The sequence below is a fragment of the Sphingomonas aurantiaca genome, assembly GCF_003050705.1.
Taxonomy (GTDB): Bacteria; Pseudomonadota; Alphaproteobacteria; order Sphingomonadales; family Sphingomonadaceae; genus Sphingomonas; species Sphingomonas aurantiaca.
On the sequence record NZ_QAOG01000004.1, the window covers coordinates 393304 to 557611 of the forward strand.

Below are 164308 nucleotides of genomic sequence, written 5' to 3' on the forward strand. Positions count from 1 at the left end.
GTGACCGTGGCCGATGACGGGCCGGGCGTGCCGCGCGCCGAGCGGTCGCTGGTTACGCAACGCTTTTATCGCGGCCGGCAGGATTGCGAAGGCGCCGGGCTGGGGCTCAGCCTGGTCAACGCGATTGCGGACCTGCACGGCTTCACGCTGGTGTTCGCCGATGTCGGCAGCGCGGTTTCGCTGATCGCCCCGGCCCAAGTCTAGAAGCGCATCGCGACGTCTATGCCGCCACCGCCCGATCCCGCCCAGGGCGTGAGGCGCACGCGGTCGTCGTGGCGCACGGTGAGCAAGAACCCGCTGGCGCCGCCGATCACCGCACCGGCAAGGACGTCGTGGACATAGTGCTTGTCGGCCCGGACTCGCGCGACGCCGACGAACGACGCGACCAGCAGGGCGGGCAGCCCCGCCTCCCAGCCATAGCGCTTTTCGAGCGAGGCGGCCGCAGCGAACGAGACCGAGGTGTGGCCCGAGGGAAAGCTCTTGTCGTCGCTGCGATCCGGGCGGCGCTCATGGATCAGTTCCTTCAGTGCGAAGGTCGTCCCGCCCGCGACGAGCATGCTGCCCCCGGCCTCCAGATCGCCGCGCCAGTCGCCCTGGATCGCGGGCACGCCGAGCGCTGCGCCGACGAGAAGGTCGCGGCCGATATCGCTGGCATCGGCCCAGCCCTTTGGCGATGCCGTCGCGGGCGAGGCGCACGTGACGGGGACGACGACAGCGAGTGCGGCCGCGGCAATTCGAAATCTCATGCTGCATTGTCCTTCGGCACGCGGGGTGTATCCAGGGTTGCGATCATGCCGGCGACGCCGAACCCCGCATCGACGGTGGCGATGGTCGCGGCGGGGCCGAGCATCGTGCGCAGGGTTGCAGCGTTGAACAGCCGGTGCGTCGGGCTGCTGCCGAGCCCGATCCGTTGCAGCGAGTCCGCGGTCGTGACGTAGAGCGCGAGTCGCCCGCCTGGCCGCAACACGCGCAGGACCTCGGTGAGCACGGCGCGGTCATCGTGCCAGAAATAGGCGACGTTTGTGGCGAGGATCCGATCAACGGACGCATCGGGCAGGGGGATCTCCGTAAAGGACGCGCAGTGGAAGATGACGTCTGCGTGGCGGCGTCGCGCCGCATCGATCATGGCCTGCGAGTGATCGAGGCCGTGGACGCGTCCGCCACCAGCCGCCGCCGACAGAGCGGGGATCGCATCGCCGGTGCCACAGCCGAGGTCGAGCACCGTCTCGCCGCGCCGGACATCGAGCGCGGCAATCGCGAGGCGGGTCGGGCGGCGATTGGCGATGCGCATCGCCTGCCCGACGAGCCGGCCGCCAATGCCGCTCGGGCGTGCGAGCTGTTGCCCGAGCGCGGCGGCGAGCGCGTTCACGCGGACTTGAGCTTGGCGTTGATCTTGACCAGCAGCGCGCGCATTTCCGCGCGCCGCCCGGTATCCCATACCGGCCGCGCCGCGTTCACCGGCGCCTGGAGGCCGCGCAGAACATATTGCTTGGCCTGGGCGGGATGCCCCTCGTCATTGAGGAAATCGGCGTAGAAAAAGTTGTTGTCGAGGCCGTTCGGATCCTGCTTCAGCGCCGCCTCGAGCAGCGCGCGCGCCTTTGCGGTGTTGCCGAAGCCGATCGGGAAACCGGGGACACGGTAGTAGAGCACGCCGAGGCTCATCTTGACGCCGCCATCGGCGACGTTCGGGTCGATGCCTTGCGCCTTTTCCAGGATCTCCCGCGCCGACCGCGCAAAGCCCAGCTGTCGCAGCACGCTCGCGCGCGCGGCTTCCTCGCTGACGACGATGCCCTGCCACAAGAGCGGCTCGGCCCGGCCGGGATAGCGCGCCGAGACCTGCGCGGCCTCGCCCGCGAGCACGTCGAGCTGGCGATATTGCTCATTCCGGTCGGCGACCTGATAGCGGATATGCGCCCATTGGTCGTTGATGCGGCGGACCGCGGCATCCATCGCCGGATTGTTACTGGCATTGGCCGAGCCCGCCAGCGCGAGGGCGACGAAAGCGAGAGCGTAACGGACGATCATGAAAGGGCTCCTGAAGGATTGTCCTGGAATAGGGTTCGCGCGGTCAGCACCTGTCCGGCGAGGCCGCGGTCGACCACGCCGGGCAGCAGCGCGTTGAGCTGCGTGAAGACGCGTTCCGGCAGGCCGATCGACACGTCGCGTTCGCGCCGCTCGATTGCGCGGAAGATGCGGTCGACGACCGTGGCGGGATCGTCCGCGCTCATCTTGGTTAGCGCCATGAAGCGCTCGATCGTCGCGGTGTTGAACCCGGTCCTGACCGCGCGCGGCGCGACGTGCGTGACCGCGATGCCGCGTCCGCCAAGTTCGCGGCGCAGCGCCTGGCTGAGGCCTTTCAGCCCGGCCTTCGCGCTCGAATAGGCGGTGAAATACGGATAGGGGACCGCGCCCATCACCGATCCGATATTGACGATCTGGCCATCGCCGCGCGCGATCATCTGGGGGACGACGGCGCTGGCGAGGACCGCCGGTGCGACGAGGTTGACCGCATAGCCGAGCGCGATCCCGGTCGCGCCCTGCTGCTCGAACGGCCCGAAATATTGGAGGCCGGCGACGTTGGCGAGGATGTCGACGTGCCGGCCCGCGAGGTGCGCGCCGAGATCGGCGAGCGCTGCGGGATCGGCGAGGTTCGCGACGAGGTGATCGTCACAGGCGGGCGACGCAACGCGGTCGACGCCGGTCACGTGCGCGCCGCCCCCGCGCAGCCGTGCTGCGAGCAGACCGCCGATCCCGCCGGCCGCACCGGTCAGGACGATGCGGCGGCCTTCAAGCGGCGACACGCGTGGCCTCCAGTTCGATGCCCGCGAACAGCGCGCCGAACAGCCCGAACATCGCGTTCGCCATGTCGATGATCGCGCGCTGGTCTTCGGGATCGTCGATCCGGTTCATCAGCTTTTCGAAGAAGACCATATGATCCTGGTCGAGCGCGCCGTGCGAGGTGAGATAATGGAACGCGGAATCGGGCAGCCCGAGCGCCGACTGCACCGCGCCCGCACCATGGCTCGCCATCGCGATGCTGGTGCCCTCCAGGACATAGACCATGCCGAAGAACGCGGCCGGATTGCCCTGCCGGATCGTCTCATACGCATGTTCGACCATCGCGCGCGTCGCCGGCGCGGGCGCATGGCTCGCGACGAGGCTGTTGCCGCCGGCCGCCTCGATATCCTCAAGGATCCAGAATTCGTGGCCGGTCTCCTCCTCGATATACTCGTCGAGCGCCGCGACGAGGACGGGCCGGTGCGCAAGCCGGGCGCGTGCCTCTTCCATCAGCGGTACGGTATGGCGGACATGGTGGAACGCCTCGGTAAGGTAGGCGACGTAATCCGCGCGCGTGATGCGGCCGGTCAGCCCGGCGACGAGTTGCGGCGTCATCGCGAACCGCGCCTGCGCCTCGCGGGTCTCGGCGACGAGATGGTCGAAAAAGGGCTGGTCCATCGAAATCTCCTGGTCTGGATAGGCGGCGTCGATCGCGGCACGGCGCAGGCGGCCATTGCCGGTCAGCAGTCCGGTTGCTGGGGTGAAGGGCGCGACGACCTGCCACCGCGCGATCCGGGCATAGGCGGGGAGCGCGAGATTGGCGGCAGCGACCGCGGCGGCGATATCCGCGCTCGGCGACGAGGGTACGATCAACGCATCGAGCGTCGCCTGCCCCTCGCCGCGCACCATCGCCTGGAAGATCGCAGGCTGGCGCGTCAGGACGCCCTCGACCCATTCGGGCGAGACGTTGCGGCCGTGGCTGGTGACGATCAGCGCGGACTTGCGCCCTTCGATCCATAGCCGTCCGGCGTCGTCAATCCGACCGATATCGCCCGTCGCGAGCGGACCGGGGGTGCGGGGGGCGCCGACGGTGCCGAGGAACAGCGGCCCGTCGATCAGGATCTCCCCGTCCGCGGCCAGCCGCACGCCGTTCGCGCCGATGCTCCGCCCGACGCTGCCGCGCGATGCCGGATCGCCGTCGTCGAGCGCGACGACCGAGGCGCATTCCGTCAGGCCGTACCCTTGGCGCACCGGCAGCCCCAGCGCGGCTGCGGCGTCGAGCAGCAGCGGATCGATCCGCGCGCCACCGACCGCGACGAGCGACAGGCGCGGGAGCCGGAGGCCCGTCGCGCGCAGTGCCGCGACGAGGCCCGCGAGATAGTCCGGAACGAGGATCAGCGAGGTGATCGCCTGCCGCTCGATCGTCTGCAGCAGCGCGGCGATGTCGGGGCGGAACGGATCGGCCATGCCGATCGCGACTTGCGGCAGCGCGACATAGGTGCCGCCCGCCAGGATGGTCGCGTAAAAGCCGGCGACGTTTTCGAGCAGGATGCCGGGCGACAGGATCGGCAGATGCCGCCCCGCATGATGCACGCCGAGCGTATCGACCACGGCCTGCGCGACTCCCAGCAGATGGTCGCGCGACAGGCAGATGCCCTTCGGATCGCCGGTCGATCCCGATGTGAAGGTAATGCGCGCGGTACCGTCAGGCAGGTTGCGCGCCGGCCGGGCACGGTGATCTTCGTTGACGTGAACGGCTGGCTGCGTGTCGAGCGACAGGGTCACCGGGCCGGAGAGCCGTATCTCCGCGCCGGCCGCGTCGAGCGCGTGATCGGTCTGCGCGGGCGTGAAGAAGGAGGGCAGCGGGATCGTCACGATGCCTGCTTCGAGCAGTGCGAGGTCGAGAATGCATTCGCCGATGCCCTGATCGAGCTGGAGCGCGATCGGACGGCCGCCAGCAAAGCGCGTCGCCAGATCCTGCGCGATCGGCGGCAGCACGCGCGCCAGCGTCGCCCAGCTGATCGGCTCCGCGCCGTCGATGGCGATCGCCTCGGGCCGGGCCTCGGCATGGCGCATGACCGCGTCGAGCAACCGCGTCATGCGCGCGCACTCCGATCGAGCCGCGTTCGGCAGGCATCGATGTCGCCGGCACAGACCACGGGGTCGGTCTGGTAATAGCGCCCCCAGGCCGAGCCGCCCTCTCCGAGCGCTTCGATCCGTGCCGGTGCGAGTTCGATCAGGTCGAGCCCCAGCCGCGCGAACATCGATCGCAGCGGGCGTGTCAGCACCGCGACCGCGACATCCGCCTGCCCCGTGAGGGCGGCTGCGGCTTCGCGCCACAGCGTCATCGTCGCGCCGGGACGCTGCGAGGCATGGTCGCCGAGCTCGACGATCCGCGTGCGGGGGACCGGGCGGCCGAACCGTTCGGTCAGCAAGGCCTCGATCGGGCGATCGAGATACGTCTCGAGAAACAGCGTGCCGGCACCGGCGAGCCGGTACCCCAGGGTCGCCTGCGGCACGTCGGGCGCACCGATCGTCAGATAGGTCGGGTAATCGCTGGCGGGTATCGCGCCATGAACGGCGGCGTAACGGTCGTGGATCAGCGAGATCAGCGCGGCATCGTGCATATGCATCCTCCCAGATGCAGCTTGGACGCCGCCCGAAACTGGTCACCTCAGTCCGCGGTGACGAAAATCTTTCCGGGTGCTATTTTATAGTGTGCCGCGTGGGGTGATCGATGACTTTAGTGGGGCCAGTGCTGATACCGGCAAGGTTTCTGATACTGAGTATCAATAAAGGAATGTGGTCACGCTATCATGAACTTGATTTTATTCGCCGGTTGCTGGCGTGGAGATGGCAGACACCTTAGATAAGCGCCGTCGATGCGGTTCGTTCGCTCCGCGACGGTCGTTGCAAGGCCATCGTTGCCGATCCTCGCATCCGACGCCGAACCACCCCCATGCCTCTCGAAAGCCTCGTTCATGATGTCGCACCCTATGAGGTCAGCCATTCCGGTCGCGCTGGCCGTGCTTCTCGCAAGCTGTGCGAGCGGACCGCGCATGGCCACCGTAAGTGCCTCGCCGCCGTTCGTCGCGGAACGCTTCTTCGCGGGACGGCTCGATGGGGTCGGCACGCTGAAGATCGTCCTGCACGCGCCCGTCACGACGCATGTCAGCAGCGTCGGGCGGCTCGGCGCCGATGGCACGCTGGTGCTCGACCAGCATATCGAACAGCAGGGCAGGCCTGCGCGCGATCGCCACTGGGGGATACGCCCGCTCGGCAATGGACGCTATACCGGAACGCTGACCGATGCGTCCGGACCGGTGGTGGGCGAGGCGGTGGGTAATCGGCTGCATCTCCGCTTTGCGACGAAGGGCGGCATGCGGGTCGATCAATGGCTGACATTGTCGCCCGATGCGCAGGTGGCGCAGAATCACCTGATCGTCCGCAAGCTGGGCGTGACGGTCGCGACGCTCGATGAAACCATCAGCAAGCTGCCATGAACCTGCCTGACGAATGCCACGTGTTGCAAGCAACGGCTGGCTACGCGCGAACTGTGTGGGACCGAAACTGATCCCGAAATCGGCTGCATGGGTCGCCAGCAGCAGACACGTCTCTCCTGCGTGGCGGTGTCGCACTGAGCCTCAGTGGCCGAGAATGTGGGTCGTGAACGCCGTCCAGGCCGGCGTGAAATAGAGCGTGATCGCGGTGGCCTGGAGACCCCAGAGCGCAAGGACCGTGGGAAGATAGACGGGATGGAGCCGCCCGCGTGTGACGATGTCATAGACACCGAGCGCGACGATCAGCAGGTCGAGTTCAAGCGTCCCGCCAACGAAGAATCCCCACCAGCCGGTGCCGCCAAGGCCGTGCAGGAAGATCCCCATGAACCGGCCGAAACCCGCGCCGGCGATCTGAATCGTCGCGAGCAGCATGAGCCGCTTGTGCGCGGCGGCGTCACGGCGCAGCACCAGCGCCGCGCCGACGATCACCGCAAAGGCCAGGATGTCGCTGAGACTGATGCTCAGGAAGCCGGGATCCCAGCGCGGCGTACCGAACGCGGCGCTGCCCATCATGAGCGCGACCATGGGCCCCAGGATGACCATCGTCCCGGCGAGCCCGGCGCCCGCCACGCCGAGCCGCCGGTGGAGCGCGACATTGCCCGTCTCGACCAGAGCCACCTGTACGCTGAGCAGAATAAGCCAGCCGGTGAAAGCGAGCGCGTGGAGATGGACGATGATCGGATAGGAGAAGCCCTGCGTCCGGACATGACCGACGATATCGGGGACGAATCCGGCCAGAATGGCGGCCCAGATCGCGGCGACGAAACCGGGCACCACCAGCCGGTCGAAGCGGTGGCGGGTCAGGAACGGCGTGTCGTGAAGATCGTCGAAACCGGCGTTCAGTGTCGTCATGTCGCATACCCCCAAAAGATCAGGCGGTTTGGACGCTAGGTCACTGGCCCCTCGGGGGCGGTCATGCGCGGATCAGGATGCGCGGAGAAGCTCCCGGCCGGTACGCGGATCGGCGAGCGTCACGTTCTGTGCGGCCTGGATCCGCCAGTCGCCGTTGCGGCGGGTGGCGACTGCGAGGATCAGCGTATCGGCCTGGTGCGGCCCGGCCGGATGCGCGGCACCGGCGGACAGCCGCGTCCAGAAATGCAGGATCGCGGCATCGTCGTCGATCGGATCGATATCCGCCGGATCGACCCGCAGCGACGAGTCGCGATAGATCGAGTCGTGGATCGCGCAATGCCCCGCAACGATCTGATCAACACCGCGCCAATAGGTCGCGTACCGGTTGACGAATGTCGCATCGTCATGAAAAAGCTGCCCGAACACAGTCATCTCATGCGCATTCCATGATGCTTCGAACTGGTCGGTGATCTGCGTCAGTTGATCGACCATCTTTGCCCCCGCCCCGGCGTAATGCGCTAGAATAGAATCTATAATAGCCGACTATACAGTCCTTGTCGAAGGTGTCGTTAGACTTGTCGAGTGGTGGGGACCTTCCCGGAACGGACGTCCTCGGTCGCGGGGCGATCGATCTAAATTGTATGCAGACATCCGGGCGATGAAGGAAGGCTGCGTCGGGAAGGGTCAGGATGTCCGCCCGCTGGCGGTGGCGGCCTTCGCGCAGAGCGGCACGAGACACAGCAGCGCGGTGAGCAGCCAGAAGGCCGCGGGCAGGCCGATGCCCTGCGCGACAAAGCCGATCGCCGCGGGACCCGCGAGGATCCCGGCGTAACCGATCGTCGTGACCGCGGCGATCGCGAGGCCCGCGGGCATGACGGTCTGCCTGCCGGCCTGGCGGAACAGGATCGGCACGACGTTCGACGCGCCAAGACCGATCAGCAGGATCCCGAACAGCGCGACTGGCGCGACTGGCGCGAGCAGCATGACGCCATAGCCGAGAAGCGAGAGCAGCCCGCCCCACAGCATTGTCCGCCGGTCCCCGAGCCTGCCGACGATCGCGTCGCCGGTCAGGCGGCCGGCGGTCATCGCCACCGCGAAGACGCTATAGCCGATCCCCGCCTGCGCGACCGGCAGCAGGCCCTTGCCGCTCAGCAATAACGCCCCCCAATCGAGGATTGCGCCTTCGGTCAGGAAGGTGATCGCCGCGAGCGCGGCGAGCAGGATCACGATGCCGCGCGGGACCACGACCAGCGGGGTCTCCTCGGTCTTGGGGGTCGGGATCAGCCGCGGCGCGGCCAATGCGAGCGTCGCGATCATCAGCACCGATGCCGTGACGACCCCGGCGACCGGACTAATCTGCATCGACAGGACCGCGGTCAGCAACGCCGATCCGACAAAGCCGCCGACGCTGAACAACCCGTGGAACCCGGACATCAGCGGCGTGCCGGCCTGCGTCTCGACCTCGACCGCATGCACGTTCATGCCGACTTCGATCACGCCGAGGAACGCACCGAACAGCAGCAGTGCGACCGCCATGGTCGGCACAGTCGGCGCGAAGGCGAGGAAGGGCAGCAAAATCGCCTGCCCGATGCCACCGACGAGGATCGCAGGTCGCGCGCCGAGCTTCGACGTCAGCGGTCCGGCAAGCTGCATCGCGCCGACCGAGCCGAGCCCGAGACACAGCAGCAGCAGCCCGAGCGATCCGTCGCCGATCGCCAGCCTTGCCTTGGCCAGCGGAACGAGCGGTGCCCAACAGGCGAGCCCGAAGCCGGACACGAGGAAGGCCAGGCGCGTTGCGAGACGCGCGCCGGAATTGGGGTTTTCCACGGCTCTTATCCTCGGATCAGGGCTGGGCTTGCGGGGCGGCGCGCGCGATCGTCGCGCCGGCCTCCGCCAGGTCGCGCACGAGGTCGGCGTCGGCGTCATGCTCGACGATGATCTGCGCGAGGACGTCGACGCCGCACACGCGGTGCGGGGCGTGTCGACCAAGCTTGTCGTTCGTCGCGAGGACGATCGTCCTGCGGCTACGGGCGACCAACGCGCGTTTGAAGGTGGCGTCGTCGGGGTCGTACGCACTGACTCCCCCCGCGACGGACACGGCGCATGCGCCGAGGACGCACAGGTCGATGTTGAGCCGCGCGATCGTCTCGAGCGCGGTGCCATCGACCGCGCCGCCGACCATCCGATCGATCATGCCGCCGACCACCAGCACGTCGACGTCGTCGCGTTGCTGAAGCGCGGCCGCGATCGTGATCGAGCTCGTGGCGATGCCAAGGTTCAGATACGGCGGCAGTTTCTCGACGAAGGCGAGGTTGGAACTGCCGTTGTCGACGAAAACGAAGCTGCTCGGTTCGATGAACCGGAGCGCGGCGTCGGCCAGTGCCTGCTTGCGCTGCACATCCTCGCCGACGCGCTCTACCATCGGGGTCGCACCCGCGACGACCGGCAAGGCGCCGCCATAGACGCGGCGACACAGGCCCTCTGCGGCAAGGCTGCGCAGATCGCGCCGGATCGCGTCCTCTGAAAGACCAAACTCCTCGGCAAGCGCGCCGGAGCGAACCGGTTGGCCGGCGGCGAGGCGGGCAAGGATCGTGTCGCGGCGGGAGGACGGGATGTCATTGGGCATCCGCGGTCTATGGCGGCTAGAACGTGCACAAACAAGAAATATAGAGTCTAAACGTGCGTGAACGCGTATTGCGCGGGTGTCGAGACGATGGCTCAGCGCTGAACGTCGCTCGCGTCGACCGGAGTCTTTTTGTTCAGCGATCGTCACGGTCGAACCGGTCCCGTGCCGATCGAAACACCGGACCATTGACGATAATCCACGTCCCCGCGCGCGATCCCCGTCCCAGCGGCGTGGGCGTGTAATCCACCCGTGGCGGGACCTCGCCATAGTCGCAGCAGACGAGGAGGCCATCGCGTTCCAGGTGACACAGCGAGCCCGTCATCGTCGCCACCAAGCGCGTCGCGGGCTGCGACATCGCTGCGCGCATCCTCCGACCGGCCCCCGATACCCGCGCCGGCGCAATATATCGGCTCGCCTGCACCGAGCGCGTCCCGCCCTCCTATAAAGTCAGGAAGTGGCAGTTCGAACGCCGGCGTCATCCAGCGGTCGGGGATTCAATCTTTTGCCGATCCTGCGAGACCATTCTTCGAGAAAGCGGACCCTCAAATGAAGAAACTGCTCCTGGCCGGCGTCGCCTGTTTCGCGTTCGCCCCGCCAGCATTTGCCAAGACCGACCGCGAAACCGTACCCGCCGACACTGCCCCCAAGAAAAAGGCCCCCGTCGCGGAAGTCTTCTCGACCGGCGTCGCCAAGGGGCGCGACCGGCTGGACAGCGCGACCTCGACCAGTGCGCTGCGCGAAGCCGACATCGCCAAGATGGCGCCGCGCTCGGTCGGCGATCTGCTGCGCAACATTCCTGGCATCCTGGCCGAGGCGCCGAACGGCGAAAGCATCGCCAACATCACCATTCGCGGCCTGCCTTTGTCCTCCTCCGGCGCGAAGTTCGTGCAGCTGGAGGAAGACGGGCTGCCCGTGATGGAGTTTGGCGACATCGTCGGCGCGAGCTCGGATTCGTTCCTGCGCGTCGATCTCAACCTGGCGCAGGTGGAAGCGATCCGCGGCGGGTCGGCGTCGACCTTCGCGTCGAACTCGCCCGGCGGCATCATCAACTTCATCTCCAAGACCGGCGAAGTCGAGGGCGGTGCGGTGGCGCTGACCGCGGGACTCGATTTCGACCAGTTTCGGGCCGATTTCGACTATGGCGGCCGACTGACGCCGAGCGTGCGATATCATGTCGGCGGGTTCTTCCGCCAGGGCGAGGGCCCGCGCCGGATCGGCTTCGACGGGCAGCGCGGCGGCCAGATCAAGGCGAATATCACCAAGGAATTCACCGGCGGCTATGTCCGCCTCTACGGCAAGGTGCTCGACGATCGTTCGCCTTTCTACGACTCGGTACCGCTGCGTGCGACGGGGACCGATGCCGACCCCAAGCTGCAGGCGATTCCCGGGTTCGACCCGACCCACGACACGCTGTCGACGCGCGCGCTACAGTCGGTGACGCTGCTCGATGAGCGCAACCAGCCGATCCAGGAGGATATCCGCGACGGCCAGCGCGTCCGCGAAACGTCGTTCGGGGTAGAGAGCCGGGTCACCATCGCCGACTGGACGGTGATCGACCGGTTCCGCTACGCCAACCGCTCGGGCGGGCTGATCGGCCCGTTCAGCAGCCAGATCCTGTCGCCCGCCGCCGCACTGACTCGGCTCGGCGCGACGGGCGGCAGCTTCCGCTACGCCAGCGGCGCCAATGCCGGCCAGGCGATCGCCAACCCGGCGTCGCTCAACGGCAACGGGCTGATCGGCATCTACAACATCCGCGATCGCCGCCAGCAGGATGTCGGCAACATCACCAACGATCTGCGCGCCAGCCGCGAATGGGCGATCGGCGGCAACACCCTGACCACGACGGTCGGCTTCTACAAGGCGCGGCAGGAGATCGACACCTCGATCCTGTACGGCGTCGCGGTGACCGATATCCGCGGCGGCGGCGATGCCGCGTTGCTCGACGTGTTCAACGCTGCGGGCAACCCGGTCACGGCGGGGGGGCTCTACGCCTACAACCCGCTGTCGGGCACGCAGCGCCGCACGCTGCGGCTCGCCTATGACGTCAATGCGCCCTTCGCCTCGGCCAATTACCGCTTCGGCCGGCTGTCGATCGGCGGCAGCCTGCGTTACGACATGGGCAGCGCGAAGGGCCAGGTGTTCGGCGTCGAGCTGGGTGGCGGTCGGATCGGCCAGGTCGCGCGCGACATTGACGGCAACGGCGTGATCTCCCCGCCTGAACAGCGCGTCGGCATCACCCCGGTCGGTTCGCCCGCGCCGGTCGACTATAGCTATAAATATCTGTCCTATTCGTCCGGCATCAACTTCCGCGTGTCCGATCCGTTCGCGGTGTTCGCGCGCTACAGCCGGGGCGCGCGGGCCAATGCCGATCGCATTACCTTCGGCGCGGTGATCGACAACCGCACCGGCGCGCTCGCCATTCCGCAGGCCGCTTACGACCCGGTCAAGCAGGCTGAGATCGGTGTGAAGTATCGCAATGCGAACCTGACGCTTAACCTCACCGGCTTCCATGTCGAGGCACAGGATTCGAACATCAACACCGCCAACGGCAGCGTGATCGCACGCGATTACAAGGCCAAGGGGCTCGAGTTCGAAGGCGGCTTGCGCAAGGGCCTGATCGGCCCAGACATACGACAACAACCGATCCCGCATATGCGGGTCGCTGGCGTTGAGCGGATTGAGATCGGTTCCCCTGGCCGTGACGATCTCGATCGAGGCAGGAGGCGGGTTTCCGCCCGACCATGCCGGCGCAATCTTTACGGGCGAGCCGGTGACTCCGGCCGGAACGCCGCCCAAGTCATACTCGTGATAGCCGAGATTGAGGTTGAGCCCGCAGCTCGATCCGATCTCGAGCAGCGCGAACGGCAAGCCGAACTGCCGCCGTGCCACCATCAGCGCCGCGGCGATCGCGGCGGACCGACCGACTTCGTTGGTCTGCGGCATGTCGCGCATCGACACCGCGATGACGTCGTCCTGCTCCACCATCGCGGCGCCGATCGCGCCGTCAAAGTCGTCATGCTGGTTGGCGTAGAGCGCGCTGAGCGCCGGTAATCGCCCATGCCGGGCGAGCGCATGGAGCGCAGCGTTGAAGCGCATCGCCACCGCATCCCGGCGGGGGTCGCCCGGCCAGTCGCGGATAAGCGCCGCCGTGCGCGGTGCGCGCACCAACTGGCGCTCGCCGGCCTCGAGCACGGCCGCCACAAACGGCGACCCCAAAGCACGCGCCACGTTGGCATGACGCCACAATTCTCCGCGGTCCGGCGCGCAAGCAACCATGGTCACATCGCCTTTCCAGCGCTGCTGCAGTGCGGTCAGCACAAAGGCACATGTCTGCGGCTAGAAGGACTGCCACTCATCCGCATCAGCTGCCGGACGGACTAGCCGGGCTACCGCCGCGGTCGGAAGTTGCTTCACCGACCCTGAGAACCGCGCCTGGCTCGAACGGTGGGCAGCGCCGACCGGACTGCCGACGTTGAACTTGGCAGCGTGTTCGGACAGGCCGTTGACCTCGGTAGCGAGGTTGCGCGCGGCGGCCGACGTCTCCTCGACCATCGCCGCATTTTGCTGGGTTGCCTCGTCCATCGTCGAGATCGCCGCGCTGATTTGCGTGATCGCACTGGACTGTGCCTGGTTGTCCGTCGCAATCGCGCCGAGCAACTCGTTGACGTCGCTGACGCCGGTCGTGATGTCGGCCAGTGCGGCATCGACCTTGTGCACCGCCTCGACCGCGGTGACGATGTCGGTCTGGGTGGCGCTCAACTGGTCGCGCGCGCGACCGGCTTCCTCCTCGGCCCGCATCGCCAGGGCCGAGACGAGATCGGCGACGACGGCGAAACCGCGGCCGGCATCCCCCGCACGCCCGGCCTCGACTGCCGCGTTCATCGCCAGCACGCGGGTCTGGAACGCGATCTTGTCGAGTCCCTCGATCACGCTGTCGATCCCCTTGGCGCTATCGGAAACGCGGCTCATCGCCTGCACCGCCTGGTCCGCCGTGGAGCGCCCGTCGGCCACGGTGGTCATCGTGCCGCTGGCGCGTTCGGCGGTGCGGTTGGCGGCTTCGGCGGTATTCTTCAGGCGGCCGTCGATCTGGATGACCGCGGCAGACGTTCTTTCGAGATTCGCCGCGTTGCTCTCGGTCCGCCGTGCCAGATCCTCCGACGCCTGGGCGATCTCGACCGACCCGGTCCGGATCGATACGGTCGACCCGCGCACCGAGGAGATCAGCTCGCGCAAGGCGATCACGGCAGCGTTGAAATTGGTCTTCACCGCACCATAGGTGCTGGGGAAATCTCGCGTGATCTCGGCGGTGAGATTACCCTCGGCAACCTGCGACAGATGCAGCGAGACGGTGTTGACGACCATCTGCTGCTCCGCCTCGGCGCGCGCCGCGCCCTGGTCGGCGGCTTCCTTGGCAACCGCGGCATCGCGAAATATCAGCACCGCGCGCGCCATGTCGCCGATTTCATCGCCTCGATCGAGATCGGGGACCGTAAGATGGTTCTTGCCCGCGGCGAGATCGCCCATTGTCGTGGTCAGGCGCGACACCGGTTGCGCAATCAGCCGGCTCAGCCCGAAGGCGAGAGTGACGGCGATCGCGATCAGTACGATTCCGCCAATGATCAACCCCTTGACCGCAGCCGCGATCGCAGCCTGCTGGCTGGCGGAGTTCTTGGCGATGAGCGCGACTTCGGCATCGCGGATATCGCGCAGCGGCAGGACGGCTGCGCTGGTCAGCACCGCCTTGCCCGCTGCGCGAACCTCGGCCTCCGCGCTCTTGCGCTGGCCTGCCTTGACGCGCGCGATCAGACGGTCGCCCCAGGCCTTGCGCCAATCGAGCGTCGCCGCGCGCGATTTGAGCAGTGCGGCACGCAGCGATGGTTCGGTCAGCAACGGTTCGAGCTCGCCCGACGCGGCGTCATAAGCGCGTTCGGCTTCGGTATAGGATTTGAGATAGGTCGGATCTGCCGTAACGAGAAAGCCGCGCATCTGGCTGTTTTGGCGCAGCAGCGACGTTTCGAGCGTCAGCGTCTTGGCATGAATGTCCTGGCTGAGATTGTTGCTTTCGGATGCGTTGCGGATTGCCGTGATGTTCGTGAAGAACACCCCCATCATCGCGGCCGCCGAGACGCAGATGATCAAAAACGAAAGCGCCAGTTTTCTCGGGATTTTCATGGATTTGAACATCACGCTTCTTTCAATCGACAGTCATGGGCGGAGACGCGCTGGCGGGAGACTTCAGGACGCGTGGCGTGCTGGCGCGGAACCGCCGCGCATGGCCTCGACCGGCGCCACGTTGGGGGCGAGGCGCATGACCATGCGGACACCGGTAAACAGCAGGCGATCGTGCTTCATCGTAATCCCTGTTCCAACGACTCGCGCCTGCTCAACCCGCCCGCCAGGCCGATCCAGTTGCGTTTGTGGGGGTGACTGACGGATGCTCATGGACGTACCAAGCAACCGAAAACGCCCATGCGGTAATTATAGAGCGCAATGATCGCCCGCGGCGTTTCCGTCGGTCTATTGACTGTCCTGCAGTGTCGGCCGGTTGGCACGCGACAACGGCTGCACGCATCGGAAAAAGCCGGTTCAGTCGCTGTAGCCGTTGCGGAAAGGGGGCACCGCCTGGCTTGTCGGTCTCGAACATGCCGGAATTGCCGCCGGGCTTGCCGCTCCACACGCTGGGGCTGCGTTGGCAATGCTGGCGTTGCCGCTCGGCGCAGCTTTCCTCAATGGAAGAGTATCTCGGGCATGAGACGAGCCTATCCACGGGGTTCGGGACAGATCTGTCGGGCAACCAGAACAGGCTAGTTTCGTATGGACTGGCCTTCGTTGTCGGGAAACTCCCGTCCAGGGAAATTCTCCATACGCGGCGAACGACAGGATCCGTAACAGTACTGACATGATCACTGCCCATAGGGACCTTCGCTAGACCGACACGGCAAGCGCCCCAGGGAGATTTCATGAGACTCACCGCCATAGGCGCCAGTGTTCTGGCGCTTACCGTCGCTTGCGTGCAGCCCGCGTTCGCGCAGGAAACAACCTCCGCGGTCCGGGGTCGCGTTACTGACGGGGGCGGCCGGCCCGTCGCGAACGCGTCGGTCACGATCGTTCACATGCCGTCGGGCACGCAGGTCAGCCAATCGACCGACACGACGGGCAATTTCAACGCTTCCGGGCTCCGCGCCGGCGGTCCGTTCCGCGTGACCGTGGACGCACCGTCGTACGACAGCAAAGCCATCGAAGGCGTGCAGACCGCCGCTGGCAGCACCGTCACGCTGAACGTCGCGCTCGATCCGCAGACCGGCAACGACATCGTCGTGACCGCCAACGCCAAGCGTAACGGTCTCGCCATCGCCGGGCAGACCAGCCTGAACGCCGATGCGATCCAGGGCATCGCGTCGGTCAACCGCGACCTGCGCGACCTGCTGCGCCGCGATCCGCTCACCAGCCTCGATCCGAACCCGCGCGGTCGGGCGATCTCGATCGGCGGCGCCAGCCCGCGCGGCAATCGCTTCACGATCGACGGCGTCGCGATCGGCGACGATTTCGGCCTCAACGCCGGCGGCCTCCCGTCGGCGCGCGGCATCGTCTCGCTCGACGCGATCGACCAGCTCAACGTCAAGGCGGTCCCGATCGACATTGCCGAGGGCGATCTTCAGGGCGGATCGGTCAACATCATCCTGAAATCGGGCAGCAACCGGTTCCATGGCAGCACCTTCGGGATCTTCGGCGACGATTCGCTGCAGGGCACGAAGACCTACGACAATGTACGCTCGGACGGGACGATCGTCCCGGCGGCGGCGGGCCGGCTGACCCCGGTGCCGAGCTTCCGCGATTACGGCGGCAACCTGTCCGGCCCGATCATCAAGGACAAACTGTTCTTCGCCGTCTCCTATGAGCAGCTGAAGGAAAGCCAGGTCAGCGCGCGCGGTCTGACGGGGGAGGGCGCGAGCACCGAGATCCCGTTCGTCACCCGCGCCAATGTCGACCGCGTCCGCAGCATCCTGAACAGCCGCTACGGCTTCGATCCGCTCGACATCGCCAAGACGTTGCCGGAAAAGGACAAGAAGGCGTCAGCAAAGCTCGACTGGAACATCAGCGACCGGCACCGGCTCGCGCTGACCTATATCTACCACAAGAATGAGGTGCCGCGCGATGTCGGCTTCAGCGAGACGGGCTCGAACCCGTCGGTCGGGCTGCAATCCAACTTCTATCTGCTCGGCGAGACGACCAACGCCTATGCCGCCCAGCTGAATTCCAACTGGAGCGACAATTTCTCGACCGAGCTGCGCGTCACGCGCCGCGATTACGAGCGGACGCAGAACCCCTATGGCGGCAGCGATTTTCCCGAGTTCGAGGTCTGCCTCGACACCGTGTCGCGCGGCAGCGGGCTGAACTGCCTCGCCCCGACCGGCGCCAACCCCAATGGCCGCGTCCTGCTCGGCCCCGACCAGTTTCGCCAGTCCAACTATCTCAGCATCCGTAACAGCGGCGTATCGTGGTCGGGTCAATATTCGGGCGGCGGCCACGTCATCAAGCTTCTGGCCGAAGGGCAGCAGGTCAAGATCAACAACCTGTTCGTCGCCGCGACCAAGGGGAAATATTACTTCGATTCGATCGCCGATCTCGAGGCGGGACGCGCGAACCAGCTGACCTATGCCAATGCGCTGTCGGGCGATCCGGCGGACGCGGCCGCGCGCTTCAACTACATGTCCTATACGTTCGGTGTGCAGGACAGCTGGTCGGTATCGCCCGATATCACGGTGACCGGCGGGCTGCGCTACGACTGGGTCGACGCCGACCGACCGCAGCTCAACGCCCGGTTCCTGGCGGCGTACGGCTTCTCGAATGCCGCGATGCCGACCGGCGGCGTGCTGCAGCCGCGGCTGGGCGTGACCTGGGATGCGAAGCCCAATCTGCGGCTGTCGGCCGGCGCCGGCCTGTTCGGCGGCGGTACGCCCGACGTCTGGTTCTCGAACTCCTTCTCGAACGACGGCGTGCGTCAGAACAGCCTGTTGTTCCAGCGCAACGGCACCAGCTTCGTCGATGCCACCCAGACCGGGGCCGCGGCCAACATTGCCCCATCGCTGGGATCGGCGGCGCTCGACAATGTCACCGGCAAGGGCATTCCGAGCGTCGTCGACCAGTATCTGGCAGGGGCCGGGGCGCCGGCGGCGGCATCGGTCGGGGCGCTCGACCCCGATTTGAAGCTGGCGTCCACCTGGAAGGCCAATGTCGCGCTCAACTGGTCGGGCAGCCTGCCGTTCGGCCCCGGCTGGATCGCGGACAATTGGGAATTCAACCTCAGCGCGCTCGCCAGCGAAGTGAATAACGGCTTTGTCGCGACCGACGTCCGCACCACGCAGGTCGGCGTGCTCCCGGATGGCCGTCCGCGCTACAATCCCGCGGTCGGCGCCAATTGGGACATCGTGCTGCGCAACACGGGCCAGGGCAGTTCGCGCGTCCTCGGCGTCGGGCTGGGCAAGCGGATCGGTGGGCTCTCGCTGGGTGCGAACTACATCTATTCGGACGTGAAGGACGTCGGCTCGTTCACCGGCTATACGCCGACCGAGTTGCTGGGCGTCACCACCGCCGATCCGAACCGCGGCACGCTCGGCCGGTCGAGCTTCGAGACCCGGCACAACGGCAAGGTGCAGATCGGCTATCGCGCGGACCTGTTCGGCGACAACGAGTTACGGATCGACCTGTTCGGCGAATTCCGCAGCGGGCGCCCGTACAGCTACACCTTTACCGACGTCAGCAACGGCCGGTCGCAGGTGTTCGGCACAGTCGGCGGCAACGGGCGGCATCTGTTCTACGTCCCCGATTTTGATCAGGCGGCGATCATCAACGCGGCGGGGCGTCCGCAGGTCGGTATGGTCGAGTTCGCCGACCAGGCGACGCTCGACGCGTTGCGTGCCAGCGTCGACGGCAGCAAGTTGCGCAAATATTACGGCGCGATCGCGCCGCGCAATCTGGGCACGTCGCCCGGCTTCTCGAAACTCGATCTCCACGTGTCGCAGGAGATCCCGTTCTTCTTCGGCAAGGCGAAGGTCTTCACCGATGTCGAGAACGTGCTGAACCTGCTCAACCGCAACTGGAACACGTACAAGGTCTTCTCGGACTCGGTCAGCATCGCCAACGTGTCGTGCGTCGCGGCGGCGGGCAATCCGTGCGTGCGCTATCTCTACTCCAATGCGAGCCGGCAGACCGCCACGACCTATCAGAGCGCCTCGCTCTGGCAGATGCGGGTCGGCCTCCGCTTCGACTTCTGATCGACGGACGGGGAGGCTGCGACGCCTCCCCGTCGCGCACAAGGATTACACCATGCGATTCATCAGGGCCTTTCTCGCCGGTGCGCTGGCGATGGCATCGACGCCGGCGATGGCGTGGGGGCCGACCGGGCACCGCGTCAGCGGCGCGATCGCGGACCGCTTCATCTGCGGCAATACCCGGCTGGAGATCCGCGATCTCCTCGGTGTCGAGACGCTCGCCGATGCTGCCAACTGGGCGGATTATATGCGGATGCAGTCCGATCCCTATTGGAGCAAGACGACCTTCAACTGGCATTTCGTCACGATCCCCGACGGCAAGACCTATACGCAGGCCGGCGTACCCCCGCAGGGCGACGCGGTGTCGGCGCTGGCCAAATTCCGGGCCGTCGTGCGCGACCGCGTGGCGCCGATCGCCGCGCGACGCGACGCACTACGGATGATCGTCCATATCGCGGGCGATCTCGGCCAGCCGCTGCATTCGGGCAATGGCCGCGACCGCGGCGGCAATGACGAGATCGTGACGCTGCGCGGCGAACAGACCAACCTGCATACGATCTGGGATTCGACGCTGATCGACAGCGAGCAGATGTCCTACACTGAATGGACCGACTATCTGCTCGCCCGGATTACCAGCGAGCAGGCGATCGCCTGGTCGACCCCCGATCCCGTGGCGTGGGTCGACGAGGCGCGGGCGCTTCATCCGCGGGTCTATCCCAAGTCGAAGACGATCGATGGCGACTATCTCTACAACGCCCGGCCGCTGCTCCATGCGCAGATGACCAAATCGGGGCTGCATCTGGCGGCGTATCTGAACGATCTTTTCGGGCATTGCAGCAGGTAAGGCGATGTCTGTGGGCTTAGCGGGGCGACCATAGCTGAAGCCCGCCAGCCCCAGCCCTCGATCCCCGTCGGGACACCCGTGCTAGGGGATGGTGACCGTTACCGCCGCGTCGCCGAGGGTCGCCTGTCGCCAAACAACCAGCCGTTCGCAAAGGAAAGGGATAGCGCCGAGGTTCAGTCCGGTAGGCCCGCGAACGTCCGCTAGTTGGTCTGCGCGGCAGCCCTGGGGCAGGGGGCGCTCCCCCAAACCGGTTCACCTCGGTCGGTGCGGGACCGTAGCGATGCTCGACAGATCGGATGCCGGATCGATCGGCACGCCAGCGGCCTTCCGTTCCGAATACCGGTCGACGAGCTGGGTCGCGTGCGGGCGCAGCAGGACCGTGAAGCGCACCAGCTCCTCCATCACGTCGACGATCCGGTCGTAATAGCTGGACGGCTTCATCCGGCCGGCGTCGTCGAATTCCTCGAATGCCTTGGCGACGCTCGACTGGTTCGGGATCGTCACCATCCGCATCCAGCGGCCGAGGACGCGCAGGGTGTTCACGCTGTTGAACGACTGCGATCCCGCCGACACCTGCATGACGGCGAGCGTCCGTCCCTGCGTCGGTCGCATCCCGCCCATCGACAGCGGCAGGTGATCGATCTGCAGCTTCATGATGCCGGTGATCTGGCCGTGCCGCTCGGGGCTGCACCATACATGCCCCTCAGACCATAGCGACAGTTCGCGTAGCTCGTGGACGGCCGGATGGTCGTCGCCGGCGACCTGGTCGGGCAACGGCAGCGTCGCAGGATCGAAGATCCGGGTCTCCGCGCCGAAGAACCGCAGCAGGCGAGCCGCCTCCTCGACGCACAGCCGGGAGTATGACCGCTCTCGCAGCGAGCCGTAGAGCAACAGGATTCGCGGGGGTGGATCCCCCGGGCCCAGCCCGATCGCTGGCCGGTCGAGCGCGAAGCGTCGATCGAGCGCGGGCAGATGGTCGGGGTCGGAGAGCGCACGCAGGGGCATCAGGCGGCACCTAGCCGCAGCGCGAGCGCGGCGAGCGTTACCAGCAGCACCGGGACGGTCAGGGTCGCACCGATCCTGAAATAATAGCCCCAGCCGATGCGGATGCCCTTCTGCCCGAGGACGTGCAGCCACAGCAGCGTCGCGAGCGAGCCGATCGGCGTGATCTTGGGGCCGAGGTCGCAACCGATCACGTTGGCGTAGATCATCGCGTCCTTGACCGCGCCCGTGGCCTGGGTCGCGTCGATCGACAGTGCCCCGACCAGCACCGTCGGCATGTTGTTCATCACCGACGACAGCAGCGCGGCAATGATGCCGGTGCCGAACGCCGCCCCCCAGACGCCGCCCTGCGCGGTACGGTCGAGGAGAGCCGCAAGGTGATCGGTCAGACCGGCATTCCGCAGGCCGTAGACGACCAGATACATGCCGAGCGAGAAGATGACGACCTGCCACGGCGCGCCGTGCAGCACCTTGCGGGTCTCGATCACGTCGCCGCGGGCGGCGATGACGAGCAACAGGACCGCGCCGGCAGCGGCGACTGCGCTGACCGGGACGCCGATGGGTTCGAGCAGGAAGAAGCCAGCCAGAAGGGCGGCGAGGACGATCCAGCCTGCCCGGAACGTAGCACGGTCGCGGATCGCGTCGGCCGGCGCGCGGAGTTGCGCCACGTCGTAGCTGGCCGGCACGTCACGGCGGAAGAACAGCAGCAGCACGACCAGCGTCGCGGCGATCGACGCGAGGTCCACGGGCACCATCACCGACGCATAGTCGGCGAAGCCGATGCGGAAGAAGTCGGCCGACACGATGTTGACCAGGTTGGAGACGATCAGCGGCAGGCTGGCCGTGTCGGCCACGAAGCCCGCCGCCATGACGAACGCCAGCGTTGCCTTGTCGCGGTAGCCGAGCGCCCGCAGCATCGCGATGACGATCGGCGTCAGGATCAGCGCCGCGCCGTCATTGGCGAACAGCGCCGACACGGCTGCGCCGAGGAGGACGATCAGGACGAACAGCCGTCTACCGTGTCCGCCGCCCCAGCGGGCGACGTGGAGCGCCGCCCATTCGAAGAATCCGGCCTCGTCGAGCAGCAGGCTGACGATGATGATCGCGACGAACGTCGCGGTCGCGTTCCAGACGATGCCCCACACCACCGGCACGTCGGACAGCGAGACCACCCCGACGAGCAGCGCGACGGCCGCGCCGCCCAGCGCGCTCCAGCCGATGCCGAGGCCGCGGGGCTGCCAGATGACGAGCGCGATCGTGACGGCGAAGATGGCGAGGGCGAGGAGCATCAGGCGAGGCGCTGTCCGGCGGCATCCACCACCTGATCGCCATCCTCCTTGGCAAACGCGCCCCGCTGCGGCTCGGACAGCAGATCGAGGACGGCTTCGGACGGACGGCAGAGCCTCACGCCAAGCGGCGAGACGACGAGCGGCCGGTTGATCAGGACCGGGTGCGCCATCATCGCGTCGAGCAGCGCGGCGTCGGTCAGCGAGGTGTCGCCGAGGCCAAGTTCGGCGTAGGGCGTGCCCTTCTCGCGCAGCAGATCCCGCGGCGTGATGCCGGCGCGGTCGATCAGTTCGACCAGCAGCGTGCGCGAGGGCGGGGTCTTCAGATACTCCACGACGTGCGGCTCGATGCCGGCGTTGCGGATCAGCGCCAGCGTGTTGCGCGACGTGCCGCAGGCGGGGTTGTGGTAGATCACGACGTCGACGGCCATGGCGTGTCCTTTCAGCAGCAGGGGGTCAGTTCGGCGATAAGCGGCGCGCACAGCTCGGGCGAACCGGCGCAGCAGTCCTTGACGAGGAACAGCGTCAGTGCGCGCAGGCTGTCGAGATCGGCACGATAAATGATGGACCGGCTGTGCCGTTCGGCGCGCACGATGCCGGCTCGGGCGAGTATCCCGAGATGCGCCGACATCGTGTTCTGCGGCACGTCAAGTTGGCGGGCGATTGCGCCCGCCGCCATCCCTTCGGGCTCGTGCCGGACCAGCAGGCGGAACACGTCGAGGCGGGTGCCCTGCGCTAGCGCCCCGAGCGCGACGATTGCCAATTCGGTATCCATGTATCCAGCATAGACGATATATCTATGACCGCTAGCCCGTATGGAGGGGGCAGCTTCGCAACTGGCCGAAGGGGCTCCGGTTTCTCATCCACGTCGAAAGTGCGTGTTCCGGCATTTGTCCCTCAGGCGGCCGTCAACCAACTCTAAGAAGGCATCAAGCCGCCAGGATGTGGTCTCGAGCTCCATGACCAGGCGGTCGTTCGAGTCTCAGACATTGTGATGAACGTCCTGCTTCAGCTGCGTTTCCGCTTCCGCCGCTTGCTCTGGCCAATGTTCCATTTCGTCCGCCAGAAGCCGTATACCGCCAGGCTGCCAAGCAGGGTCAGTACGATGCCCGACGCGGTCATGGCGAGTTTCCATGCAATGCCGCCAGTTTTGGCAGCGTGCACGGGATAGAGTTTTTCGCGGATCGATGCCGCGTTTCCCCGGGTCGCCGGATCGTCATGGGCCAGGATCGTCAGCGTAGCCGGATCGGCGTACACGAACGTCCGTCCGTTCGGCGTCCATTCGAAGGATTGGCGGAGGCGCAGCACGACGGGCGTGCCGGGCTTGCGCGGCATTTGCAGGCGGCGAAGTTCGGCACCAGGAAACATCGCGGCAGCCGCGGTGAAAAGTGGCTTCAGGTCATGCGTGGATGGCGTAACCCGGACGCTGTCGACTTTGGGTGGGTGCGTCCGTGTTTCGGCAAGCAAGGGCCCGCCAAGCGCGGGAAAAACCATCAGAACGCCCGTCACCAGCGACACGAGCAGCAACGGCGCCGTCACGACTCCCATGTCCCGGTGGTGATGGACGACTGCGCCGGGCTTCATCGACGCAGGCCATAACCGCAGCCGGAAGCGGCTGTGCATCCGCCACCACAGGACTACTCCGGTAATGACGAAGAACAACCCGGTCAGCCCGGCGACCCCTGTCATCGTCTCGCCAGCATCGCCGATCAGAAGGTGATGATGGAGATCGAACACCCACAATTCCGGTCGCTGCCATGACGAGGACCAGCGTTCGACCGTCTCGCCGGCCTGACTGACATAGGCACCGCTGCCGTCTGCGAAGAGGAGCTGATGCACGCCCAGACCGTCGCCTGCGAAGGTGATGCGGTCGATCGGGGGCGACGCTTGCGAGACTGCGTCGACGGCCCGGGCCAGCGATACCGGATCGGGCCGGACTGTATCGCCGGCGTGCGCCACGAAGGTCAGCTGGTTCCGCCAGACGAGCAGCGTACCGGTGAGACCCAGTACGGCCAGCAGCAGACCGCCGATCGCGCCGATCCAGCGATGCAGCAGGGACAGGATGCGCATCAGAAGCCGGCCTGCCAGCTCAACGTGACGTTGCGACCCCGCCCGGTATAGAAGCGCGCATTGTCGGTCGGACCCTGCGTATCGCTATAATAAGTAACGTAATCGGTATTGCCGAGATTCTGCACGCTCAACATCGCGCGACCGACCGGGAGTTCATAGGCGACATACGCGTCGAACAGCCGATAGCCGACGAAGTCGTTGGCGATCGGCTGTCCTTGGAAGCGGCGGGACAAATAATAGCGTCCCTGTACCCGTGCACTCAGGCGGCCGCGGGTGTAATCCAGGTTGAGGTTCAGGCGATCCGGCGAGATGTTGGCGCCGTCCAGATCGGCATCGAAAATGCCATCGGCATTGGTGTCGGTGCGCCCGTTCAGATGACTGAAACCGGTGCCGAGCTTGAGACCGGGCAGCGGGGTGCGAACAGCAAGGTTCAATTCCAGACCCTCGATGTCGATCGGCTGGCGCGCGACGTTGAAGAACCCGTCGCTGCTGCGGACGAGCACCTGCCCCAGATCGCTCGACGACCAATAATAGGTCACGCTGGCGTCCAGCGGACCTTGTTTCACTTCGACGCCGATCTCGCGGTTGTTCGAGATCACCGGGGTCAGATCGAGAAAGTCGCTGATCCGGATGTTCGGCTGGGTGATACCGCGCAGGACACGCCCAATGTCGGCGATCGTGTAACCCTCGGCATAGCTGCCATAGGCGCGGATACCCTTGACCGGCTCCAGCACGACACCGCCGTTCCACAATGCGCGGTCGAAGGACGGCTTGCCGCCGATGACGGCCCGCGCGCTGGCACTCGCAAGCGTCGTATAGTCAGGGATATCGAGCTGTACGGTCTCGTAGCGGACCCCGCCTGCGACCCTGACGACACCATCGAACAGTTTGAGATTGGCCTGGCCGAACGGCGCGAGACTGCGAAAATCGGTTTGCGGAACCCAATTGCGGCCGGTCTGCACCAGCTCCTGCTTGGTGCGGTCGATCAACGCGTCGAACCCGGCGGTCAGCGTCAGTGCCTTGAGCCCCGGCACCGTGCGTTCATAGCTGATCTTACCGCCGAGCGTGCGCGAGACGTTACGCGACTGGTCGAACAGCGTGCCGACGGGCGCGATCCTCGCATCCTGGAACGTCGCGAGGACACCACCGGCGAACGTGTCGCTGGTCCGGTTGTAAAAGCCCTGAAGCGTGAACGCCCCGCCAAGCACATTGCCGTCCGTCAGCGATGCCGACACCATCTCGGAAAGGCCCGTGGAGGGTTGGCCCGGCGTTTCGCCTCTCCGGCTGGTGGCGGGGATGCCCAGCGTCCGGTCGCCATCGACCGCGACATAGTGATTGTTGCCCTCCAGCTTGAAGCGGTTGGCGATCACCTCGAACCGGGCGGTGTCGGACAGATCGACGCCGACCCGGCCAAAGAAGGCCAGGCTGTCCGTATCCTGAATTTCGCTCTGGTTGCCGTCGAGGCCGATGCGCCGCCCACGGCCATCAACGAAGACGCCGCGCCGCTCGAACGCAACGCCGCCGGTCGCATCGAACCGGCCGCTGCGCATATTGACGAGGCCGGCGATCTTTCCGCCGAGCGATGCCCCTGCGAAATCGTCGCCGCTGTTACCCTGAAGCAGCGTGCGTCCGCTCCAGCCATTTTGCTTCGGCGCGCTCGCGGTGACCTGATTGACGACGCCGCCGGTCGCACCGATGCCCTGCAGGGCGTTTGAGCCGTAGATGACCTCGACGCGGTCGATGAAGAAGGGATCGATGGTATAGCCGTCGCGCGCGCCGTCCCGGATTGGCGTGCTCTGCGGGATGCCATTGATCGCATAGAGCGGCGAGCGACCGCGCAGCGTTTCGCCGAAGCCGGTAATCTTTTCGCGTGTGGGCGAGAAGGCCGGCAGCAGCGCCGAGATCGCATCGACGACCGAGCCGGACACCGCGACCTGACGCGACAGCGTCTCGCGGTCGATCACGTCGACGGTCAGGGGCAGGGCGCTCGCCGGGAGGTTCGTGCGTGCAGCCGTTACGACTACATCTCTCCGCCGCGCGTCGTCCGCCCTATCGCCAGCCTGTATTTCCTGCGCGCTTGCTACGCCTGTCGACAGGACACTGGCGGCGAGCATGCCGAATGCAATCTTCATTCTATTTCCCTTTGAGGGGGCCGTAGAAGCAGATCCATTCAATTGCAATCGTCTCGCATTAGCAGCTAGTATCTGAGGTAGGCGGGGCTTAGCCAGGATGCGGTGTAAACCATGAGCCTCGCGACGTTCATCACCGAAAACCGCGCGTCTCTGCGTCGCCGATCGGCCGGTCATGGATGCCTGGTAATAATTGGTTCGTTTGTTGTTGATTCGGCTTCCCGGTTTAGATCGAACCCGGGGACTGTCCGGGATGGAGAGAAGCCGCAGCGCAAGTTCGTTAGGATCGCGGAATGTTCGCATCCCAAGCGCTCAGAGCCTGTGTGACGCCTGCATCGAGGTCTTTGGTGGAAACGCCATCTCGGGCCTGAATGGACAAACCAACCAAAAGCCCCTCGAACAAGGTGGCCAATCCAGCCGGATTTGTGTCGCCCCGCAGCGTACCATCCGCGATCGCGGTTTCGACACAGGCTAGGATCGCCTTGCGGTTCGCCTCTCGCTCGGCGCTCGTCAGCGCCTGAACCGACGCTCCACCTTCGGAGCAGATGATACTCGAAAGCGCGATCATGCAGCCGGTCGGATGCGTAGGATCGGTCTGCATCTCCGCCGAGCGGCGCAACGCTCGCTCGATCCGCTGACGTGGGGTCAGGCGTTGATCGCGTAATGCCGACATGACCGTGCCATGCGTGGCGAGATAAGTGTCTAGCGCAGTGCGATACAGGGCCTCCTTGGAGTCGAACGCGGCATAGAAACTCGCCGATGAAATACCACCCATCGACCGGCGAAGCTGCTCCAGCGACACGCCCTCGAAGCCATGCTCCCAAAACAGGTGCATTGCGTGTGTGACTGCTTCGTCACGATCAAAGCCGCGCGGGCGTCCAGTACGGGCCATATCAAGCTCCTTTGTCAATTCTGGCTTAGTTGATCCAGAAGTCATTGACAACCAGTTCACGCACGCCCTATTTGTGGACTAATCAATCCACAAATAGGGCGTCCAATGACAGATCCAATCCCCGCGCGGGAGGACGGCGAGCGCGACCAGTTGCCGATCTCTGCGCTGCTGGCGCTCGCCATGACCGGCTTCACTGCCATCCTGACGGAAACCCTACCGGCTGGCTTGTTGCCGCGTATCTCGGATGGTCTCGGCGTTTCCGAAGCATTGGCCGGGCAGACCGTCACCGTCTATGCGGCGGGGTCGCTTATCGCCGCGATACCGTTGACCGCCTGGACGCAAGGCTGGCGGCGCAAGCCGACATTGTTGGCGGCGATCATGGGCTTCCTCGTCTTCAACACCATCACCGCCATGTCCGGCAATTACTGGCTGACGCTGGTCGTGCGTTTCCTTGCCGGCGTAGCGGCCGGCCTCGCCTGGGGTATTCTGGCTGGCTATGCGCGCCGGATGGTGGTCGGCCGGCTCAAGGGCAAGGCGCTGGCGATCGCCATGGTCGGTACGCCGATCGCACTGTCGCTCGGCGTCCCGGCAGGGGCCTTTCTCGGTGCGACTATGGGCTGGCGTGCAGCGTTCTTTGCGATGTCGGGAACGACGGTCCTGCTGATTGGCTGGGTGTTGTGGGCGGTGCCTGACTTCGCAGGACAGGCGGCGCACCGGCGGCTGTCGATCAGCACCGTCTTCGCTACACCCGGCATCCGCCCGATCCTCGCAACAATCTTCGCCTGGATGACCGCGCACAATATCCTCTACACCTATGTCGCGCCGTTTTCCGTCCTGTCGGGCCTCCAGGAACGGGTCGATCTGCTGCTGCTGACGTTCGGCGGCGCCGCACTTGCCGGTATCGGGGTGACGGGGCTGCTGGTCGATCGCATGTTGCGCCGCCTCGTGCTGGTCAGCTTGATTGCTTTCGCAGGCGTGGCGCTGGCCTTCGCCCTCTTCGCTACGGCTCCCGCGGTGGTGTTCGCCGGTATCCTCCTGTGGGGCCTGTCGTTCGGGGGCGCTGCGACGCAACTTCAGACGGCGTCGGCTGATGCGGCTGGCGATGGCGTCGATTTGGCCAGCGCCATGATTACCACGGTTTGGAACAGTGCGATCGCTGCGGGCGGGATCGTCGGCGGCCTTCTTCTCAATCAATCGGGTGCGGGCGCATTCTCCTGGGCGGTGCTCCTGCTCGCGTTGATCGCCCTCTGCATCGCTTTCGGCGCACGCGGACACGGCTTCACGCCCGGCCCCCGCGCGCACGCCTGACCTGCTCTCGACACAGGACTCTGTGACGCTTTCTACCGTCTTGAAACCCGCTGTTTCGGGGCGCGCGCGGACCGCGACGGTCGACGGCACGATTCCCGCGATGCTCGCAGTACGCGGCACAAGCCTTTGCGGCGCTGCTGTACCGGCTTGCCAAGAGCTTTAGCCCGAACGTGCCGAAGCCGGCAGGGCGTCAACGGGATTTGGCGGCGCGTGGTGCCTAACGCGGCCGATCACGGGCGGGGCGATACACCGATCGCTGAGGTCGAGGGAGCGGCGAGGGCGGCCTAACTCCCTCGCTGCGGCCTCATGCGGTATCTGGTTGCGGTCGGCGCGGAGGGCGCCGTGTCTCGCTCCCACCGCGAGTGTGCCTGTCCTCGCAGCCATTCTGAGATGCGCGGTCGGATTACGCCCTCATCGCGTATCGACGGCAGTGATCCAGATATCCTGCCTCGTGGCTACCCGCCAGCGACACGACGCTCTCCCACAACCAGTTGGGTGCGTCGATTGCGCCCCGGCGATCGGCATCGAGGACACCAGCCCAGGCGTGACGTGTATCGGCATCCATCTGGCGCGCGTGTGCCGTGCCGACGACGAAGGCGAGGTAGCGCGCGGCCTTCACAGCCTGTCCGGCGCTGAACTGCTCGACCTCGAGCTTCAAGTCTTGCGGCGACAATTCACGGACGAACAGCGACCGATCGAGTGCACGTGCAGCGACCATCCGGCTGCCGAGATGAGGGGAGAGCGCACGTGCCGCCTCGACAACACGGATCGCCTCGTCCTTTGGCATCTTCGCGCCTTTGGCAGCCGGCGCGATCGGGCTTGTCGCTTCCTTCAGATCGATCAGCGCATAGTCAGACCGGCCCTTGGCGTTCTTCAGCCCGACCAACGCGGCAAAGCGAAGCAGCCCGAGCGAACTGCAACCCTTCATCCAATAGGCCGCGTCTACCAAACGGACCGTTCGATCGCGGTCCTTTTCATCAAGCGAAAGGACCAAGGCTGCGACCTCGGGCTCTGTGACCAGCTCGGCCAGTGCATCGCGTTCGAAGCGCTCCAGCGGCCAGAATTTGTCGCCGAGCGGAATCAGCGGTTCGCGGGTCGCAAAACGTTCCTTGGCGAGGTGCCGCCAGCGTCGCCCAATGGCGCGGCGCTTCACGCTGCGGACCGCATCCGGCTCCGGGCCGGTGTCACCGTTGGCGGGATCGGCCATCGCGCTGGCGTAGCCGGTGACCATCTCCTCGATCATGTGAGCAGTCGTCACTCCGGGCAGGTCGGAGCCACGTGCTGCAGTTGCAAGCGACAAGCCGAGTCGGATCAGGTCATGTGCCGGGTTACCGATCACGGCCTGGTCCAGGTCGCGAATCTGGATCGCGATCTTTCCGCCACCATCGTTGATCGGACCCAGGTTCCCAAGGTGGCAGTCGCCGCAGATCCAGATCGCCGGCCCTTGCGGAACGCGGCGCGAGGCGGGCGACGCATCGAGCCATTCGTAGAATTTAGCCGTATTGCCTCTGACATAGGCATGGGTCGAGCGCGCCATCTTGAGTTGGCGCTTGGCGGCAAGGATAGCGGGCCTCTCGGCAAGTGTCGGTTTCGTCATATCCGTCCTTTGTGCGGCGACACGGCCTGTTGGGTCGTACGTCCCGACAGGCCTTGCCTGATCAGTTGATCGGCACACCGCCGGTCACGGCGATCACGGCGCCGGTCATGTAGCTGCCTTCGCGCGATGCCAGCAGAACATAGGCTGGCGCGAGTTCCGCAGGCTGTCCGGCGCGGCCGACCGGCGTATCCTGGCCGAGCGTCTCGAGTTCTTCCGTGGATTTCGCGATCGGCTGGATCGGCGTCCAGATCGGGCCGGGGGCAACGGCATTGACGCGGATGCCCTTGTCGATGAGCAAGTTGGACAGCCCGACCGTCAGGCTGGAGATCGCGCCCTTGGTCGCCGCGTAGACGATCATACTTTTGGCCGCGACCTTGGCCTGCTCGCTGGTGGTGTTCACGATCGCGGACCCAGGCTTCATATGGGGTGCCGCGGCCTTGGCCAGACGGAGCATCGCGAACACGTTGGCGGCAAAGGCATCCTGCATCTCGTCGTCGTCGATGCTGGCCAGATCCTCGTTCATGGTCTGCGCCGCGGCGTTGTTGACCAGTATGTCGAGGCTGCCGAGGTCGGCTACGGTGCGCTCGACCAACGCGACGCAGTGATCCCGGTCGCGAATGTCGCCCGGCAGCAGCACGCAGCGTTGCCCCGCTTTCTCCACCCAGGCACGCGTATCCTCGGCATCCGCCTGCTCAACCGCGAGGTAGGAGATCGCGACGTCCGCACCCTCCCGTGCGTACGCGATCGCGACGGCCTTGCCGATCCCCGAGTCCCCGCCGGTGATCAGCGCGACCTTCCCCTTGAGCAAGCCCTTGCCGACATAGCTTTCCTCCCCGTGATCCGGTTTGGTCTTCATCTCTGCGACGAGGCCGGGGGACGGTTGCTGCGGCTCGCCGGGAAAGCGTGTCGGCTGGCTGGTACGTGGGTCGCTGGTCATGGAGTCCATCCTGCAGTGCTGGTCGCTGACGGAACGGTCTGAGGGCCGTTAAGTGCCGCGGGCCGTGCACCCGCAACTGGCTGCGGGAAGGACTCGGCATCAGCGTCGTCCTCGACCACGATCGGCGCGATCGCCTCGAGCGCCGTGTATCGGGAAAATGTGCAGGAGCGGGATATTCGGGGAGCGCGCGTCATTGCCGATTGACAGTGACGCGCGGTCTGCAAGGGGAAGACGCCACCGCGGTCACTACTTAAGAGGGCGGGCGGGGCGATAAGGGGGACAGGTGATCGTACGGCTCAAGCGCGGGGTGTCGCGGCTTTCGCTGCTCGCGACGCTGGTCGGTCTTGGCGGGTGCACGGCGTTGTCGCACGGGTTCCTCAATCCGCAGGGGCCCGTCGCCGGGCATGAGCGCGACCTGTTCATCACCGTCTCGATCGTCTTGCTGTTCGTCGCGGGGCCGGTGCTCCTGCTGACGCCGCTGTTCGCGTGGCATTACCGTCTGTCCAATCGCAGCGACGCATACCGGCCGAAGTGGAATTTCTCCTGGTGGGTGGAGGCCTTGATCTGGATCCCGCCCGCCGGGATCGTCGTCGGGCTCGCTATGCTGTTGTGGCACTGGACGCAGATCGACGATCCGTATCGGCGCCTGGCGGGCGCGGCACCGGTCGAAGTGCAGGCGATCGCACTCGATTGGAAATGGGTGTTCGTCTATCCCGACCTCGGCGTCGCGGCGGTAGATCGGCTCACCATTCCCGCCGGGCGCCCGGTCCATATCAAACTGACGAGCGGCACCGTGATGCAGTCGATGCTGATCCCGCAACTGGCCGGTCAGATCTATGCGATGGGCGGCATGACGACCGAGCTCAACATCCAGGCGCACCGGCCGGGGCGGTTCCGCGGCGAGAACACGCAGTATAACGGCGCCGGGTTCCAGCATCAGAAGTTCGACGTCGTTGCGGTGTCCCCAGCGGGCTATGATCGCTGGGCGGCGGCTGCACGCCGGGGAACGCGCACGCTCGATGCGCAGACGTGGCGGCGGCTGTCCTTGCGATCGATCATCACGAATCCCGTCGAGTTCGCCCGCGTGACGCCGATGCTGTTCGAGCATGTGCTCGCGGCGACCGGCGGCATGACCCACTCTGCTCCGAAAGCCGTTCGATGACCGTTTCCGTCCCCCTCTGGCCCGCGGTGCTCGGCCGATTCGGCTGGCAGGACCTGCCGTTCGTCCGCGCGTGGGAGAACCCGACGATCAGCGAGATCATCGGCGCGTTCGCCGGCGCGCTGGTGGTGGTGGGCGCGGTCGTCGTCGCGGCGCTGCTGACGCGCTACGGCAAATGGCGGTATCTGTGGACGCAGTGGCTCACCAGCCTCGATCACAAGAAGATCGGCATCATGTATATCGTCGTCGCGTTCGTGATGCTGTCGCGCGCGCTGGTCGAGGCGGTGCTGATGCGGATGCAGCAGGCGGTCGCGATCAATAATCCCGGCTTCCTCTCGCCCGATCATTTCGGCCAGCTTTTCTCGACGCACGGCTCGATCATGATCTTCTTCATGGCGATGCCGTTCCTGACGGGGATGATCAACTATGTCCTGCCGCTCCAGATCGGCGCGCGCGACATGGCGTTTCCCTGGGCCAATTCGATCGCGCTGTGGCTGACGATCGGTGCGGCCGGGCTGATGATGACGTCGCTGGTGGTGGGGGAATTCTCGACCGGCGGGTGGAGCGGCTACCCGCCCTATACCGAGCGCGCGTTCAGCCCGGGCGTCGGTGTCGATTACTGGATCTGGGCGGTGACGCTCGGGTCGATCGGCTCGACGATGGCGGGGATCAACATTGCGTGTACGGTCTACAAGCTGCGGGCCCCGGGGATGCGCTTCATGCGGATGCCGATGTTCGCGTGGACCAGCCTGTGCACGTCGATCCTGATGATCTTCGCGATGCCGCCGCTGACTGTCGCCACGCTGCTGCTCGCGCTCGACCGCTATCTGGGGTTCCATTTCTTCACCAACGACCTTGGCGGGAACATGATGAACTACGCCAACATGTTCTGGCTGTTCGGTCATCCCGAGGTCTACATCCTGATCCTGCCCGCGTTTGGCGTGTATTCGGAGGTGGTGTCGACCTTCTCGACCAAGGATCTGTACGGCTACACCTCGCTGGTGATCGCGACGATGGCGATCGCGGTGCTGAGCTTCACCGTGTGGGTCCATCATTTCTTCACGATGGGGCAGTCGGCCAACGTCAACGCGGCGTTCGGGATCGCGACGATGACGATCGGCGTGCCGACGGGCGTCAAGATCTATGACTGGATCTGGACGATGTTCCGCGGCGAGGTGCGCTTCACCGTGCCGATGCTCTACGCGATCGCCTTCATGATGACGTTCGTGCTGGGCGGCTTCACTGGCATCATCCTGGCGATGCCGCCGCTCGACTACCTCGTCCACAACACGCTGTTCCTGGTTGCGCATTTCCACAACATGCTGATCCCGGGCCTGCTTTACGGGATGCTGGCGGGGTATCATTACTGGTTTCCCAAGGCATTCGGGTTCCGTCTCGACGAGCGGTGGGGGCGGATCGCGTTCACCTGCTGGGTGGTCGGCTTCTATCTCGCTTTCTTCCCGCTGTACGTGCTCGGCGCGAGCGGGATGGCGCGGCGGACGCAGGCGATCTTCGAACCGTCGTTCCGACCCTGGTTGTACGTCGCAGGAGTCGGCGCGTTCATCCTGCTGGCGGCGCTGACGTCGCTCGGCATCCAGCTATGGGTGAGCATCCGCGACCGCGCCGCGACCCGCGTGGAGGCGGGCGACCCGTGGGATGGCCGCGGGCTCGAATGGTCGATCAGCGCACCGCCCCCCGAATACAACTTCGCGGTCCTGCCGCAGGTCGACGGCCGCAATCCGTTCTACGATCACAAGCATGACGAAGGCCAACCCGATCCCTATGCTTCGCCGGCATCCTACACGGACATCGTCGTCCCACGGGGCAGCGCGACCAGCGTCGTGATCGGGGTTGCCGCGGCGGTCGCCGCATTCGGACTCGTCTGGGCGATCTGGGGGCTGACCATCGTCGCGCTCCAGGTGATCGTCGCGGCGGTCGTGGTGCGCAGCTTCGGGCGCGACCAGCACCGCACCATCCCCGCCGCGGAGATCGCGCGCGCGCATGAGGCCTGGCTTGCCCGCGTCCGCGTAACGCGCGCGATCCCGCGCCAGTTGGAGACCGCGGCCGTCAATCGCGGCCTAGCGGAGATCGTCCGATGAGCGAACCCGAACTGGCGCACGCCGGCCTCAACCTCGGCGACACCGGCGAACTGACCAAGGACCAGGCGGAGAACGCGATCTTCGGCTTCTGGATATTCCTGATGAGCGACGCGGTGATCTTCGCGCTGCTGTTCGCCACCTACGGCACGATGATCGCGAGTACCGTCGGTGGCCCGACTCCGGCATCCGAGTTCAAGCTGCTGCCCGCGTTCGTCGAGACGCTGCTGTTGCTGACGAGCAGCGCGACGTTTGGCCGCGCGACGCTGGCGATGAAGTATGACGAACCACGGCGCGTGCTGTTCGGCTGGCTCGGCGCGACGCTGGGCCTCGGCCTCGTCTTCCTCGCGCTCGAGGCGAACGACTTCGTGACGATGCTCGCGCACGGCGCCTATCCGATGCGGAGCGGCTTCCTGTCGTCGTTCTTCGCGCTGGTCGGGCTGCACGGCCTCCACGTCGCGGTCGCCTGTTTCTGGCTGGTCGTGATGGTCGGCCAGGTCTGCGCGTACGGCCTCGATGCGCGCGTCAGGATCAACCTGTTGCGGCTGGGGCTGTTCTGGCACCTGCTCGACATCGTATGGATCGCGATCTTCTCGGTCGTCTATTTGCAAGGGAATATCGGATGAGCGACCGGACCCGCGAATTGCGCACCTATGCGGTTGGGTACGTCCTGTCGCTCGCACTGACGGTGGCGGCCTTTGCGATGGTCCGCTGGCCGTCTTTCGGGGCGCGGGCGATCTTCGGGACCGTGCTGGCGCTGGGACTCGTGCAGATGGCGGTGCAGTTCCGCTGCTTCCTCCACATCAGCCTGAAGCGCTCCTCGCGTCACGACCTGCAGTTGATCTTGTTCTCCACGCTGATCATCGCGCTGATGGTGTCGGGAACGCTGGTGATCCTGTTCAACCTGCGTGGGCGGATGATGGGGTGACGCGTGCCTGGAGCCTAACCGCTGCTATCGCGACGGCAATGCCACTGGCCGCGCAGCGAGATGCCAGCGCCGTGCGATGGGGGGTAGGCGGTGGGCGGTGGGCAGTTCTAGTCGTTTGAACAAGACGGGCCAGTTACGCACTCCAGCCGCCATCGATATTGTACGTGGCGCCCGTGACGAAACCGGCTTCCGGCGAAGCGAGGTACGCAACGAGGCCTGCAACCTCATCAGCGGTTCCATGACGGGAAATAGCAAGCGGCGCCCTGGTTAGCGCGGCATTGGGGCCGTCTGCCGGATTGCGTTCGGTGTCGATCGGCCCCGGCTGGACCAGATTCGCGGTAATCTCTCGCGCCCCAAGATCGCGCGCCAGGCCTCGGGTCATCCCTCCCAACGCCGCCTTGCTCGCGGCGTAAAGCGTTCCACCCCCACCGGGCATTCTGTCCGCGACGATGCTGCCAATGGTGATGATGCGCCCGCCCTTCGCCATAAGAGACGCGGCCTTCTTCGCCGCCACGAAGGGGGCCCTGACATTAAGCGCGAAGGACCGGTCAAACGCGTCGTCCGCGTAAGCCTCAAGCGGACCGACGATCGCTGTGCCGGCGACACTCACGAGAATGTCGAGACCGCCGAGATGACGTGCAATCTGGTCCATCGCATGGTCGAGCGCTGTAACGTCGCTGACATCGGCCGGTACCGTAAAGACCCTTGCGCCATTCTCGCGCAGTTCATTCTCAAAGCGCTGGGCGTCGTTCGCCCGGCTGCGGTAAATGATTCCAACCGAAGCACCGTCGGCGACCATCCTCCGGCTAATAGCCGCGCCAATTCCTCGAGTTCCGCCGATTACGAGCGCGACTTTACCGTCGAGAACGCCCATTTTATTTCCCCGCCATGGTTCGCTCTACTGGGTCTAAGCCGAGGGACAGGCGCTTACCAGTACCCGCGACCCAGATACTCTATGTCCGAATCTGCGGAGCCCTGTCATTCTGACGCCTTTGGACGCGCCTGTGAAATGGTCGTGGTTCGGGCATGAACGAACGGCGGAAGTTGGGGGGGCAGCACTGTGTCTGCCAATGTCGCCTGATGGATCAGCCCAGACTTGGCCCGGGGAGGCTTCGCCTATCGCGCCGCGTTTTGCGCTGCGACATGGTGTGGATCGTCGCCAAGGACGTCGTTACCCATGCCGCCACCTCCAACCCCACCGCCGCCGCCGCCCATACCACCGCCGCCGCCGCTTCGGCCGGCATCGTCTCTGTTGCTGCCACTTTTGCCGCCGCCGGACGACGCCGGACGCGTCGGTCCCTGCATAGCGATGGTCAGGTCGGCCGGGATCGGGTCGAGATCGAGCGCATCACGCACGAACGCACGCAGCGACACAACCAGATCGTGCGTGTGGACCGGATGGCCTGCAACCAGCTCGCGAACCGCGCTGTCCGCGAGCCGGACATGTTCCTCCGTACCGAGCAGGATGATATCGGACAGCGCGGCCTCGACCGCGTCGCGGATCCGGCGCGTGCGGTCCGACCGCGCCGCGCCTGCCGCACTGAGGTCCAGCGCGGCCATCGGTTCCTCTGCGACGCCGCCCGGCTCCCGCCGCCGCAGGTCGCGCCGATGGGCCGGATCGACGGTCAGGTCCCCCGTGAACGAGCCGCCGAGAACCTTGTAGGCAGCGATGAGCGTCCTGAGGCGCTCGTTGATCTGCCGGTTCATGCGTTCACGACGCTGCTGGAACGTCATTTGGGTGAGCAGACGGATGCCAACCCCCAACAGCGTAACCAGCGTCAGTCCGAGGATAGTGGCGAGCAGGCTCTGCCAAGAGCTGAAATCCAGACCGCGCACGTGCATCCTCCAAGGTATCGTCTACCGAACGTCCGTCGATCCTGCAGGTGCCGCGGAGAGACACGACGGCGAAGATAGAGACGCAGCTGAACGGATGCCCGCAGTTGGCAAGACGGAAAGCTGGGTCGAAGGTCACCGTCCGGATCTGGTCAACCGAGGCCCGGACAACGCCTGGGCGACTATGCCGCTCTGTGTCCCTGGTCAAGAAAGGCCGCCCGTCGGACAGGCGGACTCACTGGCAATCCTAACCGGACACGACCTGGCAGTACGAGGTCGTGCGCCGTGTACCATTCGAGCAACGCGGGACGCAGTAGCGCTGAAGTCGGGACGTAGTGAATGGTGCGCGCACGGCCGACTATGGGGCTGGGCGACCGGAGGCTTTCGGACGCCGTCCGGCCAATCTCAGGCCGTTCTGTAGATCGGCGAAGACTGTAAGATCAGTCGTGTCGACCACGCACGTCGCCTCAGAACTTTGCAATCAGCGTGACGCCACCGACCATCAGTACTGCGCCGAGGAAGCGCCAAGGGTTCATCTCGTGCTGCTCCATGCGGAACAGCCCGAAGTGATCGATTGCCAGGCTGGCCAGGATATTGGCAGTGATCGTGATGCCATTGACGGGGCCGGCGCCAAGCTTCTGGATGAGCAGAAACCCGGCAAACACGGCGACCGCACCGACGATACCCCCGAGTGGCGCCCACCACGGCATGGCGGCAAAGTCGCCTACGGAGGGCAGCGGCTTCGGCATGCACGCGAATAGAGCGACTGTCAGGAACAGGACGAGCATGAACGAGATGGAGGTTGCGAGCCACGGATTGCCGATCGATTTGTTCAGCTGACCGCCCATCGACGCACCAACGGCTTGCAACATGCCAGCGACGAAAATGAAGGGATAAGCCCAGGCTGCGTTCATCGAATGTCCCCCAATTAGAGAATGATCGGCCTGCTGCGTCTCACCCAAGCGCACATCAGACATCTGACTGCCAAACCCGGGAACATTATAAAATATCCGGGCCGGTCTCGTTTTCCTGGACGCCGAGCGTCAGGGCGGTCGCTATCGGCTTCTCGCTACCGATAGCGACGGGGCTCATGCGATCGCCGGCTCGGCGCGCTTGCGCCTCGCCGCAAGGCTCGATTCCGTGGGTGTGGCGCCCTGCGTCGTTCGAGAATCCGTCGACCTTTTCCCGCCAAGTAGCCGCTTGGAAGCGCGCCCGAAGGGCCAAAGGGCCCCTTCAACCCGCAGTGACGCTGACAGCGCACTACCGATGCCAGGTCGCCGTGATGGCACGCAGTGGACTTACAGGTTGGCCTGTTCCTCCTCGCTCAGGTCAGCATCGGGGCCGTAATAGAGTTCCGCGCAGGCTTCGCGCAGGCAGCCGCCCTCGATCTCGATATCGTCCCGGTATGCATCTCCGATAAACCCGAGGGTGTCGACGTGCTTGGCTTCGAAATACATGGGATGCACGTCGCTGCGACCAGCACCGTAAACGACGCGGCCGACTTTCGACCAGATCGATGCCATCGTGCACATACCGCACGGCTGAAGCGTCGAGTATAATGTTGCCCCGCGGAGTTCCAGTTCGCCGGTTTTCTCGCACGCGCGGCGGATTGCCATCATTTCGGCATGCGCAGTCGCATCCGGCAATTCCTTGGTCTGGTTGCGTTCGGCGGCAATCACCTTGCCGTCCAGCACGATGACGCAGCCAAGTGGGGCGGTTGCGGGATCGGACCCTTTCGAGCGCGCAACCTCAATCGCCATCTGCATCCAGTGTTCGTCGGTATCAGTATGCATTATAGTCTACCTCGTTAAGGCTGCTGTAAAATCGGGGTGCTGTTCCGGTTGCCGCGTCAGCCCTGCACCACCCTTATGGTCGATTCGGTCGGGTCGACCGGATCCATCACGAAAGCGCCTGCATCACGGTTCGCGACCAGCCACGCGACGTGCGCAGCCGTGATGCGCTGACCCGGAACCAGACGAGGGACACCGGGCGGCGCAGGCGCGATCATCTCAGCCGCGATACGTCCGGCAGCGCCTTCATAGGCAATCATCTCGGCAGGACCGTAGAATGCCGCATGCCCCGGCATCGCCATGTCGACGGACAGCGTGCCAACCCCCGGAGTGGGCGCAATTGTCGGCAGGATAGAGGGGTCTGACGCAAGCTGCTTCACAAGGTCTTGCAGACCGTGGACGAGCTTGCGCAAGTCGGACTTGGTTGTTCCCAGCGATAGAACCGCGAGGATATGCCGGGCGTCGGACAGTCCCATGCTGATGCGGTGATACTTGTAGAGCCAGTCGTCGATGGCATATCCCGATACGCCCAGCGCCGAGACGTCGATCAGCACCTTGGTAACGTCCAGATCGGCCGCTGGCGGCAGGTGATCATGGCCGAACACACGCAGCGGCGCGATACCTGCAATCTTCCTGCGGACCATGTTCGCCCGCGCAATGACGCTGGTCCACATCTGTTCACCGTTCAGCGCGTGGTCGCGCCGGGTCGCATCGAGCGTCGCGAGGATGGGCACGGACGGGCTGGTGGTCTCGAAGAGTTCATAGGCCATCCACAGACGCTGGCGATCGATCAGCTCGCCCTTGGCAACGATCACCGACCCCTGTGCGAGCGCCCCCATCGTCTTGTGCGCGCTGTAGACGGCGAGATCCGCCCCCTTTGTCAGCGGATCGTCAGGCAGCCCTTCACAAAATGCGAACGCACCACCCCAGGCGGCATCGACGATCAGGGGGATGCCGTGATCATGACAGACGGTGGCGAGCGCGGCTATATCGCTGGTCACGCCGTAATAGGTCGGGCTGACGACGATGAACGCCTTGGCGGTCGGATGCGCCGCCAGGACGGCGCTGAGCGCGCGCGGCTCGACGCCGTGCTCGATATCCCATCCCTCGTCGATCTGTACGGGCACGATGACGGCATCGAGCCCCGTTGCCAGCGCATAGGTTCGCTCGGCCTTATGCGCGCTCGCGGCGATCAGGATGGTGTCGCCCGGCCTGGCGACGGCCGCCATCGCGGTGTGAAGGCTCTGCGTGGATCCGCCGGTCACGAACCGGCAGAAGTCGGCATTCCAAGCCTCTGCAGCGATCTCGTGCGCACGTTGCAGGGCGAGTTTACCCTCGGTACGATCGTCGAGGCCCTTCGGCGTCAGCACATCGGCTTCGAAGACCCGCTTGCCGAGCAGTGCCTTCATACCCCCGGGAATTACTGCGCCCTGGTTGTGGCCGGGCGCCCCGAAGCCGATGACCGGCCGCTTCTCGATTGCCGTCAGCGCGTCGGCCAACGGCGCAATCTTCTGATCCATGCCTAACCCTCTCGTGATCGAGTGGCTCAAACGCACGGCCGCCGGAAAAGCCCGCGAGGATCGTTGATCTTCGTTACCAAACAAGACGTTACCGGTTGGCGGGCATGGACCAGAACTGCCGCCTGCCTAGCTTGGGCAGTCTGTCGGCGGGCTACTGCAATAGTGAGGACAAGGACGCGACCGGCACCCTCTCGGGACCGTCGGCCGGCTACAGCGCAGTGCGGGCACGCTTGCGCCCGGTCAGCTACCCGCCGCAACCAGGTTCGCATGGTGACATGAACCGATATGCCTACCGTGTATCGGGTCGGCGGGTCGGCGCATGAAAATCCGCAGGTTTGTCCGCGATCCAATGCAGGAAGCGGCTAATATCCGGGCGAGCCTTCAACACCGCGACGTCCGCGAATGTGGTGGCGAGCTCCTGGTTGGAGACGCTGGCATGGATGATGCGGTGACAGATCGGATGGACCGGCATGACTTCCGTGCCACCGCGGCTTTTCGGTATCCGGTGATGCCATTCGACTTTTTTACCGAGGGGCCGCTCGCACAGCCCGCACCGACCGATGTGCTCGGTGGACGTCATCCGAGCCTTGGCCTGGACCAGACCCGCTATCCGTTTCACCCGTCCGCCCATCACCGAAATATGGTGTTGCGCGGGGGAATATCCAGCGGCCTCAAAACCTTGTCAGGCGCCAGCCGCCATAATCCGCTGCAGGGTCGATCGTATCGCGATCCACCAGAAACAGGCGAAGCCCCGGGCCTTGTGGCGCAGGCGGAACCAGTAGAATCGCCTGATGCCGGCATGCGTGGTCACCGGCCGCGTCAGGTCGAAGCGCACTGCCAGAATGTCGTCCACGATGGCACGAAGCGCGCGCCGGTCGGAGAAGAGATATTTGGCGTACAGCGCACCATCGCCAAAGCTGTAGCCCGCGAGCAGCCGGGTCTCATCGTCAACATCGCGACGCCCGTGGTGATGGTCGACCACCATCAGCGGGTCATAGAGCACCGCAACGCCAAGGCCTGCCGCACGAAACAGGAAGTCCGTGTCCTCGGCCGCGACGAATGGCGCACCGGCGCCGAACCGTTCATCGAAGCATCCCGTCAACCGTCGGACATCCGCGGTGAACGCCAGATTTGCCCCCATGACGAAACCGCCCGGAAACCCTTTCGAAGGTGCGACCATCGGGTGATCTTCGAGCTTGATGGTGACGGGGAGATCGGCAGGGTTGCCCAGCAGGATCCGGCCGCCAATGATCGCCGGTCCGCTGACCCTTTCGAACGCGGCGCAGAGCGCTGAGAAATAGTCTTCGTGCAGGACGCAATCGTCATCGGTCATGGCCACGATGCGACCAGTGCAGTGTGCCAGCCCTGCGTTGCGGGCACGGGCGAGCCCTGGATGCGGCTCTTGGACGAGATGGACGGGGAAGGCCTGCACCGCCTGCCATCGCGCCAATCGCCGCGGGGTATCGTCGAGCGAGCCGTTGTCGACCAGGACGACTTCCACGGCAAGATGGCCGGCATAGGCTGCCGCCCGCTCCACGGACTCGAGCGTCGACGCTAGCGAATTGGCCCGATTTCGCGTGCAGATGAGGAGACTGACGTCGATCGCCTGCGTCACGTTGCGCTGATGCGCTGCTTGGCCAGGACCAGGGCCTGTTCGCTCGTCGTCGCCCTCGTCACGATCGCATCCGGCCCGGCCCAGGCGTCCAGATATGCTGCGATCTTGCCGTATTCGTTGTCGAGCACGACATGGGGGATACCAAGCAGGTCCGCGATGATGTGGCCGTGCAGCCGATCCGTCACGACGACCCGGCCCTGCGAGAGCAGCCGCAGCCCCCGGTCGACGCGGGCGACGGCTTGCGCCTCGCGCGCCGTCGCGCTGCTCCCGAGCGGCAGATCGGCATCGTCCTCGAGCCAGTCGACGACGGTCGCTCCATCCTCCGACGGTACCGCATAGCCCTGCCGTTCGTCGTCGGTGCGCATCAGCATCAGCACGTCGCCTTGCGGCGCGCCACGCAGTTGTTCGCCCAAAGCATAGGCCGAGTCCGGTGCGAGGTGCGATGGGCATGCCAGATGCCGGCGCGCGAAGTCCAGGCTGCGGGCATCACGGACGTAGAGGACGAAGTCCGGATGGTCGGCGACGAGCCTGGCGAACCGATCGACCTGCGCCGGCACGCGAAAGTGGATCGACTGGGGGAGCTGCACGACGGTTCGGTCGCGCACCGTCGCCAGGATATCCTCGCGGAACAGCTGGTGATGCGGCCAGATGTCGCCAAGGTTTCCGCCGCCATGCAGGAACAGGACGCCGTCGGGGCAGGCATCGCGAAAGGCATCGAGGTCAAAGTCGTGCCAGGTCGAGACGTAGCACGGATCGCGCCCCGTTATCTGCCGCAGCAGGGCGAGTTCGCCCAGCCAGATCGCGCTGTCGCCGACATTCGCATGGTCCGGAAAGTCTAGCAGCGCGTAGCGTGACCCGATCGCGACATGCGTTCGATAGAAGGCGGTGAGAATGGCGCGCTGCTCGCCCAGGTGTTTGGGGGCCGTCATGCACGCCATTCTCATTCGGCCGCTGCGGCTTTCTCGGTGGCCGCGAGCCGGTCCTCGAGCAAGCGGATGACGGTCGCGGTATTGGCATAGGGCTGGTGGCTCTGCTGCCCGGTCAGCGCGAGATCGGCGGCATCCGGGCGCCGCAGGATGCGGATCGGCCGCCCCGGCGTCATGTCGATCAGGTCCATGAGGCGGAAGGCATGGAGCCAGTGGCCCATCGTCCGATAGCCCCATTTGCTCTCGAACAGCTCGGCGTTGCGCACGACGCTGTCGAGATGGTGGACCGGCGGCATGTGGTGAGGGTGGTATTGGTGATAGGCCAGCGCGCCCTTGACCCAGGCGATCGGGATGCCCGCCTGGTCGATCGCCTTGCCGAAATCGGTATCCTCGCCGCCATAGCCGACATAGCGTTCGTCGAAACCGCCGAGCCCGAGGAACGTCGCGCGCCGCATCGCGAAGCTCAGCGACCAGAAGCAGCGATAGTCGGTACAGATCTCGATACCCTGGGGCGGGGGGCCGCGACGGTCGGAATGCTTCACCGCGACCTCGGCGAACCGGTCATATGACCAGTCGCCGGCGGTCGCACCGCCCGGCAGATACAACACCTCGCCCATCAGCAACCCGTCGAACCCGGCGAGGAACCCGGCATAGTCCGCGACCAGAGTCGGCGTCGGAATGCAATCCATGTCGAGAAACACGATGACCTCACCGGTCGCGACGCGGGTGGCGGCGTTGCGCGCCGCTGCGAGCGGAAGCTCGCAGGCGACGATCTGGATCTGGCGGATCGGAAACGGCGCGTCGGGAAGCACGTAGAGCTCGTCCTGCATGACCGCGACGATCAGCTCGGTCGGCATCAGCGTCTGGCGCGTGAGGCCAAGCACGACGTTGACGAGATGGTCGGGGCGCCCCTTGCCTAGGGTGACGACGGAAACTTCAGTCATTATGATGGCTCTGCCTGGAATTGGGGGACGCGCGGCGACGGGCGCCGGTCGGTCAGTGCGCGTGAAGCGGGTAGAACCGTTCCTCGAAGATCCGTTCGGTCCGCGCCGACATCGCCTCTACGCCGCCGAACTGGAAGCCGAGTTGCGACCCGTACGCGGCGCAGGCGGCGATACGCCGCGCACGCGTCTCGGGCGTGAGCTGTTCGATCACCGCGGGCATGGCGGCAACGCGGTCTTCGCGGTCGGCATAAGGCCAGTCTTCCCATAGCAACACGGTAAGATCGGCACAGGATCGCCGTATCGCGTCCAGAACGACGTGATGGTCGACATGGTTGCCGAGGCACAACGGCCCCAGCACAAGATCCGGCTTTTCCGCCGCGAAAAGCTCGACCAGTGCCGCCGCGAGATCGTCGACGATCCGGTCGTCGGGCAGGCGGGCCGCGAACAGCATCTTTGCCGAGGCGTAACCGCGATGGGGCGCCTCCAGGAACGGCAAATGGATCGCGCGCCCACCCAGTGCCCGGCACGCAGCGAGATCCTCGCCCCGGCGCAGCGCCATATAGTCGATGTCGGCGCCCAGCCCCTTGTCGAGCTGGCAGGCGAGCGCGAACCCGGTTGGCTGCGCGACGTTGCCGGTGAAGCACGTCGCGACGGTAACGTCCCAGCCCTGGTCGACGCGCGACGCCAGCAGCCCGCCTGCGGAGAAGGCCGCGTCGTCCAGATGCGGCGATATTGCGATCAGCTTCATCGATCGCTCACAACAGATGTGGTTCGCTGCGGAAGCGGCAGGGGGTCATCGGCAGGGTCGTATCGAAGCCGGTTTGCGGATGCCCCCTCAGGTCGCGGTAGATGCCGACGATCTGCTGCCCGACCGCGTCCCAGCTATACACCCGGCGGCATTCTTCCAGCGCGGCGGTCGCCAGACGCGTGCGCAGGCTGGTATCGGTGATGATACGAGTCAGCGAGGCTGCGAGCGCCGGGACATCGCCGGGATCGGTCAGCATGCCGTTCTCGTCCTCGCGGACGCAGTCGACCACGCCGACGGCGTGGCACGATACCACCGCAAGGCCGCACGCCATCGCCTCGAGGATGGTGTTCGAGAACCCCTCTGCGTAGGTCGGCGATACGAACACGTCATGCGCGCGGTAGAGTTCCGGCACCGCATCATAATCCGCATAGCCGCTGAAGGTCACACGGTCGGTAAGCTGCAGCTCTGTCGCAAGCGCCTGGGCGGGGTCGACGTCGGGACCGATGCCGGAGATGGTCGCGTGCCAGTCGCCGCGCACGGCCGGTAGCGCCTGGAGGAAATCGAGCACGCCTTTGCGGCGGTCGACGCGGCCGTGATAGAGCAGCCGGACCGGGCCTTCGGGCGCGGTCGTCACCGCGGGTGTAAAATGGTCGGTATCGACCGCCCCCGGAACGATCGTGAACCGGTCGAGCGGGGTGCCGAGCCGGTCATGGACTTCTCCGGCGAAGCTGGCGCCGCCGATCAGCAGCGCGCCGGCATGGTCGAGCACGCGCACCATCGCGAGCCGGTGCGTCTCGCAGCACGAGCCGACCCAATGCCCGTCACCGCCCTGGATCGACACGACGCAGGGGAGGCCGAGACGCTGGGCGGCGATCATCGTCGCCCAGCCGGTCGGATAGCCATATTGCGCGTGCAGCAGGTCGAACGGATGCGCCGCATGATCGCGCGCAATCGCCTCGACCATCGCATCGATATCGCGTTCGAAGTCGCCGCCGTCCTGTTCGCCGAGCGCTTCGAGGCCGACGACGCGCACGCCCGGCACCGGGGGCGGGGGGCCGCCGCCATAGACGCGGGCGCGGGCGGGGTCGCCGTAATATTGGCTGATCATCGTCACGTCGTGGCCCGCTGCGACGAGCTGGCGCAGCAGGTTGATCGCGTAGATCGACATCCCCGATATCGCGGGGAAAAAGCGGCGCGAGACGAAGCAGATCCGCATCAGGACAGCGCCGCGCGCAGATAGGCGATCGACTCCGGAATGGCCTGATGCGCACGCGGGCTCTCGCGCGACAGTTCGACGCAGACCAGCTTGTCGAAGCCGATCGACTCGAGCGCGGCAAGGATGGCGGGAATGTCCATGTCGCCCTGTCCGAACGGCAGATGCGTGTGATCGCCGCGACGCATGTCCTCGACCGCGACGGTCCCGAGGCGGTCGGCATAGGCGCGTACCGCGGCGTCGGGGGCGATATCCTGCGTGACGAGGCAGTGGCCGGTGTCGAGCGCGAGACGCAGGTCCGGATGGCGAAGCGCGAGCCGCGCATAGTCTTCGACCGTCTCGATCAGCATGCCGGGCTCGGGCTCGAGGCTGACCGGGATGCCGGTCCGTGCCGCGTGCTCGACGACCTTGCCGAGCCCCGAGTCGAGCCAGTCAAGCGCATCGTGCCGGGCGACACCGGGTTTCGGCACACCCGCCCAGAACGACACGGTCTCGGCATTGAGGATCGCGGCGACCTCGAGCGCGCGGGCGAGGAACGCGACCCGCCGGTCACGCCCTGCGGGGTCCGCCGTGACCAGCGTCGGTTCATGCTTGTCGCGCGGGTCGAGCAGATAGCGCGCGCCGGTCTCGATCACCGATCCCAGCCCCAGCGACCGCAGCAGCGCGCCGACGCGCTCCGCCTCGCGCGCCCAATCGTCGGCGAAGGGATCGAGGTGGTGATGATCCAGCGTGAGCGCGACGCCGTCATAGCCGGCGCCCGCGATCAGGTGCAGCGCGTCGTCGAGGCGGTGGTTGGCCGCCCCGTTGGTGTTGTAGGCGAAACGAAGCGTCATCGTGCCGCCTCCGTCTCGAGGCTCTGTTCGGACCAGGCGACGTGATGCGCTTCGGGTTCGCGGTAGAGCGGATAGAGCGGGCCGACGATCTCGTCCGCCAGCGCGGTATCGAAGAAGGGCTGACCGCCCAGCCGTGCGATCGCTTCGTCCGTCAGGCGGACGGGCCGGCGAGTCGTGCTCGCCTCGCCACCGAAGCTGACCAGCGGGCTGTCGAGCGCGACGAGTTTGGCGACGTTGCGTTCGCCGATCCGGTAATAGCTCATCGTCTCGACTTCCATGCCCGGCACGATCACCTTGACGACCGCGACGCTGGAATCCGCGGGGGACATGTCGACGTAGAGGATGTCGAATCCAGCCGCTTCCACCGCCTCCCGCGCTAACTGGCCGCGCGCGCGGGCATCAGGGACGTCGGCGCGGGGCAGGTCGGCAAAGGCATGGCGGCTGCGCTCGGCGAGCATCGTCCCGGCGAGCCAGTCGCGCAAGGTCGCGGCGTCGACGTCGGTCCAGCGCTGCATCTCCGTGAAGGCACGGCTGTCGCTCGATTTCGCGGCACCGCCGGCCTGCGCCATGAACCGGTCGATATAGTCGCGTGGCGCGATCGTCTCGGCAAGCGCCATCGGTCCATGCGCGAACGCCTTGCGCGCGCGGCTGGCGGCGTATTCGGCGATCGCCTTGGCCAGCGCCTGCACCGCGTCGGGATGCGCCGCCTCGCCGCACGCGGTCGCCATGATCGGCACCGCGGGCTCGCGCACATCGACGCCGACGCAATAGACGTTGGCGAGCCCGAACTCGTCGGTCGCGAATTTGGGTATCACGCGGACGTCGGCGGCGGCGAACCGGTTGACCAGATCGCCGATCTCGGCGGGCAGGCATTCGGGCAGGTCGATCGCGACGCCGCGGTCGAGCGCGCGGAACAGCAACCCGTTGCCGTCGCGCTGGAGGATCTCGCACAGTCCGTGGCCGATCGCCCAGTCGAGGTCCGGCCCCGCGCCCATCCCGTTGGAAATGATCGTCGTGAACGGCACGTAGCCGGGGGCCAGCTCCTTGGCGGAATAGGCGGCGAGGTCGATCGGCACGAGGACGCTCGAGCCGTCTGCCCACCGCCTGGCCTCGACCCAGTCGAGCGGCGTCTCGCGGCCGACCGGGGACCCAGCGGGAAGGCACAGCATCAGCGGATCGGCGATCCCACGTTCGCCGCGTTCGCAGACGAGGTCGGCATAGCTGCCATGCGTCTTGCCGCGCGCGGACAAGGTCAGCGTCGGCCAGACCATCTCAGCGATCTCGCCCAGCGCGCCCAGAATCGCGGCCTGGTCGGTTGCGCCATAGCCGACGCCATAGGGCATGATGCCGTCGAGGTCCGCGGTTTCGGGAAATAGCGCGACCACCCAGACGGGGATGCCGACACGGTCGATGCCGTCGATCGGGAACGCGACGATGTCGCCGGCGGGAAACGCGTCGAGATACAGATGGCAGGCCGCGTCCAACTGTTCGGGCAGGCCGGTGATAGTGCGGGTCATAGCGGGATCCTCTTCACGCCCGGCGCACGGGCCAGCGCCTCGTCGAGCACGGCGACGGCGACATCGCGGCCGACTTCGGGGGCATATTCGAACGGAGTCAGGACGGCATCGAACGCCAGCGGCGCGATCACCGCGCGGTAATGGCGGATCTCGCCATGCGTCAGCGGGATGTCCTTGTGGAACGCCTTGTGGCTGGAGATCGCGTGGCTGACGCCCGCTTCGTCCTGGTCGATCTTGAACATGTCGCCGCAGAACAGGCGCTTGCCGACCGCATCGTGGAGCGCGGCCTGACCTTCGTAATGCCCGCCGACGTGATGCAGCGTATAGCCCGGCGCGATCTCCAGTACGTCGTCATAGGGCGTCGTGACGCGGAACGCCTTGGTCATGCCGAGGTCGTCCTTGTGGATCGCGAGCATCTCGGGCGCGCAGTCGCGCTGGAGCTGGAACAGCGCGCCATAGCCATGCGCGTGACTGGCGGCGAGATAACGGATCCCGCCGAGCCGCGCGATCTGTTCGAGCATCGCGGGCGAGTAATAGGGGGCGGCCTCGAAGGCGATATTGCCGCCCTCGCGCACGATCAGCCAGCCAGTGCCGCCGAGCCCGAGATGCGGCGTGGTCGTGAACGCCCAGAGATCGTCGGCAACCTGCCGCCAGCTGCCGTCATGGCTTGCGGCGACGTCCCGCTCGGGGAGGAAGCGCCAGCCGTCCTCGGGCAGGTCGTTGCGCGTGTCGTTGCAGACCGCGCAATCGGCGGGCGCGAAGTGTCGCTGCCAGAAGCCGCAATGCGCGCAGGCATACCAGCTCAGAGGCACGATCGCGCCTCGCTATAGGCGGCGTCGAATAGGCGCATCAGCGACAGGTCCCGGTCAATGGAGAAATCATGCGCGTCGCCGCGGACGGCGGCGGCGAACGCGGCGGCCTGCGCGGCAAAGGGCGACAGTGCGGCGTCGAAGGGCAGGGCGGTCTCGTCCCCGGTGCGCGCGCAACGCCGGATCACGGTGCCGCCCTCGGTCTGGCCCATCGTGTCGGTCGCGACCAGCAAGCCGTCCTCGCCAAGGATCTCGAGCCGGCGGCGCGGCAGCACCTCGGGGCAGTTATAGGCGACATGGCTCTGGACCAGGATGCCGCCTGCGGTTCGCCCCGACAGGATGCCGCCGTCGTCGACCGGATAGTCGTGGATACGCCGCTGCAGGTCGATGTGCAGACGCGCGAGCGGTTCGTCGACGAGCATCGCCGCCAGATCGAGGCCGTGGAGCGCAAGGTCGATGACCGCGCCGCCACCGGCTGCGGCCGGATCGGCGCGCCAGTTGCACCCGCCATCGCCAGCGGTCGGCGACCAGCTCGGGTCGACCCAACAGGCGTAGACGATGCGCACCGCGATCGGTCGGCCGATCGCTCCGTCGCGGATCGCCTGCGCCATCGCGCGGTGCGCGGGGTGATGGCGCTGGTCGAACGCGGTGCCGTAGAGATGTCCCGCGACGGCTGATCCGATGGCCTCGGCATCGTCCAGCGTCGCGGCGATCGGCTTCTCGCAGAGCACCGGAACGCCCGCCGCGATCGCCGCGCGGACCGGGTCGGCATGGAGGTTGTTGGGCGTGGCGACGTAGAGGCAGTCGAGAGCGGCATCGGCCAGCATCGCCTCGGCGGTATCGTAGGCGAGGATACCGCCCGACATCGCGCTGGCCTGCGCCATCGGCGAGGGGTCGGCGATGGCGACCACGGTTCCGCCCGATGCCGCGATCCCCGGCGCCATGTAATCGCGCGCGACCCAGCCGAAGCCGACGATGCCCCACCGCATGCTCACCACCGCGCCGGCAGGTCGAGGACACGGCGGTGCCGCGCCGCATCGCCGGTATCCGACAGCCATGTGGCCGCTGCGCCATATTCCGCGCGGTAGCGATCGGAGGGCCAGCGTGGACCGGTATCACCGAGCAACGGATTGGGCACCAGCACCGCATCGGCAACCGGCATCGCCAGCCCGTCGGTCAGCGGTCGGGGCGCATCGCCGCCGGGCTCGACGATCGACCACGCCTCGATCGCGGGATCGTCGGACCATCGGGTCGGGGCGGGTGCATCCCCCGCCAGCAACGCGCGCCGCAACTCGCGTTCGTCATAGACAGTCGCATCGGGGAACAAAGTCGCCCATTCGGCGCCGTCGCGGGCGGGGCCCATCGCCCCGCCCGCGACGGCGGCGTTGTGGAGATGGCTGACGGCGAGCACGCCGCCGGGTGCCACGGCCTCCCGCAACAGGCCGGCGATACGAGGCTGATCTGGCAGGAAATAAAAGGCGTCGTGACACGCGACCAGGTCGAAGCGCTGCGCCGCGACCGGCCACTGCGCCGCGGCGTCGAACACGACATAGTCTGCGGCGGGTGCCACCCAATGCTTGGCGAGCCAGCATTTCGAGAACACCACGTCCGCGCCAATACACGCGACGCCACGCGCGGTAAGTTCGCGGAGATAATGACCGATTCCGCAGGCCAGCTCGAACGCGGTATCGGGCTGCCGCCAGTGCGCCTCGACCAGCGCGAGCCCGGCGAGATAGGTCGGATCGCTCCAGCGATGCGCGAAATAGTCCGCCACCGGTCCCATCCGGAGCAACGCCATCGCCGCGCGCAGCGACAGCGTGTCGCGTTCGCGCACCAGCTGTTTCAGCTCGCCGAGATCGGTCGCGGGGCCGGTCCACCACGCATCCTGATCGGTCAGCAGCGCCACCAGCGCATCGTCCGGGCAACCCGCGTCGAGATGGTCGAGTGCCACCGCCACCAGACCTTCGCTGTCGGTCCGCAGATACGGGATGCCGTCGACCACCGGCCAGCGCTCGCCCGGGGCGGCAAGTGAATGCGGCGTATCCGCGACCAGCGGTCGTCCGGAAAGCGGCGAGCGATAGGTCACAACAGGCCGACGTCGCTCAGCACGCGATCGTGGAACGTCTTGACCGGTCCGGCATGGACGAGCTCATAGGTGTGGAGGACGCTGTCCATCGTTGCCGATGCGGCGCGGAGATGCTGTTCGATCTCCAGCACCCGATCGAGCACGTCGGCGGCATGGAACGCGCGTGCTGCCGGGGTGGCATCGCCGGCGACCGGTGCGATCGCCGCGCGGACCTGCGCCGCGACGGCCGGGTCGAGCATCGCCATCGCCTGTTCGCGCGCGGCATCGATCACGCGGTCGAGCAGGTCGCCGAGCAGCACCTCGCCGGTAAACCCCGCATCGGGCATCGCGGCATTGTGGAAATGATGCGCCATCGACGCGAGGAACACCTCTGCCGGATCCGCGCCATAGCCGGGCGCCGCGAGCACGCCGTACACCGCGACGATCAGGCAATGCTCGGCATGGTTTTCGGCGGGCTGGAGCAACAGGCGCGGCCGACCGGGGCAGGTGACGCCCGCGCGCGGCTGCGTCGCGAGTTGCGGCACGAACCGCGGCACCGGCCCGGCCGCCGGCGCACCCTCCGGCAGCGCATCGCGCAGCTCGGCGGCGAGTGCCGGGTCGAGCAGCATCGCCACCTCGTCGAACGCGCGTTCGAGCACGGCGCGCGCTTCCGCGTCGGAAAGACCAAGCTCGGCGAGCGTGGCACGGTCGAGATCGCCAAGCCGCGCCGCGGCGAGCGCGGCGGCGACCGTGCGCCGCATCACCGCCGTCGGTGTCTCGCCCGCCGCCAGCGCGGCCCAGCCACGCGCGAACAACCGCTCCGCAATCGATCCTTCGCGCTCCGCCGAGCGGATCCGCTTCAGGTCGCCGAGTTCGCGCAACAGCGGCAGGTACGCTGCGTCAAAACTCACCGGCGGTCGAGCCAGGTGTCGAGGATCAGCTGCTGCTCACCGAAGGCGTGGATCGGCTCGCCGCCATCGGCGGTCTGCGGCATCTTGAAGAAGATCCCCATCTGGTCCTGCACGCCGCCGTCGCCGCGCGTCTGCGCGAGTGCGAGGCAGCGCGCAATCTCGATCGCGAGCGGCGCGGCGAGCACCGAATCCTTGCAGAGGAAGTTCAGCTTCAGCTGCATCTTCTGGCCGAGGAAGCCGGTCAGGTCGATATTGTCCCACGCTTCCTTGTTGTCACCGCGCGGCTTGTAATAATGGATCATGATGATGTGATCCTCGACCGGATAGCCAAGGATCTGGTCGAGGACCGACTTCTTGGTATCGACCTTCGACGCGAGGCTCTTGGGATCGTCGAGCGCGAGGCCGTCCGAATTGCCCAGGATGTTGGTCGAGAACCAGCCGTCGACGTGCAGCGCGCGGTCACGCAACGCCGGCGCGATCACGGTCTTCAGCAGCGTCTGCCCGGTCTTGCCGTCCTTGCCGGCGATCGGCACGCCGCGCTGGCTGGCAAGCTCGGCGAGCGGGGCGACGTCGGCGGCGACCGACGGCGTGAAATTGGCATAGGGCGTGTCGCTGGCAATCGCGGCATAGGCGTAGAGCATCGCCGGGCTGATCGCCGAGTCGTCGCTGTCGAGACCGCGCTCGAAGCCCTCGACGCTGCTCAGCGCGTCCGCAGCCAGATCGGCCTTGCGCTCGGTCGAGGCGAGATTGATCATCACCACCCGGTCGAGATTCCGCTCGCTCTTGAAGCGCGCGAGATCGTCCTGGATGTGCTTGACCGCGGCACGGTGCCCGGGCGCGGCGATCTTGTTGGCGCCGTCGATGTTCGCACAGAAATCGGTCGATCCGACAGCGGGCCAGGGCCGCATGTCCGACAGGCTTGCGGCCCCATTGGCAAGATCGCTCTCGGTGAGCACGCCGTGCTTGAGCGCAGCGGTCGCGAGGTCGTCATGGCTGAGGTCCCAGCCGCCGAAATGCAGATCGCGGTATGCCGACATGCCCTCGACATCGCGGCTGGCGAGCGGCAAGCCCGACAGGTCGTTCGACCCCGCGCGGATCATCGCGATCCCCGCCGCCGCGGTAGTGGCCACCGCGCCATTCAGTCCGATCACTGCGATCCCGACCCGTTCGCCCATAACTACGTCCTCTCAAAACAGAGGGCGGGGCTAGCCAACCAATAAACAAAGTCCACCGATCTATGCCAAAATGCGGGTTAAACTGCTCTGGGAATTACATATGTTTCCGATTTTCAGGTATGGTGTCAGCGGTCCGGCCCGCAAACCATCCCGTCATGGCCGCCAAATCAGCAACGATCGCCCGATCGCCCGCCTTGGAAGCATGACCCTAAATTACCGGAACCGCGATCTGGATGCCGTCGGCCGATCCAAGATCGACGGCATCGTTCACACTCATAGCGGGCGCCGCCAGCCGGCGCAGATCTCGGCTAGCCTGCACCCTCCATCCTAAACCGGTAATAGGAAAAAGGGCCCGCCGCGGTCGGCGAGCCCTGTAATCCTTGCGTCGCGCGTCAGAACCGCATGGTGGCGCCAACCGCGACGTTACGACCGAGCGAGTCGTAGCGCGCGGGGATCGTGTTGCTCCGTGCGAGGCTGATGTCGTATGAATTCGCGAGGATCGGCGGGGTCTTGTCGAGCAGGTTGTTGGCGATGAACCGCAGCGAGAAGTCCTTGGCGATCGCAAACGAGAGCGCCAGGTCGAAATAGCTGGCGGGTGCGATGTGGTAGAAGGTCGTGCGTGCCCGCTCTGGCGTGCCGCCGATCGCTTCGTCGCCCGAATTATCCGCGCTCGTCAGCGAGCCGACATAGCGCCAGTTGAACGACGCGCTGACGATGCCGTCGCCGGTAGTGTAGGTCGTCCGCAGGCCGTGCGACCATTTCGGCAGCAACTGGCTGCACCCGTTCCCGTAATAGCCGACGCAGTTGCGCTTTGGCTGGAGCGGCGAATCCTGGCTGCCGGCGAACGTCGTCAGCGAGCTGTTGAAGTTCCAGTCGACCTTGCCCGCGCCGCCGAGCGCGAGCGTATATTGCGCCTGGAAATCGATCCCGCGCGAGATCGACTTGTAATAGTTCGTCGTGCCCTGGCGGATGAAGCCGCTGGTTGGATTGCTGCTGGCCGGTGCATAGAGGATGCCGGTGCCGGGCTGGCGGACGATGCCCGAGCAGAAGAACGGATCGCCGTTCGAGCGCTGGCAGCCATCGGTGTAGTAGGTATAATCGTTATACCCCAGCGAGTTGTCGATCCTGATCTGATAGCGATCGACCGAGAACACCAGGCCGCGAATGAAGCTGGGCTTCACCACGAGGCCATAGGTCAAGGTGTAGGCGGTCTCCGGATCCGCGGTGTATCCCCCCGATTGGACGGTGCACTGGTTGCCGTCGCCCTGGTTACACAGCAGCGTGGGGCTGCCATACAGCGCGTCGGACAGCCCGGTCGCACGGCAAACGTCGCGTGACGCGACGGGCGTGCCGTAGCTGATGGCGCCGGTGGTTGGATTGGTCGTGACGGTCGGTGCGCAGAAATCATTCTGCGAGCCGCCTTGCAGGCCATAGCTGATGTTCCGCGCCTGGCCGATCTCGATCACCGTCGGTGCGCGCTGCGCCTTGTTGTACGACCCGCGGAACGTCAGATCGCTGACGGGGGCGTAGATGCCCTCGATCTTCCAGGTGTTGAAGGTCTTTGGATTGCTGCTGTATTTCGACACGCGGTAGCCGCCGTTCGCCTGCAACAGATGCGCGAAGGGTCGATCCTCGATCAGCGGCGCCTGTACCTCGATGTTCGATTCCCACACGCTCTGCGAGATGTCGAGGTCGTTGCCGCCGTTCAGGTCGCGGTAGAAGGTGTCGGCGGTCGAGGTGTAGTTGTCGTGACGATATTCGGCGCCGAGCGCGATTGCCACGCCCTGGGTGGCAAGCGGCGAGGTGACGCCGTATTTGCCGAGATCGCCGGTGACGGAGATCAGGCCGTCCCAGAGCGTCCCCACGCCCTTCGTGGTGCCACCGGGTGCGGTGAACAGCCAGCTCGCCAGCGGCTGGCCAGGGGTGTTGGCGGTGAAGGCGTTGAACGGCACGCAGCCCGCGACGCCGCTGGCGCAGGTCGCCACGCCGTTCACGTTGACGACGTCGAGCGACTGGTTGACGCGGTTGTAATCGGGGAGGTTCCCGTAATTCACGACCTGCTGGTTGCGGGCGTAGACTCCGCCGACGTCCCAGGTCCAGATATCGTCGACCTTGCCGCGGAAGCCACCGGTCGCGCGAACGCCGCTGTTGATATAGGTATCGGGAATGTCGGCGAGATCGTTAAAGCGATAGCGCAGCTCGATCGGTGCCTTCGTGTTCGTCCCCGCCGCACCGCCACAGATCGCGGTCGCCTGCGACCCCGACAGATACGGATTGTTGCAGTTCACCCGATAGGGCTGGTCGCCATAGACGGTGTAGCTGTAGATCCGTGCCGGATAGACGTTCTCGGACTTGTCGCGGAACCAGATGCCCGATCCGTAGACTTCGATATCGGAGGTCAGATCCGCGCTGACGAAGCCGCCCGCGTTCCACCGCTCCGACCCGCGCTGATAGGAATAGCCGTCATACGGGTTGGCCGCGTTGCCCGCTCCCACGCCGTAGGGCACGAAGGTGCGCGTACCGTTCGGATCGTTGACGTAGGCGGCACCGTTGTTCGCGCCCGAGCGCGGCGAGACGTAGCCGCTGCGCGAATAGGTCGAGAGCGAGCAGGAGAGCGGGCCGTCCTTGCCAGTCTGGATCAGCTGGCATGCCGAGGTGGAGCGCGCGTCATAGTCGACCGCATCGGTATGGCGGTAGTTGACGAAGCCCGACAGGCGCAGCTTGCCGTCGAACAGCTTCTTGCCCGCGGTCACGGTGATGTCGGCGCGGCCACCGTCGTTGCTGAAACCGCGCGGGCTGCCGAAGCTGTTCGCGCGCGCCAGCGATGAGACGATCGTGTCCTTGTTGTCGTGGTTGTAGAAATTATAGTTGCCGTCGATCTGCAGCCCTTCGAAATCCTTCTTCAGGATGAAGTTGACCACGCCCGCGACCGCATCAGACCCATAGACCGACGAGGCGCCACCGGTCAGCACGTCGACGCGCTCGAGCAGCGACGGCGGTATGATCCCGACGTCCGCGCCGTTCTGCGTGCCGATGCGCTTGCCGTCGATCAAGGTCAGCGTGCGCTCGAAGCCCAGGCTGCGCAGCTTGATGCGCTGGCGGCCGTCCGAATCCTGATAATTCTGCTGCGCGTCCGGCGCGATCTGCGGAAGGCGGTTGAGCACGTCCTCGATGTTGGTCGGCGCCTGCGCACGGATGTCCTGCGCGGTCACCGACGTGATCGGCGCAGCCGACGTCATGTTCGGGCGCTGGATGCGGGATCCGGTCACGACGACCGTATCGTCCGATGCGGGTGCGGGTGCGCGATCGGGTGCGGCAAGCGCGGTAGTGGCGTCCGCCTCGACCTTGGCCTGCGCAGGATCCGCTGCAATCTCCTGCGCCATTGCCGGGACCGCGCAGAACAAGAGCGACCCCGCAAGAGCAATGCGCGACACCGTCTGGTCGAAGATCATATACCTACCCCTTATCCGGCTGCGCCCTGAAGCTTTGACCGGTTCGATCGACAGATTCCGTCGATCGCCTGCATTCGTCAATACCCAAACAATACCTTTAAAGTGCATTTGTGTTGAATTGTTGCGAAATGGCATTCTCTAGTGGCGCTACGGTGGATATGAGAATGGATCGCCGATCGACGCGGTAGAGGCGACAGGGCCGGTTTCGGTATCTTAGCGTCAGGGCGGACACGCGGGTGTCGATCTGGGGCTCGCCAACCGGCACCTTGCCGCCGCTCGTTAGAACGAACGGCAGCGTGCCGTTGATTGCCCCCACAGGCTGGCAGGCGGCTTTCCTCTCCATTCGCGACATCCATGACGAGGATCATTCGCCAAGCGCATTCGGCGCGGGGACGAACGAATGCCTGAAGTAGGGGAGCGGGGGAGGGTGCGCGGATCTCCGGCTTATGGTCTGAACCGCAGACGCGCTCGGTGCTGAGGGTAGCCTAATCGGGTGCGGGACCTAAAAGGGCGGCATGGCTGGCCTCTTCAATCGCCTTTTACCGTCCAAGCGCTGGACGCCGTCGCGATATAGGGCGTTGCTGCGTGCGCGCGGACCGCGATCGACGCAGTTCCGGACGCGTGGCGCGATCCTGGTCGGCGCGATCCTGATCGGGATCGTCGCGACGCTGTTTGCCCAGGCGGCCGATTGGGCGGCCGAGGTTTTCAGTCGGTTTGCCGCGAGGTGGCACTGGGTGCCGCTGATCACGACGCCGTTGACGTTCATGGGGCTGGTCTGGCTGACCCGTCGCTATGCGCCGCTCGCGCGGGGATCCGGTATTCCGCAGGTGATCGCGGCGCAGGCCAATCCGAACGACGCTACCAGAACGCTCATCTCGATCCGGACGGTCGCGGCCAAGGCGGTGCTGACGATCGGCGCGGTGCTGGGTGGCGCATCGGTCGGTCGGGAAGGGCCGACCGTCCAGTTGGCGGCGGCCGTCATGGGATTCACGCACCGTCTTGTCCGCGTGCCCTTGCGGGGTGGGGTCGTCATCGCTGGTGGTGCTGCGGGCGTCGCGGCGGCGTTCAACACGCCGCTCGCCGGGCTGCTGTTCGCGATCGAGGAGCTCGCATCCGCCTATGAGCAGAGGGTGACTCTGCTCGTCCTCGCCGCGATCGTCATCGCGGGGATGGTCGCGCAGTCGGTGCAGGGCGACTATATCTACTTTGGCGCGATCGGCGCGCATATGCCGTTGCTGTCCGCGTTGCTCGTCGCGCCGGTCGCAGGGATCGCGGGTGGCATGACCGGCGGGCTGTTCTCGCGCATTCTCCTGGCGATGGCGGTCAGCCGCACGCGCGTGACGGGATGGACGCGCGCGCATCCCGTCGCGTTCGCCGGTGTCTGCGGGGGTGTCGTCGCGGTGCTCGGCGTGGTGACCGGGCTGACATGGGGAACCGGCTATGCGCCAGCGCGCGCGATGATCGTCGGCGTGGATGCGCCGCTCTGGTTCGGGCCGGCCAAGCTGGTCGCCACCGCCGCGACGGCGATCGCGGGCCTGCCCGGCGGGATCTTCGCGCCGTCGCTCGCGGTTGGCGCCGGCGTCGGCAACCTGCTGCGGGAGGTCTTCCCGGGCGAGCCTGCAAGCGCGATCGTGATCCTGGGCATGGTCGCCTATTTCGCGGGCGTCGTCCGTGCGCCGTTGACCGCGGTCATCATCCTGTCGGAGACGACCGCGAGCCGCGGCCTCATGCTGCCGATGTTCGCGACCGCGTTCATCGCGGATGCGGCCAGCCAGTGGGTGTGCCGCGAGAAGCTGTACCATGGTCTATCGAAGACCTTCGCCATGACGGAGACGGCCCGATCCACCTGAACCCCGTACCGCTCCGCGCGAGGCTCGCGAACGTGACCCTTCGATCACGAACGTTGCGCCGATGGCAGGCAATGGTGTTTCGTGCGGGATTCAGCGGGTCGAACGATCCACTGCCGTGCCCCTTACCGGCGTCGGCGTCGCCGGCCTTCACGATCTTGAACGTCGTGCGGACCGCGCGATAACCTGCGGATCCCTGTAGCAGCGTACGGTAATCGCGCAGGGTATCGTCGAGCGAGGGGGAAGGGCGGTCCGCGGTCTGGCGCGCGTTCGGCTGCGACGGACATGGTCGGTCGATACGGATCCGCCTGCGTCTGAATCAAGCGATAGCAGGCCATAGCTGCCTGTAGGTCTGCTCGAACACGACAATGTCGTCGGGGTCCTCCATCGTTTCGCCCACACGCTTTGCATGACGAGCGGCCCAGCTTTCGATCGGCTTGCGCATCAGAGGCAGGTTCGCGTGCATCGCCGCAAGCGTGTTGGTCAGGCGAAGGGAAACCTCGACCTCTTTACCACCTTCGCGAAGGATTGGTCCGAAGGCGTCGGTCAGCATATCGTCGAGCGAAGGTCTGCCAAGATACACCCGGTGACGTCCGGTATTTTCGCCGCTTGCGTTCGTCGGTTGCGACCGGAGCGTCAGGAACACCCGCAAAAGCGCATTCAGCACCTCGATTCCGGTCCCGGGATCATTGGTCGCCGGCGCCAGCGCGCGACTGGCGATCTCGGACAGCGCGATCAGGCCCAGGCGGGGGTCCTGGTCGAAGCTGCGGTGCCGTTCGATGGTGAAGCTCCTGATCAGTGCCGCGCGTACCGCATCGTCGACAGGACCTTCGACGTGAACGAGATCGCGCATCGGATGCACCATCGTCCCCGGCAGCACGCCGACGTGGATCCCGAACTTGTTACGCTCGGCGATGGCCCGAAGCGCCGCGACGTCGATATGCGTGACATAGCCGGTCTGTGATCCGGCGATTGCCACCGCACCCGGCGGTACGGCGATCGCCGCACGTCCGCCCAGGTGCGGCGCAGCCGCGAAGCCTGTCATGGCTCGGGTCGCGGCCTCCTCGACGCGATCGATCACGTCGGCCATGCGCCCGAACGCAGTGATATGGCCGATCCAGCGCAGGAGAGTGCCGACCACCAGCATGATGATGACGACGGTCGCGGCGAACAGGATGATGCGGCCGTCATGGCCATAGGCACTCGTGTTCAGCCCGACGATGCCGACCATCGAAAAGACGAACGCGCCGAGAAACGTCGACAACGCGTTCTGCGACGTCGGATCGCTGACCATCAGCTGCGTCGCACGCGGTGTGGCGAGCTGCGTTGCGGACGAATAGGCGCTCACCATCGCTGTCAACGAAAACGTCGTCACCGCCAGCATGCTGGACGCCATGATCTGGAGAATGGTGCCAACCGAACGCTGGCCGATGTCCACGTCGAATGTGTAGGGAAGGTACGGCGTGATGATGCCGGCGAGGATCGCCAGGGCCACGCTGAGCAGGCTGATGACGCCGGCGCGGAACCAGATTTGCCGGGCGATGCGATGGAGGATCCACGTCCATCGTTTCATGTCATGTTCCCTTGATTACCGTTTCTCGCCATCGCCACGCCTGAAGCCTTTTGGCTAATGAAAACAACGCTCGCTACCCGAGCATAATTCATTTTGCCGAAGAAATACGGATCGCCGAGGCTGGGATCTCCGACGTGCGCGACGGACGACTGCCTATCGGGTCGGTAGCCTCGCGCTGCCGAGCCCATGCGGGCGATTGTTGCGCATGGCGCGTGCAACGCACGCTCGCTTTCTTCCAATAGATTGAACCTATCAAGCAGCGCGCATGGGCCCGGAACACGGTCTAGATTGGCGATCAATGGGCCGAAGTTCGAAAGCGGGTTGGACACCCCGAACGTCCGGTTACGGGGCAATGCGCCGGCATTCGTCAGGCCGTCTCGAACCCCTGCTTGGGCCACACGCAGTCGACAAGTCGCTCCGCGCGCGCTGGAGAGCTCGTCTCGGCATCGCGAGTTATCTTCCGACCCGCAGTGTCGCCACCGGCTTCGTGTCGTCTTCGTTGTTCCGATCCCGCCCGTTCTGGAACGAAAGGTCGAGATCCACCAGTTCCTGCGCCTCGCTCGTGCGCGCGAAGTTCCGTTGCAGGCGGATCAGCACATGGCCGGGGCCGTTCGGGTTGATCCGGTCGGCGTCGTAGCCATTGATGCGCACCCGGTACGGACCGGCCGGGGCGCGGCGGATGGCGTATTCCTCCGGCCCATAGCCGTCGGTCATGTCGTTGGATATCTGCCCGCCGGCGCTGCTTCGCTTGTTCGAATACATGACGCGCTCGCCATTGGGTTCGTCGATCCAAAGGTCGATGTCGGCGTCGTCGGCGGTCCATTCGATCACGATGCGCGCATCGGTGTCGGTCAGGCCGACGAGGCGCTTGTCGAGCGTCCAGCGCCCGCCTGCCGCGTTGATCGGTGCGACGAGCGCGTTCGCCTCCATCAGAGCGATCACCTCTATCCCGTCGAAGTCGCCCGACGCGGGGTTCAGCGCAGTGTCGACCAAAACCTGGAACGCGCGCTCCAGGTCGCCGCGTCCTGCGCGGCCGGCAGACCTGCCACGGGCCGCGAGCGCCAGCGCGAGATCGCGGGTCGGCTGGGGCCGGAACTCTGCATTGGCGGCGGCGAGCTGCTCCGTGAGCTCGACCGCGCGATCGAAGGAACGATCGCGCTCGAGCCGGAAGGCGACGATCTGACGCGTCTCGTCGTCGCTGGTCGGCAGTTCCAGCGCGGACAGCAGCAGCAACGCGGCGGTGGCCGCATCGCCCTTCTGCCGGAACCACTCTGCCGTATCGAGGTAGAACGTCGGCACGAAACCGTACTGACGTTCCTGATCGAGGAGCACGGCAAATCGCTCGGGGGGCGCACCGTTGTCGAGCGCAGCGATATAGGGGCGCTTGGCAATCAGGTCCGCCATGTCGAGCTTTATCGCAGCAGGAGGCGGCTCCTGAGCGGTCGGAAGCCAATCCTGGCGGATTGCGCCGGTGACGACGACGTCGCCCGGGTTGCTTCCCTTGGCGACAGGCGGGGCGGGCGCCGCGATAATGGGCGGCGGCGGCGTCATGACGGCCGGCTGGTCCGGTTCGGAAGTGGGCGAAGGCGGCGGCGGTGCTGGCGGCGGCGGCGGCGGCGGCGGAGGCGGAGGAACGCCGATTTCGCCTGTCCCGTCGCGGTGCATGCGCTTCACCTGATCGCGGGTGGCCGGCACGAAGCGTGTGGCCCACCAGGCGCGTCGGTCGCGCCACTGGCCGACTACGAAGTCGAGCCGCGCCTGCCGGGCATCGCGACGCGCGCTGTCCTGATCCCGCTTGGCCTTGCCATATTGCGCCAGCCATTCCTTGCTGAAGCCGTCCGGCGGGGTCAGGTCGGCGCGCAGATACTGGTCGGGGCGCTCCAGCACCAGAAACGACATGCCGGGGCCGGCGACCTGATAACGGCGTGCGGTGTCCGCCATGGCGGCGTGTTGCGCAGGGTCGTCCGCGAGGTCTGCGACACGCGCCGCGGCCCAAAGCGCCGCGGGTCCCTCGGCGGCGATCGATGCAGCCCCGGCATTGTAGCGCCGCTCGCCACCGCGGCCGAGCCGCACCACCACGCCCCCCGCAGCCGGCATCGGACCGACGAGAAGCCATTGGCCCGGACCAGCCGGCATGGCGCGTGCGTCGATCCGCCGTCCGGCCGCGTCGCGGACGGAGAGGGGAGTCGCTTCGCCCGCGCTGAGGCTGGCCAGCGCCTTGTCCTTGCCGCCGGCGGCCAGGCGGACGACGGCACCGCCCGTGCGCTGCGTTAGTCGCGCGAGCCGTGCGCCGTTCGCGCTTGGCGCGGCGGTAAGGGCTGCAAGCCGACAATCGGGCACGAAGGTGGCGCCGCGATCGATCGTGACCTCTCCGTCGGACACCAGCACGCATCGCGTCGCCGCGGGCAGCGCCAGCGCATCGAGCCGCGCGAGCGAGGTGCCGCCGCGATAGGTGACGCGGGCAAGCGCTGCCCGCAACGCCGCGGCGTTCGCGACCGTCGTAACCTGCGGCCGGTCGCTCGCGAAAGTGATGAGGTCGATGGCAGTGGGCGCGGTCCGTTCAGCAAGGCGCACCAGCATGTCCGCCTCCAGATCAGTGCGGGCCGCGCGGTGGGAGAGCGAGCGGTCCCAATAAACGCGCAGCCGCCCGCCGCGCGCCGGCGTCTTGGGCTCGCCCGGTGCTCCGTCGGCGATCGCGAAAAAGGCCTGCCCGCCTGGGCGGTGCGTGACAACCATCGGCGCGGCGACCGCGCCGCCGGTAATCGTCAGCCCCTCACGCATCACCGCACGGCCGAGCATAGCTTCACCCCGCCAGCTCTCACCGCTGCGCGTCAGGTCGAGCGGCTGGCCGGCGAAGCGGACGGAGGGCGCGGTGGCATAGCCGTCGGCGTCGACCGCTACCGTTACCCGCCCGATCGCCGCGTCGCGCGCGAACGGCAACACCAGCCCCACGGCCGGGTCGAGCGCCGCCACGAAGGTCAGTCGGAAGCGGCGGGGATGGGCCGCGTCCACGGGAAAGATGCGCGTCGTGAACCGGTTGCCGACGACCTCCGCCAGCCCGGGATCAATGCCCGCACGCACCTCGTCCTCATAGACGTTGCGTGCCTTCGGCGCCTCCAGCAGCTGGCCGGGGATCATCCTGCCGCCGACGTCGAGCGCATAGCCGGTGACGACCGCGTCGGCGGGAAGCGTCAGTGACAGGTTCGCCTCATGGCCGTCCGCGTCGTCCGAGCCGATCAGCATCTCGACTGAAACGTCGGCAATGCGGCCGACGAGATGCGCGCGCAGGTCGAGCGCATCGATGCGCAGGTGGACCGCCGGTCCGTCGTCGCGCCGGATACCGCGCTCCGCCTCGCTCAGCGTCGGATTGTTCTGTGCCCAGGCCGCGGAGGACAGGGTGGCGATGGCGACCGCCAGCATCAACAAACGAGACACGGGGCTGCTCTCCTCAACGCAACGGCGAGACTGGCAAGCTTTGCGCTCACGAGCAACCAGGTGGGCGATTAAACTGAACAGCCGGATGTGAACGAGTGTCTGGAACGGGGAACGACGCCGTCGTTGCCGAACGACTGTTTTGGGCGTTAGCGGAATGGCCGGTATTGGTGGATTGCGGACAGGCCGCTTTGACGCAATCATCCGGAATTGCGGCCATCAATTGCGAGTGCGCGATGCTCCGCGGGCGCCTTGATGGATTGAGAGATCGTCTGTCAGCTCCAGTAAGAGGAACTGGCGAAAGCTGTCGGCGACGATCGCATCTGGCAGGCCGCCAATAAGGGCAATTTTTCCGCGGTTCGGTCCGTCCGAGCAGCAGATCGCCCATGCGTAGCACCAAATTAGGTAGTCCGAGAATATGAGATAAGCGTGCTTTTCACGTTCTATCTCGTCATTGACTTTGCCCGGCGGGCCATCTGGACATTCATCTGGGATAGATTTTATTTCGTCTGCAGCCCACCACTGGGTGCCGATGTCATCCATGTATGTTGTTCGTGGCGCGGCATTTAACAGATAAGATCGAAATTCATCGGGGAGGCGGATAGAGTAGCGGTCTTCAAGCGCCTTGATCTGGACTTCTGCGCAACCCGGTGAATAGCTTTTCGGGTCAGAGGATGCCCAAAATCGGGCAAGAGCTTTAAAGAGACGTTCTCCACCTTGGTCGAACAGCGTCGGATCAATGGGCGAGATGCCCGTGCGATGCAGCCCTGCGGGTTGCTTCGCCTTTCGTAACCAATCGAACACAAACTTCCCCCGCCGAAGATGACCGTCGCCTTCAATGCCAAGCTGAACCAACGGCAGGTTCGGGGCAAGTCGATCAAACCCCTGAGCGGCGGACTATGGGCGGAAGCGTCCGACCACGAAGGCACGCGTTAGCTGTTGAGCGCCGCCCGCCTGGGGTATCGTTGAGATACATCGTGGCATCGCGATCGCCTGTCCGACACTTTGTGTCGGTCAGCACGCGGCGCCCCCGGCGCGTGAAATTAATGTCCCCGAAGTGCCCCAACATCATGCTGGATGCCCCTGGTCCATCGTCGACCAGGTCGAATGTCGAATGTGGAGATTTCCGCGGGCTTACAAGCACTCGCGGCGGTTTCGGCATCCTCGTGAACGAGGAAAATGGCTCCCTGAGTAGGATTCGAACCTACGGCCACTCGATTAACAGTCGAGAGCTCTACCGCTGAGCTATCAGGGAACGTTGCCGGAGGCGGCTCTATAAACGGCCAGTCGGGCGATGCAAGCGGGTTTCTCGTAAAAAGTGAACTTCGGCCGGAAATCGACGGTCAGGCGACGAACTGTTCCATCGTGATGCGATCGTCGAGCGCGTGCTCAGGGTCGAACAGCAGGGTCAGCTCGCGTGCGCGGTCCATGCAGATGTCGACGCGCGCCACGTCGCGGATCTCGCGCTGGTCGGCGACCGCGGACACCGGGCGCTTGCCGGGGTCGAGCACGCGGATGCCGATGCGGGCCTTGTCGGGCAGGATCGCGCCACGCCAGCGCCGCGGGCGGAACGGGCTGATCGGGGTTAGCGCGATCATGCCCGAACCGAGCGGCAGGATCGGGCCATGCGCCGACAGGTTGTACGCGGTCGATCCCGCCGGTGTGGCGACCAGGATGCCATCACAGGCGAGTTCGGGCAGGACGATGCGGTCGTTCACCGTCACTTCCAGATTGGCCGTCTGGCGGGTCTCGCGCAGGAACGACACCTCGTTGATCGCGGGCAAGGTGTGAGTCCGGCCGTCGACGCCGATCGCGGTCATGCTGAGCGGGATGACCTTGAACGGCTTGGCGCGCTCCAGCCGGTCGCCGAGCCCGTGATGGCGCCATTCGTTCATCAGGAAGCCGACGGTACCCAGGTTCATCCCGAACACGGGTACGGGCGGCTTGCGGGGCTCCAGCATGGCGTGGAGCGTCTGGAGCATGAACCCGTCGCCGCCCAGCGCGATGATGACGTCGGCGTCCTCGACCGATACCCACTCGCCCATGTCGGCGAGTTCGGCCTCAGCGGCACGAGCGGGCGGGGTGTTGGACGCAACCAGCGCCCGCCGCTCGTACCGACTCATCCGCCGGTGACGCTCATGTGGCGCGCGACGGCGGGGCCTTCGCCTTGGCCAATTCGGAAGTCGTGCGCCTTTGGCTTGGCGAACAGGCCTGCGTCGATCGCTTCGTCGAGACCGGCAGTACCGCCTTCGCGCAAGGCTGCCTTGAGATCGACCTGATCGTCATGGCCCAGGCACATGTACAGCTTGCCCTCGGTCGTCAGGCGGACGCGGTTGCAGCCTTCGCAGAAATTGGCGGTCAGCGGCGAGATCAGCCCGAGCCGGGTACGCGTGCCATCGACGTTCCAGTAGCGGGCGGGGCCGCCGGTCTTGTGCGCATCGCGTGCGAGCGTGAACTGCTGCCCAAGTTCGTCGAACACCTTGGTGAGCGGCAGGAAGCGATCGGTGCGGTCCTCGTCGATCGCGCCGAGCGGCATCGTCTCAATTAGCGACAGGTCGAAGCCCTCGTCGCGGCACCACGCCAGCATCGGCGCGATCTCGTCCTCGTTGAAGCCCTTGAGCGCGACCATGTTGATCTTGATGGCGAGGCCCGCGTCGCGCGCGGCGTAGATCCCGCCGATCACCTGCGCGACGTCGCCGTGGCGCGTGATGTAGCGGAAGCGCTCGGGATCGCGGCTGTCCATGCTGACATTGACGCGGCGGATGCCGGCATCGACCATCGCCTCGGCATGCTGCGCGAGGCGCGTGCCGTTGGTCGTCATCGTCAGTTCTTCGAGGCCGGAACCGATATTGTGGCCGAGCCGCTGGACGAGTTCGGCAACGTCGCGACGCACGAGCGGCTCGCCGCCCGACAGCCGGATCTTGGTCACGCCGCGCGCGATGAAGCGCTCGGCGATGATCGCGATCTCCTCGAGGCTCAACAGCTTGGCGCGCGGCAGGAACGTCATCTGCTCAGACATGCAGTAACGGCACCGGAGGTCGCAGCGGTCGGTCACCGAAATCCGCAGATACTTGATCGTGCGGCCATGCGTATCCTGCAACGGCTTTTGCGTGAGGGATGGCGCGAGCGTCATGCCAGCAGAGCTAGGACGTGGCTGCTCCGGTAACAAGGCCAGATCGGCCGCAGCTGGTGTTGCAAATGCATTGGCGGGGGGCGATGCGCCAGCTAAGCTCGCACCGATGGGGGAGGGTGCGACGGATATGGAAGACATGCAGACAGCAACGACGCTGTTCGCGGTATCGTTCCGTCAACGCGGTGAAATCGCGGAGATTCTCGCGCGCGCGGGGGCGGGTGCGGACTGGCAGGCGGCGGTGTTCGGCGATGCCGTCGCGATCGAAAGCCGGTTCCTCGCGAGCGGCGCGGCCGTCGCGTTGATCGATGCGCGCGGCGACCTGGACGAGGGGCTGGCGGCGACGCTCGCGCTGGGCGGACTGGCCGCCACCAATGGCGCGGCGCTGCTCGTGCTGGTGTCGCGCGGCGACGTCGAGGCGATCGGCGAGTTCTTCGATGCAGGCGCCACGCAGTTCCTCACCAGCCCGGCGACCGACGGCGAACTGGTCCAGGCGCTGCGGTTCGCCGGGCGGCATGCGGTGCGCAGCGCGGGCAGCGCGATCGATCGCCGCCGCATTCCCGGCGCGTCGCTGTACGACCGCGAGACCGGCGACGTCCGCCGCTGGATAATCGGCCGGATCGCCGCCGATTGCCCGGTCGCGGTGGTGCTGGTGTCGTTGTCGCGGCTCGACATCGTCAACGCCGCGCATGGCCGGCCTGCCGTCGACGCGTTGATCGAGACGGCGGTACGACGGACCGAACGCGTCGCGCACGCGGCGATCGGGGTCGATTCAATGGTCGCGCGGCTTGGCGGCTCGGAATTCGCGCTGGTGCTGGAGGCGTCGGGTGCCGCGGTGACGGCGGCGATCACCGCGCTGGATGCGGCTCTCGCACGGCCGTTCCGCGTGGCGGATACGCGCGCGGTGCTCGGGTGCCGGTTCGGGGTGGCGCAGCGCCAGCCGGGCGACGACGCTGCGGCCCTGCTGCGCCGGGCGAGCGAGGCGCTGGCGGAGGCCAAGGCGAGCGACGGGTCGGTGCTGCACGTGGCGTTGCCCGACGGGGTCGCGCCGATCGATGCGCTGGCGATCGACCTGCACCACGCGATCGAACGCGACGAGATCGATCTGCGCTGGCAGCCGCAGGTCGAGATTGCGGGCGGCCGGATCGCCGGGGTCGAGGCATTGGCGCGGTGGAACCACCGGACGCTCGGGCCGCTCGGCGCGGATACGCTGTTCGATGCGGCCGACCGCGCGGATCTGGGCATCGCGTTGTCGGATCACATCCAGCGCCTCGTGCTGGCGCGGGCGGTGGCGTGGCCCGCCGCGCTGGGGACGTTGCGCGTGTCGCTGAACCTGACCGCGGCGGATATCTCGCGGCCCGGTTTCGCGGCGCTGTTCCTCGCGCGGGTCGACGCTAGCGGCTTTCCACGCGGCCGCCTGACCGTCGAGATCACCGAGACCGGGCTGATCGAGGATCTCGCTGTGGCATCGGCGTTGCTGGCGGAACTGCGCGGGGCAGGGTGCCGTGTCGCGATCGACGATTTCGGCACGGGCTATTCGAGCCTTGCCTATCTCAAGTCGTTGCCGCTCGATTACGTCAAGATCGACAAGTCGCTGGTCCGCGATATCGACGGCAGCGCGCGCGACCGCGTGGTGGTGGCCGGCGCGATCACGATGGCGCGATCGCTGGGGCTCGCGGTGATCGCGGAAGGCGTGGAGACCCCGTCGCAGCTCGAGCTGCTTACCGCGGGCGGCTGCGGCCTGTACCAGGGCTTCCTGTTTTCCGAGCCGGTCGACGAGGCGGTGCTGCTGGATCTGGTGGAGAGAGAATGATGCGCCATCTGATGCTGCCGGTCGCGATGATGGCCATCGCGGCGGCACCGGTGCCGCTAGCGGCCCAGATTCCGGCCCCGATTCCGGCGGCAACCGCGATCCGCCAGGCGATGGAGGCGAGCGCCGCAGGGTGGAATGCGGGCGATCTCGCGCGGTTCATGGCGGTCTATGCCGATGATGCGGTGTTCGTGACGCCCAAGGGGTTGCTGCGCGGCAAGGAGGCGATCTCCGCCAAATATCGCCCGAGCTTTCGCGGCGTCGGCAACGCGCGCGGCACGCTTTCGTTCGCGTTCCTCGAGATGCGTGGGATCGACGCGCGCCACGCGATGCTGTTCGCGCGCTGGACGCTGACCGGGCCGTCGACCGCGGAAAGCGGCATGACGACCCTGGTCTTTGAACGGCGCGGGGCAGTTTGGCAGATCATCGCTGATCACAGCAGCTGACCGGCCCACGCGCTTACCGCGATTGACGCTCGGCGCCGGCCGCACGGACGTCGGCGATCGTCGGATATCCGTTGACCGCCATCAGCAGGTCCGCCTCCGCGAGCAGGCATTTGAGGACGTGCGCCGCGCCCTCCGCGCCACCGAGCGCCAGGCCGTAAGCATAGGGCCGACCGACACCGACCGCGGTCGCGCCCAGCGCCAGCGCCTTGACCATGTCGGTCCCCGATCGGATGCCCGAATCGAACAGCACCGGCGTGCGCCCCGACGCGGCGACGACCGCGGGCAGCATGTCGATCGCGGCGATGCCGCCATTTGCCTGCCGCCCGCCATGGTTCGAGCAGTAGATCGCGTCGGCGCCAGCATCGATCGCGCGGCGCGCATCGTCGGGGTGGCAGATGCCCTTCAGCACCAGCGGCAATTTGGTCAGCGAGCGCAGCCACGGCATGTCCGCCCAGGTCAGCACCTTGCCGAACACGCCGGACCATTGCTGCACCGCTGCGGCCTTGTCCTCCTCGGGCGTCCGGTCGAGCAGACCGCGGAACACCGGGTCGCTGAAGTAATTGGCCAGCACGTGCCCGCGCAACTGCGGGAAGTTCGCCGCATTCAGGTCGCGCGGTCGCCAGCCCGTCACCCAGGTGTCGAGCGTCACGACGATCGCCTTGTACCCGGCGGCCTCGGCACGGCAGACGAGGCTCTCGGTCAGCGCATCGTTTTTCGGCGTGTAGAGCTGGAAAAAGCCGGGCGTCTCGCCGAGCTGTGCGGCGACGTCCTCGAGCGGATCGTTCGACAGCGTCGACTGGCACAGCGGCACGCCGGTGATCGCCGCCGCCCTGGCCGCCGCGAGATCGCCGTGACCGTCCTGCGTACAGATGCCGTTGATGCCCACCGGGCTCATGAACAGCGGGGTCGGCAGCGTCATGCCGAACAGCTCGACCGACAGGTCGCGGCGCGAGCAATCGACCATCATCCGCGGCGTCATGCCCCAGTGCGCAAAGGCATCGGCATTGTGGCGCTGGGTATGCTCGTCGCCGCACCCGCCCTGCAGATAGGTGAGCGTCGCGGGGGGCAGCGCGGCGGCGGCGCGCGCCTCCAGCGTTGCGAAGTCGACCGGCACCCCCGGCAGCACGCCGTTCAGGCCCGCAAAGTAGATCGCGTTCTGGTAATCGCCGAACTGCGGCGGACGCTTCGGTGGCACGGCCATCATCCTCTCCTTCTGTTTTGCGGCCCTTGTACGCTGCGGCGCATGACGAAGTCATTCCTTCTGCCCAACGGTCGAAGTCATTCCTTCTGCCCAACGGTGACGAAGTGATTCCTTGTGCCTAAGGGATGGACGACCGTTTACAGAAAGTCCGACGATGTCCCTTCGATCGCCTCTCTTCCTGCTGTTGGCACTCTCCACGAGCGCGATCGGCCAGACGCCCGCCGCCGACCCGAACGCGTATCTTGAGGATATTCACGGTAAGCGTGCGCTCGACACGGTCGCCGCGTGGAACACGCGCTCGCTGGCGGCGCTCGAGGCCAAGCCCGGCTATGCGGACTATCGCCGGCGCGCGCTCGACCTGTTGCAGGCGGATCGCCAGATCGCGAACCCCGACCAGATCCTCGGCGATCAGGTGCTGAACCTGTGGCAGGACAAGGCGAACGTGCGCGGGCTGTGGCGGGTCGCGTCGCTCGCGTCGTTCACGCGCGGCAAGCCCGTGTGGCGGACGCTGATCGACGTCGATGCGCTGGGCAAGGCCGAGGGCAAGAGCTGGGTCTGGAAGGGCGCCACCTGCCGCTCGCCATCCTATGATCGCTGCATGGTGGCGCTGTCGAACGGCGGTGGCGACGCGGTGGTCGAACGCGAATTCGATATCCCGTCGGGCAAGTTCGTCGCCGACGGTTTCTCCGTACCGATCTTCAAGACGCGGCTGAGCTGGGCGGGGCCCGATGCGCTGTACGTCGCGACCGATTTCGGTGCGGCCAGCCTGACCAAGTCGGGCTACCCGCGCACCGCCAAGCTCTGGAGGCGCGGCACGCCGCTTGGTGCGGCAAACGAGATCGCGAGCGCGACGCAGGATGATGTCGGGATCAACGTCAGCGTGTTTCCCGATGGCGACCGCACCTTTCCACTGGTCGTGCGCGACGTCGATTTCTTCCATTCGAAGCGCAGTCATGTCGCCGACGACGGACGGCTGGTGGCGACGCCGCTGCCTGACGATGCGGTGATCAATACCGTGCTCGACGGCCGACTGATCGCCACGCTCGCGTCCGACTGGCGCGGCGTGCCGAGCGGATCGGTGGTGGCGTATAGCATCGCCGACGTGCTGGCGGGGCGCGCACCGACGATCGAGCGCGTGCTGGTGCCGACCCGGACACAGGCGGTCGAACAGGTCGATTCGAGCCGGTCGGTCCTGTGGGTCAAGATGCTCGACGATGTGTCGGGGCGGCTCGTGTCGCTGACGCGCGGCGCCGACGGTGTCTGGACGCCGTCGGTCGCAGCCTTGCCCGCCGCATCGACGATCCATCTCGACGCCACCGCGGGCAAGGACGATGTCGCCTTTGCCACGGTCGAGAGCTTCCTCAGCCCGCCCGCGCTCTATGCGGTCCGCCCGGGCGCACAGCCAGTGGCGGTCGATACGCTGCCCGCGCGGTTCGATGCGTCGACGATGCAGGTAGACCAGCGGTTCGCGACATCGAGGGACGGGACGAAGATCCCGTACTTCCTGGTGCGCAAGAAGGGGACGAGTGGACCGGTGCCGGCTTTGGTCCACGCCTATGGCGGTTTCCGCAATGCGCAGACGCCGACCTATCTGGTCGACCAGCCCTATCGTTCGGGTCCGGCCGGGTTGTTCTGGGTCGAGGAGGGCAATGCGTTCGTGCTCGCCAACATCCGCGGCGGCGGCGAATATGGTCCGCGCTGGCATCAGATGCCGCTGCGCGAGAACCGGCAAAAGGCCTATGACGATCTCCACGCGGTCGGTGACGACCTGGTGCGCACCGGTGTCAGTGCCAAGCGCAAGATCGCGGTATCGGGCCGCTCCAATGGCGGGCTGCTCGTCGGCGTCGCGATGGAACAGCGCCCCGATCTGTACGGCGCGATCGTGATGGGATCGCCGCTGCTCGACATGCAGCGTTATTCGCATCTGTCCGCGGGCGCATCGTGGATCGGCGAATATGGCGATCCGGACACACCGGCGGACTGGGCGTTCATCTCGAAATATTCGCCGTACCAGAATCTGAAGCGCGGCGTGCGCTACCCCGCGCCGTTCATCTACACCTCGACCGAGGACGACCGCGTCCACCCCGGCCACGCGCGCAAGTTCGCCGCGCGGCTCGATGCGTATGGCGATCCGTTCTTCTATTACGAGAACCCCGAAGGCGGCCACGCCGCGGGCGCCGACAAGATCGAGGACGCCAAGCGCGCCGCGCTCGTCACCGTTTATCTCAACACGCAGCTCGGCACCGCACCGCAGCGCTGATCGTCAGGAATTCATGATGCGTAAACTCCGCCTGCTCCTCGGCGCCGCGATCCTGGCGCTCCCCGCTTCGTCGATCTCCACGCCCGTGCTCGCTGCACAGGCTGCGCAGGCTGCGCAGGGCACCGCGTTCGCGGCGCTGTCGAAGCGCTATGTCGATGGCCTCGCGCGGCTCAATCCGTCGTCCGCGACCGCGCTCGGCGATCACCGCTTCGACGCGCAGATCACCGACATGTCGGCGGCGGGCCGCGCCAAGCGCGCGGCGTTCTCCAAGGCGATGCTCGCCGATCTCCAGCGGATCGACCGCAAGGCGCTCCCGCGCGAGGAGCAGGTCGACGCGGCGCTGCTCGACAACGCGCTGCGCTACGACATCTGGGATGCCGAGACGCTCGGCGGATGGGCGTGGGATCCTCAGGTCTATAACGACATCGCCGGCAGCTCGCTCTATGCGCTCGCCGCGCGCGATTTCGCCCCCTGGCCACAGCGCCTGAACGCCGCGACCGCGCGGATGGCGGCGCTGCCCGCGTTGCTCGCTCAGGCGCGCGCGAACATCGTGCCGGCGCGTGTCCCCTCGATCTACGCAACGACGGTCGCCAAGCAGAATAGCGGTATCGTCGACATCGCCGAGAGCATGCTCGCGCCGCATCGCGACACGCTGTCGGCGGCCGACGCCAAGCGGTTCGACGCGGCGCTGGCCTCGCTCAAGACTGCGGTGGCCGAACATCAGCTCTGGCTCGACAAGACGCTGGTGCCGGCCGCGAAGGGGGACTTCCGCCTCGGCGCGGCGCTGTACGACAAGAAGCTCGCCTTCGCGCTGCAATCCGACCTGACCCGGCCCGAGATCAAGCGCCGTGCCCAGGCTGCGATCGTCGACACGCGCGCGCAGATGTACGCGATCGCGCGGCAGATATTCGGCGCAAAGCCCGGCGCGCTGCTGCTTCCCGACAAACCGAACGACGCGCAGCAACAGGCCGCGATCGAGGCCGCGCTCGAACTCACCTACGCCAAGCGTCCGCCACGCGACGGCATGATCGACGCCTCGACCAAGGCGCTGGCGCAGGCGACCGCGTTCGTCCGCGACAAGGGCCTTGTCGGCATGCCCGACGGCCCCGTGAAGATCATCACGATGCCCAAGTTCCAGCAGGGTGTCGCGGTTGCCTATTGCGATTCACCCGGTCCGCTCGAGAAGAATCTCGGCACGTTCTTCGCCGTCTCGCCGATCCCCGACGACTGGACCGAGGCGCAGGCGACGTCGTTTCTCAGCGAATATAACGACTATATGATCCACGACCTCGCGGTGCACGAGGCGATGCCGGGTCATTATCTCCAGCTCGCGCACGCCAATGCGTCGCAGTCGACGCTGCGCGCGGTGCTCGGCTCGGGGCCGTTCGTCGAGGGCTGGGCGGTGTATGCCGAGGGGATGATGGCGGACCAGGGCTATCTCAACGGCGATCCGCTGTTCAAGTTGACCGTGCTCAAGATGCGGCTGCGGTCGATCTCGAACTCGCTGCTCGACATTGGCATCCACACCGAAGGCATGACCCGCGATCAGGCGATGCAGCTGATGACGCACACCGCATTCCAGCAGGAGCGCGAGGCGGCGGGCAAATGGGTCCGCGCATCGCTCGGCTCGACGCAGCTGCTGAGCTACTTCACCGGCTATTCCGAGCATATGGCGCTGCGCGACGAGGCCAGGACGCGGCAGGGCGCGGCGTTCGATCTCAAACGCTACAACGACGCGCTGCTCGCGCATGGTTCGCCGCCGGTGCGCTACGTCCGCGAACTGCTGTTCGACCTGCCGATCGGGTAACTGCCGGTCGCTTGACCCGATCTGCGAATGCTGGGACGCTGCGCCGATAAAAGGCCATCGGAGAGGCGTCATGGCAGCAGGACATCTTCGTCGCGATCACCGCGGCGGTATCGGGCTGCGGCGTTGAGCGGGCCGCTCGCCGGGATCCGGGTCGTCGAGCTTGCCGGGATCGGGCCGGCGCCGTTCGCCTGCATGATGCTCGCCGATCACGGTGCGGAGGTGATCCGGATCGAACGACCGGGCGCGAAAAAGGGTGGGCCGGGCGGCGATCCCACCAAGGACATCCTGCTGCGATCGCGCAAGGTCATCGCGGTCGATCTCAAGTCCGCCGACGGTATCCGTGTGGTTCGCGACCTGGTCGCGTCGGCGGATGGGTTCGTCGAGGGATTTCGGCCGGGTGTCGCCGAGCGGCTGGGGCTCGGGCCCGACGTCCTGCTGGGGGCCACGCCGCGGCTCGTTTACGGGCGGATGACGGGCTGGGGGCAGAACGGCCCCTATGCGCAGGCGGCGGGGCACGACATCAATTATATCGCGCTGGCGGGCGCGCTGCATGCGTTCGGGCGCGCGGGTGAGAAGCCCACGCCGCCGATCAACATGGTCGGCGATTTCGGCGGCGGCGGGATGATGCTGGCGTTCGGGATGGTCAGCGCGTTGCTGCATGCGCGGACGACCGGGCAGGGGCAGGTTATCGACTGCGCGATGACCGATGGCGCGGCGCTGCTGATGAGCATGATCTGGAGTTTCCACGGCCAGGGCCTGTGGCGTGACGCGCGCGGCGTGAACCTGCTCGATACCGGCGCGCATTTCTACGACACCTATGCCTGCGCGGACGGCGAATACGTAGCGATCGGCGCGATCGAGCGGCAATTCTACGCGGTGCTGCGTGACAAGGCCGGGCTTGCCGCCGACCCGGCGTTCGACCGGCAGATGGACCCGCGCAGCTGGCCGGCGCTGAAGGAGAAGATGGCGGCCATGTTCGCCACCAAGACCCGCGACGAATGGTGCACGATCCTCGAACATGGCGACGCCTGTTTTGCGCCGGTGCTGTCGATGCGCGATGCGCCGAAGCATCCGCACAATGTCGCGCGGGGAACGTTTGTCGAGGCGGGTGGAGTGGTCCAGCCGGCGCCTGCGCCACGCTATTCCCGAACTCCAACCACCACGCCGCGAATGGCGGGCGAGAATTCGGACATGGAGGATGTACTGGCGGGGATCGGCTACGCGACGGACTCGATCGCCGCACTGAACGCTGGCGGCATCGTCGCCTGATCGATGGTCTCAGGATGTGGGCCGGTGCTTGCACACCGGCCCGGTAGATTAGTTGCTGTCCGAATTGTCGCTGTCGCCATCGATGGCAAGATACAGACCACCGCCAACGGCAACCGCGGCGAGTGCGATGATGATGATGCCACCATCGCCACCGATCTTGCTCTTGTTCGCGGTTGGCGAACTCGTGCGGACGGCCTTGCTGACCGACAGGCTGGCAGCAGGGCTTACCGGTGCGGCACTGGCGACGACCGGTGCAGCAACGAGCGTGAGGCCAGCGGCCGCCATGGCGAAGGATTTGATAAACATTACAGATTCTCCTGAAAGTACGGCAAACATCGCCGCAACTGTCAAAAACGTTCCTGCAGGGTAGAATGTTCACAAAGGTTAAAGATGAGATCTTTAATCTTTACGAAATCACGGCCAGTCGACGTGGCGGACGGTTTTGCTGCGGGCGTGCTCACGGTCGAATCATCGACGCACGCCGATTCTTCTACATGATTTGAGCGGGATACGCGGTGTCATCGGATTTCTCGGCCGATTGCGGGGCTTCCGGGCGGACGCGGTGCCCATGCAGGGGCAAATTTCGGAAGTTGGTGGGCCCGGCAGGAATCGAACCCGCAACCTAGCCGTTATGAGCGGCCAGCTCTAACCGTTGAGCTACAGGCCCCACCGTCGCCTGCGTTAGCGCACGCGGGCATTTGGCAAAAGAGTGCAACGTGGTTGGCACAAATAAAAAAGGGCGCTCCGGAAGGAACGCCCTTTTCCGACAATAAAACCCTATCGAGCACAAACGCCCGAAAGAATTTTAGTTCATGTTGTCGGTCTTTTCGTCGGCAGCGTCACGGACGTTGTCGGCAGCAGCGTTCATGTTGTCAGCTGCGTTCTCGAGCACGTCGGTAGCGACTGCGTTCGAGGTGTTGTCCGCCATCGCGTCCATGTTGTCAGCCTGCATTTCCATGTTGTCAGCCAGCATGTCCGCGTTGTTCTCAACGGCGGCGGCTTCTGGCGACTTGCTGCAGGCTGCGACGGACATCAGGCCGGCGGCAGCAGCGATCAGAACGATCTTCTTCATTCGAATGCTCCCAAGCATAGTTTCACTCGCGGCCGACCCGATTGCCGTCGCGAAGTCACGTCAAATAGCGGACCCCGGCGGGGGGTCAATCCGCTAAATTCATCTCTCCGCAAGCTTTGCGGCAGAACGATGACGTTTCGGTTGCTGCAACTGGTCACTTTTCGAGCACGATCGGGCCGATTTCTTCGGGTGCATTGGCCACCGTTGCGATCATCGCTGTCCACGCCGCGACGTTCTGGCGAAGCTGTTCGGGGTCGATCCGATCAAGCGTATCTTCGGGCGTGTGATGATAGTCGAAGTAGCGCAGACCCGACTGGTTGAGGTCGATTCCGGCGACGCCTGTGGCGATCGTCGGGCCGACATCGGTGCCGCCATGCGGCGTACCGGCGCCGCGGATGATCCCGAGCGGCGCGAGCACGACCGCGAGGCGATCGACCACCGGCTTGGCGGCGTCGGGCAGGCTGCTCTCGAACCGCCAGACGCGATCGGCGCCGAAGTCCGATTCGGCGGCGGTGGCATGACGCTCGCCGGCATGCGCCTTGGCATAAGCGGCACCGCCGAAGCCGCCGCTTTCCTCATCGCCGAACCAGACGACACGGATCGTCCGCCGTGGACGCTGGCCGCTGTCCATCACGATCTTGGCGGCGGCGGCGGTGATCGCGACGCCCGATGCGTCGTCGATCGCGCCGGTGCCGAGATCCCAGCTGTCGAGATGGCCGCCGACGAGGACGATGCCGGCCTTGGGATCGGTGCCCGGAACTTCGGCGACGACGTTGCCGGAGTCGCGCATGCCGACCTGCTTGTCCTCGAGCACCAGCTTCAGCGTCACCGGCTTGCCGAGCTTGACCAGTCGCTCGACATGCTCGGCGTCCGCCACCGACAGTGCCGCCGCGGGGATCGGCGTTACGCCCGCGTCGAAATTGGTGTTGCCCGCGTGCGGCCCGCGACCATGATCGGTGCCGATCGACCGGATCACGATCGCCGCCGCACCCTTTTTGGCGGCGACGTTCGGCCCGACAAAGCGCGCAGTGCCCTGCGATCCATAGCTCGACCCGTCCTGGGTCGGCTGCATCGCGTTCGAGACGAAGGCGATCTTGCCCTTCAGGCTGCCGTCGGCGGCGAGCGCCAAATCATTATATGTTGCGAAATACACGATCGGCAGCGTCAGCCCGCCCGCCGGTGTCGCGCCCGAATTGCCGAGGCCGACCAGATGCAGTTTTTGCGCATAGGGTGCGACGAGGTCACCACTCTCCGTTCCGCGCGACCAGACGGGCAACTGGTATGTCTCGACCCGGACATTCTTGAACCCGAGTGCCTTCAGCTTGGCGACCGACCAGGCGCGCGCCCGCGGTGCTGCCTCGGTGCCGGTCATCCGCGGGCCGACCTCGGTCGTGATCCCCTCGACGATCTTGTACGCCGTGTCGTCGGTCAGCGCCTTGTCGCGCAGCGCGGCGACCTTCGCGTCGGCTGCGGTCGCAAGCGCGGCGGCACGTTGCGCCGCTAGAGGAGAGGTGAGGGCGGACGCGGCCAATACCGCGAGCAGGGTGCGTTTCATCATGGGGGCAGCCTATGGTGCTGCTCCCCGTTTGCCAACGGCTCGCCGCATCGCTATCTGCGCACGTCAAATCCCGCCTCATTCAAGCATGGAGCTCGGCACCCACATGGCCGTCCAGTATACCTACGTCATGAAGGGTCTGTCGAAGACCTTCCCCGGTGCCAACAAGCCCGTTCTCAACAACATCCATCTGCAGTTCATCCCGTCGGCGAAGATCGCGATCATCGGCCCGAACGGCTCGGGCAAGTCAACCTTGATGAAGATCATGGCCGGCATGGATCCCGATTTCACCGGCGAGGCCTGGGCGGCCGAGGGCGTCAACGTCGGCTATCTCGCGCAGGAGCCGCAGCTCGATCCGACCAAGGACGTGATGGGCAACGTCAAGGACGGCGTGCGCCCGGTCGCGGATCTGGTCGACCGGTTCAACGCGATCTCGGCCGAGATGGGCGATCCGCAGGACGACACCGACTTTGACGCGCTGATGGAAGAGATGGGCGAGCTTCAGGCCAAGATCGACGCGGTCGATGGCTGGGCGCTCGACAGCCAGCTTGAACAGGCGATGGAAGCGCTGCGCTGCCCGCCGGGCGATGCGTCGGTGGTGAACCTGTCGGGCGGCGAGAAGCGCCGTGTTGCTCTGTGCAAGCTGCTGCTCGAGAAGCCGCAGATCCTGCTGCTCGATGAGCCGACCAACCATCTCGATGCCGAAAGCGTGTCGTGGCTGGAAAACTACCTCAAGGAATATACCGGCAACGTCATTCTCGTGACGCATGACCGCTACTTCCTCGACAACGTCGTCAACTGGGTGCTCGAGCTCGATCGCGGGCGCTATTACACCTACGAGAGCAACTATTCGGGCTATCTGGAGAAGAAGGCGCAGCGCCTCAGCCAGGAAGAGCGCGAAGAGGCGGGTAAGCAGAAGGCGATCGCCGACGAGCTGGCGTGGATGCGTCAGACTCCCAAGGCCCGCCAGACCAAGTCGAAGGCGCGTATCCGTGCGTTCGACGAGCTGATGGAAAAGCAGGAGAACCGCGTCGCCGGCAAGGCCGCGATCCTGATCCAGCTGCCCGCGCGCCTCGGCGGCAAGGTGATCGAGGCGAAGGGCCTGACCAAGTCGTACGGCGACAAGCTGTTGTTCGACGGTCTCGACTTCACGTTGCCCCCGGGCGGCATCGTCGGCGTGATCGGCCCCAACGGCGCGGGCAAGTCGACTTTGTTCAAGCTCATCACCGGCCAGGAAACGCCGGACGAAGGCACGATCGAGGTCGGCTCGACCGTCAAGCTCGGCTATGTCGACCAGAGCCGCGACGATCTCGATCCGAACAAGAACGTCTGGCAGGAAATCTCCGACGAACTCGAGATCTTCCGCTTCGGCAAGCAGGAGATGGGCACGCGCGCGTATGTCGGCGCGTTCAACTTCCGCGGGCCCGACCAGCAGAAGAAGGTCGGACAGCTGTCGGGCGGTGAGCGCAACCGCGTCCACATGGCCAAGATGCTCAAGGAGGGTGGCAACGTCCTCCTGCTCGACGAGCCGACCAACGATCTCGACGTCGAGACGCTGCGTGCGCTCGAGGAGGCGCTGGAGACGTTCGCAGGTTGCGCGGTGGTCATCAGCCATGACCGCTTCTTCCTCGATCGCCTCGCGACGCACATCCTCGCCTTCGAGGGCGACAGCCATGTCGAGTGGTTCGAGGGCAATTACGCGTCGTACGAGGAGGACAAGCGTCGTCGCATGGGCGATGCCGCCGACCGCCCGACTCGTCTGGCGTACAAGAAGCTGACGCGCTGAGGGAAATGCCGGTCATCGAACACTCCCCCGGCGGCGACACCCCTCCTGGCGCAGGCGAGCTTCAATATCGCCTGCGCCAGCAGTCCATCCTTGCCGATTTCGGGATCGAGGCGCTGCGCGCGCGCGATCTCGAACCAATGCTGCAGCGGGCGACCGAGCTGTGCGGCGAGGGGATGCGTTCGAAATATTGCAAGTTCCTGGAATATCGCCCCGAGCAGAACAGCTTGCTGGTGCGCGCGGGGATTGGCTGGGCGCCCGGCGTGGTCGGGTCGACCGAGATGCGCACCGATCTCGCCTCGCCCGCGGGGTTCGCGCTGGAGACCGGCGAGCCGGTAATCTCGAACCATCTCGAGAATGAGGACCGTTTCCGCACGCCGGCGTTCATGGCCGAGCACAAGATCCGCCGCGCGATCAACGTGCTGGTCGAGACGTCGGGCAAGCGGTTCGGCGTGCTCGAGGTCGACAGCCCCGACGAGGGCAAGTTCGAGCCCGCCGATCTCGCCTTCATGCAGGGCTTTGCCAACCTGATCGGCGTCGCGATCGAGCGACAGCAGGCCGAGCAGCGGCTGAGCGATGCGATGGAGCATCAGGAGCTCCTCACGCGCGAGGCCAGCCACCGCGTCAAGAACAGCCTCGCGCTCGTCTCCGCGATGCTCAACCTGCAGATGCAGGAGGATGACGATCCGCGGATCACGCGGCTGCTCGGCGATGCGCAGGCGCGGATCACCGCGATCGCGCAGACGCATGACCAGCTCTGGCGTGGCGAGCAGGTCGGCATCGTCGCGCTCGACGATCTGGTCTGCGGCATCGCCACGGGGCTGGCCGAGCAGGCGCCTAACCACCGCATAGAGTGCGATATCGACGCGATCCTGATCAGCGCGGACACGGCGATCCCGGTCGGGCTGCTCGTGACCGAGCTCGTTACCAACGCGATCAAATATGCCTATGACGACGCCGGCGGCGCGATCGCGGTGACGATCCGCAGCGCGGACGGACGGATCGTGCTGACGGTCTCAGATACGGGCGCGGGACTGCCGACGGATTTCGATCTGAAGGCGGCGTCGCGGCAGAGCCTGGGGATGCGGATGATCGGCAGCCTCGCGCGGCAGCTGCGTGGGACGATCGTGATCGAGAATGGGACGGTCGGGACGTGCGCTACGCTCGATATACCCGATCCGCGGGTAACCTCGGCCGCCTAGCCTATCGTGCGACCGAACTACCGTGAGCGGCCAACCTTGTGTCCCCGCGAAGGCGGGGACCCAGACTGGGCTCCCGCCTTCGCGGGAGAACAAGGAGGAGGGTGCCGCGCTTCGACTCAGGCCGGCGCCATCACCCGGATAATTCCCGCCGCCACCTTCGCCGTCACCGGTGTACGTGCCAGAACCTCGCCATCGATCGAGATCGGCAGCGGCGGGATGGTGTTGATCTTGAGGCTCTTGCCGCGGAAGTCGCGGACCTTCTCGTGCCGCGACTGCAGCCGGAACACGCTGGAGACCCAGTTCTGCACCAGCCGGCGCTTTACATGCCCCATCACCGCCTGGACGACGATCTCGCCCGAATCGACTGCCGCCGCGTCGACCAGTTCGGTGCCGCCATGATAGGGCCCGTTCGAGATCCGCACCTCGACGACGCGGATCTTCACCGCGGTCGGGCCTTCGCCGACGATCAGCGTGAACGGGCGGAAGCGGAGATATTGATACGCCGCCCAGCTGAGATAGCCGACCTTGCCGAGCATCTTCTTCAACCCGTGCGGCACCGTCTCGGCGATCTTCGGGCTGATCCCCATTGCCGCGCAGTTCGCGAAATAATCGCCGTCGATCATCCCCAGGTCGATCCGCCGCGGCTTGCCGGTGCGGATCACCTCGACCGCACCCTCGATCGTCAGCGGGATGCCCAGCGTGCGCGCGAAGCTGTTCGCCGTCCCCAGCGGCAGCACGCCCAGGATCACGTCGTGCCCGACCATCAGGTCGACCAGCCCGCTGACCGTGCCGTCCCCGCCACCCAGGATCAGCAGGTCGGGCTTCTTGGCGAGCGCGCTCAGTACGGTTGCCTCAAGGTCCTTGGGATCCTCGACCGCATGCGCGTCGACCTCATAGGGAAGCCCGGACATCGCCGCGCAGGCGCGCTTGAACAGCTTTTGTCCCTTGCGCGACTTGGCGTTGACGACGAGCGCGGCAGAGGTGATCGTATCGTTCGACATAGGGCTCCCAAACGCACCACGGGTGGTTTCGCACGCGTAACGCGTGTGGGGTAACGCTTGATCCGTCCGCGGTCATCCCGCAAAGCCCCAAGCATGACCGCAAGCTATCCCGCGCTTCGCCTCCGTCGCACCCGCGCCTCCGCCTGGAGCCGCCGCCTCCATGCCGAGACCGTGCTGACTCCCGCCGACCTGATCTGGCCGCTGTTCGTGGCGGAAGGGGAGGGCGTCGAGCAACCGATCGCCAGCCTGCCGGGCGTTTCGCGCTGGTCGGTCGACGGCATCGTCGCGCGCGGCCGCGAGGCGCGCGACCTCGGCATCCCGTGCATCGCACTGTTTCCCTATACGCAACCCGAGCGCCGTACCGATGACGGGCGCGAGGCGCTCAACCCCGATAATCTGATGTGCCAGGCGATCCGCGCGCTCAAGGACGCGGTGCCCGAGGTCGGCGTGCTGACTGACGTCGCACTCGATCCCTATACCAGCCACGGCCATGACGGGTTGGTCGACGCGGCGGGCTATGTCGTCAACGACACGACCGCCGAGATGCTCGTCGCGCAGGCGCTCAACCAAGCGAACGCAGGCGCGGACATCATCGCGCCGTCGGACATGATGGACGGGCGCATCGGCATGATCCGCAGCGCGCTCGAGGCGGACTCGCATCACAACGTCCAGATCATGTCCTACGCCGCCAAATATGCGAGCGCATTCTACGGCCCTTTCCGCGATGCGGTCGGCAGCCGCGGGCTGCTGAAGGGTGACAAGAAGACGTACCAGATGGACAACGCCAACGCCGAGGAAGCGCTTCGCGAGGTCGCGATGGACCTGGCGGAAGGCGCCGACACGGTGATGGTCAAGCCGGGCCTGCCGTATCTCGACATCATCGTCCGTGTTCGCCAGGCGTTCGAGGTGCCGGTGTTCGCCTACCAGGTGTCGGGCGAGTACGCGATGATCGAGGCTGCGGTCGCCGCTGGGGCCGCGGAGCGCGACGTCATGGTTCTCGAAACGTTGATGTCGTTCAAGCGCGCGGGCTGTTCGGGCGTGCTGACCTATCACGCGGCGCATGCGGCGAAACTGCTCGGCGGATGATCGAGACCGAGCGGCTGACCTTGCGCGGCTGGCGCGATGACGATGCCGCTGCGCATCACGCGATGTGCGCCGATCCGGCGGTGATGGCGTATCTCGGGCCGCCGCCCTCGCTGGCCGATTCGGCGGCGGTGGTGGCACGTCAGACCGCTATTCTTGCCGATTACGGCGCATGCTTCTGGGCGCTCGAACGGCGCGATACCGGCGCGTTCATCGGCTGGTGCGGGATCAAGCCCGGCCCGGCCGGTACGCCGATCGAAGACAGACCCGAGATTGGCTGGAGCCTGGTCCGCGATGCGTGGGGGCAGGGTTACGCGCGCGAAGCCGCCAAGGCCGCACTGGCCTGGGGCTGGGCCCGGCTCGACTTGCCGACGATCTGGGCGATCACCGTGCCGGCCAATCGGTCGAGCCGAACGCTCATGGACCGGCTCGGCATGACCCGCGTGGTCGACGGCGACTTCGATCACCCCAAGCTCGCCGAAGACGACCCGCTTCGCCGCCACATCCTCTACCGGATCGACCGTCCCGCCTATGTCCGATAACTCCTTGGGCGCGCATCGTCCGTTGATGGCACGCTGGTGCCGGACGATGTTCGTCGCGACGATCCTGACGGGATCGTTCCTGCTGTTCCTCGTCCAGCCGATGGTCGCGCGGATGGCGCTGCCGCGGCTGGGCGGTGCGCCGGCGGTGTGGAACTCGGCGATGCTTGTGTACCAGGCGCTGCTGCTCGCGGGCTATGCCTATGCGCATTGGCTCGGCCGGGTGCGGCCGCGGGCGCAGGCGGCGATCCACCTCGGCGTGCTGATCGTCGCGGCGCTGTGGCTGCCGATCGGGCTGGTCGCGATGGCACCGTCGGCGGAGGCGCAACCGGCGCTCTGGGTGCCGTGGCTGCTCGGGCTGTCGATCGGGCCGCTGTTCTTTGCGGTCTCCGCACAGGCGCCGCTGATCCAGCGCTGGTTCAGCGATGCGAGCGGGGGCGGCGATCCGTACGCGCTGTATGCCGCCTCGAACCTCGGCAGTTTCGCCGGGCTGATCGCCTATCCGTTGCTCGTCGAGCCGCTGATGGCGGTTCACGGCCAGAGCCTGTTATGGAGTGGCGGCTATGTCCTGCTGATCGTGCTGGTGCTTGCCTGCGCCACGCGGTTGCCGAAGACCGCGGCGGTCGACCATGTCGCCGCGACCAGCGCGCCGCCGGGCGCCAGGCGGATCGCGCACTGGATCGCGCTGGCGCTGGTGCCGTCGGGGATGATGCTGGCGACCTCGACCTATATCACCACCGATATCGTCGCTATGCCGCTGCTGTGGGTGATCCCGCTCGGGCTGTATCTGCTGAGCTTCAGCGTCGCGTTTGCGAACGATCGCTGGCTCGCCGACCTGCTGACGCGGATCGCGCCCATCACGATCCTGTTGTTCGGCGGGATCATCATGGGCGGCGTGAACGAGCGGCCGTTCTTCAGCGCGGGGATCGCGTTGCTGCTGCTGTTCATGATCTCGGTCGCGCTGCACACCGCGCTGTACCGAAAACGCCCAGCACCCGACCGGCTGACCGGTTTCTACCTGGCGATGTCGGCGGGCGGGGCGCTTGGGGGCGTGTTCGCCGCGCTGGTCGCGCCGGTGGTGTTCGACTGGACCTATGAATATCCGCTGCTGATCCTCGCCGCGGGCGCGCTGGTGCCGCAACTCTATCTGTTCGGGCAGGTTCGGCGCCTCTGGACGGCGGAGGGGCCGACCAAGTGGATCTCGCTCGCGGCGATCATCATCGTGATGGCAGTTGTTGCCGGGCTGCGCATCACCGACCCGTCCCGTGCGTTCGGCGAGAGCCGGCAGGGTGTCGACTTCCTGGTCATCGCGACGCTGGGCCTGGCGGCGATCGGCGCCCGCGTGCCGTACATGATCGTGCTCGCCGGCGCGCTGATCCTGTTCGGCGGGTATCGCAGCCTCGAACTCTCGATCGAGTCCGGCGCGCGCGTCCGCAGTTACTTCGGCGTCTATACGGTGCGAGACGAGCCGGGCCCCAATGGCGGTACGCGCGAACTCGATCACGGCACGACCGTCCACGGCATCCAGCTCCGCGGATCGCCCACGCGCGAGCGGACGCCGACGACCTATTACGCGGTCGGTTCCGGCGTGGGGCAGGCGATGCTCGCGGCCCCCGCGCTGTACGGCCCCGGCGCCCGGATCGGCGTCGTCGGGCTGGGGACGGGGACGCTGTCCTGTTATGCCCGGCCCGGCCAGCGCTGGCGGTTCTACGAGATCGACCCGGCGATCGTCCGCATCGCGCGCGATACCGGCCAGTTCACCTATCTGTCTCGCTGCCAGCCCAATCCGGAGATCCGGCTGGGCGATGCGCGGATCGCGCTGGCGCATGATGCGGCCGACAGCCTCGATCTGCTCGCGCTCGACGCGTTCTCGTCCGATTCGGTACCGATGCACCTGATGACGCGGGAGGCGTTCGCGACCTATGGCCGGGTGTTGGCGCGCGATGGCTTGCTTCTGGTGCACATCTCGAACCGGTTCATCGATCTCGAACCGGTGATCGCGGCGGCCGCGCGGGAGGGGGGCTGGATCGCGGTCGAGATGAAATATCGCCCACCCAGCCTGCTGGTCGACCGCGCTTCCGCATCCGACTGGGTGGCGCTGTCGCGGGAGCCGCGCGCGATCGCGGCGCTGCGCGCGACCGATCTCGACTGGAGGCCGCTACGCCCGCGCAAGGGGTTCACGGGGTGGACCGACGATTACTCAACGATCCTGCCGCTGTTGAACGGGTTCTGAGCCTTCTTCTCCCCGTGGCGGGGGAGGGGCGAAGGCGTGCTCAGGCCGAGGGCATGCTCGCCTGAATCCGTGCGATCGTCGCGGTCTGGCGATCGGTCTCGGCCTGCGCCTTTGCCCGGATCGCTGCGAGCGCGGGATAGTCGGGCTGCAGCTTGGCCGCCCGGTCGGTCGCGCGCGCCTCTATGTCGGTCACCAGCGACGAACTCTGCGCGCGCCAGTCGTCGAGCCCCGCCAGCGCGCTCTGCGCCGCAATCCACGCGTCGCTGCCGACCGCCGCGCCGCGCGCCGACTGCGCCAGCGTCTCCGCCTTGCCCGCATCGCGCGCGAAACCCGTGGAGATCGCGGCGAGTTTGCCGGTGATCGCGGCGATGTCCTTATCGAGCGCCGGATCGGGCGCCGCCACCGCCGTCTTTACTTCGGGCTCGGCGAATCCCAGCTTCTCGACCGGCCGCAGACCGAGCGAGGGATAGCTGTTCGTATCCGCGCTGCACGCCGCCGTGGCGAGGGCGACGAGGACGGCGGCGAACGGCGCAAGGCGAGGCGAGGGGGCGTGTTTCATGCCTGCCGCTCTATGCCGCCAACGCTTTCCACACAACTTTCTCGCCGCAGACCCTTGCGCCCCCGAAAATGCCTGCTATCAGCGCCCCTCCAGTGCACCCATAGCTCAGCTGGATAGAGCATCAGACTACGAATCTGAGGGTCGGGCGTTCGAATCGCTCTGGGTGCACCAGGATTTTCCGCTTTACAGCGGCGCGGCCGAGCCATGATGGCAAGGCGATGCACCCATAGCTCAGCTGGATAGAGCATCAGACTACGAATCTGAGGGTCGGGCGTTCGAATCGCTCTGGGTGCACCATTCTCCTCACCGCTTTTCTAGCCACGCGGCGATGCGATCGAGTAGTCGTGACGTCGCAACGGTGTGCCCGCCCATCTGCAGGACAGCATGGATCATCCCGTCGATTCGGTGATGATCGACCGCGACGCCCACCTCGCGCAGTCGCTGGCCATATGCCTCGCCTTCGTCGCGCAAGGGATCATTCTCGCACGTCACGAGCATCGTCGGGGGCAGCGTGGCCAGGTCGTCGGCGAGGATCGGGGATACGCGCGGATTAGCGCGGTCGGCGTCCGAGGCGAGATACAGGTCGATCTGCCGCTCGAGCGAGTCCGCATCGATGATGTTGCCGTCTTCGCTCTTCCGCGACGGATAGTTGGCGCCGCGGCGTAGGTCGGTATTCGGATATAGCAGGATTTGCCCATGCAGTGGCGGGCCGTTCTCGGCCACGGCCCGTGCCGCCAGCGCGGTCGCCAGCGTCCCGCCGATGCTGTCGCCGGACACGACCATCCGTGACGGATCGATCGCCAGCGCATCCGCGCGGGCGCTCAGCGCCGTCAGTGCGGTCCAGCCATCGTCGAGCTGCGCAGGGAAGGGGTGTTCGGGGGCAAGTCGATAGGCGTGCGCCGCAACCAGCCAGCCGGTGCGGTTGGCCAGCGCCCGCAACGCCGGGTCGTGCCCGTCGATCGATCCCGCGATCGCGCCGCCGCCATGGATGTGGAGCAGCAGCGGCAGCGGACCGGGCTTGGGCCGATACAGGCGAATCACCAGCCTCCCGGTCTCGGATGGTACCAGCAGGTGCGTGATCGCGTGCACCTGCTCCGGGTCGCCGGAAAACGCCTTCAGCAGCGTGGTCTGGTAGCGGAAATCGGCCAGCCACGCAGCGTCGTCGGTTTCCGCAGCGTCGCTGGCGTCCGGCGCAAGCGTGGCGATCGTCTCGAGTATCGTTCGGGCCTGTGGATCCACCGGCGCATCTCCTTCGCAGGTCGGACGTTCGACGCGGGGTCGGGTTCCGCGGTAGATGCGCTGCGACTTTGGACAAGGCCGCGCGTTCGGCGCACAGAGACGATGAAGGAGACGGTGATGAGGCGGACGAGCAAGGGGTTGATCGGTGGTGCGCTGTTCACGGCAGTGTCGGGGCTCGCGCTATCGCTCTATTCGAGCCGGATCGCGCGGCAGGCGGAGGAACTGGTCCCTGCGGACGGCCGGTTCCTCGACGTCGCTGGCGCACGGCTGCATTATATCGACGTCGGCAGCGGCCCGACGATCGTCATGGTGCACGGTCTTGGTGGGCAGTTGCGCAACTTCAGCTATGCGCTCGTCGACCTGCTGAAGGACGATTACCGCGTGATCGTCGTCGACCGGCCGGGATCGGGCTATTCGACTGCGACGGGCGCGATGCCGGGGATCGTCGGACAGGGTGCGATCATCGCCGATTTCATCCAGAAGCTCGGGCTCGATCGTCCCTTGCTGGTGGGGCATTCGCTCGGCGGCGCGATCGGGTTGGCGGTTGGGCTCGACCATCCGCACCTGATCCGCGCGCTCGCGCTGATCGCGCCGCTGACCCGGCCGCAGGAGAGCGTCCCCGAGAGCTTCCGCGGCCTCGCCCGCGTGCCCGCGCGCGCACGGCTCGGGTTCGCGCAGGTCCTCGGCACGCCGCTCAGCCGGTTGACGTCGGCCAAGACGCTAGAGGGCATTTTCGCACCCGAGGCGGTGCCGGAGGATTTCGCGGTTCGTGGCGGTGGTGCGCTGTCGCAGCGGCCGATCGCGATCGCGGCGGCGGCCGCGGATCTGGGTGGGGTCAACGACGATCTGACGCCGATGGCCGAACGCTATGGCGAGATCGGCGTGCCGACTCGGATCCTGTTCGGTCGACAGGATGCGATTCTCGATCCGGCCTATCACGGTCACCGGACCGCGGCTGCGATCCCGGGCGCGAAGATCGACACGATCGAAGGCGGCCACATGATCCCGATCACCGCACCGGAGGCGTGCGCCCGGTTCGTTCGCGCAGCGTTTGCGGCGGGGTGAGGGGCTGACACCTTCGAGCGTCGGTACCGCACCACCCCCGGTGAAGGCCGGGGTCCAGTTGGGCGGCGATGGTGACGGCGCGGGGGTAACGGCGCGAGGCGTCCGAACACCATCGGCCTTGCCAACTGGGCCCCGGCCTTCGCCGGGGTGGTCGTTTGTGGAGGTCGGCGAACACCGCTGAATGTGCCGCGGCCGAGTGAACCGCCGGTTGCACTCATGCGGTGCCGGTAACCCGCACCGCTATGCCACGATCGAACACCAGCTCGCGCGTCCTCGTTCTCCCGCGAAGGCGGGAGCCCAGACTGGGTCCTCGCCTTCGCGGGGAAACAGGCCTTTGGCGCAACTTCAGCCTGCGACGGGGAGTTTGACCTTGCCCGTGTCGTCGCGCTCCAGCGGGCCGTAGGAGAGCACGGTTTCGAGCAGCAATGGACCGTTATAAATGTGCGGAAACAGCTGGCCGCCGCGCGATTCTTCCCATGTCACGTCGTCACCGATCGCTTCGAGATCGATGGCGGCGACGTGCAGGTCCGACTGGCCGGCGAAGTGCTTGTCGACCGTCTCGGTCAGCTGCTCCGCGGTCGAGAGGTGGATATAGCCATCGGCGAGATCCACCGGCGCGCCGGCGAAGCTGCCGCTCTCCAGCGTCGCCAGCTGCTCGCCCGTCAGCACCTTATAGGCGATCGGATCGCGGGTCATTCTGCGTCCCCCTGGCCTTCGGTCGGATCGCCGGCCGCGGTATCCTCGCCGATCGTGGCACCGGTGTCGGGTGCCAGTTCCGGCGTTGCGTCGGCGAGGTTGACCGCGGCGTCCTCCTCGGTCTCCTCGATCCGTGCGGCCGAGACGACATGCTCGCCCTTCGCCACGTCGAACAGCTTCACGCCCGCCGAATTGCGGCTGATGACGCGCAGCGACGCGAGCGTCGTGCGGATCAGCTTGGCCTGGTTGGTCACCAGCATCAGTTGATGGCCCTTGGCGGCGGCAAAGCTCGCCACAACCGGACCGTTGCGGCCGATATTGTCGATGTTGGTGATGCCCTGGCCACCGCGCCCGGTGCGACGGTAATCATAGGCGCTCGACAGCTTGCCATAGCCGTTCTCGCAGACCGTCAGAATGAACTGCTCGCGGTCCTTGAGATCGTTGTAGCGTTCGTCGCCCATCCCGTGAGCGCCCTCGCGCTCGCCCTTCCAGGGGGCGAATTTGAGGTACGTCTCGCGTTCTTCCGGAGTCGCGCCGACACGGTGGAGGACCGACAGCGAGATGACCTCGTCGTCGCCCTTCAGCGTCACGCCGCGCACGCCGGTCGAGGTGCGGCTCTGGAACTCGCGGACGTCGTCGCCGGCAAAGCGGATCGCCTTGCCGAGCCGCGTCGCGAGCAGCACGTCGTCATGCTCGGTGAGCAGCGCGACGCCGATCAGCTTGTCCTCGGAGCCTTCCTCGAAGCGCATCGCGATCTTGCCGTTCGACGGCACGTTGGTGAACGCATCCATCGCGTTGCGGCGGACGAGCCCGCGCTGCGTCGCGAACATCACGTGGAGGCGGCTCCACTCGCTGAGATCCTCCGGCAGCGGGAGCACGGTCGAGATCGTCTCGCCCAGCGCCAGCGGCAGCAGGTTGATCATCGGCCGGCCGCGCGTGGCGGGGCCACCCTCGGGCAGGCGCCAGACCTTGTAGCGATAGACCTTGCCGAGGTTCGAGAAGAACAGCACCGGCGTGTGCGTCGAGGTGACGAACAGCTCGGTGACGACGTCCTCGTCCTTCGTCGACATGCCCGCGCGACCCTTGCCGCCGCGGGCCTGGGCGCGGAACGTGTCGAGGCTGGTGCGCTTGATATAGCCCTGCATGGTCACGGTGACGACCATGTCCTCGCGCTCGATCAGGTCCTCGTCGTCGATGCCGTTGGCGGCGGCGGCGATCTCGGAGCGGCGCGGGGTGGCGAATTCGTCGCGGATCGCGATCAGCTCGCCGCGCATCACTTCGTACAGCTTGGCGCGGTCGCCGAGGATGTGAAGCAGTTCGGCGATCGACGCCGCCAGCACCTTCAGTTCGTCGCCGATCTCGTCGCGGCCGAGCGCGGTGAGGCGGTGGAGACGAAGGTCAAGGATCGCGCGGACCTGCGGCTCGGACAGCTTGTAGATGCCCTCCTGCTGCTTGTCCTCGACCGCCTCGACGAGTGCGATGTACGGCGCGATCTCCGCGACCGGCCATTCGCGCGCGAGGAGCTTGCCGCGCGCTTCGGCGGGGCTCGACGACCCGCGGATGATGCGGACGACTTCGTCGAGGTTGGTGACCGCGATGACGAGGCCGAGCAACAGATGCGCGCGCTCACGCGCCTTGGCGAGCTCGAACTTCGAGCGGCGCGTGATGACCTGTTCGCGGAAGGTGATGAACGCGCCGATGATGTCGCGCAGGTTCAGCAGCTCGGGACGGCCGCCGCGGATCGCGAGCATGTTGGCGGGGAAGCTCGACTGCGCTGGCGTGTGCCGCCAGAGCTGGTTGAGCACCACGTCGGGGGTGGCGTCGCGCTTCAGGTCGATGACGATGCGGACGCCCATGCGGCTCGATTCGTCGCGAATGTCGCTGACGCCTTCGATGCGCTTGTCCTTGGCGGCTTCGGCGATCTTCTCGACCAGCCCGTTCTTGCCGGTCTGGAACGGGATTTCGGTGAGGACGATCGAGCGACGGTCGCCCTTGCCCTCCTCGACGATGTGCCGCGAGCGGACGATGATCGAGCCGCGGCCGGTTTCGTAGGCGGACTTGGCGCCTGCACGGCCGAGGATGATCGCGCCGGTCGGGAAATCGGGACCGGGGATGATCTCGAACAGCTGCTCGGTCGTGATCGCGCCATTGTCCATGTACGCGAGGCACGCGTCGATGACTTCGCCGAGATTGTGCGGCGGGATGTTGGTCGCCATGCCGACGGCGATGCCGCCTGCGCCGTTGACGAGCAGGTTGGGATAGCGCGCGGGCAGGACCGAGGGCTCGCGCTCCGAGCCGTCGTAATTCGGCGTGAAGTCGACCGTGTCCTTGTCGAGATCGCCGAGCAGCGCGTTGGCGACCTTGCCGAGGCGCGCCTCGGTGTAGCGCATTGCCGCGGGCGGATCGGGATCCATCGAGCCGAAGTTGCCCTGACCGTCGATCAGCGGCACGCGCATCGACCAGTCCTGCGTCATGCGGGCCAACGCGTCGTAGATCGAGCTGTCGCCGTGCGGGTGATATTTACCCATCACGTCACCGACGATGCGCGCGGACTTGCGGTAGGGCTTGCCGGCGACGAAGCCGCTTTCGTGCGCGCCGTAGAGGATGCGGCGGTGGACGGGCTTCAGGCCGTCGCGGACGTCGGGCAGCGCGCGCGCGACGATCACGCTCATCGCATAGTCGAGATAGCTCGACTTCATCTCGTCGACGATGGAGATGGTGGCAATGCCGGCCGGCTCGCCGCCGGTGGGTTCGGCGAGGATGGTCTCGTCGGTCAAATCTGAAGGCTTTCGGCTTGTGTCGGTATGATGACACACCTTAGCCGAGGGGGTGGCCCCTTACTACCCCCGCGCACGCGTACGCACGCGGGGGAGAAGGGTTTCATCGCGAATTCAGGGCTTATTTGCAGGCAGCCTTGGTCTTGTTGCCGGCGAGCGAGCAATTGTACGTGACGGTCTTGCCGTTCGCCAGCTTGGCGGTGACCATCCGGCCCTTGGCGACCGTCGTGGTGCGCTTGGCGACGCGGGTGTTGCCCATCGGCGTGGTGGTCTTGGTCGTCGTGGTATGCGTCGCGACGGTCTTGGGCTGGACGGTCTTCGCTTGCGTCGCGGCGATCGCGGCGGTGCCGGACAGCAGCGCGGCGCCGGCGAGGATCGCGAGGGGGAGGGACTTGGTCATGCGGGTATCCTCTCGTTTCGGCCTTGGTGGCCGATGCGCACAGAGTGGGCGCTGGGACCTGAACGCAGGGTGGCGGACTGGTGAAAACCGCGTCATCGAGCGGGGAGGGGGCCTGTCATCACCTCGTCATTCCCGCGGAGGCGGGAACCCATACTGGCGAAACTCGCGGCTCTATCACTGCCGTCCGAGCCTATCGATCCCCGCCTGCGCGGGGATGACGAGATGGTGGGATTGCGAGGTCGGTACCGCTCCCGTCAGGGCGTGACCTCGACTCCGTCCCAGGCGAACAGCTTGCCGCTGTCGGGGGCACGCAGGCCGTCGATCACGTCGAGCAACTGCACCGCCGCCCGGTCCGCCTTGAACAGGTTGCCCGGCGTCACATTGCCCTGGAACGGCGCCGACAGCCCGGTGTCCACCGTCCCCGGATGCAGGCCCACGACGATGCCGCTCGAATTGCGGCGCTTGTCCTCGATCGCGATCGTCTTCACGAGCTGGTTCAGCGCCGCCTTCGACGCGCGATAGCCATACCAGCCGCCGAGCCTGTTATCGCCGATGCTCCCCACGCGCGCCGACAGCACCGCGAACACGATCCGCCCCGCCTTGGGCATCGTCGGCAGGAAGTGCTTCGCCACCAGCGCCGGCCCGATCGCGTTGATCGCGAAGTTGCGCGCCATCCACACCGGATCGAGCTCGCGCATCGCCTTCTCGGGACCCTTGTCGCCGTCGTGCAGCAACCCCGTCGCGACTACCACCAGCGTCGGTGATCCCACCCGCGCGGCGGCCGCCGCGATGCTCGCCTCGTCCTCCAGATCGAGATGCCGGTCGCCGCTCTCGGAGCGCGCGAACCCGAACACCGTGTCGAACGCGCCTTCCTCGATCAGCGCCTCTTCCAGCGCCTTGCCGATCCCGCCCGAGGCGCCGATGACGACCGCTCTGCTCACTTGCGTACAAACCGGAACTGCGCGTCGGTGCTGCCCGCCTTGTCATAGGCATAGCCGTCGCTGTCGAACCCCTTGATCCCTTCGATGTCGTCGATCCGGTGCTCGACCAGCCAGCGCGCGACCATCCCGCGCGCCTTCTTGGCGTGGAAGCTGACGAACTTCTGCGCCTCGCCTTCGCGGAAATCGATCGCAACGACGCGGATCGAGGCGGGCAGTTTCCCCTGCGCTGCCGCCCAATATTCCTGGCTGGCCAGGTTCAGGATCGTCCCCGACCCCTCCGCCTCGACATCGTCCGCGAGCAGTTTCGCAATCCGGTCGCCCCACCAGTCGGTCAGCTTCGTCTTCCGCGGCGCCCAGCGCGTGCCCATCTCCAGCCGATAGGGGCGCATCAGGTCGAGCGGGCGCAACAGGCCGTACAGCCCCGACAGCAACCGCACATGATCCTGCGCATAGACCACCGCCGCCTCGTCGAGCGTCTTGGCTTCCAGTCCGGTATAGACGTCGCCCGCGAACGCGAACATCGCCGGCCGCTCGGGCAGCGTGTCGAAATCGCGAAACCGGTCCGCGTTCAGCTTGGCCAGCGCGGGCGAGATATGCATCAGATCGCTCAGCTTCTTCTGCGTCAGATGCGCGGCGGCATGCGCCAGCGTCGTCGCCTCGGCGGCAAAGCGCGGCGTCGTCGGCAGGAGCTTGGGCAGGGCGCTCTCGTAATCGAGCGTCTTGGCGGGCGATAGGACAGCGATCATCGCCGCGATCTAGCGGGCGCCGGGAGTGCGTTCAATCGACGTTCACGCGCTAATTTGCAGGGGCCTAATTTGCAGACGGGGGATCCGGACCGCTTGCTTGAACGTATGCACCACGGACCATATAGCGTCGCGGCGCGCCACCGAGGTGAGCGGGCCGACGCAGAGGGAGAGTTTCCGCATGAAGACCATTTCCAAGCTAGCACTGGTTGCGGCGTTCGCGACCGGCGCCAGCAGCATGGCGCTCACCGCGCCCGCCTTCGCCAAGGACAAGAAGGCCGATGCCGCAGCGACCGTGAAGCTGAGCCCCGAAGTGCAGAAGCCAGGGCTTGCGGCACAGACGGCGCTGACCGCCAAGGATTATGCGACCGCGCAGACCGCGATCGACCAGGTCGATGCCGCCGCGAAGACCGATTACGAAAAGTATATCGGCGCCGCGCTGCGCTATCAGCTCGAATCCGAGAAGCTGGTCGCGGCTCAGACCGCCAACCCGAACGCACCGATCAACGAGACGACGCTGGCGACTCCGCTCGACGCGCTGATCGCCAACCCGGCGACGCCGGCTGCCGATCGTGGTCGCTATGCCTATCGTCGCGGCGCGCTCGCCTTCAACGGCAAGCAGTACCCGATCGCGCTCCAGTATTTCGCCAAGGCCAAGGAACTCGGCTACTCCGATCCGAACCTGCCGCTGCAGATCATCAAGGCGAAGATGGATAGCGGCGATGTCGCCGGCGCCACCGCCGATCTCGACGCCTCGATCACGCAGATGAGCGCGTCGGGCCAGAAGGCGCCCGAGGAATATTACCGCTATGCGATCGCCAAGTCGTATGCCGCCAAGCGCAAGCCCGAGACGATGGCATGGCTGAAGAAGTGGATCACTGCCTATCCGTCCGCCAAGAACTGGCGCGACGTCCTGATCCTGTCGGGCATCCAGAAGGACGCGCTGATCACGCTCGACGAGCCCCAGAAGGTCGACATCTTCCGCCTGATGCGCGCGACCAACTCGCTCGCCGACCAGACCGACTATCTGCAATATGCGGATAGCGTGAACCGTCGTGGCTTGCCGAGCGAAGCACAGGCCGTGATCAAGGAAGGTCTGGCATCGGGCAAGATCCCGGCCGCGAACACGATGGCCAAGGGCCTGCTGGCGGATGCGACCAAGAACATCGCAGCCGACGGCCCGCTGTCGGGTCTGGAAAAGCGCGCCGCGACGGCACCGAACGGCAAGCTCGCCGCGGGTACCGCCGATGCATATCTCGGCCAGAACAACTATGCCAAGTCGGTCGAGCTCTATCGTCTGGCGCTGACCAAGGGTGGCGTCGACGCCGACGACGTGAACCTGCATCTGGGTATCGCGCTCGCCCGCTCGGGCGACAAGGCTGGCGCCGCGACCGCGTTCTCGGCGGTCAAGGCATCGCCCAAGGCGGACATTGCGGGTCTGTGGACCACGTGGCTCGGCGCACCGGCTGCCTAAACGGCCCGGCGTCTTGTCGAATGGAAACGGGGCGGCAGCGATGCCGCCCCGTTTTCGTTTGGGGGATCAGTATCCTCGCCCGCCAAAGGGAGCTGGTGCCGGAGGTGACGTTGGGGGAGGGCGCGGAACAGCGGTGTCCGGTTCCACGTCAGCCTCGCCAGCCCTTCCTTGAAGGGATCCGCCAGGGTCGTAAAGTCAGCAAGCAGGCGCCCAGCGACGAAGCGTCAGTCCACCACCACCGGGATCCCCGACAGCGCCTTGGCGGTCCGGATCGTCAGCGACGTCTTGACGCTCGCGACGTTCGGCGCAGGCGTCAGATGCGTCGTCAGGATCTCCTGGAAGCTCTTCAGGTCCGCGGCGACGATTTTCAGGATGAAGTCGATTTCGCCGTTGAGCATGTGGCATTCGCGGATTTCCGGAATGTCGGCGATATGATGTTCGAACGCGGCAAGGTCATGCTCGGCCTGGCTGCGCAGCGACACCATCGCGAACACCGTGATCGGGAAGCCCAACCGGCTCGCATCGAGATCGGCATGATAGCCGCGGATCGCCCCCGCTTCCTCGAGCGCGCGGACGCGGCGCAGGCATGGCGGTGCCGTCAGGCCCACCTGGTCAGCCAGGTCGACATTCGTCATCCGACCGTCGGCCTGCAACAACGACAGGATCTGCCGATCGATCCGGTCAAAACTCATTTCACGCAACTCCCGATAGGCATCGCGAACCAAGCGATTCATTCCTCATAGCCATAAGATTGTTGCGGCGAAACGCAATTGTCCCACTATGCGACGAACGTCTACGGACACGCAAATGCGCTGTTCCGTCGTTTGGCCGGCGGCGTTAAGGAATCGGTACGGAGAGCGTGGTACGCCCACCCAAACCGGGGAACGATGTGCGGTTCGACGATAGCCTGAAGACGATCCTCGCTGCCGATATGGCCACCGGTTTCGGCGCGCAGTCCGCATGGCGGCAGCTCGTCGATCTGATGGGGCGGGGTCGCGCGGCGGTCGACGAGCCGGCGATCGCGCGGTTGCGCTTGCTGCGCCAGGCGGTGCCGGTCGAGGTCCGCGCCGCCAGCGCGCGTGCGCTCGCCTTTGCCCGCCCCGATGCCAAGCTGGTCGGGTTCTTCGCGGAGGACACGTTGGCGATCGCCGCGCCGGTCCTGCGGACCGCGATGCTCGAGTCCGACGATTGGCTGGCGATCCTGCCGCGCCTGACTCCCGCGAGCCGTTCGGTGCTGCGGCATCGGCGCGATCTGCCTGCGGAGGTTCAGCGCGGCTTGCAGAGCTTCGGCGCGGTCGACTTCGTGTTGCCGCAGCCCGATCCGCCGATCGTGGCGGAGGCGGTCGTCGTCGAACCGATCACCCCGGAGCCGGTAGTCATCGAAGAGCCGGTTGTTGAAGCGGCGGTCATCGAAGAGCCGCTCCACACAGAGCCTGCGATTGCGGAGTCCGTCGTCGAGCTGCCGGCACCGCGTCGTCTCGCTGGCGAAGCGTCGCTCTACAGCGCGCCGCTCAGCGAGACCCCGTTCATGGCGCTCGGCGCGGTCGCGCGCGGTCTGCCGTTTGTCGCGGAGGCGTTTCGCCATGCCGAAATGGCCGAGGCCGAGCCGACGGTCGAACCTGCCAGCGCATCGCCCGCGGACCGGTTCGAGATTTCGGATCTCGTCGCGCGGATCGAGGCTTTCAATCGTGACCGCACCGCCGAAGCCGCCACGCCGACGCCCGCCGCTGCAGAGATCGAGAGTTTCCGGTTCGAAACCGACGCGCAGGGCGTCATCCGGATGATCGACGGCGTCGCACGCTCGGCGCTGATCGGCGTGTCGCTCGCCTTTGCCGCGAAACAGGGCGAGGCGCAGCTCGACGGGGTCGCGGCAGGTGCCTTTCGCCGTCGCTCGCGGTTCAGCGACGCGCGACTCGAAGTCGGCGGGTTGTCGGATGCGTTTGGGTCGTGGCGGCTGTCGGGCGTACCCGCGTTCGAACATGCGTCCGGTCGCTTCATCGGCTTTCGCGGTACCGCCCGCCGTCCGCGCCGCGACGAAGCCGCGCAGCCGGTGCGCGCGACGTCGCCCGTTGCCGATTCGCTGCGCCAGCTCGTTCACGAACTGCGCACGCCGACCAATGCGATCGCGGGGTTCGCCGAGCTGATCGAGACTCAGCTGCTCGGCCCCGTGTCGCCCACCTATCGCGATCGCGCGACCGCGATCCGGACGCAAGCGGGCGACCTGCTGTCCGCGATCGACGATCTCGACACCGCGGCGCGGATCGAGGGGCATGCGCTCGACCTGCGGCCGACGACGGTGCCGGTCCGGGCGCTGCTCGACCGCGTCGTGCGCGATCTTCAGCCGCTCGCGGCGTTGCGCGGCGCGAGTCTGGCGGTGGCGATGCCCGCCGGCGACTGCGATATTCTCGGCGATGATCGTGCGGTCGAGCGGCTGGTCGGCCGGCTGCTCGCCGCGCTCGTCTCGGCGGGGCGTCAGGGCGAGCAGCTCAGGATCGTCGTCCTGCCCGTCAGCGACACGGTCACGATCGCGTTCGACCGGCCAGCCGCGCTCGCGGCGCATGCGACCGACGTGCTGCTCAGCATCGACGCCGAACAGGCGGGCGAGGACGGTGCGCCGTTGCTCGGCACGGGCTTCGCATTGCGGCTGGCGCAGAATCTGGCGGTCGAACTGGGTGGCGTGCTGACGATCGGCGCGGATCGGCTGACGCTGCAGCTGCCTGCTGCCGACGTCGTGCAAGCGGAGCGCGCCGCCGACGATCAGCGGTGACATACCGCCCGCCGCAGCCGACCGAGGCGCAGCGCGTGATCTGGCCCGACGAGTTCGGCACCCGCTTCACTGTCTTCGTGGACGTCGAAGAGGAATTCGACTGGCGCGCGCCGCTTAGTCCCCGCAATCGCGCGACGACCGCGATGGCGGCGTTTCCCGACGCGCACCGCCGCTTCGCCGATCGCGGTGTCGCACTCAACTGCATGATCGACCACCCGATCGTCACCGACCCCGCCTCGGTCGCGATCCTGTCGCGAGTCGTCGAGGATGGCCGGTCCGAGATCGGTACGCAGCTGCACGCCTGGGTGAATCCACCGTTCGAGGCGCCGCTAGCAGCGGCCGAGAGCTATGCCGGCAATCTGCCGCTAGCGCTGGAGGCGGCCAAGCTCGAGACGCTCACGACGATGATCGCCGCGGCGTTCGGAACGTCGCCGCGGGCGTACAGGGCCGGGCGATACGGGATCGGCCCCAACAGCTTCGAGCTGCTGGCGTCGCTCGACTACCGGATCGATAGTTCGGTGCGCCCCGGCTATGATTATAGCGCCGATGGCGGCCCGGACTTCACGATGGCGAAGGCGGCGGCATTTCGGTCGGGCGGCATCGTCGAACTGCCGTTGACGACCGTCTTTACCGGCCACGCGCGACGGGGCGGCGGCGGATTATATCGGGCGCTTGGCCACGTACCCAACGCGCGCGGGCTGTTTGCACGCGCGCGGTTGCTGTCGCGGATCGCGCTTACGCCCGAGGACATGCCGATCGCAGCGGCGCTGGAGGCTGTCGCGGTTGCGGCCGGCGAAGGGCTCAGGCTGTTCAACCTGTCCTTCCACTCGCCGTCGCTCATGCCGGGCCACACGCCCTATGTCCGCGACGCTGCCGACCTGCGGCGGTTTCACCATTGGTGGACGACGATGCTCAACGCGTTCGATCGCCGCGGGATTCGCAACGCATCGCTCGACGAGATCCTGACCGCGCTGGGCTAGGCGAGCGCATTTCCTGCTCCAGATACAGAAAGGGCGGCCCGTTGCCGGACCGCCCTTCTGATACGCAGATACTGAAAGCGAGTTTAGCGCTTCGAGAACTGGAAGCTACGACGGGCCTTCGCCTTGCCGTACTTCTTACGCTCGACGACGCGGCTGTCGCGGGTCAGGAAGCCTGCCGACTTGACCGTGGCGCGCAGCACCGGCTCGAAGCGGGTCAGTGCCTGGCTGATGCCATGCTTGACTGCGCCGGCCTGGCCCGAAAGACCACCACCCTTGACGGTGCAGACGACGTCGTACTGACCTTCGCGCTCAGTGATACCGAACACCTGGTTGATGACGAGACGCAGCGTCGGACGGGCGAAATACACTTCCTGGTCACGACCGTTGATCGTAATCTTGCCGGTGCCGGGCTTGACCCAGACGCGGGCAACGGCGTCCTTACGACGGCCGGTCGCATAGGCGCGGCCCTGCTTGTCGAGGATCTGCTCGCGCAGCGGCATCGGCTCGCGGACGGGCTCGTTCGAGACCGGCGCTTCGATATCGCCTTCGCTGGTCGGCAGCGTCTGTGCGGCGGGGGCAGCCGGCGCGGGCTGGTTGGTCAGGCTCGCGAGATCGGCGAGCGACTGGCGGTTGTCGGACATTATGCGCCCACCTTGTTCTTGCGGTTCATACTGCCGATGTCGAGCACGGCAGGGTTCTGTGCCTCGTGCGGATGCTCGGTGCCCTTGAAGATACGCAGGTTGCGCATCTGCTCACGACCCAGCGGGCCGCGCGGGATCATGCGCTCGACAGCCTTTTCGAGAACGCGCTCCGGGAAGCGGCCGTCGAGGACCTTGGCGGCAGTGATGCCCTTGATGCCGCCGGCGTAACCGGTGTGCTTGTAATAGATCTTCTTCGCGGCCTTGTTGCCGGTGAAGCGGATCTTGTCGGCGTTGATCACGACGACGTTGTCACCGCAATCGACATGCGGGGTGAACGACGTCTTGTGCTTGCCGCGCAGGACGTTGGCGATGATCGATGCGGCACGACCGACGACGAGACCTTCCGCGTCGACGATATGCCACTGCTTCTCCACCTCGTGCGGCTTGGCCGACTTGGTGGTCTTCATGAGCGCCTTCATGGGCGTTGGACCTTCCAGATTGAATGCAAGCGCGCCGCAGGTTGCCCCGCAGCGCGAATGCCCGCCTAATGCTGAAAGGGGTGCTTCAAGTCAAGCTTTCCGCCGGTTTGCTGACGGGTATTATGATACCCGACGTGCGCTGCCGACCGCGTGGGCGGCGAACATGGCGGCGATAAGCAGCAGAGCGGCGTTGCCCTGGTGCGCCACCGCGACGTCGATCTGGACGCCGGTCATCAGCGTGGCGATGCCCAGCATGATCTGCAACGTGACGAGGCCGACGACGAAAAAGCCTGCACGGCTGCCGGCCTTGGTTGCGACGATCGCCAGCCAGACAAGCCCGGCAGCTGCGGCGAACGCGAACCAGCGGTGGATGAACTGGACGACGATCGGGTTGTCGACCGCGTTGCTCCAGGCGGGGTTCACCATCGGGACGTCGGCCGGGAACAGCCCGTCGCCCATCAGCGGCCAGCTGGCGAAAGCATAACCTGCGTCGAGCCCCGCCGTGAATGCGCCGTACACCAGCTGCACGAACAGCACCGCAAGCGCGACGATCGCGATGGGTGCGAGTCGGGCAGGGGCCGCAAGCGGGTTGCGGTGCAAGGCGGACAGGTCGAGCGCGGTCCATATGATGCCCGCAAGGATCGTCAGTGCCGTCAGCAGGTGCACCGCCAGCCGGATATGGCTGACATCGGTTCGCACCGACAGTCCGGACGCGACCATCCACCAGCCGATCGCCCCCTGGAACGCGCCCAGCGCGAGCAGTGCCGACAGCCGCCAACCATAGCCGGCCGGGATCCGCTTGCGCACCGCGAACCAGATCAGCGGGACGGCGAAGGCGATCCCGATCAGCCGGCCCCAGAGACGGTGGAGATACTCCCAGAAGAAGATCGCCTTAAACCCGCTCAGTGACATGTCGGCATTGAACGCGGCATATTCGGGGATGCGCTTGTAGTTGGCGAACTCGGCCTGCCACTGCACCTCGTTCAGCGGGGGAATGATGCCGCTGATCGGTTTCCACTGCGTGATCGACAGCCCCGACTCGGTCAGCCGCGTGATGCCGCCGATGACGACCATCGCGACGATAAGCCCCGCGACGCTATAGAGCCACAGGGCGACCGCGCGCGGGCGGGCTTTGGTGAGAAAGGCGGCGCTGGGTTGAAGCATGTCGGCGCAAATACTCCACACGGGGGCGCGGCGCCATCGCTTCGTGTCGGCCATGCAACGCCGATCAATTCGGGTGGAAAAATCTGCGATGTAATGTTGTATCCTAGCAATCGGGCGGCTATATTCCTGGCACGATGACGCCCTCAGCCACGCATACCCACCGCTTCGCCGGACTCGACCGCTATGCGATCGGCCTGTCCGGTCTGTGCATGGTGCATTGCCTGGCGACCTCGGTGCTGGTGGCGTTGATGTCGACCGCGGGCGGTTTCCTGCTGGATCCGATCTTCCATGAGGTCGGGCTGACGATCGCGATCGGTCTGGGCGCGCTCGCGCTCGGCCGCGGCGTGCTGCATCATGGCTATATGATGCCGGCTGCGATGGGCGCGCTCGGGCTCGGGATCATGGCGGGCGCGATGACGCTGCCGCACGACAGCGGTGGTGGCGAGACGCTGTGGACGATCATCGGCGTCGGCCTGCTTGCGTTCGGGCACGATCTCAATCGTCGGGCAGACACCTGAGCGGCTTGCTGGAACTGCCCCGGCATCCTACCTCGTACGCTATGGCGCACGCCCACACCCACACCGAACCGCAAGGCGCCGATCTCACCGTCGCGGCGCAAACCACGCTCGAAAAGGCGGGGGAGCAATGGACGGCGATGCGCGCGAGCGTGTTTGCGGCACTTGCGGGGTTCGACAAGCCCGCCTCGGCCTATGACATCGCCGAAGCCGTGTCGAAATCGGAAGGGCGTCGGGTCGCGGCGAACAGCGTGTACCGGATCCTCGACCTGTTCGTCGGCGCGAACCTCGCCCGCCGGGTCGAAAGCGCTAATGCGTACGTCGCCAACGCGCACCCCGATTGCCTGCATGATTGCATCTTCCTGGTCTGCGACTCGTGCGGCCAGACCACGCATCTCGACAATGACGTCATCACGCGCGGCGTCCGCAATGCTGCAGAAGCTGCCGGCTTTGCCCCTGTTCGTCCGGTGATCGAGGTACGAGGCCGATGCGCAGACTGCGAAGCGAAGTAGAGCGCTCGTAACGAATCTACCGTCTCCTTCCTCTGGCGGGGGGGGGTGGCTAACTAAGGGCTTTGCCCATCCGGATCATCGGTACCGGTACCTCTCCTGGCGTTTCGATGCGCTCGATCGGATGATAGCCACACGCCCGGTACAACGGCTCACCAGCAAGTGTCGCCATCATCTCCGCGCGTGCGAACCCGGCGTCGCGCGCTGCCGCTTCGCATACCGACAGCACCAGCCTGCCGACGCCGCGCCGCACGAAATCGGGATCGGTATACATCGCCCGGATTCGCGCGGCGTCGTGGCGTGGGTCGAGTAGCGCGGCATCGCGCAATGATGTGCTGTGGTCGCCGCCATACAGTGTCGCCCGTCGGCTCCAGCCGCCGCAGCCCGCCAGGCGTCCGTCGTTGGCATGCACCAGCAGATACGTCCCGTCCGCGATCAACTGCGTATCGAGCCCCATCACCGCCCGGCTTGCCGCGACCTGCGAGGGCGTGAGGAAATCCCCCTGCAACGCCCCGATCGCGCGCGCCATCAGCGCCGAGATCGCGGCAATGTCCGGTTCGCGGGCAAAACGATGCGTAAAGTCCATGGCGGTGCAGTTCCCGAGCAATTTCAGCGCGAATGCTACGCCATGACACGGTAACAATCGACACGATAGGCGGGCTGCATTAAGCGAGGATGATGGCCGATCTTCCCGCGACCCCGCTGCTCGACACCGTTTCGACGCCCGACGACCTCCGCAAGCTGCGCCCGGACCAGCTCCGCCAACTCGCCGACGAACTTCGGACCGAAACGATTTCCGCGGTTGGCACCACCGGCGGGCATCTCGGCTCAGGGCTCGGCGTGGTCGAGCTGACGACCGCGATCCACTATGTCTTCGACACCCCGCGGGATCGGTTGGTTTGGGACGTTGGTCACCAATGCTATCCGCACAAGATCCTCACCGGGCGGCGCGACCGGATTCGGACGCTGCGGCAGGGCGGCGGGCTCAGCGGCTTCACCAAGCGTAGCGAGAGCGAATATGACCCGTTCGGCGCGGCGCATTCGTCGACGTCGATCTCGGCTGCGCTGGGTTTTGCGGTCGCCAACAAGATCGCGGGCACGCCCGGCAAGGGGATCGCGGTCATCGGCGACGGCGCGATGTCCGCGGGCATGGCCTATGAGGCGATGAACAACGCCGAGCAGGCAGGCAATCGCCTGGTCGTCATCCTCAACGACAACGACATGTCGATCGCGCCCCCGGTCGGCGGGCTGTCGGCGTATCTGAGCCGAATCGTGTCGAGTCGCGAGTTTCTCGGCATTCGCGAGCTTGCCAAGAAGCTTGCCCGCCGCCTGCCGCGCCCGTTCCACAACGCCGCGCGCAAGACCGACGAGTTCGCGCGCGGCATGACGATGGGCGGGACGCTGTTCGAGGAACTGGGCTTTTACTATGTCGGCCCGATCGACGGTCACAACCTCGAACACCTGATCCCGGTGCTCGAGAATGTCCGCGATGCCGAGGAGGGCCCGATCCTCGTCCATGTCGTCACCAAGAAGGGCAAGGGCTATGCCCCCGCCGAGGCCGCCGCGGACAAATATCACGGCGTCCAGAAGTTCGACGTCATTTCCGGCGTCCAGACCAAGGCCCCCCCGGGCCCGCCGCAATATCAGAACGTCTTCGGTGCGCAGCTCGTCGCGGAAGCCGCCAAGGACGAGCGTATCTGCGCGATCACCGCGGCGATGCCGTCGGGCACCGGGCTAGATGCGTTCGCCAAGGCCTATCCCGACCGCTTCTTCGATGTCGGCATCGCCGAACAGCATGGCGTGACGTTCGCCGCGGGGCTTGCGGCGCAGGGCCTGCGCCCGTTCTGCGCAATCTATTCGACCTTTCTCCAGCGCGCCTATGATCAGGTCGTCCACGACGTCGCGATCCAGAACCTGCCGGTCCGCTTCGCGATCGATCGTGCAGGTCTCGTCGGGGCGGATGGCGCGACCCATGCGGGGTCGTTCGACGTCACCTATTTGGCGACGCTGCCGAATTTCGTCGTGATGGCGGCGGCGGACGAAGCCGAGCTCGTCCACATGACGCATACCGCCGCGCAATATGACGCTGGTCCGATCGCGCTGCGCTATCCGCGCGGCAACGGCACCGGCGTCGCGCTGCCCGATGTTCCGGAACTGCTCGAGATCGGCAAGGGCCGCATCGTCCGCGACGGCAAGACCGTCGCGATCCTGTCGCTCGGCACGCGGCTCGAGGAGGCGCTCAAGGCCGCCGAGATCCTCGAGGCGAAGGGGCTGAGCACGACGGTCGCCGATCTCCGCTTCGCCAAGCCGCTCGACATCGACCTGATCCGCAAGTTGCTGACGACGCACGAAGTCGCGGTGACGATCGAGGAGAATTCGGTCGGCGGGTTCGGCGCGCATGTTCTGACGCTGGCGTCAGACGAGGGGCTGATCGACGGCGGTCTCAAGCTGCGCACGCTGCGCTTGCCCGACACCTTCCAGGACCAGGACAAGCCCGACGTCCAATATGCCGAGGCGGGGCTCGATTCGACCGCGCTGGTCGACACCGTCCTCAAGGCGCTGCGGCATAATTCGGGCGGAGTCGCCGAAGCGCGCGCATGACCGGTCCGACCAAGGGCATCGTGATCATCGCGCTCGCGGTGATCGTGATGGTGTCGCTGAACATCGCGATGTGGCGACGGATGCGCGGCGGCCTCGCGGCGGCGAAGGCCGAGCAGGCCGCGAACCCCGAGCGGTTCGATGAGGACGGTTCTCGAATCCCGTGACGGAGCACCACCCCGGACTCGGCCGGCGTGGTGGATCGTTTGTCACCCACCCAGATAATGCGTCTGGGCGGCATCCGTGGCGTTCACCGCCAAAATCGAGCGCGCCCGGCTTGGCGGCAATGGCTGGCCGCGCCCGTCACTGCTCGCCGCGATGACCCGTTCGAGCAGCTCCTGACCTTCGCGCCACCAGCCGATCCCGCTGGCCGCGTTCAGATGCCCCTGCGGCCCGGCGTCGACGAAGTGGCTGCCCCAGTCCGCGGCCATGCTGTGTGCGCGCTCGGGGCTGACCCAGGGGTCGTCGCTGCTCGCCACGACGATCGACGGGAAGGGGAGCGGCGTGCGCGGCGTGGGTGAGAAGCCCTTCAGCTCGGCCTGCGCACCGCCGCGATCGACATCGGCGGGCGCGACCAGCAGCGCGCCCGCGACTGGCCAGCCATAGGGCTGCGGGCTCAGTTCGGCCCACCACGCGACTGCTAGGCACCCCAGACTGTGCGCGGCGAGGATCACCGGTGCATCCGCCCGGCGTATCGCCTCGTCGAGTCGCGTGACCCAGGCGTTGCGGTGGGGTGTGTTCCACATTCCCAGTTCGACGCGGACGGTATCGGGCCGCGCGTCTTCCCACAGTGTCTGCCAGTGCGAAGGGCCGGAGCCGCCGAGCCCCGGCACGGTGAGGATGGTCGGTTGGACGGACTCATACGGTGCGAAATTACCCACAGCGCTTCTCCTTCTCCGGACCCCTTTTTGCAGGGTGGGAGCGTAGCCGAACGACGCTCTAGGGGACGCCGTGCGGCCACGCTCTCCGATGCTGAAGATACTCCCACTAATTCGGTAGGCAATGGCATTGCGGCGAAAGGAAGGCAGCTTGCGATGACCGGACGGCGCGACGATAGGCTGTCGGATGGCAAGGATATCGGCATGGTGAAGATACGCGCGGACCAGATGCTGGTCGACAGGGGGCTCGTCGAGTCGCGCACGCGCGCGCAGGCGCTGATCATGGCGGGGCTGGTGTTCGCTGGGACCAAGAAGGTCGACAAGCCCGGCCAGACTTTACCCGACGACGTTGTGCTCGACGTCCGCGGTCGCGATCATCCCTGGGTGTCGCGCGGGGGGATCAAGCTTGCGCACGGCCTCGCGCATTTCGGCTGGGACGTGACGGGCCTGGTCGCGATCGACGTCGGATCGTCGACGGGCGGCTTTACCGACGTGCTGCTGAAGGGCGGCGCGACCAAGGTCTATGCGGTCGATAGCGGGACCAACCAGCTCGCCTGGTCGCTTCGCCAGGACGACCGCGTCATCGTCCACGAGCAGACCAGCGCGCGAATCCTGACGCCTGCGCATATCCCCGAACCCGTCGACCTGATCGTGTGCGATGCGAGCTTTATCGGACTGGCCAAGGTGCTCGAACGCCCGATGTCGTTTGCCAGGCCGGGGGCGCGGCTCATGGCGCTGGTGAAGCCGCAGTTCGAGGCTGGCCGCGAGGAGGTGGGGAAGGGGGGCGTCGTCCGGGATCCCGCGATCCACCGCCGGGTCTGCGACGAGGTCGCGGCGTGGCTGACCGCGCAGGGCTGGCACGTCGAGGGTTTGGTGGAGAGTCCGATCACCGGCCCCGAGGGCAATGTCGAGTTCCTGATCGCCGCGCGGCAGGGGGCAGGCGCGACCGTAGACGACGAGACGGCCGTGCCGGAATGAACCACTAGCGGAACGATTATCGCCCGATCGCGGTTTACCGATCGCGAAATGCGCGGCAGGACGTGCCCGCGTGAAGACGGAAGGATGTGTGTGGGCGGTATCGCTTCGAAGGGCCAGTTGAGGATGTCGTTCCTCCGCTGGGCGGTCGTGACCGTGCCCCTTATCCTGCTGCTCGGCTTCGTGTCGGGACGCTCGGTACCCGTCGGCAGCGAGAATGGCTGGTACATGGCGCTCGCCAAGCCGGCGTTGAACCCGCCGGGCTGGGTGTTCCCGGTCGTCTGGACGACGCTCTACGTCATGATCGGGCTCGCGCTGGCGATGATCCTCAATGCGCGTGGCGCCCGCCAGCGCCCCCTAGCCGTGGGCCTGTTCGCGGCGCAATTCGTGCTCAACCTCCTCTGGACGCCGACATTCTTCGGCGCGCACAAGATCGGTGCGTCGGTACTGGTGATCGTCGCGATGCTGATCCTGTCGATCGCAGCAACCATCGTCTTCGCGCGGATTCGGCCGGCGGCGGCGTGGCTGATGGTGCCCTATATGGTCTGGATCAGCTTTGCCGGCGTGCTCGCGTTCAGCATCGGGCAATTGAACCCCGACGCCGAAACCCTTGCGCCGGCCAGCCATACGTCCCAAATGCTGTAACGCAGCAATCTGTTGAGGTTTTGAAGCAATGCAGTCCGAAAACCGCGTGTTCGACGATATCGTCAAAGTCTTGAACGGTGCGGCCGGGACGCTTGCAGGCGTTGGTCGCGAAGCCGGATCTGGTGCGCGGGAACGCGCGCGCGAATGGCTGGGCGGTCTCGACTTCGTCAGCCGCGAAGAGTTCGATGCGGTCAAGGCGATGGCCGCCGCCGCGCGCGACGAGAATGACGCGCTGAAGGCGCGACTCGATGCGCTCGAAGCAAAATCGGCCGTCGCAGCGCCGCTCGGGGCGCCGGTCGACTGACTTTTCCACAGTTTTCCGCAGAATTGGGTCCGATGGGGTTGTCGGGGCGTTTTTGCCTCGGCACCCTTTGTCGTGCGATAAGGACCGCCAGGACCCTATGATGCTTGAACACGCCGACCACGACCACGAAGATGCCGCCCCGATCGACATGCTCGAGAGCTATTACGCTGCGCATGGCTGGGAACATGAGCGTCACGACGACGAGATCGTCGCGACCGTCAAGGGCAGCTGGACGACCTACGAACTGCGCGCCCTGTGGCGCGAAGACGATAGCGTCCTGCAATTCCTCGCTTTTCCCGACATCAAGGTGCCCGACGATCGGCGTCAGGCGGTGTACGAGACGATCGGGCTGGTCAACGAGCAACTCTGGATCGGCCATTTCGAACTGTGGTCGTCGAGCGGCATCCTGCTGTTCCGGCATGCGGCGATGGTCGATGGTGGCGAGGAGGGGACGATGTCGCTCGACGCCGCCGAACTGCTCGTCGAATCGGCGATCGAGGAGTGCGAACGCTTTTACCCCGTGTTCCAGTTCGTGCTGTGGGGCGGCAAGAGCCCGAAGGACGCACTGGCCGCGGCGTTGATCGAAACGCACGGCGAGGCATGAGTTTTCCGGCGGGGCCGCTGTGGCTGATCGGCTGCGGCAATATGGGCGGGGCGATGCTGCGGCGCTGGCTGGCGGCCGGACTCGATCCCGCGAGCGTGACGGTGATCACGCGCAGCGGCACGGGCGCACCCGCTGGCGTCCGCTCGTTGACTGCGCTCCCTGATGAGGCAGCACCCGCCACGCTGATGCTCGCGCTCAAGCCGCAGCAGATCGACGCCGCGCAGGCGCTGCTGGCCCCGCTACAGGGGCAGCCGCAGATGTTGCTGTCGATCCTCGCCGGCGTCGATCATGCCGCCCTGTCGGCGCGGTTCACGGCTGATACCATCGTCCGTGCGATGCCGAACCTGCCGGTTGCGATCGGCAAGGGTGTGACGTCGCTCTACACCTATACGGAGTCGGAGGACGCGATCGCGGCCGCGGAAGCGTTCGCCGCGCCGCTCGGCCATTATGAATGGATCGCGGACGAGGCGCATTTCGATGCGGTGACGGCGCTCGCCGGATCTGGTCCGGGGTTCGTGTTCCGGTTTGCTGATGCGCTGGCCCAGGCGGGGGCTGCCTTGGGGCTGCCGGTTGATCAGGCGGCGCGTCTGGCGATGGCGACGCTGGAGGGCTCGGCGATCATGGCGGCCGATGCGGACGTGTCGCCCGCGGTGCTGGCGGACCGGGTGGCGAGTCCCGGCGGATCGACTCGCGAGGGGCTGAACGTGCTTGACCGCGACGAGGCGCTCGTCACGCTGTTGACTGAGACGCTTACGGCGTCCGAACGGCGCAATGCCGAGATGGCCGCCGCCGCCCGCTAGGACGACCGCGGCGTCGGGGTGATGCTAGCCGCGAAGCGCGATCACCTGCGACCGCTCCTCCTCGGGGACGAGGCCCTCCAGGACGGCCCAGAAACCAGAGACCGCATTCTGCCCGGCGCTGACATAGGCGGCCGACATGCGCTGGCGTGCCGCCTCGAACAGCTCGCTCTCCATCTTCGCCCCCGCGGCGGTGAGTCGCAGCAGGCGCTGGCGCCGGTCGCGTTCGCCGGGGCGAGTCTCGACGAGCTTCCGGTCGGCGAGTTCGTTCAGCACGCGGCCGAGCGACTGCTTGGTGATCGCCAGCAGCGAGAGCAGCTCGCTGACCGTCATGTCGGGCTTGCGCGCGATGAAATAGAGTGCGCGGTGATGCGCGCGCCCCAGTCCTTCGTCGGCCAGCCCCTGGTCGATCGAGCGGGTGAGGTGGCTGTATCCGAAGTAGAGTAGCTCAAGCCCGCGCCTGAGTTCGGTCTCGCGGAGAAACAGGGGTGATGCGGTCGATGCTGTGGCAGCCATGTTGACCGGTTTAGACATCGCCCGTAGTCGTCGGCAACCCGCCTTGAGAGAGAAATTCGATGCCTGCTCCAGCTTCTACGTCGCCCTTCGCGTTTCGCCACGAGCCGAATGCGACTCCGGTCGAGGCGAACGAGCGCGCCAAGCGGCTTATCGACCCCGGTTTCGGGCGAGTCTTCACCGATCATATGGCGATGATCCGCTATAGCGAAACCGAGGGCTGGCACGATGCGCGGATCACCGCGCGTGCGCCGCTGACGATCGATCCGGCATCGTCGGTGCTGCATTATGCGCAGGAAATCTTCGAGGGGATGAAGGCCTATCGGCTGGCGGACGGCGGCACTGCGCTGTTCCGTCCCGAGGCGAACGCGCGCCGGTTCCAGGATTCGGCGCGCCGGCTCGCCATGCCCGAGCTGCCCGAGGAGCTGTTTCTCGAATCGGTCGAGCGGCTGGTCAAGGCGGACGCGAACTGGATCCCGGAGAGCGACGGCGGCGCGCTGTACCTGCGGCCGTTCATGTTTGCCTCCGAAGTGTTTCTCGGCGTGAAGCCGTCGGCGGAATATCTGTACATGGTGCTGGCATCGTCGGTCGGCGCCTATTTCAAGGGCGGCGCGCCGACCGTGTCGATCTGGGTGAGCCAGCAGTACACGCGCGCCGCACTGGGCGGTACGGGTGCTGCCAAGTGCGGTGGCAACTATGCCGCCAGCCTGCTCGCGCAGTCCGAGGCGATCCGCAACGGGTGTGACCAGGTGGTGTTCCTCGACGCGGCCGAGCGCCGCTGGGTCGAGGAACTTGGCGGCATGAACATCTTCTTCGTGTTCGACGATGGCAGCATGGCGACCCCGGCGCTGACGGGTACGATCCTGCCCGGCATCACGCGCGACTCGATCCTGACGCTCGCACGCGCCCAAGGCATCGAGGTCCGCGAGGAGGGCTATACGATCGACCAGTGGCGCGCCGATGCGGCGAGCGGCCGGCTCGTCGAGGCGTTCGCGTGCGGCACTGCCGCGGTAGTGACGCCGATCGGTACGGTCGCCAGCCCCGAGGGGCGCTTCACGATCGGCAGCGGTGCCCCGGGTACGCTGACGATGCGGATGCGCGACGCTTTGGTATCGATCCAGCGCGGCACCGCACCCGACGCCAACAACTGGCTGCATCATCTCGCCGATTGACGTCGTCAGGGGCTTTTCACGCGGCGCGGCCCCGCTATAAGGCCGCCTCTGTTGGGGCGTCGCCAAGTGGTAAGGCAGCGGCTTTTGATGCCGCCATGCGCAGGTTCGAACCCTGCCGCCCCAGCCAATCTCGATCGTTGATTTGCGGTGCATGGGGCGGCCGGAGCAACCCGCGTCGTCGATCGTTCGTCCGGCATGCGTCAAGCCACCACAATTCTCACGATCGACACGAGCGGGCAGGGGCTCGTCGATGTCACCGCCCAGGTTCAGCGATGGACCCGCGATCAGCGTATGGCGGAAGGTCTGCTGACGGTGTTTTGCAGTCACACCTCTGCGTCGCTGTTGATTCAGGAAAACGCGTCGCCCGATGTCCGCACCGATCTGGAAGCGTATTTCGCGCGGATTGCGCCGGAATCGCGCGCGTATTTGCACGATGACGAGGGGCCGGACGACATGCCTGCGCATTTGCGGACGGCGTTGACGCAGGTGCAGCTGAGCATCCCGCTGATCGACGGGCGACTGGCGCTCGGGACGTGGCAGGGGCTGTATCTGTTCGAACACCGGCGGCGCCCGCACCGGCGTACGCTGGCGCTGCACTTGATCGGATCATGAAAAATGCGTCAGCGAGGTGGCGCATTGGAGCGATCCCGTTCATCAACCGTTCCACCACTGACGGCTAATAAGCGGCGTTTCGCCGCATTCGCCGCGAACGGAGACGACACCATGTTGATGAAACCGGGTCGCAAGGTCGCCTTGGCAGCGCTCGCAACGGGCGCGCTGCTGCTGGCCGGATGCGCGACCGAGACAACGTATCGGCCTGCGACGGGCCAGGGGTTCAGCCGCACCGGCTATAGCGATCGCCAGGTCGAACCGGGCCGGTTCCTGGTCAGCTTCGCAGGGAACAGCGTCACGTCGCGCGATACCGTCGAACGCTACCTGTTCTTCCGCGCGGCCGAACTCACGCTGCAGAATGGCTATGATTATTACCTGATGGCCGACCGCGACACCAATCTCCAGTCGCGTACCTATTCGACGCCGGGGCTCGGTGGCGGGTTCGGCTATGGCGGGTTCGGCGGCTATTGGGGCCCGTCGTGGCGCTATTACGGGCGCGGCTTCGGCTGGCGTGACTGGAGCCCCTATGGCGGCTTTGGCGGTGGTTTCGGCGGCGGCTTTGGGGGTGGCCCGTGGGGCAACGACTTCGACGTCCGGACGATCGACCGGTACGAGGCGACTGCCGAGATCGTGATGCGAAAGGGGCCGATTCCGCGCGATAATATCCGGGCGTTCGATGCGCGGAAGGTTGTGGACAGCATTGGGCCGAGTGTCGTGCTGCCGAAGTAAACGATGCTTTCTAGGTGCTGAAAAGGCCGGGCTACCCCAGTGGTAGTCCGGCCTTTTTCATGTGCCGCTCCCTCTCCCCTGCGGGGAGAGGGCTGGGGTGAGGGGCTGTTGCGCAGCGCATCGCTTGCGGCGCCCCTCACCCAACCCTCTCCCCGGAGGGGAGAGGGCTAAGAAGCATGGCTCACCCCGCCGCCTTCGCCAGCCCCTTGGACAATTGCAGCGCGCCGTGCAGGCGCGCCTTCGGGTCGCCCCAGGCGCGCTGGAGGACCAGCTTGCTGTCGGGGCGCAGTCGCGCGACGCCGTTGAGGCGTTCGACATAGGCGAGCAGCTTGTCGACATTGGGCGGGGTGTCGTTGTGGAACGACACCAGCACGCCGCGCGGGCCGACGTCGATCTTCGACACGCAGGCGCGCTTCGCGTTCAGCTTGATCTCGATGACCTTGATCAGATTCTCGGTCGCGTCGGGCAGTGGGCCGAAGCGGTCGATCATCTCGGCGGCGAACGCCTCGATCTCCTGGCTCTCGTCGAGCTCGTTCAGGCGGCGATATAGCCCCATCCGGAGGTCGAGATCGGGCACATAGTCCTCGGGGATCAGGATCGGCGCGTCGACCGTGATCTGCGGCGAGAAGTCCTTCGGGCGCGCGGACGCGAGACCGCCGGACTTGGCGTCCATGATCGCCTCCTCGAGCATCGCCTGGTAGAGTTCGAATCCGACCTCCTTGATATGCCCGGTCTGCTCGTCGCCGAGCATGTTGCCGGCACCGCGGATGTCGAGATCGTGGCTCGCCAGCTGGAACCCGGCACCGAGCGAATCGAGATCGGACAGCACTTTCAGCCGCTTCTCGGCGGTCACCGTCATCTGCCGCTCGGGTGGCGTCACCAGATACGCGTACGCACGCGTCTTCGAGCGGCCGACGCGACCGCGCAGCTGATAGAGCTGCGCGAGGCCGAAGCGGTCGGCGCGGTGGACGATCATCGTGTTGGCGGAGGCGATGTCGATCCCGCTTTCGATGATGGTGGTCGAGACGAGCACCTCGAACTTCTTGTCGTAGAAGGCGGACATGCGCTCCTCGACCTCGGTCGGTGACATCTGGCCGTGCGCGACGACGAAGCGGATTTCGGGCACCTGTTCGCGCAGGAACTCCTCGATTTCGGGCAGGTCGGCGACGCGCGGGGTCACGACGAAGCTCTGGCCGCCGCGATAATGCTCGCGCAGCAGCGCCTCGCGCAGGACGACGGGGTCGAACGGCATGATGTAGGTCCGCACTGCGAGGCGATCGACCGGCGGGGTCTGGATCACCGACAGCTCACGGATGCCCGACATCGCCATCTGCAGCGTGCGCGGGATCGGCGTCGCGGTCAGCGTGAGCATGTGGACGTCGGCCCGGAGCGCCTTCAGCCGCTCCTTGTGCGTCACGCCGAACCGCTGCTCCTCGTCGACCACGACGAGGCCGAGCCGCTTGAAGTCGATGTTCTTCGCGAGCAGCGCGTGCGTGCCGATGACGACGTCGATCGTGCCGTTCGCGAGCCCCTCCTTGGTCGCCTTCGCCTCGCTGGCGGTGACGAGCCGCGAGAGGCGGCCCATGTTCATCGGGAAGCCTTCGAACCGGCTGACGAAGTTGTTGTAGTGCTGGCGCGCGAGCAGCGTCGTCGGGCAGACGATCGCGACCTGCTTGCCGCCCATTGCCGCGACGAACGCGGCGCGCAGCGCGACCTCGGTCTTGCCGAAGCCGACATCGCCGACGACGAGCCGGTCCATCGGCTTGCCCGCGGACAGATCGGCGAGAACCTCCTCGATCGCCCGGTCCTGGTCCTCGGTTTCCTCATAGGGGAAGCGATCGACGAAGCTGGGATAGCCGCTAGCGTCGGGTTCGAGCACGTCGCCGGGATGGAGCGCGCGTTCGGCGGCGGTCGCGATGAGCTCGCCCGCGATTTCGCGGATCCGCTCCTTCATCTTCGACTTGCGACGCTGCCAGCCTTCGCCGCCGAGCTTGTCGAGCGACGCGCCTTCCTCCGACGAGCCGTAGCGCGAGAGGACGTCGATATTTTCGACCGGGACGTAGAGCTTGTCGCCGCCGGCATAGCTCAGCGCGACGCAGTCGTGCGGGCTCTGGCCGACGGGGATCGAGGTCAGCCCCTCGTAGCGGCCGATGCCATGCTCGGTGTGGACGACGAGGTCGCCCGGCGTCAGCGTGGCCAGTTCGGCGAGGAACGCGTCGGCGGATTTCTTGCGCTTCTTGCGGTGGACGAGGCGGTCGCCGAGCATGTCCTGCTCGGTGAGGACGGCGACGCCCGGCGCGGTGAAGCCGTGATCGAGCGGGAGGACGATCAGCGCGACGCCGAAGCTCTTGGCGGTATCGGCGACGCCGAGCGCCTCCTGCCAGGTCTCGGCGTGCTTGCCGCCCTTCAGGCCGTGGTCGGCGAGCAGGCTCCCGAGACGTTCGCGCGCGCCGATCGAGTAGCTGGCGAGGATCGGCTTGCGGCCCTGCTTGCGCAGTTTCTCGACATGATCGGCGACGGCTTCATAGATGTTCGTCTGTGCGGCGCGCTCGGGGCCAAAATCGCGCGGGCCGTCGACCGCGAAGTCGAGCACGGTCGCGCTTTCCGGCTCGTGGAAGGGCGAGGTGATGTGCGCGGCGAAGGCCTCGGTCGCGCCCGACCAGTCCTGCGCGTCGAGATAGAGCGCCTTGGCCGGCATCGGGCGGTAGCTGCCGGGCTGCGCGGCCTCGGCACGCTTGCGGTTCTCGTAATAGTCGGCGATCGATTCGAGCCGGCTTTCCGCCGCCGCCGCGACGCCGCTGTCGCGTACCAAGACGTCGTCGGCGCCGAGATGGTCGAACAGCGTCGCCATCTTCTCTTCGAACAGCGGCAGCCAATGCTCCATGCCCGCGATGCGCCGGCCCTCGGAGATCGCCTGGTACATCGGATCGCCCGTCGCGGTCGCGCCGAACGCGTCGCGGTAGCGCGTGCGGAAGCGCTTGATCGAGTCCTCGTCGAGCAGCGCTTCGGAGGCGGGGAGCAGGACGAAGCCGTCGATCCGCCCGGTGGTGCGCTGGTCGGCGGCGTCGAAGGTGCGGACGCTTTCGATCTCGTCGCCGAAGAAATCGAGGCGCAGCGCGTGGTCCTCGCCCGACGGATACAGATCGACGATCCCGCCGCGTACCGCATATTCGCCCTGGTCGTGGACGGTGTCGGTGCGGACATAGCCGTTCGCCTGGAGCAACGTGGCGAGCTTGTCGCGACCGATCCGCTCACCGGGCGCGAGCCGCGCGACGAGCTGGCGGATGCGGAACGGGGTGAGGACGCGCTGGGTCGCGGCGTTCGCGGTGGTCAGGAGGAGCTGCGGGCCCTTGGGCTTGCCCTGCAGGCGCTGCAACGCGGCGACTCGCTCGGCCATGACGCGCAGCGTGGGCGACGCGCGGTCATAGGGGAGGCAATCCCAGGCGGGGAAGCTCAGTATCTCGAGGTCGGGCGCAAAGAACGCCGCGGTCGAGGCGATCGCGCGCATCGCCGCATCGTCGGGCGCGATGAACACCGCGCGCGTCTTTGCGGCGCGCGCGAGATCGGCGAGCAGCGACGGCTGGAACCCCGACGGCACGCCCGACAATGTCAGCGGGGTCTTCGCGGAGAGGATGGTGTTGAGATCTGGCATTGGCTTCCTAAAGCCCTCTCCCCGCCGGGGAGAGGGTTGGGTGAGGGGCTGTCCTAGGCGCTGCGCTGCTTGGCGGCCCCTCACCCCGACCCTCTCCGCGGAGGGGAGAGGGAGTAGGTTACTTCACGACCGTGACGTAATTGATGTCGCGCATCGCCTGCATCATCGGGCCGTTCCATTCGGGCGGGCACGGGATCGATCCGATCGCCCAGCCCATGATGTCGACGTCCTGCTCCTCGAGCAGCGCCTCGAACCAGTCGAGCTGCTCGGGCGTCCAGGTCCGGCCATAGGTTTCGAAGAAGCCGCCGATCATCATATCGGCTTCGCGCGTGCCGCGGTGCGAGCTGCGGAAGCCCAGGCGCTTGAGGCGGGTTTCGTGGTCCATGATATCTCCAACGCCAATAGACCGGCGACCGCTGGCGGCGGGCGTCGGCTGGGCTATAGGGGGCAGATAGTCATGCGACCCGAAATCCTCAATCCGCTGTTCGCCGAAACCCTCGTCCTGAAAGGGGTGGGGCCTGCGCTCGCCAAGCCGCTCGACCGGCTCGGGCTCGCGCGCGTCGTCGACGTCGCCTTCCATTTGCCCACCGGCTATGTCGATCGCCTGCCCCGCACCGAGCTGATGGCGAGCGATGCCGGGCGGATCATCGTGATCACGCTGACCGCGCGCGAGCACCGCGTCAGCGCCGGCCGGGGCCCGACGCGCGTGCAGGCGACCGACGAGCATGGCAACTATGTCAGCCTCGTCTTCTTCGGCGGCAGTTCGGGCTGGGCGAAGAAGCTGCTGCCGATCGGCGAGGCCAAGCGCGTCTCCGGGCGGCTCGATGAGTACGGCCAGGAACTCCAGATCGTCCATCCCGATATCGTCGAACCCGACGAGGAGTTGCGCGAGCGCGAGCCCATCTATCCGCTGTCGGAGGGGCTCACCTCGCGGCGGCTGGCGGCGCTGACGACGCAAGCGGTCGCGCGCGCGCCGGATCTCGCCGAATGGATCGAGCCGGGGCTGAAGGCGAAACGCGAATGGCCCGGCTGGCATGATTCGCTGGCGCGCATCCACGCCGACCCGTCGGACGCGAAGGCGCGCGAGCGGCTGGCCTATGACGAGGTGTTCGCCAACCAGCTCGCGATGACGCTCGTCCGCGCCGACACGCGCAAGCGACGGGGGCGGGCGCTGCACGGCGACGGACGGCTGCGCGGCATGCTCAAGCTGCCCTACACGCTGACGGGCGCGCAATCGCGTACGGTCGGCGAGATCGAGGGCGATCTCGGGCAGACCGCGCCGATGCTACGGCTGCTGCAGGGCGATGTCGGCTCGGGCAAGACGCTGGTCGCGGCGATGGCGATGCTGATCGCGGTCGAGGCGGGCGCGCAGGCGGCGATGCTCGCGCCGACCGAGATTCTCGCGCGCCAGCATTACGAGACGCTGCGAAAGACGCTCGCCGGGCTGCCGATCGAGGTCGGCGTGCTCACCGGGCGCGACAAGGGCCGCGTGCGCGAGGCGACTTTGATGGCGCTGGCGAGCGGCGAGATCGACATTCTCGTCGGCACGCACGCGATCTTCCAGGATGCGGTCGCCTATAAGGACCTCGCGCTGGTGGTGGTCGACGAACAGCACCGGTTCGGCGTCGCGCAGCGGATGACGCTCCAGGCCAAGGGCATCGCGCGGCCGCATCTGCTGGCGATGACCGCGACGCCGATCCCGCGCACGCTGACGCTCGCGCAGTACGGCGAGATGGACGTCAGCCGCCTCGACGAGATGCCGCCGGGCCGCCAGCCGATCGAGACGCGCGTGATCTCGGAGGATCGGCTCGACGACGTGGTCAACGCGCTTGGTCGGCATCTGGCGGACGGGGGGCAGGCCTATTGGGTGTGCCCGCTGGTCGAGGAGAGCGAGAAGAGTGACCTCGCCGCCGCCGAGATGCGTGCCGAGGTCCTGCGTGCGCGGTTCGGGGACAAGGTGGCGCTGGTCCATGGCCGGATGAAGCCCGCCGAGAAGGACGCGGTGATGGCGGAGTTCTCCGCCGCGCGCACAGCGGTGCTGGTCGCAACGACGGTGATCGAGGTCGGCGTCGACGTGCCCAACGCGACGCTGATCGTGATCGAGCATGCGGACCGCTTCGGGCTAGCCCAGCTGCATCAGCTGCGCGGGCGCGTAGGGCGCGGCACCGGGCGGTCGATCTGCCTGCTGATGCGCGGATCGTCGCTCAGCGAGACGTCACGCGCGCGGCTGGCGCTGATGCGCGAAACGAATGACGGCTTCCGGATCGCCGAGGAGGATCTGCGATTGCGCGGCGCGGGCGAACTGCTGGGCACGAAGCAGTCGGGCGAGATGGCGTTCCGGCTCGCGACGCCCGACATGATGGCGGACCTCCTCCAATGCGCGCACGACGACGCGCGGTTGCTGATCGATCGCGACGGCGGGCTGGAGGGCGCGCGCGGTCAGGCGGCGCGGACTGCGCTGTACCTGTTCGACCGCGATGCCGGGGTGGCGTTGCTGCGATCGGGGTGAGGCGTCAGCTGTGGCGGGCCATCAGCGTGAGCATAGTGTAATATTCGCCGAGCGGGATCGTCCGTTCGAGCTCGCAGCCTATGCGCCCGCCCAGCGACCAGCGGACGACGGCGTCAACGGGCCCCAGGATCGGCAGGCGGATCTGCAGTCGGTCGCCCGCGGCCGGATCGCCGTCGCACCGCGCCATAAGCCCGTTTGCCGACATGTTGACCAGCACCAGCTTTACCGTCTGCCCATCGGCATCGAGCGCATGCGTGCGGTGCATCACCTCGTCACGGGGTTCACCGCGCGCATCTCGAACCGCCGTAGCGTAGCGTGGCATCGATCGTCCCCCGGGTGTGGCCATGCAGCCATCCTACCCGGTGCACGATGAACCCGCTACAAACAGTGATGCTTAACGCGATCGTCTTCGAAACGATAATGCGTCTATTATGAGGGGGTTAGCATCCCATGTCGCTTCTTCCCGAGGCTAAGCCTGACGGGGGACGTAACGGGGAGGGCGGTCGTGGGCTCGCGCACGGGCTCGCCATCGACGCGCACCGCGCCCTCGGCCAGCTTGCGGCGCGCTTCGCCGTTCGAGGCGACGAAGCCGAGGCCGACCAAGGCTTCGACGATGCCGATCGCGCCACCGGGAACGGCCAGGCTCGGCAGCGAATCGCCCGACGCGCCTTCCTCGAACGTCTTGCGCGCGGTCTCGGCGGCCTGTTCGGCGGCGTCGCGGCCACGGCACATCGCGGTTGCTTCGTTCGCGAGGACGATCTTGGCGGCGTTGATCTCCGCGCCTTCGAGCGACTCGAGACGCGCGATCTCGTCGAGCGGCAGGTCGGTGAACAGCCGCAGGAAGCGGCCGACGTCGCGGTCGTCGGTGTTGCGCCAGAATTGCCAGTAATCGAAATGCGGCAGCTGGTCCTCGTGCAGCCAGACCGCGCCCGACATCGTCTTGCCCATCTTGCCGCCGTCCGCGGTCGTGATCAGCGGGGTAGTGACGCCGTAGACCTCGGTGCCGTCCATCCGGCGCGACAGCTCGATGCCGTTGACGATGTTGCCCCACTGGTCCGATCCGCCCATCTGCAACCGGCATTCGGCACGGCGCGACAGCTCGAGAAAGTCGTAGGCCTGGAGGATCATGTAGTTGAATTCTAGGAAGCTCAGCGACTGTTCGCGGTCGAGGCGGAGCTTGACCGAATCGAACGCGAGCATCCGGTTGACCGAGAAATGCTGGCCGACGTCGCGCAGGAACGGGATATATTCGAGCGCATCGAGCCACTCGGCATTGTCGAGCATCACCGCGTCGGTCGGGCCGTCGCCGAACGTCAGGAAGCGTTCGAAGATGCGGCGGATCGAGGCGACGTTCGCCTTGATGCCATCCTCGCCGAGCAGCTTGCGGGCTTCGTCCTTGAAGCTCGGATCGCCGATCTTGCCGGTGCCGCCGCCCATCAGGACGATCGGCTTGTGCCCGGTCTGCTGGAGCCGACGGAGCAGCATGATCTGGACGAGGCTGCCGACGTGGAGCGACGGCGCGGTCGGATCGAAGCCGATATAGCCGGGCACGATTTGCTTGCCCGCGAGCGAGTCGAGCGCGGCGGCATCGGTCATCTGGTGGACATAGCCGCGCGAGGTCAGCGTGGTGAGCAGGTCGGACTGGTAGGTCATGGATGCGCGACTAGCATGCGCCTCCCGGTCCGTCATCCCGGCGAAAGCCGGGATATTCATGGGCGGGTGCTGCGGCTCGAACGGGGAGATCCCAGCGTTCGCTGGGATGACGGTCAGGGGGGAAGGACGGAATCAGCTTCGCGGCAATTGCGAGGTCGGGTCGACGGGGGTCCGCCCCTTGCGCAGTTCGAAGTGGAGTTCGGGACGGTCGGCGAAACCGGTGTCGCCCGACAGCGCGACGGTCTGGCCGCGCTTCACGCTCTGCCCGCGCTGCACCAGCAGCTTCGATGCGTGGCCGTAGACGCTGGTCCAGCCGCCGCCATGCTTGATGATCACCAGCCCGCCGAGCGCGGCGATACCGTCGCCGACATAGGCGACGACGCCGTCCGCGGCCGCGTGGATCGGCGTCGAGATCGGCACCGCGATCTTGATGCCGTCGTTGCGTTCGCCGCTCGCGCCCGGGCCGAAGCGCTTCACGACCCGGCCGTCGACTGGCCACAGGAACCCGCCGCTCGCGAGGCGCGCCGGCGCGGTGACGACGGCGTTCGAGGGCAGTATGCGGCGCGGCGTCGCGATCGGCTTGGCGGGCGCCTGGTTGTTGGCAAGCGCGGGCTCGCCGCCGGTCAGGATGTCGTCGATGTCGAGCGAGAAGGCGCGGGCGCGCTCCGCCGCGCTCGGCCTGCCGCCACCGGGCGCATCGGGGATCAACACGCGCTGGTCGGCGCGCAGGACATAGGGCTCGACGAGCGCATTGACGGAGACGATCCGCGACCATTCCACGCCGTAGGCGCGCGCGATCGCGATCCCGGTCTCGCCGCGACGGACCTGGTGGTAGCGGCCGCCGGGGATGGTCAAGCGCTGGCCGGTGCGGATCGTGTAGGGCGTGTCGAGATCGTTCGCGCGTGCGATGGCCTCAAGGCTCGCGCCGCTGCGATCGGCCACGCGGCGCAGCGTGTCGCCGGGCTGCACGACATAGGTCGAATCGGGGATCGACTTCGCATCGGCGCTGACCGGGCGCGCTTCCCAGGCGGGGCGCGGGGCGGGGAGGGTGGTGACCTCTCCGGTATCGCGGCCCGGTATGTCCTGCGGCGGCGTATCGTCACGGCGCGGCGGGGGATCGTCGCGGCGTGCAGGCGGCACGCGATAGGGGCGCGTCGGCACGGTGCCATAGCCCGCGGGACGATCGGCATGCGGGATGCACGCGGCCAGCCCCAGCAACGGCAGCGCCGCTGCCGAGACGAGCGCACGCGCACATCGCATCAACGATAGGCCCGTTCGAGCAGGTCCATCGATTCGAAATGCGTCAGGTCGAGATGCAGCGGCGTCACCGACACATAGCCGTCGGCGACCGCCTCGAGATCGGTCGCATGCGCGGGCGTATCGACCGTGCCGGACAGCGCGAACCAGTGATACTCATAACCGCGCGGATCCGTGTTGGTGACGATCTGCAGCCGGCCGTAATCGCGCAGGCCCTGGCCGACGACTCGTACGCCCTTGACCGCATCGGCGGGACCGGCGGGGAAATTGATATTGACCAGCGTCCGCGGTGCGAGCGGCGCGTCGAGCAGCGGCCGCAGGACTCGCTCGCCCCACGCCTTGGCCGCTTCGAACGGTACGCTGTCGCCCATGCCTTCGCGGCTGTAAAGCTGGCTCAGCGCGATCGAGCGAACGCCGGCGAGCGCCCCCTCCATCGCCGCCGACACCGTGCCCGAATAGGTCACGTCCTCGGCCAGGTTCGCGCCGCGGTTGACGCCCGACAGGATCAGGTCGGGCGGGCTGTCCTTCATGATCTTGGCGAGCGCCATCATCACCGCATCGGTCGGCGTGCCCGCGACGGCATAGCGCTTCTCGCCATGCTTGCGCACGCGGATCGGCCGCGACAGCGTCAGCGAATGGCCGGCGCCCGATTGTTCGTCCGCGGGCGCGACCACCCAGATATCGTCGGACAGCGTTGCGGCGATCGCCTCCAGCACCTTCAGCCCGGGCGCGTGATAGCCATCGTCGTTGGTGAGGAGGATCCGCATCAGCGCGTCGGCTCCAAGAGCGTCAGGCCGCCGAGATAGGGCTGGAGCACCGCGGGGACGGCGACCGAACCGTCCTCCTGCTGGTAATTCTCCAGCACCGCGACGAGCGTGCGGCCGACCGCCAGCGCCGAGCCGTTGAGCGTGTGGACGAACCGCGTGCCCTTCTCGCCCTCGGGACGATAGCGTGCGTTCATCCGGCGTGCCTGGAAATCGGTGCAGGTCGAGACGCTGCTGATCTCGCGGTAGCGCGCCTGGCCCGGCAGCCAGACTTCGAGATCATAGGTGCGTGCAGCGGTGAACCCCATATCGCCGGTGCATAGGAGCATCCGCCTGAACGGCAGCTGCAACGCGTCGAGCACGCCTTCCGCACAGGCGGTCATCCGCTCATGCTCGGCCTCCGACATGTCGGGGGTGACGATCGAGACCATCTCGACCTTGTCGAACTGATGCTGGCGGATATAGCCACGCGTATCGCGGCCGGCCGCACCCGCCTCGGAGCGGAAGCACGGCGTCAGCGCGGTGAAGCGGATCGGCAGTTCGGCCTCGCTCAGGATCTGTTCGCGGACGATATTGGTGAGGCTCACCTCCGCGGTCGGGATCAGCCAGCGGCCATCGGTGGTGCGGAACAGGTCCTCCGCGAATTTAGGGAGCTGGCCGGTGCCGAACACCGCTTCGTCTCGGACCAGCAGCGGCGGCGAGACCTGTTCGAAGCCCTCCTCGGCGACATGATCGAGCATGAACTGGCCGAGCGCGCGCTGCAGCCGGGCGGCGGGCCCGCGGACCAGCGTGAACCGCGCGCCGGACATCGCCGCGCCGGTCTCGAAATCGAGGCCCAGCGCAGGGCCGATCGCATCGTGCTCGCGCGCCGCAAAGGCGAAGGTCGCGGGCGTGCCGCGGGTGTGGACGAGCGCGTTGTCGTCCTCGCCGCCGCCTTCGGGAACGTCCGCCGCAGGCAGGTTCGGGATCGCCGCCAGCAGGTCGCCGAGTTCGCTGCTCAGCCGCGCCTCATCGGCTTCCAGCGTCGGCAGCGCCTCCTTCAGGCTTGCGACTTCGGCCATCAGTGCCTGCGCCCTGGCCTCGTCCTTCTGCGCCTTGGCCTGACCGATCGCCTTCGACAGTTCGTTGCGACGCGTCTGCGCGGTCTGCGAGTCGGCGATCGTCGCGCGGCGCTGTTCGTCGAGCGTCACCAGCGATGCGGACTGCGGTGCGACACCCCGCTTGGCAAGGGCGGCGTCGAAGGCGGCGGGATCGTCGCGGATCAGGCGTATGTCGTGCATGGCGCAGGCTATGCCGAGGCGGGTGCGCAGGCGCAAGACGGCTCCATCCTCCTGGTCCTCCCCCGCCAGGGCGAGGGTCGCAGGCAACCTCCGCGCGACGCGGCGCGTTCATCCACCATACGCAACGCGAAAAGGAGATATCGCATGCAGCTTCCTCACAACGCCGTGGTGCTCGTCGCCGATGGTCGGAAAAATGCTGTTCCTGCGCAATGAGGGCGACAATGCGTTCCCCAATCTGATCGTCGAGGAAGCGCAGGAGCAGGACAATCCCGCGACGCGCGACCAGGCGACCGACTCGGCCGGGCGCGCCTCGTCACCGCAGGGCGGCGTGCAGAGCTCGGTGGAGCCGACCGATTTCCACCAGATCGAGGAAGATCGCTTCGCCGCCGACGCCGCCGCGATGCTCAAGAAGCGCGCCTTGGCGAACGACTATGAGACGCTGATTGTCGTCGCACCGCCCAGGACGCTCGGCGAATTGCGGAAGCATTATCACAAGGAAGTCAGCAACCGTCTGGCCGGCGAACTCGACAAGGACCTGACCGGGCACCCGATCAAGGATATCGAGAAGGCGCTAAAGAACGCCTGACCGAACGTAAAAAGGGCCCCGCGGGACATCTCCTGCGGGGCCTTTTCTTTGCCTGGTGTCGGCGCTTACGCGGCGGCGGCCTTTCGGGTGGCGAAGCGCTGGCGTGCCACGAGTGCGGCGGCGGCGGCGCCGAAGAGCAACACCATCGGCGGTGCGGGTACGGGCGCGGGCGGGCCGCCGCTCGATCCCGTGCTGCCACCCGAGCTTCCGCTGCTCGCGCTCGAAGCGCTGCTGGCACTCGACGCGCTGCTAGCGCTCGATCCGCTGGCGGAAGAGGCGGAGCTGCCCGACGAGGCGGAACTGCCCGACGATCCGTTCGAGCTCCAGCCACCGGTCGAGTTCCAGCCGCCGCTCGATCCCCAGCCCTTGCTGCTCGAGCCATAGCTCGATCCGTCATGGCCGGGCTTGCCGCCCGACGAGCTGCCGCTGCTGGCAGACGATGCGGAGGAGGCCGACGAAGCCGACGACGCGCTGCTCGACGCGGACGATACGTTGCCGCTCGACGACGACGAGACGTCGCCGCTCGAGCCACCCGAGGCAGAGGAGACGTTGCCGCTCGAGCCACCCGAGGCAGAGGAGACGTTGCCGCTCGAACCGCCGGAGGACGATGTGCTCGATATCTCGGCACCGCCGGTGCTGCTCGACGATCCGCCGGTTGAGGTCGATCCGCCGCTCGACGCGGACCCCCCGGTCGATGTCGATCCGCCGCTCGAGGTGGAGGAGATCACGATGCTGCCGCTCGAGCCGCCGCTGCCGCCAAAGCCGCCGCCGAACCCGCCACCAAAGCCACCGCCGAACCCGCTGCCGAAAAAGCCGCCGCTGCCGCCCACGGCCAAGGGCGCGGCACCCGCACCGCCGCCACCGATATATCCGTCGCCGACGGGCGCGGGGATCGGGACCGGGGCGGCATTGGCCACCGTCACGACGGTGGGCGCGCAGGTCGTCCGCGTCGTCGTCGTCACGCGCCGCACGCGCGGCCGGTGAACCGCGGCGACCTGAGGGCGGGCAACGCGCTTGACGAGCATGCGCTTGGCGTTGGCGGTTCGATTGGAGCTTTCCGCGACATGCACCGCGCCGCCGCCGATCAGGGCACCGCCACACGCACAGGCGCACAATTTGGCCAAGGCCATCCTCACCGACATATCGTCACTCTTTCGTTGCCGGCACCCTCGTGTTGCCGGATCCCCGTGTGCAATGTTTACGGCATCGCCATGCAGACTAACTGCAAAACAAACCGTTAAGTGCAAGAGCATTAACCATATCTACGCGGGTTAATCACCTATTTACGTCGGCTTGTTCGCCGGGTTCACCCTTAACGTGCCGCCATGGGACATAAGTGACGCGGGCGTTCGTCCAGCGTTTGCCGGCCGGCAACGGCGCGTTTCCTCGGTGTGCGTGAAACCGCAAAATGAATTGGCGTAATATAATGTCGGATCTGGTTATTTTTGCGCAAGCCGGGTCGCTTGTGATGATCTTCGCGCGCGACTATAGGCGCATTCACCATTTGGGGGCGGTCCTCGGAGATCAGCGTGGTTGATCCGACGGGGCCAGAGGGAGAGTGGTATGGCGACCGTAATGAATCGTATGGACGATACCGGGACTATCAATCGAAACGCTGCGAACGACAGCGACGACGAAAGCTATCGGCCCGATGCCGACGAACCCTTTATGAGCCTGAAGCAGCAGGCCTATTTTCGCGGGAAATTGCAGGCCTGGAAGGATGCGATCCTTCGGGAATCGCAGGAAACGCTGTCGCAGCTGCAGGTCGATTCGCTGCGTGAGGCCGATCTCACCGATCGGGCGTCGAGCGAGACCGACTGGTCGATCGAACTGCGCACGCGCGATCGGCAGCGCAAGCTCGTCTCCAAGATCGAGGCGGCGATCCGCCGGATCGACGAGGGCGAATATGGCTATTGCGAAGTCACCGGCGAGCCGATCAGCCTCGCCCGGCTCGAAGCGCGGCCGATCGCGACGATGACGGTCGAGGCGCAGGAGCGGCATGAGCGCAACGAGAAGGTCTCGCGCGAGGATTGATCCGCACGATCCCACTGCGCGCGTCACCAGGGTCGCATCGGTTGCCCGTCGTCGTTAAGCCATTTGGCAGGCTTTGGGGCCTAACAGGTGAGCCGGGCCACAATTATGCGGCCTCGATAACGCGGGACGATGATGGACAGGTGCGATCATATGACTGGCGGGGACCGGACTATAGATAGCATTGCGCCGGATTCGGCATCGGCCGGTTCGACCGCGGGCAAAAGGGCGCTGCCGCGCGACAGCCTGCTGCTGGTCGGCCAGTGCCGACTCGGCGACGAGCCGGGCGTGCACGAGGTGCGCGTCCGCAATCTGTCCGAGGCCGGGCTGATGATCGAACTCGACATACCCGCTGACGTCGGCAGCCATGTGTGGCTCGACTTGCCCGGGATCGGAGAGACCAGCGGGACAGTGGCGTGGTGCGCGGCGGGGAGAATGGGGATCGCACTCGACGGGACGATCGATCCCAGGCGCGCTCGGTAGTCGGATTTAGCAACCACGCTGCTTATCGTTGCGAGAGGCGTGGGATGGGCAGGGCTTGGGCCGGACGGATGGGCGACCATTCCCCGGTCTTGTATCCGGGGCGTGGCCGCCTGGTATCCGCCGTTCAGCGCGTTACAGGCTGACGATCTCTTCCTTGAGTCGCAGTTTCTGCTTCTTCAGCTGCGCGAGGATGGCAGCGTCGGGCAAGGGGCGGTGCGTTTCCGCTGCGATTCGCTGATCAAGCACGGCGTGCTTGGTTTCCAAGGCTGTCTGATGCGTCGTCTGCACGATGGAGTACCTCCTGCATTCGGGTTGGGGGACGGAGTAAACCACCACGTCATCGAAATGTCTTTATCGGAAATGGACCAAATCGATTGGCCGACTGATTTAATGCGACGACCCGTGTGTTCGACGCATGCTACCCATGATGCGGCGCTTTAGCGCTCGCCAGCGCGCCCCCATTTGCTAAGGACGCCGGTGACGGAGGATCGGCATGTATCTCAGGGACAGCGTGGACGAGGCTCAGATGCGGGTACGGCTGGACGGGATGCGGGTCGAGCATCGCGACCTCGACGATGCGATCGCCGCGCTCATCCTGTCGCCGGTCCCCGACCAGTTGCAGATCGCGCGTCTCAAGCGGCGCAAGCTGAGGCTTCGCGACGAAATCGCCGCGTGCGAAGACATGCTGATCCCGGATATCATCGCCTGAACGACGAAGACCGAGCGCTCTCCTGAAGGCGTGTCGCAAGCCGATCGACCGCGCCGTTTGTCGGGGACCAGCTGGGCTAGATGCCTCATTTTGATACGTTTCGTACAATCGGCATCGCGTCACGGCTGTCATCACGCTGGGCTGCACCAAGCGGCTATGCCATCCCGGCGCGATGAGTGGTCTGTATGAATCGCAACTGCATCGGCGATTGGTCGATGCGCTGTACAGCGAAGCGATGGTGTTGGCGGATGAAGCGCGCACCTATTTCGACGAAGCGGGGCGGGGGGAGCGGGAGGCGCTGGACGCGATGATCCGTGTGAGTTTCAGCTGCGAGTCGCTGAAGGTCACGACCCGGTTGATGCACGTCATTGCGTGGCTGTTGACGCAGCGCGCGGTCGAGGCGGGGGAGTTGCAGCCGCGCGATGCGCTCGATCCGGTGCGGCGACTGGGCGATGCGCCGGTGACGGACCAGAGCCTGCTCGACGTGCTGCCGGTGCGCGCGCGCGCGCTGATCGAGGCGAGCAGCGATTTGCACCGCCGGGTCGGCCTGCTCGACCGGGGACTCGACGAGGTCGATATCGTCAGCCCGGTGCTGACCCTGCAGGGCCGCCTAGAACGCGCTGCGTTCTAGGCCGTCACCGGTTCAGAGCGCGAGGCGGGCGCGGGCGGCGCGATATTCGCGCTCCAGACGATCGACTCGGTCGGCGACGCTCTCGACCTTGCTGACCGCGCCGATGCCCTGGCCCGAACCCCAGATGTCGCGCCAGGCCTTCGGCTTCGATCCGTTGCCGCCGCCGAAGTCCATCGTCTTGAGATCGCCCTCGGGCAGATTGTCGGGGTCCATCCCCGCAGCCTCGATCGACGCGCGCAAATAGTTGCCGTGGACGCCGGTGAACAGGTTCGAATAGACGATGTCGGAGGCTTTGCCCGCGACGATGCCGTCCTTGTAGGCCTGATCCGCATTGGCCTCGGTCGTCGCGATGAACGGCGAGCCGATATAGCCGAAATCGGCCCCCATCGCCTGCGCCGCGAGCACCGCGTCACCCGTCGCGATCGAGCCCGACAGCGCGAGCGGGCCGTCGAACCACTGACGGATTTCCTGGATGATCGCGAACGGCGACAGGCGACCGGCATGACCGCCAGCGCCGGCCGCGACCGCGATCAACCCGTCCGCGCCCTTTTCGATCGCCTTGCGCGCGAACCGGTCGTCGATCACGTCGTGGAGCGTGATGCCGCCCCAGCCATGCACCGCGGTGTTCAGGTCTTCGCGTGCGCCGAGCGAGGTGATGACGATCGGCACCTGCCACTTGGCACAGGTCGCGAGGTCGCTTTCGAGACGGTCGTTCGACTTGTGGACGATCTGGTTGACCGCGAAGGGGGCGGCGGGCCGGTCGGGATTGGCGCGGTTGTGTGCACTCAGCTCCTCGGTGATCCGGTGCAACCATTCGTCGAGCAGCGCCTGCGGCCGCGCGTTGAGGGCCGGGAAAGAGCCTACGATACCCGCCTTGCACTGCGCGATCACCAGTTCCGGGCCGGAAATGATGAACAGCGGCGAGCCGATGACGGGGAGTCGCAGGTTTTTTAGAATGGCGGGTACGGTCATGCCGGTTTTCTAGCGCAACGCAATCGCGCGCGCCAGAGCCGGTTTTGCCCTCCATCCAGCCGATGTTCAGGCCGGATGGAGGGCAGGGTATCAGACCATCTTGCCGATCACCTTGTCGAGCGTCAGCGGATATTCGCGGACGCGGACGCCGCAGGCATTGTAGACCGCGTTGGCGATCGCCGCGCCGACGCCGCAAAGGCCGAGCTCGCCGATGCCCTTGGCCTTCATCGGCGAGGACTTTTCGTCCAGCTCGTCCATGAAGAACACGTCCTGCATCGGAATGTCGGCATGCGCGGGGACGTGATATTCGGCGAGGTCGTGATTGACGAAATAGCCGAACCGCGTGTCGACGATCGCGTCCTCCATCAACGCCGCGCCGACGCCCATCGTCATCGCACCGATCACCTGGCTGCGCGCCGATTTCGGGTTGAGGATACGCCCGGCGGCAAACGCACCGCTCATCCGGCGGACACGGATCTCACCGGTGGCCGAATCGACTCCGACCTCGACGAAATGCGCGCCGAACGTCGCCTGCGCATAGGTCTTGGTCAGATCGCCGAACTCGATCGAATCCTCGGCAGACAAGCCGGCATCGCCCGCGGCCTCGGACAGCGAGACGCTGCGGTTGCCCGACTTCACCTTGCCGTCCTCGAACACGACATCGTCCGAATTGAAGCCGAGCTTGCGCGCGACCGACTCGCGCAGCGCCATGCAGGCTGCATAGACACCCGCGGTCGAGCTGTTGCCGCCCCACTGGCCGCCCGACCCCGACGAGGCGGGGAAGCTGCTGTCGCCGAGCAGCACGATGACCTTGTCCATCGGCACGCCCATCAGTTCGGCGACGGTCTGGCCGATGATCGTGTAGCTGCCCGTGCCGATATCGGTCATGTCGGTGGCCACCGTCACCATGCCCTTCTTGTCGATGCCGACGCGGGCGCCCGACTTCATCGTCACGTTGTCGCGAAACGCCGACGCCATGCCCATGCCGACCAGCCAGCGCCCGTCGCGGACCTGGCCGGGTACGGGATTGCGCTTGTTCCAGCCGAAGCGTTCGGCGCCGGTCTTCAGGCAACCGACCAGATCGCGCTGCGAGAACTGGCGCGAGGGCTTTTCGGGATCGACCTGCGTGTCGTTGACGATCCGCAGCTGGACCGGGTCCATCTTCAGCTTCTCGGCCAGCTCGTCCATGGCCGCTTCGAGCGCGAGCAGCCCGACCGCCTCGCCCGGCGCGCGCATCGCATTGCCCTCGGGAAGGTCGAGCACGGCGAGACGAGTCGCGGTCATGCGGTTGGCGCCGGCGTACAGCAGACGAGTCGCGTTCGGCGCGGTCTCGGGACCGCCGCCGGGCAGGTCGCCCGACCAGCTCTCATGCGCGATCGCGGTGATCTTGCCGCCCTTCTGCGCACCGATGCGCAGGCGCTGGATCGTCGCGGGGCGATGCGTGGTGTTGTTCATCACCTGCGGACGCGTCAGCGCGAGCTTGACCGGCCGCCCACCGATCGCGCGCGAGCCAAGCGCCGCCATCACCGCATCGCTGCGGATCCAGAGCTTCGACCCGAAGCCGCCACCGACATAGGGCGACATCACATGGATGTTGTCCTTCGGGATCAGCAGCGTCTCGCTCATGTCGCCGACAGCCCAGGCGATCATCTGGTTCGACGTCCACAGCGTCAGCTTGTCGCCCGTCCACGCCGCGGTCGTCGAATGCGGCTCCATCATCTGATGGCTCTGGTCGGGCGTCGTGTAACGCTCGTCGACCTTCACCGCCGCCTTGGCGAACGCGCCGGCAAAGTCGCCTACGGCCGTGTCGGGGGTGCCGCTCTTGGGCTTGGTTGCCGAGCCCTGCGACGCGGCGAGATCGAAATTGCCCTTCGCCCGCGCATAATTGACGCGCAGCAGCTTGGTCGCGGCACGCGCCTGCTCGAACGTCTCTGCGACAACGACGGCGACGGCCTGGTCGTAATGCTGGACGTCGGGGCCGGCGAGCATCCGCGCGGTGTGGTTCTTGGCCTTGCCGATCTTGCCGGCATTCTCATAGGTGACGACCGCGAGCACGCCGGGTGCCGCCTTGGCGTCGGCGACGTCGATGCTCTCGATCCGGCCCTTGGCGATCGAGGAACCGAGAATATAGCCATAGGCTGCGTTCGGTGCGGCGTCGCTCCGCTCATAGGCGTAATGCGCGGTGCCGGTCGTCTTCAGTTTGCCGTCGATACGATCGATCGGCTTGCCGAGCACCTTCATCCGGTCGGTGGGATTGGCGGTTGCGGGGGTATCGAACTTCATGGGCGTCAGGCCTTCGCGTCTTCGAACACGGCGCCGATGGTGCGTTCGACCAACGGCAGCTTGAACGCGTTCTGTGAGGTGGTGCGGGCGCCGGCGAGAACCGCCGCTGCGGTGGCCTTGGCGCCATTGGGCATCTGCGCCTCGGCCGCCTCGACGCGCCAGGGCTTGTGCGCGAGGCCACCAAAGGCGAGCCGGCCACGACCGCCGGGCTGGATCACGGCTGCGACCGAGATCAGCGCGAAGGCGTAGGACGCACGGTCGCGCACCTTCTGGTAAATGTGCGTGCCGCCGATCGGCTTGGGCAAGGTCACCGCGGTGATGAGCTCACCCGGGGCGAGCGACGTCTCGATGTTCGGCGTCGCACCGGGCAGCCGGTGGAAGTCGGCGATCGGGATCGCGCGGGTGGCGCCGGCGGCGTTCACCGTCTCCACGGTCGCGTCGAGCACGCGCATTGCGACGGCCATGTCGCTCGGATGCGTGGCGATGCACGCCTCGCTCGTCCCCATGATCGCGAGGTTACGGTTGAACCCGCCGATCGCGGCGCAACCGCTGCCCGGCTGGCGCTTGTTGCAGGGCTTGGTGGTGTCGTAGAAATAGGGGCAGCGCGTGCGCTGGAGCAGGTTGCCCGCGGTGGTCGCCTTGTTGCGGAGCTGGCCGCTGGCGCCGGAGACCAGCGCACGGCTGAGCACGCCGTAATCCTTGCGGACACGCGCATCGGCGGCGAGATCGGTGTTGCGGACGAGTGCGCCAACGCGGAGGCCACCGTCGGCGGTCGGAGCGATCTTGTCGAGGCCGAGGCCGTTGACGTCGATCAGATGCTGCGGCGTCTCGATCTGCAGCTTCATCAGATCGAGCAGGTTGGTGCCGCCGGCGATGAACTTGGCGCCCGGCATGCGGGCCGCGGCGCTCGCTGCCTCCTTGGCCGAGGTGGCGCGCTCATAGGTGAAGGCCTTCATGCCGTGCGCTCCGTGCCCGCGACTTCGTGGATCGCGTCGATGATGTTGGCATAGGCGCCGCAGCGGCAGATATTGCCACTCATCCGCTCGCGCAGTTCGTCGGTGGTGACGGTCGGCTGCGCGGCGATGTCGCCGGTGACGTGGCTGGGGATGCCCGCCTTGATTTCGCCGAGCGTCGCGACCGCCGAGCAGATCTGGCCCGGCGTGCAATAGCCGCACTGATAGCCGTCATGCTTGACGAACGCGGCCTGCATCGCGTGGAGCTTCTCGGGCGTGCCGAGGCCTTCGATCGTGGTGATCTCCTCACCTTCGTGCATCACCGCGAGCGTGAGGCAGCTATTGATCCGGCGACCCTCGACGATCACCGTGCACGCGCCGCACTGGCCGTGGTCGCAGCCCTTCTTGGTGCCGGTGAGCTTCAGATTCTCGCGCAGTGCGTCGAGCAGCGTGGTCCGCGTGTCGACGTTGATCTTGGTCGTGCGGCCGTTCACCTTGAGCGTGACCGGCATCGTCGGCGGCGCGGGCTGCGCGCTGCCCTGTGTCTGGGCCTGCGCGGCAGGTGCCGCGGCCAGCGTAGCCGACGCGACACCGCCGGCAATCACGCCACGGCGCGATACCGGAAAACCTTCATCCTGATGCATATAAACCCCTGTATCTGCTAGCGTAACTCGCGAGGGCAGCCAAAGTTGCGCTGGTGCGCATTTGGTTCCGTGAAATCTCGGTCATGTGGTTTGCGATAGGGTGTTGTAATGCGGACGATTTCTTCCGGTGTTTCGGTCCGGCTTTATCATCTCGACGATAGCGGGGAGGGCGGAGCGGCGACGACGTTGTTCTATGGACCTTTGGCGGAGGCGCTGGGGATCGCGGCGCGGCAGGAGGAGGACGTGCAGGCGGGATTATATCTGGCGACGGAGAACGACGTCGTCGCGTATCTGGATCTGGAGGGGTAGCTCACGAATGCGCCTTCGCCGATTTCACCACCCCGGCGAAGGCCGGGGCCCAATTGGGGGCGCATAGTAAAGGCGGGCTGCGCTTCGTTACGACCACCTTTCCAATTGGGCCCCGGCCTTTGCCGGGGTGGTGCAGTGGCCGCGCCGCGTCGGCTCACGTCCCCGGCGTGAAGCCGTCGTCGCGATCTGGCGGGGTCGGCGCGTGCACTTCGGCGCAGATCGAGCGGAGCGCATCCTTCATGCCTTCCTCGAACGTCGGATGGTAGAAGGGCAAGTCGAGCACCTCGGTCGCGGTCCAGCCGCTCTGGATCGCCCAGGCGATCAGGTGCGCGCTGTGCTCGACCGCAGGTCCCGCCATCGTCGCGCCCGTCAGGCGGCCGTCGCGGCGGTCGGCGTAGAAGCGCACCAGCCCGGCATTGCACGCCTCGACTTTCGCACGGCCCTGATCGTCATAGGAGGCGGTGCCGATGACGCTGTCGGTATCTTCGTCCTTGGCGATCTTGCCGATCACTGCGACGTTGGGATGCGTGAAGGTGATCGCGAACGGGACGGAGCGCTTGCCGGGCGTGACCTCGGGATAGCTCGCCGCATTGCGCCCCGCGATCATGCCCTCCGCCGACGCCTCGTGCAGTACCGCGCGATCGTGATCCGCATCGCCCGCGATGAAGATCGGCGCGCTGCCACATTGCATCGTGTCAGGATCATAGTCGGGCATCCCGTGCTCATCGAGCGCGAGCCCGGTCGTCTCGAGCCCGATGTCCTTGATCCGCGGTGGCCGGCCCGTCGCGACGAGCAGATAGTCGAAGCGCTTGCTGCCCGACTCCGAACCCGTCCAGGAGAGCGCGACGCCGCCGCCTTCGGGTTCGGCCTTGAGTTCGACGCCGAGCAGGATCGGCATCTCGCGCGACAGGATCGCGTGATACGCCTCGGCGACATGGGGGTCCTTCAGCCCGCCGATCGTCTCACCCATGTCGAACACCATCGTCTCGACGCCGAGCCGCGCCATCGCCTGCGCGAGTTCGAGTCCCAGCGCGCCTGCGCCGATCACGCCGATCGAGCCGGGCAAGTCCTTCAGCTCGAAGATGCTTTCGTTGGTCAGCACGCGGCCGCGCACGACGTCGAACATGTCGGGGATGGCGGGGCTCGATCCGGTCGCGATCACGACGGATTTCGCGTGGACCTGGCGCCCGTCGCTGAGCGCCAGGATCGTCGCGCCTGCGAATTTTGCGCGTGCCTCGATCTTCACTTCGTTGGGCAATTTGTCGATCGACTTTTCGACGCCGGCGACAAACGCATCGCGCTCCTTGCGGACTCGCGCCATCACCGCGATGCCGTCGACCTTGGCAGACGCGTCGACGCCAAAGACCTTGGCCTGGTCGACCGCATGCATCGCATTGCCGGCCGCGATCAACAGCTTGGAGGGCATACATCCTACGCTGGCGCAGGTCGTGCCGCCAAAGCCCTCGTCGATCAGCAGCGTCTTGGCGCCGTTGCGGCGCGCGCTGCGCTCGGCGGCGAGGCCGGCGGTGCCCGCGCCGATGATCGCGACATCGCAGGTCAGGTTGGTCATCATGGTCTCCGTCGCCGGAGGATTCCGGGAATGCGGTCTACGAAACCTTCGATGCCGCCCAGCCGTTCCGAGTGGCAGCACATTCCCGTATCGAAGGACGCTTATGTTAACGCTGCACCATCTCAACTACTCGCGGTCGATCCGCGTGATCTGGCTGCTCGAAGAGCTCGGGATCGAATATGACCTCGTCAAATATGAGCGCGACGCGAACTTCCGTGCGCCGCCTGAGCTGAAAGCGATCCACCCGCTCGGCAAGGCCCCCGTGCTGGTCGATGGCGACCTGACGCTGGCCGAGAGCGCGCCGATCCTCGCCTATGTCGACGAGCGTTATGGCGAGCGCCGCTTCTCGCCGCCGATCGACAGCGATGCGGCGGCGGTGCACGACGAATGGCTGCAATATGTCGAGAGCTCGGCCGCGTTGCCGATCATGATGACGTCGCTCGGCAAGCGGATGGGCGGGCTCCCCGATGGCCTCGCCAAGTTCACCGGTCCCGAGGTGACCAAGACGCTCGACTATATCGGTACCGGGGTCGGCGATGGCCCGTATCTGATGGGGGAGCAGCTGATGCTGGCCGACATTCAGATGTGCTATATCCTCGCGATCGCGGAAAGCGCCGGGCTGCTGGGCGATCATCCGGACGTCGCGGCGTATCTCGACCGGCTGCGCGCGCGCCCGGCCTTTGTCGCTGCCACCGAGATCGGCGGTCCGTTGATGGCACCCCGCCGATGAGCGGCGCTCCGTCATCCCGGTCGGCCCGGGATGACGGCTCCACTGCCCCCGAAGCCGGGCGGTGCATACGTATTCAGGCTCCAGTGTACCGGTACCACCTTGGTTCTGTGGCTGTTTTGCCACGCTCGGCGGGGTGGCGATGTTGACGCCCGCGCGGTTCTGGCGTGATGCTGACCCACGGCCATCCCACGCGCAGAGGGGCCCTGGACCGCGAGGATGCTGGAGGACCCGATCGTCGTGAATGCCGCTGCCAAGTCTTCCAGCCGATCCGGCGGCAAACCGACCTCGTTCGACATCGCGCAACTCGCCGGCGTTTCGCAACCTACCGTATCGCGCGCGCTGCGGGGCAGCTCGACGGTCAATCTGGCGACGCGGCAGCGGATCGAGGCGATTGCGCGGCAATTGAACTACACCGTCGATCGCAGCGCCTCGAACCTGCGCAACGGCACGACCAAGACGATCGCGCTGCTGCTGTTCCGCGATCCGACCCCCGACGAGACCGTGGTCAACCCGTTCTTCCTCGGCATGCTCGGCGCGATGATGGCGGCGTGCGGATCGCATGGCTACGACCTGCTCGTGTCGTTCCAGCAATTCTCGAGCGACTGGCATACCGATTACGAGGACAGCCACCGCGCCGACGGGCTGATCCTGCTCGGCTATGGCGATTACGCCGATTACCGGTCCCGGCTCGAGACGCTCGTCGCGCAGGGGACGCATTTTGTGCGCTGGGGCTCGGTCCAGCCGGGGCAGCCGGGGCTGACGATCGGGTGCGACAATATCGCGGGCGGCGCGGCGGCGGCGCGGCACCTGCTCGACCGCGGGCGGCGGCGGATCGCGTTCCTGGGCAGCGCCACCGATCATTATCCCGAGTTTCACGACCGGTATCGCGGCTATGTCGCGGCGCTGGGCGAGCATGGCATCGCGGCGGATCCTAAGCTTCAGGTCGAGACGATCTCGACCGAGGAGGATGCGACGCAGGCGACGCGCGAGCTGCTTCGCCGCGGTGTGCCGTTCGATGCGATCGTCGCGGCGAGCGACCTGATCGCGCTGGCCGCGATGCGCGTGTTGGCGGGGGCCGGGATCAACGTGCCCTATGACGTCGCGATCGTCGGGTTCGACGACATCCCCGCCGCCAGCCTTGCCAATCCGCCGCTGACGACGATCGCGCAGGACAGCGGGCTGGCCGGACGGCGGCTGGTCGAGATGCTGCTCGCGCGGATCGGCGATCGACCCGTCGAGAGCACGGTACTGCCCACGCAATTGGTGATCCGACGATCATCGGGTGAAGGACGCTGAATGGCCGTAATGGGTAGGGAGAAACCACGTCAGGGATTCTGGGGGCTGTGGAACATCTCGTTCGGGTTTTTCGGGATCCAGATCGGCTTTGCGCTGCAGAACGCCAATGTCAGCCGGATCTTCCAGTCGCTGGGCACGTCGGTCGACGATCTGGCGTTCCTCTGGATCGCGGCGCCGCTGACCGGGCTGCTCGTCCAGCCGGTGATCGGGCATTATAGCGACCGGACCTGGGGGCGGCTCGGGCGACGGCGGCCCTATTTCCTGGCCGGGGCGATGCTCGCGACCTTTGCGCTACTGGCGATGCCGAATGCGCCGGTACTGTGGGTCGCGGCCGTCTTGCTGTGGATGCTCGACGGATCGCTCAACGTCGCGATGGAGCCGTTCCGCGCGTTCGTCGGCGACATGCTCGGCAGCCGCCAGCGCACCGCGGGCTTCGCCTTCCAGACCGGATTCATCGGCGCGGGCGCGGTGATCGGCAGCCTTGCCCCGATCATCCTGACCGACGTGTTCCAGGTCGCGAACACCGCACCCGCGGGCGGGATTCCGCCATCGGTACAATATGGATTCTATATCGGCGCGCTCGCCTTGTTCTTCGCGGTGCTGTGGACGGTGCTGACGACCAGCGAATATCCGCCTGCCGAGATGGCCGCGTTCGAGGACGAAGGCCCGGTTGCGCCGCAAGACACGGTCGTCCGGTCGAGCGCGCGGCTCGCGCCGGTGTGGATCGCGCTGGGGGCGATCGTGATCGCCGCGGTGGCGCGGTTCGGGCTCGACAAGCCGGTCTATCTGCTCGGTGGTGGGCTGATCGCGTTCGGCGCGGCGTTGCTGGCGAGTGCGGCGCTGGTGAGGTCGGGCAGGGAGTCCAATGTTCTCAGCCAGATCGTCGGCGATCTTGGCACGATGCCACAAACGATGAAGCGGCTCGCGCTCGTCCAGTTCTTCACCTGGTCGGCGCTGTTCATCATGTGGATCTACACGACGCCGATCGTCACGCAGCATGTGTTCGGTACGACCGACACGACCAGCGCGGCGTATAACGAGGGGGCGAACTGGGTCGGGGTGCTGTTCGCGGTGTATAACGGCGTGGCGACCCTGTGGGCGTTCGTCATGCCGGCGCTGGCGGCGCGGATCGGTCGACGCGATGCGCATATCCTCGGGCTGCTCTGCGGGGCGGCGGGGTTCGCGTCGTTCCTGGTGGTGCGCGACCAATATGTGCTGATCGGGTCGATGGTGCTGATCGGAATCGCGTGGTCGTCGATCTTGACGATGCCCTATGCGATCCTGTCGAACGCGCTGCCCCAGGCCAAGCTCGGCGTCTATATGGGGCTGTTCAACATATTCATCGTGTTGCCGCAGCTGATCGTGTCGTCGGTGATGGGGCAGGTGGTGCGGACGTTCTTCCCTAGCGACGCGGTGTGGGCGATGCTGATCGCGGCCGGGGTGATGGGCGTCGCTGCGCTGGCGATGCTGCGGGTCGAGCGGAGCGCGTGATCGGGCTTCTGATCCTCCCCCGCTAGGGGGAGGATTAGGCTCAGCCGCCGAAGCCGCGGCCGCCGAAGCCGCCGCCGAACCCGCCGCGCGAGATCACCGAACTGCGCGTCTGGACGCGCGCAGGCGCCCGCGCCGTCGTCGGGGTGAACGCGTCCGAGCCGACGCGCGTGCGGCCTGTCACATAGTCGCGGTTGATCCGGCCGCCGGCGCCGCCATAATAATTGCCCTCGCGGTCACGATACATCGGCGCGCCGCGATTGCCGAACCCGCCGTTGAGCGCCTGCCCGACGAGGAAGCCGGTCAGCAGCGGCGTGAAGAAGCTGCCGCCATTGCCGTTGTTGCGCGGTTCGCACTGCGCGGCACCGAACTGCTCCTCGCAGGTCTGCTTGTCCTCGAACCGCGGTGCGGTCTTCGCCGCATCGGTCTTGGCTTGTTCGAACGCGGTGTCGCACTGGACTGCGGACAGCGCGCCTGCCGCGCGGCATTCGGCGACGGAGGCATAGCTCTGCGCCTCGACCGGCTTGCCGCCGACATCGCCGTCGCACGCGGTCAGCGAGATGCCCGATCCTGCGATCAGGCTGGTGAGGACTATCGATCTGGAACGCTTCATGGGTGCTTCCTCAGTTCGTCATGCAGGCAGCGTTGAGGATGCCGACGCACAGCGAGATGCTTGCCATATAGGTCGCCGCCGCGATTTCGCCGCGCTGGATCCGCGCGTTGAAATCGCGCATCACGAGACGCTGGACGACCAGCGCGGTGACGATCTGGATGACGCCGGCGAGCAGCGCCCACACCGCGAATTCGACCAGCGAGACGGTATGCGTCAGCGCCGAGGCAAGCGGCAGGACATAGCCGAGCAACGCCGCGCCCAGCGTGATCGCGGCGGCGGTGTTGCCCTCACGGATCAGCGACTTCTCGTGATAGGGCGTTGCCACCTGATAGATGATCTTGAACGCGATCGTGAACACGCCTGCCGCGACGAAAGCGATCAGGAAGGCGAGCGCGCTGGCGCCGAAGCTGTATTGGTCGATCATGGCAAGTCCCCCGGAGCCGTTCGTCGGTGACGCTAGGCCCTGAACTCGCCGAGTTCCAGTGCAACGCCCAGCATGATCTCGAACGAGACCTCGCCCGCCTCGTTCTCCTGGTCGATCGCCAGCAGCAGTTCGCGGCCGTCGTCACCGGGCAGGTCGCGGCCGAACAGCATGCACGTCTGGAAGATGCGACGGTCGACGATGCCGTCGCGGTCGTCGTGAAGATCTTCCCAGAACGTCACCGGTTCCTGCTCGCTCGCCTCGGGGCCGAACCAGAAGCGTCCATATTCGGGCAATCCCTCGGCAGTGAAAGTCCGCGCCTTGAGGCGGCTCTTCCATGCCGGGCGCTCGGCGGACGAGGAGGGATAGGCGCTGTCCCATGGCGCGAACAGCGTGACGTCGGTCACGTCCTGGCCCGCGCGGTCGTTCGACACCGCCTGGAACATGATGTCGTCGTCGGTGTAGAAACGGTGGACGAACCCGCCCTCGTTGAGGTTCACGAGCCCTTGCGCGACGATCACCAGCGTGTCGCGGTCGAACGGGAACAGCAGCTCGGACCCGAACCGGCGCCAGGCGAGCGGATCGACCGTCACCGTGCGCCCCAGCGTGACGTTGCGGACGACGGGCAGGGCGTTGTCGTCAAGCGCTGGCTTGCGGCCGAACAGGCGATCGAACATGCAATCCTCGTATCTTTGTTGATGGCCTGCATAGGGCAAAGCGGCCGGGCGAGCAAAGCGCAACCCCCCGTCATCCTGACGAAAGTCAGGACCCAGAGCCACACCCGCGGCGCTTCGTGGCCCTGGATCCTGAATTTCGTCAGCATGACGGGAAAGGGTGGGGTCGCGGAGTGGGGAGCGGGGATGGCAAGGGTTCGCGACACGTCCTATGTGTGCGTCACGCGACAAGCACGGGAGTTCTTGCATTGACCGACATCTGGACCGTCCGCAGCCTGAAGGCGGCGCTCGATACGTCCGAGCCTGCAAAGGCGGGCGAATTTTCCGCGCGGATCCTGGAAGGCGCCGACCCGGTATTGCTGGTGACGATGCACCAGCACGGCGATCTCGAGCTGTTCGTCAACGTCAGCGAGGCGCAGATCGCGTGCTCGACCTTGCTCTGGCCGTGCGACGAGCAGGAGGACCAGCAGGCGTTCAACACCTTCCTGCTGAAGTCGCAGAAGCTGGTGCCGCTGTCGAACTTCGGGATCGGCACCGTCGACGGTCGCGATTATTACGAGCTGTTCGGCGAACTGGCGACGTCGAGCCCGCTCAACACCGTGGTGATCGAGCTGCGTACGCTTGCTGAGAATGCGATCGATGCGGCCACCGACCTGCGCCACGCGCAGATTCCTGCCGCCTGATTTAGATACAAACGGAGAGACTGGCATGGCCATCTGGAGCAAGCTTTTCACCCTCGGTCGTGCCGGTGCGCACGAAGCCGGCGCGGCGGTCGTCGATGCGAACGCGCTGCGTATCCTCGACCAGGAAATTCGCGATGCGGACAAGGCGCAAGGGAAAGCGCGCGACGATCTCGCCGGGCTGGTCGCGCGGCGCCGCATCCTCGAGACCGAGGTCGAGAGCTTCCGTGCGCAGGCGGCCAAGTATGAGGCATCGGCGCGCGTCGCTGTCGAGAAGGGCAATATGGATCTCGCGCGCCAGGTCGCGCAGCGGATCGCCGATCTCGAGCAAGATATCGCGCTGAAGAGCCCGCAGGTCGAGGACATGCGCGCTGCCGAGGAGCAGATCCACACCGCGGTCGCGCAGACCGACCGCAAGATCGAACAGCTCCGCCGCGAGGTCGAGGTCGTCAAGGTCAACGAGTCGGTGCAGAAGGCGCAGGCCTCGGTCGCGTCGGGCAGCATGGGGGCGGGCAACAAGCTCGGCTCGGCCGCCGACAGCCTCGCACGGATCCGTGAACGCCAGGCGATCCGTGGCGAGCGGATCAAGGCGGCGGGCGAACTGGAAGACCGTCGTACCGGCGCCGATCTCGACGAGAAGCTGCGGCTGGCGGGGATCGGCCCCGGCCAGTCGTCGGCGGACGACGTGCTCGCGCGGCTGACCGCGCCGAAGACGCCGGAGCTCGGCCAGACGCTGCAGATCGGCCAGCGCGACGATAGCAAGGACAGCTGATGCGCCGGATCGCGGTCGACCCGCGCAGCGACTGGCGTGAGCGGGCGGACGCGATTGGGTTCGTCTATCACGACACCGATGGCGAGCCCTATTGGGATGAAGGCGCGGCCTACGCGTTCACCTTGGCGGAGATCGAGGATGATCTCGAGCCGGCAGCGGAACAGCTACACGCGATGTGCCTCGATCTGGTCGACGAGGTGGTGCGCGACCAGCAGTTGATGGAACGCCTCGCCATCCCGCGCGAGCAGTGGAATTACGTCGCGGAGACGTGGCGGACTCGCCAGCCGTCGCTCTACGGCCGGTTCGATTTCGCTTATGACGGGACGGGGCCGGCCAAGCTCTACGAATACAACGCCGATACGCCGACCTCGGTGTTCGAATGCGCGACGTTCCAGTGGATGTGGCTCGAGGATCTGCTCGTGAGCGGGGCGTTGCCGGCGGGGACGGACCAGTTCAACAGCCTGTTCGACAAGCTGCGCGAGCGGTTCCGCGCGCTGTTCCCGAGTGGCGGGTTCGTCCACTTCGCCGCGGATGCGTCGGCGATCGAGGATCGGCAGACCGTCCGCTTCTTCGAGGATCTGGCGAGCCAGGTCGGGATCGAGCCCAAGTTCGTCGAGATGAAGGATATCGGGCTCGCCGCCGATGGGCGCTTCGTCGATACCGACGGCTATGAGGTGCAGGCGGCGTTCAAGCTGTACCCGTGGGAGTTCATGCTCCGCGAGCCTTATGCGCCCAATCTGTCGCGCGCCGATGTGCGCTGGATCGAGCCGGCGTGGAAGTCGATCCTGTCGAACAAGGGCATCCTGCCGCTGCTGTGGGAGCGGCATCCCGAGCATCCGAACCTGCTGCCGGCGTTCTTCGACGACGACCCTGCCGCGAAGATCCTCGGTCCCAAATATGTGCGGAAGCCGCTGTTCTCGCGCGAGGGGGCCAATGTCGAGGTGATCGGGGACGCGGCGCATGCGGTGCTCGATCAGGGCTATGGCGCCGAGGGGGCGATCCGCCAGGCCTATGCGCCGCCGCCGGTGTTCGACGGGCGGCATCCGGTGATCGGCGCGTGGATGGTCGGCAACGAAGCCGCGGGGATCGGCGTTCGGGAGGATGACACGGTGGTGACGCGCAATCTCGCGCGGTTCGTGCCGCATATCATCGAGGCCTAACATGACCGACGCGCGCGAACTTCCTCCCTTGCCGCCGATGGAGCGGCTGGTCGAACTGCTGTTCGACGCCGCGAGGATGGGGCGCGACGAGATGATCCCCGCGCTGCTGCAGGCGGGGGTCGATATCGAGGTGACCGATGCGAAAGGCTACACGCCGCTCGTGATCGCCAGCTATAACGGGCAGGCCGATGCCACCGCGGCTTTGCTTGCGGCGGGTGCGAAGGTCGATGGCGCGGCGGATGCGCGCGGTAACACGGCGCTGATGGGGGTGTGTTTCAAGGGTTATGCGGAGATCGCGCAGATCCTGCTCGATGCGGGGGCGGACGTGAACCGCCGCAATGGCGTCGGGCAGACGGCGCTGATGATGGCTGCGCTGGTAGGCAAGACGGCGATTATGGACCTGTTGCTGGAGCATGGCGCGGAGGCTTCGGTTGCGGATGCTGCCGGTAATAGCGTGCACTCGCTGGCGCTGTCGCAGGGCAACACCGCGTTGGCGGCGCGGTTTGCTGCCACAAGTCCGTCATCCTGACGAAAGTCAGGATCCTGGGTAACGCGCGCTACGTCCTTGGCTCTGGATCCTGACTTTCGTCAGGATGACGGGAGGGTGCGTGGTGGTCGTCAGTGCCGTGCGTCTTGGAGAGTACCGCGCCGACATGGGTTTCGCCGCGGGCTTCGGCCAGGCGCATCTGGCGTTCGCGCTCGGCGTAGCCCGCGCGCTGGTCCGCGTCGCGCGCGTCGTGGCAGGCCGGGCAGCTGATCCCCTCGACATAGAGCGGCGAGGCGCGATCGGCGACGCTGACGGGCATGCGGCAGGCGTGGCACAGTACGTGGCTGCCCGGCACGAGCCCGTGGCCGACCGCGACGCGCTGGTCGAAGACGAAGCATTCGCCCTCCCACAGGCTCTCCGTCTCGGGCACCGTCTCGAGATATTTGAGGATACCGCCCTTGAGGTGATACACCTCGTTGAGCCCCTCGGCCTTGAGGAACGCGGTCGATTTCTCGCATCGGATGCCGCCGGTGCAGAACATCGCGATCTTGGGCGGCGGGCCATCGCCGACCAGCTCGGCGCGATGCGCGCGAAACCATGCCGGGAAGTCGCGGAAACTGCGCGTGTGCGGATCGACCGCGCCGGCAAACGTGCCGACCGACACCTCGTAATCGTTGCGCGTGTCGATCAGGATCGTCCCCGGCTCGGCGATCAGCGCGTTCCAGTCCGCGGGCTCGACGTAATGGCCGACGCCGCTCAGCGGATCGATCGTCGGCTCGCCCATCGTGACGATCTCGCGCTTCAGACGCACCTTCATGCGGTGGAACGGCATCGTCTCGGCGCGCGATTCTTTCACGTCGAGGTCGGCGCACCCCGGTAACGCACGGATATGCGCGAGAACGGCATCGATCCCCGCCTCGGACCCGGCGATCGTCCCGTTGATCCCCTCAGCCGCGAGCAGCAGCGTCCCCTTCACCCCGTTCGAACAGCATGCGAGCGCAAGCGGCGGCTGGATCGCGGCGATGTCGGCGAACGGCGTGAAGCGATACAGCGCCACGACGCGGATGGGGAGGGTTTGGGTCATCGGTTCATCGTGCAGGGGAGGAGGTGCGCTCCCTTAGCGCACCGCGTCCGCCGCGTCAGCCTGTGGTGACGATCATCCCGTCGACCACCGCGACCGGCCACGGCGTCAGTCGCGTTCCGCCGCAAGGCCCGCCGACGCAGACGCCGCTGTCGATCTCGAACAGCGCGGAATGCCAGCTGCACGCGATCAGGTCGCCGCGCGGGGTGAGGTAGTCGTCGAGCACTTGCGCAAGCGGGAGGCCCATGTGCGGGCAGCGATCGACATAGCCGACCACCGCGTCGTCCTTGCGCACGACAAAGCCGTGGAACCGGCCGGCGCGCATCTGCACGACGAAATTGCGCGCCTTGCCCTCGGCGACCGCATCGACCGGGGCGAGTTTGATCCCGGCGGGCGTGGCGGTGAGCCGTTCGCCGTCGCTCATGGCCGATCCGCGTCGGGTTGCCGGTCGGGGTGCGCAGCAGCGAAAGCGGGCAAGGCGCGGGCCGTGTCGGCGGCGGCCTTGAGGTGCGGGTAGGGCGTCAGATCGACACCGAACCGCTCGGCGGAATAGACCTGCGGCACCAGGTGGCAGTCGGCGATCGTCGGCGTCGCGCCGAACGCGAAGCGGCTGCCATGACGCGCGATCATCACCTCCAGCGCGGCGAACCCCTCGCCGATCCAGCGCGCGATCCAGCGGTTCACGGCGGCATCGTCGGCGCCGAACTCGCTCCGCAGCGCGTTGAGGATCCGCAGGTTGTTCACCGGGTGGATATCGCACGCGATCGTCGCGGCCATCGCGCGGACGACCGCGCGACCCTGCGCATCGGCGGGGAGCAAAGGTGGATCGGGATAGGTCTCGTCGATCCATTCGAGGATCGAGGGGCTCTGCGTCAGGACGGCGTCGTCGGTTTCGAGGGCCGGTACGAGTGCCTGCGGATTGAGCGCCCGAAAGCCCGGCTCGCGGTGCGCGCCGGTGCGCAGGTCATGCGTGACCTGCGTATAGTCCACGCGCTTCAGCGCAAGCGCAATGCGGACGCGGTAGGCGGCGGTCGAGCGCCAATAGCCGTGGAGCGTCGGGGTCACCGTGGCAGGACCGCCTTCGGGAAATCGGACCAGACCGCATCGTAATCGAGCTGGGCATGGTCCAGCGCATAGGTGGTCGGTGCGTAGGGCCAGCAGCTCTCCAGCATGAACGCCATCGTGCCGTCGATCTTGTGCGGCTTCAGGTCGGCCGCGCTCGCGCCCTGCCAGCTCGCCAGGTCGGGGCCGTGGCCGGACATCAAATTGTGGAGCGAGATGCCGCCGGGCGCGAACCCTTCGGCCTTCGCATCATACGCGCCGGTGATGAGCCCCATCGCCTCGGACATGATGTTGCGGTGGAACCAGGGTGGTCGGAACGTCCCCTCCGCCACCATCCAGCGCGGCGGGAAGATCACGAAATCGGCGTTGGCACGGCCGGGCACGTCGCTCGGCGAGGTCAGCAGCGTGAAGATCGAGGGATCGGGATGATCGAAGCTGACCGTGTTGATCGTGTTGAACCGCGACAGGTCGTAGCGCCAGGGGGCCAGGTTGCCGTGCCACGCGACGACGTCGAGCGGCGAATGATCGAGCGTCGTGGTCCACAGCGACCCCATGAACTTCTGGACGACCCCGACCGGTTCGTCGCGATCCTCGAACCAGGCGACCGGCGTCTCGAAATCGCGCGGGTTGGCGAGGCCGTTGGCGCCGATCGGGCCGAGATCGGGCAGGCGGAACAGCGCGCCGTGGTTCTCCGCGACATAGCCGCGCGCCTCGCCATCGGGAAGTTCGGCACGGAACCGGACGCCGCGCGGGACCAGCGCGATCTGGCCGGGAGCGATGTCGATCCGGCCGAGCTCGGTTAGCAGTCGCAGCCGCCCGTGCTGCGGGACGAACAGCAGCTCGCCGTCCGCGTCCATGAACACGCGGTCGATCATGTCGGTATTGGCGGCGTAGACGTGGAGCGCGACGCCCTCGAGATCGGCCGGGTCACGGTTGGCAAGCATCGTCGTCATGCCGTCGATCAGGTCGGTGCCGGGGGCGGGGGCTTCGATCGGATCCCAGCGCAGGCGATTGGGCGCGAGCGGCGCGTCGGTGGTGCCGGGCGCGAACCGCTTGGCCCCGGTGTAGCGCTCGAATGGCGGATGCTCGGCGGTCGGACGCATCCGGTAGAGCCAGCTGCGGCGGTTTTCGTGGCGCGGCGCGGTGAAGGCGGTGCCGGAGAGCTGCTCGGTATAGAGGCCGAACGCGGGGCGCTGTGGCGAATTGCGGCCGATCGGCAGTGCGCCGGGGACCGCCTCGGTCGATACATGGTTGCCGAAACCGGGGAGGTACTCGCTCTGGCCGGCGGTCTCGCCTGCGGTGTTGGTCGGCTGGTGGATTGTCATGGCTTCCTCTCCGTCACCTGTTCCGATCAACGCCCGGACCGCCGGCCGTTCAAACTCTCTTTTCTACCCTCTCCCCTCGGGGAGAGGGAGGGAGACGCGCTTGCGCGGCGGAAGGGTGAGGGCACGCGCTGGCGTCTCGCGAGCCCTCACCCTCGGCGCTGGCGCGCCTTTCCCTCACCTGAGGGGAGAGGGTTTCGGCCATCACGCGTCGACGGTCACCACACCACGGCGGATCTGGTCGAGCTCGATGCTCTCGTACAGCGCCTGGAAATTGCCGTTGCCAAAGCCTTCATTGCCCTTGCGCTGGATGATCTCGAAGAAGATCGGCCCGAACATGTTCTCGGTGAAGATCTGGAGCAGCAAGCCCTCCTCGCCGACATTGCCGTCGATCAGGATGCGGTTGCGGCGCAGGCGTTCGAGGTCGTGGCCGTGGTTGGGCACGCGCTTGTCGACCAGCTCGTAATAGGTCTCGATCGTGTCCTGCAGCTTGACGCCGCGCGCGCGCAGCTTTTCGACAGTCTCGAAGATATCGTCGGTGGTCAGCGCCAGATGCTGGATGCCCTCGCCGTTATAATCCTTGAGGAATTCCTCGATCTGGCTCTTGTCGTCCTGGCTCTCGTTCAGGGGGATGCGGATCGCGCGGTCGGGCGCGATCATCGCCTGGCTGAACAGGCCGGTCGCCTTGCCCTTAATGTCGAAATACTTCTGCTCCTCGAAGCCGAAGATCTGGCCGTAGAATTCGGCCCAGGTCCGCATCTGGCCACGCTTGACGTTGTGCGTGAGGTGGTCGAGCAGGTCGAGCCCGACATTGTTGGCGGCCTCGGCCTCGGCGGCGCCCGGCACGGCGTTCCAGTCGTCATACAGGCTGCCGGCCGCGGCGTGCTTGTCGACCAGATACAGCAGCGAGCCGCCGATCCCCTCGAGCACATAGCTGTCCTCGCCGAGCGCACTTATGCTGGCATCCGCCGCCTTGGCGCCGCGCGAGAGCGCCGCGTCGAACGCCGACTTCGCGTCCTGGACGCGGAACGCCATGCCGTTTGCCGACGGGCCATGATCGGCACGGAACGCGGCGGCCTGGCCGCCGTCCTCGCGGTTGAGCAGCAGGTTGATGCGGCCCTGCTTGTAGCGCGTGACGGCCTTGGTCGGGTGGGTCGAGGCGGCGACGAAGCCGAACTGCTCGAGCTGTGCCGCCATCCGGTCTGGATCGGGCGAGGTGAATTCGGCGAACTCGAAACCGTCCAGTCCCATCGGGTTTACGTCCATATGGTCCATCGCTCGATCCTTACTTGGTATCCGTTGTTACCAATCTGCTCTGTTGAAGAACTGGTGTCAATCGTTACGATCTCCGCATGGCTGACCGCGCGCTCGTTCTGGACGATTTCATCCCGTATCGCTTGTCGATCACCTCGAACCTCGTCAGCGCGGCGGTCGCGAACACCTATGAGGCGCTGTTCGGGCTAACGATTCCCGAGTGGCGGCTGGTGACGGTGGTCGCCGAGGCGGGCGGGATCACGCAGCAGCAGATCGGCCAGCAGACCCGGATGGACAAGGTTACCGTCAGCCGCGCGGCGATCGCATTGGTCGAGCGCGGGCTGATGCAGCGTCATGCGAACCCGGACGATCGGCGCTCGCATCTGTTGCGGCTGACCGAGGATGGGCAGACGCTGTACGCGTCGGTCGCGCCCAAGGCGCTCGATCTCGAGCGGCGCATCTTCGCGGGGTTTTCCGGCGCCGAGGTGGCGCAGTTCGTCGCGATGCTGCGGCGGATCGATGCGGTGGCGATCGATCTCGTTCAGGAATCCCATGGCGGGGACGGCGACCAGAGCCCGCGCAGATAATCCAGCAGCGCGCGTGTGCCCGACGAGACGGGACCGGGCGCATGGACCGCGAAGATCCCGATTTCCGCCGATCCGGCCAGGGCGGGCAGGACCCGGACCAGCCGGCCGCCGGCCAGATCGGCGCTGACGTCCCAGAGCGAGCGCAGCGCGATGCCGACGCCTGCCAGCGTGAGTTCGCGGACGACCTCGCTCGAATTCGTCGCGACGTAGCTGGGGCGGTCGATCGTCAGCGTGCCGTCGGGTCCCGCGAGCCGCCACGGCATCTGCCCCTTGGCGGCCAGCAGGCGGTGCCCCGCGAGCGCGGCGGCGTCGCCGGGCTGGCCGTGCTCCTCGACATACCCAGGTGCCGCGCACAGCACGCGGCGGCTGTCGGCGAGGCGGTAGCCGGTCAGCGCGGTGGGGATGGCGGGCGCGATCCGGATCGCCAGGTCGAGCCGGTCGCCGATCACGTCGGAAAAGCCGTCCGACAGATCGAGATCGAGCGCGATCGCGGGATGCGAATCGAGAAACGGCTTGAGCTGCGGGGCGATGTGGAGCCGCCCGAACGAGGTCGGCGCGCTCACCCGCAACGGCCCTGCGGGCGCGTCGGCACGATCCGCGACACGCGCCTCGGCGTCGCGGATCGCCGCGAGGATCTCGATCATGTCGCGGTGATAGACCGCGCCGCGCGCGGTGAGGTCGAGCCGCCGCGTGGTCCGGTTGAGCAGTCGGACGCCGAGCCGCGCCTCCAGCCGGGCGATCCGCTTCGACACCATCGCCGGCGAGATGCCGAGCGATCGCCCCGCCGCGCTGAGGCTGGCGGTGCGGACGACTTCAGCGAAGAGGACGATATCGGGATCCATTCGTTCCCCTGGCGATCAACAGCTTTCGGTTTACGATGTCTAGTGGAGAAGGTGAGCAGCGTCTATCGTGCGCGGCAGAGCAGAAGGAGAGCAGCATGGCCGACAGGATCGACAAGGCGGGTCTGAAGATCGCCGAGCCGCTGGTGACGTTTATCGAGACGCGGGTGCTGCCGGGGACCGGCTTCGATGCCGCCGAGTTCTGGCAGGGGATGGCGGACATCTACCAGCGGTTCGCGCCGGAGAATGCCGCGCTGCTCGACGTTCGCGACGGCCTTCAGGCGCGGATCGATGCGTGGCACGACGCGCAGGCCGGCACGTCGATCGATCAGGCCGCGTACCAGGCGTTCCTGCGCGAGATCGGCTATCTGGTCGACGAGCCTGCGCCGTTCGCGGTCGCGCCGACCAACGTCGATGCGGAGGTCGCGCTGCTCGCCGGGCCGCAGCTGGTGGTGCCGATCCTGAACGCGCGGTTCCTGCTGAACGCCGCGAATGCGCGCTGGGGCAGCCTGTACGACGCGCTGTACGGCACCGATGCGATTCCGGGCACGGCCGCTCCCGGCGGCTATGACGCGGCACGCGGCGCGCAGGTGATCTCTTGGGCCAAGGCGTTCCTCGACGAGGCGGTGCCGCTCGCCAATGGGTCATGGACCGACTGGACCGGCGGCACGCCCGATCTTGCGGATCCGGGCCAGCTCGTCGGCCATGCCGGCGACACGATCCTGTTGCAACATAACGGCTTGCATATCGAACTTGTGATCGATCGGGAGCATTTGATCGGCCGCACCGACCCCGCAGGCCTTGCCGATGTGGTGCTCGAATCCGCGCTGACCACGATCGCCGATCTCGAGGATTCGGTCGCCGCGGTCGATGCCGACGACAAGGTCGCCGCCTATGCCAACTGGCTCGGGCTGATGCAGGGCGACCTGACCGCAAGCTTCGAAAAGGGCGGGCGGACGCAGACTCGCGCGCTCGATCCGGACCGCCACTACACCGCACCCGACGGCAGCGCTTTCACGCTGCCCGGCCGGAGCCTGATGTTCGTCCGCAATGTCGGGCATCTGATGACGACGCCCGCGATCCTGCTCCCCGATGGCAGCCAGGCGCCCGAGGGGATCCTCGACGGGATCGTCACCTCGCTGATCGCGCTGCACGATCTGAACGGCGCGGGTGCGCTGCGCAACAGCCGCGCGGGGTCGATCTACATCGTCAAACCGAAGATGCACGGCCCCGCCGAGGCCGGTTTCACCAACCGGCTGTTCGACGCGATCGAGGATCTGCTGGGGCTCGCGCGTCATACGATCAAGGTCGGCGTCATGGACGAGGAGCGGCGCACCTCCGCCAATCTTGCCGCGTGTATCGCCGCGGTGAAGGACCGCGTGGTGTTCATCAACACCGGCTTTCTCGATCGGACCGGCGACGAGATGCACACGTCGATGCGCGCGGGGCCGATGATCCGCAAGGGCGAGATGAAGGGCGCGAGCTGGATCAAGGCGTATGAGGATCGCAACGTCCAGATCGGGCTCGCCTGCGGTTTCGGCGGCAAGGCACAGATCGGCAAGGGGATGTGGGCCGCCCCCGACCGGATGGCGGACATGCTCGACCAGAAGATCGGGCATCCGCAGACCGGCGCGTCGACCGCCTGGGTGCCGTCGCCGACCGCGGCCACGCTGCACGCCACGCATTATCACCGGGTCGACGTCTTTGCGCGACAGGCCGAGCGCAAGCGCGAGGGCGTCGCGTCGCTCGACGCGCTGCTGACGGTGCCCGTCGCGACCGGCCACAACTGGCAGCCGGACGCGGTGCGCGAGGAGTTGGAGAACAACGCGCAAGGCATTCTCGGCTATGTCGTCCGCTGGATCGACCAGGGCGTCGGCTGTTCGAAGGTGCCCGATATCCATGACGTCGGCCTGATGGAGGATCGCGCGACGCTGCGGATCAGTTCGCAGCACATGGCGAACTGGCTGCTCCACGGCATCGCCACGCCCGACGCGGCGGATGCGGCGCTGCGGCGGATGGCGGCGAAGGTCGATGCGCAGAATGCCGGCGACCCGCTCTACCGGCCGATGGCGGGGCATGAGGACGACAGCCTGGCGTTCCAGGCGGCGCGTGCGCTCGTGTTCGATGGCCTCACCCAGCCCAACGGCTATACCGAGCCGCTGCTCCACGCCTATCGCGCGCGCGTGAAGGCGCAGGACGCCTGATGCCCCGCTATGCGATCGAGGGGAAACGCCCGACGGTGGCGGACGACGTGTGGATCGCGCCGTCCGCCGACGTGATCGGCGACGCGCGACTGGGGCAGGGCGCAAGCGTCTGGTTCGGCGCGGTCATCCGCGCGGACAACACGCCGATCCTGGTCGGCGCGCGGACCAACATCCAGGAAGGCGCGATGCTGCATTCCGATCCGGGCGCGCCGTTGAGCGTGGGCGAGGGGTGCACGATCGGCCACCACGCGATCCTCCACGGCTGCACGATCGGCGACAATGTGCTGGTCGGCATGGGCGCGACGATCCTCAACAACGCGGTAATCGGCGACGACTGCCTGATCGGGGCGAACGCGCTGGTGACCGAGGGGAAGGTGTTCCCCGCGGGCAGCCTGATCGTCGGTGCGCCGGCAAAGGCGGTGCGCGACTTGGCGCCCGAGGCGATCGCGGCGCTGAAGCTGTCGGCCGCGGCCTATGCGGCGCGGCAACGCGTGTATGCGGAGGGTCTCGAGCGGATCGAGGACTAGGGGCCAGCGACGCGTCGCCGGCCCCTCCGTCAGATCAGAGGCCGAAGCGCAGCGTCGCGCGGAAATCGCGACCGGCGAGCGGGGCGAAGTCCTTGAGGAAGCTCGTCGCGCGGCGCGCATTGACGTCGAACAGGTTGTTCGCGCTCAGCAACAGCGTCGTCTTCGAATCCTTGCCGAACGGGCTGAGGCCGATCGACGCGTTGACCATCGTATAGTCGTTGGTCTTCGTCTCGAACGCGGCGATCCGGTTCTGGTCGAACACATGCTCCACCTCGACGCGGCCGTTGATCCGGTCGCCCTGCGCCTCGATCCCGCCGAGCACGCGCATCGGCGGGATGCGCGGCACGGGGCCCTGGTCGACGATGTTGGCATGGACGTAATCGCCGAGCACGTCGGCGTTGACCGCATAGCCGCCGATCTGCGCGACCTTCACCGACGCATCCGCCTCGAACCCGTAATAGCGCGCATTGGCCTGCTGATACTGGAAGCAGGGCAGGTCGACGGTGCGCCCCGAGGGATCGGCGGCGGCCTGGCAGACCGACGATGCGACCTGATTCTCCGAGATATAGTTCGAGAACCAGTTGTAATAGGCCGACGCGTCGAAGCTGAAGCCATTGCCATGCGCATGCAGCGTGCCTTCGAGCCCCCACGACTTTTCCAGCCTGAAGTCCGGGTTGCCGAGTTCATAGGCCTGCGTGCCGGCGTGCGCGCCGTTCGCGAACAGCTCCTCGCCCGATGGCGCGCGCTCGGTCCGCGATCCGTTCAGCCCGACCCGGATGCTGTCGGTGAGCGCATAGGAGGCGCCGAGCGACCCCGACACCGAATGATAGCTCTGGTTGCCGCGGAAGAAGCGCAGATCGTCCTCGGGCGTCCGCGCGGCGAGATCGGTGATCTCGTAGCGCAGCCCGCCCTCGGCGCGGAACTTGCCGGATTCATATTGCTGCAGCGTGAAGAGCCCGGTCTGGTTGGTTTCGTTCTTGGGCAGGAAGGCCTCGTCGCCAACCACGTTGAAGATCCGGTTGTAGAACTGCACGCCCGAGGCGCCCTGCCAGCCGCCGCGGTTCGCCTGGACGACCTCGAGGCGCCCTTCGAGGCCCTTGTTGTAGAACGCGGTGCCGACCGAATTATCCTCTTCGAGCTCGAAATGCCGATAGCTCGCCTGCCCGACGCGGACACGGATCTTGCTGATGACGTCGCCACCCGTCTCGATCTCGCCGCGCAGATCGACCCGGTTCTGGACGACGTCGAGACGCGGCGCTTCCTGCTCCTGTCCGGCTTGCGTGGCGTAGCGGATCGGCACGCCGTACAGGCTGTCATAATGGCTGTACGACACGCCGAGGCTGCCGGTGTCGGTGATGATCGAGGCGCCCGCGCCCGCGGTCCAGGTCTCGGCCTGCGTGTTGGGCAGCTTGCCCTTGAGCTGCGCGGATGCGGCAAAGTCGATCGGATCGGCGGCGTTGGGATCTGCCGGCTGCGCGGCGGCGGCGAGCGCCTGCGCGCGCGCGTCGCGCGACAGGATATAGCCGCCGGTGCGCAGGTCGCCCGACTTCAGATAGGATCCATCGGCGTGGAGGACGAGATGCGGGCCGACCGCGACGTCGCCCGCCATCCCGCCCGACCGCTCATTGGCGGCCGAGCCGTAATTGGCGATGCCGTTCACGCGGTAGCCGTTCTCGGGCACGGTGCGCGGGATGCGCGTGTCGATGACGTTGACGACACCGCCGACCGCGGAGGATCCGTACAGCAACGCGCTCGGCCCGCGGAGGATCTCGATACGCTCGGACAGTAGTGGGTCGATGATCACGGCGTGGTCGACCGAGGTGTTCGACACGTCGATCGAGCCGATCCCGTCGGTCAGCACGCGGATACGGTCGCCCTGGAAACCGCGGAGGATGGGACGCGAGGCGCTCGGCCCGAACGAGCTGGCGGAGACGCCGGGCTGGCGCGCGAGCGTCTCGCCGATCGACGGGCGCAACTGGCGCGTGAGCTCCTGGCCGGTGAGAACGGTGGTGCCCTGCAACACGTCGCGCTCACTCGTCTGGAGCGGCGCGGTGACGATGATGTCGCGCTGGTTGGTCGAGCCGACCGATGTCTGGGTGGAAGCAGGGGCGGGGGGCGGAGCGTTCGGATCAGCAGGCGCGGACTGCGCGTAAGCGGGCGTCGAGAGGAGGGCAGCCAGGGCGGTGGCGCCGAACAGAATCGTCTTCATGAAATTCCCTTGTGTCTTCCCTGTACGACATTCGGGTAAATTTGATGATACATCATATCAAGTGACAATGTTGCCATGCGCGGCAATGGATGGAACCTGTTACCGCAATGCAACACGCGTCGGCCTACGGATCCAGCGCGTGCCGCGCACTGGCGCGACCGGACGTGTCTGCGCTCAGTCCGGCTCGAACCCATGAGTGGTGGCCGCGGTCGGCAAAAGCCGCGCCAGCCGGTTCGCCCAGGCTTCGCAGCCGGCTGCGTCGCCGAGCAGATCCTGGCGAACCTCGATCTCGGCATAGAGCCGCCGGTCGGGATAGGCGTGGCGCGGGATGGTGTAGTCGATCAGGTCCATCCGGTAGGGCTCGTTGTCGCCCACCACCAGGTCCGGCTCGTCGCGCAGGACGTCGAGAAGCGCGTGTGCGAATGTGGTGTCGCCGCCGTCGTGCAGGATGCCGATCTGCCAGGGGCGGTCCTGATCCCGCAATGCGCCCTTCATCGCCGGCGTGAAGCTGTGCAGCGCGACGATCAGCGTCGTCATCCCCGCCGCGTCGCGCCGCGCGATCTCCGCCGCGATCGCCGCGTGATAGGGTTCGTGGATCTCGGCGAACCGCGCCGCGCGGTCGGTCTCGGACAGCGCGGCGTTGCCGGGGATGACCGTTGCGTCGCTCACCGCGGCGATCACGTCGGGCTGGCTGGGGCTGCGATTGCAGTCGATCACCAGTCGCGAATAGGTCTGGCGGATGAACACCGCGTCGAGCCGTTCCGCGAGCAGCGCACCGAGTTCGCCGATGCCGATATCCCAGCCGATGTGCCGCGACAGCTCCGCGTCGTCCAGGCCCAGCGACCCCAGCGCCTTCGGCACGACATTTCCCGCATGATCGCCGATCAGCAGGAACGATGACGCGCCTTTGGGGTTGATCGTTGTGACCGGTGCGGCATCTTCGGTCCCTAGCAGCGATAGGCTGGCAGTGCTGTTCATGCGACGTGGATCCTCGATGCCATCTCTAACGCTTTCTCATGTAACCAAATACTCGTATCGCCAACCGGTTGCGTTCGGCGAGCACCGGATCATGGTCCGGCCGCGCGAAAGCTACGACCAGCGGCTGATCGACACGCAGCTGACGATCACGCCGGAGCCCGCCGAGGTCCGCTGGCTTCACGACGTGTTCGGCAATGCGGTCGCGATCGCCACCTTCGACAAGCGCGCCAAGGATCTCGTGATCGACAGCCGGGTCCGGCTCGACCACAGCCCCGCCGAGCTGCAGAACGTCGATATCGAGCGCTATGCGCGCTTCTATCCGTTCACCTATTCGTCGGAGGACATGCCCGACCTGCTCCGCTCGATCGAGCGCCAGCATCATGATCCGCTGCGCCAGATCGACAGCTGGGCGCGCCGGTTCGTCGCGCCGGGCGGGCAGACCGACACGCTTGCCATGCTGTCCGAGATGACCGCGGCGATCAAGCGCGAGTTCACCTATGTCCAGCGCCCCGAAAAGGGCACGCAGTCGCCGATCGAGACGCTCGCCAGGCGCAAGGGCACGTGCCGCGATTATGCGATGCTGATGATCGAGGCGGTGCGCGCGCTGGGGTTCGCAGCGCGGTTCGTCTCGGGCTATGTCTACAACCCGACACGTCGGGAGAGCCGGACGGGCGGCGGCAGCACGCATGCCTGGGTGCGCGTCTACATTCCCGGCTCGGGCTGGGTCGAGTTCGATCCGACCAACGGCATCGTCGGCAATCGCGGTCTCATCCGCGTCGCGATCGCACGCGATATCTACCAGGCGGTCCCTGTGTCCGGCACCTGGAGTGGCTTTCCCGGCAGCTTCCTCGACATGACCGTATCGGTCGACATCACTGTCGACGAGGATGAGACGGTTTTGCAACATCCATCGCTAACAGCTTGAACAGGGGGACATCGATGCTGATCCGGGCCGGCTATGACATACGTTTTGAAACCGACGTCGACACGCCGATGCTGGCGATGCTCAGCGTGCATCCGTCGCGCAACAAGGATCTGGTGACCCCGCACCGGCTTGCCGCCGATCCCGACGTGCCGACCTATGACTATCTCGATGCGTTCGGCAACGTGTGCACGCGGTTCACGGTGCCGAGCGGCGGGCTGACGCTGTCGTGCGACTTCACGATCGAGGATAGCGGCCTGCCGGATCCGGTGACCCCCGACGCGGTCCAGCATGCGGTTGCGGATCTGCCCGACGACATCCTGATCTACCTGCTCGGCAGCCGCTATTGCGAGACCGACCGCCTGTCCGAGACCGCCTGGTCGCTGTTCGGCCATGTCCCCGCAGGCTGGCAGCGAGTTCAGGCGATCGTCGACTTCACGCATAATCATGTCGAGTTCGGCTATCACTTCGCGCGGTCGACCAAGACCGCGTGGGACGTCTACCAGGAACGCCAGGGCGTCTGCCGCGACTTCGCCCACCTTGCAGTCACCTTGTGCCGCTGCATGAACATTCCTGCGCGCTATTGCACCGGCTATCTGGGCGACATCGGCATCCCGCCGGTCGACGCGCCGATGGATTTCTCCGCGTGGTTCGACGTGTATCTTGGCGGCACGTGGCACACGCTCGACGCGCGGCACAATCGCCCGCGGATCGGCCGGATCCTGATGGCGCGCGGCCGCGACGCGACCGATACCGCGCTCACCACCAGCTTCGGCCCGGCGCGTCTGGTGGGCTTCGACGTGCACACCGATGCGCTCGAATCCACGGGCCAAACCGGCTAAAGCGTTAAGTTAGGCCTTGTCGCCCGTGTCGCGTTCGGCCTAACGCCACCGATCCTTCAACTTATGCTGCGATGCACAACATGACCTCGACTCCAGACCAGTCCGCCCCGTCCAACGCCAACGCGCTGCTGCTGCAGGCGATCGCGCTGCGCAAATGCATCACCGCGACGTATAACCGGATGGTCTGCACGCTGGCCCCGCACATCCTCTACACCAAGCATGACGACGTCTTCGTCGACGCGATCACGCTGGAGCGAGACGGCCAGCCGCCGAAGGAAATTAAACTCGGCACGTTCAAGCTGGCGGGGCTGAAGGATATCGAGGTCACCGACCGTTCGTTCGTGCCCGACGCGATTTTCAACCCCGGCGATATCAAGTATGATCGGGTCACGCTGTTCGTCGTCGACCGCACCTGAGGCCGGGATCCTCCCCCTGGGGGGGGGGGATTAGGGCCGCCTCAGATCGCGGGCGGTAGCCAGGCGGTTTCGATCTCGCCGTAGCGATCGGTGAAGCCCGTCGCCGCGACCAGTGCGGCTTCGTCGACGATCCGGACCCGGCGCCCGGTCCGTTCTATCACGCCCGACTTTTCGAGCGCGCGGATCGTACGGTTGACGTGGACCTTGGTCAGACCCAGCGCATCGCCGATATCGGTCTGCGTCAACGGCAGGTCGAACGAGTCGACGATCCCGCCTGCTGTCACGCGCAGCCGCGCCATGATGTCGAGCAGCAGCGTCGACAGGCGCTCGCTCGCTCCCATCCGGCCGATCGTGGTCAGCCGGTCGCTCATCGCGACATTCTCGGCCGCGGCGATCGCGTAGAGCAGCCCGGCGATCCGCGGCTGCGCGCGGAAGAGCAGGCCGAGCTCGGTCTTCGGCAGGTCGATGACGATGCAGTCCGAGATCGCGGTCAGCGTGGCGGCGGCCTGCGACCAGGCCATGCTCGACGTCCCGATCAGGTCGCCTGCATAATGGAAGCGCAGGATCTGCCGTCCGCCCGTGACCAGCTTAGTCGACGAATGCAGCCAGCCCTGGCGCACGACGTACAGCGCGTGGCTTTCGCCACCTTCCGCGACGAGGACATCGCCCGCACGCAACCGCCGCTCGCCACGTTCGGCATGCAGGATCGCCTCGCGCTCGGCGTCGGTGAGATCGAGATGTCGCCCCAGCCGTGCGATCAAACCGCTCAATTGCATCCGTGTCCCTTTTCCCTGTTACCCGCGCGCCGCCCTTGCCGGTCATAGTGCGGAGTCATCATGGCACGCGTCGTGATCCGCGTGCTCGTCTCGAAACCTGTCGACGTCGGTGCCATTGCACCGCCGTCAGCGTGGCCGTCCTAACGCGCTTTCGACCACGGGTGCAACGCGGGCGGCGATGCGGTCCACGCCGGTCCGATTGGGATGGACGCGGTCCGCCTGCATCAACCGGCCGTCGCCGATCACGCCGTCGAGGATGAACGGGTAGAGCGCGGCGTCATAGCGCTTGGCAAGATCGGGCCAGATCGCATTGAATGCACGCGTATAATCCGGGCCGAGATTGGGCGGCGCCATCATACCGGTCAGCATCACCGGGATCGCGCGACGCTTCGCCTCGTCCATCATCGCCGTCATGTTGGCGCGCGTCTCCTCCGGCGAGATCTGGCGAAGAACGTCGTTGCCGCCGAGCCCGATCAGGATGAGATCGGGTTTGCGAGTCATGTTGTCGAGCGCGAACGCGAACCGCTGTCGCCCCGCGGCACTCGTATCGCCCGACACGCCGGCGTTGACGATCGTCGCGTTGATGCCGTCCTTGCGCAACCGCGCCTGCACCGCGTCGGGCAGGCTCTGCCCCCGGTCGAGACCATAGCCCGCATATAGACTGTCCCCGAAGGCGAGGATCAGCCGCTGAGGTCCTTGTGGCGCGGGCGTCGCGGCGACCGTCGCGACCAGATTGGTCGCAGGCGGTGGGGCAGGGGGCTCGGCTGTCCGGTCGCAGCCGGCCAGCAACCCCGCTTGGAGAAGCGCCAGTCCGCCCCCATAAAGAGGCCAGCGTCGCATTTTTCTCTCCAAGATATTGGTCTCCATGTCCGAACCTGCTTCCGCCGATATGGTGATCTCGGCCCGCGATGTCACGCTGACACTCGGCGCATCGACTGCCGCCACCGCGATCCTGAAAGGCATCGATCTCGACGTCGTTCGCGGGACCAGCGTCGCGCTGCTCGGACCGTCGGGGTCGGGCAAGTCGTCGCTGATGGCGGTATTGTCCGGCCTCGAGCGCGCGAGCGGCGGCCGGGTCGAGGTGGCGGGGCTCGATTTCGGCACGCTCGACGAGGATGCGCTGGCGCGCGCGCGACGCGGGCGGATCGGGATCATCCTCCAGGCCTTTCACCTGCTGCCGACGATGACCGCGCTGGAGAATGTCGCGGTGCCGATGGAACTGGCCGGCATGCCCGATGCGTTCGCGCGGGCCGAGGCCGAACTCGCCGCGGTCGGGCTGTCGCACCGGATCGGCCATTATCCGACGCAGCTTTCGGGCGGCGAGCAGCAGCGCGTGGCGATCGCCCGCGCACTCGGCCCGCGTCCGCCGCTCGTGTTCGGCGACGAGCCGACCGGCAACCTCGATGCCGCGACCGGCGCATCGGTGATGGACCTGCTGTTCGACCGCCGCGCCGCGACTGGCGCCACGCTGATCATCATCACGCATGACCCTGTGCTCGCGGCGCGCTGCGACCGGATCGTCGAACTTGCCGACGGCCGGATCGCCGCGGATCGCCTGCGGTGAGCGAATGGCGGCTGGCGTGGCGGCTTGCCCGTCGCGAGCTCGATCTTCGGTTTCGTGGGCTGCGTCTGTTGCTCGCGTGCCTGTTCCTCGGCGTCGGCGCGCTGGCGGCGATCGGCAGCCTGACTCAGTCGATCGACGGCGAGCTTGCCGCGCGTGGCAGCGCGATCCTGGGCGGCGACGTCGAATTCGGCACGTCGCAGCGCGCGGCGACCCCGGACGAGCGCGCCGCGATGGCCCGGCTCGGCACGGTGTCCGAAACCGTGCGGATGCAGGCGACCGCGATCCGCGGCACGAACAGCGTGCCCGTCCAGCTCAAGGGCGTCGATGCGGTGTATCCGCTCTATGGCACGCTCGCGGTGCAAGGGGGATCGGCCACGACGGTGCGCGATGCCAGCGCGATCTGGCTCGTCCCCGCGCTCGCGCAAAGGCTCGGCATCGGTCGCGGCGCGACCGTGCGGCTGGGCGTCGCCGACTTCACGGTGGCTGGCGTGATCGCGAGCGAGCCCGACCGCCTTGGCGAGGGCTTCACGCTCGGCCCGGTCGCGATCGTGTCGTTGGCCGGCATCGCGCGGACCGGGCTGGTTCAGCCCGGCAGCCTCTACGAAACCAAGTACCGCGTTCGGCTGTCGCCCGGCGCGTCGCCCACCGCCGCGGTCGACCGGTTCAAGGCGGCGTTCCCGACCGGCGGCTGGGAAACCAAGACGCGCGATCGCGCCGCGCCGGGGGCCGAACGCTTCGTCGACCGGATGGGCCAGTTTTTGCTGCTCGTCGGCCTGTCCGCGCTGGTCATCGCCGGGATCGGCGTCGGCAACGGCGTCTCCTCCTATCTTGCCGCCCGCCGCAGCAGCATCGCGGCGTTGAAGGTTTTGGGCGGCACCTCCGGCCTGATCGCGAAGATCTATCTGCTCGAGGTCGCGGTCGTCGCGGCGATGGGGATCGTTGCCGGGCTGGTCGCGGGCGCTGCGACGGTGCCGTTGATCGTCTGGCTGGCGGGCGACGTCCTGCCGGTCGCGCCGAGCTTCGCGCTCCAGTTCGGCCCGCTCGCGCTTGCGGCCGCCTATGGCATGCTGATCGCGCTCGCCTTCACCGCACCGCCGCTGATCGAGGCGGGGAGCATTCCCGCGGCAGGGTTGTTGCGCGGCGTGTTCGGCAATCGCCCCGTCCCGTTGCGCCGGACCTTGCCCTGGGTCGTCGGCGCTGGTGCCGCGATCGTCGCGCTGGCGCTGTCGACCGCGGAACAGCCCGGGTTGAGCGCGGGATTCCTGGCGGCGGTGGCGGGCGTGCTGTTGGTGCTCGCCGCGTTCGGCTGGGCGATACGCCGGATCGCGGCATCGCTGCCCCGGTCCCGGCGGCCGCTGTTGCGGCTCGCGATCGCCGGGCTCCACCGCCCGGGTGCGCGCACCGGCACGCTGGTCGTCGCGCTTGGGCTCGGCCTGACGCTGTTCGTCCTACTCGCCGGTATTCGCACGAGCATCGATGCGAATATTGCACTCACCGTGCCGAAGCGCGCGCCGGCATTGTTTGCACTCGACGTACCCCCCGATCGAGAAGCCGATTTTCGCCGGACCGTCGAGGGGATCGCGATCCATCCCGTGATCCGGACGGTGCCGGCGATGCGCGGCACGATCACCGGCTATGGCAAGACGCGGGTCGCGGACCTGAAGACCTTGCCCGAAGGCGCCTGGGCGTTGCGCGGCGAACGCGGGATCACCTTTTCCGCGACCCTGCCCGAAGGCAGCGAACTGACCGGCGGCCGCTGGTGGCCGCGCGAGTATCGCGGGGCGCCTCTGGTTTCGATCGACGAGCGACTGGCGAAGACCCTCGACCTGAAGATCGGCGATCCGCTCAGCTACACGTTGCTCGGCGTCGAACGGACTGCGCGGATCGCCTCGTTCCGCCGGATCAGCTGGGACACGCTCGGCTTCAACTTCGTGATGGTCTTCTCGCCCAACGCGATCGAGGATGCGCCGCACAATCTTGCCGCGACGATCGATCTCGCGCCCGGCGAGGAATCGATGGTGATGCGCGCGTTGCTCCCGCGCTTCCCGTCGGTATCGGTGATCGAGGTGCGCGGCGTGCTGGGGCAGGTCCGCGATATCGTCTCGCAGATGGCGACCGCGATCACCGCGGCGGCGTCGGTTGCGATCCTGGCGGGGGTCGCGGTATTGATCGGCGCGATCGCCGCGGCACGCGAGGCGCGGACCTATGACGGGGTGATCCTGCGCACGCTCGGCGCGACGCGGCGGCAGGTGCTCGCGGTACAGGCGCTCGAATATGCGTTCCTGAGCATCATCCTGTCGGTGCTCGCGCTGCTGCTCGGCCTTGGCGGCGCGTGGTATGTGATCACGCAGCTGTTCAGCTTCGAATGGCGACCGGATTACCCGACCATCATGGCCACGCTGCTCGGCGGGGCGGGGCTGACGATGGGGATCGGGTTGATCGGGGCCTGGCCGATCCTCGGCGCGCGACCGGCGCAGGCGTTGCGGCAACTCTGAGGGCACGTTTGCGCGCGCGCGGCGTTGGGCGGGAACGTACGACGACCAAGGGGCAAGACGCTGAGCAAGATCGAACCACGAGACCAGAACACCGCGAGCAGCCCCTGGTCGATGTCGTGGCGCGACTGGTGGAAGGTCCTCAAGCGGACCTGGGCCGAGGCTGGCGATGACAATATCGGGCTGATCGCGGCGGGGACTGCATTTTACGGGTTCGCCGCGATCGTCCCGCTGCTCGCGTCGGTGGTGCTGATCTACGGGCTGGTCGCAGACACCGCGACGGTGGTCGCCAACATCCGTGCGCTGTTCAACGTGCTCCCCGACGATGCGGCGCGAGTGATCGCCGACCAGCTGGCGACGGTGGTCGGTACGTCGGAGGGCAAGAAAGGGTTCGGCCTCGTCGTCGCGCTCGGTATCGCCTTGTACGGCGGGACGAAGGGGGCGTCTTCGATCGTGACCGCGCTGAACATCGCCTATGAGGAGCGCGAGACGCGCGGGTTCATCCGCCTCAACCTGCTCGCCTTCGCGATCACCGCGGGCGCGGTCGTGCTCGCGCTGGTCGCCGCGCTCTCGATGGCGGCGTTCGCGCTGCTCGACAGCTTGATCCCGGGTGCTCCGGACATCGTGCTGCTGGCGATCCGGCTGGTGAGCTACACGGTTCTCGCCTGTCTGGGCGTCTCGGCGGCGGCGTGCCTGTATCGGTTCGGCCCCAACCGGCATAAGGCCAAATGGGCGTGGCTGACGCCCGGATCGCTGGCGGCGACAGTGGTGTGGATGGCGGCGACGATCGGGTTCGGCGTGTATGTCTCGCGCTTCGGCAATTATGGCGCGACCTATGGCTCGTTGAGCGCAGTCGTCATCCTGCTCACGTGGTTGTGGCTGTCGGCCTATGTCTTCCTGCTCGGCGCGGAGCTGAACTCGGAACTCGAGCACCAGACGACGCGCGACACGACGACGGGCGAGGCGGCGCCGATGGGCCTGCGTGGCGCGGCGGTCGCGGATACGGTCGCTATGACCGATACACCCGCGGAAACTCCATCGCCCGCGGCAACCGGCGGGGTAGGGGTATTGGCAGCAGCGCATTTGGGCGGCGTGCATGGCGGGGTTCCCGCTTCGCTACTGGCGCTCGCCGGTCTGCGGTCGATCCGTCGAGGTTCGCCTGTCGCGGGGCTTGGCCTGATAGCTGTCGGTGCAGTGCTCGCCCACCGCAAGGCGCCTGCGCCAAGTGAGGCGGTGCCGATCATACAGGCCGAAGCCTGATGTCGGTGCTGCCGATCAAGCTGTTCTTTGACGGCGGGTGCCGACCCAATCCCGGCAAGATTGAGGGCGCGGTCGTCCGCAAGGGCGTCGTCCACTACCGCCATGATCTCGGCGAAGGCGACAATAGCGATGCCGAGTGGCTGGCCGCGATCCACGCACTGGAGCTCGCCGCGGGTCATGGGGACCTCGATGTCGTGCTGCTCGGCGATTCGACGGTTGTCGTCACGCAGGCCAATGGTCGTGCGCCGTGCCGTTCGGCCGCGCTGAAGGCGCACCGGGCCAGGTTTGCCGAAATCGCGTTGGGCTTCGACCGCGTTCGTCTGCGCCATATCGGGCGCGCGCAGAATCTAGCCGGGATCGCACTTGCCCGGTTGCATCCGCGATGACCGGGGCCCGCAGGGGACCAGAGGAGGCGTTGTCGGGCTGAGATTCGAAAAGTGACCTGGAACTGTAAAAAACCGTTTGACGGGCTGGGGAGGTGGCCGTAGAGAGGTGTCACCGCAGCGGAGTGCCTCACCGGCTTCTGGAGCGGTCGCAAAAAACCAGATGCTCCAAGCTTCCCGCGAGGGAGGTTATGCGAGTGTCGGTATTTTTGTCGGCTCTTTGACATTGTAGGTTTAGATGAAGGGACATGTGGGCGGCGGCTTGCGGTTTCCGGGC

152 protein-coding genes, 5 tRNA genes and 3 pseudogenes (1 of these 160 cut by a window edge) are annotated in these 164308 nt (G+C 66.6%); 67 read left to right on the plus strand and 93 right to left on the minus strand.

Annotated features, from left to right (window positions below; translation table 11 throughout):
• Positions 1–204, plus strand: the end of a protein-coding gene (locus tag C8J26_RS13470) for a sensor histidine kinase (RefSeq protein ID WP_107958683.1). 1149 nt of this gene lie to the left of the window's left edge; 204 of the gene's 1353 nt are visible here — the last part of the coding sequence; the start codon falls outside the window, past its left edge; its stop codon occupies positions 202–204.
• Here the strand turns inward: C8J26_RS13470 and C8J26_RS13475 are convergent.
• The 6 genes from C8J26_RS13475 to C8J26_RS13500 are packed head-to-tail and all read right to left on the minus strand — an operon-like array spanning position 201 to position 5405.
• Positions 201–746: a phosphatase PAP2 family protein gene (locus C8J26_RS13475; RefSeq protein WP_107958685.1), complete on the minus strand. Its 546-nt coding sequence runs from the start codon at positions 744–746 to the stop codon at positions 201–203. The two genes, C8J26_RS13470 and C8J26_RS13475, sit on opposite strands and share 4 nt — an antisense overlap.
• Complete coding sequence (locus C8J26_RS13480; RefSeq protein ID WP_107958687.1) at positions 743–1369, minus strand: class I SAM-dependent methyltransferase; 627 nt, start codon at positions 1367–1369, stop codon at positions 743–745. The genes C8J26_RS13475 and C8J26_RS13480 overlap by 4 nt, the downstream gene beginning before the upstream one ends.
• Positions 1366–2025: a tetratricopeptide repeat protein gene (locus C8J26_RS13485; RefSeq protein ID WP_107958689.1), complete on the minus strand. Its 660-nt coding sequence runs from the start codon at positions 2023–2025 to the stop codon at positions 1366–1368. Before C8J26_RS13485 ends, C8J26_RS13480 begins: the two co-directional genes overlap by 4 nt.
• The gene (locus tag C8J26_RS13490; RefSeq protein WP_107958691.1) at positions 2022–2801 is read right to left on the minus strand and encodes an SDR family NAD(P)-dependent oxidoreductase; all 780 of its coding nucleotides are present in this window, start codon (positions 2799–2801) and stop codon (positions 2022–2024) included. Before C8J26_RS13490 ends, C8J26_RS13485 begins: the two co-directional genes overlap by 4 nt.
• The gene (locus C8J26_RS13495; protein WP_107958693.1) at positions 2788–4878 is read right to left on the minus strand and encodes an AMP-binding protein; all 2091 of its coding nucleotides are present in this window, start codon (positions 4876–4878) and stop codon (positions 2788–2790) included. Before C8J26_RS13495 ends, C8J26_RS13490 begins: the two co-directional genes overlap by 14 nt.
• Positions 4875–5405, minus strand: coding sequence for a thermostable hemolysin (locus C8J26_RS13500; RefSeq protein WP_107958950.1), 531 nt, complete (start codon positions 5403–5405; stop codon positions 4875–4877). The genes C8J26_RS13495 and C8J26_RS13500 overlap by 4 nt, the downstream gene beginning before the upstream one ends.
• Before the next feature lie 369 nt (positions 5406–5774).
• Here C8J26_RS13500 and C8J26_RS13505 point away from each other — a divergent pair, with 369 nt between their 5' ends.
• On the plus strand, positions 5775–6281 hold the full coding sequence (locus tag C8J26_RS13505; protein WP_279628946.1) for a DUF3833 family protein: 507 nt from the start codon (positions 5775–5777) through the stop codon (positions 6279–6281).
• A gap of 141 nt (positions 6282–6422) precedes the next feature.
• Here C8J26_RS13505 and C8J26_RS13510 read toward each other — a convergent pair whose 3' ends face one another.
• From C8J26_RS13510 to C8J26_RS13530, 5 genes are all read right to left on the minus strand, one after another.
• Positions 6423–7190 (minus strand): hypothetical protein, encoded by a 768-nt coding sequence (locus tag C8J26_RS13510; protein WP_107958697.1) that lies wholly within the window; start codon positions 7188–7190, stop codon positions 6423–6425.
• A gap of 72 nt (positions 7191–7262) precedes the next feature.
• Entirely contained in the window at positions 7263–7682 is a 420-nt protein-coding gene (locus C8J26_RS13515; RefSeq protein ID WP_107958699.1) for an SgcJ/EcaC family oxidoreductase, read from the minus strand.
• Between the two features lie 192 nt (positions 7683–7874).
• A complete protein-coding gene (locus C8J26_RS13520; protein ID WP_208631394.1) occupies positions 7875–9017 on the minus strand; it encodes an MFS transporter in 1143 nt (380 codons plus the stop codon).
• A gap of 16 nt (positions 9018–9033) precedes the next feature.
• Positions 9034–9816 carry a DeoR/GlpR family DNA-binding transcription regulator gene (locus C8J26_RS13525; protein WP_107958703.1) on the minus strand — a complete coding sequence of 261 codons (783 nt, stop codon included), beginning with the start codon at positions 9814–9816 and terminating at the stop codon, positions 9034–9036.
• Between the two features lie 133 nt (positions 9817–9949).
• A complete protein-coding gene (locus C8J26_RS13530) occupies positions 9950–10171 on the minus strand; it encodes a winged helix-turn-helix transcriptional regulator (RefSeq protein WP_146168847.1) in 222 nt (73 codons plus the stop codon).
• A gap of 191 nt (positions 10172–10362) precedes the next feature.
• On the opposite strand from C8J26_RS13530, the pseudogene C8J26_RS13535 reads away from it, so the two are divergent.
• Positions 10363–12405: pseudogene (locus C8J26_RS13535) on the plus strand (TonB-dependent receptor domain-containing protein); the annotation flags it as partial.
• Positions 12406–12486: 81 nt separating this feature from the next.
• On the opposite strand, the pseudogene C8J26_RS13540 reads toward C8J26_RS13535, so the two are convergent.
• Positions 12487–13092, minus strand: a pseudogene (locus C8J26_RS13540) (DUF2332 family protein); the annotation flags it as partial.
• Positions 13093–13152: 60 nt separating this feature from the next.
• Entirely contained in the window at positions 13153–15000 is a 1848-nt protein-coding gene (locus C8J26_RS13545; RefSeq protein WP_107958707.1) for a methyl-accepting chemotaxis protein, read from the minus strand.
• A gap of 776 nt (positions 15001–15776) precedes the next feature.
• Between C8J26_RS13545 and C8J26_RS13555 the strand changes: the two genes are divergently transcribed.
• Together C8J26_RS13555 and C8J26_RS13560 are read left to right on the plus strand one after the other, a co-directional pair.
• Positions 15777–19091 carry a TonB-dependent receptor gene (locus C8J26_RS13555; protein WP_107958711.1) on the plus strand — a complete coding sequence of 1105 codons (3315 nt, stop codon included), beginning with the start codon at positions 15777–15779 and terminating at the stop codon, positions 19089–19091.
• Between the two features lie 52 nt (positions 19092–19143).
• Positions 19144–19932 (plus strand): S1/P1 nuclease, encoded by a 789-nt coding sequence (locus C8J26_RS13560; RefSeq protein ID WP_167398839.1) that lies wholly within the window; start codon positions 19144–19146, stop codon positions 19930–19932.
• Between the two features lie 252 nt (positions 19933–20184).
• On the opposite strand, the gene arsH is transcribed toward C8J26_RS13560, so the two are convergent.
• From arsH to C8J26_RS13595, 7 genes are all read right to left on the minus strand, one after another.
• Complete coding sequence (gene arsH, locus C8J26_RS13565; RefSeq protein ID WP_107958715.1) at positions 20185–20937, minus strand: arsenical resistance protein ArsH; 753 nt, start codon at positions 20935–20937, stop codon at positions 20185–20187.
• Positions 20937–22223 (minus strand): arsenic transporter, encoded by a 1287-nt coding sequence (locus C8J26_RS13570; protein WP_107958717.1) that lies wholly within the window; start codon positions 22221–22223, stop codon positions 20937–20939. Before C8J26_RS13570 ends, arsH begins: the two co-directional genes overlap by 1 nt.
• The gene (gene arsC, locus C8J26_RS13575; protein ID WP_107958719.1) at positions 22223–22651 is read right to left on the minus strand and encodes an arsenate reductase (glutaredoxin); all 429 of its coding nucleotides are present in this window, start codon (positions 22649–22651) and stop codon (positions 22223–22225) included. The genes C8J26_RS13570 and arsC overlap by 1 nt, the downstream gene beginning before the upstream one ends.
• 11 nt (positions 22652–22662) lie before the next feature.
• The gene (locus tag C8J26_RS13580) at positions 22663–22995 is read right to left on the minus strand and encodes an ArsR/SmtB family transcription factor (protein ID WP_107958721.1); all 333 of its coding nucleotides are present in this window, start codon (positions 22993–22995) and stop codon (positions 22663–22665) included.
• 233 nt (positions 22996–23228) lie between these two features.
• Complete coding sequence (locus C8J26_RS13585) at positions 23229–24290, minus strand: PepSY-associated TM helix domain-containing protein (RefSeq protein ID WP_107958723.1); 1062 nt, start codon at positions 24288–24290, stop codon at positions 23229–23231.
• The gene (locus C8J26_RS13590; protein ID WP_107958725.1) at positions 24290–26422 is read right to left on the minus strand and encodes a TonB-dependent receptor; all 2133 of its coding nucleotides are present in this window, start codon (positions 26420–26422) and stop codon (positions 24290–24292) included. Before C8J26_RS13590 ends, C8J26_RS13585 begins: the two co-directional genes overlap by 1 nt.
• A 277-nt stretch (positions 26423–26699) precedes the next feature.
• Positions 26700–27311: a TetR/AcrR family transcriptional regulator gene (locus tag C8J26_RS13595; protein ID WP_107958727.1), complete on the minus strand. Its 612-nt coding sequence runs from the start codon at positions 27309–27311 to the stop codon at positions 26700–26702.
• 180 nt (positions 27312–27491) lie between these two features.
• Between C8J26_RS13595 and C8J26_RS13600 the strand changes: the two genes are divergently transcribed.
• A complete protein-coding gene (locus tag C8J26_RS13600) occupies positions 27492–28619 on the plus strand; it encodes an MFS transporter (protein WP_244185303.1) in 1128 nt (375 codons plus the stop codon).
• A 403-nt stretch (positions 28620–29022) separates the two neighbouring features.
• Here C8J26_RS13600 and C8J26_RS13605 read toward each other — a convergent pair whose 3' ends face one another.
• Both C8J26_RS13605 and C8J26_RS13610 read right to left on the minus strand, forming a co-directional pair.
• Positions 29023–30216 (minus strand): DUF2252 family protein, encoded by a 1194-nt coding sequence (locus tag C8J26_RS13605; protein WP_107958731.1) that lies wholly within the window; start codon positions 30214–30216, stop codon positions 29023–29025.
• Positions 30217–30277: 61 nt separating this feature from the next.
• The gene (locus C8J26_RS13610; RefSeq protein ID WP_107958733.1) at positions 30278–31153 is read right to left on the minus strand and encodes an SDR family oxidoreductase; all 876 of its coding nucleotides are present in this window, start codon (positions 31151–31153) and stop codon (positions 30278–30280) included.
• Between the two features lie 283 nt (positions 31154–31436).
• Here C8J26_RS13610 and C8J26_RS13615 point away from each other — a divergent pair, with 283 nt between their 5' ends.
• The 4 genes from C8J26_RS13615 to C8J26_RS13630 are packed head-to-tail and all read left to right on the plus strand — an operon-like array spanning position 31437 to position 35336.
• Positions 31437–32315: a cytochrome ubiquinol oxidase subunit II family protein gene (locus C8J26_RS13615; RefSeq protein WP_244185304.1), complete on the plus strand. Its 879-nt coding sequence runs from the start codon at positions 31437–31439 to the stop codon at positions 32313–32315.
• Positions 32312–34411: a cbb3-type cytochrome c oxidase subunit I gene (locus tag C8J26_RS13620; protein ID WP_107958735.1), complete on the plus strand. Its 2100-nt coding sequence runs from the start codon at positions 32312–32314 to the stop codon at positions 34409–34411. Before C8J26_RS13615 ends, C8J26_RS13620 begins: the two co-directional genes overlap by 4 nt.
• Entirely contained in the window at positions 34408–35034 is a 627-nt protein-coding gene (locus C8J26_RS13625; RefSeq protein WP_107958737.1) for a cytochrome c oxidase subunit 3, read from the plus strand. The genes C8J26_RS13620 and C8J26_RS13625 overlap by 4 nt, the downstream gene beginning before the upstream one ends.
• Positions 35031–35336: a cytochrome o ubiquinol oxidase subunit IV gene (locus C8J26_RS13630; protein ID WP_107958738.1), complete on the plus strand. Its 306-nt coding sequence runs from the start codon at positions 35031–35033 to the stop codon at positions 35334–35336. Before C8J26_RS13625 ends, C8J26_RS13630 begins: the two co-directional genes overlap by 4 nt.
• 133 nt (positions 35337–35469) lie before the next feature.
• Here C8J26_RS13630 and C8J26_RS13635 read toward each other — a convergent pair whose 3' ends face one another.
• The 19 genes from C8J26_RS13635 to C8J26_RS13725 form a co-directional block, all read right to left on the minus strand.
• A complete protein-coding gene (locus C8J26_RS13635; protein WP_107958740.1) occupies positions 35470–36210 on the minus strand; it encodes an SDR family NAD(P)-dependent oxidoreductase in 741 nt (246 codons plus the stop codon).
• 242 nt (positions 36211–36452) lie between these two features.
• Positions 36453–37178, minus strand: coding sequence for a hypothetical protein (locus tag C8J26_RS13640; protein WP_056410751.1), 726 nt, complete (start codon positions 37176–37178; stop codon positions 36453–36455).
• A 458-nt stretch (positions 37179–37636) separates the two neighbouring features.
• A complete protein-coding gene (locus C8J26_RS13645; RefSeq protein ID WP_107958742.1) occupies positions 37637–38083 on the minus strand; it encodes a DMT family transporter in 447 nt (148 codons plus the stop codon).
• 384 nt (positions 38084–38467) lie between these two features.
• On the minus strand, positions 38468–38962 hold the full coding sequence (locus tag C8J26_RS13650; RefSeq protein ID WP_056410746.1) for a nucleoside deaminase: 495 nt from the start codon (positions 38960–38962) through the stop codon (positions 38468–38470).
• A gap of 56 nt (positions 38963–39018) precedes the next feature.
• Entirely contained in the window at positions 39019–40479 is a 1461-nt protein-coding gene (locus tag C8J26_RS13655; protein WP_107958744.1) for an aminotransferase class I/II-fold pyridoxal phosphate-dependent enzyme, read from the minus strand.
• A 289-nt stretch (positions 40480–40768) separates the two neighbouring features.
• Positions 40769–41059 carry an HNH endonuclease gene (locus tag C8J26_RS13660; RefSeq protein WP_107958952.1) on the minus strand — a complete coding sequence of 97 codons (291 nt, stop codon included), beginning with the start codon at positions 41057–41059 and terminating at the stop codon, positions 40769–40771.
• A 102-nt stretch (positions 41060–41161) separates the two neighbouring features.
• A complete protein-coding gene (locus C8J26_RS13665; protein ID WP_244185306.1) occupies positions 41162–42094 on the minus strand; it encodes a glycosyltransferase family 2 protein in 933 nt (310 codons plus the stop codon).
• On the minus strand, positions 42091–43023 hold the full coding sequence (locus C8J26_RS20915) for a polysaccharide pyruvyl transferase family protein (protein ID WP_244185307.1): 933 nt from the start codon (positions 43021–43023) through the stop codon (positions 42091–42093). The genes C8J26_RS13665 and C8J26_RS20915 overlap by 4 nt, the downstream gene beginning before the upstream one ends.
• An 11-nt stretch (positions 43024–43034) precedes the next feature.
• A complete protein-coding gene (locus C8J26_RS13675; protein ID WP_107958750.1) occupies positions 43035–43964 on the minus strand; it encodes a glycosyltransferase family 2 protein in 930 nt (309 codons plus the stop codon).
• A gap of 52 nt (positions 43965–44016) precedes the next feature.
• Complete coding sequence (locus C8J26_RS13680; protein ID WP_107958752.1) at positions 44017–44712, minus strand: PIG-L deacetylase family protein; 696 nt, start codon at positions 44710–44712, stop codon at positions 44017–44019.
• A gap of 7 nt (positions 44713–44719) precedes the next feature.
• Positions 44720–45880 (minus strand): glycosyltransferase family 4 protein, encoded by a 1161-nt coding sequence (locus C8J26_RS13685; protein WP_244185308.1) that lies wholly within the window; start codon positions 45878–45880, stop codon positions 44720–44722.
• 47 nt (positions 45881–45927) lie between these two features.
• Entirely contained in the window at positions 45928–46758 is an 831-nt protein-coding gene (locus C8J26_RS13690; RefSeq protein WP_107958756.1) for a sugar phosphate isomerase/epimerase family protein, read from the minus strand.
• Entirely contained in the window at positions 46755–48275 is a 1521-nt protein-coding gene (locus C8J26_RS13695; RefSeq protein ID WP_107958757.1) for a YcaO-like family protein, read from the minus strand. Before C8J26_RS13695 ends, C8J26_RS13690 begins: the two co-directional genes overlap by 4 nt.
• Positions 48272–49087: an MBL fold metallo-hydrolase gene (locus tag C8J26_RS13700; protein ID WP_107958759.1), complete on the minus strand. Its 816-nt coding sequence runs from the start codon at positions 49085–49087 to the stop codon at positions 48272–48274. Before C8J26_RS13700 ends, C8J26_RS13695 begins: the two co-directional genes overlap by 4 nt.
• Positions 49078–50073, minus strand: coding sequence for a Gfo/Idh/MocA family protein (locus C8J26_RS13705; protein ID WP_208631401.1), 996 nt, complete (start codon positions 50071–50073; stop codon positions 49078–49080). Before C8J26_RS13705 ends, C8J26_RS13700 begins: the two co-directional genes overlap by 10 nt.
• A 2-nt stretch (positions 50074–50075) precedes the next feature.
• A complete protein-coding gene (locus C8J26_RS13710; protein WP_107958763.1) occupies positions 50076–51170 on the minus strand; it encodes a class I SAM-dependent methyltransferase in 1095 nt (364 codons plus the stop codon).
• The gene (locus tag C8J26_RS13715) at positions 51167–52060 is read right to left on the minus strand and encodes a hypothetical protein (protein WP_107958765.1); all 894 of its coding nucleotides are present in this window, start codon (positions 52058–52060) and stop codon (positions 51167–51169) included. Before C8J26_RS13715 ends, C8J26_RS13710 begins: the two co-directional genes overlap by 4 nt.
• Entirely contained in the window at positions 52057–53235 is a 1179-nt protein-coding gene (locus C8J26_RS13720) for an inositol-3-phosphate synthase (RefSeq protein WP_107958767.1), read from the minus strand. The genes C8J26_RS13715 and C8J26_RS13720 overlap by 4 nt, the downstream gene beginning before the upstream one ends.
• A 392-nt stretch (positions 53236–53627) precedes the next feature.
• Positions 53628–56687 carry a TonB-dependent receptor plug domain-containing protein gene (locus C8J26_RS13725; RefSeq protein ID WP_107958769.1) on the minus strand — a complete coding sequence of 1020 codons (3060 nt, stop codon included), beginning with the start codon at positions 56685–56687 and terminating at the stop codon, positions 53628–53630.
• Between the two features lie 236 nt (positions 56688–56923).
• Here C8J26_RS13725 and C8J26_RS20515 point away from each other — a divergent pair, with 236 nt between their 5' ends.
• Together C8J26_RS20515 and C8J26_RS13730 are read left to right on the plus strand one after the other, a co-directional pair.
• On the plus strand, positions 56924–57100 hold the full coding sequence (locus tag C8J26_RS20515; protein WP_167398841.1) for a hypothetical protein: 177 nt from the start codon (positions 56924–56926) through the stop codon (positions 57098–57100).
• 102 nt (positions 57101–57202) lie between these two features.
• Entirely contained in the window at positions 57203–58537 is a 1335-nt protein-coding gene (locus C8J26_RS13730) for a chloride channel protein (protein WP_107958771.1), read from the plus strand.
• A gap of 316 nt (positions 58538–58853) precedes the next feature.
• Here the strand turns inward: C8J26_RS13730 and C8J26_RS13735 are convergent, their stop codons facing one another.
• From C8J26_RS13735 to moaA, 6 genes are all read right to left on the minus strand, one after another.
• A complete protein-coding gene (locus C8J26_RS13735; protein WP_107958773.1) occupies positions 58854–60107 on the minus strand; it encodes a DUF2254 domain-containing protein in 1254 nt (417 codons plus the stop codon).
• A gap of 453 nt (positions 60108–60560) precedes the next feature.
• Positions 60561–63542: a VIT domain-containing protein gene (locus C8J26_RS13740; protein ID WP_167398842.1), complete on the minus strand. Its 2982-nt coding sequence runs from the start codon at positions 63540–63542 to the stop codon at positions 60561–60563.
• Between the two features lie 216 nt (positions 63543–63758).
• Positions 63759–64394 (minus strand): SMI1/KNR4 family protein, encoded by a 636-nt coding sequence (locus C8J26_RS20165; protein ID WP_146168848.1) that lies wholly within the window; start codon positions 64392–64394, stop codon positions 63759–63761.
• Between the two features lie 325 nt (positions 64395–64719).
• Positions 64720–64794 (minus strand) — tRNA-Asn (locus tag C8J26_RS13745).
• An 88-nt stretch (positions 64795–64882) separates the two neighbouring features.
• Positions 64883–65662 carry an NAD kinase gene (locus C8J26_RS13750; RefSeq protein WP_107958777.1) on the minus strand — a complete coding sequence of 260 codons (780 nt, stop codon included), beginning with the start codon at positions 65660–65662 and terminating at the stop codon, positions 64883–64885.
• A complete protein-coding gene (moaA, locus tag C8J26_RS13755) occupies positions 65659–66672 on the minus strand; it encodes a GTP 3',8-cyclase MoaA (RefSeq protein ID WP_107958779.1) in 1014 nt (337 codons plus the stop codon). Before moaA ends, C8J26_RS13750 begins: the two co-directional genes overlap by 4 nt.
• A 136-nt stretch (positions 66673–66808) precedes the next feature.
• On the opposite strand from moaA, the gene C8J26_RS13760 reads away from it, so the two are divergent.
• Together C8J26_RS13760 and C8J26_RS13765 are read left to right on the plus strand one after the other, a co-directional pair.
• Positions 66809–68482, plus strand: a complete 1674-nt coding sequence (locus C8J26_RS13760; RefSeq protein WP_341871504.1) for a putative bifunctional diguanylate cyclase/phosphodiesterase — start codon at positions 66809–66811, stop codon at positions 68480–68482.
• Positions 68479–68925 (plus strand): YybH family protein, encoded by a 447-nt coding sequence (locus C8J26_RS13765; RefSeq protein ID WP_244185310.1) that lies wholly within the window; start codon positions 68479–68481, stop codon positions 68923–68925. Before C8J26_RS13760 ends, C8J26_RS13765 begins: the two co-directional genes overlap by 4 nt.
• 13 nt (positions 68926–68938) lie before the next feature.
• Here the strand turns inward: C8J26_RS13765 and C8J26_RS13770 are convergent, their stop codons facing one another.
• Positions 68939–70126: an alpha-hydroxy-acid oxidizing protein gene (locus C8J26_RS13770; protein ID WP_107958781.1), complete on the minus strand. Its 1188-nt coding sequence runs from the start codon at positions 70124–70126 to the stop codon at positions 68939–68941.
• Positions 70127–70280: 154 nt separating this feature from the next.
• On the opposite strand from C8J26_RS13770, the gene C8J26_RS13775 reads away from it, so the two are divergent.
• From C8J26_RS13775 to C8J26_RS13785, 3 genes are all read left to right on the plus strand, one after another.
• On the plus strand, positions 70281–72386 hold the full coding sequence (locus C8J26_RS13775) for a prolyl oligopeptidase family serine peptidase (protein WP_107958783.1): 2106 nt from the start codon (positions 70281–70283) through the stop codon (positions 72384–72386).
• Between the two features lie 13 nt (positions 72387–72399).
• Positions 72400–74193 carry a DUF885 domain-containing protein gene (locus tag C8J26_RS13780; RefSeq protein WP_208631395.1) on the plus strand — a complete coding sequence of 598 codons (1794 nt, stop codon included), beginning with the start codon at positions 72400–72402 and terminating at the stop codon, positions 74191–74193.
• A gap of 123 nt (positions 74194–74316) precedes the next feature.
• On the plus strand, positions 74317–75462 hold the full coding sequence (locus C8J26_RS13785) for a CaiB/BaiF CoA transferase family protein (protein WP_167398844.1): 1146 nt from the start codon (positions 74317–74319) through the stop codon (positions 75460–75462).
• Positions 75463–75510: 48 nt separating this feature from the next.
• Here C8J26_RS13785 and C8J26_RS13790 read toward each other — a convergent pair whose 3' ends face one another.
• The 4 genes from C8J26_RS13790 to C8J26_RS13805 all read right to left on the minus strand — a co-directional run bounded on the left by C8J26_RS13790 (position 75511) and on the right by C8J26_RS13805 (position 78092).
• A complete protein-coding gene (locus tag C8J26_RS13790; protein ID WP_234422837.1) occupies positions 75511–75768 on the minus strand; it encodes a hypothetical protein in 258 nt (85 codons plus the stop codon).
• A gap of 285 nt (positions 75769–76053) precedes the next feature.
• Positions 76054–76129, minus strand: a tRNA-Ile gene (locus C8J26_RS13795).
• Positions 76130–76267: 138 nt separating this feature from the next.
• Complete coding sequence (locus tag C8J26_RS13800; protein WP_031393308.1) at positions 76268–76534, minus strand: hypothetical protein; 267 nt, start codon at positions 76532–76534, stop codon at positions 76268–76270.
• 154 nt (positions 76535–76688) lie between these two features.
• Positions 76689–78092 (minus strand): M20/M25/M40 family metallo-hydrolase, encoded by a 1404-nt coding sequence (locus tag C8J26_RS13805; RefSeq protein WP_107958787.1) that lies wholly within the window; start codon positions 78090–78092, stop codon positions 76689–76691.
• A 103-nt stretch (positions 78093–78195) separates the two neighbouring features.
• On the opposite strand from C8J26_RS13805, the gene ettA reads away from it, so the two are divergent.
• Positions 78196–79875 carry an energy-dependent translational throttle protein EttA gene (gene ettA / locus C8J26_RS13810; protein WP_055880597.1) on the plus strand — a complete coding sequence of 560 codons (1680 nt, stop codon included), beginning with the start codon at positions 78196–78198 and terminating at the stop codon, positions 79873–79875.
• 5 nt (positions 79876–79880) lie between these two features.
• Positions 79881–81074, plus strand: a complete 1194-nt coding sequence (locus C8J26_RS13815) for a sensor histidine kinase (RefSeq protein WP_107958789.1) — start codon at positions 79881–79883, stop codon at positions 81072–81074.
• Between the two features lie 116 nt (positions 81075–81190).
• Here C8J26_RS13815 and C8J26_RS13820 read toward each other — a convergent pair whose 3' ends face one another.
• Complete coding sequence (locus C8J26_RS13820; protein ID WP_107958791.1) at positions 81191–82075, minus strand: diacylglycerol/lipid kinase family protein; 885 nt, start codon at positions 82073–82075, stop codon at positions 81191–81193.
• Positions 82076–82168: 93 nt separating this feature from the next.
• On the opposite strand from C8J26_RS13820, the gene hemB reads away from it, so the two are divergent.
• From hemB to C8J26_RS13835, 3 genes are read left to right on the plus strand one after another with little or no spacing between them, the layout of a single operon-like run.
• Positions 82169–83161 carry a porphobilinogen synthase gene (gene hemB / locus C8J26_RS13825; RefSeq protein ID WP_056410665.1) on the plus strand — a complete coding sequence of 331 codons (993 nt, stop codon included), beginning with the start codon at positions 82169–82171 and terminating at the stop codon, positions 83159–83161.
• Entirely contained in the window at positions 83158–83700 is a 543-nt protein-coding gene (locus C8J26_RS13830; protein ID WP_107958793.1) for a GNAT family N-acetyltransferase, read from the plus strand. The genes hemB and C8J26_RS13830 overlap by 4 nt, the downstream gene beginning before the upstream one ends.
• On the plus strand, positions 83690–85930 hold the full coding sequence (locus C8J26_RS13835) for a fused MFS/spermidine synthase (RefSeq protein WP_244185311.1): 2241 nt from the start codon (positions 83690–83692) through the stop codon (positions 85928–85930). The genes C8J26_RS13830 and C8J26_RS13835 overlap by 11 nt, the downstream gene beginning before the upstream one ends.
• A 40-nt stretch (positions 85931–85970) precedes the next feature.
• Here C8J26_RS13835 and C8J26_RS13840 read toward each other — a convergent pair whose 3' ends face one another.
• On the minus strand, positions 85971–86489 hold the full coding sequence (locus C8J26_RS13840) for a hypothetical protein (protein ID WP_107958797.1): 519 nt from the start codon (positions 86487–86489) through the stop codon (positions 85971–85973).
• Between the two features lie 94 nt (positions 86490–86583).
• Here C8J26_RS13840 and C8J26_RS13845 point away from each other — a divergent pair.
• A tRNA-Arg gene (locus C8J26_RS13845) sits at positions 86584–86660 on the plus strand.
• Positions 86661–86709: 49 nt separating this feature from the next.
• Positions 86710–86786, plus strand: a tRNA-Arg gene (locus C8J26_RS13850).
• A gap of 6 nt (positions 86787–86792) precedes the next feature.
• Here C8J26_RS13850 and C8J26_RS13855 read toward each other — a convergent pair.
• Entirely contained in the window at positions 86793–87728 is a 936-nt protein-coding gene (locus C8J26_RS13855) for an alpha/beta hydrolase (RefSeq protein WP_167398845.1), read from the minus strand.
• A gap of 117 nt (positions 87729–87845) precedes the next feature.
• Here C8J26_RS13855 and C8J26_RS13860 point away from each other — a divergent pair, with 117 nt between their 5' ends.
• Complete coding sequence (locus C8J26_RS13860) at positions 87846–88793, plus strand: alpha/beta fold hydrolase (RefSeq protein ID WP_107958957.1); 948 nt, start codon at positions 87846–87848, stop codon at positions 88791–88793.
• Positions 88794–89138: 345 nt separating this feature from the next.
• Here C8J26_RS13860 and C8J26_RS13865 read toward each other — a convergent pair whose 3' ends face one another.
• From C8J26_RS13865 to yaaA, 5 genes are all read right to left on the minus strand, one after another.
• A complete protein-coding gene (locus C8J26_RS13865) occupies positions 89139–89489 on the minus strand; it encodes a DUF952 domain-containing protein (protein WP_107958801.1) in 351 nt (116 codons plus the stop codon).
• Positions 89486–92266, minus strand: a complete 2781-nt coding sequence (gene gyrA, locus C8J26_RS13870) for a DNA gyrase subunit A (protein WP_107958803.1) — start codon at positions 92264–92266, stop codon at positions 89486–89488. The genes C8J26_RS13865 and gyrA overlap by 4 nt, the downstream gene beginning before the upstream one ends.
• Positions 92267–92387: 121 nt before the next feature.
• Positions 92388–92666 (minus strand): hypothetical protein, encoded by a 279-nt coding sequence (locus tag C8J26_RS13875; RefSeq protein ID WP_107958805.1) that lies wholly within the window; start codon positions 92664–92666, stop codon positions 92388–92390.
• Positions 92667–92920: 254 nt separating this feature from the next.
• Positions 92921–93607, minus strand: coding sequence for an SDR family NAD(P)-dependent oxidoreductase (locus C8J26_RS13880; protein ID WP_107958807.1), 687 nt, complete (start codon positions 93605–93607; stop codon positions 92921–92923).
• The gene (gene yaaA, locus C8J26_RS13885; RefSeq protein WP_107958809.1) at positions 93604–94353 is read right to left on the minus strand and encodes a peroxide stress protein YaaA; all 750 of its coding nucleotides are present in this window, start codon (positions 94351–94353) and stop codon (positions 93604–93606) included. Before yaaA ends, C8J26_RS13880 begins: the two co-directional genes overlap by 4 nt.
• A 178-nt stretch (positions 94354–94531) precedes the next feature.
• Here yaaA and C8J26_RS13890 point away from each other — a divergent pair, with 178 nt between their 5' ends.
• Positions 94532–95824 carry a hypothetical protein gene (locus C8J26_RS13890; protein WP_107958811.1) on the plus strand — a complete coding sequence of 431 codons (1293 nt, stop codon included), beginning with the start codon at positions 94532–94534 and terminating at the stop codon, positions 95822–95824.
• Between the two features lie 224 nt (positions 95825–96048).
• On the opposite strand, the gene C8J26_RS13895 is transcribed toward C8J26_RS13890, so the two are convergent.
• Entirely contained in the window at positions 96049–96516 is a 468-nt protein-coding gene (locus tag C8J26_RS13895; protein ID WP_055880606.1) for an Lrp/AsnC family transcriptional regulator, read from the minus strand.
• A gap of 197 nt (positions 96517–96713) precedes the next feature.
• On the opposite strand from C8J26_RS13895, the gene C8J26_RS13900 reads away from it, so the two are divergent.
• Positions 96714–98591, plus strand: a complete 1878-nt coding sequence (locus tag C8J26_RS13900) for a sensor histidine kinase (RefSeq protein ID WP_208631396.1) — start codon at positions 96714–96716, stop codon at positions 98589–98591.
• Positions 98588–99571 (plus strand): polysaccharide deacetylase family protein, encoded by a 984-nt coding sequence (locus C8J26_RS13905; protein WP_244185312.1) that lies wholly within the window; start codon positions 98588–98590, stop codon positions 99569–99571. Before C8J26_RS13900 ends, C8J26_RS13905 begins: the two co-directional genes overlap by 4 nt.
• Before the next feature lie 83 nt (positions 99572–99654).
• Here the strand turns inward: C8J26_RS13905 and rpsI are convergent, their stop codons facing one another.
• From rpsI to C8J26_RS13920, 3 genes are all read right to left on the minus strand, one after another.
• A complete protein-coding gene (rpsI, locus tag C8J26_RS13910; protein WP_082444975.1) occupies positions 99655–100212 on the minus strand; it encodes a 30S ribosomal protein S9 in 558 nt (185 codons plus the stop codon).
• The gene (rplM, locus tag C8J26_RS13915; protein WP_082444974.1) at positions 100212–100691 is read right to left on the minus strand and encodes a 50S ribosomal protein L13; all 480 of its coding nucleotides are present in this window, start codon (positions 100689–100691) and stop codon (positions 100212–100214) included. Before rplM ends, rpsI begins: the two co-directional genes overlap by 1 nt.
• Positions 100692–100811: 120 nt before the next feature.
• Positions 100812–101855 carry a COX15/CtaA family protein gene (locus tag C8J26_RS13920; RefSeq protein ID WP_107958813.1) on the minus strand — a complete coding sequence of 348 codons (1044 nt, stop codon included), beginning with the start codon at positions 101853–101855 and terminating at the stop codon, positions 100812–100814.
• Positions 101856–101989: 134 nt separating this feature from the next.
• Between C8J26_RS13920 and C8J26_RS13925 the strand changes: the two genes are divergently transcribed.
• Both C8J26_RS13925 and C8J26_RS13930 read left to right on the plus strand, forming a co-directional pair.
• A complete protein-coding gene (locus C8J26_RS13925) occupies positions 101990–102373 on the plus strand; it encodes a MerC domain-containing protein (protein WP_056410627.1) in 384 nt (127 codons plus the stop codon).
• A gap of 41 nt (positions 102374–102414) precedes the next feature.
• A complete protein-coding gene (locus C8J26_RS13930; RefSeq protein WP_056410624.1) occupies positions 102415–102882 on the plus strand; it encodes a Fur family transcriptional regulator in 468 nt (155 codons plus the stop codon).
• A 49-nt stretch (positions 102883–102931) separates the two neighbouring features.
• On the opposite strand, the gene C8J26_RS13935 is transcribed toward C8J26_RS13930, so the two are convergent.
• The gene (locus C8J26_RS13935) at positions 102932–103465 is read right to left on the minus strand and encodes a GNAT family N-acetyltransferase (RefSeq protein ID WP_107958815.1); all 534 of its coding nucleotides are present in this window, start codon (positions 103463–103465) and stop codon (positions 102932–102934) included.
• Positions 103466–103557: 92 nt separating this feature from the next.
• On the opposite strand from C8J26_RS13935, the gene dxs reads away from it, so the two are divergent.
• The gene (gene dxs / locus C8J26_RS13940; RefSeq protein ID WP_107958960.1) at positions 103558–105480 is read left to right on the plus strand and encodes a 1-deoxy-D-xylulose-5-phosphate synthase; all 1923 of its coding nucleotides are present in this window, start codon (positions 103558–103560) and stop codon (positions 105478–105480) included.
• Entirely contained in the window at positions 105477–105644 is a 168-nt protein-coding gene (locus C8J26_RS20520) for a hypothetical protein (protein ID WP_156359463.1), read from the plus strand. The genes dxs and C8J26_RS20520 overlap by 4 nt, the downstream gene beginning before the upstream one ends.
• A gap of 42 nt (positions 105645–105686) precedes the next feature.
• On the opposite strand, the gene C8J26_RS13945 is transcribed toward C8J26_RS20520, so the two are convergent.
• Positions 105687–106358, minus strand: a complete 672-nt coding sequence (locus tag C8J26_RS13945) for an RBBP9/YdeN family alpha/beta hydrolase (protein WP_107958817.1) — start codon at positions 106356–106358, stop codon at positions 105687–105689.
• Between the two features lie 201 nt (positions 106359–106559).
• Here C8J26_RS13945 and C8J26_RS13950 point away from each other — a divergent pair, with 201 nt between their 5' ends.
• The 5 genes from C8J26_RS13950 to C8J26_RS13970 all read left to right on the plus strand — a co-directional run bounded on the left by C8J26_RS13950 (position 106560) and on the right by C8J26_RS13970 (position 109683).
• A complete protein-coding gene (locus C8J26_RS13950; RefSeq protein WP_107958961.1) occupies positions 106560–107333 on the plus strand; it encodes a TlyA family RNA methyltransferase in 774 nt (257 codons plus the stop codon).
• Between the two features lie 84 nt (positions 107334–107417).
• Positions 107418–107975: a TspO/MBR family protein gene (locus tag C8J26_RS13955; RefSeq protein ID WP_234422834.1), complete on the plus strand. Its 558-nt coding sequence runs from the start codon at positions 107418–107420 to the stop codon at positions 107973–107975.
• 28 nt (positions 107976–108003) lie between these two features.
• Entirely contained in the window at positions 108004–108279 is a 276-nt protein-coding gene (locus C8J26_RS13960; protein ID WP_107958821.1) for an accessory factor UbiK family protein, read from the plus strand.
• 97 nt (positions 108280–108376) lie between these two features.
• On the plus strand, positions 108377–108883 hold the full coding sequence (locus C8J26_RS13965) for a type III secretion system chaperone family protein (protein WP_056410608.1): 507 nt from the start codon (positions 108377–108379) through the stop codon (positions 108881–108883).
• Entirely contained in the window at positions 108880–109683 is an 804-nt protein-coding gene (locus C8J26_RS13970) for a pyrroline-5-carboxylate reductase family protein (protein ID WP_107958823.1), read from the plus strand. Before C8J26_RS13965 ends, C8J26_RS13970 begins: the two co-directional genes overlap by 4 nt.
• A 24-nt stretch (positions 109684–109707) precedes the next feature.
• On the opposite strand, the gene C8J26_RS13975 is transcribed toward C8J26_RS13970, so the two are convergent.
• Complete coding sequence (locus C8J26_RS13975) at positions 109708–110196, minus strand: MarR family transcriptional regulator (RefSeq protein ID WP_107958825.1); 489 nt, start codon at positions 110194–110196, stop codon at positions 109708–109710.
• Between the two features lie 59 nt (positions 110197–110255).
• Between C8J26_RS13975 and C8J26_RS13980 the strand changes: the two genes are divergently transcribed.
• From C8J26_RS13980 to C8J26_RS13995, 4 genes are all read left to right on the plus strand, one after another.
• Complete coding sequence (locus tag C8J26_RS13980; RefSeq protein ID WP_056410599.1) at positions 110256–111365, plus strand: branched-chain amino acid aminotransferase; 1110 nt, start codon at positions 110256–110258, stop codon at positions 111363–111365.
• A 52-nt stretch (positions 111366–111417) separates the two neighbouring features.
• Positions 111418–111492, plus strand: a tRNA-Gln gene (locus C8J26_RS13985).
• Between the two features lie 68 nt (positions 111493–111560).
• Positions 111561–111977, plus strand: coding sequence for a secondary thiamine-phosphate synthase enzyme YjbQ (locus C8J26_RS13990; RefSeq protein ID WP_107958827.1), 417 nt, complete (start codon positions 111561–111563; stop codon positions 111975–111977).
• A gap of 117 nt (positions 111978–112094) precedes the next feature.
• Positions 112095–112706 (plus strand): CC0125/CC1285 family lipoprotein, encoded by a 612-nt coding sequence (locus tag C8J26_RS13995; RefSeq protein WP_199861110.1) that lies wholly within the window; start codon positions 112095–112097, stop codon positions 112704–112706.
• Positions 112707–112887: 181 nt separating this feature from the next.
• Here C8J26_RS13995 and mfd read toward each other — a convergent pair whose 3' ends face one another.
• Positions 112888–116358, minus strand: a complete 3471-nt coding sequence (mfd, locus tag C8J26_RS14000; RefSeq protein WP_107958829.1) for a transcription-repair coupling factor — start codon at positions 116356–116358, stop codon at positions 112888–112890.
• A 118-nt stretch (positions 116359–116476) separates the two neighbouring features.
• The gene (locus C8J26_RS14005) at positions 116477–116743 is read right to left on the minus strand and encodes an FAD assembly factor SdhE (RefSeq protein WP_056410591.1); all 267 of its coding nucleotides are present in this window, start codon (positions 116741–116743) and stop codon (positions 116477–116479) included.
• A 72-nt stretch (positions 116744–116815) separates the two neighbouring features.
• On the opposite strand from C8J26_RS14005, the gene recG reads away from it, so the two are divergent.
• A complete protein-coding gene (recG, locus tag C8J26_RS14010; protein WP_107958831.1) occupies positions 116816–118867 on the plus strand; it encodes an ATP-dependent DNA helicase RecG in 2052 nt (683 codons plus the stop codon).
• 4 nt (positions 118868–118871) lie between these two features.
• Here recG and C8J26_RS14015 read toward each other — a convergent pair whose 3' ends face one another.
• The 5 genes from C8J26_RS14015 to serS form a co-directional block, all read right to left on the minus strand.
• On the minus strand, positions 118872–119213 hold the full coding sequence (locus tag C8J26_RS14015) for a PilZ domain-containing protein (protein WP_234422833.1): 342 nt from the start codon (positions 119211–119213) through the stop codon (positions 118872–118874).
• Positions 119214–119296: 83 nt separating this feature from the next.
• Entirely contained in the window at positions 119297–120520 is a 1224-nt protein-coding gene (tyrS, locus tag C8J26_RS14020; RefSeq protein WP_107958833.1) for a tyrosine--tRNA ligase, read from the minus strand.
• A 132-nt stretch (positions 120521–120652) separates the two neighbouring features.
• Positions 120653–121780 (minus strand): M23 family metallopeptidase, encoded by a 1128-nt coding sequence (locus tag C8J26_RS14025; protein WP_107958835.1) that lies wholly within the window; start codon positions 121778–121780, stop codon positions 120653–120655.
• Positions 121780–122544 (minus strand): 5'/3'-nucleotidase SurE, encoded by a 765-nt coding sequence (gene surE, locus C8J26_RS14030; RefSeq protein ID WP_107958837.1) that lies wholly within the window; start codon positions 122542–122544, stop codon positions 121780–121782. The genes C8J26_RS14025 and surE overlap by 1 nt, the downstream gene beginning before the upstream one ends.
• Complete coding sequence (serS, locus tag C8J26_RS14035) at positions 122544–123821, minus strand: serine--tRNA ligase (RefSeq protein WP_107958839.1); 1278 nt, start codon at positions 123819–123821, stop codon at positions 122544–122546. The genes surE and serS overlap by 1 nt, the downstream gene beginning before the upstream one ends.
• Before the next feature lie 144 nt (positions 123822–123965).
• On the opposite strand from serS, the pseudogene C8J26_RS14040 reads away from it, so the two are divergent.
• The 5 genes and pseudogenes from C8J26_RS14040 (at position 123966) to C8J26_RS14060 (ending at position 126921) form a co-directional block, all read left to right on the plus strand.
• Positions 123966–124407 (plus strand): annotated as a pseudogene (locus C8J26_RS14040) (host attachment family protein).
• 87 nt (positions 124408–124494) lie between these two features.
• Complete coding sequence (locus C8J26_RS14045) at positions 124495–124791, plus strand: hypothetical protein (protein WP_107958841.1); 297 nt, start codon at positions 124495–124497, stop codon at positions 124789–124791.
• A 21-nt stretch (positions 124792–124812) separates the two neighbouring features.
• The gene (locus C8J26_RS14050; protein WP_107958843.1) at positions 124813–125391 is read left to right on the plus strand and encodes a hypothetical protein; all 579 of its coding nucleotides are present in this window, start codon (positions 124813–124815) and stop codon (positions 125389–125391) included.
• A gap of 579 nt (positions 125392–125970) precedes the next feature.
• The gene (dksA, locus tag C8J26_RS14055; RefSeq protein ID WP_056410556.1) at positions 125971–126441 is read left to right on the plus strand and encodes an RNA polymerase-binding protein DksA; all 471 of its coding nucleotides are present in this window, start codon (positions 125971–125973) and stop codon (positions 126439–126441) included.
• Between the two features lie 150 nt (positions 126442–126591).
• On the plus strand, positions 126592–126921 hold the full coding sequence (locus C8J26_RS14060) for a PilZ domain-containing protein (protein WP_167398846.1): 330 nt from the start codon (positions 126592–126594) through the stop codon (positions 126919–126921).
• A 132-nt stretch (positions 126922–127053) separates the two neighbouring features.
• Here the strand turns inward: C8J26_RS14060 and C8J26_RS14065 are convergent, their stop codons facing one another.
• Complete coding sequence (locus tag C8J26_RS14065; RefSeq protein WP_082445084.1) at positions 127054–127209, minus strand: YdcH family protein; 156 nt, start codon at positions 127207–127209, stop codon at positions 127054–127056.
• A gap of 238 nt (positions 127210–127447) precedes the next feature.
• On the opposite strand from C8J26_RS14065, the gene C8J26_RS14070 reads away from it, so the two are divergent.
• Both C8J26_RS14070 and C8J26_RS14075 read left to right on the plus strand, forming a co-directional pair.
• Entirely contained in the window at positions 127448–127630 is a 183-nt protein-coding gene (locus tag C8J26_RS14070; protein ID WP_107958962.1) for a YdcH family protein, read from the plus strand.
• A gap of 172 nt (positions 127631–127802) precedes the next feature.
• A complete protein-coding gene (locus tag C8J26_RS14075) occupies positions 127803–128261 on the plus strand; it encodes a DUF1465 family protein (protein ID WP_056410547.1) in 459 nt (152 codons plus the stop codon).
• A gap of 12 nt (positions 128262–128273) precedes the next feature.
• Here C8J26_RS14075 and C8J26_RS14080 read toward each other — a convergent pair whose 3' ends face one another.
• The 4 genes from C8J26_RS14080 to paoA all read right to left on the minus strand — a co-directional run bounded on the left by C8J26_RS14080 (position 128274) and on the right by paoA (position 133113).
• Complete coding sequence (locus C8J26_RS14080) at positions 128274–129233, minus strand: NAD(P)H-dependent flavin oxidoreductase (RefSeq protein ID WP_055877391.1); 960 nt, start codon at positions 129231–129233, stop codon at positions 128274–128276.
• A 90-nt stretch (positions 129234–129323) separates the two neighbouring features.
• Complete coding sequence (gene paoC, locus C8J26_RS14085; protein ID WP_107958847.1) at positions 129324–131516, minus strand: aldehyde oxidoreductase molybdenum-binding subunit PaoC; 2193 nt, start codon at positions 131514–131516, stop codon at positions 129324–129326.
• A 5-nt stretch (positions 131517–131521) separates the two neighbouring features.
• Positions 131522–132472, minus strand: a complete 951-nt coding sequence (locus C8J26_RS14090; protein ID WP_107958849.1) for an FAD binding domain-containing protein — start codon at positions 132470–132472, stop codon at positions 131522–131524.
• A complete protein-coding gene (gene paoA / locus C8J26_RS14095) occupies positions 132469–133113 on the minus strand; it encodes an aldehyde dehydrogenase iron-sulfur subunit PaoA (RefSeq protein ID WP_107958851.1) in 645 nt (214 codons plus the stop codon). The genes C8J26_RS14090 and paoA overlap by 4 nt, the downstream gene beginning before the upstream one ends.
• A gap of 108 nt (positions 133114–133221) precedes the next feature.
• Here paoA and C8J26_RS14100 point away from each other — a divergent pair, with 108 nt between their 5' ends.
• The gene (locus C8J26_RS14100; protein ID WP_107958853.1) at positions 133222–133422 is read left to right on the plus strand and encodes a hypothetical protein; all 201 of its coding nucleotides are present in this window, start codon (positions 133222–133224) and stop codon (positions 133420–133422) included.
• Between the two features lie 154 nt (positions 133423–133576).
• Here the strand turns inward: C8J26_RS14100 and C8J26_RS14105 are convergent, their stop codons facing one another.
• Positions 133577–134992 (minus strand): dihydrolipoyl dehydrogenase, encoded by a 1416-nt coding sequence (locus C8J26_RS14105; protein ID WP_107958963.1) that lies wholly within the window; start codon positions 134990–134992, stop codon positions 133577–133579.
• 103 nt (positions 134993–135095) lie between these two features.
• Here C8J26_RS14105 and C8J26_RS14110 point away from each other — a divergent pair, with 103 nt between their 5' ends.
• The 3 genes from C8J26_RS14110 (at position 135096) to C8J26_RS14120 (ending at position 138509) form a co-directional block, all read left to right on the plus strand.
• Positions 135096–135722 carry a glutathione S-transferase family protein gene (locus C8J26_RS14110; RefSeq protein WP_107958855.1) on the plus strand — a complete coding sequence of 209 codons (627 nt, stop codon included), beginning with the start codon at positions 135096–135098 and terminating at the stop codon, positions 135720–135722.
• Positions 135723–135938: 216 nt separating this feature from the next.
• A complete protein-coding gene (locus C8J26_RS14115) occupies positions 135939–137018 on the plus strand; it encodes a LacI family DNA-binding transcriptional regulator (RefSeq protein WP_107958857.1) in 1080 nt (359 codons plus the stop codon).
• The gene (locus tag C8J26_RS14120) at positions 137019–138509 is read left to right on the plus strand and encodes an MFS transporter (protein ID WP_425275408.1); all 1491 of its coding nucleotides are present in this window, start codon (positions 137019–137021) and stop codon (positions 138507–138509) included. It begins immediately after the preceding gene.
• A gap of 40 nt (positions 138510–138549) precedes the next feature.
• On the opposite strand, the gene C8J26_RS14125 is transcribed toward C8J26_RS14120, so the two are convergent.
• Genes C8J26_RS14125 through C8J26_RS14135 form a run of 3 tightly spaced genes read right to left on the minus strand, consistent with a single transcriptional unit; the run spans position 138550 to position 140217 of the window.
• Complete coding sequence (locus tag C8J26_RS14125; RefSeq protein ID WP_055877367.1) at positions 138550–139119, minus strand: DUF1190 domain-containing protein; 570 nt, start codon at positions 139117–139119, stop codon at positions 138550–138552.
• 10 nt (positions 139120–139129) lie between these two features.
• Complete coding sequence (locus tag C8J26_RS14130; protein ID WP_107958861.1) at positions 139130–139543, minus strand: DUF350 domain-containing protein; 414 nt, start codon at positions 139541–139543, stop codon at positions 139130–139132.
• A 32-nt stretch (positions 139544–139575) separates the two neighbouring features.
• Entirely contained in the window at positions 139576–140217 is a 642-nt protein-coding gene (locus C8J26_RS14135; RefSeq protein WP_056410515.1) for a DUF2491 family protein, read from the minus strand.
• A gap of 245 nt (positions 140218–140462) precedes the next feature.
• Here C8J26_RS14135 and C8J26_RS14145 point away from each other — a divergent pair, with 245 nt between their 5' ends.
• From C8J26_RS14145 to C8J26_RS14160, 4 genes are read left to right on the plus strand one after another with little or no spacing between them, the layout of a single operon-like run.
• On the plus strand, positions 140463–140897 hold the full coding sequence (locus C8J26_RS14145; protein WP_107958865.1) for a YjfI family protein: 435 nt from the start codon (positions 140463–140465) through the stop codon (positions 140895–140897).
• A 25-nt stretch (positions 140898–140922) separates the two neighbouring features.
• Positions 140923–141666: a PspA/IM30 family protein gene (locus tag C8J26_RS14150; protein ID WP_107958867.1), complete on the plus strand. Its 744-nt coding sequence runs from the start codon at positions 140923–140925 to the stop codon at positions 141664–141666.
• Positions 141666–142826, plus strand: coding sequence for a glutathionylspermidine synthase family protein (locus C8J26_RS14155; RefSeq protein WP_107958869.1), 1161 nt, complete (start codon positions 141666–141668; stop codon positions 142824–142826). The genes C8J26_RS14150 and C8J26_RS14155 overlap by 1 nt, the downstream gene beginning before the upstream one ends.
• A 1-nt stretch (position 142827) precedes the next feature.
• A complete protein-coding gene (locus tag C8J26_RS14160) occupies positions 142828–143355 on the plus strand; it encodes an ankyrin repeat domain-containing protein (protein ID WP_208631397.1) in 528 nt (175 codons plus the stop codon).
• Positions 143356–143383: 28 nt separating this feature from the next.
• Here C8J26_RS14160 and trhO read toward each other — a convergent pair whose 3' ends face one another.
• The 5 genes from trhO to hppD all read right to left on the minus strand — a co-directional run bounded on the left by trhO (position 143384) and on the right by hppD (position 148053).
• Complete coding sequence (trhO, locus tag C8J26_RS14165) at positions 143384–144397, minus strand: oxygen-dependent tRNA uridine(34) hydroxylase TrhO (protein WP_107958871.1); 1014 nt, start codon at positions 144395–144397, stop codon at positions 143384–143386.
• Positions 144398–144452: 55 nt separating this feature from the next.
• Positions 144453–144818 carry a Rieske (2Fe-2S) protein gene (locus tag C8J26_RS14170; RefSeq protein ID WP_107958873.1) on the minus strand — a complete coding sequence of 122 codons (366 nt, stop codon included), beginning with the start codon at positions 144816–144818 and terminating at the stop codon, positions 144453–144455.
• Positions 144815–145459 carry a maleylacetoacetate isomerase gene (gene maiA / locus C8J26_RS14175; RefSeq protein ID WP_107958875.1) on the minus strand — a complete coding sequence of 215 codons (645 nt, stop codon included), beginning with the start codon at positions 145457–145459 and terminating at the stop codon, positions 144815–144817. Before maiA ends, C8J26_RS14170 begins: the two co-directional genes overlap by 4 nt.
• Entirely contained in the window at positions 145456–146781 is a 1326-nt protein-coding gene (gene hmgA / locus C8J26_RS14180) for a homogentisate 1,2-dioxygenase (RefSeq protein WP_107958877.1), read from the minus strand. Before hmgA ends, maiA begins: the two co-directional genes overlap by 4 nt.
• A gap of 201 nt (positions 146782–146982) precedes the next feature.
• Positions 146983–148053 (minus strand): 4-hydroxyphenylpyruvate dioxygenase, encoded by a 1071-nt coding sequence (gene hppD, locus C8J26_RS14185; RefSeq protein ID WP_107958879.1) that lies wholly within the window; start codon positions 148051–148053, stop codon positions 146983–146985.
• 77 nt (positions 148054–148130) lie between these two features.
• On the opposite strand from hppD, the gene C8J26_RS14190 reads away from it, so the two are divergent.
• A complete protein-coding gene (locus tag C8J26_RS14190) occupies positions 148131–148619 on the plus strand; it encodes a MarR family winged helix-turn-helix transcriptional regulator (protein WP_199861027.1) in 489 nt (162 codons plus the stop codon).
• On the opposite strand, the gene C8J26_RS14195 is transcribed toward C8J26_RS14190, so the two are convergent.
• Complete coding sequence (locus tag C8J26_RS14195; RefSeq protein ID WP_107958881.1) at positions 148574–149461, minus strand: LysR family transcriptional regulator; 888 nt, start codon at positions 149459–149461, stop codon at positions 148574–148576. The two genes, C8J26_RS14190 and C8J26_RS14195, sit on opposite strands and share 46 nt — an antisense overlap.
• Positions 149462–149556: 95 nt before the next feature.
• Between C8J26_RS14195 and C8J26_RS14200 the strand changes: the two genes are divergently transcribed.
• Both C8J26_RS14200 and C8J26_RS14205 read left to right on the plus strand, forming a co-directional pair.
• Positions 149557–151662 (plus strand): malate synthase G, encoded by a 2106-nt coding sequence (locus C8J26_RS14200; RefSeq protein WP_107958883.1) that lies wholly within the window; start codon positions 149557–149559, stop codon positions 151660–151662.
• Positions 151662–152189 carry a gamma carbonic anhydrase family protein gene (locus C8J26_RS14205; RefSeq protein WP_107958885.1) on the plus strand — a complete coding sequence of 176 codons (528 nt, stop codon included), beginning with the start codon at positions 151662–151664 and terminating at the stop codon, positions 152187–152189. Before C8J26_RS14200 ends, C8J26_RS14205 begins: the two co-directional genes overlap by 1 nt.
• Positions 152190–152223: 34 nt before the next feature.
• On the opposite strand, the gene C8J26_RS14210 is transcribed toward C8J26_RS14205, so the two are convergent.
• Both C8J26_RS14210 and C8J26_RS14215 read right to left on the minus strand, forming a co-directional pair.
• Positions 152224–154398: a TonB-dependent receptor gene (locus C8J26_RS14210; protein WP_107958887.1), complete on the minus strand. Its 2175-nt coding sequence runs from the start codon at positions 154396–154398 to the stop codon at positions 152224–152226.
• 174 nt (positions 154399–154572) lie between these two features.
• Positions 154573–155376 (minus strand): N-formylglutamate amidohydrolase, encoded by an 804-nt coding sequence (locus tag C8J26_RS14215; protein WP_107958889.1) that lies wholly within the window; start codon positions 155374–155376, stop codon positions 154573–154575.
• Positions 155377–155392: 16 nt separating this feature from the next.
• Here C8J26_RS14215 and C8J26_RS14220 point away from each other — a divergent pair, with 16 nt between their 5' ends.
• From C8J26_RS14220 to C8J26_RS14230, 3 genes are all read left to right on the plus strand, one after another.
• The gene (locus tag C8J26_RS14220; protein ID WP_107958891.1) at positions 155393–156301 is read left to right on the plus strand and encodes a transglutaminase family protein; all 909 of its coding nucleotides are present in this window, start codon (positions 155393–155395) and stop codon (positions 156299–156301) included.
• Positions 156302–156315: 14 nt separating this feature from the next.
• On the plus strand, positions 156316–157140 hold the full coding sequence (locus tag C8J26_RS14225; RefSeq protein WP_107958893.1) for a transglutaminase-like domain-containing protein: 825 nt from the start codon (positions 156316–156318) through the stop codon (positions 157138–157140).
• A gap of 80 nt (positions 157141–157220) precedes the next feature.
• Positions 157221–157556, plus strand: a complete 336-nt coding sequence (locus C8J26_RS14230; protein ID WP_056413054.1) for a WYL domain-containing protein — start codon at positions 157221–157223, stop codon at positions 157554–157556.
• A gap of 41 nt (positions 157557–157597) precedes the next feature.
• Here C8J26_RS14230 and C8J26_RS14235 read toward each other — a convergent pair whose 3' ends face one another.
• Both C8J26_RS14235 and C8J26_RS14240 read right to left on the minus strand, forming a co-directional pair.
• The gene (locus C8J26_RS14235; protein WP_167398847.1) at positions 157598–158326 is read right to left on the minus strand and encodes a Crp/Fnr family transcriptional regulator; all 729 of its coding nucleotides are present in this window, start codon (positions 158324–158326) and stop codon (positions 157598–157600) included.
• Between the two features lie 132 nt (positions 158327–158458).
• Entirely contained in the window at positions 158459–159172 is a 714-nt protein-coding gene (locus C8J26_RS14240) for an arylesterase (RefSeq protein WP_107958897.1), read from the minus strand.
• Positions 159173–159197: 25 nt separating this feature from the next.
• Between C8J26_RS14240 and C8J26_RS14245 the strand changes: the two genes are divergently transcribed.
• From C8J26_RS14245 to C8J26_RS14260, 4 genes are all read left to right on the plus strand, one after another.
• Positions 159198–159896, plus strand: coding sequence for an ABC transporter ATP-binding protein (locus tag C8J26_RS14245; protein ID WP_056410451.1), 699 nt, complete (start codon positions 159198–159200; stop codon positions 159894–159896).
• The gene (locus C8J26_RS14250) at positions 159893–162391 is read left to right on the plus strand and encodes an ABC transporter permease (RefSeq protein WP_208631398.1); all 2499 of its coding nucleotides are present in this window, start codon (positions 159893–159895) and stop codon (positions 162389–162391) included. Before C8J26_RS14245 ends, C8J26_RS14250 begins: the two co-directional genes overlap by 4 nt.
• A gap of 111 nt (positions 162392–162502) precedes the next feature.
• Positions 162503–163648 (plus strand): YihY/virulence factor BrkB family protein, encoded by a 1146-nt coding sequence (locus C8J26_RS14255; RefSeq protein ID WP_107958967.1) that lies wholly within the window; start codon positions 162503–162505, stop codon positions 163646–163648.
• On the plus strand, positions 163648–164034 hold the full coding sequence (locus C8J26_RS14260) for a reverse transcriptase-like protein (RefSeq protein WP_199861025.1): 387 nt from the start codon (positions 163648–163650) through the stop codon (positions 164032–164034). The genes C8J26_RS14255 and C8J26_RS14260 overlap by 1 nt, the downstream gene beginning before the upstream one ends.
• Positions 164035–164308: the final 274 nt, after the last annotated feature.

What these genes read in the sequence shown, in the direction of transcription:
- C8J26_RS13930 (WP_056410624.1), top strand. Translation starts at nt 102,415, where the DNA reads ATGGCGCACGCCCACACCCACACCGAACCGCAAGGCGCCGATCTCACC.
- C8J26_RS14160 (WP_208631397.1), top strand. Translation starts at nt 142,828, where the DNA reads ATGACCGACGCGCGCGAACTTCCTCCCTTGCCGCCGATGGAGCGGCTG.
- C8J26_RS13605 (WP_107958731.1), bottom strand. Translation starts at nt 30,216, where the DNA reads ATGACGAAACCGACACTTGCCGAGAGGCCCGCTATCCTTGCCGCCAAG.
- C8J26_RS13645 (WP_107958742.1), bottom strand. Translation starts at nt 38,083, where the DNA reads ATGAACGCAGCCTGGGCTTATCCCTTCATTTTCGTCGCTGGCATGTTG.
- C8J26_RS13950 (WP_107958961.1), top strand. Translation starts at nt 106,560, where the DNA reads ATGGTGAAGATACGCGCGGACCAGATGCTGGTCGACAGGGGGCTCGTC.
- serS (WP_107958839.1), bottom strand. Translation starts at nt 123,821, where the DNA reads ATGCACGACATACGCCTGATCCGCGACGATCCCGCCGCCTTCGACGCC.
- C8J26_RS14205 (WP_107958885.1), top strand. Translation starts at nt 151,662, where the DNA reads ATGCCCCGCTATGCGATCGAGGGGAAACGCCCGACGGTGGCGGACGAC.
- C8J26_RS14100 (WP_107958853.1), top strand. Translation starts at nt 133,222, where the DNA reads ATGCGGACGATTTCTTCCGGTGTTTCGGTCCGGCTTTATCATCTCGAC.
- C8J26_RS20520 (WP_156359463.1), top strand. Translation starts at nt 105,477, where the DNA reads ATGACCGGTCCGACCAAGGGCATCGTGATCATCGCGCTCGCGGTGATC.
- C8J26_RS13895 (WP_055880606.1), bottom strand. Translation starts at nt 96,516, where the DNA reads ATGAGTTTTGACCGGATCGATCGGCAGATCCTGTCGTTGTTGCAGGCC.
- C8J26_RS14240 (WP_107958897.1), bottom strand. Translation starts at nt 159,172, where the DNA reads ATGCGACGCTGGCCTCTTTATGGGGGCGGACTGGCGCTTCTCCAAGCG.
- C8J26_RS14200 (WP_107958883.1), top strand. Translation starts at nt 149,557, where the DNA reads ATGGCCGACAGGATCGACAAGGCGGGTCTGAAGATCGCCGAGCCGCTG.
- C8J26_RS13970 (WP_107958823.1), top strand. Translation starts at nt 108,880, where the DNA reads ATGAGTTTTCCGGCGGGGCCGCTGTGGCTGATCGGCTGCGGCAATATG.
- C8J26_RS13750 (WP_107958777.1), bottom strand. Translation starts at nt 65,662, where the DNA reads ATGAGTCGGTACGAGCGGCGGGCGCTGGTTGCGTCCAACACCCCGCCC.
- C8J26_RS14150 (WP_107958867.1), top strand. Translation starts at nt 140,923, where the DNA reads ATGGCCATCTGGAGCAAGCTTTTCACCCTCGGTCGTGCCGGTGCGCAC.
- C8J26_RS13560 (WP_167398839.1), top strand. Translation starts at nt 19,144, where the DNA reads ATGCGATTCATCAGGGCCTTTCTCGCCGGTGCGCTGGCGATGGCATCG.
- dksA (WP_056410556.1), top strand. Translation starts at nt 125,971, where the DNA reads ATGGCGACCGTAATGAATCGTATGGACGATACCGGGACTATCAATCGA.
- C8J26_RS13835 (WP_244185311.1), top strand. Translation starts at nt 83,690, where the DNA reads ATGTCCGATAACTCCTTGGGCGCGCATCGTCCGTTGATGGCACGCTGG.
- C8J26_RS13640 (WP_056410751.1), bottom strand. Translation starts at nt 37,178, where the DNA reads ATGCACGTGCGCGGTCTGGATTTCAGCTCTTGGCAGAGCCTGCTCGCC.
- C8J26_RS13590 (WP_107958725.1), bottom strand. Translation starts at nt 26,422, where the DNA reads ATGAAGATTGCATTCGGCATGCTCGCCGCCAGTGTCCTGTCGACAGGC.
- C8J26_RS14225 (WP_107958893.1), top strand. Translation starts at nt 156,316, where the DNA reads ATGCTGATCCGGGCCGGCTATGACATACGTTTTGAAACCGACGTCGAC.
- C8J26_RS13830 (WP_107958793.1), top strand. Translation starts at nt 83,158, where the DNA reads ATGATCGAGACCGAGCGGCTGACCTTGCGCGGCTGGCGCGATGACGAT.
- C8J26_RS14015 (WP_234422833.1), bottom strand. Translation starts at nt 119,213, where the DNA reads ATGGCCACACCCGGGGGACGATCGATGCCACGCTACGCTACGGCGGTT.
- C8J26_RS13730 (WP_107958771.1), top strand. Translation starts at nt 57,203, where the DNA reads ATGGCTGGCCTCTTCAATCGCCTTTTACCGTCCAAGCGCTGGACGCCG.
- C8J26_RS13875 (WP_107958805.1), bottom strand. Translation starts at nt 92,666, where the DNA reads ATGACCAAGTCCCTCCCCCTCGCGATCCTCGCCGGCGCCGCGCTGCTG.
- C8J26_RS13675 (WP_107958750.1), bottom strand. Translation starts at nt 43,964, where the DNA reads ATGACTGAAGTTTCCGTCGTCACCCTAGGCAAGGGGCGCCCCGACCAT.
- C8J26_RS13610 (WP_107958733.1), bottom strand. Translation starts at nt 31,153, where the DNA reads ATGACCAGCGACCCACGTACCAGCCAGCCGACACGCTTTCCCGGCGAG.
- C8J26_RS13635 (WP_107958740.1), bottom strand. Translation starts at nt 36,210, where the DNA reads ATGGGCGTTCTCGACGGTAAAGTCGCGCTCGTAATCGGCGGAACTCGA.
- C8J26_RS13685 (WP_244185308.1), bottom strand. Translation starts at nt 45,880, where the DNA reads ATGTCGATCTACGCGATCAACCTGCTGCGCCAGCTCGTCGCAGCGGGC.
- rplM (WP_082444974.1), bottom strand. Translation starts at nt 100,691, where the DNA reads ATGAAGGCGCTCATGAAGACCACCAAGTCGGCCAAGCCGCACGAGGTG.
- C8J26_RS13660 (WP_107958952.1), bottom strand. Translation starts at nt 41,059, where the DNA reads ATGACGTCCACCGAGCACATCGGTCGGTGCGGGCTGTGCGAGCGGCCC.
- C8J26_RS13790 (WP_234422837.1), bottom strand. Translation starts at nt 75,768, where the DNA reads ATGTTTATCAAATCCTTCGCCATGGCGGCCGCTGGCCTCACGCTCGTT.
- C8J26_RS14245 (WP_056410451.1), top strand. Translation starts at nt 159,198, where the DNA reads ATGTCCGAACCTGCTTCCGCCGATATGGTGATCTCGGCCCGCGATGTC.
- C8J26_RS13510 (WP_107958697.1), bottom strand. Translation starts at nt 7,190, where the DNA reads ATGACGACACTGAACGCCGGTTTCGACGATCTTCACGACACGCCGTTC.
- C8J26_RS13690 (WP_107958756.1), bottom strand. Translation starts at nt 46,758, where the DNA reads ATGACGCTTCGTTTCGCCTACAACACCAACGGGGCGGCCAACCACCGC.
- C8J26_RS14110 (WP_107958855.1), top strand. Translation starts at nt 135,096, where the DNA reads ATGTTAACGCTGCACCATCTCAACTACTCGCGGTCGATCCGCGTGATC.
- C8J26_RS14210 (WP_107958887.1), bottom strand. Translation starts at nt 154,398, where the DNA reads ATGAAGACGATTCTGTTCGGCGCCACCGCCCTGGCTGCCCTCCTCTCG.
- C8J26_RS13620 (WP_107958735.1), top strand. Translation starts at nt 32,312, where the DNA reads ATGACCGTTTCCGTCCCCCTCTGGCCCGCGGTGCTCGGCCGATTCGGC.
- C8J26_RS13995 (WP_199861110.1), top strand. Translation starts at nt 112,095, where the DNA reads ATGAAACCGGGTCGCAAGGTCGCCTTGGCAGCGCTCGCAACGGGCGCG.
- C8J26_RS13505 (WP_279628946.1), top strand. Translation starts at nt 5,775, where the DNA reads ATGAGGTCAGCCATTCCGGTCGCGCTGGCCGTGCTTCTCGCAAGCTGT.
- C8J26_RS14080 (WP_055877391.1), bottom strand. Translation starts at nt 129,233, where the DNA reads ATGACCGTACCCGCCATTCTAAAAAACCTGCGACTCCCCGTCATCGGC.
- C8J26_RS13805 (WP_107958787.1), bottom strand. Translation starts at nt 78,092, where the DNA reads ATGATGAAACGCACCCTGCTCGCGGTATTGGCCGCGTCCGCCCTCACC.
- C8J26_RS13980 (WP_056410599.1), top strand. Translation starts at nt 110,256, where the DNA reads ATGCCTGCTCCAGCTTCTACGTCGCCCTTCGCGTTTCGCCACGAGCCG.
- C8J26_RS13935 (WP_107958815.1), bottom strand. Translation starts at nt 103,465, where the DNA reads ATGGACTTTACGCATCGTTTTGCCCGCGAACCGGACATTGCCGCGATC.
- C8J26_RS13960 (WP_107958821.1), top strand. Translation starts at nt 108,004, where the DNA reads ATGCAGTCCGAAAACCGCGTGTTCGACGATATCGTCAAAGTCTTGAAC.
- C8J26_RS13820 (WP_107958791.1), bottom strand. Translation starts at nt 82,075, where the DNA reads ATGTCGAACGATACGATCACCTCTGCCGCGCTCGTCGTCAACGCCAAG.
- C8J26_RS14090 (WP_107958849.1), bottom strand. Translation starts at nt 132,472, where the DNA reads ATGAAGGCCTTCACCTATGAGCGCGCCACCTCGGCCAAGGAGGCAGCG.
- yaaA (WP_107958809.1), bottom strand. Translation starts at nt 94,353, where the DNA reads ATGATCGCTGTCCTATCGCCCGCCAAGACGCTCGATTACGAGAGCGCC.
- arsC (WP_107958719.1), bottom strand. Translation starts at nt 22,651, where the DNA reads ATGGCCGTCGACGTCGTGATCTACCACAACCCCGCCTGCGGCACGTCG.
- C8J26_RS20915 (WP_244185307.1), bottom strand. Translation starts at nt 43,023, where the DNA reads ATGACGGCCCCCAAACACCTGGGCGAGCAGCGCGCCATTCTCACCGCC.
- C8J26_RS14260 (WP_199861025.1), top strand. Translation starts at nt 163,648, where the DNA reads ATGTCGGTGCTGCCGATCAAGCTGTTCTTTGACGGCGGGTGCCGACCC.
- C8J26_RS13965 (WP_056410608.1), top strand. Translation starts at nt 108,377, where the DNA reads ATGATGCTTGAACACGCCGACCACGACCACGAAGATGCCGCCCCGATC.
- dxs (WP_107958960.1), top strand. Translation starts at nt 103,558, where the DNA reads ATGGCCGATCTTCCCGCGACCCCGCTGCTCGACACCGTTTCGACGCCC.
- C8J26_RS13770 (WP_107958781.1), bottom strand. Translation starts at nt 70,126, where the DNA reads ATGGCCGTGCCACCGAAGCGTCCGCCGCAGTTCGGCGATTACCAGAAC.
- C8J26_RS13815 (WP_107958789.1), top strand. Translation starts at nt 79,881, where the DNA reads ATGCCGGTCATCGAACACTCCCCCGGCGGCGACACCCCTCCTGGCGCA.
- C8J26_RS13495 (WP_107958693.1), bottom strand. Translation starts at nt 4,878, where the DNA reads ATGACGCGGTTGCTCGACGCGGTCATGCGCCATGCCGAGGCCCGGCCC.
- C8J26_RS14120 (WP_425275408.1), top strand. Translation starts at nt 137,019, where the DNA reads ATGGCCGTAATGGGTAGGGAGAAACCACGTCAGGGATTCTGGGGGCTG.
- C8J26_RS14255 (WP_107958967.1), top strand. Translation starts at nt 162,503, where the DNA reads ATGTCGTGGCGCGACTGGTGGAAGGTCCTCAAGCGGACCTGGGCCGAG.
- C8J26_RS13890 (WP_107958811.1), top strand. Translation starts at nt 94,532, where the DNA reads ATGAAGACCATTTCCAAGCTAGCACTGGTTGCGGCGTTCGCGACCGGC.
- C8J26_RS13990 (WP_107958827.1), top strand. Translation starts at nt 111,561, where the DNA reads ATGCGTCAAGCCACCACAATTCTCACGATCGACACGAGCGGGCAGGGG.
- C8J26_RS14155 (WP_107958869.1), top strand. Translation starts at nt 141,666, where the DNA reads ATGCGCCGGATCGCGGTCGACCCGCGCAGCGACTGGCGTGAGCGGGCG.
- hemB (WP_056410665.1), top strand. Translation starts at nt 82,169, where the DNA reads ATGACCGCAAGCTATCCCGCGCTTCGCCTCCGTCGCACCCGCGCCTCC.
- C8J26_RS14005 (WP_056410591.1), bottom strand. Translation starts at nt 116,743, where the DNA reads ATGGACCACGAAACCCGCCTCAAGCGCCTGGGCTTCCGCAGCTCGCAC.
- C8J26_RS14170 (WP_107958873.1), bottom strand. Translation starts at nt 144,818, where the DNA reads ATGAGCGACGGCGAACGGCTCACCGCCACGCCCGCCGGGATCAAACTC.
- C8J26_RS14105 (WP_107958963.1), bottom strand. Translation starts at nt 134,992, where the DNA reads ATGACCAACCTGACCTGCGATGTCGCGATCATCGGCGCGGGCACCGCC.
- C8J26_RS13655 (WP_107958744.1), bottom strand. Translation starts at nt 40,479, where the DNA reads ATGGATCAGAAGATTGCGCCGTTGGCCGACGCGCTGACGGCAATCGAG.
- C8J26_RS13650 (WP_056410746.1), bottom strand. Translation starts at nt 38,962, where the DNA reads ATGCATACTGATACCGACGAACACTGGATGCAGATGGCGATTGAGGTT.
- C8J26_RS14115 (WP_107958857.1), top strand. Translation starts at nt 135,939, where the DNA reads ATGCTGGAGGACCCGATCGTCGTGAATGCCGCTGCCAAGTCTTCCAGC.
- C8J26_RS14195 (WP_107958881.1), bottom strand. Translation starts at nt 149,461, where the DNA reads ATGGATCCCGATATCGTCCTCTTCGCTGAAGTCGTCCGCACCGCCAGC.
- C8J26_RS13955 (WP_234422834.1), top strand. Translation starts at nt 107,418, where the DNA reads ATGTGTGTGGGCGGTATCGCTTCGAAGGGCCAGTTGAGGATGTCGTTC.
- C8J26_RS14220 (WP_107958891.1), top strand. Translation starts at nt 155,393, where the DNA reads ATGCCATCTCTAACGCTTTCTCATGTAACCAAATACTCGTATCGCCAA.
- C8J26_RS13860 (WP_107958957.1), top strand. Translation starts at nt 87,846, where the DNA reads ATGAGGCGGACGAGCAAGGGGTTGATCGGTGGTGCGCTGTTCACGGCA.
- C8J26_RS14190 (WP_199861027.1), top strand. Translation starts at nt 148,131, where the DNA reads ATGGCTGACCGCGCGCTCGTTCTGGACGATTTCATCCCGTATCGCTTG.
- C8J26_RS14130 (WP_107958861.1), bottom strand. Translation starts at nt 139,543, where the DNA reads ATGATCGACCAATACAGCTTCGGCGCCAGCGCGCTCGCCTTCCTGATC.
- C8J26_RS13515 (WP_107958699.1), bottom strand. Translation starts at nt 7,682, where the DNA reads ATGGTCGATCAACTGACGCAGATCACCGACCAGTTCGAAGCATCATGG.
- moaA (WP_107958779.1), bottom strand. Translation starts at nt 66,672, where the DNA reads ATGACGCTCGCGCCATCCCTCACGCAAAAGCCGTTGCAGGATACGCAT.
- C8J26_RS13595 (WP_107958727.1), bottom strand. Translation starts at nt 27,311, where the DNA reads ATGGCCCGTACTGGACGCCCGCGCGGCTTTGATCGTGACGAAGCAGTC.
- C8J26_RS13585 (WP_107958723.1), bottom strand. Translation starts at nt 24,290, where the DNA reads ATGCGCATCCTGTCCCTGCTGCATCGCTGGATCGGCGCGATCGGCGGT.
- C8J26_RS13530 (WP_146168847.1), bottom strand. Translation starts at nt 10,171, where the DNA reads ATGTCGCAGCCCGCGACGCGCTTGGTGGCGACGATGACGGGCTCGCTG.
- C8J26_RS14075 (WP_056410547.1), top strand. Translation starts at nt 127,803, where the DNA reads ATGAGTGGTCTGTATGAATCGCAACTGCATCGGCGATTGGTCGATGCG.
- C8J26_RS13975 (WP_107958825.1), bottom strand. Translation starts at nt 110,196, where the DNA reads ATGGCTGCCACAGCATCGACCGCATCACCCCTGTTTCTCCGCGAGACC.
- C8J26_RS13475 (WP_107958685.1), bottom strand. Translation starts at nt 746, where the DNA reads ATGAGATTTCGAATTGCCGCGGCCGCACTCGCTGTCGTCGTCCCCGTC.
- C8J26_RS13525 (WP_107958703.1), bottom strand. Translation starts at nt 9,816, where the DNA reads ATGCCCAATGACATCCCGTCCTCCCGCCGCGACACGATCCTTGCCCGC.
- C8J26_RS13775 (WP_107958783.1), top strand. Translation starts at nt 70,281, where the DNA reads ATGTCCCTTCGATCGCCTCTCTTCCTGCTGTTGGCACTCTCCACGAGC.
- C8J26_RS13800 (WP_031393308.1), bottom strand. Translation starts at nt 76,534, where the DNA reads ATGAAGAAGATCGTTCTGATCGCTGCTGCCGCCGGCCTGATGTCCGTC.
- C8J26_RS13630 (WP_107958738.1), top strand. Translation starts at nt 35,031, where the DNA reads ATGAGCGACCGGACCCGCGAATTGCGCACCTATGCGGTTGGGTACGTC.
- surE (WP_107958837.1), bottom strand. Translation starts at nt 122,544, where the DNA reads ATGCGGATCCTCCTCACCAACGACGATGGCTATCACGCGCCCGGGCTG.
- C8J26_RS13865 (WP_107958801.1), bottom strand. Translation starts at nt 89,489, where the DNA reads ATGACCCGCGATCCGATCGCCTATAAGGTGCTGACGGGCGAGCAGCTG.
- hppD (WP_107958879.1), bottom strand. Translation starts at nt 148,053, where the DNA reads ATGGACCATATGGACGTAAACCCGATGGGACTGGACGGTTTCGAGTTC.
- C8J26_RS13680 (WP_107958752.1), bottom strand. Translation starts at nt 44,712, where the DNA reads ATGAAGCTGATCGCAATATCGCCGCATCTGGACGACGCGGCCTTCTCC.
- C8J26_RS14025 (WP_107958835.1), bottom strand. Translation starts at nt 121,780, where the DNA reads ATGCGATGTGCGCGTGCGCTCGTCTCGGCAGCGGCGCTGCCGTTGCTG.
- C8J26_RS13725 (WP_107958769.1), bottom strand. Translation starts at nt 56,687, where the DNA reads ATGATCTTCGACCAGACGGTGTCGCGCATTGCTCTTGCGGGGTCGCTC.
- C8J26_RS14125 (WP_055877367.1), bottom strand. Translation starts at nt 139,119, where the DNA reads ATGAAGCGTTCCAGATCGATAGTCCTCACCAGCCTGATCGCAGGATCG.
- C8J26_RS13580 (WP_107958721.1), bottom strand. Translation starts at nt 22,995, where the DNA reads ATGGATACCGAATTGGCAATCGTCGCGCTCGGGGCGCTAGCGCAGGGC.
- tyrS (WP_107958833.1), bottom strand. Translation starts at nt 120,520, where the DNA reads ATGACCTACCAGTCCGACCTGCTCACCACGCTGACCTCGCGCGGCTAT.
- C8J26_RS13555 (WP_107958711.1), top strand. Translation starts at nt 15,777, where the DNA reads ATGAGACTCACCGCCATAGGCGCCAGTGTTCTGGCGCTTACCGTCGCT.
- ettA (WP_055880597.1), top strand. Translation starts at nt 78,196, where the DNA reads ATGGCCGTCCAGTATACCTACGTCATGAAGGGTCTGTCGAAGACCTTC.
- C8J26_RS13720 (WP_107958767.1), bottom strand. Translation starts at nt 53,235, where the DNA reads ATGGGCGAACGGGTCGGGATCGCAGTGATCGGACTGAATGGCGCGGTG.
- C8J26_RS13925 (WP_056410627.1), top strand. Translation starts at nt 101,990, where the DNA reads ATGACGCCCTCAGCCACGCATACCCACCGCTTCGCCGGACTCGACCGC.
- C8J26_RS13545 (WP_107958707.1), bottom strand. Translation starts at nt 15,000, where the DNA reads ATGTTCAAATCCATGAAAATCCCGAGAAAACTGGCGCTTTCGTTTTTG.
- hmgA (WP_107958877.1), bottom strand. Translation starts at nt 146,781, where the DNA reads ATGACAATCCACCAGCCGACCAACACCGCAGGCGAGACCGCCGGCCAG.
- C8J26_RS14135 (WP_056410515.1), bottom strand. Translation starts at nt 140,217, where the DNA reads ATGTTCGATCGCCTGTTCGGCCGCAAGCCAGCGCTTGACGACAACGCC.
- C8J26_RS13600 (WP_244185303.1), top strand. Translation starts at nt 27,492, where the DNA reads ATGACCGGCTTCACTGCCATCCTGACGGAAACCCTACCGGCTGGCTTG.
- C8J26_RS14230 (WP_056413054.1), top strand. Translation starts at nt 157,221, where the DNA reads ATGACCTCGACTCCAGACCAGTCCGCCCCGTCCAACGCCAACGCGCTG.
- C8J26_RS13625 (WP_107958737.1), top strand. Translation starts at nt 34,408, where the DNA reads ATGAGCGAACCCGAACTGGCGCACGCCGGCCTCAACCTCGGCGACACC.
- C8J26_RS13570 (WP_107958717.1), bottom strand. Translation starts at nt 22,223, where the DNA reads ATGCTCCTCGCCCTCGCCATCTTCGCCGTCACGATCGCGCTCGTCATC.
- rpsI (WP_082444975.1), bottom strand. Translation starts at nt 100,212, where the DNA reads ATGTCCGACAACCGCCAGTCGCTCGCCGATCTCGCGAGCCTGACCAAC.
- paoA (WP_107958851.1), bottom strand. Translation starts at nt 133,113, where the DNA reads ATGCATCAGGATGAAGGTTTTCCGGTATCGCGCCGTGGCGTGATTGCC.
- paoC (WP_107958847.1), bottom strand. Translation starts at nt 131,516, where the DNA reads ATGAAGTTCGATACCCCCGCAACCGCCAATCCCACCGACCGGATGAAG.
- C8J26_RS13765 (WP_244185310.1), top strand. Translation starts at nt 68,479, where the DNA reads ATGATGCGCCATCTGATGCTGCCGGTCGCGATGATGGCCATCGCGGCG.
- C8J26_RS13735 (WP_107958773.1), bottom strand. Translation starts at nt 60,107, where the DNA reads ATGAAACGATGGACGTGGATCCTCCATCGCATCGCCCGGCAAATCTGG.
- C8J26_RS13760 (WP_341871504.1), top strand. Translation starts at nt 66,809, where the DNA reads ATGCAGACAGCAACGACGCTGTTCGCGGTATCGTTCCGTCAACGCGGT.
- C8J26_RS14060 (WP_167398846.1), top strand. Translation starts at nt 126,592, where the DNA reads ATGACTGGCGGGGACCGGACTATAGATAGCATTGCGCCGGATTCGGCA.
- C8J26_RS13695 (WP_107958757.1), bottom strand. Translation starts at nt 48,275, where the DNA reads ATGACCCGCACTATCACCGGCCTGCCCGAACAGTTGGACGCGGCCTGC.
- recG (WP_107958831.1), top strand. Translation starts at nt 116,816, where the DNA reads ATGCGACCCGAAATCCTCAATCCGCTGTTCGCCGAAACCCTCGTCCTG.
- C8J26_RS13705 (WP_208631401.1), bottom strand. Translation starts at nt 50,073, where the DNA reads ATGCGGTGGGGCATCGTCGGCTTCGGCTGGGTCGCGCGCGATTACATG.
- C8J26_RS13780 (WP_208631395.1), top strand. Translation starts at nt 72,400, where the DNA reads ATGATGCGTAAACTCCGCCTGCTCCTCGGCGCCGCGATCCTGGCGCTC.
- C8J26_RS13485 (WP_107958689.1), bottom strand. Translation starts at nt 2,025, where the DNA reads ATGATCGTCCGTTACGCTCTCGCTTTCGTCGCCCTCGCGCTGGCGGGC.
- arsH (WP_107958715.1), bottom strand. Translation starts at nt 20,937, where the DNA reads ATGCCCCTGCGTGCGCTCTCCGACCCCGACCATCTGCCCGCGCTCGAT.
- C8J26_RS13920 (WP_107958813.1), bottom strand. Translation starts at nt 101,855, where the DNA reads ATGCTTCAACCCAGCGCCGCCTTTCTCACCAAAGCCCGCCCGCGCGCG.
- trhO (WP_107958871.1), bottom strand. Translation starts at nt 144,397, where the DNA reads ATGACCCAAACCCTCCCCATCCGCGTCGTGGCGCTGTATCGCTTCACG.
- C8J26_RS14070 (WP_107958962.1), top strand. Translation starts at nt 127,448, where the DNA reads ATGCGGGTACGGCTGGACGGGATGCGGGTCGAGCATCGCGACCTCGAC.
- mfd (WP_107958829.1), bottom strand. Translation starts at nt 116,358, where the DNA reads ATGCCAGATCTCAACACCATCCTCTCCGCGAAGACCCCGCTGACATTG.
- C8J26_RS14215 (WP_107958889.1), bottom strand. Translation starts at nt 155,376, where the DNA reads ATGAACAGCACTGCCAGCCTATCGCTGCTAGGGACCGAAGATGCCGCA.
- C8J26_RS13840 (WP_107958797.1), bottom strand. Translation starts at nt 86,489, where the DNA reads ATGAAACACGCCCCCTCGCCTCGCCTTGCGCCGTTCGCCGCCGTCCTC.
- C8J26_RS13500 (WP_107958950.1), bottom strand. Translation starts at nt 5,405, where the DNA reads ATGCACGATGCCGCGCTGATCTCGCTGATCCACGACCGTTACGCCGCC.